This window comes from Saccharothrix sp. BKS2, from assembly GCF_047689505.1.
GTDB lineage: Bacteria > Actinomycetota > Actinomycetes > Mycobacteriales > Pseudonocardiaceae > Actinosynnema > Actinosynnema lopnurensis.
In genome coordinates this window covers 230,687-461,372 of sequence record NZ_JAUQOL010000003.1, presented here as the reverse complement: position 1 = coordinate 461,372, position 230,686 = coordinate 230,687, and the positions used below count along the sequence as shown (strand labels likewise).

Below are 230,686 nucleotides of genomic sequence, written 5' to 3'. Positions count from 1 at the left end.
GAGTGGTGGAGCTACCTGGTCGAGGCGCTGGACGAGATGGTCGACGACTGGGGCCTGCTGCCGCCCCCGGTCGTGGTGGACGCCCGCTACGAGGTCGGTGTCGAGAACCTGGTGCGGGAACTGGGGAAGCGCGGCCTGTCCTACGTCGTCCGGGTCACCCCGGACACCCCCGCCTCGGCCGGCGCGCCCCGGACGCCGGAGCGCCAGGCCACCGCCGAGGAACTGGTGATGATGTCGGCCCGGCACGGTCGGATGACGGTCCGCTGGGGGGACCGCGCCGACAGCCCGTCGGGCAGCTCGCACTTCGCCGTGGCCACCGTTCCCGGTCCGACCGGTCCGCCGCGGATCACCCCGGGCACGCCCTACCCCCGGCCGCGCCGGGTGCTCGCCGAGTGGCCGTCCGGCCAGGTGCGGCCGAGCTCGGTGTGGCTCACCAACCTCAACGCCTCGCGGATGACCGAGCTGATCGGCCTGACCCGGCTGCCGGACCGCACCGGTGACGAGCTGGAGAGGTTGCAGGAGGACCTGGGGCTCCGGCACTTCGAGGGCCGGTCGTTCCGCGGGTGGCACCACCACGTCACCCTCGCGTCGGTCGCGCACGCCTACAGCGCCCTCTCGCGCCAGCGGGACCGGCACTACGAGCTGTCCCTGCGGCCCTACGCGGCCGGGGGCGTGCGGTGACCGGGATCGGCGAACTGCGTGAGGTCCACCTGTTCGCCGCGCTCGACGACGGGGACCTGGGGTGGCTGGCGGCGGAGGGCCGCCGGCTGCTCCTGGCCGACGGCGACGTCCTGTTCGAGGACGGCGAGACCGCCCGCCACTTCTACGTCCTGCTCGACGGCGAGCTGCTGATCACCAAGGTGGTGGACGGCCGCGAGCACGTGCTCGGCCGGCACTCGGCCCGGGTGGCGCGGCAGGTGGCGCGGGAGCCCTCGCAGCGGCCGGCCCACGACGACAAGCCGGCGGCGGCCCACCAGTTCACCGGTGAGCTGCCGCTGCTCGTCGGCGGCGGCTACCTGGCCAAGGCCACCGCGGTCGGGCCGACCACCCTGCTGGCCTACGACAAGCCCTCGTTCCTGGAGATCCTGCGGCGCTGTCCGCAGGTGTGCCAGGTGCTGCTGCCGGTGCTGGCCTGGCGGATCCACTCCTACGAGGCCCACGCGGGCCGGCGGGCGATGCTGGAGGGGCTGGGCACGCTCACCGCCGGGCTCGTGCACGAGCTGAACAACCCGGTCGCCGCCATCTCGCGGTCGGCGGCCGAGCTGGGCGGGGCGGTGCGCGAGCTGTCCGACTGGGTGCTGAGGTGGGGCGGGACCTCGCTGCCCCGGCAGCGCGAGGTGGTCGACGCGGTGCTGGCCCGCGCGGCGGAGCACGAGCACTCGAACCGGACGCGGGACGCGTTCGCCGCCGCCGAGCTGGGCGACGCGGTGCGGGACTGGTTGGACGCGCGCGGCGTGACGGGCCTCGACGGCCTGGACGTGGTGCTCGCCGACCACGACGTGACGCCCGACGTGCTGGCGGAGGTGGAGCGGGCGGTCGGGCCCGAGGTGCTCGAAGCGGCGGTCGGGTACCTGGGGCTCACGCTCTACAGCCGGTCGCTGGTCAAGGACGTGTCCGAGGCGGGCCGGCGGATCAGCGCGCTGCTGGGGTCCACCAAGGCGTACGCGAACCTCGACCGGGCGCCGGAGCAGGTCGTCGACCTGACCGAGGGGCTGGAGGCGACCCTGACCATGCAGTCGCGGCGGCTGACCGGTGTCCGCGTCCGGCGGGACTACGCCGACCTGCCGCCGCTGCGGGTCTACCCGAGCGAGCTGAACCAGGTGTGGACCAACCTGGTGGACAACGCCGTCGACGCCATGGACGGCACCGGGGAGCTGCGCATCAGCACCAAGCTGGAGGCGCACCACGCGGTCGTGGAGATCCGGGACTCGGGTCCGGGCATCCCGCCCGACGTGCTGCCGATGCTGTTCCAGCCGTTCTTCACGACGAAGGACATCGGCCAGGGCACCGGGTTGGGCCTGCACCTGAGCCACGACATCATCAGCCAGCGGCACAACGGCTCCATCGACGTCACGTCGGTCCCGGGCGACACCCGCTTCACGGTGCGCCTGCCGCTCATGACGTGACGTGGGGACCGGGACCGGCGCGCGACGCCGGTCCCGTCGCCCACCTCGACCGCGTCACGCCGCGTGACCGGCCGGAGACGTCGGCGCCCTGCCGCCTCGCTGCCCCGTAGTGCCCCGCTGCCTCTGCGGCGGGCGTCGATGCCGGCTCGCCGTCGTGGGCGAGCCGCTTCGGTGACCACCCGAACACCGACAGGTGATGCGCCGCACGGGCGGGACCGAGATTCCCGGTAATCGGGGCGGGTACCGGATCCCGGGCAACCTGAACCGCAGGTGTGTACGGCCTTATGCGCAAGAGGTACGCTCGAACGCGCGACGCCCGTGCGCGGAAGACGGGCTACGGACATCCACGAAATTCACCACCAGAACACCACGGGTGATGAGAGCGCTCTCACAGCATTGTGGGAGCGTTCCCGCGCGTCCACCGGGGTGTCCGTGGTGACAACCCGTCACCACGACGATGGAGAACACGCCATGCTCCACCCGCGCAGGACCGCGATCGCCGGGACGACGGCGGCACCCGGTCGACATGCCCGCTGAGCCGGGTCTCGCGGGGCTGGGTGCGGTGGGGGTCCACGTGCGCGGCGTCCACGCGTGGTCCGCGGTCCGCGGTGGAACCGGGGCGACGACCGCCCCGGCCCCGGCGCCGGTCCCGGTCCGGCCGCCCGACTCGACCTCCCAGGCGGTCCAGGCGCCGTGACGACCCGCCGCCCCCGGCCGCACCGCGCCGGCCCCCTGCGTCGGTACCGGGTCCCGCAACCGCCCCTCCCGACCACCTCACGCGCACGCGCAGCCGCCGCACGTGCCGCGGCGCCGCAACCGCCGTGGCCTGGACACACCCCGGAGAACCCATGGATCACGACGTGCCCTTCCTCGACGCCACCCGGTCGATCGCGGAGCGGGTGGCCGACCTGCTGGAACGCATGACCCTGCCCGAGAAGGTGGGGCAGATGATGCAGCTGGACTCGCGGGAGGACCTGGACGACCACGTGCTGCACAAGCACGTCGGCTCGATCCTGCACACCTCCCCCGAACGGGTCGTGCGCGCCCACGAGCTGACCGCCCGCACGCGCCTGCGCGTCCCGCTGCTGGTCGCCGAGGACTGCATCCACGGGCACTCCTTCCACGAGGGCGCGACGATCTTCCCCACCCAGCTCGGCATGGCCGCGACGTGGGACCCGGACCTGGTCGAGCGCGTGGCGCGGGCCACCGCCGTCGAGGTGGCCGCCACCGGCGTGCACTGGACCTTCTCGCCCGTCCTGTGCATCTCGCGCGACCTGCGGTGGGGCCGGGTGGACGAGACCTTCGGCGAGGACCCGGTGCTCATCGGCGAGCTGGCCTCGGCGATGGTGCGCGGCTACCAGGGCGACGGGCTCACCGACCCCACCGCCATCCTCGCCACCGCCAAGCACTTCGCCGGCTACTCCGAGACGCAGGGCGGCCGGGACGCCAGCGAGGCCGACCTGTCCCGGCGCAAGCTGCGCTCGTGGTTCCTGCCGCCGTTCGAGCGGGTCGCCCGCGAGGGCTGCCGCACCTTCATGCTCGGCTACCAGACCACCGACGGCGTGCCGATCACGGTCAACTCGTGGCTGCTCGACGAGGTGCTGCGCGGCGAGTGGGGCTACACCGGCACGCTGGTCACCGACTGGGACAACGTCGGGCGCATGGTCTGGGAGCAGCGGGTGCAGCCGGACTACACCCACGCCGCCGCGGCGGCCGTCCGGGCGGGCAACGACATGATCATGACCACGCCCGGGTTCTTCGAGGGCGCGCTCCAGGCCGTCGAGCTGGGTCTGCTCACCGAGGCCGACCTGGACCGGGCCGTGGCCCGCATCCTGGCCCTGAAGTTCGAGCTCGGCCTGTTCGAGGACCCCCGCCACCCCGACGCCGGGCGGCAGCGCGCCGTGATCAACCACCCCGACCACGCCGCGCTCAACCTGGAGGTGGCGCGGCGCTCCCTCGTGCTGCTGCGCAACGGCGGCGTCCTGCCGCTGGAGGGGGGAGCCACCGCCGGGTCGGCCCCCCGCCGGGTCGCGGTCGTCGGACCGCTGGCCGACGACGCCCAGACCCAGCTCGGCGACTGGGCGGGCTCGTCGGGCCAGGCGGACTGGCTGCCCGACGGCCAGCCGCGCGAGATGATCACCACGGTGCTCGACGGCCTGCGCGACCTGGTGCCCGCCGGGTGGGAGGTGGTCCACGCCAGGGGCGCGGACATCCTCGCCCTCGCGCCGGACCCCGAGGGCGACACCTTCCCCGACGGCCAGCCCCGCCCGCAGGTGGTCGTGCCGTGCCCGCCGGACGAGGCCCTGATCGCGGAGGCCGTCGCCGCCGCGCGCGACGCCGACTACGTGGTCGCCGTGGTGGGCGACCGCATCGAGCTGGTGGGGGAGGGCCGCTCCACCGCCACCCTCGACCTCATCGGCGGCCAGATCGCCCTGCTCGACGCCCTCGCCGCGACCGGCACCCCGCTGGTCGTGGTCCTGCTGGCCTCCAAGCCCCTGGTGCTGCCGCCCTCGGCCCTCGGCGCGGCCGCGCTGCTGTGGGTGGCCAACCCCGGGATGAAGGGCGGGCGCGCGATCGCGGAGGTGCTGCTCGGCCTGGTCGAGCCCAGCGGGCGCCTGCCGATCTCCTTCGCCCGCCACGTGGGCCAGCAGCCCACCTACTACAACCAGGTCCGCGGCCAGCACGGCAGCCGCTACGCCGACCACACGCAGGACCCGGCCTTCGCCTTCGGCGAGGGGCTGTCCTACACCGAGGTCGAGTACACCGACCTCCGCGTGGAGACCCCCGTGCTCGGGCCCGACGACCACCTCCGGGCGACCGTCACCCTGCGCAACGCGGGCGCCCGGCCGGCCCGCGAGACGGTGCAGGTCTACGTCAGCGACACCGTGACCTCCGCCAGCTGGGCGGACCGGGAGCTCAAGGCGTTCCGGCAGGTCGACCTGGCCCCCGGCGAGACCGCGACGGTGCGCCTGGACCTCCCCGTGGCCGACTGCACCATCGTGGACGCGCAGGGCCGCCGGGTGGTCGAGCCGGGCGAGTTCGTCCTGCTCGTCGGCCCCTCGTCCCGGGACGAGGCGCTGCGGAGGGCCGGTTTCACGGTGAAGAGCCCAGCCTGAACGCGCCGCCGCCCCGGACGTGGAGTGCTCCCCTGGAACACTCCGCGTCCGGGGCGGCCCGCGCGGTTCAGCGCCGCGCCTTGCCGACGAACGCCACCGACGCGAGCACGACGCAGCAGCCCGTCAGTTGCAGCGTGCTCGGCCGTTCTTCGAGCAGCGCGATGCCCAGCAGGATGGCGATCACCGGTTGCAGCAGCATCAGGGTCGCGCCGGTGGAGCTCGACAGCCTCGGCAGGGCCGTCGAGATCAGGAGCCAGCCGACGACCTGGCCCACGAGTGCCAGCGCCAGCAGCCAGCCGAGGGCCGGCCAGCCCGGCGTGAGGTCCAGCCGGTCGGTGGGCACGCCGAGGACCGCGGCGACGACGCCCGCGGACACCGTGGCCAGGCACAGCGTGTGCTCCCGCGCGCCGGGCCCGGTGCTGTGCCGGATCATCAGCAGGTAGGCGGCGTAGCCGAGGCCCGCGCCCAGCGCGAGCACCGCGCCCAGCACCGGGTCGGCGCCGAACGCGGGCGTCCCGGCGAGCCCGCCCGCCAGCACGATGCCGCCCAGCAGCACCGGCACCGCCACCAGGAACCGCTTCGACGGCCGTTCCCCGTGCACCAGGAACGCCACCGCGGGCACGATGACCACCTGCACCGACAGGACCACCGTCGCCACGCCCGCGCCGACGAGGCCGATGGCGTCGCCCCACAGCACGAAGTCCACGCCGAGCCCGACGCCGGCCAGCAGCGGCAGCAGCACCCGGCGGCGCGCCGTGCCGCGCCGGCGTTCCCACCACACCAGCGCCAGCAGCACCGGCAGCGACAGCAGGCAGCGCCAGAACGCGCTGGTGCTGCCGGTGGTCCCGGACACCTTGATGAACACCGACGACAGGGCGATGCAGGAGCTGCCCGCGGCGGCGAGCAGGGCCGGGTTGACGCGCCGAGGGGTGGGGTGGGCTGCGGTGGGGTGTGGTCCGGTGGGGTGTGCCGCGGTGGGTTGGGCTGCCGTGGGGTGGGCTGCCGTGGGGTGGGCTGCCGTGGGTTGGGCCGCGGTGGGGTGGGCCACCGTGGGGTGCGGCTCCGTGGGGTGTGGTCCGGCGGGGTGCGGTCCGGTGGTGGTCACACCCCTCAGCCTCGACCGCCGGACCGTCAAGCACCAGCGAATGTTCCTGCACGGAACCCGGTAGCATCTCTTCCGTGTTCAGCCTGGAGAGGATGCGCGCCCTGCACGCCCTGGCGACGCACGGGACGGTGGCCGCGGCGGCCACCGCGCTGCACCTGACCCCGTCCGGGGTGTCCCAGCAGCTCGGGAAGCTGGAGCGGGAGGCCGGGCAGCGGCTGCTGGAGCCACGGGGGCGCGGCGTCCGCCTCACCACCGCCGGGCACGTGCTGGCCCGGCACGCCGAACGCATCCTGGCCCAGGTCGAGCAGGCCAGGGTGGACCTGGAGCTGCTGCGCGAGGACGTCACCGGCACGGTGCGCGTCGGCGCCATCCCCACCACGCTGCACGCGCTGCTGCCGCCGGCGCTGGCGCTGCTGCGCGACCGGCACCAGGGCCTGGAGGTCGCCCTGGAGGAGGGCGAGGCGGAGGAGACCCTGCCGCGCATCGTGGCCGGCGGGCTCGACGTGGCGGTGCTGGACAGCTGGGAGCACCGGCCGGCGGTCGTGCCGCCCACCACCTCCCGCACGACCCTGCTGCACGACGTGGCCGACCTGGCGCTGCCCGCGTCCCACCGGCTGGCGCACCGCAAGGTCGTGGACCTGGCCGAGGTCGACGACATCCCGTGGATCGGCTGGAGCGCGGGCTCCGGCTGCCTCGACTGGCTCGCGCACGTGCTGCGCCACCACGGCGCGGGGGCGCGGATCAGCTGCGCGATCGGCAACTACCCCACCCAGCTGGCCCTGGTCGCGGGCAACGTGGGCGCGGCGGTCGTGCCGCGCCTGGGTCGGGACTCGGTGCCGGACGGCGTGCGCGTCCTGGCCACCCGCCCGGCGCTCAACCGCGTCATCTACGCGGTGACCAGGTCCGAGGACGACGAGCGGGGCGTGGTCCGCGCCTGCGTGGACGCCCTGACCGCCGCCTCGGAGCGCTTCGGCAACCTGGTCTGAGGTCTGGAGTTCTCAGGTTCGGGTGAGGAACACCCAGTAGAGGTCCCAGGCGTTGTTCTTCGGGTCGCAGACGTAGTAGTCCACGCCCCACGGCTGCTCTTCTCGGGCGTAGGTGTGGCACGCCTGGGCGGTCGGGTAGGTGGCGACGTACTGCCAGTAGTCCATCGGGGCCGCCTGGGCGGGTGCGGCCACCCCCAACGCGATGGCCGCCGCCAGAACTGCTGCGCGCATGGTGAACCCTTTCTTGGAAAACGCTTTCCGCGCGGCGGTGACCCGATCACAGCACATCGGTGGGGGATGGGGCAACGCCGCTCCTCGGCCACGCCTCCCGCTGCCGAGCCCCACCACCCGGCTCCCGTGCCCCGCCACCCGGCTCCCCGTGCCCCACCGCCCGCCTCCCCGCGCGCCGGGCCGTAGCCCGCAGCCCTCGCCCCGCAACCCCGGCCTGCCCCACCCCGGGCACCGGGATCGCCCGGACGGGTCGTTCCGCCACCACCACCTTGTTGGGTGCGGGATACCGCAATACCGTCGCCCGTGTCGACATGCGGCGGCACGACCAACGGGGGTCACCATGACCGTCCAGTTGCCCTTCGACCGGGACCACCCCCTGCGCACCCCGCCCGCGCTGAGCGCGCTGATCCACCGCGGCCCCGTGCACCGCGTGCGCACGGTCGTCGGCGACGAGGGCTGGCTGGTCACCGACTACGCCGAGGTCCGCGCCCTGCTCTCGGACGACCGCCTCGGCCGCGCCCACCGCGAGCCCGCCACCGCCGCCCGCGCCGGGGCGTCGGCCCTGTTCGGCGGGCCCATGGGCGACTTCGACACCGAGCGCGCCGACCACCTCCGGATGCGGCGCCTGCTCCAACCGCACTTCACGCCCCGCCGGATGCGCGTGCTCCAACCGCGCGTCGAGGCCCTCGCGGACCGGCTGCTCGACGAGATGGCGGACTTCACCCCACCGGTCGACCTGCACCAGGTGCTCGCGCTGCCCCTGCCGATCCTGGTGATCTGCGAGCTGATCGGCGTGCCCTACGCCGACCGCGACGACTTCCGGGCCTGGAGCGACGCCGCGGGGGACGTCCGCGACGCCGCCCGCTCGTTCGAGGGACTGGGCCGGCTGTACGAGTACGGCCGGCGGCTGGTCGCCCGCAAGCGCGTGGAACCGGCCGACGACGTGCTGTCGTGGCTCTGCGAGTCCGCGGACGTCGGCGACGAGGAAGCCGCGGTGCTGTCGATGGGCCTGCTGTTCGCCGGGCACGAGACGACCGTCGTGCAGATCGGGATGGGCGCGCTGGGGCTGCTGGCCGAGCCCGACCAGTGGCGGGCGCTGGCGGAGGACCCCGGCCTGGTGCCGGGCGCGGTGGACGAGATCATGCGCATCCCGGGGAGCAGCGGGGGAGGGGTGCCGCGCTACGCGCGGGTCGACCTGGAGGTCTGCGGGGTGGCGATCCGGGCGGGCGACCTCGTCCTGCTCGACATCGGCGCGGCCAACCACGACCCGGCGGTCTTCCCCGACCCCGACCGGGTGGACGTGTCCCGCCGCGCCGCGCACCACCTGTCCTTCGGCCAGGGCCTGCACTACTGCATCGGCGCGCCCCTGGCCCGCATCGAGCTGCAGGCGGTGTTCTCCCGCCTGCCCGCCCGCTTCCCGACCCTGCGGCCGGCCGTGCCGCCGGAGGGGCTGCGGCTGCGCGAGGACACCCTGACCGGGGGCCTGACGGCGCTGCCGGTGACCTGGTGACCCCGCCGACCGGCCCCCGGCGCACAACCGATCTGCAACCCGGTCCCCGTAGTCAGTCCCGGGAGCGGACGCGGGGAAGCTTCCGCCGGGAAGCGCGGGGTGATGAGCGTTGGGGTGGTGCATGAGGAAGACGACGTTGTGGGTCCTCGCCTCGGTGGTGCTGGCGGGTCTCGTCGTGCCGGCCGGGGCCACGGCCGGCACGGGCGCCGCGTGCGCGCCGGCGACCGTGGAGGTCGGGGACGTGGCGCAGGCCGAGGGCACGGGCGGGACGACCCTGTTCCGCTTCCCCGTGTCGGTGGCGGTGGCGCCGGGGTGCGTGGCGACCGGCTCGGTGCGGTACCGCACGGTCGACGGGGCGTCGGCCGACCGGGACCCCGGGCGGGCCGGGTCCGACTACGCCGCCGGGTCGGGGGTGCTGACCTGGCAGGGCGACACCGCCACCAGGTACGTCACCGTCGCCGTGGCGGGTGACGCCGCGCCGGAGCGGGTCGAGGTGTTCTGGGTGTCGCTCGACCTGCCCACCGGGGTGCTGATCACCGGGCGCAGCGGGGCGGGCTGGATCACCGACGACGACTCGCCGGCCTGCCCGCCCGGCGAGAACTGCGACGGGTCGCTGTCCACCGAGGGCACGGGCGTGTGCTGGCGGCTCTCCTGCCCGGCGAGCGCGCACTTCTCGGCCACGGTGGCCGACACCCGGCACGTGCGCGTGCGCACGCTCGACAACGGCGGCGCCGGGCTGGGCTACGTGCCGGTCGAGGACCTGGTCCTCACCGTGCCGCCCGGTTCCCGGCGGGCCGTCGTGCGGTTCACCATCACCGCGCCACCGGGTCAGGAGGTGCGCATCCCGGTGGAGTTCTTCTCGCCCTCGTCCGGGACGCCGGGCAACATGCGCACCGTGCTGACGCTGGTCAAGAGCTGACCACCGGGCCCGTCACGGCCTCGGCCTCGGCCGTCGCGTTCTCCTGCCGGTACAGCTCGCCCGCGCGGGCCCGGTGGGAGGCCGCGGCGGCCCCGTCGCCCGAGCGCTCCTCCAGCTCGGCGAGGTGGCGGTGCACGGTGGCGTGCTCGTAGCCGTCCGGCACGGTGCGGCGCACCGCCAGGGCCCGCTCCAGGTGCTCGCGCGCGGCGTCCAGGTCGCCCCGGCCCAGGCACGCCTGGCCGAGCCGGTCCAGCGCGACCGCCTCCACGTGCGGGTGGCGGTGCTCCCGGCTGATCGCCAGCGCCAGCTCGAACCGGTCCGCGGCGGCGGCGAAGTCCTCCCGCAGCAGGTGCACCGCGCCGGTGTGCAGCAGGGTCTCCATCTCCATCCACACGTACCCGGTGCGGCGGGTCAGCTCCAGCGCCTCGGCGAGGGTGGCCAGCGCCTGCCGGTGGTCACCCAGCGCCATGCGCGCCTCCCCGAGGGTGTCCAGGGTGGCGGCCTCCAGCCGGGGCGCGTCCAGCCGTCGGAACCGGGCCAGGGCGTCGAGCAGCGGTTCCAGCGCCTCCCCGGCCCGGCCGGTGCGGACCAGGGTGTTGCCGAGGTTGCGCTGCGACAGCGCGAGCCCCAGGTGGTTGCCCGCCGACCGGCACCGGGCCACCGCCAGCCGGTGGGCCGCGACCGCCTCGTCGAAGCGGCGCAGCTCGGCGTAGGTGTTGGCGAGGTTGTTGTAGACGTGCCCCTCGCCGTCGAGGTCGCCCGCGGCGCGGGCCGCCTGGAGCGCCAGGACGTGCGTGTCCAGCGCCTCGTGCAGCCGCCGCGTCATGTAGTGCGCCACGCCCAGCGCCCGCAGCATCTCGGCCTCGGCCAGCGGGTCGCCCAGCTCGCCCGCCGCCGCGGTGCCCTGCCGGCACAGCTCCACGCGTTCCCGCCAGTGCCCGGTGGCGTCGTAGAAGCTGGTCAGCAGGTAGGTGAACTGCCAGGCGGCGGCCAGTCGGCCGGTCTCCCGGGCGAAGCGGGCCACGGGCACCAGGTTGGGCCGCTCGGCCTCCAGCAGCGCCAGCGCCCCCTGCTGGTCGGCCAGGGGCGGCAGGTCCGGTGCGGGGTGGCGCGGGGTCGGCGTCACCAGGTCGCGCCGGGGGTCCAGCACCCGGTTGGCGCGGTCGGCCACCAGCAGGTACCAGTCCACCAGCCGGTGGCCGACCTCGGTGGTGGCCGCCTCGGTCTCGTCCTCGCGGGCGCGCTGCCGGGCGAACTCGCGGATCAGGTCGTGGAACCGGTAGCGGTCCGGGCCCACCGCCGTGATCAGGTGCGCCGCGCGCAGCTCGCGCGCCGCCGCCCGCCCCACCTCCAGGGGCACGTCGCACAGGGCCGCGCCCAGCGAGGCGGTGAACGTGGTGCCCGGCGCGAGCCCCAGCAGCCGGAACATCCGCGTCTGGGACAGCTCCAGCGGCAGGTAGGCGCTGGTCAGCACGGTGCGCACGGTGCGGGTGTCGCCGTCGACGGCCAGCGCGCCGAGCCGGTCGGCGCCGGCCAGCTCCGCCGCCAGCCCGGCGATCGGCGCGGCGGGCTCGCCGGTCAGCCGCGCGGCGGCGATCCGCAGCGCCAGCGGCATCCCGCCGCACAGCCGGGCCAGGCGCGCGGTCGGCCCGCGCTCCCGCTCCACCCGCCGCGCGCCGAGCACCCTGGCCAGCAGCGCCACCGACGACCGGTGCGCCAGCACGTCCAGCGCCAGCGGCCGCACCGCGCAGTACGCGGCCAGCGCGGCCGGTGACCGCCGGCCGGTGACCAGCAGGAGGCTGCCGCCCGCGCCCGGCACCAGCGGCAGCACCTGCTCGACGGGCCCGGCGTCGTCCGCGACGACCAGGCACCGCTTGTCCCGCAGCAGGGACCGGTACAGCGCGGCGCGCTCGGCGGTCCCGCCGGGCAGCCGGTCCTCGGGCAGGCCCAGGCTGCGCAGCAGGTGCGCCAGGGCGTCGGCGGCGGTCGCCGCGCGCCGCGCGTCGTGGCCGCGCAGGTCGAGGAACACCTGGCCGTCGGGGAACCGGTGCGCGACCCGGTGCGCCCACTCCACCGCCAGCGCCGTCTTGCCCACGCCCGCCGCGCCCGACACGACCACCACGGGCTGGTCGTCGTCCGGCTCGTCGAGCACCCGGTCCAGCTCGGCCAGCTCGTCGTCGCGACCGGTGAAGTAGCCCGCGCGGGCCGGGAGCTGCGCGGGTCCGGCCCCGGCCGCCGGCGCGCCGCTCAGCGCCGGGTCGCGGCGCACGACCGCGCTGTGCAGGGCCAGCAGCCGCGGTCCGGGTTCGGCGCCCAGCTCCTCGGCGATCCGCCTGCGGGCCCGGTGCAGCGCGGCCAGGGCCTCGGTGTGCCTGCCACCGCGGTACAGCGCCAGCACGTGCAGCTCGACCAGCCCCTCCCGCGCCGGGTGCTCGGCCAGCAGCCGCGGCAGCTGCTCGGCGGCCCCGGCGTGGTTGCCCAGCCGCAGCTCGGCGTCCCACCGGCCCTCCAGCGCGGACAGGCGCAGCTCGTGCAGCCGCTCCACCTCGCGCACGCCCCAGCCCGACAGCGGCGCGTCGGCGAACGGCTCGCCCCGCCACAGCTCCGCCGCCGCCCGGAACCCCGCCAGCGCCTCGGTCGCCGCGCCCAGCTCCGCGGCCCGCGCCGCCGCCCGGACCTGCTGCTCGAACCGCAGCGCGTCCACCAGCTCCGGCGGCACGTCCAGCGCGTAGCCGGGGTTGCTGGTGCGCAGGACCGGGCCGAGACCGCACGCGTCCAGCGCCTGCCGCAGGCGCGCCACGTGGCTGTGCAGCGTCCGCACGGCGGTGCGCGGCGGGTCCTCGCCCCAGACCGCGTCGACCAGCCGCCCCACCGGCAGCACCTGCCCGGCGTGCAGGGCCAGCAGCCCCAGCACCGCCCGCTGCCGCGCGCCCCGCAGCGTCGCCGGCCCCGCCGGGCCGATAGCGCGCACGCGGCCGAGCAACCCCAGCTCGACCACGTCGACCCCTTCCTCACCACAAGGTCAACCGAGCGTAATCAGTCGTGTCGGCTCCGCGAAACGTCTGACCAGCCCAAGGTCCCGAAGGCGTGCAACCGGTGGGCAACAGGCGCGCCGCACCCGGTCACCGCCCGACCCGGAGGTGAGGACCACGCGCACCACAGCACGTCGTCCGGACGGCGGGCGTCCTGCTCGCCGTCGTGAGGGGCCGGGACGACGCACAACCGATTTGCAACAGCCGCGCCGCACCATCGCCCGGCCATTGCCCCGACCTGAAGGTGAGGACCCATGCACAGCACGTCGTCCAGACGACGGGGCGCGCTGTTCGCCCTGCTCGTCGCGACCCTCGCGGCCGCGTTCCTGACCGGCCCGCCCGGGGCGCAGGCACTGCCCGCGCCCAACGGCGTCTACATGCGCGACAACCCCGGCGACGACGGCACCGAGCCGGGTGTCGGCAACATCTGGATGAGCCCGGACATCGTCATCTGCGCCGGCACCTCGCTGTGCTCGGCGGACGTGGCGATCACACCGACGAACACTTACTACGTCTTCGTCACCATGCGCAAGAACGGGACGGCCGCGATTCCCGGCACCCTCCGCCTCTACCACACCAAGGCGGGTGGCAACGTCTCGTGGCCCTCCGGCTGGCAGCAGTTCGGGGCGGTCACCACGACCGTCTCGGCGAGCACGACCACGGTCATGATCCCGTGGACCGTGCCGAACGAGTGGCGGCACTACTGCCTGCTGGCCCGGTGGGAGTCCGGCTGGGACCCGATGACCTACCTCGAGGGGACCGACACCGAGGACAACACGCGCAAGAACAACAACATCGCGTGGCACAACGCGGTGACGGCCAGCAGCACGGCGAACGTCCCCGTGCCGGCCGACTTCATGATCGGCAACGCGGTCACGCGCGACGTGCGGGCGGGTCTGGCCATCACGCCCGCAGCCGAGCCGTTCGTCGGTCCCGGCAGCATCGTGGTGGACCTCGGCGCGACCCTCACCGAGCGCTGGCGCGCGGGTGGTGGGCAGGCCGTCGGCGTCCGGCAGGTGGGGACGACCCGGTTCCAGGTGGTGGACCCCAAACTCGCCCGGTTCACCGGACTGCTGCTCAGGGCCGGTGAGCGACTGCCCATCGGGCTGACCTTCAACGGCACCCAGGAGGCCGGCGGCAAGCCGGTCAACGTGGTCCAGACCGACGAGCAGGGCGTCGACCGCGGCGGCGTGCAGTACCGCCTGACCTTCCGGTAGCCGCTCGACCGGGGGGACGGCCTCCGCGGCGCACCGCCGTGCGCCGCGGAGGCCGGGGCGTGCCGGTGGCTCAGCCGACCGGGACGACCGGCGCGGGGTGCGCGGTGGTACCGACGGGCGCCGTGGTGCTCGTGGGGGTGGTCGGCACGGTGCTCGGCGACGTCGTGGTGGGCACCGGCGTCGTGGTGGTGGGCGTGGTGGTCGTCGAGGTGGGCGTGGTCGGCGTGGTCGTGGGGGTCGGGCGGATCGACGGGTAGTCCTTGCACGCCGGGTTGTCGGCGAGCTGCTTCTTCACGTCGGTGACGCGCTGCTCCAGCTGCTGCCGCTCCAGCTTCGCGACCTCCCAGGCGGTCCTGGCGCGGTCCACCTCCTCGCCCGACACGGCGCCGCTGCCGGCCAGGGCCAGCACCGCGTCGTAGTGCGCCTTCGCCAGCCGCTCCAGCTCCCGGCGCAGGGCCAGCTCGTCGAGCAGCCGGTTGAGCTCCAGCGACAGGGCCACGCACTCCTTCCTGGGGTCGTTGCCCAGCCTGTTGCGGCACGCGGCCTCGGCGTACCGGGCGTTGTTCAGCGCGATGGCGGCCTGGTGCAGCGCCCGTTCGGCGGCGCGCAGGTCGCTGGCGCTGGCGGCGTTGCGGTCGAAGAGGGCCTTGATCCGGTCGTAGTGGCGCTTGGCCTGGTCGTGCAGCAGCTGCTGCTTGTCGACCTCCAGCTTCTCCACGAGGCAGGCGTTGGCGTTGGCCGGCACCTGCGGGTAGGGCGTGGTCGGCGCGACGGGCGCGGCCAGGGCGACGGTCGCCGCCGCGACGACGGCGACCACCGGTAACAGGACGCGGAGCAGGGTTTTCACGGTGTCCTCCCGGAGTCCGGCCGGAGGGGGCCGGCCGGAGCGGTGCGACCGTAGGGGAACTCCGGAGCGCGCCGACAGGCCCCGACCGCCACTTCCGCAGGTGGGGGCCCCGGACCGGTTCAGGTTCCCGTAGTCGGCGGCCCGTCGCGGTCGGATGACGGTAGGGGCGGGCGCGCCGGGTGGGACGAGGTGCAGTCATTCGACCGAAGCAGGGGCGCCCCCCGGGTTCCTACGGTGAGCGGGTGGCACGAAGCCACCGCCGCCCGCCACCGCCGACCGGGCACCGCGACACCCGCGAGCGCACCACCGACACCCACCGCGAACGGCCCGGCAGCGACCTGCCGGCCCTCCTCGACTCCCACGGGGGCAACCGATGACACCCGACACGATCGTCCTGGTCCACGGCTTCTGGGTGACCGCCCGCAGCTGGGAGCACTGGAGGACGCACTACGAGAAGCAGGGCTACCGCGTGCTCACGCCCTACTACCCGGGCTTCGAGGTGGAGGTGGAGGCGCTCAACGCCGACCCGTCGCCGATCGCGGCCGTCACCGTGCCGCGGATCATCTCCCACCTGGAGTCGGTCATCGACGAGCTGTCCACGCCGCCGATCATCATCGGCCACTCGGCGGGCGGCGCGTTCACCCAGGTCCTGCTGGACCACGGCTACGGCGCGGCGGGCGTGGCGATCAACTCCGCGCCCACCGAGGGCGTCGTGGTGGCCCCGCCGTCGCAGCTGAAGTCGACGTTCCCGATCCTGCGCAACCCCGCGAACCGGCACAAGGCCATCGGCTTCACCCACGAGCAGTGGCACTACGCCTTCACCAACACGTTCACCGAGGAGGAGTCCCGCGCGCTCTACGAGCGCTACCACGTCCCGGCCTCGGCGAACATCCTGTGGGGCAGCCTGCTGGCCAACATCCAGCCGGGCCACCAGGACGTGTGGGTGGACTACCGCAACGACAAGCGCGCGCCGCTGCTGTTCGTCTCCGGCGGCGAGGACCACCTGATGCCGCCGAGCGTGCAGAAGTCCAACGCCAAGCACTACCGGTCCGACACGGTGACCGAGGTCCGCGAGTACCCCGGCTACGCGCACCTGCTGCCCGCCCAGGAGGGCTGGGAGCGGATCGCCGACGAGGTGCTGGCCTGGGCCGTCGCCCATGCCCGCTGACGGACCCCGGGTCACGCACGTCGGCGGCCCGACCGCCCTGGTCGAGTTCGACGGGCTGCGCGTGCTCACCGACCCGACGTTCGACGCCCCCGGCCGGAGGTACGCCTTCGGCTGGGGGACCGGGTCGCGGAAGACCGCCGGCCCGGCCGTCGCGCCGGCCGACCTGCCCGCGCTGGACGCGGTGCTGCTCAGCCACGACCACCACGCGGACAACCTCGACGACGAGGGCCGCGCCCTGCTCCCGTCCGCCGGGGTCGTCCTCACCACGGTCCCGGGCGCGCGCAGGCTCGGCGGCAACGCCGTCGGGCTCGCGCCGGGCGCGACCGCCGCCCTGCCCAACGGATGGGAGGTCACCGCCACCCCGGCCCGGCACGGGCCGCCGCTGAGCCGCCCGGTCGCCGGCGAGGTGGTCGGGTTCGCCCTGCGCCGCGCGGGCGCGGACCGGGTGGCGCTGTGGATCTCCGGGGACACCGTGCCGCACCGCGCCCTGAGCCGGTTCGCCGAGGGGGCGCGGGTGGACGTGGCGCTGCTCCACCTCGGCGCGGTCCGGTTCGGCCTCACCGGTCCGGTCCGCTACACGATGACGGGGCGGGAGGCGGTGGAGCTGTGCGGCCTGCTCCGCCCGAGGGTCGTCGTCCCGGTGCACCACGAGGGCTGGAGCCACTTCCGCGAACGGCGGGAGGCCGTCGAGCGGGCGTTCGAGCGGGCGCCCGCGGCCGTCGGGTCGGCGCTGCGGTGGCTCCCGCCGGGCCGTCCGGTCGAGCTGTGACGCGGCGGGGGAGCGGGCCGCGGCCCGCTCCCGGCGCCGGTGACGACCGGTGACGTCGGTCAGCCGACCGCACCGCCGCCGGCACCGCCAGGCGGTCACCGGTCGAGCGCCGCCAGCGCGTCCCGCAACGCCGAGCGGGACGTGATGCCCAGCTTCGGGAAGATCCGGTAGAGGTGCGCGCTGACCGTGCGCGGCGACAGGAACAGGCGCGCGCCGATCTCCTTGTTGCTCAGGCCTGAGGCGGCCAGGTGCGCCACCTCCAGCTGCTGCGCGGTCAACTCGGCCGTCGACGGGTTCGCGGCCACGGCCACCCCGGTCGCCCTCAGCTCCTGCTCGGCCCGGCGCAGCCAGGCCGTCGCGCCGACGCGGCGGAAGACCTCGGCGGCGCGGCGCAGCTCCGGCCGGGCGTCGCCGGGGCGGTGCCGCCTGCGGTGCAGCTCGCCGAGCGCCAGCCTGACCCGGGCGTGCTCGAACGGCCAGCGCTCCACGCGCGGCAGCGCCAGCGCGGCGCGCAGGCCGGCCACCGCGTCGTCGTCCGCGTCGGCGACCAGCGCGCGGGCCGCGAACACGTGCAGCCGCAGCCGCGGCGTGCGGTCGGCGACGCCGGCCAGGTCCGCCGCGGCCACCCGCTCCCTCGCCTCCTCCCGCCGCCCGGCGCGCACCGCCGCCTCCACGGCGTCCAGCAGCGTCCACGGGGTGCCCGGGTCGCGCGAGCTGTGCGCGTGGGCGGCCTCGTGGTCGCCCTCGCCCAGCGCGGCCAGGGCCAGGTTCCGCGCGGACAGCGCCAGGTGCGCGGCGCTGCCGCGCGGCTCCGCCCACTGCTCCACCACGCGGCTGTACTCGCGGGCGGAGTCGGTGTCGCCGCGGGCCGCCGCCAGCCACCCCAGCAGGCACCGCAGGTCCTGCGCGGGCAGCGCGAGGTCGTGGCGCACGCACAGGTCCAGGCCCGCGCTCGCCTCCTGCTCGGCCCGCTCCCACTCCCCGGCCAGGAGGTGGTCGTGCGCGGCGAACCAGTACCCGGTCGCGGCGTGCGTCACCGCGCCCTGGCCGACCTCGCGCCGGACCAGGCCGCGCACGTGCTCCCGGTGCTCGTGCAGGACGTCCAGCCACGCGGCGGCGCGGCACAGCTCGGTGACGCGGCCGGGCGCGGTGTCGGCGGGCAGCGCCTCGATCGCCTCCCGCAGCTCCTCCGCGCCCGCCGTGCCGGTGAACACGCCGTGCAGCAGCTTCGTGTGCGGGCTCGCCCCGGCCAGGTCCCCGGTGAGCGCGTCGCCGGTGTAGGTGGCGACGGCCAGGCGGATGAGCACCGCGCGGTCGTCCACCGCGTCGCCGAGCAGCCGGCGGGCCCCGCTGAAGTCGCCGTCGCGCAGCAGCGCGATGCGGGCGCGGGTGGCGGCGCTGCGGGTCGGGTCGTCCAGGTGCCGCCGCGCCTCGTCCAGCAGCCGCTGCGCCAGTTCGAGCTGCCCCGACTCCTCCGCCAGCTCGGCGGCCCGGTGCAGCCGCCCGGCGGCGGCGGGCGCGGTGGGGCTGACCGCCGCGGCCCGCTGCAACGCGCTGACGGCCAGGCCGCTGCCGCCGCGCAGGCTCGCGCTCAGCGCGGCCCGCTCGATCTCGGCCGCCACCTCCTCGTCCGGGCCGGCGGACGCCGCGGCCAGGTGCCACACCCGGCGTTCCGGCACGTCCCGGTACAGCTCGGCCAGCTCGGCGTGGGCCGCGCGCACCTCGTCCGGCGCGGCGGTGTTCACGATGGCCGACCGCACCAGCGGGTGGCGGAAGCGCAGTCCGGACGGCGTCGAGTCGCGGGTCACCAGGCCCGAGCGCTCCACCTCGACCAGCTCCAGCGGGGTCAGGGCGGTGGGGAGCGGGGCCTCGTTCTCCAGCCGGTCGCCGTCCAGCGCGGTCTGGAGGAGCGCGGTGCGCACGGCCGTCGGCAACCCCACGACGCGCGTCGCGTACGTCGACTCCAGGCGGGTGCGCAGGGACGCCCCGGGGGGCAGCAGGTCGAGCGCGTCCGTGCCCACCGCGTGCGGCAGCTCGGCCAGCGCCAGCGGGTTGCCCGCCGCCGCCGACAGCACCCGGTCGCGGGCGGCGCCGGGCAGGCCGGGGTGCAGCTCGTCCAGCAGCGCGCCCGCGTCCCGCTCCGGCAGCGGCCCGACCTCCAGCACGGCGATGCCCGGGGTGACCCGCTCGCTGCTGAGCAGCGGGCGGCGCGCGAACAGCGCCCGGATGTCGTGCGGCGCCAGGCGCAGCAGCAGGAACATCATCACCTCGCGCGTCGGGTGGTCCACCCAGTGCGCGTCCTCGACCGCGATGAGCACCGGACCCTCCCGGGCGACCTCGGCCAGCACCGCGAGCGAGGCCACCGAGACGGCGAGCCGGTCGGGCACCGGTCCCGGTTCGAAGCCGAGCACCCGGCGCAGCACCTGCCGGTGGAACGGGTCCACCCGGTCGAGGTGGCCGAGCACGGGCGCGAACAGCTGGTGCAGCCCGGCGAACGCGAGCTGCGCCTCGCTCTCGTAGCCGGTGCCGCCGAACACCCGGATGCCCCGCCCGCGGGCGTACTCCACGCCCGCGTCGAGCAGGACCGTCTTGCCGACGCCCGGATCGCCGTGCAGCACCAGGTTGGGCGGCACCCCGGGATCGCGGTCGACCGTCCGGCGCAGCCGCGCCAGCTCCGCCGCGCGCCCGATCACCGCGACCCGCCCGGTGCAGTCATCTGACCGATGGCGCCGCCCGCGCCGCCGGGCAGGCTGGGCCGGTGCCACGACTCGCGGTCGGAACGGAGAACGGCGCCGAGGTGAGCCTCTACTACGAGGACTTCGGCTCCGGCCCGCCGGTCGTGCTCGTGGCGGGCTGGCCGCTGACCACCCAGTCCTGGGAGTCCCAGGTGGCCGCGTTCGTCGCGGCGGGCCACCGGGTGGTCGGCTACGACCGGCGCGGCTTCGGCCGCTCCACCCGGGCCTGGGCCGGGTACGACCAGGACACGCTGGCCACCGACCTGCACCGCCTGCTGGCGCACCTGGACCTCCGGGACGCGGCGCTGGTCGGGTTCTCCTCGGGTGCGGGCGACGTGGCCCGCTGCGTGGTGCGCTTCGGCGCCGACCGGGTGTCCCGGCTGGTGCTCGCCGGTCCGCTCGCGGTGGACGACGGGCTGGTGCGCGACCTGCTGGGCGCGGCCGAGTGGCACCGGATCGCCATGCTGGACGACGTGCTGGGCCGGTTCTTCTCCGTGGACGGCGAGACCGCGCTGGACGAGGCCACCCGGCTGCACCTGCTGCACCTCGCGGCCTCCGCCTCGGCCAAGGCCACGGCGGACGTGATCGCCGCGTGGGCCGGTGCGGACCCCGAGGCCGAGCTGGCCGACGTGGACGTGCCGGTGCTGGTCGTGCACGGCGAGTGCGACGCGTTCACCGCGCCGCGACGCGGGCGCGCGCCGACCGCGGTCATCCCCGGTGCCCCGCACGGCGCGCCGATCACCCATCCCCAGCAGTGGAACGACGTCGTGCTGCGGTTCCTGTCATCCTGACGCGCCCCTCCCACCCGGTCCCCGAGAAGAATTCTGGCCGCCGGCGCGCGGGGGGAGTGCTGTGCGTGCACGGTGTTCGGCTGTGCCCGCACGGGGTGCGGCAGGGTGCTGGACCGGGGTGCCGGCCCGGGGGTGCGGCCCGGGGGTGCCGGACCGGAGTGCGGCCGGGGAGCACCGGACCCGGGTGCGGACCCGGAGGACGGGCACCGCGGGCGCGGGACCACCCGCCGGGGCCGCCACTAGACTGGGGCCGGTGCTGTTCGACACCGACGACCTGGCGCCGGAGGACCGCGTCGAAGCGGTCCACACCGTTTTCCAGGAGGCCAGCGCCCCCTGCCACCTGATCCACGAGCACCCCGACCGCCCGGTCCGCTTCCGCGTCGAGCTGCGGCAGCTGGGCGACGTGGAGATCTTCGGCAGCAGGTCGTCCGGGATGAGCCTGCTGCGCACCGAGCGGCAGACCCGGCAGGACCACGTCCCGGTCGTCGCGGTCTCCGTGCAGCGGCGGGGCGTGGGGCGCCTGGAGCAGTGGGGCGAGCGCCAACTGGTCCCGGCGGGGGAGATGCACCTGGTGGACCTGTCCTCCGCCTACGAGTTCGGGTGGTCCGGCGAGGGGGCGGCGGGCTGCGTGCAGGTGCCCCTGGACGTGCTGGACGTGCCCGTGGACACGATCCGCCGGGCGGCCGGCTCGCTGCGCGGCAGCCCGCTCTACCGGCTGGTGGCGGACCACGTCGCGCACCTGGGCCGCAACGCCCGCGAGCTGACCGCCTCCGCCGGGGCGCGCCCGCTCGGCGCCGCGACCCTCGACCTGGTGAGGGCGCTGCTGGTGTCGGCGGCCCACGACGACCTCGACGCGGTCGAGGACACCCGGCTCACCCAGGTCCGCACCTACGTCCGCCGGCACCTGACCGACCCGGACCTGGGCCCGGAGAAGATCGCCGCCGCGCTCAACGTGTCCGTGCGGCTGCTCTACCACCTGTGCCGGCGGGCGGGCTTCAGCCTGGAGCAGTGGATCATCGCGGAACGGCTGGAGGGCGCCCGCGCCGACCTGGCCCTGGACGCGACCCCGATCACCGCCGTCGCCCGCCGCTGGGGCTTCACCGACCCGACCCACTTCACCCGCCGGTTCCGCGCGGCCTTCGGCTGCTCCCCGAGCGAGTGGCGCCGGTCCCGCCGGCCGCCCGGGTCGTAGCACCGGACCCCGGTCGTCGTCGGGGCGATCACCGGTCGGGTCGGCCTCATTAGGGTGCTGGGCATGACCTCCGTGCTCGACGTGCTGTTCGCGAGTGTGCCGTTCCCCGGTCACACCACGCCGCTGCTGCCGATCGCCCGCGCGCTCACCGAACGCGGGCACCGGGTGAGGTGGTGCGCGGGACGGCGGTTCGCGGGCCAGGTGGAGGCGGCCGGGGCCGAGTTCGTGGCGCTCGACGAGGCCATCGACCTCAGCCGGGGCACGGTGGACGAGCTGTTCCCCGAGCGGGCGCGGGTGACGGGCTTGGCGAAGCTGCGGTTCGACATGGTGTCGGTCTTCATCGACCCGGTCCCCGCCCAGGTGGCCGCCCTGCGCCGGGCGCACGGCGAGCGGGCCGCCGACGTGGTGGTGCACGACGTCGGCTTCGGCGGCGGCGGGGCGTTCGGCGCGCTGGCCGGGGTGCCGAACGTCAGCGTCGGGGTGACCCCGCTGATGCTGGCCGGCCCGCACACCGCGCCGTTCGGGCCGGGCCTGCAACCGGGCACGGGACCCCTGGCGAGGCTGCGAAACCGGGCGTTGCAGGCGCTGTTCGACCGGGTGGTGCTGCGCGAGGTGCACGCCCGCGCGGTGGCGGTCCAGCGGGAGCTGGGGCTGCCGCCGGTCAGGGGGCTCAGCGGCGTCTCGCGGCACCTGCACCTCCAGAACGGCCTGGCGTCGCTGGAGCACCCGCGCCCCGACCTGCCGGCGCGGGTGCGGTTCGTCGGCGCGCTGCTGCCGCCCGCGTCGTCCGGCGACCTGCCGGGGTGGTGGGGCGACGTGGAGACCGCGGACCGGCCCGTCGTGCACGTCACCCAGGGCACCGTGGCCGACGGCGACCTGGAGGACCTGGTGCTGCCCGCGCTGCGCGCCCTGGCCGACGAGGACGTGCTGGTGGTGGCCAGCACCGGCGCGCACCGGCCCGCGCACGTGCCGGCCAACGCGCGCCTGGCGTCGTTCCTGCCCTACGACCGGTTGCTGCCGCGGCTGTCGGTGATGGTCACCAACGGCGGCTTCGGCGGTGTGCAGAACGCGCTGGCGCACGGCGTGCCCCTGGTGGTCGGGGGCGCCACGGAGGACAAGCCCGAGGTCGCCGCCCGGGTCGCGCGGGCGGGCGTCGGGATCGACCTGCGCACCGGCAGGCCGAAGCCCGAGGCGATCCGGGACGCCGTGCGGCGCGTGCTCGACGTGCCGTCCTTCCGCGACCGGGCCGCGGCGATGGCCGCCGAGTACGCGGCGCACGACGCCCCGGGCACCTCGGCGGACCTCATCGAGGGCGTCGTGCGCCGCGCGACCTCGGAGCGCTAGCCGGAGGCGGACCGCGCTCGACCGGGGGGACCGGCCGAGCGCGGCCGCCGCGGCTACGCCAGGGACAGGTGCAGGACGGCGAGCAGGCTGCCGGGACCGGCGAGCAGGCCGAGGCCCACCACGCCGTAGAGCGGCTTGTCCCGGAGGAACATCACCACCATCAGGCCGGCCGCGGCGAGGATCACGGCGACCAGCAGCACGAACAGGACAACGGACATGGATCGACCCCTTCGGGGAACGCCCGCGGCCGCGCCGGTCACCCCGTCGGCGGTCGACGCCGGCGGGGTCGCGGTGACGGTGGTCGACCGACCGGCACGGCGGCGGGCACGGGAAACCGACGGCGCCGCCGTCGCCCCGGTGCGGGGCGGGTGCGGCGGGCGCGTCGAGGACGCGTCAGGTCCGGTTCACCCGGTTCGCGAGGGCGGGGGGCGCGCGGCTCGCCCGCGGTGACGGCTCGGCCGTCGCCGTACCGGTGCGGTGGGGCTCGTCGAGGGGTGGTCGGCCCCGCAGGGCGCAGCGGCCGGTCACGCGCCCGCAGAGCACCCACCAGGTGTCCGGGTGCGACGCGGCCTGCGCGTACCGCGCCGGGACCGACAGCCGGAGCCAGTCGTGGCGGTCGTCGTGCATCGACGGCTCGGACGAGGCCGACCAGCCGGTCACCTGGACCGGTGGGTGGCCCAAGTGACCGCCGGAGGCGCCCGGCGCCACGCCGGCGGAGATCCCGAGCAGCACCAGCAGCGCCGTGAGCAGGAGCCCGAACCGGCTCGTCCTCCCCGCTGCCCGCACCCGCCCGACCTCTTCCCGCGTCACCGGAGCGCCACCGGGGAACCAGGGCGCGACCCAGCCTACGTGCGCGCCGCCGTTGCGCGCCGGCACCTCGGCCGCGCTGTCCACCTCGGCCCCCTGATCGCGCTGTCCACCTCGGCCGCGCCGTCCACCCCGGCGACCGGGTGCTGTCCACCCCGGCCGGCCGGGCGCCCCGGACCGCACTTCGCCCACCGGCGGGCGGCACCCGGGATGCTAACGTTTTATCTAGCGATCGTACCGGTCGTCGATCTTCCCGTTCCCCGGCTGCCCTGGTGGAGGTTCCCGTGACCGAAGGCCCTCTGACCCCGTCCGTCGACGACTCGTTGGTGCCGTTGTTGATGCAAACGGGGACGGTGGCCTCCCTGTTGGGGAACGCGGCCGGGTGGCAGAAGCTCGCCGGGGCCCTGAAGCAGGAGTTCGGCGACTTCGCCCCGGGGCCCGACGGGCCGAGGTACGTCAACCTCTGCACGATCTACTACCAGCCCAGGTCCAGGGCGGTGGTGACCGACCTGGAGGGCGATCGGCTGATCGAGCTGGTGGCCGGCGCCATCGCCTTCCTGGAGATGTTCATGGACCACAACGGCCAGTGGCCCTACCTCAGGCGGCAGAGCTGGTTCGCGGACGGCGACCACGTCATCGCCGTGGACGTGAACTACTACCCGGACCGGTCCGAGTACAAGGCGGTCCCGTCGTTCCACAAGGACAGCGCCGGGAACAACGTCTTCGTCAACCTCATCTTCGACAACCAGGACCCGGTGGAGGCGACGGAGTGGTTCGCCGACGTCGACGAGCCGAGCGCGAAGAGGCGCGAGTGGCAGGAGAAGCTGCTCCCGCCGGCGCACCTGGCCGCGCTGGACCACGCGCGCGCGGTGCTCAAGGCCGGGCCCGAGGCGACCGCCCCGGTGCGGGGCGGCATCAGCCACGGCGAGCACATCTACCTCTCCTGGGTGGACGACCTGGTCTGGCACGCGACGCCGGTCGCGGCCAAGCGGGTCGAGTACGGCGCGGCCGACGCGCTGCGGGCGCACCAGGGCCTGGACGCCGCGCCGGAGGGCGCCTTCTACTGGTACGACCACCAGCTGGGCGTGTACGTCTTCGGGATCGAGCTGCTCGGGACCATGGCCGAGGGGCCGGGGCCGCACCTGCGCGGGTGGTTGGCGGACCGGGGTCTGAAGGCCCAGGACCTCGACGTCCGGACGGCCCACACCGCCTGGCGGGAGCTGTACCGGGGCGCGGACGGCGCGCAGCGGCTCGGTGAGGACGCGGCCGAGCGGGAGCGGACCGACTGGCGCGTCAACGGTCAGTACTCCGTCGCGAACGCCTACGACGGCCGCCTGGCCGGCTCCGACCAGATCGAGGAGACGCCCATCGGCCTGTCGGGGCGCCGGCGGGCCAACAGCGTGGAGGAGCTGGCTGCCGTGCAGGCCGTCGCAGCCGCCAACCAGGGGAAACCTCGTTCGTTCATCCGGACCTGGGTGCGGGTCCTGCCGAAGGGCAGCGAGGAGATCACGAAGGCCGACGTCGTGTTCTAGCGGCTCCCGGTCGGGCGGTACCCGGCCGGGCCGCCTCCCGGCCGGGCCGCCGTCAACGGCATCCCGGAAATTCCCTTCGGTCTTGACCCGGGCGACGGATTTGAAGACATTTCACGTCAGTCCGACTGTCAACGAGGAGGTCGTGATGTCCCTGCTTCGACGTCCGGTGCTGGTCGCCGTGCTCGCCGCGGCGCTCGGCTGGTCCGCCACGGCGGTCGCCGGCGCCGCCCCCGACCCGGGGGCCCCGGACGCGGCCTCCGCCGTGCTGCCGACCGCCGTGCTGCCCACCGCCGCCGTCGCGATCGGCGACAGCTTCGTCAGCGGCGAGGGGGCGGGGAACTACCTCCCGGTGACCGACGTCAACGGCGTCGCGCAGGGCTTCCCCGGCTGGTCGGCGCCGAACGCCAACGCCTTCTTCTGCCACCGGTCGGCCAACGCGTCCCTGCTCAAGGCCGACCTGCCGGGCGTCCAGGCCCGGTTCAACCTCGCCTGCTCCGGCGGCCAGCCGCACGACGTCGCGAACGCCTCCGGCGCCCGCGCCAAGGGCCGCACCGTCGCCTCGCAGCTCGACCAGCTCCGCGCCGTCGCGGGCACCCACGACATCGACCTGGTGCTGGTCGGCCTGGGTTCGAACAACAGCTCGTTCACCTTCGGCGACGTGGCCTCGCTGTGCGCGAACCGGTTCATCGCCGACGCCTGGACCGGCTGGTGGGAGTTCTGGGCCGGCGACGTGCCGCAGCAGCCGTGCGCGGTGTCCGACCTGGCCACCGAGGAGGAGATCGCGGCGGCGACCACCGAGACGACCGCGGCCCTGCGGCAGCTGCTGACCACCCTGGCCCAGGTCGACGCCGACGGGCGGCACCGCGTGGTCTTCCAGGACTACACCAACCCGCTGCCGCTCGACCTGCTGCCCCAGTACCACGAGGAGGACGGGCGCGACGACACCCGCGACAAGTTCCGCGACCTCGGCGCCGAGCGGTACGCGGCGGGCTGCCCGGTCCACCGCGCCAGCCTCGCCCCGGGTCACGTGTTCTCCAGCCGCCTGGGCACCGTGGTGCAGGGCTCGCACGCCGCGCTGTCGGCCGAGTTCCCGGGCGCCGACCTGGTCTACCTCAACGTGCAGCGGGCCTTCGACGGCGCGCGGCTCTGCGAGCAGGGCGACAGCCCGGCGAACGCGCTGGCCACCCCGATCCGGCTCCAGGACGGCCCGAGCGGCACGTTCGTCACCAGCCTCTCCGGCCGCGACAAGATCGCCGTGCAGCGGATCGCCAACACCTGCGTGACGTACTTCCAGACCTGCCAGGAGTCGTGGCACCCCAACGCCGCCGGGCACGCGGTGCTGGGCCGCTGCCTCACCGGCGCCGCGGCCGCGACCACCCGCGCGGTGGCGTGCGTGCGCGCCGCCGACGGCACCATCACGGTGGGCTGACCCCGACCTCCGGCCCCTCGCCTCCTCCGCCGCCCGGCCGCACCCACCGCGGCCGGGCGGCCCTGTCCACGCGACCGGATTCACCCTCCGGCGCAGCACACCACCTGATCGTGCAAGCCCTGCGGTGGGCTAACAGGACGGAACACCGAACGCATCGGGGGAACCACGCGCACGTTGTCGACCGTCCTGATCGCCCTGCCGGCCCTCGCGCCCGCCGCCGCGGCGACCGAGCACGACCAGGTGGTGGTCGGCAGCGCCGGGCTGCCCGGCCTGGCGCTGACCGCCGGCGCGCGGTCCGGACCGGTCGTGCTCGGGCCGCGGACGAGGCGGCCCGACCAGCTGTGGCGGTTCCACCCGGACGACGCGGGCGCGTTCACGACCGTGGTTCACCCGCGGCTGCGGGGGTGCCTGACGGCGTACTCGCCCGCGGAGGTCGAGGTGCTGGAGTGCATCGGGGCCCAGGGCCAGTCCTGGGTGGAGCACACCCGGCCGAGGGGGAGCTCCGCCCTGGAGAGCGCCCTCCACCGGGGGAGTGCCTGACCGGCCCGCGCGCGTTCGCGGCCGTGGCGCTGGGGCCGTGCCGGGAGGACGACCCGCTCCAGTCCTGGATCCGCTGACGACCGCCGGTCCCCGCCGCACCCCGGTTCGGCTCAGGCCGGCCGGCGCAGCCCCGCGATGAGGAGCTCGACCAGCCGACGCGCGTCGTAGCGCGGGTCCGCGCCCGCGCCGACGCACAGGTTCCCGACACCGCGCATGAGCATGAACGCCTCCAGGTCGGACCGGATCTCACCCGCCTCGACCGCCGCGTCGAGCAGCTGGGCGCACACGGGCACGAGGCGGTCGAGGAAGTAGGCGTGCAGCGCGTCGAACCCGGACTGGTCGGACCGGAGCACGGCGGCCAGCCCGTGCTTGGTGATCAGGAAGTCCACGAAGAGGTCGATCCACCGCGCCAGCGCGGCGTGCGGGGTCGCGCTGCTCGCCAGCAGGGCCGGCCCGGCCTCGGCGCACGCCTCCACCTGGTGCCGGTAGACGGCGATGATGAGGTCCGCCCGCGTCGGGAAGTGGCGGTAGATCGTGCCCATCCCGACACCGGCCCTGGCCGCGATGTCGCGCACCGGCGCGTCGACGCCCGAGTCCACGAAGACCGCGGCGGCCGCGTCGAGCAGGGTCTTCTCGTTGCGCCGGGCGTCCGCCCGCTTGCGCCTGGTCGCCCGCACCGCGCCCTCGTCGCCGTCGTCCACCGTGCCGCTCCCTCCACCCGCCGGGCTTGCAAACCGGAACACTGCTCCGTATCGTTAGCGGAGCAACGTTCCGGTTGCTCATGATGCCAGGCCAGGGGCCCGGCGACCACTTCGCGCGCCGTCACCGCGCCTCGCCTCGACGGAGGAACGCAGTCATGCAGTACCGCACCTTGGGCCGCACCGGTGTGCAGGTCAGCTCGCTCGCGCTCGGCGCGATGAACTTCGGCGCGCTCGGGCGCACCACCCAGGAGGAGGCCACCGCCGTCGTCGACGCCGCCCTGGAGGGCGGGATCAACGTCATCGACACCGCCGACTGGTACAGCCGGGGCGGGTCCGAGGAGATCGTCGGCAAGGCCGTCGCCGGCCGCCGCGACGACCTCGTGCTGGCCACGAAGGCGACCATGCCCATGGGCGAGGAGCGCAACCACCGGGGCGGTTCGCGCCGCTGGCTGGTCACCGCCTTGGAGGACAGCCTGCGCCGCCTCGGCGTCGACCACGTCGACCTCTACCAGGTCCACCGGTGGGACCCGGAGACCGACGACGAGGAGACGCTGTCGGCGCTGACCGACCTGCGCCGCGCCGGCAAGATCCGGTACTTCGGCTCCTCGACGTTCCCCGCCTACCGCATCGTGCAGGCGCAGTGGGCCGCCCGCGAGCACCACCTGGGCCGGTACGTCACCGAGCAGCCCAGCTACTCGATCCTGCAACGGGGGATCGAGGCCCACGTGCTGCCGGTGGCCGAGCAGTACGGGCTCGGCGTGCTGGCCTGGAGCCCGCTGGCCTCGGGCTGGCTGTCGGGCGCGGTCCGCGCGGGCCGCGAGGTCACCACCCACCGCGCCGGGCTCATGCCGGAGCGCTTCGACCCCGCCCTGCCCGCCAACCGGGCCCGGCTCGACGCCGTCGAGCGGCTGGCCGAGGTCGCCGCCGGTGCCGGCCTGACCCTGGTCCAGCTCGCGCTCGGGTTCGTGACCGCGCACCCCGCCGTGACCAGCGCGATCGTCGGCCCCCGCACGCTCGACCACCTGAGGTCGCAGCTGGACGCCGCGGACACGGTGCTGCCCGCCGACGTGCTCGACGCGATCGACGCCGTGGTGGCGCCCGGCGTCGACCTCGCCCCGCACGAGAAGTTCGACACCCCGCCCGCCCTGCTCGACCCGTCGCTGCGGCGCCGCTAGGGGCTTGCCCCCGGCGCGCCGACCTCGCGAGACTGCACGTCTCTGCTCACGCTGGGGGGACGCCGTGCGGACGCTGCTCGTCACCACGCTGGTCGCGGGCCTGCTGGTCGCCGCACCCCGGGCCGAGGCGGCGACGATCGCCTGGCAGCCGTGCCCCGACCAGCCCGCGGCCGAGTGCGGCACGGTGTCCGTCCCGCTCGACCGGGCGAACCCGCGCGGCGCGAGGACGGACCTGGCCGTGTCGCGGGTCCGCGCCACCGACCCCGCGCGCCGGATCGGCGTGGTGTTCGTCGACGCGGGCGGCCCCGGCGGGTCCGGCGCGGAGTTCGCCCGCGCCCCCTACCTCAGCGCCGAGGTGCGGGCCCGGTTCGACGTCGTGGGCTTCGACCAGCTGGGCACGAACGCCAGCTCGGCGATCCGCTGCTCGCCCGAGCTGATGGCGCGCAACCCCGGCGACGACCCGGCGGACGAGGCCGCGTTCGCCGCGCTGGCCCGGCACAACCTCGCGGTGCGCGAGGACTGCCGGGCCCGCCACCCGGTGTTCGACCACGTGGACACCGCCCGGTCGGCGCGGGACCTGGACGCGGTGCGCGCGGCGCTGGGGGAGCGGCGGATCAGCTTCTACGGCATCTCCTACGGCACGCTGCTGGGCCAGCAGTACGCGGAGCTGTTCGGGCCGCGGGTGCGCTCGATGGTGCTGGACGGCGTGATCGACCACAGCGCCGGCCCGCGGCGGTTGGTGCTGGACCGGGCGCGGGCGGTGGAGGAGGCGTTCGGCGTGTTCGTCGCGTGGTGCGCCCGCGACACCACGTGCGCCCTGCACGGCCGGGACGTCCGCGCGGCGTGGGAGAGGGCCCTGGACGCCGCGGACGGGACCGGGTTGGGCCGGGGCGAACTCATCGCCTGGGCGTTCTCGCTGATCCGCGGCGGGGAGTGGGAGAGCCTGGCCTCGCTCGTCGTGGAGGTCGGCGGCGCGCGGGCGTCGTTCGAGCCGAACTACGACTCGCTGCGCTACGCCGTGGTGTGCCAGGACTTCGCGCTGCGGTTCGAGGACTTCGCCGGGTATCGGGCGCTGCGCGAGGCCGAGCTGCGCGCGGCGCCCACGATGCGCGGCTCGTACCTGGGCCACCAGGAGGCGGCCACGTGCGTCGGGTTCACCGACCGCCCGACCAACCCGCCGCACCGCCTCGACGTCGACCGGGCCCCGCCGCTGCTCCTGCTGACCAGCCGCTACGACGTGGCCACGCCCTACCGGTGGGCGCGCGAGGTGCACCGGCAGGCGAAGGGGTCGGGGCTGGTCACCTTCGACGGCCCCGGCCACGGGGTCTACCACGCCAACGAGTGCACGCGCCGCGCCGCGGACGCCCACCTGCTGGGCACGGCGCCCGCCCGCGACAGGACGTGCTGACCCCCTCCGGTGCCGGTCGGTCCGCGGGCGCGCGGCGGCGTTGACGCGACGCCGCCTGGGGAGCTACGTTGGCCCGAAAGTTAAGATAAAAGGGTCGAAACTTGCGACCCGAAGAGCGGTCCGTCCCGCCTGCCGCAGTGGACCGCCCGTCGAAGACGCCGAGGGGACTTCGATGCGACGACAGCCGCCGGCGGGCGCGCCCACCGCGCCCCCGCGGGCGTTCGGCACGGCGCCGTCGTCCACGCCGACCGAGCGCTGGGTGCACACCTGGGCGTCGATGCCGCAGCTGACCGAGCCCGCCAACATGCCGCCCGCGCCCTTCACCCGCGACGGCGCGGTCCTGGCCGACGCGACCCTGCGCCAGACCGTGCGCGTCTCCGTCGGCGGGGACCGGCTCCGGCTCCGGTTCTCCAACGCCTTCGGCGGCGCGCCCCTGCCCCTCACCGCGGTGACGGTCGCCCACCCGCGCCGCGGCCGGGCGGGCGCCGGGGAGGTCGAGCCCGGCACGGCCCGCGCCGCCACCTTCCACGGCAAGACCTCCGCGGTCGTCCAGCCGGGCGCCCAGGTGGTCTCCGACCCGCTCCCCTTCCCGGTCGGGGACTCGGCCAACCTGACCGTGACGGTGCACCTGGCGCAGGGGCAGGCGTCCACCGACATCACCTCGCACCCCGGCTCCCGCACCACCTCGCACCTGCTGGCGGGCAACCACGTCGCGGCCGACGCCCTGCCGGGCGCCACGCCGGTCGACCACTGGTACTTCCTCAGCGGCGTCGAGGTGCCGGCCGGTCCGGGCACCGCCGCCGCGGTCCTCCTGGGCGACTCGCTGACCGACGGCCGGGGCTCCACCACCAACGGCAACGACCGCTGGCCCGACCTGCTGCTGGCCCGGCTCCGGGCCCACCCCGCCACCGCGGGCGTGGCGCTGGTCAACCAGGCGGCGGGCGGCAACCGCGTGCTGCGCGACGGCCTGGGCCCCAACGCGCTGGCGCGCCTGGACCGCGACGTGCTGGCGCACAGCGGGGTCGCGTGGCTGTTCGTCTTCGAGGGCGTCAACGACCTCGGCTGCGCCCAGGCCACCGAGGCCGCCCAGAAGCAGGTCGCCGACGAGCTCGTGGACGGCTACGACCAGATCGTGGTCCGCGCCCACGCCCAGGGCATCCGCGTCTACGGGGCGACGCTCCTGCCGTTCGGGGGCAACGACTACGACGACCCCGCGGGCTGCCGCGAGGCGGCCCGGCAGTCGGTCAACGACTGGATCCGCACCAGCGGCCGCTTCGACGCCGTGGTCGACTTCGACCGGGCGGTCCGCGACCCGGCGCGCCCGGCCCGGCTCAGGGCGTCCTGCGACAGCGGCGACCACCTGCACCTCAACCCCGCCGGGTACCGGGCGCTGGCGGACGCCGTGCCCCCGGAGCTGTTCGCCACCGGGTAGCGGCACGGCGGAGGCGGGGAGCGCCGAACCCCGCCGGCCCTCAGTCCTGGGCCTTCCCGCTGGTGAGCCTCGCCAGGACGAGGGCGACCAGGATCACCAGGCCGTTGACCGCCTGGATCTGGTCGGCCCTGACCTGGGCCAGGGTGAGCACGTTCTGGATCAGCCCGAGCAGCACGACGCCGGTCAGCGCCCCGAACAGGGTGCCCTTGCCGCCGTCGAGGCTGATCCCGCCGATGACCGCCGCGGCGAACACCGTGAAGATCATGCCGTCGCCCTGGTTGGCGGCCACCGACCCCAGCCGCGCGGACAGCATCAGGCCCGCGAACGCCGCCAGCACGCCCGCGACGACCAGCGTGACCCAGACGACCCGCTCGACCCGGATGCCCGCCGCCCGCGCCGCGGCCGGGTTGCCGCCCACGGCGTAGAGCGACCGCCCGACCCTGGTGTAGCCCAGCACCACGATGCCCACCCCGAAGCACACCACCACGACCCACACCGAGATCGGCAGGGTGAGGAACCGCAGGCTGCCCAGGTGGTCGATCACCGGGACGCGGTTGGCCAGGTTCGACATCGTCGCCCCGCCCACGACGGCCAGTTGCAGGCCGCGCAGGGCGATCAGCACGGCCAGGGTGACGATGAACGCCGAGAGCGTGAACCGGACGATCAGCAACCCGTTGAACAGCCCGACCAGGCCGCCGATCAGCAGGGCCACCGGCAGCACCGTCCACGTGGGCCACGGGGCGCCCGGGAGGTCGGCGCCGCCCACCACCAGGAACACCGCGATCGCGGGCGCGATGCCCACGACCGACTCCAGCGACAGGTCGAACTTGCCGACGATCAGCACCAGCGCCTCGGCCAGCACGACCAGCGCCAGCTCGGTCTGGTACTTCAGGACGGTGTCGACCAGGTAAGCCTTGGTCAGGAACAGGTCCGGCTTGAGCGTCCAGCCGTAGACGAGCAGGGCGACGATGGGCGGGACCAGCGCCAGGTCGCGCAGCCGGGCCAGGCGCAGGCGGTTCGCCGGCCGGGCGCGCCCGCCGGGCGGCCCGGTCCCGTCCCCCGGCGCGTCGGTCCCGGTCGCGGCGCTAGTCATGGTCCTCACCGATCCCCTCGATCCGGGCGACGAGCCCGCCCTCGTCCCAGCCGCGCGGGTGCTCGGCGACGACGCGCCCGCCGACCAGCACCACGACCCGGTCGCAGACCCGCAGGTCCTCCAGTTCGTCCGACACCAGCAGCGCGCCCCGGCGCCGCCGGGTCTGCGCGTCCACCGCGCCCAGCAGCGACTCCTTGGCGCGCACGTCCACGCCCGCCGTCGGCTGCACCAGCACCAGCACCTCGGGGTCGCCGGCCAGGGCGCGGGCCATCGCGACCTTCTGGGCGTTGCCGCCGGACAGCTCGCCCACCGGCTGGTGCGGCCCGGTGGTGCGCACGTCCAGCTCGGCGATCACCCGCCGCGCCTCGGCGTCGCGGCGCGCGGGCAGCACGAGCTGACCGGGGCCGAGCCGGTGCGCGATGGTCATGGTGGCGTTCTCGGCGACCGACAGGCCGCTGACGAAGCCGTCGACGTCGCGGTCCCCGGGCAGGTAGCCGAGCCCGGCGTCCAGGGCGGCCCGGACCGAGCCCGGCCGCACCACCCGGCCCGCGACCGCGACCCGGCCGGTGCGGGGCCGCAGCCCCGCCAGGGCCTCGGCGAGCTGCCGCTTGCCGCCGGCGGCCGAGCCCGCCACGCCCACGATCTCCCCGCGCCGGACCACCAGGTCCACCGGCCCGACCACGCCGGGCACGCCCACCCCGGTCAGCTCCAGCACCGGTTCGGCGTCGTCGGGCACGGGCGGGCGGTCCGCGCCGGCCCGCACCAGCCCGCGCGCCTCGCCGACCATGGCCGCGACCAGCCGCTCCCGGTCGAGGGCGGCGACGGTGTCGGTGACGACGTGCCGGGCGTCCCGGAACACCGTGACCCGCTCGCAGAGCTCGTAGACCTCGGGCAGGTGGTGGGAGATGAACAGGAACGTCACGCCCTGCTCGCGCAGCGCCCGCACCCGCCCGAACAGCCGCTGGACGGCCCGCGACTCCAGCTGGGCGGTCGGCTCGTCCAGGATCACGAACCGGGCGCCCAGCGACAGCGCGCCCGCGATCTCCACCAGCTGCCGCTGCTCGACGGTCAGCTCCCGGGCCGGCAGCCCGGGGTCCACCGGCACCGACCACGACTCCAGCAGCTCGGCGGCCTCGCGGCGCATCCGCGCGTGCGACACCAGCCCGAAGCGGCCGCGCGGCTGCCGGTGCAGGAACAGGTTCTCCGCGACGGACAGGTCCTTGACCACCGAGGGGTGCTGGTAGACGCACGCCACCAGCGCCCGCCACGCCGCCCGGTCACCCGTGGGCGGCGCCGGCTCGCCGCCGAACGCGACCTCGCCCGCGTCCGGTTCGACCAGGCCGGTCAGCACCCCGACCAGCGTCGACTTGCCCGCCCCGTTCCGGCCGACCAGGGCGTGCACCTCCCCGGGCCGCACCGCCAGGGACCCGTCGGCCAACGCCACCGTCGGCCCGTACCGCTTGACCACGCCGGTCGCCTCGACGACCGGCGTCCCCGCTTCCGACATCCGGCCGCCGCCCTAGGAGCCGGAGCCGTTGCCCCACAGCGCGGGGTCGTCGACGTTGTCCCTGGTGACCAGCGGCGCGGGCAGCTGGTCCTCGAAGCCGTTCGGCAGCTCGACGACGGTGCTGCCGTGGTCGGTCGGGCCGGGTGCGGGTCGCTCGCCCGCCAGGGCCCTGCGGGCCCAGTGCAGGCCGAGGCCCGCGTAGGCGTCGGCGGGCTGGGAGACCGTGGCGTCGATCTCGCCCTTGCGGATCGCGTCGAGCTCCTGCGGGATGCCGTCGTTGGAGACGATGAAGATGTGCCTCGGGTCGGTCGGCGGCACCAGCAGGTCCCGCTGCTCGAGCACCTGGAGGGTGGGGTCGAGGAAGACGCCGCCCGCCTGCATGTAGACGCCCCTGAGATCCGGGTCGGTGGCCAGGCGGGTCTCCAGCGCGGCCTGGGCCCTGCCGCCCTCCCAGTCGGTGGGCTCCTCGAACACGGTGATGTCGGGGAACCTCGTGCTCATGCACTCCTTGAACGCCTCGGAGCGGTCGCGGCCGTTGACGGAGGACAGCGAGCCCTGGAACTCGACCACCTTGCCCCGCCCGCCGAGCTTCTCCCCGAGGAACTCGCACGCCTTGGTGCCGTAGGCGCGGTTGTCGGCGCGCACCACCATGTACACCTGTCCGGTGTCCGGGCGGGTGTCGACGCTGACCACCGGGATGCCCCGCCCCGCCAGCTCGTCGAGCTTCGGGCCGATCGCGCCGGTGTCCTGGGGCGCCATCACGATGGCCCTGGCCCCCTGCGTCACCATGCTGTCCACGTTGGAGATCAGGGTCTGCACGTTGTTCTGCGAGTTGGTGGTGGAGACCAGCTCGACCCCCGCTTCGGCGGCCTTTTCCGGCACGTAGCGCGCGTAGGCGTTCCAGAAGTCGGAGTCGGCGCGGGGCAGGTCGACGCCGACGCCACCCGGGCCGGACCCCGCCGGCGGGTTTCCGGTCGGGGAGTCCTTGCTGCACCCGGCGAGGACCAGGCACGCCGCCGCGAGGACGGCGGCGGTCCGGGAGGGGATCTTCATCGATGTCTCCGGTGGTGGGTGGGCGGACTGGGGTGACCCGGAGAGCGCCAGGCCCTCCTCAGACATCCGACATCTGTGCTCAGGCATACCGCTGCCCCCGACCGGATCGCAATAGGTGGTCAACAGAGATCCGATGTGTTATGCGGCCACCGGAGGTCGGCCGCGCTCGGCGCGAAATCCGCGACTGTCGGCCGGCGTGGCGGCGGGCGAGGGCGCCGTTGACGGCCTGTCCGATTTCGGACAAGCCTGGTCAAGTTTTTGCGTGTTCGAGTCAAGTTCTTGCGTCAAGTTGTCGGCTTTACTTATGGTCGTGTGACCTTCCTTACAACGACGCAAGGATGTGGGCGGACCACCATGCGCACCCTGCTCGGCATCGTGATCGCGTTCTGCTCGGCCCTGGCCCTGGTCGCGGCCGTCCCGACCGGCCCCGTCGCCGCCGCGCCCGGCGTCCGGGCCGTGCCCTCCGACGTGCACCTCTTCTACTACCCCTGGTACGGCAGCCCCGAGGTCTACGGCTCCTACCGGCACTGGCAGCAGGGCGGCCACACGCCGCCCGACGACATCGGCGCGGACTTCTACCCGACGCTGGGCGCCTACGACTCCGGCGACCTGGCCGGCGCCGTCGACCAGCACATGCGGTGGGTCCGCCGGTCCGGCGCCGGCGTGGTCGTGACCAGCTGGTGGGGTCGGAACTCGTACGAGGACCGGCTGGTGCCCGGCCTGCTGGACGCCGCCGCCCGGCACGGCGTGCGGGTCGCCTTCCACCTGGAGCCCTACGGCGGGCGCACCGCGGAGAGCACCGTCGAGGACATCCGCTACCTCGACGACCGGTACGGGTCGAGCCCCGCCTTCTACCGGGACGCCCAGCACGGCGACCGGGGCGCGTTCTACGTGTTCAACAGCCTGGAGGTGGCCGACTGGGCGCCGCTGGAGGAGGTGCGGGACATCGCCGTCGTGCTCGCCCAGACCACCGACGTGAGCCGGGTCGGGCACTTCGGCGGCATCTACACCTACGACGTCATCGCGGCGAACACCGCGATCGGCTGGAAGGGCGTCGCCGACTTCGCCCGCGCCAACGGCCTGGTGTGGGCGCCGTCCGTCGGCCCCGGCTACCTGGACGACCGCGCCGTGCCCGGCAACACCAGCCCGACCCTGGACCGCGCCGACGGCGCGACCTACGACCTCCAGTGGGGCAACGCCCTCGCCCCCGAGACCGGCGGCCGGCCGGACTGGGTGTCGATCACCTCGTTCAACGAGTGGCACGAGGGCTCGTCCATCGAGCCCGCCGACTCCACCCCGCCCGCCGGCCACGGCTACCTGACCTACGAGGGCGCCTACGGCCGGACGGGTCAGGCGGCCGAGACCGCCTACCTCGACCGCACCCGCTACTGGGTCGAGCGGTTCACCGGGTCCGCGCCGCCCGTGCCGAACCCGGACCTCGCCGACGGCCGGCGCTTCACCGCCTCCGGCAACGTCCCCGGGTACCCGTCCGTGAACGCCAACGACGGCGACACCGGCACCTACTGGGAGAGCGCGCACAACCTGTTCCCCCAGCCGCTGACCGTCGACCTGGGCGCGACCGAGGAGGTCGGCCGCGTCGAGGTGGCCCTGCCGCCGGGCTGGGAGCCGCGCACCCAGCGGATCACCGTGCGCGGCAGCGCGGACGGTCGCACGTGGACGACCCTCGTCGCCAACCGCGGTCACCGGTTCGACCCGGCGACCGGCAACCGGGTGGCCATCCCCGTGCCGCAGACCTTCCAGCGCCACCTGCGGCTGGTCTTCACCGCCAACACCCGGTGGCCCGCCGGCCAGGCGGCCGAGGTCGGCGTGTTCCGCTTCTGACGCGTTCCGGGGACGGGGTGGTGGTGGCCGGGACGTCGTCCCGGCACCGACCGGCACCGCCACCGGTGATCGGGCCGCCACGCGGTGACGCGGTCGTGGCGAACCAGGGGAGACCTGCCGGGACGCTCCCCTGGTGACCCCTGCGCAGGTGCCGTTTCATCGGATCTTTCAACACTTTTGCGGGAAGTTCCGGAACAGATGTCCGCTGTTGACGGTCTACTCATCCGATGTTATCCCTGGATAACCCCCGGAGAGGAAACGATCGATGAGGATCTTTCTTCGCGCCCTCACCACGTGCGCCCTGCTCGCGGCGGCGCTCGTGCCGGTCGAGGCGGCGACCGCGGCACCGACCGACGCCGCGTTCAACCCCTCGACCGGCGTCCTGGACGTCGACCTCGCGAGCTACCTGGCCAAGCACGACGTGGTCTACAACCGGCCCAACACCAACAACCTGCACGGCCTGACCGTCGGCAACGGCCGCGTCGGCGCGATGGCGTGGCAGCAGGACGGCCTGACCATGCAGGTGTCGGGCGTGGACACCTCGCAGCAGACCGCGTTCGGCGCCGGGCTGCTCAACCTGGCCACCACCCCGGCCATGGACAGCGGCTACACCACCCACCAGCAGCGCCTGTCGCTCTACGACGGCACGCTGACCACCAGGTACGACGACGACCGCACGGTCACCGTGATGGGCTCGCCGAACTCCGAGGTCATGGGCGTCCACGTCGAGGACGTGCGCGGCGGCGTGCGGTCCGTGGTGCTGGAACTGGGCCTGTGGGACGTCTCGCAGCTGTCCAACAGCGGTGACGTGCCCAACCTGGACACCTGGAAGACCGTGTCGACCTACGCCGACTCCTCCGGCGCGGGCCTGAGCCGGGGGCAGGCGGACCCGCAGGGCTTCGGCTACACGCTCGCCGCGACCGTCGAGGGCGCGAGCCACACCGCGCAGGTCGTGGACGGCCGCAAGGTCCGCCTCACCATCACGCCCTCGCGCAGCTACACGATCTGGTTCACCGCGAGCAGCCGGATCAACGCGCCGGACCGCGACTCGGTGCGGCAGGCGCGCACCGCGCTCAACGCGGTCAAGAGCACCGGCTACCAGACCACCCTGACCAACTACCGCAACTGGTGGCACGACTTCTGGGGCAGGTCGTTCGTGCAGTACTCCGGGCTCGGCGGCGACGCCGACTACCTGGAGAACGTCTACTACCTCAGCACCTACATGATCGCGGCCGGCGGGTACGGCAACTACCCGTTCCACTTCATCAACGGCGTCTTCCGCGCCACCGGCGACAACACGAAGTGGAGCAACTCCTACTGGTACTGGAACCAGCGCGACGTCTACCACTCGTTCCTGGCCTCGAACCACGTGGACCTCGTCGCCGGGTTCAACCGCTCCTACAGCCGCAACCACGACGCACTCAAGGCGTTCACGCGGTCGCGCTACGGCGTGGACGGGACCTGGGTGCCGGAGACGATGGGCTGGGACGGCAACGCGCGCGGCACGGTGAACTCCGACTACACCAAGAACATCTTCTCCACCGGCCCCGAGGCCGCGTTCGCCATGTACCTCCAGTACCGGTACACCGACGACCTCGGCTACCTGCGCCAGACCGCGTACCCGTTCATGCGGGAGACGGCGAAGTTCATCCAGAGCCGCTTCTCCTACGACAGCGGCACCGGCAAGTACCACATGGTCAGCTCGAACTCCCACGAGACGTACTGGAACGTGCCCAACGCGATCACCGACCTGGCCGCCGTGCGCAGCCTCTTCCCGGTGCTGATCGAGAGCTCGCGGCAGCTCGGCCTGGACGCCGACCTGCGTCCGCAGTGGCAGCGGCTGCTGGACAACCTGGTCGCCTACCCGACCGACGGCAGCGCCTACCTGCCGCACACCCCGCCGATCGCCCCGAGCCGCAACAACGAGAACGTGGCCGTCGAGCTGGTGTGGCCGTACAACCAGACCGGCATCGGCCACCCCGACCAGCGGAAGGCGATCACCACCTGGAACCGGCGGCCGTTCCCGTACGGCAACGTGTGGGCGCCCGACGCGATCCAGGCCGCGCGGCTGGGCCTGGGCGACCAGGCGTACCAGGGCATGAAGCAGATGCTGCGCCAGTACCAGAACCACCCCAACGGCATGACCAACAACACCAACGGCGTGTTCGAGTACCTGGGCGTGCACCTGTCGGTGGTCAACGAATCGCTGATGCAGTCCTACGACGACCGCATCCGGGTGTTCCCGGCCGTCCCGGGCGACTCCTCCTTCACCGGGAAGTTCACCCTGCTGGCGAAGAACGGGTTCCTGGTCAGCTCCGAGCGCGAGGCGGGGGAGACCAAGTACGTGGGCCTGCGGTCGCTGCACGGCAAGACCGCCGGGGTGGTCAACCCGTGGGGCGGTCAGCAGGTGCGGGTGCGCCGCGCCGCCGACAACGCGGTCCTGCTCACCACGACGGCCGGCGAGTTCGACCTGGCCACCGCCGCGGGCACGACGTACGTGGTGGAGCGGACGGCCAAGCCGCTCACCTCCTACACCAGGACCCGGCTGACGGGGCACGTCAACCAGGACGCGAAGTCGTTGAGCGGCACGGCGTCCACGCTGGGCCTGTCGCGCACGGCCAACCCGATGGTCAACAACACCGGGCTGACCTACGACGGCAACTGGCACCACACGACCAACCGGGGTTACGGCGACTACGACGACGACACCCACCACAGCACCACCAGCGGGTCCGTCGCGCAGCACACCTTCACCGGCACCGGGGTGCGCTACTACTCGGAGCGCAACGGCGACATGGGACCCGTGGACGTCTACCTCGACGGCGCGTTCCAGGCCACCGTCGACCTGCGGGCCGACGGGCCGCGCCAGGCCCGGCAGGTGGTGTGGGAGCGGTCCGGCCTGAGCCGGGGGCAGCACACCCTCCGGATCGTCAACCGAAGCACCTCGGTGGGGATGGTGGACGCCTTGTACATCCTCCCCTGAAAAATTCGGGTGCGTTGACGGACCGTGGTCACCGCGAGGCGACTTTCGTCCAATCGAGCATGACTTTTGTCGATTGTCGACAGAAGTCTTGCCGAATTCAGTCGACTCGAAACAGAATCGGCCTCGTTTTCGGCTTGTGAGCCGGACCACATCCAGATCAGGGGAGTGCCGATGGGACGAACGGGTCTGTGGTTGGTGGGTGCGCGGGGATCGGTGGCGACCACGGCGGTGTGCGGGCTGCTCGGGCTGCGGGCCGGCCTGGTGCCGCCCACCGGTTGCGTCACCGAACTGCTCGACGCCGACCTGCCGCCGTGGGACTCGCTGGTGGTGGGCGGGCACGACGTGGTGTCCACCCCGCTGGTGAAGCGGGCCGAGCAGCTGGCGCGGGCCGGTGTGGTCCCGGCCGAGCTGCTCGGCCCGGTCTCGGCCGGGCTGCGGGAGGTGCAGGCGAACCTGCGGGACGTGCCGCAGGGCGCCCAGGTGGAGGTCGCGGCGCGGCTGGTGGCCGACCTGGCGTCGTTCCGGTCGCGGCACGACCTGGAGCGGGTCGTGGTGGTCAACGTGGCCTCCACCGAACCGCCGGTCGACCCGCACCCGGCGCACGCGTCCGCGGCGGCGCTGGAGAAGGCGCTGGCGGCGGGGGAGGCGGTGCTGCCGCCCAGCTCCCTCGCGGCCTACGCGGCGTTCAAGGCGGGCTGTTCGTTCGTGGACTTCACCCCGTCCACGGGCGTGGCGCTGCCCGCGCTGGCGGAGCTGGCCGCCGTGGTCGGCGTCCCGTACGCGGGCCGCGACGGCAAGACCGGCGAGACCCTGGTCCGGACCGTGCTCGCGCCCATGTTCACCGCGCGGGCGCTGCGGGTGCGGTCGTGGGCGGGCACGAACCTGCTGGGCGGCGGTGACGGCTCGACCCTGGAGGACCCGGCGCACGCGTCGAGCAAGCTGCGCACCAAGGCGTCCGGCCTGTCCGCGCTGCTCGGGCACCCGGTGACCGCGCCCCTGCACATCGACAACGTGCCCGAGCTGGGCGAGCAGAAGACGGCCTGGGACCACGTGCTGTTCGAGGGCTTCCTCGGCGCGCGGATGACCCTCCAGTTCACCTGGACCGGCCTGGACTCGGCCCTGGCCGCGCCCCTGGTGCTGGACCTGGCCCGGCTGCTGGCCGCCGCGCACCGGGCGGGCCGCGTGGGCGTGCAGGGCGAGCTCGGGTTCTTCTTCAAGGACCCCCTGGGCTCGACCGAGCACGGCTTCGCCGAGCAGACCAGGGTCCTGGCCGAGTGGGCGGGGGAGCTGTGAACCCCTACCTCCACCTCGTCCGCGCGCCCGCCGCGCTGACCGTGCTCGGCGACACCGTCGCGGGCGCCGCCGTACCCGGCACTGCCGTACCGGGTACGGCGGCGCCGGGCGCGGCGGTCCCCGGTGCGGTGGTTCCCGGTGCGGCCGGCGGGCTGCGCGGCAGGCGCCTGCTGCTGCCCCTGGCGTCGGCGGCGCTGTACTGGTCCGGGATGGCGCTGAACGACTGGGCCGACCGCGAGCTGGACGCGGTCGAGCGACCCGAGCGCCCCGTCCCGTCCGGCCGGGTGAGCGCCGACCGGGCGCTGGCGGTGGCGGGCGGGCTCGGCGCCCTCGGGCTCGGGCTCGCCGCGGTCGCGGGCGGTCGGCGGTCGCTGGGCACGGCGACCGCGCTGGCCGGCGCGGTGTGGGCCTACGACACGGTCCTCAAGGACACCCCGGCGGGCCCGCTCGCCATGGCCGCGTGCCGGGGGCTGGACGTGCTGCTCGGCGCGCCACCGGGAGGCGTGCGGGACGCGCTGCCCGCGGCGTCCGTGCTGGCGGCGCACACCCTCGGCGTGACGGTGCTGTCGCGCGGCGAGGTGCACGGCACGTCGCCCGCGGTGGCGCTGGCGGCGCTGGCGGGCACCGCGGCCACGGCGGTCGCGGCGGGGTCGCGCGGGTGGCGCCCGGCGGTCGGCGCGGCGGTGTACGCGGTGCTGGTGGGCCGGGCGCAGCTCGCGGTCGTGCGGTCCGGCGGCGGCGCCGGCGAGGTGCGCGCGGCCACGGCGGCGGGCGTCCACGGGATGGTGCCGTTGCAGGCGGCGCTCGCGGCGCGGGGTTCGTGGCGGTCGGCGCTGGTCGTCGCGTGCGCGCTGCCGCTGGCCCGGCGCTTCGGCCGGCAGGTGGGTCCCTCATGAGCACCAGGTTCGGGTACGGCACCAACGGGTTCGCCAACCACCGGCTGGACGACGCGCTCGCCGTCATCGCCGACCTCGGCTACCGGGGTGTCGCCCTCACCCTCGACCACCACCACCTCGACCCCTACGCGCCCGACCTGGCCCGCCGGGTCGACGCGGTGGCCCGGCGGCTGGCGGAGCTGGACCTCGGCGTCGTCGTCGAGACCGGCGCCCGCTACCTGCTCGACCCGCGTCGCAAGCACCACCCGACGCTGGTCTCCGACGGGCAGGAGCGGCGGGTGGACTTCCTGGGCCGGGCCCTCGTCGTGGCCCGCGACCTCGGCGCGGACTGCGTGTCGTTCTGGGCGGGCGTGCGCCCGGCGGACGTGCCGCCCGACCGGGCGTGGACCCGGCTGCGGTCCGGGGTGGCCGAGGTCGTCGACCTCGCCGACCGGGCCGGGGTGCGGCTGGGGCTGGAGCCCGAGCCGGGGCACGTGGTGGAGCGGCTCGACCAGGCGCTGGCGCTGCGCGCCGAACTGGGGGAGCCGCACGCGCTGGGCATCACGCTCGACGTGGGGCACTGCGTGGCCGTCGAACCGGAGGACGCGGCGGCGTGCGTCCGGCGGGCCGGCGACCTGCTGGTCAACGTGCAGCTGGACGACATGCTGCCCGGCGTGCACGAGCACCTGGAGTTCGGCGAGGGCGCGCTGGACCTGCGCGCGACGCTCGCCGCGCTGGAGGACACCGGGTACCGGGGGCTGGCCGCGGTCGAGCTGCCCCGGCACAGCCACGCCGCGCCCGAGGTGGCCCGCCGCGCCCTGGCCGCCCTGCGCGCGGCAGGCACCCCCGACTGGCTGACCGGGGCCGAGCGCCGGGTCCGCGCCGACCCGACCGCCATCCGCACCCTGTTCCCGGTCGTCGGCCGCGAGGTGGGGCGCGGGCCGGTGCGGGCCGACGACCCGGTCGGCCTGGTGCACGGCACGGTGGACGACGCCGCCCGCGCCCGCCTGGTCGCGGCCCTGCCGGACGCCGCCGAGCTGCCCGACCTCTACCGGTACGGCGACGACGCGGAACGGCGCGGCGTGCTCCGGGCGCTCACCCCGGACACCGACCCGGCCATCGGCCTGCCGCTGGTGCGCGACGCGCTGCGCACCAACGACACCCGCCTGGTCGCCGCCGCGCTCGGCCCCTTCGCCGCCGCCCACCTCGACCCGCACACCTGGCGGCACGGCGTGCTCAAGTGCCTGTTCACCGGTGTGCCGCTGACCGTCGTGCACGACCTGGACCGCCGCGCCGACGACGAGCTGCTGCGCATGACCGCCGACTACGCCGCCGAGCGCGAGGCCGCGGGCCGGCCCGTGCCCGACGACGCCCTGCGCCTGCTGGGGAGGACCCCGTGAAGATCTTCGACCCGCACGTCCACATGACCTCCCGGACCACCGACGACTACGAGTCGATGGCGGCGGTCGGGGTGGCGGCGCTGGTGGAGCCCGCGTTCTGGCTGGGCCAGCCGCGCACCTCGGTGGGCTCCTTCGTGGACTACTTCGACTCGCTGATCGGGTGGGAGAGGTTCCGGGCGGCGCAGTTCGGCATCCGGCACCACTGCGCGCTGGCGCTGAACCCCAAGGAGGCCAACGACCCCCGGTGCGCCGAGGTGCTCGACGTGCTGCCCCGCTACCTGGCCAAGGACGGCGTGGTGGCGGTCGGCGAGGTCGGCTACGACTCCATGACGCCCGAGGAGGACGACGCGTTCGCCCGGCAGCTGGAGCTGGCCGTCGAGCACGGGCTCCCGGTGCTCGTGCACACCCCGCACCGGGACAAGGCGGCGGGCACCCGCCGGACGCTGGACGTGGTGCGCGAATCCGGCCTGCCTCCCGAGCGGGTGGTGGTGGACCACCTGAACGAGATGACCGTCGGGATGGTCGCGGACGCCGGGTGCTGGATGGGGTTCTCCATCTACCCGGACACCAAGATGGACGAGGAGCGCATGGTCGCGATCCTGCGCGAGCACGGCACCGACCGGGTCCTGGTCAACTCGGCCGCCGACTGGGGCCGCTCCGACCCGCTCAAGACCCACCTCACCGGGCTCGCCATGCTGGCCGCCGGGTTCGGGCAGCCCGACGTGGACCGGGTGCTGTGGCACAACCCGGTGGCCTTCTACGGGCAGAGCGGGCGACTGGTGCTCGACGAACCGGAGGAGCCGGGGACGTCGGGTGAGCCCGGGGCGTCGGGGACGTTCGCGGGCAACTCGATCCTGCGGGGTGGGTCGTGACCCTGTCCTACTGCACCAACGTGCACCCGGCCGAGGACCTGGCCGGCGTGCTGGCCCAGCTCGACCGCTACGCCGTGCCGGTGCGCGAGCACCTCGGCGCGGAACTGGGCCTGGGTCTGTGGCTGTCCGCGCCCGTGGCCCGCGAGCTCGCCGGGGACGCGCCGCGCCGCGCGGAGCTGCGCGCCGCCCTCGACGCGCGCGGCCTGGTCGTGCGCACCCTCAACGCCTTCCCGTACGGCGGCTTCCACCAGGAGGTGGTCAAGCACCGCGTCTACCACCCGGACTGGACCACCTCGGCGCGGCTGGAGTACACGCTCGACTGCGCGGCGGTGCTGGCCGACCTGCTCCCGGAGGGCGGGGCGGGCAGCATCTCCACGCTGCCGCTGGCGTGGCGGCACCCGTGGTTCCCGGCCGACCACGCCGCCGCCCTGGCGCGCCTGGAGGAGGCGGCGGCCGGCCTGCGGGCGCTGGCCGACCGCACCGGCCGCGTGGTGCGGCTGGCGGTGGAACCCGAGCCCGGCTGCGTGGTGGACGACGTGGCCGACGCGGTGCGGCTGCTGGGCGGGCGGGTGGACCCGGAGTTCATCGGGCTGTGCCTGGACACCTGCCACCTGGCGGTGTCGTTCGCCGACCCGGCCGGTGCGGTGCGGTCGATCGACCGGGCCGGGCTGCGCGTGGTCAAGGTGCAGGCGTCGGCGGCGCTGGAGCTGATCGACCCGATCGACGCGGCCACCGTGCTCGGGCCGTTCGCCGAACCCCGCTACCTGCACCAGGTGCGCGCCTTCGCGCGCGGCGGCGTGCACCGGGCCGACGACCTGCCCGAGGCGTTCACCGCGCTGCCCACCGACGGGCCGTGGCGGGTGCACTTCCACGTCCCGCTGCACGCCGACCCGCCCGCGCCGCTGCGCTCCACCACCGACGTGCTGCGGCAGGCGGTGGCGGCGGTCCGCGAGGTCGGCCACACCCCGGACGTCGAGGTGGAGACCTACACCTGGTCCGTGCTGCCCGACGGTCCGACCGCCGACTCCGCCGACGAGCTGGCCGCCGGCATCGCGGCGGAGCTGCGCTGGGCCGCGAAGAACCTGGAGGTGCCGGCGTGACGCTGGTCGTGATCGACGTGGTGGGCCTGACGCCCGCGCTGCTGCCGCACATGCCGAACCTGCGCGCGGTGGGGGAGCGGGGCTTCCGGGCCGAGCTGGGCACCGTGCTGCCGGCCGTGACGTGCTCGGTCCAGTCGACGTTCCTGACCGGGCTGACCCCCGCCCGGCACGGGATCGTCGGCAACGGCTGGTACTTCCGCGACCTGGGCGAGGTCCACCTGTGGCGGCAGCACAACCGGCTCGTCCAGGGCGAGAAGCTGTGGGAGACCGCCCGCCGCGCCGACCCCGGCCACCGGTCGGCGAACATCTGCTGGTGGTACGCCATGGGCGCGAGCACGGACATCACCGTCACCCCGCGCCCGATCTACCACGCCGACGGCCGCAAGTCGCCCGACGCCTACGTCCGGCCGCCCGCCCTGCACGACGACCTGGTGGCGGAGCTGGGCGAGTTCCCGCTGTTCCAGTACTGGGGACCGACGGCCGCGCTGCGCTCCAGCGAGTGGATCGTGGGCGCGGCCCGCCGGGTGCTGGCCTCGGACCGGCCCGACCTGCTGCTGGTCTACGTCCCGCACCTGGACTACGACCTCCAGCGCTTCGGGCCGGACTCGCCGCAGGCCGTCCAGGCGGCCCGCGACGTGGACCGCGCCGTGGCGCCGCTGCTGGTGGACGCCCACGAAGCGGGGGCGACCGTGGTGGCGCTGTCCGAGTACGGCATCACCCCGGCCCGCCGCCCGGTCGACGTGAACCGCGCCCTGCGCCGCGCCGGGCTGCTGGAGGTCCACGCCCAGGCCGGGATGGAGTACCTCGACCCCTGGACCTCGCGGGCGTTCGCGGTGGCCGACCACCAGGTCGCGCACGTCTACGTCCGCGACCCGGCGGACCTGGCCAGGACCCGGGCGGTGGTGGCGGAGCTGGCCGGGGTGGACGAGGTCCTCGACCGGGACGCCCAGGCCCGGTTCGGCCTGGACCACGAGCGCGCCGGCGAACTCGTCGCCGTCGCCGAGCCGGACGCCTGGTTCACCTACTACTACTGGCTCGACGACGACCGCGCCCCCGACTTCGCCCGCGGCGTCGAGATCCACCGCAAACCCGGCTACGACCCGGCCGAGCTGTTCTTCGACCCGGCCGACCGCCTGGTCAAGGCCAGGGCGGGCCTCAACCTGGTGCGCAAGAAGGTCGGGCTGCGCTACGCCATGAAGACCGTGCCCCTGGACCCGTCCCCGGTGCGCGGCAGCCACGGTCGGTTGCCCGACCGGCCCGAGGACGGGCCCGTGCTGCTCTGCTCCGCGCCGCACGCCCCCGAGGCGGTGGAGCGCGGCGGCCGCCTGCCCGCCACGGCGGTCCGCGACCTGCTCCTCTCCCTGCACCACCCGCCCCGCCGACCCTGAACCGCTGCCGGACCACCCGCCCCGCCGACCCTGAACCCCTGCCACCGGAACACCCGACCGCCGCGCCATCCGATCCGCCCCACCGCCCCTGACCCTCGCCCCCTGACCCCGCCGCCGCCGAACCCGCCCCCGCCGCCGACCCCCGCCCGCGACCCCTGCGGTCGGCCCCCGTCGCCGACTCCCCGCCGCCGACCACCCACCTCCGCCGACCTCGCCGCCGGACCCGCCCTCAACCCCCGCGCCCCACCCCTCGACCGCGACCCCTGCGGCCGACCCCCACCGCCGACCACCCACCCGCCAACGCGCGCTCCCGTACCCGACCGGGTGGCGGACGCGTTCCGACAACGTTGTCACCCCTGGGAGGGCCCTGTCATGAGCCCGCGAAGGCCGCGCCTGTCCGCCGTCCTCGCGGTGGTGCTCGCCGCGTCCGCGACGACCGCCACCGCACCCGCACAGGCCCAGCCACCACCGCTGGTCACCGACCCGACGAGCCTCGTCAACCACTTCATCGGCACCGGCAGCGGCGGCGAGCACGTCGGGTCGGTCAACACCTTCCCCGGCGCCGCCGCGCCGTTCGGGATGCTCAGCTGGAGCCCCGAGACCACCTCCAGGCCCGCCGGCGGCGGCTACGACCACCGCGACGCGGCCACCCTCGGCCTGAGCGTCACGCACCTGTCCGGCGTCGGCTGCCCGGTCCAGGGCGACCTGCCGATCCTGCCGACCGTCGGCGCGGTCACCGGCTCGCCCGCGCGGGCCACCCTGCCGTTCAGCCACGCCGACGAGCGGGCGAGCCCCGGCCTGTTCGAGACCAGGCTCGGCGACGCGGGCACCGGCGGCGCGATCACCACCCGGGTCGCCGCGACCACCCGCACCGGCGTCGGCCGGTTCGAGTTCCCCGCCACCGACCGGGCGAACCTGCTGTTCAAGGCGGGCTCCTCGCAGGTGGCCAACACCGCCGTGCGGGTCCGCGTCACCGGCCCGGACCAGCTCGCGGGCACCATCTCCGGCGGCCGGTTCTGCGAGCAGCGCAACACCTCCACCGTGCACTTCGCCGCCGTCTTCGACCGGCCGTTCGCCGCCACCGGCACGTGGCAGGACGACGTGCTCACCCCCGGCGGCACGGCCGTGGACCACCCGCGCGGCGGCGCGTGGGTCACCTTCGACACCCGGCAGCAGCGCCAGGTCGGCCTGAAGGTCGCGATCAGCTACGTCAGCCAGGCCAACGCGCTGGCGAACCTGCGGGCCGAGGCGCCCGGCTGGGACGTCGACGCCGTCGCCCGGCAGACCCGCGCCGCCTGGCACCGGCTGCTGTCGAAGATCCAGGTCGGCGGCGGCACGCACGACCAGCAGGCGCAGTTCTACACCGCTCTGTACCACTCCCTGCTGCACCCCAACGTGTCCAGCGACGTCAACGGCCAGTACACCGGCTTCGACCAGCGCGTGCACACCTCGGACCGCGTGCACTACACCAACTTCTCCGGCTGGGACACCTACCGCAGCCTGGTCCAGCTGCAAGCCGTCCTGGCGCCCGCCGAGACCAGCGCCATGATGCAGTCGCTGGTGGACATGGCGGCCGAGGGCGGCTGGCTGCCGAAGTGGCCGGTGGCCAACGCCTACACGGGCGTGATGAACGGCGACGCCGCCGCGGCGCTCCTCTCCTCGGCCCACGCGTTCGGCGCCCGCGACTTCGACACCCGCGCCGCGCTGGCCGCGATGGTCAAGGGCGCGACGCGGGTTCCGACCCCGGCCGAGCTGGGGCAGGGCTGGTACGAGCAGCGGCCCGGCCTGGCCGAGTACCTGCGCGACGGCTACGTGCACAACACCAGGGCGTTCGACATCTCCCACGTGCCCAACGGCGCGTCGGCCACGCTGGAGTACGCGTTGGCGGACTTCGGCATCTCCCGGTTCGCCGCCGCGCTGGGCGACCAGGCCACCGCCCGCACCTTCCTGGACCGCTCCCGGAACTGGACCACCCTGTTCAACCGCGGCTCCGGCTTCCTGCAACCGCGCGACGCGACCGGCGCGTTCCCGGCGGGCAACCCGCTAACCACCGGCCTCGGCGTGTTCGGCCAGTCCGGCTTCCAGGAGGGCAACGCCGCCCAGTACCTGTGGCTGGTGCCGCACGACGTCCGCACCCTGCTGGACGCGGTCGGCGGCGACGCGCGGGCGATCAGTCGGCTGGACCGGTTCTTCACGCAGGACAACGCCGGGCCCAACAACCCGTTCTACTGGGCGGGCAACGAGGTCAACATGCACGTGCCCTACCTCTACAACTACGCGGGCGCGCCGTGGCGCACCCAGGAGGTCGTGCGCCGGACCCTGGAGACCCGGTACGCCAACACGCCCGGCGGCGAGCCGGGCAACGACGACCTGGGCGCGCTCAGCTCCTGGTACGCGTGGTCGGCCATCGGCCTGTACCCGGCGACCCCGGGCACGGACGTGCTGACCGTGACCTCGCCGCTGTTCCCCCGGGTCCGCGTCGACCTGCCCGGTCACCGCACCACGATCACCTCAACCGGCAGCGGCACGTACGTGCGCGGCCTGGCGGTGGACGGCGCGGCGACGCAGCGCACCTGGCTGCCGGGGTCGGCGCTGCTCGGCGACGGACCGGGCGGCCGCACGGGCACCTCGCTCGCGTTCGGCCTGACCGGGCAGCCGGACCGCTCGTGGGGCACGGCCCCGGACGCGCGACCGCCGTCGTTCCCGGCCGGCGAGCCGAGGTTCCCGCCCGCCGTGACCCCGGTGGAGCTGACCAGCGCGCCCGCGCGGCCCTCGGTCGCCGTCGGCTCGACCTCCGAGGCCACGCTGTCGTTCGCGGTCGGCGTGGGCGCGGAACCGGCGTCGCCGGTGACCGTGCCGTCGGTGTCGTGGCGGGCCACCCCGCCGGCCGGGGTGACCGTGACCCCGGCCGAGGGCACCGCGCCGGTCGTGGACGGCGTGGCCTCCGCCCGCGTGTCGCTGCGGGCGGAGGAGGGCGTGGTGCAGGGCTTCACGGGCATCCCGATCACGCTGACCTCGACCGTGGCGCTGTCCCCGGTCTCGGTGCCGGTCGCCGTGGTCGGCGCCGGTCCCGCCGCCCGCGTGTGCGGCGTCCTGGGCGCGACGAACCAGGCCAGGGGCATCACCCACATCGAGAGCGGCGGCGACGGCGTCACCACGCCGGTCGTGGTCGGCGGGCGGGAGGCGCGCCGGATGGTCGAGCGCGTGCCCGGCGGCCTGCACATGTACTTCTCGGTGGACCAGCGGATCGCCTCGGACGGCCGGTTCCCGACCACCTTCGCGGTCGACTACCTCGACGAGGGCGCCTACTCGTGGGGCCTCCAGTACGACTCCCGCGACGGCGGCGCCTACCAGCACGCGGGCAGCGTCACCAACACCGGTACCGGCACCTGGAAGACCGCCACGTTCACCGTGTCCGACGCGGCGCTGGCGCACCGCCAGAACGAGCGCGCCGACTTCCGCCTGGCCTCGGGCTCGCCGCTGGCCGTCCACCGGGTGACCGCGGTGGTCGCCGGGACGGGCGTGCTCCCGATGGACCTGTGCGGCTGATCCGCCAACGAGAGGAACCCTGCGATGTCCCAGTCCCCAACGGTGTGGGCACGGGCGATCGGCGCGGTGCTGCTGACCGCGTCCCTGCTCGTCGTCCCCCAGAGCACCGCCGTGGCGGCCATCCCGCCCGGCGACTACCAGCACGTGCAGCTCGCGGCGGGCGCCGCGAAGCTCGGCGAGGCGATGTCCCTGGCGGTCCTGCCGGACCGGTCCGTGGTGCACACCGCCCGCGACGGCACGGTCCGCGTGACCAACGCCGCCGGCAACACCACGTCCGTGGCGGGGAAGCTGAACGTCTACACCCACGACGAGGAGGGGTTGCAGGGCGTCGCGGCCGACCCGAACTTCGCCTCGAACAGGTGGCTGTACCTGTACTACTCGCCCCGGCTCTCCACCCCGGACGGCGACGCGCCGACCGAGGGCACCGAAGCGACGTTCGCCGCGTGGCGCGGCGAGCTGTACCTGTCGCGGTTCACCCTGCGCCCGGACAACACCCTGGACCTCGCGAGCGAGAAGATCGTGCTGCGCGTGCCCAACGACCGGGGCCAGTGCTGCCACGTGGGCGGTGACATCGACTTCGACGCCCAGGGCAACCTGTACCTGACCACGGGCGACGACACGAACCCGTTCGTGTCCGACGGCTACACCCCGACCGACGAGCGCACGAACCGCAACCCGCAGTTCGACGCCCAGCGCTCCTCGGGCAACACGAACGACCTGCGCGGCAAGGTGCTGCGGATCAGGCCGCAGGCCGACGGGACCTACACCGTCCCGGCCGGCAACATGTTCGCGCCGGGCACCGCGCGCACCCGGCCCGAGATCTACGCCATGGGCTTCCGCAACCCGTTCCGGATGAGCGTCGACAAGCCCACCGGGCACGTCTACCTGGGTGACTACGGGCCGGACGCGGGCGTGACGAACGCGAGCCGGGGCCCGAGCGGGCAGGTGGAGTTCAACCGGATCACCGCGCCGGGCAACTTCGGCTGGCCCTACTGCACCGGCACGAACACCACCGACGAGACCTACGTCCGCTTCGCCTTCCCCAGCGGCCCCTCCGGCGCCCGCTACCAGTGCGGCTCCGGCGTGACCAACTCCTCGCCGCGCAACACCGGCCTGGCCACGCTGCCCCCGGCGCAGCCCGCGTGGATCAGGTACTCCGGTGACGCGGGCTCGCCGCCGGAGTTCGGCGGCGGCTCGGAGTCGCCGATGGGCGGCCCGGTCTACCGCTACGACCCGAACCTGAACTCGCCGACGAAGTTCCCGCAGTCGCTGGACGGCCGCTACTTCGCGGGCGAGTACGGCCGCCAGTGGATCAAGGCGATCGGCGTGAACGCGAACGGCTCACCGGGGGTGATCGAGGACTTCCCGTGGGACGGCACGCAGGTCATGGACATGCAGTTCGGCCCCGACGGCTCGCTCTACGTGCTCGACTACGGCACCGGCGAGGGCAACCAGGCCATCTACCGCATCGACTACAAGGGCAACGCGCCGCGCAACCCCGTCGCCAAGGCGGCGGCCGACCGGACCTCGGGCCCGGTGCCGCTGACCGTCCGGTTCTCCTCCGCCGGCAGCTCCGACCCGGAGGGCGGCGCGCTGTCCTACCGGTGGACCTTCGGCGACGGCGCGACCTCGACCGAGGCCAACCCGACGCACACCTACAGCAGGGCGGGCAACTACTCGCCGACGCTGACCGTCACCGACCCGCAGGGCCTCACCGGCACGGCGAGCGTCCTGGTCACCGCGGGCAACACCGCCCCGACCATCACCCTGGGCACACCCGGTGACGGCACGCTGTTCTCCTTCGGCGACACCGTGCCGTTCCAGGTCACCGTCACCGATCCCGAGGACGGGCCGGTGAACTGCTCGCGGGTGAAGGTCACCTACCTGCTCGGCCACGACAGCCACCGGCACCAGATCACCCAGGCCACTGGCTGCTCCGGGCAGATCACCGTGCCGGTCGACGGTGAGCACGACGCCGCGGCCAACATCTACGGCGTCTTCGACGCGGAGTACACCGACAACGCGGGCCTGACCTCGCACGCGGTCAGCGTCCTGCAACCGCGGCACCGGCAGGCCGAGCACTACGCCGCCCAGTCGGGCGTCGAGCCCGCCAACCACGGCGGCGCGCAGGGCGGCCGCACCGTCGGGTTCACCGACAACGGCGACTGGATCTCGTTCCAGCCCTACCGCCTGGGCAACGCCCGGTCGGTGACGGCCCGGGTGTCCTCCGGTGGGCCCGGCGGCACGATCGAGGTGCGCGCGGGGTCGGCGACCGGCTCGCTGCTCGGCACCCTCACCGTGCCGAACACCGGCGACTGGGACACGTTCGTGGAAGTCTCGGCGAACCTGTCGAACGCGCCGACCGGCACCACGGCGCTGGTCTTCGTGTTCAAGGGCGTGACGGGGCAGGGCAACCTGCTCGACCTGGACGCGTTCACCTTCGCCACCGGCACCACCCCGCCGCCGGCGACGGAGGTGCTGGTGTTCAGCAAGACCGCGGGCTTCCGCCACGACGCCATCCCGGCGGGCACCCAGGCGATCCGCGAGCTGGGCGCGGCCAACGGGTTCACGGTCACCGCGACCGAGGACGCGGCCGCGTTCACGGCGGCGAACCTGGCGCGGTACGCGGCGGTGGTGTTCCTCAACACGACCGGCGACGTGCTCAACGACGCGCAGCAGTCGGCGTTCCAGTCCTACGTGGACGGTGGCGGCGGTTACGTCGGCGTGCACGCGGCGGCGGACACCGAGTACGACTGGCCGTACTACGGCCAGCTGGTGGGCGCGTACTTCCACTCGCACCCGAACATCCAGCCGGCCACCGTGCGGCCGGAGGACCGCGCGCACCCGGCGACCGCCCACCTGCCGACCGCGTGGAACCGCACGGACGAGTGGTACAACTTCCGCACCAACCCGCGCGCCACGTCCCGGGTGCTGGCCAACCTGGACGAGGCCAGCTACAGCGGCGGCAACATGGGCGGTGACCACCCCGTCTCGTGGTGCCGCGCGCAGGCGTCGGGCCGCTCGTTCTACACCGGGCTCGGGCACACCACCGAGTCCTACGCCGACCAGGCGTTCCGGACCCACCTGCTCGGCGGCATCCGGTACGCGGCGGGCCTGGTGCAGGCGGACTGCCGCCCGCAGCAGCCGTCCACGCGGGTGGAGGGCGAGGCGTACACCTCGTCGTCCGGCGTGCAGGTCGCGTCGCACGGCACGGCCAGCGGCGGCCAGACGGTCGGCTACATCGACGGCGGCGACTGGGCGGGCTACGGGCAGACCGCCGCCTCGGGCAAGCGCCAGTTCACCGCGCGCGTGTCGTCGGGCAACGCGGGCGGGCGGATCGAGGTGCGCGCCGGGTCGCAGACGGGCACGCTGCTGGGCTCGGTCGCGGTCGCCAACACGGGTGGTTTCGACCGGTTCGCGGACGTGTCGACGACGTTGACCGGCAGCGGGACCGGACCGGTGTTCCTGGTGTTCACCGGCACGGGCTCGGGCGGGCTGTTCGACGTCGACCACTTCACCCTGTCCTGACCGGGAGCGGGTGAGCCCAGGTCCCCGAGCCCGGTCAGCGCGGGCTCGGGGACCTGTTCGACTCCGTGCGCTTCTGTCCGATCGTGTCAGTGACAGGTGTTTGGTCCAGACCATAACCTGGGGTGACGCCGCCGCTGTCCACCCTGTCGCGAAGAGGAGTTCCACTCGTGAGGACAGCACGCACGATCACCGCGACGGCCGCCGCGGCCATCGCCACGGCGGCCCTGAGCGCGGCAGCCCTGACCACCGCCGCCCTGCCCGCCGCCGCCGGTCCGGTCACCGACTGGGACCGGATGCTCGCCCAGCAGCCGCTGGTGCGCACCGCCGACACCGTCCAGGCCGAGGTGCTGCGCGGCGGGCACGCCGGGTTCGCCGGCCTGGTGCTGGAGGACGACCACGTCGCGCTGTGGTGGAAGGGCGACGTGCCCGCCGCCGTCCGCGACGCCGCGTCCCGGGGCGAGGCCCCGGTGACCTTCGAGGCCGCCCGCCACTCCAACGCCGAGCTGCGCGAGGCCGCGAAGGTCGTCCAGGCGCAGCGCGGACCCGGCGTGCACGCGATCAAGGTGCCCGCCGACGGCAGCGGCCTGGTCCTGGGCGCCACCTCCGAGGTCGCCACCCGCGCCGTGCGCGTGGACGTGCCGGTGCGCACCGTGGTGGAGGAGCCGCTGGCCCCGGTGTCCCGGCAGAACGACGCGCCGCCGTGGAAGGGCGGGGCGACCATCGTGCTGGGCAACGCGGCCTGCACCTCCGGGTTCTCCGTCCGCAACGGCGACAACGCCCGGTTCCTGCTCACCGCGGGCCACTGCGGCAACCCCGGCGTGCGCGTCACCGACCCCACCGGCGAGTACATCGGCACGGCGGGCGCCAAGCACGGCGACCACGACATCATGCTGATCCCCACGGGCAACGTGGTGAACCAGCAGTACGTGGGCGGCGGGGACAGCAACTCGACCGAGGTCGTCCGCGGCTGGGGCGACGTCTACACCGGCGAGTACCTCTGCCAGTCGGGGGTGACCAGCGCCCGCACCACCGGCGCGCCGGTGTGCAACATCAAGGTCCTCTTCTTCTACGCCGACCGCGAGGACCTCGTGGAGGGCGAGCAGATGAACGGCCAGCCCTCCGCGCGGCCCGGCGACAGCGGCGGCCCCGTGTACGGCCCCTCGTCGTCGGGCGGCGTCATCGCCAAGGGCACCGTGACCCGGGCGGCGGGCGCGCGGATCGGCTTCCAGGACTTCCGCACCGCCAACCGCGACTTCGGCGTCTACATCCCGCTCTGACCGCGCTGACCCCGGTCGCGGCGCGGGGGCGGTTCCGACCGCCCCCGCGGCGCGGCCGTCACTGGGTCTGCGGCGTCGGGTGGCCCTCCGAAGCCTGCACGACGACGATCCCGTGCCCGGACAGCGCGAGCTGGTACGCCTCGCCCGAGCCCCGCCCGATGGCCGCGGCGAGCTTCGCCGTCCGCCGGATCGAGGACTGCAACGAGGTGGACCACAGGACCGAGGACTGCATGTCGACGAACGTCGGCACGTCCACGTTCAGCACGACCGGCGTCCCGTACGCGGTGACGGCGAGCGACCCGGTGCCGGTGAACGTCGTGTTGAACAGGCCGCCGCTGAGCATCGACGCGCCCTCGACGCGGTTGATGTCCCACTTGAGGGTGCTCTCGAACGCGAGCACGTTCTTGCCGTTGACGGTCACGCCCTCGTCCTCCAGGTGGACGATGAACACCTCGTCCGCGTCCTGGGCGAGGAAGACGTCCCCGCTGCCCGACACCTTCATCAGCGACATGCCCTCGCCCGTGAGGGCTTTCTTGAACAGCTTGCCGAGGCCGCCGCTGCCCTCGTAGGCGAAGTCGACGTCGCCCTGGTAGGCGACCATCGACCCCTGCTTGGCGAAGAAGAAGCCGCCGGTGCCGGTGAGGTCGACCTTGAGCATCCGGTCGTTCTGGAGCTGGAAGCTGCCGGGCTCGACCGATCGCTCCGCGTGGTCGAGAAGTGAGCTGCGCATGACCCGATAGTGCAGGTGTTCCCCTGGCCGTGCACCCCGGCACGCCGCCCGACGGCTACTTCCTCGGCCGGTACCGCGGCACCACCGGCCGGGGCGCGCGAGTTCGGCGTTCCGGTCGACCCGCCCGGCCCGCGGTTATGATCATGCCCGGGTCAACCGAGGGGAGCCGCCGTGTCTCGTGCCGGATCGATCGGGCTCGTGCTGCCCCGCGACCTCGACGGCTCCCGGGTGCTGCCCTACGCGCGCCGCGCCGACGAACTCGGGTTCGACGAGCTGTGGGTGGTGGAGGACCTCGGCTTCCACGGCGGGATCGCCCAGGCGGCGGCCGTGCTGGCGGTGACCGGGCGCATCCGGGTCGGCATCGGCCTGCTGCCCGTGGGCGCGCGCAACGCCGCGTTCGCCGCCATGGAGGTGGCGACACTGGCCCGGCTGTTCCCCGGCCGGGTGGACGTGGGCATCGGGCACGGGATGCCGGCGTGGATGCGGTCGGTGGGGGAGTGGCCCGCCAGTCCCCTGACGCTGCTGGAGGAGTACCTGCGCGCGGTGCGGGGACTGCTGCGCGGGGAAGCCGCGCGGCCGGGCGAGTACGTCGCGCTGGACGGCGTCCGGCTGGAGGACGCGTGCCTGCCCGAGCAGGTGCCGCCGGTGCTGGCCGGGGTGCGCGGCCCGAGGTCGCTGGCCCTGTCCGGCCGGCTGGCGGACGGCACGGTCCTGGCCGAGCCGACCACCCCGGAGTACGTGCGCGCCGCGCTCGGGCGCATCGGCGCGCCGGGTCCCCACCGGCTCGTGGGCTACAACGCGGCCGCCGTCCACCCCGATCGGGCGGTGGCGGTCGACGCCGTGCGGGACGGGCTGGCGTGGATCGGCGAACCCGACTGGGCCCCGCACCTGGCCCCGCTGCCGTTCGCCGGGGAGTTCGCGGCGCTGCGCCGGGAGTGCGGCAGCCGCGAGGAGTTCGCGCGTCGGTTGCCCGAGGAGTGGGTGCGGCGGCTCGCGGTGGTCGGCACCCCCGACGACGCCAGGGCGCGGCTGGACGAGCTGTTCGCCGCGGGCCTGGACAGCGCCGTGCTCATCCCGGCGGCCGGGCAGGGGCCGGAGCAGCTGGCCGCCGTCCTGCAACCCGCCGGGTAACTAGGCTCGCAACCCGGCCCGTCCCCCTCCGCCCGCAACCCCGACCCGGCAACCCCGACCCCGACCGCCGCCGTCAGGGGAACGTCGTCCGACCGAGCGGCACGGCGAGCCCGGACAGGCCGTTGAGCAGGCAGTCGAGGTTGGGGTTGGCCACCCCGACCGTCTGCGAGGTCGTGCCGGTGAGCGGGCCGCCGGTCTGCCACGTGGTCAGCTGCACCGTGCCGTGCGCTGGTTCCCCGCGCCACCCGGTAATTGACCGATAAAGTGGCTCCGGAATTCCTGTCGATCATTTCAAGGGACGGCCGGGAGTTTTGTTGAAAGCGGGTCGTTGTTCACCTGTTCGAGGTGGGGCAGACTTCCTGCTTGCGGCGATGAACTTCGCTGACCGGGGACAAGCCATTGACCGAATGCGCGTGCCGTGTTCCGCGCGTTCCGTCTCCCTGCTGGTGCGCCCCGGTGTTGAAAGGTGTCGTAGTGTCCCGAAACCGATTGATGGGTGTCGTGGCCCTGTCCTGCCTCGTTTCCACGACCCTGTTCTCCGGCACCGCGTCGGCGGCGCCCGCCGCGTCGGAGTACCAGCCCGAGATGGTCACCGCCCTGGCGCGCACGCTGGGCGTCGACGAGTCGGCCGCGGTGCGGCGACTGGACCGCGAAGCCGACCAGCAGCGCCGCCTGGACGGCCTCGCGGCCCGGGGCGTGCGGGTCGACGGCGCGTTCTTCGACCGGTCCGGCACGCTGACCGTCAACGCCGACCGGGCGGCCGCGGCCGAGGTGCGCGCGGCCGGTCTCACCGCCCGCACGCCGGCCCGCGGCGAGGCCGCGCTGAACGAGGTGCAGGCCCACCTCGACCGGCTCGCGGCCCGGCAGGCGCCCGCCGGTGTCGCCTCGTGGGGCGTGGACGTGGCGGCGGACGTCGTGACGATCCAGGTCGTCGACCGCACCAGGCCGCCGGCCAGGGCGTTCCTGGCGGCGGCGGCCGAGCACGGCTCGAAGGTGCGCGTGGAGGAGGTGCCGCAGACGCTCTCCGCGCAGGCGGCGGTCTACCCGGGCAGCAAGATGACGATCAACGGTGGCTCGGGCTACTGCTCGGTCGGCTTCGGCGCGCGGTCGAGCAGCGGCGCGCAGTACCTGGTCAGCGCCGGGCACTGCGTCGCGGGCAACGCCTCCCTGTACTACGACGGCGTGCGGTTCGCCAGGGGCGCGGGCAGCCGGTACGCGCTGGGCTCCGACAGCGTCGACATGGGCGTGGCCCGGCTCGACGCGGGCAACTCGATCCCCACCCAGGTGGGCACCTGGGGCGCCGCCGGCCTGGTCCCGGTGAAGGGCGGCGCGAGGGGTGCGGTCGGCGCGTCGATCTGCAAGTCCGGCGCCACGACCGGCTGGACCTGCGGTTCGATCACCGGCTACAACCAGACCGTCACCTACACGGACCCGAACGGCGGTCCCTCGACCGTGGTTCGCGGGCTGGGCAAGTCGACCGTCTGCACGATGGGCGGCGACAGCGGCGGCGCCTACATCTCCGGCAACCAGGCGCAGGGCATGACCTCGGGCGGCCCGACCAACCAGCGGTGCACCTTCAACGGTGGCGCCCAGAGCGGGAAGTCCTCGTACTTCCAGCCGCTGAGCGACGCGCTGTCCTACTACGGGCTGACCCTGAACGTCGGCTGACACGAGAAGGGCGTGAACGTCGATACCTCCGATCGGGGGTATCGACGTTCACCGTTTTGGGTGGTCATACTCGGTCATGGCAGCTCCACAGCAACGACCCGGACCCGAGCAGGTCCTGAGCCAGGAGAAGTTCGCCGACGCCCTGCGCATCGCCATAGCGCGGCGCGACCTCACCCTCGACCGCATCCGCGCCCGGCTCGCGGACCGCGGCGTCGAGATCAGCATCGCCACGCTGAGCTACTGGCAGCAGGGCCGCAGCCGACCCGAGCGGCCCAACTCGCTGCGGGCGCTGCGCGAGCTGGAGGGCATCCTCGACCTGCCGCCGGACACCCTGTTCGAGTTCCTGGAACCGCCCCGCCCGCGCGGCCGGCGCACCACCGGTGGCAGCCTGAGCATGGAGGACCTCTACGGCGCGGACTCGCCCATCCGCAGCGTGCTGGGCGACCTCGCCGAGCCGAACCCGGACGTCACCGTGCTCACCACCACCGAGGTCTGCTCCGTCGACGCCCGCCGGTCGCTGCGCCGCGTCTCGGCCACGCAGGTGCTGCGCGGCGCGGGCGACGGGTGCGACCGCTTCATCACCGTGCACGGCGTGGACGAGGGCGACGTGATGCCGTCGCACCTGACCGTGCGCGGCGGCGGCCGGCTCGGCGAGGTGAAGGTGGCCGAGGACAGCGGGTACGCCTCCGCCGCGATCGAGTTCGGGCGGGTCCTGGGCAGGAACGAGACCGCGGTGGTCGAGTACGAGTGGGTGATGGGGGAGAGCGACGTGCCCTCGCGCGGCCACGAGCGCCGCTTCCGCACCGCCTGCGACGGCTACCTGCTGCGCGTCTGCTTCGACCGCGCCACCCTCCCCGCGCGCTGCTACGAGTACCGGCGCCCCAGCGTCGACGCACCCGCCACGTCGCGCCGGCGCATCCTGATCGACCCGGCGGGCCAGGCCCACACCTACCTGCCGAAGTGCGAGCCCGGCGTGTACGGCATCGCCTGGGAGTGGGAATGACCCGCCCCGGGACGCGGGCGCGCGGCGGCGGGTCGTCGCCCCGGACCCGCCCGCCCGGACCTCGACGTCGCGGAGGAGCGGGAAGGCCGGCCGTGACGTCGCGGTCCCGTCACCCCCGGCACGGGTCGGCGCGCCCCACCGGGGAACTCAAGGTTCGTGCAAGGTTCGTGCAGGAGTGGTCCGCCAGACTGGTCGTGGTGGCCCGCCCGGGGGGATCGACAGAGGGGGCGGGCCACCATCGGGTGGGCCCCTCCCGTGCCGGAGGGGCTCAGTCCCCCGGCAGGACGCCCCGCGCGAAGGCGGCTTGGCCCACGTGCTGGAGGTCGTCCTCCACCACGCTGAGCAGCCGCACCGCCAGCGTCACCGGCGGGTCCCACGACTCGTCCACCACCCGGGCCAGGTCCTCGGGGCCCAGCCCGCGCACGTAGGCCGCGGTGCGCTCGTGCACCGCCCGGTGGTAGCCCAGCAGCAGGTCGGCGGGCGCCACGACCGCGGCGACCTCCCCGCTGTCGTGCCCGTAGCCGGTGTCCCCGTTCGGCAGCGGCAGGTCGAAGCGCCCCGCCCAGCCCCCGGCGGTCCAGACCTGCTCGGTGCCCGCGACCTCGGCCACGTGGTCGTCCTGCACGCGGGTCAGGTGCCAGACCAGCCAGGCGATCGAGTTGGCCGTGCCGCCGACCCGGTGCGCCAGCTGCCGCTGGGTCAGGCCGTCCAGCACGCGTTCCACCGACCCGCGGACCCGCTCGAACCCGTCCGCCAGCACGTCCACCGCGGTGACCTCGTCCATGCGCGCTCTTCCTCCAGCGGTCTCGACCGGGACGCTACCCGCTCGTCCATCCGGTGGCAGGTCGGCGGGGCCCGTTTTCCCCCTGGCGCGCCGGGTATCCGGCCGGCGAGGACCAGGTCGCCGCCGGATGGTTGGAGCCCGCGATGCTCAGCCGTGACGAGGAACGCCGGCTCGCCGAGATCGAGCGGCGGTTGGCCGCGGCCGACCCGGCGCTGGCCGAGGTGCTGCGCACCGGGTTGGCCAGGTCGGGCGGGCCGGCCAGGGCCGTCCTGGTCGTGTGCGCCCTCGGCGCGCTGCTGCTGGTGCTGGGCCTGGTGACGGCGACGTTCTCGCTGGTCTTCTGGAGCGTCGTCGCGTTCGTGTGCGCGGCCGGCGCGCACGTGATGAGGGGCGAGCGCGCGGGGCGCACCGGCTCGGGGGCGTGACCGGCTCGGTGGCCCCGGACCTCGACGACACTGCGGTGCGGGTGTTGCGGAGGTGCGCGCGGTCTGTCGCGGCGGTGCCTGGGCTGGGCGACGACCGAGCGGGCGACGTGCGCCGGCGCGTGCCGCGGCAGGCGGAGGCACCCCGACCCCGACGGCCCGGCTCTCCCGACGGCCGGCGAGGCCGTCGGGAGAGCCGGGCCCCCACCCCGGTGGAGCGCCGCGCTCACCCCGTGGTGAAGACGACGTCCACCCAGTAGTTGTTGCCGATGTAGTGGCTGTCCGGGAACCCGCCGCCCGTCCGGTACCTGCCGTTCGCGTAGGGACCGGGCGCCGTCCACAGCGGTTCCGAGGTGAACGGCCCCCGCTTGCCGAAGTAGTCCCGGTTGACCGCGTACTGCCCGGTGGGCGAGTAGTAGGAGGCCACGTAGACCTGCCCCGCCTCCACGGGCACGGGGGCGTCGAAGGTCAGGGTCTGCCACCCGGAGGCGGTCTCACCGGTGAACGTGCCGGTCGCCAGCAGGACGCCCTGGTCGGTCCACAGCGAACCGGTGTGGGTGCCGGTGTCCCCGTTCCCCTTGTAGAACTTGACGGCGGTGACGGAGCCGGCCGTGGAGGAGCCGAACCGCACGCCCAGCTCGACCGCGATGCGCTGGCCGGCGGACGGCTCGTCGGGCACGGTCGCCTCGCTGAACAGCGAGCACGGGCACGCGGCCTGGGCCTCGGTGGTGAACGTCCACGTCGCGGCGGGCGCCATGACGTTGCCGTTGACGTCGGCGGCGAGCACGGTCGCGGTGTAGCGGGTGCTCGGCGCGAGCGGGGCGGCGGGTGTCCAGGTCACGGTCCTGCCGTCGGCGGACCGCGTCGGGGTGCCCGCCAGGCGCGCCTGGCCGTCGTCGGTCATCAGGACCTGCGACGACGCGAGGTCGACCGCCTCGCTGAAGCCCAGGGTCAGGCCGGCGTCCAGCCCCACGGACGTCGCGTCCGGGGCCGGGGTCCGGGTGTCGAGCACCGGCCGGGTGTGGTCGCCGTTCGTGCCGTGGCGGTAGACGACGTCCACCCAGTAGTTCGAACCCTGGTAGTAGGAGACGGGCATCCCGCCGCCGTAGCGGAACACGCCGTTGGGGGTGGCCGCGCTGTCGGACACGGCCTGGACGTGCCCGTAGCCGATCGGCCTGCGGGGGACGCCGAAGTAGCCGAGCTCCATCGCGTAGTGGCCCTGGGGCGCGAAGTACGACACCACGTAGGTCGTGTCGACCTCCACGACCACCGGGTCGTCGAAGAGCAGCGTCTGCCAGCCGGACGCGGTCTCGCCGGTGAACGTGCCGGTCGCCAGCCGCTGCCCGGTGGCCGACCAGAACGAGCCGGTGTGGGTGCCGTTGTTGCCCTCGCCCTTGTAGAACCGGACGCCCAGCACCTCGCCCCGGCTGGTGAAGTAGACCTTCGTGCCCAGCTCCACCGCCCCGGTGTCGCCGGTGGTGGTCAGGGCGGGCATCGCGAAGTCGTCCCAGATCGTGCACGGGCAGTCCGCGCCGCGCGGCGCGCCCGTGGTGAACGTCCAGGTGTGGGGTCCGACCGGGGTGCCCGTGGCGTCGTCGGCCTGGACCGACGCGGTGTAGGCGGTGCCCGGGGCCAGCGGCGCGGACGGGACGAACCGCGCGGTCGTGCCGGCCGGGAGCGACACCTGGCCGGCGACCGGGCCCGCGGGTCCGGCGAGGGTGAACTGGAGGGAGGGCTCGGCGAGCGCTTCGGTGAAGGTGGCGCTCACCGCCGGGGTCAGCGCGACGGTGCCCGCGCCGTCGACCGGGCTGGTGGCGGTCAGCGCGGCCGCCCGGACGCCGGGCTGGTCGGCGGCGGACGCGGGCGCGACGGGTGCGATGAGCAGGGCGGGCACGACCACCGCGATGGCGAGCAGCCGTGCCCGCGGTCTGCCTGATCTTCGGTCGGTTCCTGACGAAGGCATGGTTTTTTCGCCTTTCCCCTCGGGGCCGGGACGGCCCGCGGATACGTCGGGGATCGGTGGGCCCCGAGCCACCGTTACCGCTTTTTCCTTGCCCCTGCGGTATTCCACGGCACGGTGCGCGATCGGGGCGGTCGGCCGCGCGGTGAACCCGGGCGGGTGATCGTGGACCCCCGATATTCGGGGGTGGCGAGGGAAAGCGGCTTTTCGGCCGTGGCCGGCGCCCCTCCGGTGAGACCGATCGGACGATTTCGCCCCGTTCCCACCCCACTAATGTGAAAGGAAATCAACTTTGGGGGTTCGACATGATCCGCCGTTTCCTCACCGCGGCCGCGGTCGCCTCGGCCGTGGCGACCGCAGTCCTGTCCGCCGCGCCCGCCCAGGCGATCCCGGTGTGCAAGGCCGGCTACCAGTGCACCAGGACCTACTACGCCGACAGCGCGTGGACCGTGGTGGTCGGCGGCTCCACGAAGTTCTGCGACGGCACGACCGACCAGTGGGGCCAGACGTCGCGGTACGTGGAGACCACGCAGGCCCAGTGCCAACCGGAATGACGCCCGCGTGCTGACGTGGCCGAACGCGGCTCCGCCGCGGACTTCGGGCCGGTTCGGCGCAACGGCGTGTGCCGAACCGCCCAGTCCACGCGACTGCGAATGACACGTTCTGCGGCCGTCCGAGTGACTTCTGTAATGCCCCGCTCCCCGACGACGAAAGACCAGCGCAATGCCCCTGCCCCGTAGTGCCCGACCCCCGTAGTCCCGACCGGCCGACCCCTCGGCCGGGGTTGTGCCCCTGCTCGCGACCCTGCCCCGAGGAGACGACGTGCCGCGCTCGTCCAGACGCCTCTCCACCCTGTTCCTGGCCGTCCTGACCGTCGCCGGGTCGACGGCCGGCTACTCCGGCGCCCAGCCCCGGCCCGCCGCCCCGCAGCCGGTCACCCGGCAGGTCGCCGACCAGGCCCCCGAGCCGCCGCCCGGTGCCGCGTCCTACGCCTACGACGCCCTCGGGCGGCTCACCGGCGTCGTGGCCGCGGACGGCTCGGTCGCCCGCTACCGCTACGACGCCGCCGGCAACGTGACCGGCGTCGAGCGGCTCGGCACGCCCGCGGTGGCGGTGCTGTCGGCGGTGCCCGGCAGGGTGCGCCCCGGCGACTCCATCACCGTCACCGGCAAGGGCTTCACCACCTCGGGCACCACCGCCCGGATCAACGGCGCCCCGGCGCCGGTCACCTCCGCCGAGGCGACCGAACTCGTCGTGACCGTTCCCGACGGCGCCACGAGCGGCCCGCTGGAGGTCACGTCGCCGAACGGCACGGCCGCCCTCGACGGCGTCGTGGTCGTCGGCGACGACCGGCCCGCGCTGACCGGCTTCACGCCCCGGGCCGCCGCCCCGGGCGCCACCGTCACCCTCGACGTCGTCCACACCGATCCCGAGTTCGCCAACAACCTGGTGCGGCTCAACGGCGTCCTCGCCCCGGTCACCGCGCGCACCGACACCAGCCTCACCGTCACCGTGCCGCCCGGCGCGGCCTCGGGCCCGTTCTCGTTCAGCACCCCCGCCGGCACCGCGACCAGCTCCGCCGTCTTCGTGGTGCCGCCCTCGGGCGTCGCGCCGGAGAACATCGACTCGGCCGGCGCGATCCCCGTGGACACCGCGACCCAGGTCGCGATCCCCGCCGGGAAGTACGCGCTGCGCCACTTCGCGGCCGCCGACGGCGAGCGCTTCGCCGTGACGCTGAGCGGCGGCACGTTCGGCTCCTGCAACCTCGAAGCCCGCGCCTACGACGAGCGCAACCGGCAGACCGGCTCGGCGTCGTGCCCCGGCACGAACGGCTGGATCGAGACCGGCCCCGCGACCGGCGCGGGCCTGCGGACGATCGTGCTGCGCAACACCTCGGCCACCGCCGGCACCACCTCGGTGACCGTGCACCGGGTGCCCGCCGACCTCGACGCGGGCGCGCAGCCGCTGGACGGCACCGCGAAGACCGTCACCACCACCCACCCCGGCCGCAACGGCCACACCACGTTCCAGGGCACGGCCGGTCAGCGGGTGCTGATCCAGACGAGCGCCACGTCGTCCGGGTTCGGCTGCTGCGACCTGGACTGGTGGCTGGTCGCGCCGGACGGCACCCGGGTCGGGGCCGCGAGGTACGGCAACAGCACCCTGGACACCACGACCCTGCCGCAGACCGGCACCTACCTCATCCGGCTGGACCCGGCTCGCGGGCTCACCGGCTCGACCACGATCGCCGCGTGGAACGTCCCCGCCGACTTCGACGCGGGCGCGCAGTCCTTGGACGGGACCGCGAAGACGGTCACCTTCGGTAACCCGGGCCAGAACGGCTTCACGACGTTCCAGGGCACCACGGGCCAGCGGGTCCTGGTGCAGACCAGCGGCACGTCCTCGGGCCTGGGTTGTTGCGACCTGGACTGGTGGTTGTCCGCGCCGGACGGCACCCGCGTGGGGGCCGCCAGGTACGGCAACAGCACGCTGGACACGATCGCGCTGCCGCAGGACGGCACGTACCGGGTGGTGTTCGACCCGGCCGCCGCTCTGACCGGCTCGACGACGGTCAAGGCGTGGACCGTGCCGGCTGATTTCGACGCGGGTGCGCAGGCGTTGGACGGGACCGCGAAGACGGTCACCTTCGGCAACCCCGGTCAGAACGGCTTCACCACGTTCCAGGGCACGGCCGGGCAGCGGGTGCTGATCCAGACCAGCGGCACGTCGTCCGGGTTCGGTTGCTGTGACCTGGACTGGTGGTTGTCCGCGCCGGACGGTTCGCGGGTGGGTTCGGCGAAGTACGGCAACAGCACGTTGGACACGATCGCGCTGCCGCAGGACGGCACGTACCGGGTGGTGTTCGACCCGGCGGCCGCCCTGGTCGGCTCGACGACGGTCAAGGCGTGGACCGTGCCGGCTGATTTCGACGCCGGTGCGCAGGCGTTGGACGGCACGGCGAAGACGGTGACGTTCACCAACCCGGGCCAGAACGGGTACACCACGTTCCAGGGCACGGCCGGTCAGCGGGTGCTGATCCAGACCAGTGCCACGTCGTCCGGGTTCGGTTGCTGTGATCTCGACTGGTGGCTGACCGCGCCCAACGGCGCCCGGGTCGGTTCGGCGAAGTACGGCAACAGCACGCTGGACACCATCGCCCTGCCCGAGGACGGCACGTACCGGGTGGTCTTCGACCCGGCCGCCGCCCTGGTCGGTGCCACGACGGTCAAGGCGTGGACCGTGCCGGCCGACTTCGACGCCGGTGCGCAGGCGTTGGACGGCACCGCGAAGACGGTGATGTTCACCAACCCCGGTCAGAACGGGTACACCACGTTCCAGGGCACCGCGGGCCAACGGGTCCTGGTGCAGACCAGCGGCACGTCGTCCGGGTTCGGTTGCTGTGACCTGGACTGGTGGTTGACCGCGCCCAACGGCGCCCGGGTCGGTTCGGCCAAGTACGGCAACAGCACGCTGGACACGATCGCGCTGCCGCAGGACGGCACGTACCGGATCGACTTCGACCCGGCCGCCGCCCTGGTCGGTGCCACGACGGTCAAGGCGTGGACCGTCCCCGCCGACTTCGACGCGGGCCAGCAGTCCTTGGACGGCACCGCGAAGACGGTCACCTTCACCAACCCGGGCCAGAACGGGTACACCACGTTCCAGGGCGTCACGGGCCAACGGGTCCTCGTCCAGACCAGCGGCACGTCCTCGGCGTTCGGTTGCTGCGACCTGGACTGGTGGCTGACCGCACCCAACGGCGCCCGGGTCGGCACGGCGAAGTACGGCAACAGCACGCTGGACACGATCGCGCTGCCGCAGGACGGCACGTACCGGATCGACTTCGACCCGGCCGCCGCCCTCGTCGGCGCCACGACCGTCAAGGCGTGGAACGTCCCGGCGGACCTCGACCTCGGCCCGCTGCCCCTCGACGGCACGGCGAAGCCCGTCACCTTCACCAACCCCGGCCAGGACGCCTTCGCCACGTTCACCGCCGCCGCCAACCAGCGCGTCGTCATCACCTCCACCGGCACGTCCTCGGCGTTCGGCTGCTGCGACCTGGACTGGCAGCTCAACGCGCCCAACGGCAGCCGCGTCGGCGCGGCCAAGTACGGCAACAGCACGCTTGACGTCACGCTGCCCTCGGCCGGCACGTACCGGCTGGTCGTGATGCCGACGGCCGCGCTGGTCGGGTCCGTCACGTTCACCGCCACCCGGCCCGCCGGCGCCGCCTCCGCCAGGACCGAGCTCACCCCGGCGGAGCCGCAGGCCACCGAGGGGACGCAGGCCCGACCGGCGACCACACCGGCCGCCCGCAAGCCCGACGCGGCCCGCAACGTCGACGACCCCCGGCCGACGCGCCCCGCCCCCGGTCGGGTGCCCGCCGACCTGCGCTCGCCGAACGCGGCCACCCCGGACCGCACCCCGGAACCCGACCTGGCCCCGGCCTGGTCACCCGACCAGGGCAACCTCGACGGCGTCGACTGGGCCACCCGCCGCCCGGACCCCGAGCCGGTCACCGACCTGGTCGCCGCGCCCGGCAAGACGGCGGTCAGCGGCCACGTGCGCGGCCTCGACGGCGCGCCGCTGCGGGACATCCCGGTGCGCGTCGACGACGTCCGCACCACCACCGACGCGCAGGGCCGCTTCCTGCTCACCGGCGTCCGGACCAACGCCACCACGCTCGTCGTGGACGGCTACGCCGCCGAGACCGCCCCCGTCCGCTACGGCACCTTCCGCATCCGCGCCAAGGTCCGGCCGGACGTCACCACCCCGCTGGACGCGCCGGTCTGGCTGCCGCGCCTGGACATGCGCAACACGGTCAGGATCGGTGCGCCGACCACCCGCGAGACCGTGCTGACCACCCCGGACGTGCCGGGCCTCGAGGTCCGCGTCCCGGCCGGGTCCGTGGTGCGCGACCAGGACGGCAACGTGGTGCGGGAGCTGGGCATCACCGCCATCCCGGTGGACCGGCCGCCGTACCCGCTGCCGCGCAACGGCATCGTGCCCACGTACTTCACCGTCCAGCCGGGCGGGACGTCGATCTTCCCGGACGGCGCGTCGGTGGTGTACCCGAACTACACCGACCTGCCGCCCGGCGCCGAGGTCGACTTCTGGAACTACGACCCGGCCGACAAGGGCTGGTACGTCTACGGCAAGGGCCGCGTCGACGACGGCGGCACGCGCGTGGTGCCGGACGAGAAGACCCGGCTGTGGACCCTCGACGGGGCCATGTTCAACACGCCCGGCAACCCCAAGCCGGACAAGCCGTGGTGGCAGGACCTGATCGACAAGCTGTCCGGTGACCCGGTGGACCTGTCCACGGGCCTGCTCACCGACTCGCACACCGACCTCGGCCTCGGCGACACCATGCCGATCTCGCTCACCCGCATGTACTGGCAGGGTGACGGCCAGGTCCGCGAGTTCGGCCTGAACTCCGGCGCCGACTTCAACATGTTCCTGGCCTCCGAGCGCCAGTACCAGGAGGTCGACCTCTACACCCCCGGCGGCGGCCGGGCGCACTACGTGCGCACCTCGCCCGGCACGGGCTACAGCGACGCCGTGTTCGGCGCGGTCGGCTCACCGGGCCGCTACACCGGCTCCACCATCGCCCAGGTCGACGGCGACTGGGTGCTGACCCTGCGCGACGGCACCAAGTACTTCTTCCCCTGGTACGCCCGCGCTCGCGCCATGCAGGACCGCAACGGCAACCAGGTCACCTTCATCCGGCCGAGCGGCGCCAACGGCGAGGTCACCCAGATCGTCTCGCCCAACGGCCGCTGGATCTCCCTGGAGTACGACTCGACCAACCGGGTCGTCGCGGCGCGCGACAACATCGGTCGCGCCACCTCCTACACCTACGACACCGCCGGCCGGCTGGCGACCGCCACCGACGTCGCGGGCAAGGTCACCACCTACACCTACGACAGCGCCAACCGGATCACCCGCATCACCGACGCGCGCGGCGTGGCCTACCTCGACGTCGTCTACGACGCCAACGGCCGCGTCCAGCGCCAGGACCTCGCCGACGGCGGCACCTTCCGGTTCGCCTACACGCTCGACCCGGCCGGCGCGATCACCGAGACGCGCGTGACCCAGCCCAACGGGGCGGTCCGCCGCGTCACCTTCGACGCCAACCACATGGTCGCGACCGACACCGCGGCCCACGGCACGTCCCTGGCCCGCACCACCACCTACGTGCGCGGGCCGGACAACCGGGTGGACGCGGTCGTCGACCCGCACGGCAGGCGCACCGGGTACACCTACGACGCGGCCCAGCGGATCACCCGGACCACCGGGCTGGTCGGCACCGCGGACGAGTTCGTCGGCGGCGAGGTCACCTACGGGCCGTTCGACCGGCCGCTGAGCACCACCGACCCGGCCGGCCGCACCACCACCTACACCTACGACGCCAAGGGCAACCCGCTCACCGTCACCGACCCGGCCGGCCTCGTCACCGGCACCACGTGGACCTCGACGGGCCAGGTCGCGAAGGTCACCGAGCCCGGCGGCGGCGTCACCTCGTTCACCTACGAGGCGGGCGGCGCGGTCGAGGCGAAGGACCCGCTGGGTCGCGTGACCCGGAACTTCGTGGACGCGGCCGGGCGGCTCGTGCAGGAGACCGACCCGGCCGGCGCGAAGTCCCTGACCGCGTACGACGTGTTCAACCAGCCGGTCACCGTCACCGACGCGCTGGGCGGGGTGAGCCGCTTCGCCTACGACGACAACGGCAACCTCACCTCGTACACCGACCAGCGCGGCAAGACCACGCGGTGGACCTACGACGGCCAGGACCGGCCGGTGTCCACCACCGACCCCCTCGGCCGCACCGCCACCACGACCTACGACGCGGCGGGCCGCGCCACGGCCTCGGTCAACCGCTCCGGCACCCGCTCGGAGACCGCCTTCGACCTGCTCGACCGGCCGACCTCGACCCGGTTCGGCGTCACGGGACCGCAGGCGCAGGAGTCCCGGCTCACCTACTCCTACAACGCGTTCGACCGCCTGACCGAGCTGCACGACACGGCCGGCGGCACGCTCACCAGCACCTACGACGCGCGGGACCGCCTGCTCACCACGACCGGCCCGAACGGCACCGTCGGGTACGGCTACGACGAGGGCGGCAGGCAGACGTCCACCAGCCTGCCCGGACTGCCCACCACCACCTACACCTACGACGACTCGGGCGCGTTCACCGGCGTGGCGCGGGGTGGCGAGGCCACCACGGCGACCCGTGACGCCGCGGGCCGGGTCGGGACCCTGACCCTGCCGGGCGGCTGGACGCAGACCTACGCCTACGACGCCGCGGGCCAGGTCACGGGCATCTCCTACGCCCACGCCGGCACGCCGAAGGGCGCCCTCGCCTACACCTACGACCCGGCCGGCCGACGCACCTCCGTGACCGGCGGCCTCGCCGGGGTGGTGCTCCCGGCGGCCCGCGCCGACCTGGTGTACGACGACGCCAACCGCCTGGTCTCGGCGGGCGGCGTCGCGCTGACCTACGACGCCGACGGCAACCTGCGCGGCGACGGCACCACCACCTACTCGTGGAACGCGCGCGGCAAGCTCACCGCCACCAGCCGCGTCGGCCTCACCTCGACCTACTCCTACGACGCGGAGGGCACCCGCACCGCCCGCGTGGTCGGCGGCGTCACCACGAGGTTCGTCCACGACGGCGCGAACGCGGTCGCCGAGCTGGACGCCGGCGGCGCGGTCACCGCGGCGCAGCTGGCCGGGGGAGTGGACCAGTGGTTCGCCCGCACCGCGGCCGGCGTCACCGACACGACCCTGACCGATGTGATCGGTTCGCCGATCGCCCTGGGGCGCGGCGACGGGGCGGTGGCCGCGACCACGGCCTACGACCCGTTCGGCACACCCGTCGCGACCGGCGACCGCCGCGGCTCGGACCTCGCGTTCACCGGCCGCCAGGACGACGGCACGGGCCTCATGCACTACCGGGCCCGCTACTACAGCCCGGCGTTGCAGCGGTTCGTGTCCGAGGACCCGATCGGCATCGCGGGCGGCACGAACCTGTACGCCTACGCGGCGAACTCGCCGACCAACCTCACCGACCCGTCCGGCCACAACCCGCTGCTGGTGGGCTGCCTGGTCGGTGGCCTGCTCGACGGCGGGATGAACTACGCGGGCCAGCGCCTGTCCGGCCGCAAGGTCGACTGGGGCGGCGTGGGCGCGGCGGCGGCGGGCGGCTGCGCGATGGGCGCCCTCGGCGGGCTCGGCGGGCTGGGCCGGGCGGGCAAGGCGCTCGACGCGATGCCGCCGTTCCCGAAGGCGCTGACCCAGGGCCGCAACGCCGACGCGGGCGTGGACGTCTACCAGGGCCTCCGCAACGGCGACCCCGTGTACTCGGGCATCACCAACGACCTGAAGCGGCGGGGTAACCAGCACTCCGGCCGGGACTTCGAGCTCGACCCGGTCACCAAGAGCCCGGTGACCCGCGGCGAGGCCCGCGCCATCGAGCAGGCCCTCATCAACCGCAACCGCGGGGAGAACAAGATCAACAGCATCAGCCCGAAGCACCCGTACTACGATCAGGCCGTGAAGTGGGGTGAGGCGTGGCTGAACCGGAACCCTCGCCGGTGAACCTGGTCGCGGGCACGGGCTCGCGCAAGGCGGTGCGACCGGGCGACGTGTTCACCCTGGAGCTGGCCGACGGCAGGCACCTGTTCGGCCGGGTCGTGGGCGCGGACCTGCCCCGGGAGCGGGCGCCCATCCCCGGCGCGTACCTGATCTACCTCTACGACGCGGTGTCCGGCTCGCCCGAGCCGGACCTCGCCCGCCTGCGCCCGGACGCCCTGCTCGTGCCGCCCCTGTTCATCAACCGCCTGCCCTGGTCCAAGGGCTACTTCCGCACCGTCGCCCACCACGACCCCACCCCGGCCGACCTGCTGGAGCGGCACTGCTTCCGCACCAGCGGCGGGGAGCACCTCGACCGGGACGGGCAGCCGACCACCCACACCGAGCCGTGCGGCTCGTGGACCCTGGCCGGGTACTTCTCGGTGGACCGCGAGATCGGCCGCGCCCTCGGCCTGCCGGTCGTGGGCTACTCGCGGTGAGCCCCACCCGCCGCGCCTTCCTCGCGGGTGCGGCGCTGACCGCGTTGGCCGGGTGCGCGGCGGGCCCGGCGCCCGTCGGGCACCCGGCCCTGCGCCGCCCCCGGCGGGCGGGGGCGGTGGCGTTCCTGCGGACCGGGGCCGCCGCACCGCTGCTGGAGCTGCGGGGCGAACCCGACGTCCTGGTGGGCCTGGGCGCCCGCCTGGCGCCGGGCACCCCCGGCCTGACCGCCATGCCCGCGTTCCCCGGCGAGGTGCTGATCCCGGAGCGCAGCAACACCGACGCGTTCCTCCAGGTCGAGGGGGACGACGAGGAGGAGTGCCGGGAACGCCTGGCCGGGCTCCTGGCCGCGCTGCCCGACGCGCGCGCGACCTGGCAGACCACCGTCCGCCGCGACACCGTCGACGGCGGGTTGCAGCGCAACCCCTTCGGCTTCGTGGAGGGGCAGACCAACAGCGGGTCGGTCCTCCTGCCGACCGGTGACGCCCTCCTCGCGGTGCGCGTCATCCGCCTGGCGCACCGGTCCTGGGACGCCGACACCCCGGAGCACCACCGCCGCGTCATCGGCCGCCACCCGGACGGCACCTGGCTCGACGGCGCCCCCGCCCACGCCGACCCCGGCTACGCCGCCGACCCGACGGGCGCGGTGATCCCCCTGGACTCGCACGTGCGCGCCATGAACCCCCGCACCCCGGGCGCGCCGGCGCCCCGGATGCTGCGCCGGTCCTGGGCCTACCAGGCCCCGCCCACCGCGCAGGGCACCCCGGACGAGGGCGTGCTGTTCATGGCCTTCCAGGACGACTTCGGGAAGGGTTTCGCCCTGGCCCAGTCCCGCATGGCGGGCGACGCCCTGCACCCGTACCTGCTCACCGTCGGCGGCGGTTACTACGCGGTGCCGCCCGTCGGCTGACCGCCGGCCGGCCGACCGCCTGTCGGTCGACCACCTGACGGCTGACCGGTTGAACGTCGAGTACCGCGAACGGCCCAGTGTGCAGGGCTGTCGTGGTGTTCCTGCCCGCCAACCAGCACCGCGACCCGGCCGGGGAGTGGTCGGTCACCATCACCGCCGCACCCGGCGGCAGGACCGCCGTGGTCAAGGACCGGGACAGGGCGTCGGCCCGCGTGACGGGGCTGACCAACCGGACCGCGTACACGTTCACCGCGGTGGAGACCGTCGGCGGCGCCACCTCCCCCAGGTCGGCCGCGTCCGAGCCGGTGGTGCCGCGCGTCGCGCGCCGACCGCCGGCGCCGACGATCGACTCGGTGCTGGGCCGCGACAAGAGCCTGGTGGTGCACTGGAACCCCGGCGCCGACCGGGGCGCGCCGATCACCGGCTACACGGTCACCGCCGCGCCGTCGGGGAAGAAGGTCACCGTCGCCGGTGACGTCCGCACCGCCACCCCGACCGGGCTGACCAACGGCAGGGCGCAGACCGTCTCGGTGGCCGCCACCAACAAGATCGGCACCGGCAAGGCCGCGACCGAGGGCGATGCCGTGCCCGAACCGCCCTACGCGCCGGGCAAACCACGGGCGGTGTCGGCGGTGCCCTCGCGCGACGGCGCCCAGGGATCGCTGGACGTCACCTGGCAACCGCCGCTCGACGACGGCGGGGCCGCGATCACCTCCTACACCGTGACGACCTCGCCGGGAGGCAGGTCGGTCGCCGTCCCGGGCTCCGCCGGCACGGCGACGGTGACGGGACTGGACCCGAAGGTGGTCCACGTGGTCGGCGTGACCGCCGCCAACGGCGCGGGCGGGAGGCTGTCCACAGCCGGCACGGCGAGGGCCGAGCCCGGCTACAAGATCGGTGAGAAGACCGTCAAGCTGACCGTGAACAGCATGGACGCCATCAGCGAGATCGCCCACGACCGCGTGGTGTTCGACCAGGCCACCCCGCAGGTGAAGAAACTGGTCAAGGGTCAGGTCATCGTCGCCGAAGCACGCCAACCCCGGCCGCGCAAGGATCTGCTGCGCAAGATCACCGACGACAGCAAGCTCCAGGCCGAGGCCGAACTCGGCTTCGAGGCCGCGCTGACCGGGGAGGTCACGGTCACCCCGGACTGGTCGGTGAACGTGGACATGTCCTGGTTCCACCTCGACAGCGCCTCGGTCAGCGCGAGCGCCACCGTCCGGGCCTCGCTCGACGGCCGCTTCGCGGCGATGTTCTCCGGCTCGGCCGAACCGGAGAAACCCCTGGCGGAGTACGACTTCCAGTGCTGCACGGTCTGGATCGGCTGGTTCCCGCTGGCGCTGTGCCCCAAGTTCACGTTCAGCGGCAAGCTCAGCGCCGAGGGCTCGCTGGAGTTCACCTTCGACGCCGACTCCACCCGAACACCCCGGGGCCGGATCGCGCTGGGCGTCGACGTGGGGCTGACCTTCCGCGTGCCGCTGCTGGAGCTCGACGAGAGCGTCAGCGTCCACCAGGGGGAGTGGCCCGTCCGGGAATCCGGCGACAAGATCACCACCCTCAAGGTCGAGCCGACCACCCGCAAGGTCAGACCGGGTGAGTCGGTGCAGTTCACCGCCACGGCGATCGGCTGCGACAACACCCAACCGATCACCTGGTCCCTCGGTGAGAACGCCCTGGGCACGATCGGCGCGAGCGGGCTCTGCACCGCGCCCCCCACCGGTTCCGCGCAGGACAAGGTGATCGCCGGCAAGGCCGCGACCGGCACGTGCTCGGCGGCCGGTGGCCACGCCTACGTCCAGAGCGGGGTCGTCGCGCCCAGCGCGCCCCGGGACCTGTCCTCCCGCCGGGAGGGCGCGAACGTCGTCCTGTCCTGGACCCCGCCCGCCGACAACGGGCAGGAGGCGGTCACCTACGGCGTGGTCGTGTGCAAGTCGGCCGACTCCGACGACAGCTGCACCCTCCAGGAACCCACCTCCGCCACCACCTTCACCGTCGTCACCAACCCCGGCACCACCGACATGCCGGTCCGCGCCACCGTGCCGGCCCACAACAGCGCCGGCAACGGCCCGCCGGCCCGGTACCTGCCGCTCGTCTGACCGCCGCCACCGCCGCGGCGCCCGGTCCAGCGCCGCGCCGGTTCTGTCGGTACCCCCCGATAGCGTGGGCGCAGTTCACGTGAAGGGGGAGCGAACGCATGTCTGCCACGACGTACCTGGAGCTGTCGGAGGCCGGGGACGGCGCGCACAAGTTCTACGAGGTGCGGGTCGACGACACCGAGGTCACCATCACCTACGGGCGCATCGGGGAACAGGGGCAGGTCAGGAGCGCGACCTTCGCCGACCACGCCAAGGCGCTCAAGGCGGCCGAGAAGAAGATCGGCGAGAAGGTGCGCAAGGGTTACGCCCCCGCAGTCAAGGGCGCGCGCCAAGGCCGGTCGGTGAGCCGGCGGCAGATCGTCAGCACCCGCTCGACCGCCCGCCAGGCGCCGGTGCTGTGGCGGTTCGCCTCGGGCGCCCCGGCGTTCGGCATCTTCATCGGGGAGGACCACGCCTGGGTCGGCAACGAGAACGGCGACGTCTACACCCTCACCCACGACGGCCGGGTCATCGGGCGCTTCGGCCTGCCCGACGCGGTCAAGTGCATCGTGGCCGACGGCTTCTGGATCTACGCGGGGTGCGACGACGGCCAGGTGTACGACCTGGGCGCCAAGGTGCCCCGGGTGGCCTACGAGATCGCGGACGACGTCGACATCTACTGGCTCGACATCCACGACGGCGTGCTGGGCGTGTCCGACCGGCAGGGCCGGGTGACCGTGGTGGACCACGAGGACGAGTTCCAGTGGTCGTGCCCCGCCAACGGCGACAACGCCTGGATGGTCCGGTGCGCGCCCGAGGGCGTCTTCCACGGCCACTCCGGCGGCGTCACCCACTACACCGGCCGCGGCCACCGGGCCTGGCACGCCGACACCGTCGGGGAGGTGCTGTTCGGCTGGCAGGAGCGCACCGAGGTCTTCGCGGGCACCAGCCTGGGCCGGGTGCACCGGTTCCGCAAGTCCGACGGGCGCAAGACGGCCGACTACCTCTGCGACGCGCCCGTGCTCTCCTGCGCGACCTCACCCGACGGCGAGTTCGTCTTCGCCGGCGACAACCACTCCTCGGTGTACTGCTTCGCCGCCGACGGGACCCGGCTGTGGAAGCTGGCCACCGGGTGCGGCTCCGCGTTCTCCATGCAGTACCGCGACGAGCGGCTCTACCTGGTGACCACGAACGGGTCGCTCGCCTGCCTGGACGCCGGCCCGGCCGCCGTGCGCTCGGCCGAGCAGGGGCAGCTCCCGCCGCGCCAGGACATCAAGGCCGGCAGCATCGCCCGCGTCGAGGCGACCGCGGAGGTGGAGGTCGTCTCGCACGTCGCCCCCGGTGAGGGCGTCCTCGTGGAGTGCGTGCGGGAGGGCGGCCGGATCAGGGTGCACGTGGTCTCCGACGGGTACGACCGCTCGTGGGGCGTGCAGTTCCCGAAGAACATCCGCGTGCCCGGCGCCCGGTACCTGGTCTCCGAGGTGCTCACCTCGGCCGGCGGGTCGTTCTACCGCACCCGGGGCGAGATCAAGCGCCTCCGCTGAGCGCCCCGGCGGCACCCCTGCCCCGTACCCGGGTACGGGGCAGGGGTGCCGCCGTTTCGGCCACGCCGAAGCGGGCGAGTGACGGCATGGTGCTGAGCCGATCGGCCGCACCGCCGCCACCCCACCCCCACCGGCCCGCCGTTCGGGCCGGGAAGCGCCACCACGCCGTCACATCGGCAACCCGTGCGCACGACTCCCCGTAGCGTTGCCCGCCGAACGCGGCGGCGGTTATGTTCGATCGGTGTGGTCCGAGCCACACCTGGTCGAGGGGGTGCCCCGCCGGTGAGCGCACGGATGGCCGCTGTCGTCCTCCGCCGGTTCGGCGGGCCGGGAGCGCTGCGGGTGGAGCAGGTCGACGAACCCCGGTGCCCGCGGGGCGCGAGCCTGGTCGACGTCTCGTTGGCCGGGATCAACTTCGACGACCTCGAACACCGCCGCGGCGCGGACCCCGGACTGCCGCTGCCCGCCGTGCTCGGGGTCGAGGTGGTCGGGCGGCGCCGGTGGGACGGACGGCGGGTGGTGGCGCTGCTGCGCCGGGGCGGCGGGTACGCCCGGGTGGCCGCCGCCGTCGACGCGCACTGCGTGCCCGTGCCCGACGACCTCGACGACGCGCAGGCCGTGGCCCTCTTCGAGCAGGGCGCCACCGCCTACGGCGCGCTGCGCCTGGCGGGCCGGCTGCGGGCGGGCGAGTCGGTCGCGGTGACCTCCGCCGCGGGCGGCGTCGGGCACCTGGCGGTGCAGCTCGCGGTGGCGATGGGCGCGAAACCGGTGGTCGGGATCGCCTCCACGGCGGCCAAGCGGGCGGTGGTCGCCGAACTCGGCGCGGACGTCGTGCTCGCGCCGGAGCAGATCGGGGAGCTGCGCGCGGTGACCGGCGGGCGCGGCGCGGACCTCGTGGTGGACGGGACCGGCGGCGACCAGGCGAGGGGGGCGCTGCGCGGCCTGGCCCCGTTCGGGCGGCTGGTGTCCTACGGCTGGCGCGGCGGCGCGCCGGGCTGCGGGTGGGTCGACGTCGGCACCGAGGAGCTGGTGGACGGCTCGGTCGGGGTGGCCGGGTTCTGGATGCGGCACGTGGTGGACGACCGGGCGCTGCTCACCGGCATCGCCGACGCGCTGTTCGACCTGGCTCGCGCGGGGGCGCTGACCGCGCGGATCGACCGGGTGGTGCCGCTGGCCGGGGTCGGCGCGGCCCACGCTGCGTTCGCCGCCCGGCAGACGGTCGGCAAGGTGCTCGTCGACGTGCGGGAGGTGGGCTGAGCGATGTTCAGCCGCTACTGCCGGACCGTGCTGTGCACGCCCGCCACCGCGCCGGAGCGCTTCGCCTCCTGCCACGGCTCGGGCGCGGACATCTGCCTGGTCGACCTGGAGGACGCCGTCGCGCCGCCGCGCAAGGAGGAGGCCCGGCGGTCCGCCGTGCGGTTCTTCACCGCCGCCAGGGGCCTGCCGGTGCGCTGCGCGGTGCGGATCAACCCGGTCGTGGAACCGGACGGGGTGCGGGACCTGCTGGCGCTGCGGGACTTCCCGGTGCCGCCGGAGGTCGTGCTCGTGCCCAAGGTCGAGTCCCCGAGGGACCTGGAGATCGTCGCCGGGGTGCTCGGCGGCCCGACCGCGCTGTTCGCGGTGATCGAGACCCCGCTGGGCGTGCAGCGGCTGCCGGAGATCGCCGCGGCCGGGCACGGCCTGTGCGCGCTGATCTTCGGGTCCGCCGACTACGCCGCCGCGCTCGGCATCGGCCCGGCCTGGGACCCCCTGGTGCACGCCCGGTCGGTGCTGGTGAACAGCGCGCGGGCGCACGACCTGCACGCCATCGACTCGCCCACCTTCGACCTGGCCGACCGGGCGCTGCTGCGCCGGGAATCGCTGCTGGCCAAGCAGCTCGGGTTCAGCGGCAAGATCGCGCTGCACCCCGAGCAGCTGCCGGTCATCACCGAGGCGTTCTCCCCGACGGCCGCCGAGCTGGCGCACGCCACGCGCGTGGTGGAGGCCGCGCTGCGCAGCGGCGACGGCGTCACCACGGTCGACGGCGGCATGGTCGGCAAACCGTTCTTCGAGGCGGCGCAGCGCCTCCTCGCCGAGTTCGGACCCCTCACCCACACCGGGAGCGTGACGCGCACACCATGACGGAGACGACCTCCAGCGCCGAGGCGCCCGACCCCCGGCGGAGCCGGGACGTGCGGGGAGCCCGCCGCTTCCGCAACAGCAGCGCCCTGGTGCGCAACTCCGACCCCGTCTGGCAGGCCGCCGCCGACCACGGGCTGATCGACATCCAGGTCGAGCACGAGTCGAACAACCGGCTGGTGGTGCCGGGCACCGGCCACGCGTTCGCGAACATGGTGTCCTGCTCGTACCTGGGGCTCAACCGGCACCCCAGGGTGCTGGAGGGCGCGATCGACGCGCTGCGCGAGACCGGGACCATCGAGCTGATGACCTCCACCACCCGCATCCGCCCGACGATCCAGGGCAGGCTGGAGGAGGAGCTGCGCGACCTGTTCGGCGCGGAGGTCCTGCTGGCCACCACGTGCACCGCGGCCACCGCGGGCATCCTGCCGCTGGTGGCGTCCGGGCACCTGGCGCCGGGCGGGCCGAGGGTGATGGTCTTCGACCGGTTCGCGCACTTCTCCATGTCCTACGTCAAGGCGATCTGCGCCGAGGAGAGCCTGGTCCTGACCTGCGACCACAACGACCTCGACTTCCTCGCCGACGCCTGCCGCAGGTACCCGAGCGTCGCCTACGTCGGCGACGGCGCGTACTCCATGGGCGGCGCCGCCGCGCTCGACGGGCTGCTGGAGCTCCAGAACCGGTACGGGCTGTACCTGTTCATCGACGACTCGCACTCCGTGTCGATCGTGGGCGAGCGCGGCGAGGGGTACGTGCGCTCCCGCACCGAGGTCGGCGAGCTGACCACGATCGTGTCCAGCCTGGGCAAGGGCTTCGGCAGCGGCGGCGGGGTCGCGCTGCTCGACAGCAGGCGCAAGGCGGAGTTCCTGTCCCGCCACGGCGGCCCGCTGGGCTGGTCGCAGGACGTGTCGGTGCCGACGATCGGGGCCGCGCTCGGCAGCGCCGAGGTGCACCGCTCGCCGGAGCTGGGCGAGCTCCAGGCCGCGCTGCGCGCCAACCTCGACCTGTTCGACCGCCTGCTGCCCACGCCGCTGGCGGGCAACGGCCTGCCGGTGCGCCGGATCGACGTCGGCGACGCGGACCGGGCCGTGGAGCTGTCGGCGGAGCTGTACCGGCGGGGCTACTACAGCTCCGCGATCTTCTTCCCGATCGTGCCCCGGGGCGAGGCGGGACTGCGGGTGATGATCCGCGCCGACCTGCCCGCCGAGGAGATCACCGCGTTCGCCGGGCACGTCGGGGACCTGCTCGCGACCCCGGCCACCGCCCGATGAGCGGGGGACCGCCGGTGCCGCCGGAGCACCCCGTGGGCTTCCGGCAGGTGGGGGAGAACCGGTTCCGCGAGGTCGTCGGGTTCTGCTACGAGGACCTCCAGGTCGGGGTGGTGATCGAGCACCGGCCCGGCCGCACCATCACCGAGATGGACAACGTGCTCATGTCCGCGCTCAGCATGAACGACTCCCCGCTGCACATCGACGCCGCGTTCAGCGAGCAGGGCGAGTGGGGCAGGCCGCTGGTGTCGAGCCTGGTGACGCTGAGCATCGTCGGCGGCATGACCGCGCGCAGCACCAGCGGCAAGGCGATCGCGAACCTGGGCTGGGACCGGATCCGGCTCACCGCGCCGGTGTTCGTCGGCGACACCCTCTACGCGGAGAGCGAGATCACCGACAAGCGGCTGTCGGAGAGCAGGCCGGGCCACGGCATCGCGCGGTGCCGGACGATCGGGCGCAAGTCGACCGGCGAGGTCGTGCTGACCTTCGAGCGCAGCTTCCTGGTGCCGACGCGCGAGGCGGACCCGCACCGCACCGCGGGGTACTGAGCGTGGCGGACCGGGGGCCGGCGGGGGTGGCCGGAGGGCCGGCGGGGGTGGCCGGGGGCGACCTGCGCCGGTTCCGGGTGCTGGTCGGGGGCACCGCGGCCTCGTCGTTCGGCAGCTACCTGAACATGGTGGCGCTCAACCTGTTCGTCTACCAGGCGACCGGCAGCGCCGTGGCGACCGGCCTGTTCCTGGTGCTGCGGATGGCGACCGGGTTCGTCGCGGGCCTGGTGGGCGGTGCGGTGGCGGCCCGGCTGCCGCGCCGCCCGGTGATGATCGCCTGCGACCTGGTGCAGGCCGGGGTGCTGGTGGTGTTCGCGCTGTCCCCGGACGACGCGCGGGTGTCGCTGCTGCCGGTGGTGGCGGTGTCGATCGGGGCGCTGAGCACCACCAGCCAGCTGCTGCTGCGGGCGAGCGTGCCCGACCTGGTCGGCCCGGAGCACCGCCTGCGCGCCAACGGGCTGCTGGTCACCGGCCGCGCGGTGGCGATGGCGCTCGGTTTCGCCACCGGCGGTGTCCTGGTGACCTGGGTGGGCTACACCTCGGCGTTCCTGGTGAACGCGGGCACGTTCGGCCTGTCCGCGCTGGTGCTGGCCTCGGTCGCGCTGCGCTTCCCCGGCAGGGCGGCCACCCGGCCGGAGGCGGGACCGGGACCGGCGAAGCGGCGCGGGCTGGTGCTCGCGGCCCTGGCCGCCGCCCCCGCCGTGGCGGCCGTCGTGGCGATCCGCTCGGTGGACGCGTTCGGCTCGGCCTCGCACCAGGTGGGCATCCCGATCTACGCCACGCAGCTCCACCCGGCCGACCCGGCGGCGTTCGTCGGCAACTTCTGGGCGGCGTGGGCGGTCGGCCTGTTCGCCGCGCACCGGCTGGTGTCCCGGTTCCACCGGGGCGGTCGGCGGCACGACGAGTGGGCGTTCGTGATCGGCACCGCGGTGATGTCCGGGGCGTTCATCGCGGCGTTCAGCGGCATCGGGCAGCCGTGGGTGCTGCTGGTCGCCCTGGTGGCGGGGCTGGCCGACGGCTTCACCGAGATCACCTACACCACCCGCGTGCAGGCCGAGCCGGACCCGGCGCGCGGGTGGTTCTTCGGCCTGACCGCGATGGCCGAGAACGCCGGGCTGGGCCTGGGCCTGCTGGTCGCCTCGGGGCTGCTGGAGGTGTGGACGCCGTGGGGTGTCGCCGCGCTGATGCACGGCCTGGTGGTCGTGCTCGCCGCCGGGTACCTGGCCCTGACGGTCCGCCGCGCTGCGGACCCGCCTCACCCCACCGATCCGCCTCACCCCGCCGGCCCACCCCCACCTGCGGACCCGCCCCGGGCCACTGCCCTGCCCCACTCCACCGACCTGCCCCACCTCACCGACCCGCCCCGACCCGCGAACTGACGGGGGACCGCCGTGCCCGACACCTCGCCGATCGCCCTGGCCGGTCACCCGCTGGTGGCCGACGTCGCCGTGCTGGTCGCCACCACCACCGACGGCCGCACCGTCCGGGTCGCCCACGTCGTGCCACGACCGGGCGTGGCGCCCGACCGGGTGCGCCGCGTGGTGAGCGCCCTGGGCGCGCTCGACGGCGACCCCCGGCCGCTGCTGGTCTCCGCGCTCTCGTCGATCCCGCGCGACCGCGACGGCGAGCCCGACGAGGCGGCGCTGCGGCGGCTGCCGGTGCCGGAGTCGGTGACCACCCCGGTGCCCCTGCCACCGCCCACGACCGGGCGGCGGCACCTGGCCGAGTTCGTCGACCTGCCCCCGCAGTGGGTGGCGGGCCCGCCCCCCACCCTGGACGACGTCGTCGGCGCCGACCTCACCGGGCCGCCCTCGCTGACCGCCGGCGAGGCCCCGGACCTCGCCGAGGACGACCCCGCCACGCTGGTCGAGGCGCTGCTCGCGGCGGCCCGGCGGCACCCGGACCGGGGCGTGCACGTCGTCGAGCGCGGCGCCGCCCGGGTGCTGACCTACCCCGAGCTGCTGGACCGGGCCCGGCGCACGCTCGCCGGGCTGCGCGCGGCCGGGCTGGCGGCGGGCGACGCGGCGGTGCTCCACACCCCCTCGCTGGCCGAGCACCTCACCGCGCTGTGGGCGTGCCTGCTCGGCGGCGTCCGCCCGGTCGCGGTGGCCCAGTCCACGACCTACGCCGAGCGCACCGCGGTGCTGGACAAGCTGGAGCACGCCTGGCGCGACCTGGGCGAACCGGTGGTGCTCTCCGGCGGCGCCACGGTCGCCGGGCTGCGCGGGCACGCCGAGCGGTCCGGCCTGACCTCGATGCGGGTGCTCGACCTGGGCGCGTGCGCGGCCGCCGAGCCGGTCGCGGAGGTGCGCCGGCCGGAGCCCGACGAGGTGGCGGTGCTCCAGCTGTCCTCGGGCAGCACGGGCAGGTCCAAGGTCATCCAGGTCACCCACCGCGGCCTGGTCCGCTACGCGCAGGCGGCGCGGCAGGTCAGCCGGATGGCCACCGGGGACGTGTTCGTCAACTGGCTGCCGCTCGACCACGTGGCCGGGGTCGTCATGTACCACTTCGGCCCGGTGGTGCTGGGCTGCGACAACGTGCACGTGCCCACCGCCGACGTGCTGGCCGACCCGCTGCGCTGGCTGGACCTGCTGCACGAGTACCGGGCGCAGCACAGCTGGTCGCCCAACTTCGGGTTCGGCTTGGTCGCCGACGCGCTCGCCACCGCCGACCCGGCGCGCACCTGGGACCTGACCCCGCTGCGCGCGCTGGTCAACGCGGGCGAGCAGTGCACGGAACCGGTGGTGCGCCGGTTCGTGGCGGCGACCGCCCGGTTCGGGGTGGCCGCCGACACCGTGCTGCTGGCCTGGGGCATGGCCGAGACGTGCACGGCGATCACCTACCAGCCCTTCGGCCCGGACGCGGTGCAGCACGTGCGGCAGGCAGGGGGCGGCGGGCTGGAGCTGCTCGCGGAGCCGGTCGCGGGCAGCTCGACGTTCCTGAGCGTGGGCCGCCCCGCGCCCGGCTCGGAGTTCCGCGTCACCGGGCCCGACGGGACGACCGTGCTGCCGGAGCTGCGGATCGGCCGGTTGCAGGGACGCTCGGAGCGCATCACCCCCGGCTACCTCGACAACCCCGGGGCCAACGCCGAGGCGTTCCCCGACGGGGACTGGTTCGACACCGGGGACCTCGCGTTCGTGGCCGGCGGCCGGGTGACGATCACCGGGCGGGCCAAGGAGATCATCATCAACAACGGCGTCCACTACTACTGCCACGAGATCGAGGACGTGGTGGGGGCGCTGCCGGGGGTCGCGACGAGCTTCGTCGGCGCCTTCGGGGCGCCCGCGCCGGACGGCGGCGAGCGGCTGGCGGTGGTGTTCGTGCCCGCCGCCGGGCTGACCGGCCGGGTGGTGGGCGAGGTCCGGCGGCGGCTGGCCGAGCGGTTCGGCCTGGTGTCGGTGCTGCTCGTGGCCGTGGACCGGGACGCCTTCGACAAGACCACCAGCGGCAAGGTCCAGCGCACGGCCATGCGCGGCAGGCTGCTGCGCGGCGAGCTGGACGACCGGGTGCGCGCGGTCGAGCTGGCGGAAGCGGCCCGCACCACCCTGCCCGACGCCCTGCACCGCCCGGTGTGGACGCCCCGCGCGTTCCCCGCCGGCCGCTCGCCCGGCCGGGTCCGCGTGGTCGGCGACCCGGCCCTGGTCGCCGCCGTGCCCGGCGCGCGGGCCCTGGACCAGGACCGCGTGAACCCGGACGACCTCGACGCGGACGTCCTGGTCCTGGTCGCCGGCCCCGACGAGGAGCGGGCGTCGATCCCCGTGCTGGACCTCGTCGCCCGGCTGGCCGGAGCGGGCTGGGCGGGCGAGCTGGTCACCGTCGGCCGGGCGGGCGGGTGCGCGGCGGCGCTGACCGCGTCGATCGCCGCCACCGCCGCCCTGGAACGGCCCGAGCTGCGCGCCTGGCACCTGGAGCTGCCCGGCCGGGACGACGACCCGGAACTGCTGGCGGAGGCGCTGACCTGGGTGCACCAGGAGCCGGTGATCGCCTGGCGCGACCGGCCGCTGGTCCGCGCGCTGGAGCCGGTCGAGCCCGTCCCGGACGCGTCCCCGGCGACCGGGCCGGGCAGCTGCTGGCTGGTGACCGGCGGGCTGGGCGGCATCGGCCGGGTCGTGCTGCCCGACCTGGGGCTGCGGCTGCTGGTCGTCGGCCGGGGACCGGCGGTCGACCTGGACGGGCTGGGTCCCGACGTGCGCTACGCGCGGGTCGACGTGGCGGACGCGGCCGGCCTGGAGGCGGCCGTCGCCGAGGCGGAGGCGGCGTGGGGCGAGCCGCTGGCCGGGGTGCTGCACCTGGCCGGGACCTACGAGTCCGCCCTGCTGGCCGACACCACGGCCGAGCGGTGGCGGGCGCGGACCCGGGCGGAGGTGGCCGGGTCGCTCGCGGTGGCCGAGGTGGTCCGGCGGCGGCCGGGCAGCGGGCTGATCGCGTTCTCCTCCCTGCTGGCCTGGTTCCCGGCGGTGGCCTCGGGTGCCTACGCGGCGGGCAACCGGTACCTGGAGGCCGTCGCCGAGCACCTCGGCGCGAACCACCCGGTGCACACCCTGGTGTGGGGCCTGTGGCGGTCGACGGGCCTCAACGCGGAGCACGAGCACCGGGAGGCGGCCAACCGGGGCAGGCTGCTCGACTTCACCGCCGCCGACGGGAAAGCCCTGTTCACCGCCGCGCTGCACCAGCCGCCGGGCACGATCCTGCTCGGCGTCGACCGGGCCAACCCCGCCGCCCGGCGCATGTTGCCCGCCGAACCCCTGGAGGGCGCGAGGACGCCGGGACGCGACGCGTTCGGCGTCGACCTGCCCGTTGTGCCGGCTGAGGAAGGGGTGGGGGAGTCGGGGAGGGCGGCCGGGAGGAGGACCGGGAACGCGGCGGGGTGGGCGGCCCGGAAGGCGGCGGGGGAGTCGGTCGGGGAGGCGGCCGCGCCCGGTCCGGTGCGCACCACCGAGCGCACCACCGAGCGCCCGACCGCCGGCGCGGCGGGCGTGCGCAAGCTGGTGCGCGACACCCTGCGCCGGGTCCTGCCGATCGGCACCGCCCCGGACACCCCGTTCCACGAGGCGGGCCTCGGCTCACTCGGCCTGGTGCGGCTGCACGCCGAGCTCCAGCGGGCACTGCGCCGCGAGTTCCCGCTGACCGCGCTGTTCGCCCACCCCGACGAGGCCGCGCTGACCGCCCACCTGACCGAGCTGACCGGCACCGACCCGACCGGTCCGCGCCGGGGCGTCGAGAGTGACCGGCGCGTCGCGATCATCGGCATGGCCGCCCGGTTCCCCGGCGCGCCGACGCTGGAGCGGTACTGGGAGAACCTGCTCGCCGGGGTCGTCAGCACCACCCGGTTCAGCCGGGACGAGCTGATCGCCGCGGGCCTGCCCGCGCCCCTGGTGGACGACCCGGCGTACGTGCCGGTCAGCGGCGCGCTCGACGACATCGCGGGCTTCGACGCAGAGCTGTTCGGCATCAGCCCGGCCGAGGCGGCGGTCACCGACCCGCAGCAGCGGCTGTTCCTCCAGGTCTGCCACCAGGCGCTGGAGCACGCCGGGTACGCCGGGGCGGCCGGCCGGACCGGGGTCTACGCGGGCTCCGGGATGACCCTGTACTCGCTGCGCACCTACCTGCGGGAGAACCTGGGCGGCGCCGACCCCGGCGACCAGCTGGCCGCGCTCCAGGTGGCGATCGGCAACGAGCCGGACTTCCTGGCCACCCGCGTGGCGTACCGGCTGGGCCTGACCGGGCCCGCGCTGACCGTGCGCTCCGCCTGCTCCACCTCGCTGGTCGCCGTGCACTCGGCGGTCACCGCGCTGCTGGCGGGCGACGCGGACATGGCGCTGGCCGGCGCGGCGGCGCTGCACGTGCCCCGGGCCGCTGGGTACCGGTACGAGCCGGGGTCGATCCTGTCGGGCACCGGCGCGTGCCGGGCGTTCGACGCGGCCGCGGACGGCACGGTCGGCGGCAACGGCGTCGCGGCCGTGCTGCTCAAGCCGCTGGGGGCGGCGCTGGCCGACGGCGACACCGTGCACGCGGTGATCCTCGGGTCGGCGGTCAACAACGACGGCGCGGCCAAGGTCGGCTACACCTCGCCCGGCGTCGCCGGGCAGGCGGCGGTGGTGCGCGACGCGCTCGCGGCGGCCGGGGTGGAGCCGGGGTCCGTCGGGTACGTCGAGGCGCACGGCACCGGGACCGCGCTGGGCGACCCGATCGAGGTGGAGGCGCTGCGCGCGGCGTTCGCCGGGCGGTCGGAACCGCTGCTGGTGGGGTCGGTCAAGCCCAACATCGGCCACCTCGACAGCGCGGCGGGCATGGCCGGGCTGCTCAAGGCGGTGCTCGCGCTGCGCGCCGGCACGGTGCCGCCGCAGGCGAACTTCGACACCCCCAACCCGGCGCTGCGCCTGGACGACGGCCTGATCGCGGTGCCCACCGCGCCGACGCCGTGGCCGCTGCCGGGGGTCCGCCGGGCCGGGGTGACCGCGCTGGGCGTGGGCGGGACGAACGCGCACGTCGTGCTGGAGCAGGCACCGGAGCCGGTCCCGGGAGGGGCTGCGGGAGGGACTGCCGAAAAAGCCCCGCCGCCGCACCCGGACGCGCCGTGGGTGGTACCGCTGTCGGCGCGGGGACCGGAGGCGTTGTCGCTGCTGGCCGAGGCCACCGCCGACGCGCTCGCCGGAGCCGGCCCGGCGGACGTGCTGACCACGCTGGGCGCGGGGCGCGGGCGGCTGCCGCACCGGCTGGTGGCGTGGGGCCGGGACGCCGCCGGGACCGCCCGGGAGCTGCGGTCGGGCGGGTCGGTGCGCGGGGTCGCCGGGCACCCCGGTCCGCTGGTCTTCGCCTTCGCCGGCCAGGGGGTGGACTGCGCGGGCGCGGGGACGTCGCTGCTGGCGCACCCCCGGTCGGCGGCCGTGCTGCGCGGGCTGCTCGACCGGCACCGCCGGGACTGGGGCGTCGACCTGCTGCCGCCGCTGCTGGGCGAGCCGCACGCGTGGACGACCGCGACCCTGCAACCGGCGCTGCTGGCCGTGCAGCTGGCCCAGGTGGCGCTGCTGGGCGAGCTGGGCGTGCGCCCGGAGGCCGTGGTCGGGCACAGCGCGGGGGAGTACGCGGCGCTGGCGGTCGCGGGCGCGTTGTCGCCGGAGGACGCCCTGCACCTGGCCGCCGTGCGCGGGGCGCTGGTGCAGTCGCTGCCGGAGGGCGCGCTGCTGGCGGTGTTCGACGAGGTCCCGGAGGACCTGGCCGGCCTGTCGGTGGCGGTGCGCAACGGACCCGGGCACACCGTGTTCGGCGGGGCGCCGGGCGCCGTGGCGGAGGCGGAGCGGTCGCTGACCGCGCGCGGGGTGCGGTGCCGGCGGCTGGCCGTCGACCGGGCCTTCCACACGCACGCGGTCGACCCGGTGCTGGACGCGCTGGGCCGGCAGGCGGCCGGGTTGGCGTGGCGGCCGCTGGCCCTGCCGGTGCGCTCGGGGACCGGAGTGGTGCTCGCGGAGGGGACGGTGCCGGGCGCCGACCACGTCCGCGCGCACACCCGGTGCACGGCGGACTTCCGCGGCTCGGTCGACGGGCTGGTGGCGGACGGCCACACGACGTTCGTGGAGCTGGGCCCGTCCGGGGTGCTGTCGGCGCTGGGCGGGCAGTGGGCGGGCACGACCTGGCTGCCGCTGCGCCGCCGGGGTGCCGACACCGTCGTCCCCGGCCTGGCCGCCCTGTTCTGCAACGGCGTCGAGGTCGACTGGGCCGCGCTCGCCCCCGGCGGCAGGCGCGTGCCGCTGCCCACCTACCCGTTCCGGCCCACCCGGCACTGGATCGACCCGGTGCCCGAGCCCGTGACCACGTCCGTCGACCAGGGGAGTGCGCCCGCCGTGCCCGTCGTGCCCGCTGTGCCCGTCGTGCAGAGCAGCGACCCGGACGGGGTGGTGCTGACCCGGGTGCGCGAGCTGACCGCGCGCCACCTGGGCGACGACCCGGACCGGATCGCCCCGGACGTGCCGTTCTTCGACCTGGGCGCCGACTCGCTGTTGATGATCAACATGGTGCGGGAGCTGGAGGTCGCCTTCGGCGTGCGGGTGGCGATGCGGGAGCTGTTCGAGGAGGTCGACACCCCGGTCCGGCTGGCGGGGGTGATCACCGAGCGGATGTCGGCCGACCGGCGCGCCGAACTCGTGCCGACCCCCGAGCCGGTACCCACTGCGTCGGCACTTCCCGCGTCGGCACCCACCGGGCCGGCACCCGCCGGGCCGGCACTTCCCCCGGAAGCCGTCCCGGCGGCCTCCGGGACGGCCCTGCTGACCGCGCCTGTCCCGCCCCCCGCCGCCGCCCTCACACCCCCACTCCCACCTCCACCGACGCCCGGCACCGGGCACGAAGCCGTGGTGCGGGAACAGCTCAACCTGATGGACCGGTTCACCCGGATCATGTCCGAGCAGCTGGCCCTGCTCTCGGGCAGCCCGTCCACCCCCGCACCACCCCCGCCGACCCCGCCACCCCCACCGCCCCCGGCCGAGGGCACCCAGCTCGGCCCGCGCCCGACGATCGCCAAGGGCTCCGGCATGACCGGCACGCGCCTGGACCCGGCCCAACGCGCGCACCTCGACGACCTCGTCACCCGCTACACCGCACGCACCAGGACCTCCAAGGAGATCGCCCAGCGCTTCCGCCGCCCGCTGGCCGACAGCCGGGCCGTGGTCGGGTTCCGGGGCGTCACCAAGGAGCTGCTGTACCCGCTGGCCGCGCGCCGCGCCGGGGGCGCCTACCTCGAAGACGTCGACGGCAACACCTACGTCGACATCACCATGGGTTTCGGCGTGCTGATGTTCGGCCACGACCCGGACTTCGTCACCGACGCCGTGGCCGCCCACCAGGCCGACGGCATGAGGCTGGGCCCGCGCGGTCCGGAGACCGGCGAGGCCGCCCAGCTGCTCACCGAGCTGACCGGCCTGGACCGGGTGGCGTTCTCCACCTCCGGCACCGAGGCGAACTCGGCGGCGTTCCGGCTGGCGCGGGCCTACACCGGGCGCACCAGGATCGTCACCTTCGACGGCTCCTACCACGGGCACTTCGACCCGGTGCTCGGCCGACCCGTGCCCGCGGGCGGCGACGTGCCCCGGACGGTGCCGGTGTCGGCCGGGGTGCCGCTGTCGGCGGTGGCCGAGTCGGTGGTGCTGCCCTACGGCGACGAGGCGAGCCTCGACGTGATCCGCCGGCACGCCGGGGAGATCGCCGCCGTCGTGCTGGAGGCCGTGCCCAGCCGGTACCCGCTGCGGCAGCCGGTGGAGTTCGTGCGCGCGCTGCGGCGGCTGTGCGACGAGACCGGCATCGTGCTGGTGTTCGACGAGATGCTGACCGGTTTCCGCCCGCACCCGCAGGGCGCGCAGGGCGTCTTCGGGGTCAGGGCGGACCTGGCCACCTACGGCAAGCTGATCGGCGGCGGCTACCCGATCGGGGCCGTCGCGGGGCGCGCCGACATCATGGACTGGGTCGACGGCGGCTTCTGGCGGTACGGCGACGACAGCGTGCCCGAGGGCGAGACGACCTTCTTCGGCGGCACCTACATCCAGCACCCGCTGGCGATGGTCGCGGCCAAGGCGGTCCTGACCCACCTGCGCGACCGGGGCCCCGGCCTGCAACAGGCCGTCAACGCCCGCACCGAGCGGTTGGCCACCACGCTCAACGACTTCTTCGCCGCCGAGGGGTTCCCGGTGTCCGTGCACCGGTTCGGCTCGCTGTTCCGGTTCGCCCACCGGGGCAACCTGGAGCTGCTGTTCCACCACCTGGTGCTGGAGGGCGTGCACGTCTGGGAGTGGCGCAACTTCTTCCTCTCCACCGCGCACACCGACGCGGACGTGGACTTCGTCGTGGACGCGGTCCGCAACTCGCTGCACGACCTGCGTCGCGGCGGTTTCCTGCCGGGCGGGCCGGTCCCCGCGCCCGCACCGCGCCGCGCGCCGCCGCGCATCCCCCGCGCCCCGGCCCGGACCGGTGCGGCCGAGGCGGAACCCGCCGGGGTCGGGAAGACCACCCCGGACTTCAGCCTGTACTTCTTCGGCGACTACCCGCACGACCGCCCGCACGACCGCGGCGGCGACAAGTACGCCGCGATCCTGGCCGCCGCCCGGTTCGCCGACCGCGGCGGCCTGCACGCGGTGTGGTTGCCGGAGCGGCACTTCGACTCCTTCGGCGGGGTGTTCCCCAACCCGTCCGTGCTCGCCGCCGCGATCGCCGCGCAGACCAGCCGGGTGCGGGTGCACTCGGGCAGCGTGGTGCTGCCGCTGCACGACCCGATCCGGGTCGCGGAGGAGTGGTCCGTCGTGGACAACCTCTCCGGCGGGCGGGTGTCGATCGGGGTGGCCAGCGGCTGGCACGCGCGGGACTTCGTGCTGGCGCCCGGGGTGTACGGCCGGCACCGGGAGGCCGTGTACGAGGGCGTGGAGGTGATCCGCGCGCTGTGGCGCGGCGACGCGGTCACCAGGACGGCCGGGAACGGCGAGGAGGTCGAGGTCCGGCTGTACCCGACCCCGGTGCAGCCGGAACCGGACTTCTACACCGCGATCGTCGGCAACCCCGAGAGCTACGAGCGGGCCGCGCGCGGCGGGTTCGGCGTCATCACCAACCTGATGGCGCAGGACGTGGCGCGGTTGGCGGACAACATCGCCCTCTACCGGCGCACCCGGGCCGAGGTCGGGCTCGACCCCGGCGCGGGGCGGGTGGTGCTGCTGCTGCACACCTACCTCGGCGACGACACCGAGCGGGTGCGCGCGGAGGCGTTCGGGCCGTTCTGCGCGTACCTGCGCTCGTCGCTGTCGCTGTTCGGCCAGGTGACCAACAGCCTCGGCTTCTCCATCGACCTGGACCGCACCAACCCCGAGGACCTGGACTACCTGCTGTCCCGCGCCTACGAGCGCTACTGCGCCGACCGGGCGCTGATCGGCACGCCGGACGACGCGGCGCCGATCGTGCGCGCGCTGGCCGGGCTGGGCGTGGACGAGGTGGCGTGCTTCGTGGACTTCGGCCTCCCGCCCGCGCGGATCACCGCCGGGCTGCCCTGGATCGACGCGCTGCGCGCGATGTTCGCCGACGCGCCACCCGCCGCCGAACCGCCTGCCGCCGGCCCTGCCACCGAACCGCCCGCCGCCGAACCGAGCGTCGACGTGCGCGGCACCAGCCCGACCGAGCAGCAGATCTGGTACGTCGAGCAGACCCTGCCCGGCCGCCCCACCCACAACGAGTCGATCGTCGTGGCGCTGGAGGGCGAGCTGGACACCGGGGCGCTGCGCACGGCGCTGGCGGAGGTCACCGCCCGGCACGACGGCCTGCGGTCGACCTTCCACGACATCGGCGGCGAGCTGAAGCGGATCGTCACCGCCCCGACCGGACCGGCGCTGCCGGTGCGCGAGGACCCGGGCGCGTCGGTGGCGGAGGCGGCGCGGCGGGTGGTGGCGCGGGAGACCACGACGCCGTTCGACCTGGCGCGCGGGCCGCTGTTCGAGCCCTACCTGGTCCGCCTCGCCCCCGACCGGCACCTGCTGGTGCTGCGGATGCACCACCTGGTCATCGACACCGTGTCGGCGACGGTCCTGACCGGGGAGGTCTCCGCCTGCTACCGGGCCGCCACCGGCGGCGTCGAGGCCGCCCTGCCCGCCCCGGACCCGCTGCCCGCGCCCCGCCCGCCGTCGGCGGGGTCGCTGTCCTACTGGACCGACCTGCTCGCGGGCGCCCCGCGCGAACTCGACCTGCCGCAGGACCACCCCCGGCCGGGGGAGCCGTCCGGCCGGGGCGCGTCGGTCGGGTGCGAGCTGGACCCCGGTGTGACCGCGGCGCTGCGGGCGGTGGCGCGCCGGCACCGGGTGACGCCGTTCATGGCCCTGCTCGCCGGGTGGGCCGTCGCGCTGCGGGTGCTCGGCGGGCGGACCGACCTGGTCGTGGGCACGCCCTTCGCGCACCGGCCGGCGGGCGCGGAACGGGCGGTCGGGTTCTTCGTGCACACCCTGCCGCTGCGGATCGCGGTCGACGACGGGGCCTCGTTCGCCGAGCTGCTGAAGGAGGTGCGGGCCCGGGTGCTCGGCGCCCAGGAGCACCGGGAGGTGCCCCTCCCGGAGATCGTGCGGGCGCTCGGGGGCAACCCGGACCCGCTGCGCAACCCGCTGTTCGACACCGTGGTGGAGTACGACAACGAGGCCGTCTTCGAGCTGGACCTGCCCGGCGCGCGGGCGACCCTGGTGGACGTGGCGGTCGACCGGGCGCCGGTGGACCTGGTGCTGTTCCTGACCAACCTCGGCGACACCGTGCGCTGCCGGCTGAACCACGCACTGGACCTGTTCGAGACCCCCACCGCCCGCCGCGTCCTCGACACCTACGAGCGGGTGCTCGCCGCGGCGGTGGCCGACCCGGACCGGCCGCTGCGCGAGCTGGACGTGCTGACCCCCGGCGACGCCGCCCTGCTCGACGCCTGCTGCGACGGCGGTCCACCGCCGCACGGCCCGGCCCTGCTGCACGAGGGGGTGCTCGCCCGGCCGGCCGACGACGTCGCGGCGGTGGTCGACGACGACGGGCGCGTGACCACCCGCGCGGAGCTGCGCGCCCGGTCCGCCGCCGTGGCCGGTGCCGTCGCCGCGCTGGGCGTGCCCGCCGGGACGCCGGTGGCGGTGCTGCTGCCGAGGGGCGCGGACGCGGTGGCGGCCGTGGTGGGCGCGCTCACCGCCGGGGTGCCCTACGTGCCGCTGGACCCGGAGCAGCCCCCGGCCCGGTTGGCGCACATGGTCCGCAAGGCCGGGGCGGCGGCGGTGCTCACCACCGCCGGCGTGGAGGCGCCCGGTGGGCTGCCGACGATCCCGGTCGACCGGCTGCCCGCGTGCCCCGGTGCCCCCGGCCACCCGGTGACGCCGGACGACGTGGCGTACGTGCTGTTCACCTCCGGCTCGACCGGGGAGCCCAAGGGCGTGCTGGTGGAGCACCGGTCGATCGCCAACACGATCGGCTGGTACAGCCGCGACCTGGGGCTGACGCCCGCCGACCGGCTGTCCTGGTTCTCCAGCCCCGGGTTCGACGCCTCCGCGATCGAGGTGTGGCCGGCGCTGGGCGCGGGCGCGCCGCTGCACGTCACCCCGCCCGGTCTGCGCCACGACCCGGCGCGGCTGCGCGACTGGCTGGTGGACACCGGCATCACCGTCGCGTTCCTGCCCACCCCGGTGGGGGAGCTGCTGCTCGACCAGGACTGGCCGGCGGACGGCTCGGTGGCCCTGCGGCACCTGGTCGTCGGCGGGGACGTGCTGCGCCGCCGACCCCCGGTCGGGGCGCCGTTCCGGCTGTGGAACGTGTACGGCCCGACGGAGGCGGCCGTGGTGTCGACCTGGACCGAGGTCGCGCCTGCCGGGGTCGCGCCGGCCGGGGACGCGCCGCCGACGATCGGGCGGCCGGTCCCGGGCACCTGGCTGCGGGTGGTCGACGGCGCCGGGCGGCGGGTGCCGGTGGGCGTGCCGGGGGAGTTGCTGCTCGGCGGGGTCCAACTGGCCCGGGGGTACGCCGAGCCCACCCCGGAGCAGGCGGCGCGGTTCACCGGCGCCGGTGTGGACCGGGCCTACCGGACCGGTGACGTGGTGCGCGTGCGGGCCGACGGGGAGCTGGAGTTCCTGCGGCGCGCCGACCGGCAGGTGCAGCTGCACGGGTTCCGGGTGGAGCCGGGGGAGGTGGAGCACCAGCTCGCCGCGCTGCCCGGGGTGCGGGAGGCGGCGGTGCGGGCCTGGGCCGGGGCCGATGGCGTGGTGCGGCTGGCCGCGTACGTGGTTCTCGCGCTTGCGGTTCCCGCGCTTGATGTTCCCGTGCCGGGGGAGGCGGTCGCGGCGCTGCGCGCGGAGCTGGCCACCCGGCTGCCCGCGTACATGGTCCCGGCGACCTGGCACGTCCTCGACGCCCTGCCGCTGACCACCAACGGCAAGGTCGACCGGGCCGCGCTGCCGGAGCCGTCGCTCCTCGCACCTTCGCCGGCCACCCCCTCGCCGCCCGCCTCCCCGTCGGCCCTGCCCGCACCCTCTCCGGCCTCACCCCCGCCGGCCGAACCCGCGCCGCCGGAGAGCGACGTCGAGCGCAGGCTGCGCGCGCTGTGGGCGACCGAGCTGGGCCGGGAGTCGGTGCCGCCGGAGGCCACGTTCTTCGAGCTGGGCGGGCACTCGCTGACCGCGATCCGCCTGGTGAACCGGATCTGCGCCGAGCTGGGGGTGCGGCTGGACGTGCCGTCCTTCCTGCGCCGGCCGACCGTGCGCGGCCTGGCGGCGCTGCTGGCGCCGCAGGTGGGGCCGGCCGAACCCGGGGTCGAGGTCGGGGCTCCGGCGGGGTGGGGGCAGCGGCACGGGTACCGGGTGACCGCGGCGAGCGACAACCCGGGCGTGCTGACGATCGCGCTGCGGTTCGCGCTGCACGGCCGGCTGGACGTCGCCGCCCTCCGCCGCGCGTTGACCGCGCTGGTGGCCAGGCACCCGGCGCTGCGGACCCGGCTGCGCGAGGTCGACGGCCGGGTGCGCCAGGAAGTGCTGGTCGCGGCCGAGGTGCCGCTGCGCGTCGTGGAGGTCCCCGGGACCGGGGTGGACGCCGCGGTGCTCGCGGCCGCCGCCGAGGCGCCGGACCTCACCCGGACCGGCACGTTCCGCGCCACCCTGGTCACCGTGTCCGACCGGCGCGCGGAACTGCTGCTGGCGGTGCACCACGCCTTCAGCGACGGCTGGTCGACCACGGTCCTCGTCGGGGACCTGGGCGAGCTGTACCGCGCGGACCTCGCCGGCCGGGCGCCCGACCTGTCCGGCCCGTCGGCCACCTACGTCGACTTCACCGAGTGGGAGGCGGCCCACCTGTCCGACCCGGCCACGCGCGCCGCCGTCGCGCGGTGGGCCGAGCACGTCACCTCGGTCGGGGCCCGTCCGCTGCTGTTCCCCACCGACCGCCCGAGGGCCGGAACCCCGACCGGGAACGGCGAGGTCCGCACGACCACCCTCCCGCCGGCCCTGGCGGCCGGGGTCGACGCGCTGGCGGCCCGCCGGGGCACCACGGCGTTCGCGGTGCTGTCGGCCGCCTTCGCCGCGCTGGCCCACGAGGTGACCGGCATCCCCGCGCCGGCGTCGATGTGCGGGGCGGCCAACCGGCCGGAGTCCCGCTTCGAGGACGTCGTGGGGGTCTTCACGCACTCGTCCTGGGTGGTGGTCCCGGTGGCGGGCGTGCCGAGCTTCGACGCGCTGGTGTCGGCGGCGACCGAGGCGGTGTGGCAGCGGCTGGCGCTCCAGTCCGTTCCCGCGCCGGTGCTGGGCGAGGCCGCGGGCGGGGCGTTCGCGGGCACCCCGCCGAGGGTCATCTTCGGGTACTCCGGCGGCGCACCGGCCCCGCGCCTGGAGCTGACCGGGGTGCTCCCGGCGGTCCCGGTGGACGTCGCCCTGCCGGTGGCCAGGGCCGAGCAGACCTGGGTGGTCGGGCCCAACCCGGCGGGAGGGCTCGACCTGGTGCTGGAGTACGCCACCGACCTGTTCGACGCCGACGCGGTGGCCGCCTGGGCGGCGCGGTTCGTGGAGATCCTGAGCGCCGGGGTCGCGAATCCCGCCGGCAGGCCCTGGCGCACGCCGTGACGGTCGCGGGCACGCCGGGACGCGCCGCGGGCACGCCGCAACCGGCTGCGGGCACGCCGGAACGGTCCGGCGTGCCCGTCCGCCGGTGCCTCAGGCCCGCCGGTGGGCCGCTTCGAACGCCTCGATGACGTGGGTGGGGATGCGCCCGCGGTCGGCGAGGTCGTGGCCGTTGCCGCGGGCCCAGTCGCGGATGGCCCGGGTCTGCTCCTTGTTCCGGGTTTCCGGGGCGGGCCGGCGCGGGGCGGTGCCGGTGGTCACCGCGCGCTTGGCGGCGCGGTCGCCGGTCTTCCGGGCGCCCGCGATGTAGTCGGCCAGGGCGTCGCGGAGCCGGTCGGCGTTCCGGGGGCGCAGGTCGATCTCGTAGGAGACGCCGTCGAGGGCGAACACGACGGTCTGCCCGTCCTCGGTCGGGGTGCCGTCGAGGTCGTCGATGAGCTGGACCAGGACTTTCTGAGCCACGGTTACCTCGCTGGCGCTCGTACTGAGGTGAAGTCGGCAGCCTAACAACACCGACTGTCACCACGTTGCCTCTCGACCGGGGGTGTCGTAGCACGTTCGGGTGAAAAATCCCCTATTACTTCAGTGAGGACCAATACCGAGGGGTGCTCGGGCGGCGGTCCGGGCTCCAGGACGCAGGCCGCCGAGCCCGGGGTGTCCCGGAACGCCGTTGCTTATTGGTCAGTGACCTAGTTGACTGCGTTCACGGAATTGGTCACTGACAAAGGGGTGGGTAGTGGGTGTCGATGTGGTGGTGGTCGGAGCGGGGCCGGTCGGGTTGTGGCTGGCTGCCGAGCTGCGGACGGGCGGGCTGTCGGTGGTCGTGCTGGAGGCGCGGCACGAACCCGATCCGCGCTCCAAGGCGCTGACGATCCACCCCCGGACCCTGGAGCTGCTGGCTTCCCGGGGGCTGCACGGGCGTTTCCTCGCCGAGGGTCCCGAGGGGGCGGACGTGCTCGACGCGGCTTACGTGGTGGGGTGCGACGGCACGCGCAGCACGGTGCGCGAGGCGGGTGGTGTCGCGTTTTCCGGCACGGGGTCGGGGGTGCTGGGTTGACTGGGTGACGTCGTGCTCGACGAACCGCCTCCCGGGCCCGTCACCGCGATGACCGGGGACGGTGTGGTGATGGTGGTGCCGCTGTCGTCGGGCGGGTACCGGTTGGTGGGCATCGCGCCCGAGGACGTCCGCACGGATTCGCCGGGGAGCTGACGCTGGGGGAGGTGCGCGCCAAGGTGGGGGCGGTGGTGGGCACGGACTTCGGGATGCGCGACCCGTCGTGGCTGTCGCGTTTCGGCAGCGCCTCGCGGTTGGCCGACCGGTACCGGGAGGGGCGGTTGCTGCTCGCGGGGGACGCGGCCCACCAGCACTTCCCGGCGGGTGGTGTGGGGCTCAACGTCGGGGTGCAGGACGCGGCGCACCCCGGTGTGTCGGCGGAGCTGGCCGGGTGGCTGTCCGGGCTCGCCGTCGCCTACCCGGCGGGGGCGGGGGACCACCCGCTCACGGGGTGCCGTGCTCCCGACGTGGGTGGTTTGTTCGCGGCTCTGCGGTCCGACCGGTACGTGCTGCTGGACTTCGGCGGTGAGCCGGTCGGTGTGGCCGACGCCGATCCCGGTGCCGGGGGTCCCGGTCTCGCGGTGCTGCGGGGTGTGGTGGGGGAGGGGCGTCCGGGGTGGACGGATGTGCGGGCCGCGCTGATCCGGCCGGACGGGCACGTGGCGTGGGCCGACCATCCCGGCGACGACCTGCCGGTGGCGGTCCGGGCGGCCCTGTCGGCGATCGGGCGTTGAGGAGGTGGGGCGGGGGCCGGGGTGCCCGCGTGCCGCCGGTGGGGCCCGGCCCGCCGCGTAGGCTGGCGCGGTGACGACGACGCGGGCGGGCAGGCCGAGCCCGGCGCGGCTGGACCTGGCCGCCGTCGTGCGCGCCGCGCTGGAGGTGCTGGACGAGGCCGGTCTGGACGCGGTGTCGACGCGGGCCGTCGCGGCCCGGTTGGACGTGCGCATGAACACCGTGCTGTGGCACGTCAAGACCAAGGCGCGGTTGCGCGAGCTGATGGCGGACGCGGTCCTGGCGGAGGTCGATCTCGACGGCCTCCCGGAGGGGTGGCGGGACCGGGCCGCGGAGTTGCCGAGGCGGTTGCGGCGTGCCCTGGTGTCCCACCGGGACGGAGCGGCGGTGGTCATCAGCACCTACGCGGCGGAGCCGGCCACCCTGCGCTTCTCCGAGGCGCTGGTGGGGACCCTGCTGGCCGGGGGTGTGGACGAACGCCGGGCGGCGTGGGCGGCGTGGACGCTGACCTACCTGACCCTGGGCCTGGTGCGGGAGGAGCAGGCGGCTGCCGGGGGTGACGGTGCCCGGTTGGTCGGGGCGCTGGTGCCCGACCTGCACCCCGCGCTGCTGCGGACCGCCCACCACCTGGCGCCCGGGACGTTCGCGGAGCGCCTGGACTTCGGCGTGGACCTGGTGCTCAGCCCGTTGGCCTGACCTGGGTTGGCCTGACGGGGGTTGGCCTGGTTGCGGTCGTCGTCGTTTCGGGGCGCGCGGCCCACACCCGGCGTTCGGTGCGTACTGCGAGGTCGTCGCGGCGCAGGAGCGACCGGGGGTCGTCGGTGTCGAGCAGCCGGTCCAGGGCGGCGAGGTCCTCGGGGGACAGCAGCCCGGCGACGCCGCCGCGCAGGCGGCGCAGCCCGCTCAGCGCGTAGCGGCCGACGACCCCGGTGTGCGTGGCCTCCACGTTCACCGCGATGGTGCGTTCCGCTTCCACGACGAACCCGGCGGCGGTCAGCGCGACACCCCAGTCGGCGCCCCGGTGGGGCAGGTGCTCGGCGTGGTGGTGCGCGAGGGCGGCGTGGCAGCGCTCCTCCAGTCCCGGGCGGTCGTCCGGGGCGTCCTCGGGCAGGAACCGGGGAAACCCGGCCAGTTCGACCACGGCGACCAGGCCGCCCGGCGCGAGCAGGTCGCGGACCCGGCGCAGGGCGCGTCCGGGGTCGGCCAGGTGGTGCAGGGAGGCCGAGGCCCACACCAGGTCGGGGGTGCCCAGTTCGGGCCACGTCGCGTCGAGGTCGGCCTCTGCGGTGCGCACCCGGTCGGAGACCCCCGCGACCTGGGCCTTCTCCCGCAGGCGGCGCAGGTGGTTCGGCGAGGAGTCCACCGCCGTCACCTCCGCCGCGGGGAAGCGCGCCAGCAGGGCCAGGGTGCCCGCTCCCGTTCCGCAACCCAGGTCGAGGATGCGGCGGGGGGCGGTTGCGACGGGCAGCCAGGCGGTGATGGACGCGGTGTGCTCGGCCAGGGCCTCCGCGTCCAGGTCGAGGATCTCCGCCTGGTCGGCGTCGTGGTCCGGCTGGTCGCCGTGGTGGTCCGGCTGGTCGCCGTGGTGCGTGCCGTGGTGGTCGCCGTGGTGCGGTGCGCGGGGGGATGCGTGGGTCACGACCGCCACGCTAGGAGCGTCGGGCGTTCCCGGCACGGGCGCTTCCCGGATGCGCAACACGATGCCCGCCCGCGCTGCCGAACGCGCAAACACCCTCGCTGCCGGCCGTCACCGGGGTGCCCGGTCCGCCTTGGCGTCCTCGCGGGTCTGGTGGCCGCGACGGGCGTCGCGGTCGAAGATGCCCAGCACCTCGCACGGCCCGCTCTCCACGCCGATGGCGTGCGGGAGCATCGTGGGGAACTCGGCGGCCTGGTTGGTCTCCACGCGGAAGCGGCGGTTGCCCAGCAGCAGGATCGCCGTGCCCGACAGGACCACGAGCCACTCGCGGCCGGGGTGGGCGCGCAGGCGCGACAGGTTGTCGGGCGGCGGGTCCACCATGCGGTGGCGAACCACGGTCATGCCCGGGTCCGCCCGCACCGACCACCGCATCAGCCCGTGGGCCGCGTCGTGCGTGGGGTTGGACACCACGTCGTCCGCGGCCGTCTCCACCAGCTGGTCCAGGGAGGTGTTCAGTGCGCGGGCGAGGGTGACGAGCTGGTCCAGGGCGAGGCGGCGCTGACCGTTCTCGATCCGGCTGAGCGTGGACTGGCTCAGGCGGGCGCGGGAGGCCAGGTCCTCCAGCGACCAGCCCTGAGCCACCCGCAACGCCCGGATCCGCTTGCGCACCAGACCGTCCAACTCACCGCTGTCGTGCTCCACGCGCAACAGCTTATGCCCCTGGCGCACGAAGCGGGGCTGACGACGAAATCAGCCCGGTCGGACCGATGGTTTGAGGTTCGATCAAGAACGTGCGGGTGACTCACAAGGCCCGGCCCGCACGTCGTGATGAGCTGACCGCCCGTCGGAGGGAATCCGCGACCCGTACGGGGGTGCATGCGGCCGCGGGCCTTGCGGCCACCCCGGCGTGCCGGCTGGCTGGACGACATGACCAGACGCGTTCTGCCCGTCCTGCTGAGCGTGGTGGCGTTGCTGTGCACGCCCGTGACCGCCGGAGCCGGCCCGCATCCGCCCTACACCCCGCTCAACCCGGCCTCGATCGAACTGGCCGAGGCAGGCCGCTTCACCGGCCAGGTGACGTTTCTCAACGTGCCGTGGTACTACGCCTGGGGCTTCAAGATCAGCGAGTCGTGGGCGGTGGGCATCATCGGCCCGGTCACCGAGTTCACCACCCTGGACTGCGACGGCAAACGCATCGCCGCGAACGACCACGTGGAATATCCGGACTACATCTTCCACGGCTCCTCGGCCGTGAACTCCTCGTGCGGCGAGTACTACCTGTTCGGCCGGTTGGACTTCGTGCGGCCCAACCAGAAGGGCTGGATCGAGTACTGGGACCGCTTCACCGTCGCGTTGGCCCGCGACGGCAGCACCGTGCCGATCAGCCTGGGCAGCGGCATCCGGCACGGCGTCGAGAACACGGCGCGGGCAGGCTCGGCGCCGGTGCGGCGCACTACGCTGCCGGCGTGACCGGCCACCCCGACCACGACGGTCCCGTCCCCGACGATCCGCCGCCTCCCTCCCCGTTCGTCGTCCGCGCACCCGTCGCGACCCGCGAACCCGGGCTGGCGGCACTCGCCGTCGCGGCGGTCGTCCCGACGTTGACCGACCTGGTCGCCGGGGCGCAGCCACCCGTTCCGGAGCATCCACCGGTGACCGTCACCGTCGACGACGCCGCCGGCGACCACGGCGGCGTCGTGGTCCGGGTGGACCACGCCGGGTTCGGCGTGTTCGCCCCGACCGACGTGACCGCCGCGGTGGCCGACGGTCTCCAGCAGGAGGTCGTGCGGCAGTTCGCCGTCACCACCCCGGTCTGCCCCGGCCACCGGCACCCGGCCCGCGTCGTGGTGGTCGACGGGGTGACCGGTTGGCGGTGCCCCGTCGACCCGGAACACTGGTCCTGCCCGCTGGGCGGCTACCCGACCGGTCACACCGCGGGACGATCAGCGGTGTGACGGGACGCGACCGCGGTCACTGCGCTGCCGACCGTGACGGTCACGGGGCGGGCTCGGACTCGGCACGCCGTGGTCGACACAGTGGTACTCGGGCCTGTCCTGTCACCGGCGGCGGCCCTCAGGTGGGAAACGATCACTGGTAACGCGGGATGGAGCTCGCGCAGCAGCGCTGCCGAGCCGGTGTCGGCAGGTGGCGGGCCCAGGTAGAGGCCAACGGCCGGCCCGGCAGGGTGACCCGGGCGCCCGCCGCGCCCACCCCTACCCGACGGTGAACCGCGTGGAGTGCCAGCCGGTGGCGCCGTCCGGTGTCGGCGCCACCCGGGCCTCGGGCTGGGTCGCACCGGTGCGGTCGGTGGCCCGGCACTCCACGGTGTGCTCGCCGGGCCCCAGCTCCAGCTCCACGCGCCACATGCGCCAGGTGGCGAGGTTGACCTCGGTGCCCAGTTCCGCGGTGCGCCACGGCCCACCGTCGACACGGACCTCGACCTTGCTGATGCCGCGCTGCTGGGCGTAGGCGATGCCCGCGACGGTGACCGACCCGGCGGGGACGGTGGTGAACGGCGCGGGCGCGTCGATGCGGGACTGGGTCTTGATCGGCGCCCGCTGCGCCCAGCCGCGCTCCAGCCAGTACGCCTGCTTGTCGTCGAAGCGGTTGAGCTCCAGGTCCACGACCCACTTGGTCGCGGAGACGTACCCGTACAGGCCGGGCACGACCAGCCGGGCCGGGAAACCGTGCTCGATCGGCAGCGGCTCGCCGTTCATCCCGATCGCCAGCAGGCCCCGGTCCAGCACGTCGGCCACCGGGGTGCCGCAGGTCCAACCGTCCACACTGGTGGAGAACAGCTGGTCCGCGCCGGGCTTGACGCCGGCCCGCTCCAGCACGTCGCGCAGCGGCACGCCGATGAAGTTCGACGTGGACACGTACTCCCCGCCGACCTCGTTGGACACGCAGGTGATCGTCACGGTCCGCTCGACCAGCGGCATGTCCCGGATGTCGGCGTAGCCGAGCACCACCTCCCGGTCCACCCCGCCGTGCAGGCGCAGCGCCCAGTTCTCCACCCGCACCCGGGGCACCGACAGCGCCGTGTCCACCCGGTAGAAATCGCTGTTGGACGTGATGAAGGAGGGCGTGCCGAGCGGTGCGAAGTCCGCGCCCGCCGGGATCGGCGGCGCCGGCGTGGCGGGGGTGAGCGGACCCAGCCCGACCGCGGAACCCCCGGCGTCACCCCGACCGGCCAGCAGTTGCCCGCCGGTCCCGGCGACACCCGCGCCGACCGCCACCCCGGCGGACAGGACCAGGAACCGCCGCCGACCGGTGCCGGCCCCCACCGGGGAACCGTCCACCGCGGCACCGTCCACCGCGGCACCGTCCACCGCGGCACCGTCCACCGCAACGCCCTCAACACCTTCAGCGGTGGCACCGTCCTCGACGCGGGCACCACGCCGGACCGCCACCGCGTGCAGCCACCGGAACACCACCACGCCGACCACCAGCGCGGCCACCGGCGCGAGCAGGTCCACCGGGCCCAGGTCGGGCCGCGACCACACCGCCGCGACCCCCACGGCCCCGAGGGCGACGGCGAACACGGTGCCCGGCCGCGGACCGCGCCGCGACAGCAGCCCCGCCACGACCGCCAACCCCAGCAGCACCACGCCCATCCCGCCGATCAGCACCAGCTTGTCGTGGGTGCCGAAGGTGCGGATCGCGAACTCCTTCAGCGGAGCCGGAGCCAGGTCGATCGCCGTGTTGCCCACCGCCAGGAACGGCGAGGCGTTGGGCCCCAGCGCACCGGCCACCAGGTGACCGACCGCCAACCCCGCGCCCAGCCCCAGGACGCCGACCAGCGCCGCCGGTCCCGCCGGTAACCGGTCCGACGCGCCCGCCCGGTGCCCCGCCGGGGACGACGGCGGTTCCGAAGGCGTCGCTCCCGGCCGTCCGCTCTCCATCATGCCCAGCCCTCCGGGAACTCGCGGCCCACGTCCCGCGCGGCAGGTCCGCGCCGCGCTGCCGTGGTGGCAGTCACGACAGGTAAAGCTACAAGTATTTCAACTCAGGCAGCAAGGCGGACGGGGTCGGGCGGCGGCGCGCGGGATACGCGGGTTCTCCCGCCGTCGCGTCGAAGACCGTGATCGACCTACCCGCATTGAGGTGTATCCGCTGGTCGTGCCCGTCGATCCGGTGATCCGACCGCGCAACCGAACCGCAATGGCCGACTCCGGACCGACAAAGAATTCAAATAGTTATAGCCAATTGGGCCGGATGGGGCAAACTGGTCGGACTGATCTTGTGGAACTCCCGGACGTGCCGCCGGAGGGGGTGGGCCGACGATGTGGCCATCGCGCCGACCCCACCGGGCGCGGGCGCCCGCGGGTGGGGTGCTCCCGGGTCCGCGGATCGGGACCGAGGCAGTGACAACGGGAAGGACTACTGGTGATGAGCAACCGCGCGCACCGTTCGGCGCTCACTGGCCACCTTGTTGGCGCGGGGGTCGATCGGCGCGACTTCCTCCGGTGGACCGGGCTGGCGTTCGGCAGCGCCGTGGCGCTCACCTCGTGCAGCGCGAAAGAGGGCGAGCCCGCCGCCACGACCACACCGCCCCCGGCGACGGCCGAAGGGCCCTTCCCGGCCACCACGCCGCAGGTCAGCCGGAACTACTCCTACGTGACCGTCAAGCACCCGGAATCCGTCAAGACGACGGTTTTCGGGATCAACAACAGGGACGAGACGGTCGGTTACTTCGCCGACGGCCGGGGGGTGCACGGCTTCCTGCGCTCCGCCGCGGGTGAGTTCTCCCAGGTCGTGGACCACCCGGAGGCGGGGGACACGACGGCGTTGTACGGGCTGAACAACAACGGCGACGCGGTCGGCTACTACCAGCCCGGCAAGGGCTCGTACCCGGGGACGATGTCGCTGCCCGCGGAAGGCGTCTCCTCGTTCACCTACTCCTCGACGACCAAGGGGTTCGAGTCCATCGACACCCCCGAGGACGGCACCGGCACGGTGGTCGCCTTCGGCATCAACGACTCCGGCCTGGTCTCCGGCTGGTACTTCGCCCACGACGAGTCCGGGCAGTCCCAGGCCATCATCAAGGGTTTCGTGTGGTCCAAGGGGGAGCGCAAGCACGTCGACACGTTCCGGCACCCCGACGACGCGGGCGAGGGCACCTTCTTCATGGGCATCAACAGCGCCGGGCTGGTGGTCGGCCAGTACATCGGCGAGGGCAAGGCCGCGCACGCCTTCGTCCGCGACAGCAACAGCAAGGTCTTCGCCGCCTCCCCCATCGACCACCCGGACGTGCCGGCCAGCGAGGGCGGGACGAGCGGGCTGGGGATCAGCGACCTCGGCGTCATCGCCGGCTTCTACCTCGGCAAGCAGGGCCCCCAGGCGTACCTGCGGGCCGGGCAGGACGAGTTCATCCCGCTGAACTACGCCGAGGCCGCCTCCGGCATGTCCGCCTGCGGCATCAACACCTCCGGGAAGGTCGTGGGCGACTTCTACGACAGCCGCGGCGACAACCTCGGCTACATCGCCACCCCCGTGTAGGGACCGCTCGGGGCCGGGGTGGACCCGGCGGGGAGGCGCCGGCCCACCGCGGCCGGTGCCCTCCTCAGGCCCCCGGCGCCGCAGCGCGCATCCCCCCGAGCAGGGTGGCCAGGTAGCGGTGGGCGGTGGCGGTCCGGTCCTCGGGGCCGACGCCGTGGACCTGGGCGGCGTAGGCGATGCCGCACATCAGCGGCACCAGGTCCGCGTCGGTCACGTCGGGGCGGACCACCCCCGCCTCCCTGGCCCGGTCGAACAGCGCGGTGCCGACCGACCGCAGCGCCCGCTTGAGCTCCGAGGTGCGCGGCAGGGCGTCGACGGGCGCGGCGGCCACCGGTGGCAGGGACGCGTCGGTGACCTGCGCCTCGACCGTGCGCCGCAGGAAGCCCTCCAGCGCCCGCCACGGGTCGGCGTCGCCCAGCGCCCGCTCGCCGTGCGCGACGAGGGCTTCCAGGCAGGGGGTGGCGACGGTCTCCAGCAACGCCTCGGCGGTCGGGAAGTGCCGGTAGACGGTGCCGACGCCGAGCCCGGCGTGCCGGGCGACGTCGTTGAGCTGCACCGCCGTGCCCTCGTCGACCAGGCTCCGGGCGACCGCGACGATCCGGTCCCGGTTGCGGGCGGCGTCCCTGCGCAGCGGCGTGGTCGTCATGGCCCCAGTCTAATCGGATGGGCCATCCGGATCGCTCGACCGCCGTGTGGTCGCCTCAGGCGGTCACCGGGGGCGCGTGGCGTTCGCCGAGTCGGCGCACGGCCCGCGCCACGCGGGGATCGGTGGCCGCGCGGAACGGCGCCACCGGTCGTGCCCCGGGGCCGAGCACGACACCCGTGCGCCCCGCCAGCGCCTCGTCGGTCGCGGCCACGATCGACGACCTCGCCGCCGCGGCCGCCGGACCCGAGGTCGAGCGCTCGAACCTGCGGCGCACCAGCGGCCACAGCAGCCGCAGGCCGGGGGAGACGATCCTGGGGTCGGACATCCTGCCGCTGGTCATGTCGGTCGCGGCGCCCCCGGGATCCGCGGCGAACACCGCGACGCCCGTGCCGTCGAGCCGGGCGGCGAGGTCGAGGGTGTAGGCGAGGTTGGCCAGCTTGGCGCGGCCGTACCAGTGGAAGCCGTAGTAGCCGCCGGGCGGCTCCACGGCGTCGAACACCCGCCTGGCCACCCCGACCGCGGCCGAGGTCACGTTCACCACCCGGCTCGGCGCGCCCGCCGTCAGCGTGGGCAGCAGCAGTTCGGTGAGCAGGTACGGCGAGAGGTGGTTGACCACGAACGACGCCTCGACGCCGTCGAGGTCGCGCCGCTCGGCGAACATCGCCCCGATGTTGTTGACCAGCACGGTCAGCGGCTCGCCCCGGGCGGCGTGGTCGGCGGCGAGCCGGTCGGCCAGCGAGCGGACCTCGTCGAGCGAGCCCAGGTCCGCCCGCAGGAACCGGGCGGCGTGCGCCGGCGCCGTCGCGCCGATCCGGTCCACCGCGCGGGCGCCCCGCGCCACGTCGCGCCCGACCACGGTGACCGCGAACCCGGCGGCGGCCAGCCCCAGCGCCGTCTCCAGGCCGATGCCCGCCGTGCCCGCCGTGACCACGGCTGTTCTTCTCATGTCCTGCCCACTCCCGGTCGATATCCGGATAGGTAATCCGGTTGGGTCGACCGTAGCACACAGGTGGATGACCTATCCGCTTCTGCGATCTGCGGTCACGATCTGCGGTCACGATCTGCGGTCACGATCTGCGGTCACGATCTGCGGTCGCGGTCCGCCGACGCGGACCCCGCCGCCCGGTAGGTTCCGACCCCGCACCCACGCCGGTCGTGATCCGCGCGACCGGCACCGGCACGAGGACGGACAGCGCGATGCCCCACCCGGTCGAACCCGCCTTCGCCTCCTCGGTGTTCTTCATCCCCACCAACCGCGACTGCTCCCGCGCGGCGGCCGGCTACGCGGAGGAACTGGCGTTCGCCCGCGAGCGGTTCGGCCGGTCGATCCCGCTGGTGGTGTCCGAGACCGACGACGGCCCGCACGCGCGGGCCAACGCGGACGCGCTCGCCGACCTCGCGCGCGCCCACCCCGACCTGCCCGTCCACCACCTCACCGCCGACCGCCAGCGGATCTGGTTCGAGCGGCTGCTGCGCGACGAGCCGGCCGTGCTCGGGCAGGTGTTCCGGTCTCCGCGCCGCGACTACGGCACCGCGATGAACAAGCTGTTCCTCATGACGGTGTCCTTCGGCGCCGACGCCCTGCACCGGCGCGACTCCGACACCCGGCCGCTGGGCCAGGAGGTGCCCGAGGCCGCCGGGAAGCACCCGATCGAGGTGGAGCTGTCCTACCTCGGCCGGCGCGTCGGGGAGGTCGACCTGCCCCTCCCCGCCGACCCCGCCGTGGCCGACGCGCCGATCTGCGTGGTGGGCGGCAACTACTTCGGCGAGTGGAACCTCGACGTCAAGGACCTCGCCCACCGCTCCTACGACCTGGTCCACCGGCTCTACGAGATCCTCGGGTTCGCCCCCGACGACGTGGCCGCGCTGGTGGCCGAGGTGTTCCCGGCCGAGCAGGTCCACGACGCGCGGGACGCGCGCACCCTGCTCCTGGCCCCCAACCAGGGCGCCAACCCCGACTGCGGCAACGTCGCGGTCACCCGCCTGCACGAACTGCTGCCCACCGTGCCCGGCCGCAACAGCCTGGCCGCGGACTACTTCGCCTTCGACGTGGCGATGGCCCTGGGCGTCCCGGCGCTGCACCACACCCGGGCGGTGTTCCACGAGTACCACCCCGAGCGCTTCGACCCGGCGCAGAAACAGCTCTACTGGGAGGGCGTGGCCCGGTTCGCGGACTACTTCACCGCCTACGGCCCGCTGTTCGAACCCGGCGCGCCCGGTCGCGCCGGGCCCCCGGCCGACCTGGTCCCGGCGTCGCTGCGCGCGGCGCTCGGCCGGGCGGTCGGCGCCCTGCCCGGAGCGGACCCCGCGCCCCGCGCGGCCCGGATCAGGGCCCTGGCCGACGAGGTACTGATCCCCGTCGACGAGCGCTACGCCCGCGTCGGCAGGCACCTGGCCGCCAACGCCGAGCGGTACGTGCGCGAGGCGGACGAGGACTACGCCACCCACCGGCTGCTGCTCGACCGCTGGCCGCACCTCGTCGAACGGGCCCGCGAACTGGACCTCCCGGCCATCGCGCCCGCCCTGCGGCCCTGACCGGCCGCGACCATCGTCGCCCACCCGCAGGACGAAGGTCGATCCCCGCCCACCACCTTCGTCGCGAACCCGGCCCTCCGGCTTGACCGTGCCGCAGCGGCATGGTTTCCACTTGCGGTGTCGACGTGACCGCGTCGGCGAGGCCGGAACCGGGGAGGACGCGCGCCGTGGCGTGGAGCACCAGCCAGCTCGCCGACCTCGCCGGCACGACGCTGCGCACGATCCGGCACTACCACGACGTGGGCCTGCTCGCCCAGCCCGAACGCCGGGCCAACGGCTACAAGAGCTACGGCGTGCCCCACCTCGTGCGCGTGCTGCGGATCAAGCGGCTCACCAACCTCGGGCTGTCGCTGGCGCAGATCGCGGACCTCGGGGACGCCGACGAGCACCCCGGTGAGGCGCTGCGCCTGCTCGACGCCGAACTGGCCGCCACGATCGAACGCCTCCGGCGGGCACGCGCCGAACTCGCCCTGCTGCTGAGCCGGGAGGCGCCGACCGACCTGCCGCCCGACGTGGCCGCGGTGATCGCCGAGGCGGACCTGTCGCCCCGCGACCGCTCGGTCACCGTCGTGCTGGCCCAGCTGCTCTCCCCGGAGGCGCTGTCCGTCTACGCCGGGGCGTTGGGCGGTTACTCGAAGGACCCCGTGGTGGTCGAGTTCGACGCCCTGCCCGTCGACGCGGACGAGGGGACCCGTCAACGGCTGGCCGAGGGGCTGCGCGCGCTCCCGCTGGTCAAGGAGGTGCACGCCGCCTTCCCGGACCCGGCCGGTGTCTACGCCGGTGCGCCGCGAGGTGAGGAATTCGTGATGCGGACGATGGGCGAGGTCTTGGTCGAGCTCTACAACGAGGCCCAGATCGACGTCCTGGTCCGCATGAACGGCTGAGTTCTCGGTTCTCGGTTTTCGTTCTCGGTTTTCGTTCTCGGCGCGCCAGGGTGGCGCGCCGTCGGGGAGGTGTTCGCGGATGAAGAAGCTGTTGTCCCTGCTCGCGGTTCCGATCGCGGCGGCGGCACTGGTGGTGCCGGGGGTGTCGTCGGCCGAACCGGCGCCCGCCACCACCGTGGAGTGGGTCGAGTGCCCGGCGGACGCCGCCGCACCCGGCCTGGAGTGCGGGACGGTCCGGGTGCCGCTGGACTACCGGGACCCCGGGGGCCGCACGATCGAGGTGATGATCTCGCGGCTGGCGAGCCGGAACCCGGAGAAGCGCCGCGGCATCCTGCTGACCAACCCCGGCGGACCGAGCCCCGGCCTGAGGTTCCCGGCCGAACTCGCGCTCGGCGGCCTGCCGCAGGAGGTGCGCGACGCGTACGACGTGATCGGCGTCGACCCGCGCGGCGTGGGCCACAGCACGCCGGTGACGTGCGACCTGACGCCGGAGCAGCAGTTCGCCGGCAGCGTCCCGCCCTACGCCGTGACGCCCGCCGACGTGCGGGAGTGGGCCGGCGAGACCCGGGAGATCGCGCGGCGGTGCGCCGCGTCGCCCACCGCGCACCTGATGCCCCACACCACGACCGCGAACGCCGCCCGCGACCTGGACCGGGTCCGCGCCGCGCTGGGTGAGCCGAAGGCGTCCTACCTCGGCTACTCCTACGGCACGTACCTGGGCGCGGTGTACGCCACGCTGTTCCCCCGGACCACCGACCGCGTCGTGCTGGACAGCAACCTCGGCGCGGGCGGCTGGGACGTCGAGGGCGGCCGCATGTACGCGCGCGGCGTGGAGGACACGTTCCCCGACTTCGCGCGGTGGGCCGCCGCCCGCCCCGACCTCGGCCTGGGCGGCACGCCCCGGCAGGTGCGCGCGAAGTACTTCGACCTCGCCGGCCGGCTCGACGCGGCGCCGGTGCAGGGCCTCACCGGACCGCAGTTCCGGATGCTCACGTTCGTCGGCCTCTACGGCACCGGCGACGCGGCCTTCACCCGGCTGGCCGGCCTCTGGCGGGCGCTGGACACGGGCACGCCGCTGCCGCCGGACGACACGCCCCTCCCGCCGGGACTGGAGAACCTCATCGCCGGCCGCCTCCACATCGTGTGCGGCGACTCCCGCTGGCCCACCTCGGTGAGGACCTACGAGCGCAACGTCGCCGTCGACCGCGTCCGCTACCCGATGTTCGGCGCGGCGGCGGCCAACATCCAGCCGTGCGCCTTCTGGCCGGACCCCGTGGAGCAGCCGGTGCGGATCTCCGACCGGGGCCCGCGCAACGTGCTCATGGTGCAGAACGAGCGGGACCCCGCCACGCCGCTGGCCGGCGCGCGCTCGATGCGACGGGCCTTCGGGGACCGGGCGGCCATGGTGACCGCCGACCAGGGCGGGCACGGCGTCTACGTCCTGGGCGCCAACACCTGCGCCAACAACGCGGTGACCGGGTACCTGCTCGACGGGCGGCGCCCGGCGCACGACCTCCGGTGCGCCGCCGAGACCCCGCGCACCTCCGACTCCACGCGGACCCCGGCCATCGGGTAGCACCCCCGCGCCGGTTCCACTTCCGGCCGGCTCCACTTCCCGGCCGTCACACCACCCGACCGCGCCGCGGGTCGGCCCGCCTTCCACGGGGTGGGTCGGCCCGCGGATCCGTCACCCCACCGGCCGGTGTCACCAACCCGCACTGCCGACCTGCCTTGCCGACCTGCCTTGCCGACGCCCGGTGGAGATGATCGACCGGGTGTCACCCGGTCCGACGCGAACTCGCGGGTCGCCTCGTGTGGCGGAAGACTACCGTCTCGTCAACACCGATATCGAAGGGAAGGCTGAAACAACCCTTTCGTGTACTCCGGTCCGTGATGCGGTGGCATCCGGCGCGAGCACGGGTATGAAACCGCGCGTGCCAACGAAAACTTTGCCCCTCACGGCCGCCCAGCAGGGCGTGTGGTTCGCCCAGCAGCTCGACCCGGACAACCCGATCTACAAGGCCGCCGAGGCCGTGGACGTCGACGGGCCGCTGGACGTCGCGTTGCTGGAGGGGGCGATCCGCCGGGCGGTCGACGAGACCGAGGCGTTGCGGGCGGCGTTCCTCCGCACCGGGCAGGGCCACCTCCGGCAGGTGATCGACCCGTCGTCGGGGTGGGACCTGCCGGTCCTGGACCTCCGCGGGCGGGCGGACCCGGTCGCGGCCGCGGAGGCGTGGATGCGCGCCGACCTGGCCGGGCCCGTCGACCTCGAACGCCCACCGCTGTTCTCGTTCGCCCTGCTGCGCACGGGGGAGCGGCGGTGGACGGTCTACTTCGGAATCCACCACGTCCTCCTCGACGGCTACGGCTTCTCGCTGTTCATCCAGCGCGTCGCCGAGCTGTACGCGGCGGCCGAGGAGGACCGGGCCGCGGCGCCGTGCCCGTTCGGCTCGTTCGAGCAGGCCCTCGCCGAGGAGGCCGAGTACGAGGCGTCCGAGCGGTTCGCGGCCGACCGGCGGTTCTGGGCCGACCGGCTGACCGGCTGGCCCACCGCGGGCAACCCGACCGCGTCCTCGTCGGTGGTGCCGCGCACCTCCCTCCGCGAGACCGGCCACCTGGCCCCCGCCGACGCCGCGGGCCTGCGCGCGCTGGCGCGGCGGGCGAAGACGGGCCTGCCGTCGGTCGCGATGGCGGCGCTCGTGCTCTACGTGCACCGCCTGGCGGGCGAGGACGACGTCTCGCTGGAGCTGACGGTCAACGGCCGGTCGACCAGCGCCTCGCGCCGCGTGCCGTCGATGGTCGCCGGCGTGCTGCCGCTGCGCGTCTCGACCACCCCGTCCGCCACCGTCGCCGAGCTGGTGCGCGACACCGCCGCCGCGGCGAAGGACCTGTTGCGCCACCAGCGCTTCTCCACCACCCACCTGGTGCGCGACCTGGGCATCGCGCCGCACCGGGGCGGCTACCTGGGCGACTGGGGCATCAACATCATGATGCACGACGCGGAACTGCGCTTCGGGCGTCACCCCGCGGTGCTGCGGAACCTCTCGAACGGCCCGGTGACCGGCCTCGGCGTCAACGTCTACGACCGACCCGCCGACGGCTCCCTGCGGATCGACTTCAACTCCGACCCCGCCAGGTACGACGCCGAGGCGCTGTCCGCCCACCACCGGCGCTTCCTCGCGCTGCTGCGCACCCTGGCCACCACGGGCCTGGACCGGGAGCTGGGCGAGGTCGAACTGCTCGACGAGCGCGAGCGCGCCCTCGTGCTGCACGAGTGGAACGACACCGCGCTGCCCACGCCGGACACCACGCTGCCCGCGCTGTTCGAGGCGCAGGTCCGGGCCGCACCCGACGCCACGGCCCTGGTCTGCGGCGCGACGCGGCTGTCCGCGGCCGAGCTGAACCTCAGGGCCAACCGCCTGGCGCACTCGTTGATCGCGCGCGGGGCCGGGCCGGAGACGTTCGTCGCCCTCGCCCTGCCCCGGTGCGCGGACTACGTGGTCGCGCTGCTGGCGGTCCTCAAGGCGGGCGCGGCCTGCGTGCCCCTGGACGCCGGCCACCCGCCGGCCCGCCTGCGGGCGCTGCTGGCCGAGACCGGGCCCCTGTGCGTGCTCGCCACCGCGCGGACCGGCGCGACCCTCCCCCCGGACCACCCCGTCGTGCTGCTGGACGAGGTGCTGGACGAGGTCGACCCCGACCGGTGGCCGGGCACCGACCCCGTCGGCACCCACCGGCCGCACCACCCCGCGTACGTCAGCTTCACGTCCGGCTCGACCGGCCGGCCGAAGGCGGTCGTGGTGGAGCACCGCCAGCTGGCCAACCTGTTCCACGACCACCGGGCCGAACTCCTGGGCCCGGCCCGGGGGCGCCTGCGCTCGGCGGTGACCGCGTCGTTCTGCTTCGACACCTCCTGGGAGGGCGTGGTGTTCCTCGCCGCCGGGCAGGAGGTCCACCTGGTGGACGACGCGGTGCGCCTGGACCCCGCCGCGCTCGTGCGCTACTTCCGGCGCCACCGGATCGACTTCGCCGACCTCACGCCGTCGGTGCTGCGCACCCTGCTCGCGCGGGGCCTGTTCGCCGGCGAGGAGAGGTTCCCCTGGCTGCTCATGGTCGGCGGGGAGGCGATCGACCCCGTGCTGTGGCGGACGCTGCGCGAGTGCCCCGGCATCGAGGCGTGGAACTACTACGGACCCACGGAGGCCACGGTCGACGCCGTGTACTGCCGGATCACCGGCGAGCAGCCGGTCATCGGGCGTCCGGGCCACAACGTCCGCGCCTACGTCCTCGACCGGGCGCTGCGGCCGCAGCCTCCGCTGGTGCCCGGCGAGCTGCACCTGTCCGGCGCGCAGGTCGCCCGCGGCTACCTCGGGCAACCCGGCCTCACCGCGCAGCGCTTCCTGCCCGACCCGTTCGGCCCGCCCGGCGCCCGCATGTACCGCACCGGCGACGTGGTCCGGTGGACCGGCGACGGCGCGCTGGAGTACCTGGGGCGCACCGACGACCAGGTCAAGGTCAGCGGGGTGCGCATCGAGCCCGGCGAGGTCGAGGCCGTGCTCCTCGCGCACCCCCGCGTCGCCGAGGCGGTGGTCACCACCTCGGCCTCCGCCCTGTCCGCCCACGTGGTCCCCGCCCGCCGCCCGCTCGACGAGGCGGAGCTGCGGTCCTGGGTGGCGGAACGGCTGCCCACCTCGATGGTGCCCTCGTCGGTCGTGCTGCTCGACCGGCTGCCGCTGACCGAGCACGGCAAGCTCGACCGCTCCGCCCTGCCCGCGCCCGAGGTCCGCGCCGGCCGGGCCGCGCGGACGCTGCGGGAGAAGCAGCTGTGCGCGTTGTTCGCCGAGGTGCTCGGCGTCGCCGAGGTCGGCGCGGACAGCAGCTTCTTCACCCTGGGCGGGAACTCGCTGCTCGCCGCCGAACTCGTCAGCCGCCTGGGCTCGGAGCTGGGCGCCGGCCTCCCGCTCGGCGCGGTGTACGGGGCGCCGACCGCGGCCGACCTCGCGCGGCTGATCGACCGGGCGACCCCGTCCCGGGCGTTCGACGCGCTGCTCCCGCTGCGCGCCGGCGGTTCCCGGCCGCCGCTGTTCTGCGTGCACCCGGTGGGCGGGCTCGCCTGGTGCTACGCCGGGCTGCCCCACCACCTGCCCGACGACGTCCCGGTGTACGGCCTCCAGGTCCCCGGCCTGGTCGACCCCGACGACCTGCCCACCACGTTCCACCAGATGATCGACGGCTACGTGCGCCGCATCCGCTCCGTGCGCCCGACCGGGCCCTACCACCTGCTGGGCTGGTCGATCGGCGGCGCGCTCGCCCACGCCATCGCCGCCCGCCTGCGCTCCGAGGGCGAGGACGTGGGGCTGCTGGCGCTGCTCGACGCGCGGCCGATCGACCCGGGGGCGGTGTTCGAGGGGCAGGACGTCCTGCCCCTGCTGCTGGAGGCGGCCGGCCTGACCTCCGACGGGCGCTGCGGGCTCGGCGAGCGGGACATCGGCACCCTCACCGCGGTGCTGGCCCACTTCGCCACCCTGGTCCCCACCTACCACGACTCGGTGTTCGACGGGGACGTGCTGTACTTCGAGGCCACGGAGGGCGACCGCGCCCACGGCAGCGGCACGTGGTGCTCCCGGGTCACGGGCCGGGTCGTCTCCCACGGCATCGCCTGCACCCACCACGCCATGACCCAGGCGGAACCGCTCGCCGTGGTCGGCGGCCTGATCTCGCGCCACCTGCGGGACCGGGCCGGTGCCCCGGACCGCGCGGGCGTCGTCACCGCGCTCCCGGCGGAGGCGTGATCCCCCGGCTCCGCGGCACCGGCGAGGCGGCTCAGGGTTCGTCGCCGATGGCTTTCCCCTGGACGCGTTCGTGGGTCTGCCGCGGGTCGGCGCCGTGCTCGCGGGCGTCGATGGCGGTGCGCAACTCGTCGGGACCCATTCGGTCGTGGCCGAGCACGCCCAGCAGTTCGGCGCGTTTGTGCAGCGCCTCTATGTCTGTTTTATCCATTGTGGCCCTTTCTGTCGACGTGGGTCCCGAAAAGGGAACTACCCCGGTGGCCGACCCCTGATACGCATTTCCCCCCACGAACCGCGACCGGCGATCCGGGGCGTCACACCCGCACCCTTCGGCCGGCCGTATAGGCGACCCGACGGGGGATGGCGGCCACCGCGGCGCGGCCGGCACCGTCTCGCTGCCCGCGTGCGGCCCGCCCGCGGCCGGGAACGAGGGGAGCGCCGTGCCGGACGACGAGAGCGGTGGCCTGCTCCGGCAGTTGTCGAGCCGCCAGATCGGCATGATCTCGCTGGGCGGCACCATCGGCACCGGCCTGTTCCTCGGCGCCGGCCTGGCCATCTCCCTGGCGGGCCCCGCCGTGGTGCTGGTCTACCTGGTCGGCGCGCTGGCGGCGGTGGCGGTCGCCTACGCGGTGGCCGAGATGGTCGTGGCGCACCCGGGAGCCGGCGGGTTCGGCGCGGTCGTCGCGCGGTACGCCGGGCCGCTCACCGGCTACGTCCAGCGGTGGTGCTACTGGGCGACGCAGGTGATCACGGTCGGCGGTGAGGTGGTCGCGGCCGGCCTCTACGTCCGGTACTGGTGGCCGCAGGTGCCGCTGTGGGCGGCGGTGTGCCTGTTCTCGCTGCTCATCCTGGTGGTCAACTTCGCCGCCGTGCGGTTGTTCGGCGAGGTCGAGTACTGGTTCGCGATGATCAAGGTGACGGCGCTGGTCGTCTTCCTGGTGCTCGGCGGGCTCTACGTGGTGTTCGGGCTGCCGGGGCGGGACGCGGTCGGGCTGTCGGCGTGGACCGACCACGGCGGCTTCGCCCCCAACGGGCTGACCGGCGTGGTGCTGGCGATCACCGTGGCGACGTTCAGCTACGGCGGCGTGGAGTCGGTGGCGATGACCGCCGCCGAGTCGCGCGACCCGGCCCGCGACATCCCGCGCGCGGCCCGGCGGGTGGTGCTGCGGCTGGCGCTGTTCTACGTGCTGGCCACCGGCATCATCGTGGCGATCGTGCCGTGGACCGAGGCGGCGGCGGCCGAGGGGGTGGAGGAGAGCCCGTTCGTGCGGCTGTTCACCACCCTCGGCGTCCCGGCGGCCGCGGGGCTGATGAACCTCGTCATCCTCACCGCCGCGCTGTCCGCCGCCAACACCACCCTCTACCTCGCGTCCCGCACCCTGCACTCCCTGGCCCTGGACGGCTACGCGCCGCGCCGGCTGGCCTCGGTGACCGGCCGGGGCAGCCCGGTGAACGCGGTGCTCGCCTCGACCGTCGGCCTGGCCGTCGCCGCGGTCGCGGCGGCCCTGTCGCCCGGCACGGCGTTCCCGGTGCTGCTGGGCATCGCCATGTTCAGCGGTATGACGGCCTGGCTGCTCATCTTCGTCGGCCACCGGGCGTTCCGGCGCGCCCGCGCGGACCTGCCGCCGTCGGCGGTCCGGTTGCCGGGCGCGCCGGTGACCTCGGTGCTGAGCGTGGTGTACGTGGTGCTGGTGCTGGTCGCCTCGGCCTTCACCGCGGCGTTCGGCCCGGCCTGGCAGGTCGGCGTGCCGTTCGTGCTGCTGGTGCTGGCGTCCTACCCGCTGGTCCGGGCCCGCCGCGCGGCCCGGGAACGCCGGGTGGCGGGCGACTACAACGACTCGGTGTAACCGTGCTCGACGATCCGCCGCGCGGACTCGACGTAGTAGCCCTCCGGGCCCTCCGGCGCGAACGTCGCCAGGCCGTCGACGTACCGGTTGAACATGCAGAACGCCGCCGCGATCAGCACGGTGTCGTGGATCTCGACGTCGCTGGCGCCCTGCGCCCGCGCCGCGTCCACCATCTCGGCGGTGACCTCGCGGCCGGAGCGCTGCACCGCGCCCGCGATCCGCAGCAGCGCCTTCAGCTTGTCCGGGATCGGCGCGGTGTCGAGGTCCGCGCGCACCCGCTGCACCAGCGGCAGGCCCTCGTCGAGCTGCGCGGCGGCGAAAGCGGAGTGGGAGTTGCAGCAGAAGTCGCAGTCGTTGAGCCCGGACACGTACGCGGCGATCAGCTCGCGCTCGCCCGCGGGCATCGAGTGCGGTGCCCGAAGCAGGACTTCGGCCAGTTCGTTGAGCGGTTTCGCCGTCTCGGACCGGAACTTCATGGGGCCGGTGATGCCGGGGAACCGCGTCTCGTCCACGCCCAGATCGATGTGCGCCATGACCGCCACGCTAGCCGTCGCCGTTCGCGGCGTGGACCGGCCGACTGCGTGGTCCCGCAACGCCGATCGCCGCCCGGACCGCGCCCGGACCGGTGACGACGACGCGCGGTTCAGGCGGTGCCCTCCCGGGTGTGGTGCCTGCCCACCGGGAGCATGAGCGGCCTGCCGGAGACGGGGTCGGTGATCACCCGGCAGTCCAGGCCGAAGGTGGCGCGCACGGTCTCGGCGGTGAGGACCTGCTCGGCGGTGCCGGTCGCGTGCAGACCGCCGCGGGCCAGGGCGATGAGGTGGTCGGCGTAGCGGGCGGCCAGGTTCAGGTCGTGCAGCACCATGACGATGGTCGTGCCGCGCGAGCGGTTGAGGTCGGTGAGCAGGTCCAGCACCTCGATCTGGTGGCTGACGTCCAGGAACGTGGTCGGCTCGTCCAGCAGGAGCAGGTCGGTCTGCTGGGCCAGCACCATCGCGATCCAGACGCGTTGGCGCTGGCCGCCGGACAGCTCGTCCACGGCGCGGTCGGCCAGGTCCGCGGTCCCGGTCGCCTCCAGCGCGGCGGCCACGGCCAGGTCGTCCTCCCGGCTCCAGCGGGACAGCACGCCCTGGTGCGGGTGGCGGCCCCGGCCGACCAGCTCGGTGACCGTGATGCCCTCGGGCGCCAGCGGCGACTGGGGGAGCAGGCCCATGGTGCGGGCCAGCTCCTTGGCGGGCATCCGGTGCACCTGCTCGCCGTTGAGCAGGACGCGGCCCGCCCTCGGGGTGAGCAGCCGGGACATCGAGCGCAGCAGGGTGGACTTGCCGCAGGCGTTCGCGCCGACGATCGCGGTGATCCCGCCGGGCGGCACCACCAGGTCCAGCGAGGTGATGACGGTGCGGTCGCCGTAGCCGATGGTCAGCTGCTCCACCGCGAGGGTGTGGGTGGCGGTCACAGCGAGCCTCCGGCGCGGTTGGTGCGGATGATGAGGTAGATCAGGTAGGGGGCGCCGAGCACGCCGGTGACCACGCCGACGGGGTAGCGCGCGCCCAGCAGGAACTGGCCGGCGAAGTCGGCCACGAGCACCAGCAGCGCGCCGACCAGCGCCGCCGGGAGCACCAGCGACCCGCTGGGCCCGACGAGCCTGGCCGCGATGGGGCCGGACAGGAACGCGACGAAGGCGATCGGCCCGGTGGCCGCGGTCGCGAACGAGATCAGCCCGACCGCGGAGACGATCACCGCGATCCTGGTGGGGTCGAGGCGGACGCCCAGCGCCGAGGCGGCGTCGTCGCCGAGTTGCATGGTGGCCAGCGCGCGGGTCTGGGCCAGCAGCAGCGGACCGAGGACGACCACGGCGCCCAGCACCGGCACGACGTCGGACCAGGCGGTGCCGTTGAGGCTGCCGGTCAGCCACCGCAGCGCCTGTTGGAGGTCCCACTCGCCGGCGCCGTTGAGCACCCAGTTGATGGTGCTGTCCAGCATCGCGGAGATGCCGATGCCGATCAGGACCAGCCGGGTGCCCGCCACCCCGCCCCGGTGCGACAGCAGGTAGATCAGCAGCGCGACGCCGAGCCCGGCGACGATGGCGAAGACCTCGACGGCGGGACCGGACAGCGAGAGCGAGACGATGGCGAACGCGGCGGCCGCGCTCGCGCCGGCGCTGATGCCGATGACGTCCGGGCTGGCCAGCGGATTGCGCAGCATGGTCTGGAAGGTCACGCCGCCCAGGCCGAAGCAGAGCCCGACCAGCGCCGCCAGCACGGTGCGCGGCAGCCGCAGGCGGCCGACGGTGAACGACGCCCCGGGCACCTGCTCGCCCAGGACGACGGCGATGACGTCGCCGGGCGGGTAGAACCGCTGGCCGACCATGAGCGACACCGACGCGGCCACCAGGACCAGCGCGGTGAGCACCGCGATCACGGCGCGGCGGCGGCGGGCCCGGCGCGTCCTCGTGCGGACCACCAGGGCGACGGTCGCGGGGGTGGCGGTGGCCGTGGTGTTCACAGGGAGCGGACCTTCTGCCGGCGGACGATCCAGATGAAGAACGGCGCCCCGACGAGCGCGGTGATGATGCCGACGTCGACCTCCTCGGGCCGGGTCACCAGGCGGCCGACGACGTCGGCGGCGGTCAGCAGCACCGCGCCGCCCAGCGCGGAGAAGGGCAGCAGCCGGCGGTGGTCGACCCCGATCAGCAACCTGAACAGGTGCGGGACCACCAGGCCGACGAACCCGATGGGCCCGGCGACCGCGGTGGCCGCCCCGCACAGCACGACCGCGCCGGCGAACGCGCCGAGGCGGGTGAGCACGACCCGTTCGCCGAGCCCGGCGGCCAGGTCGTCGCCCAGCGCCAGCGAGTTCAGCCCGCGCGCCGTGAGCGCGCACACGACCGCGCCGGCCACCAGGAAGGGCAGCACCTGCCCGATCCGGTCGAAGGAGGCGCCGCCGACCCCGCCGATCTGCCAGGACCGGAAGGTGGCCGCGACGTCGTTGCGCGCCAGGACGACCGCGTTGATCAGCGAGGTCAGGGCGGCCGAGGTGACCGCGCCCGCGAGGGCGAGCTTGAGCGGGGTGGGCCCGCCGCGCCCCAGGGAGCCGACGGCGTAGACGAACACCGCGGCCGCCGCCGCGCCGAGGATGGCCACCCAGATGTGGGAGGTGGCGCTGACCAGCCCGAAGGACACCATGCCGGTCACCACGGCCAGCGAGGCGCCCATGTTCACGCCCAGGATGCCCGGATCGGCCAGCGGGTTGCGGGTCACGCCCTGCATGACCGCGCCGGCCAGCCCCAGCGCCGCGCCGACCAGCGCGGCCAGCACGGTGCGCGGGACGCGCTGCGCGACGGCCGCCTGGGCCAGGGTGCCCTCCACCCCGCGCACGCCGGCCAGGACGTCGGCCACCGCGACGTCGCGCGCCCCGGCCACCACCGACGCGACCACGGCCGCGAGCAGGGCGACCAGGACGGCGAGCAGCCACCAGGCGCGGGCCCGCCCCGGGTGCCGCGCGGTGGCGGCGCCCGGGACGGGCCGGTCGGTCGACGTGGTCACTTGACCTTGTCGGCGGCGGCCGCGAGCCGGCCCGCGTACTCGTCCAGCACCCACGACACCGACATCGGCGTCGGGTTGGCCGCGGTGCCCGCGGGGGAGGAGCCGGACAGCATGACGACCGAGCCGTTGGCCACCGCGCGCATCTTGGACAGCAGCGGGTTGGCGGCCAGCGCGCGGCCCACCTCCTCGTCGCCGTAGCCGACCACGATGTCCACGTCGTCGAAGGCGTCGATCTGCTCGGTGCTGTGGCGCAGGCTGAACTTGTCGGTGGTCGCCGACGCCCCGGCGATGCTGCCCGGCGTGGTCATGCCGAGGTCCTCGAAGAACATCGCGCGGGTGTCGTGCGTGGTGTAGAAGCCGATCTGGCTCAGGTCCGTGGTGTCGAAGTGCGTCATGAACATCGTCGACTTGCCCCGCAGCTGCGGGTACTTCCCGGCGACGTCCTCGATCTGCCGCTCGATGTCGGCGATCATCTTCTCGCCGTCGGCGGAGCGGCCGAGCGCCTTGCTGCCGGCCGTGATGCTGTCGCGCCACGGGGTGGCCCACGCCGTCTTCGGGTAGGCGACCACGGGGGCGATGTCGCTGAGGGTGTCGTAGTCCTCCTGCGTCAGCCCCGAGTAGGGGGCGAGGATGACGTCCGGGCGGGTGTCGGCCACCGCCTCGAAGTCGATGCCGTCGGTCTCGTCGAACAGCACCGGGGTGGGCGCGCCGAGCTCCTCGAGCTTCTCCGAGACCCAGGGCAGCAACCCGTCGCCGTCGTCGTCGCCGAAGTTGGCCTTGGCCATGCCCACGGGCACGATGCCCAGCGCGAGCGGCACCTCGTGGTTGGCCCAGGCGACGGTGGCGACCCGCTCGGGCTTCTCCGGGATCGTGGTCGACCCGAGCGCGTGCTCGATCGTGACCGGGAACGAGTCCCCGGCGGGGGTCGGGCCGGCGCCGGCGTCCTCACCGCCGTTCTCGCTCGGGGAGGAACAGGCGCTGAGCGCCATCGCGGCGACGGCGGCGACGGCCCCCACCCGCAGGCGGCGTGAACGCACGGGCGAACCCCTTTCGTCGAGGCCAGGCACCGGCTGTCGAGACGATCACGAGCCTGAGGTGTGCTTAGCCTTGCCTAAGCTAAAGGACCGTGATCGCGGTTCGGTAGGTCTGTCCACTGTGATCTGGAACCCGTCGGTACCGGATCTGTGTCCGGTCGGTCGCGGGGTGCGACCGCCGTCCGCCGGGGGGTTGGCGATCGTCCGCCGGCGGGTCGGCGACGGCTCGTGCGGAGGTCCGGCGACGGCTCGTGCCGCCTCTCCCGGACGTGGACCCGGTTGTCTCGATCGAGTGATGTTGAGGAGCGGTCACCACCCCGGCGGTGACCGTCGTCGGAGTCGCGGACGGGCGGCGGGGTCCACGATCGTGCAGGTACCGCCCCTGTGACGCGCCGCCGCCGGCCGAGGGGACCGGTCGGTGGCGGGTCCGGGGAGCCGGTTTTCTCCGTCGGGTGTGGTTTGGCGTCCCGGGTTCCGAGGGCATTCGGTTTTCCCGGAGGTCCCCACGGAGAGCAGGAGTGAACATGACGGCACCGGTGCGCGGCACCGACCGGTATTGGGCGTCGCTGGAAGAGGCGGCGTCCGATTTCGTCCTGGCCCTGCGCGAGGGCGGGCGGGACGACGAGGAGTGGGTGCGCGCCCTGGGTGAGGCGCACGGACTCGACGGCCTGGCCGACCTGGTGGCCCTGCTCCTGCGGCACCTGCACCTGGCCCACCCGGACCTGCCGCGCACCCCCGCGGGCGGGGTCGACCTGGCGGCCCTGGTGCCCACCAGGGAGGACGCGGTCACCGTGCTGCTGGCCTCGTCGCAGTGGGCCCGCGCCGACGGCGTCGCCGTGCCCGACGCCGGCCACATCACCCTCGCCGACCGCATGGCCGCCGCCGTCGAACGGGTGTGCCCGGTGCTCCAGGCCGCCCTGGACGCCGCGGCGACGCCCGGGAGCGCCCGGTCGATCATGCCGGTGCGCGAGGTGCTGTACGACCTCGACCGCGACCCCTACAGCATCACCAGGACCCTGGCGCTGGTGGCCGACGCCATCGTGGTGGCCACGGGGCGCGCGACCGGGTGAGCCGCTCCGGTACCCGGTGGACCGGGGATGAGCCGCCCCGGCACGTCGAGCGGGCTCTCTCACCGCGGCGGCCCGCGCGGCGGCTGTCCAGACCCGGCGGGTAGAGCGCGTTCTCCACCCGCTGCGGCTGCTGCCCGCGCGGCCCGCGCGGTGGCCGTGTCGATCACCGCGCAGGCCCGGTCCACGATCTGGTCCGTTGGCACCGGTCCGTCGGCTCCGGACCGGTGGACTCGCGCCTAGCAGGTGCCGTCGGACTCCCTCATGCCCGTGTTGGCGCCCGCCGTGCGGCTGACGATGCCCGGCACGCAGTTCGCCTGGTCGAGCCGGTAGCTGTAGGGGATGCCGACCGAGGTGGTGGACGTGGGGTTGGGGCCGGCGGGGTTGGTCTCCTCGTCGGGGGCCGACCAGGTCACGTTGTCGAAGGTGTTCCCGCTGACCTGCCAGTACCCGGCCTCGTCGGTGTAGAAGGTCCCCAGGGCGTCGTGGACGTCCTTGAAGTAGTTGTTCTCCACCTTGGCCTTCGCCCCGGCCCGGGAGTTGATCCCGGACTCGTGGACGTCCACGTAGTGGTTGTTGTACATGTGGCCGATACCGCCCCGCAGCAAAGGGGTGCGGGAATCGATGTTCTGGTACAGGTTGTGGTGGTAGGTGACGAACCCGTTCGAGGTGTCGCTCTCGCTCGAACCCACCAGACCGCCGCGGCCGGAATTGCGCAGGGTGCTGTAGGACAGGGTCACGTACTGGGTGTTGTCCTTCATGTCGAACAGGCCGTCGAAACCCTCCGACTCGCCGCCCGAGGCCAGCAGGGTGGCGTGGTCCACCCAGACGTTGCGGACGTTCTTCTCCATCCCGATGGCGTCACCGCCGTTCGAGGTGGGTGAACCCGACTTCTTGACGTTCTGGATCGTCACGTTCCGGATGATGATGTTGCGCGACTCGCGGATGTGGATGCCGAGCTGGTCGAACACGGCCCCGCTGCCGACGCCGATGATCGTGACGTTGCTGATCCGCTTGAGCTCGATCACGCCGGCGGCGGTCTCGCAGCTGTCGCCCGAGACCTTGGTGGTGTTGCCGTGGTTGATCCGGCCCTCGACCTCGATGGTGATCGGCGTGCTGCTGCCGGCCCGGCCGCACAGGGCCTGGTGGATCTGGGTCCCGGAGGTGGCGCGAACCGTCGCCCCGCCCTGACCGCCGGTGGTCCCGCCGTTCTGGGACGCGTAGCCGGTCGCGGCACCGGCCGCCGCCGACGCCGGTGGCATCGCCAGGACCACGCCGGCCGAGGTCGCGGCGACCAGCGCGGCCGCGGCCGCGGGGATTCGCCGTGCGACTGATCTCTTCATTCCTTCTCCTGCGTCGTCGAAGGGTGGGAAGGCTGTCGAATTCGTTCGGAACCAGTTCCGGCACAGCTTGGAAAGCGCTTGCCTAACGCTAGGTGCCGATGTCGGCCGTGTCAATCAGCGACAGCTTGTTCACGAATGTGCACAACGACTGCGAAGTTCCGGTACGTGAACCCGGCGCTCCTTCCGCCCACCGCGCCCCGGCCACGTCCTGCTGATCAACAGGGAGCGGTGGCACTCACCCCGTGGTGTTCCGGCCACCCAGGCGGTTCGGCAGGCGAAAGCCGAGGGTCACGATCAAGGCCGGCACCGCCACCGTGAAGAGTGTCGCGCTGCCTTGAGGGCGTATTTTCCGCACCGCCCCTGGGTGGCGCCGGAATTTCGCGCTGTCATGTTCCTGACAGGTAGTCCGGAACTCACGGCACACACGGGAAGGCAGGAAGATGGGCAGATCCAGGTTCACGGCCGCGGCATCGGCCGTCGCACTGGCGGTTTCGGGGTTGCTCGTGGCCGTCGGAGGCACGGCCCAGGCGGAAGCCGGGTACGACAACATCGCCATGTACAAGCAGGAGAAGACCCAGTGGTGCTGGGTCGCCTCGGGGCTGACGATCGCCAAGTACCACGGCCTCGGCAGCACGCAGGCGGACTTCTGCACCCGGGCCCAGCCCTACTACGGCTGCAACAACCAGCCCGCCACGCTCGACGACATGGCCAAGGGCTGGAACAGCCTCGGCATGGCCCACCCCGGCTCCGGCCTGAACAGCGCGGCCTCGTTCAACCAGGTCTACACCGACGTCAAGGCCGCCCGCCCCCTCGGCGCGCGCATCGGGTGGACCTCGGGCGGGGGCCACATGAACGTGGTCTACGGCTTCGACACCGCGAACAACACCATCGCCGTGGCCGACCCGTGGCCGGACACCGCCACCTACACCTGGTGGAACTACAACGACTACGTCAACAACAACTCGTTCAAGTGGACCCACTCCCGGATCGGCATCTCCCGTTGAGGCAGGCGACATGCGCGAAACACGAACACCCGGTGTGCGGACGGCCTCACGCCTCTCCCGGCTGACCGCCGTCCTGGCCCTGGGCGCGTCGGTCCTGCTGTCCACCCCCGGTGCCGGCCGCGCGGCCGAGGACCCGCTCCCGGACATCCCCGACTACCAGGCCGCCCTCGACGCGGTGAAGTCGACCGCCGCCCTCAACGCCGTCTGCCGCTTCCTGGCCGCGCCGGTGCCGCAGGGCGGTTCGGAGACACCGCAGACGATCCCGGACAAGGCCGAGCCGTGCGAGGGCATGCCGACCTTCACGATCAAGGACCCGCTGGCGCTCAACGAGATCACGCCGGGCTTCGTCGCGGGCACCTCCCCGCCGGTCGCCGTCGAGGCGGTCAGGCTCAGCTACCTGGTGTCTTCGCTGAGCGTCACCATCAACAACCGCCAGGCCACCGTCATCCTCGCCCCGACGCAGGGCGGCGGCTGGCACCTGGCGGCGGTGCGCGAGGGCGACAGCGACGCCGCGTACGCCGCCAAGGCCGGTGTGGGGTCGCTGGTGTTCAGCGAGCCGCAGATCCGCGGCTGGTACGAGCTGAGGCTCCTCACGGTCAAGCCGCTCAACGACCAGGCGCGCGAAGCCCTGGGCGGCCAGTCGTCGGTGTCGCTGAGCGAGTACCAGAAGCTGGTCAAGGCCCGCTACGCCGACAAGCTGCCCGGGTCGGACTACGACACGCGGGGCATGTCCAGCGGCTACGGCACCGCCCGGGAGCCCGGGGACGCGACGTCCTCGGCACCCCTGCTGATCGGCGGTTCCGGCACGGCCCTCGCGCTCGCGGGCGGCGCTGTCCTGCTCTTCCGCCGCCGGCGCGCCACCACCGGCTGAACCGGCCCCTCCGCCCCGGCACCCGGCATCCGGCCGGTGCCGGGGCGAAGCCGTCTGCCCGGTCGGCGACCGCCGGCGCCGAGGCGTGGAGCGGTCGTACCGGGTCATCGGAATCGGGTCGTGAACCCACCCGGTGCGCACCGCTACGTACTGGGTGTCCCGAACAGGTCGAGGAAGCGAGGACGACTTCCGGCACCGACGCTCTCGAAAGAATACCCACCGGACCGTGGTGATCCACCGCTGGACGATCGCGGCCGTGGAACCGACGCGGACGCGACGGGGGGTTTTCCGCCCCGGCACGCCCCGGCGGTGCGCGCGCCATTCCCGGATCTCGGGGCGTTGTCCCCCGCAACGCCCCGAGATCCCATCCGACAGCAGTTCAGGACGTGCGGTTCAACAATCCGGGCGCCAGGGACAGGGCAGGTCTTGTGCGACCCGCCATCCGCGAGCGCAGTTCCGACCTGCCGGACACCCCGGCGCTCTCGTACAAGCGGCGAATCCGTCGGTACATGGAACGCTCGGAGCAGTAGAACTGACGCGCTATGGTCGAGATGCTGTTCGAGCCACAGAGCAGGTGGATCAGGGCCTGTGTTTCCTGGTCCTGCGCGTCGGCCCTGAACGACGGACCGCCCTGCCCGCCCCGCGGTCTCGCCGAGCAGGAACCCGTCACCGAACCGACCTCCGGCGGGCGGTCCGCCCACACGGCACGCAGGGCCTCCACCTGTCTGTCCCACGGCAGCCGCAGGTTGAGCACGCTCGTCGCCCCCGCCCTGATGGCGACGTAGGTCTGGTGACCGCTGATGTCGTCCACCACGGCCCCGATCGGCACCAGGCAGAGCCGCCGACGGATGGACCAGATCAGGTCCACGTCGGGCTCGCTGACCGCGGGAACCAGGATGGGCGTGCCCTCGGAGGTGAACAACGCCGAAGGCTCGGTGAAGTTGAGATCAATTCCCGCATTGACCCAAAAAATGCGGTTCCCGGTCAGACATCCTTCCAGCCCCAAGTGGGCCAGGATTGTTGTCGCGCGCATGGTTGGATCCACCATGGCCCCCCTCCATTGCGTGGAACTTCCCCCACGGGCAAGCTAGCGCAAGCCGTCCTCGCACTTCAAGGCCCCATGTGTGTGAAGCGGGACTGCCGACAACGCTCCAAGAACGAGCAGGAGTCGCGCACGTCGCGGAAGACCATGCGCCTGGTGGACCCAGGGGGAATAAATTCGGGGTCAGCTCTCCCCGCACAGGTCGAGCGCGTGACCCAGCAGTGCGCCGAGGCTTATCTTGTCCCCCTGGCTCCCCTCGATCCGCAGCGGCTCGATACCGGGAACGCCTGCTTCCGCCGCTTTGTCGTTGAGCGCGAATGCCTGGCCGTCGGGGTCGATGAACACGGCTTGTTCTCCGTTGCGGCACTCAATCGTACCGTGATCGACGTTCACCGGCCACAAGTAGCCGAGGTTGGCTTGCGAAACCTCTTGTCGATTTCCCGTCGGTGCCGGCAACGGCACCGGGGAGGTCGACGCGGGGTCGCTCGAACCCGCACCGCAGCCGGCGACCGCGGCCAGGGTCGCCGCGCACAGGGCGAGCAACGCGGCCTGTGTCGCGTTCGGGGTGCGGGGACGGACGGTCGAACGGGTGCCGGACAGGCTCATCGGTTCCTACCTCGTCGGTGTCGGTTCGCTGGATTCGAGGAGTGCGACGTAGCCGTCCTCGAGGGACGGCGGCACGACTCGGGCACCCGGCGGCAACTCGCCACCGACCAGCCTGTACTCGGTGCCCTCCGGGGTCGCCACCGCGTTCACCACGGTCGCGGACAGGGGCGGGGCCTCGGTGCGCAGCACGTAGGTGCGGCCGACCGCCGCCTCGGTGAGCCCGGTGGTGGACCCGTGGTAGACCACGTGCCCGGAGTTCAGCACGCACACGCGGGGGCAGCTCTGCGCCACGTCGTCGAGGATGTGCGTGGACAGGATCATGATCCGGTTGCGGCCGACCCTGGCCAGCAGCGCGCGGAAGCGCATCCGTTCGTGGGGGTCGAGCCCGCTGGTCGGCTCGTCCACGATGATCAGTCGGGGATCGCCGAGCAGCGCCTGCGCGATGCCGAGCCGCCGTTTCATGCCGCCGGAGTACGCACCCACCCTGCGTTGCGCGTGTTCTTCCAGACCCACCTCGGCCAGCAGCGCGTCGACCTGCGCACGTCTGGCCCGCTTGTCGTCGACGCCTTTCAGCAACGCGATGTAGTCCAGGAACTCACGTCCGGTCAGGTCGGGGTAGAGCGCCAGCTCCTGCGGCAGGTAGCCGAGCATCCGCTTGACCGCTGTGCGACCGGCCGACGTGGCGAGGTCGTGGTCGCCGACGAGCACGCGCCCGCCGGTCGGCCGCAGCACCCCGGTCAGGATGCGCATCAGGGTGGTCTTGCCGGCGCCGTTCGGGCCGAGCAACCCGGTCATGCCCGCGCCGACGCGCAGGTCGACCCCGGCGAGCGCGTGCTTGCCCCCGCGGTAGACCTTGCTCAGCTGATCGATGACGATCTCCATCCGGTCAACCCGTTTCCTTTCCCCGTTGCCGGGTCCGCAGTTCGATCGCACATCGGGCGAGCACGAAGAACAACGCCGCGAGCACCAGCACCAGCACCACGTTCAGCACCGCGCTGCCGCTGTCCGGCAAGGGGCTCAGCACGCCCGTCGACCCGCGGTCGGCGAAGACCCCGTCGCCGTCCAACCACACTGCCGCGGGATACCCGCCCAGCGGTGAGAGGACCGTTCCCGTCGGACCGGGAAGCGGCACCAGGCCCGGGTCGAGGTGCGTCGCCCAGAACCAGGCCGCCACCACCAGCACCCTGGCGAGCGCCACCGGCAGCAGCAGCCCGAGCAGGGTCGCGAAGGTGGTGATGACGACCGCCGCGGGCAGGATGACCACGAGCACACCGAGCAGCCCGGCGGCGACGGGCACGGGGCTGCCGGCGCGAAGACCTTCGAAGACCCCGACCAACGCGAGCACGCAGGCGAGCGGGAGCACGGCGACCGCTAGCGCCCCGGTGAGCACACCGGTCATCCGGGTGGTCACGCCGCTGGGTGTGGTGTTCAGCAGTTCCGCCAGGGCCGGGTGGTGGTGCTGCGCGAGCCTGCCCGACAGGAAGACGCCGATCCCCAGCGTGGCGAAGGTGTTCACCACGATCACCGTGTAGCCGACCCGGCCCTTCGGCCCGAGTTCACCCATGGCGGGCGACACCACGGCGAGCAGCAGGGCCAGCAGGGTCAACGGGACCAGGGACAGCCAGATCACCCTGCCCCTCAGCGCCATCCGGACCTCGTACCGCACCGAACCGCGCAGGGAGGTCAGCACGTGGCGCCCGCTCGGCTGGACCCGCACCCCCGGCAAAGCTGTCATTCGCCCGCTCCGATCAGGTCTTCGCCGTCCGCCGACAGCCGCAGGACGTTGGTGAACAGCACGGCGGCCAGCACCAGCAACACGATCGAACGCGCCAGCGGGGGCGTGACCACCCGGTCCAGGACGAGCAGGGTGCCCAGCCAAGCCGCGAGCACCACCGCGGAGGCGCCGGCCACCGACCTCAGCGCCAGCGTGGACCAGCAGCCGACGGCCGCGAGCATCGTGGCGAACGAGCACACCAGCAGGTACTCGGTGACCGGGGCGCGCACCACGCCCGCCGCGGTCAGCCAGGCGATCAGCGCGAGCGAGCTCAACACCGCGGTCGCGCCGACCAGCACGAGCCGCCTGCTGATGGTGGTGCGGAACGGGGTCGGCATCGTCAGCTGGAGCTCGGCGGAGCGCTCCACCGCGGCGGCCGTCGCCGCCATCCCCGCCACGAGCGCGGGCACCGCCTGCACCAACCAGCCGCCGACGTAGCCCTCGGGCAGCAACCCCAGCCGCAACAGCAGGAGGACGACGGCGAACACGGGCGACACCAGCAGCGCCGGCACGCCCACGCGCCTCGCCTCGTACCGCCACAGCCGCGAACCGGTCACACCGAGTACGTAGCCGCGGGACGGGAAGGGGTTCACGCCGGTTCCGGGGTTCGTCCGGGGAACTGCCACACCCGCCTGAGGGCGATCGCCAGCAGTACCGCGGCCGCGACGAGCGTCCACGGCGTGGTGCCCCACACCTGCTGGGCGACCACGCCCGCGCGCGCGGAGAGCTCACCGCCAGGCATCGTGGTCAGCGAGCCGAGCAGCCACACCGCCACCGCGGCGCCCCCGCCGAAGCCGGGTGAGCGCCACACGGAGCCGACGACGGCGATGGCCGAGGCGAGCATCATCTGCCCGAACCAGCTCGACACCAGGTCGAGTACCGGGGCGACCTCCCCGAGCACCCGCACCGCGACCGAACCGGCCACCGCGAGCACCACCTCGGTCGTCAGCACCAGCAGCAGCCTGCTCGCGAGCACCGCCACCGGCGAGACCGGCATGGCGCAGAGCAGTTCGTTGCGGGGGTCCGTGCGCCGAGAGCAGGTGGTGAGCGAACCGAGCACCGCGACCAGCGCGACCACGGCCGCGTAGAGGTGCTTGCCCAGCGCCTGGTCGGAGGTGGCCAGCCCGATGAACACCGCCAGCGCGATCCCCACCACGCTGATCGGCAGCAGTGTGCGCGGCATGAGCCGCACCTGCCTCACCACCAGCAGCGCGATGGCGGACCAGGAGAGGAACAGGCCCTGGCCGGCGACCGGCAGCGGTTCGGGGCGGAGTCCGATCACCGCCGCCAGCGAGTCGAACGGAGGTGGCGTCGCCGACCCGAGCGGGGCCACCGCGGTCCTGGTCGCGGTGGCCACCTGCTGCCACGAGTGCCACCGGAGTCGGCAGTCCGGGCACCGGGCGAGGTGCGGCTCGGTCTCCTGCCCCCCTCGGGCGAGCAGGGCCAGGTCGGCGTCGGACAGGTGAACCGTCACCGGCCACCCCTCTCCCCTCGGACGGGTGCCAGCGCGTCCGCGAGCCTGCGACGCGCGTGCGACATCCTGCTCTTCACGGTGCCCACCGGTATGCCCAGCGCGGCGGAAACTTCCTGGTAGGACATCTCCTCGGCCAGCACCAGCACGAGCACCTCGCGCAGGTGCTCCGGCAGGGCACCGACGGCGGTCGCGAGGGCCCTGCGCTCGGCGAGGCCGAGCACCTGGTCCTCGACGCCGGGCGCGGTGTCCGGGACGTCGGCGGCGTCGTCCAGTTCGACCTGGGGCGGGAGGGCCTTGCGCAACCGGTTGTGCGCCTGCCTCCTGGCGACGCCGTACAGCCAGCCCCTCACCGAGGACTCACCCCGGAACCCGGCAGCCGACTGCCACACCGCGAGCCACGACTCCTGCAGGATCTCGTCGGCGGCCGAGGCGTCGGAGGTGAGCCTGCGCAACAGCCTGAGCATTCCCGCCGCGTGCTGTTCGTACAGCTCGCGCAGCGCCTCCTGGTCGCCACCCGCGACCGCGGCCATGAGCTGTTCGTCCGACCCCACACGAACGTGTGTAGCAGTTCGTGTCGGGCAGGTTCACAGCTCGGCACATCTGGACCCGATCAGGTGAACTGCCAGGTCGACTGCGAGCACTGCCAGTTGTCGGCCACCTGCTTGAGCCGGTTCACCCGTCCTGATTGCGTGGAGGGCGGTGGTCCACGGCCACCGTTTCGAGGGGAAGTGTCACCCGGCACGGAAATCCGTGCCCCGATCTTGTTGAGGAGGAAGCGATGTCCGCGATCGAAGCCGTCGAGGCCCCGACCATGGGGGACCTGGACCTGTTCGACCTGGACCTGGAGGTCGGCGTCGAGCGAATGGCGATCACCCCGGCCGTCACCAGCATCTCGCTGTGCACCCCGGGGTGCACCAGCCCCGGTGGTGGCAGCAACTGCAGCTTCTGCTGCTGATCCGAACCGCCGCCGGGTCGGGGACCCTCCCGGCCCGGCGGCCCGAACCCGCGTTGGGGGACGAAGTGGAGCCGCTGTTCCGCGCCTGGCCGGTCTTCCTGGTCCGCGCTCCGATGCGCTGCCGGGACGAGGGGCCCGGTCTCTCCGCGGCGGACACCGGCGGCGGACACCTCGCCCTGCTGCGCGCGGCCCTGGCCGACCCGCCGCTGCTCGAAGCCGTCACGCTCGCCAGTCCCAGCCTGGCCGCCGTACTGGACCGGATCGCGGTCGGCCGAGCGGCGGAACTGCGGCCCAAGCAGCTGCGACGAGCCGCTCTGGCCGTGTTGCGCTACGACATCCGGATGCGGACGCGGCCGACACCGTTCGGGCTGTTCGCCGGCGTGTGCGCCGGGGAGTTCGGCGTGGGCGCCGAGTTCGGGTGGGGCGAGGAGCACCGGCATCGCACCCACGTGGACATGAGCTGGCTGTACCGGGTGGTGCACGACCTGGAATCGCGGCCGGACGTGCTGCCCGCCCTGCGCCTGCGCACGCACCAGTCGCTCCTCCGGCGCGGTGACCGGGTGGTGCTGGAGGTGCCGTCCGCCCTCGGGGCCGTGCCCGGTCAGCAGACCAGGACCGTGGTCTCCGTGCGGAACTCACCGGTGGTGTCCGCGGCACTGGCCGCGGCCGCGACCCCGGTCGTCGCCGCGGAGTTGGCGGACGAGCTGGCGGCGCGGTTCTCCCCGGGCGGGGTCGACCGGGTGCTCCGCCTGCTGCACGTGCTGGTCGATCAGGAACTCCTGATCACCGACCTGCGCCCGCCGCTGGACGGCGGCGACCCGCTCACCCGCGTCATCGACAGGCTGGCGGAGCTGCCCCTGCGCGATGCCGAGCCGCTCGCGCGCCTGCGCCGGCTCGACGAGGGGCGCAAGCGGTTCGACGCCAAGCGCCCGGGAGACGGTCGTGCCGAACTCGTCGAGCTGGTCGGGCTCGCGCGCCGGATCACCGATCTCGACACCCCGTTGCACGTGGACACGTGCATCGACGCGGAGGTCAGGCTCCCGCACCGGGTGCGCGACGAGGTCGAGCGGCTCGCGACCGTGCTGTGGCGGCTCTCCCCGCCAAGGCTCGGCATGCGGCCGCTGCGCGGCTTCCACGGCCGTTTCCTCGAACGCTACGGCGTCGACCGGCTCGTGCCCATCGAGGAACTGCTGGACCCGACCCGATCCCTGGGCGCGCCCGCCGGCTACGCGTGGCCGGAGAGCGAGGCGGCGCCCGAGGACCCGGTCGAACCCTCCGGCACCAGGCGCGACCGGGCGATCAGCGGACTGGTCGTGCGAGCGCTGCGGGACGGGCACCGCGAGGTCGTCCTGGACGACGACCTGATCGGCGAACTCGCCCACGACGACGCCGACCCCGCGGACCTGCCCAACTCGTGCGAGCTCTACCTGCACGTGGTCGACTCGGCCGCGGAGGACTTCCGGGTGGTCGTCTCGCCGAGCCCCGGATCGCACCACGCGGGCGCCACCTTCGGCCGGTTCTGGGACCTGCTTCCCCGGTGGCGCGGGCCGGTGGCGGTGCACGTGCCGGGTGCGGTCCCGGTCGACCTGGCCTTCACGCCGCGATCGGGCAAGGCCGCGAACCTGGCGCACACCCCACCGGCCACGGGCAGGCGCGTCGCCGTCGGGTTGCCGGACGCCGAGGGCGTCGAGGAGATCCCGCCGGCGGAGATCGCGGTCGGGGCGACCCTGGAACGGCTGTACGTCGTGCACGTACCCACGAACCGCGAACTCGTGCCGGTTCTGCCGAACATGGTGAGCCCCGTCGTCCAGGCGCCCAACACCACCCGGTTCCTCTACGAGATCGGCATGGAGGGCCAGCGCCTGTGGGAGCCGTGGAACTGGGGGCCGATGGCCAACTCGCCCTTCCTGCCGAGAGTGCGCTTCGGGCGGTCGGTGCTGGCTCCCGCCACCTGGCGACTCGACGAACTGCCCACCGAGAGCCCCCGGTGGGCGGAGGAGGTCGCGGGCTGGCGCGCCCGGTGGAGGGTGCCCGACCAGGTGCTGGTGGTCAGCACCGATCAGCGGCTGCTGCTCTCCCTCGACGACCACCGGCACCTCGAACTGCTGCACGACGAACTGCGCCGCAACCCCGGGCTCGTCGCGCAGGAGGTCGCCGCGGGTGCGTCCGGTGGCGCGGCGCACGAGCGCGCGGTGGAACTGGTGGTGCCCCTGGTGCCGAAGGTCGAACGCGCCAGGCCACCGCACGTCGCGCACGTCGTGCCCCGGGCACGGCCGCCGGAACTCGCCGGCGACTGGCTCTACCTGGTGGTCCACGGCTCGGTCACCGGCCAGGACGACCTGCTGCGCAACCACGTCCCCGCGCTGGTCGCCGCCGCCACCGAGCACGGCGTCGACCGCTGGTTCTTCATCCGGTACACCGATGCCACCGGGCACCACCTGCGGTTGCGGTTCCACGGTGCGGCGGGGCGGCTCTGGTCGGGACTGCTGCCCTCCCTCAGCTCGACGCTGGCGGACTGGCAGCACGACGGCCTGGTCGGTGCGCACCGGATCGAGCAGTTCGACCCCGAACTGGAGAGGTACGGCGGCGCGGCCGCGCGCACGGCGGCGGAGGAACTGTTCTGCGCGGACAGCGTGGCCGCCGTGTCGCTGCTGCGGCTCGCCCAGGAGGGGGTGTTCCCGGTCGAGACCCTGGGCGCGATCTCGGCGGCTTCGCTGGCGCACGCGTTCGGCCCGCCGTCCCCCGGTGCACCCTGGGTCGACCCGAGCGCCGATCCGGCGGTGTCCTGGTTGTCCATCACGGGCAGTCGCCGTGAACTGCCGGACGCCTACCGCGGCGACGCCGCCCGGTGGCGGAGCCGGATCGACCCCGCGGGCGGCTGGCCGGAACTCCGCGGCGACGACGCCGGCGCACGGCTGCTCCGGGTGCTCGCCGCGCGGGACCGCGCGGCGCACGCGTTCGGCGAGCGGATCCGGGCGCTGATCGCGGAAGGGCTGTGCGCGACTCCGGAGGCCCGGATCGTCGGCAGCCTGCTGCACATGACGTGCAACCGCCTGCTCGGCGGCTCGTCGGAGCGCGAGGCCAGGGTACTGGGCATCGCCCGCGGCGCGGTGCAGGACAACCAGAGGCGGAGGAGCAGGGCATGACCACGGGTGTCGAGTTGTCCGGTGCCGGCGCTCAACTGGCCGAGGAGGCGGTGCTGTTGGCCGCCGAACGGCTTGCCGACCCCGACCGGGTGGCTGCGGTGACCGACCGGCCGGACAACCGCGAGCCGGTCTACCAGGCGTCGATGTGGGGTCCGCTGACGCTCTCCAACGGGTTGCCCGGCGTCGCGGTGATGTACGCCGAACTCGCCAAGGCGGACGAACGCTGGCTCGCCACCGCGCACAGGCACATCCACCGGGCGGGTGAGTTGATGCACGCGCAACCCGCCAACGGCCTGTTCGCCGGACCGGCCTCGCTGCTGGCCGCGACGAACGCGCTCGCACCGCACTACGCCGCGTTCCGCCGCAAGCTCACCGCCTGGGTCGTCGACGACCAGAACGCCAGGCTGGACGCCTGTCGTGCGCGAGCCGAGCCGGGGGTGGCCTGGAACCACTACGACGTGATCAACGGCATCGCCGGCACCACCCGCCTGCTGCTGGACGTCGGCGCGGAAGCGGAGGAGACCGTCGAGCGGAGCCTGGCGCACCTCGCGCGGTTGACCGAGCCGATCGAGGTAGGCGGCCGTTCGGTGCCCGGGTGGTGGGTACCGCGGGAACTACAGCCCACCGAGGAGGACGCGCTGGCCTACCCGCGCGGTGACTTCAACCTCGGGCTGGCGCACGGGATCCCGGGCCCGCTCGCGGTGCTCTCGATCGCGCTGGAGCGGGAACGGGAGGTGCCGGGGCAGCGCGCGGCGATCAGGCGGATCGCGCAGTGGCTGCTCGGCTGGCTGCTGCACGACGAAACCGGACCGTACTGGCCGTGCCGAGTTAGCTGGGACGACGAGACCGGGCGCACGGACCGCCTGTTCACCCGTACCGCCTGGTGCTACGGCACGCCCGGGGTGGCCGCAGCGCTGCACCGGGCGGGGCAGGCGCTGCGCGAACCCGAGTGGTGCGCGACGGCGGTGGCGGCGCTGCGGGCGGCGCTGGACCGGGACGAGCGCTCGTGGCGGCTGGACGGACCGACCGTCTGCCACGGCTACGCCGGTCTGCTCCAGGTGGTGCGGCGGCTCGGCACGGCATCGGGAGATCCGGTGCTGCTGGCCGCCGGGAAATCGCTGACCGAGCGCACGCTGGGTTTCGCCGACCCCGACGCGGCGTTCGTGTTCGGTCACCTCGTGCCCGACTCGCCGGACGGTTGGCGCTCGGCGACGCGGCACCGCTCGCTCGACGTCGCCGGTCTGCTCGAAGGCGCGGCAGGGGTGGTGTGCGCGCTGCTCCCGTCGATCCACCCCGAGTGCGGTGCGCACTGGGACACCGCCCTGGTGCTGGCGTGAGGTGACCATGTCCTGTCCGGAGAAGCTGTTGCTCGGCGTCAGCGGCTCGGTCGCGGCGCTGACGCTGCCCAACTACCTCTACGCGTTCCGGGCTGCCGGGGTGCGCCAGATCATCGCCGTGGTCACGGTGTCGGCGTCGGCCTTCATCTCCGCGCAGGCCCTGGGGGTGATCTGCGACCGCGTGTACACCGACGCCGACCCGGCACGCAGCCACGTGGCGCTCGGCCGTTGGGCCGACCACACGCTGGTGCTGCCCGCGACGGCCCACCTGCTCGGCTGCCTCGCGCACGGGCTGGCGCCGAGCCGGCTGACCACCGCGCTGCTGGCCGTCGACGGTCCGATCACCCTGGTGCCCGCGATGAACCCGGTGATGTGGGGCAAACCGGCCGTTCAGCGCAACGTCGCGGTGCTGCGCGGGGACGGCCACCGGGTCGTCGAGCCGATCGCCGGCGCTTCTTACGAGGTGGCGAGCCGCGCGATCGTGCCCGGCCTCGTGCCGCCACCTCCCGAGGACGTCGTGCGGTGCGTGAGCGGCGTCGAGGCGATCGCGTGACCCCGGCGTTCGAGGTCCGCGACCTGCGCATCTCCTACGGCGGCGCCACCGCGGTCGGCGGTGTCTCGCTCAGCGCGCGGCCGGGCGAGGTCATCGCGCTGCTCGGTCCGAACGGCGCGGGCAAGTCGACCCTGCTCAAGGCGCTGTCGACCGCCTTGGCGCCGGACTCGGGCCAGGTGCGGGTGTTCGGGCACGACACCGCGGTGAACCCGGTGCCGGCCCGCGGTCGGATCGGCATGGTCTTCCAGGAGTGCACCCTCGACCAGGACCTCCCGGTGGAGCGCAACCTCTGGTTCCACGCCAGGTTGTTCGGGATGACGAGGGCCGCGTCCCGCACGCGCACCGACGAACTGCTGACGCGGTTCGGGCTCGCCGACCGGAGGCACGCGCCGGTCTCCGAGCTGTCCGGCGGGCTCACCAGGAGGCTCGAACTCGCCAGGGCGCTGCTGCACCGACCGGGGCTGGTCATCCTGGACGAACCGACCACGGGCCTGGACCCGGACGCCAGGAGGACGGTCTGGCAGGACCTGCTCGGACTCCGTGACGAGTCGGACGTGACCGTGCTGTACGCGACGCACTACCTGGACGAGGCCGAACTCGCAGACCGCGTCGTCATCGTGAACCGGGGGACCGTCGTCCGCCAGGGCTCGCCGGCCGAGCTCAAGGCCGGGCTGTCGGCTTCCGACCTGCGCCTGGTGACCGCTGACGACGTCGCAGCGACGGCTCAGCTGCACCTCGCCGGCTTCGATGCGGACCGCGGTCCGGACGGAGTGCTCGTCCGGTGCGCCGAACCGGAGAGCCGGGTGGCCGAGGTCGTCCGGGCGATCGCGGTGCCCGTGCTGGAGGTGTCGGTGCGCAGGCCGTCGTTGGACGACGTCTACTTCGCGACCACCGAGCACTAGGGGAGAGGGCATGGCATTGCTGCAGCAGGACGTCGTGCGCGGTACGGCGGTCGTGGCCGCGCGCGACCTGTACCGGCAGGTCCGGCACCCCGGCGTGCTGGTCTCCCAGGGCGTGCAGGTGGTGTTCTTCCTGCTCGTCTTCGCGGTCGGGTTCGACGGGATGATCGGTTCGGTCGACGCGGTCCCCTTCAGCGCCTTCGTGTTCCCCGGCATCGTGGCCATCCAGGTGGTCACGATCGGTGTCAGCTCCGGGCTCACCTACGCCTTCGACCGGGAGTACGGAGCGCTGCGCGGAATGCTGATCGCACCGGTGCCCCGGCTGTGCCTGCCACTGGGCAAGGTGGTCGCGAGTGCGTTGGTCGCCGGTGCGCAGAGCGCGGTGATGCTGTTGTTCGCGCCGCTGCTCGACCTGCCGCTGACGGTGGTGACCTTCTTCGGCGGGGTGCTCGCCTTCACCCTCGTCAGTGCGGTGTTCGGCCTCCTCGGTGTCTACCTGGCCACGGCGATCAAGCAGGTGGAGACGCTGCAGGCGGCCGTGCAACTCGCGATGTACCCGTTGCTGTTCCTGTCCGGTTCGGTCTTCCTGCCGGACTCCGGCCCCGCGTGGCTGCTGACCGTGATGAGGTTGAACCCGATGACCTACGCCGTGGACGGGGTGCGGCACCTGCTGCTGGCGCCCCTCGGTGGTGCACCCCGGGCATTTCCGCTCTGGCTGGACGTGCTGGTGCTCGCCGGGCTGGCGCTGGTGCTCGGTGGGATGCTCCGGTTCCGGACCGGCAGATGACCCCTCCTGCGCGGTACCGCGGCCTGGTCGACGGCTTCCCGCGATGGACCGAGCAGCCCGAACCGGTGCTGTCGGGCGGTCGCGACACGCTGGGCGAGGCCCTGGGCTGGTTGGAGACCCACCTCTCCTGGTTCGACCCGTCGGTCTGGCAGCGCGTGTTGTCGCCGAGGCCGTTCCCCGCGGGTCCGTTGCTCGAACTCCTGCAGTTGTGCGAGGTCGCCGGACGGGCCGGCCGTCCCTGCTCGCGGCTGCTCGACCGGGCGTTGCCGCTGGCCGTGCGGCTGGTGCGCACCCGGGCGTTCGCGGCCGGCCTGCACCGCGGTGACGCGCTGTTCACCTACCACGCTTGGCTGATCGCCCTGCTGATGCGGTTCGGCGAGCCGGTCGACGAGTTGGCGGGCGCCGTCGAGCGCCTGCTCGACGCCGGTGTGCGCCCGAGCGCGGACACCGTGGCAGCGCTCGAACTCGCCTACGTCATCGACCTGGGCGGCTGGCGGGGACACCTGCCGGGGGCCGGCGCGCTGTACGACCGGTGGCTCGCCGGGCAGCACCTGAATCCCTTCCTGATGACCGACAACGAGTGCTACGCGTTCACCCACGCGGTGTTCTACGCGACCGGGTTCGGCGTGGTGGCGCTCGGTGGTGACGTCAGCGCCGCAGGGGAGGTGGCACGCCTGCTGTTCGCGGCCAAGGTCGCGGAGGGCGATCTCGACCTGGGCGCCGAGCTAGCGCTCACCGCGTTGTTGGCGGGTGGGCCGCCGTCACGTGCCGCCTGGCGACGGGTGTCGGGTGCGCAACGCGCCGACGGCGCCGTCCCCGGACCGCTGCACCGGCCGGACCTGCTCAGCGGGGTGTCCGGCCCCAAGGCCGACGGTTACCTGTTCGGCACCTGCTACCACACGACCGTGGCCACCGCGTTGGCCGCGGCGGGACTGGAGCGAGCCGGTGCGCCGACCTGAGCGACTCGCCGAGGCACTGCGCCGGGCCGACGCCTGGTTGCTCCACCACGACCACGGCGAACTCCGCGAGCCGCCGCCGGCCGCCGAGCCCGCCGTTCCGCCGGACTGGTTGCGCGCCGATCCCGACCACCTGCGCCGGCTCGCCGGGCAGGCGGCCGCCGCGTCGGCCGGGACGCGGGCGCGCTGGGCGGAGGTCGTGGCCCAGGCCCTGGTCATCGCCGTCCGACATCGCGACCTCGACCTGACGGCGGCACTGGTGCGGACTGCCACCGGCTTGGCAGCCGGGGACGACCCCACCACGGTCGCGGCCGTCGCGTTCCTGATCTCCCAGCAGCAGGCGGACGGCGGGTTCGGCATCGTGCCCGATGAGGGGGACCCGCACCTGTCGACAGCGGTGCGCGTGCCGTTGACCGTCGCGTGCGCGAGCGCATTCGAAGCAGTGCTGACAGCGACTGCCATTGATGCCAGAAAATGATTTTCCCCTTGTCGAACGGGTTCGGCACCGCTTGTATCGGGGATGGGTCGAAGCGATCCTTTCCGTCACTCGGAGGAAATTCATGAAAAGCACAGGAACGAAACTGGGACTGATTCTCGCCGTGTTGGCCGCGGCGCTGGTCGCGTTCCCGGCCGCCGCCCAGGCGCAGAGCACCGCGGCCGTGCGCGCTTGCCATGCCTTCAACGTCGGCTCCGACAGCGCCAGCGTGCCGGGTGACCGCCTCGACGACTACTTCGCCACCGTGCAGGGCGGCTTCGCGCACGAGGAACTGCTGTGCGGCAACGGACAGACCTACGGGGCCGTGCACATCGAGCTCAAGCACAACGTCGACAACTGGGACGTCACGCTGGAGTGCATGGAGTCGGTGGTGGCCAACGGCGCCTTCCGCGCGTACGACGGCAAGCGGGAGTGGCGGTGGCAGTTCCGGGCGGGCCGGTACGTGAAGGTGGTCGCCGGGCAGAACGGCGTCATCACCGCCTACCCGGAATGGGACAGCGGGTCGGCGAGCTCCTGGGCCGAGTGCGGCAGGGCGTAAGCGAACGGTTTTCCCGGTGGCCGCCACGCGTGATGTGCTCGCGTGGCGGCCACCCTTTCTCACGGATACCATCATCGCCATCGAAGGGGGCGGAGTGGAGCGAGAAGACCTGCGTGCCGGCGCTTACGTGGTGTGGGCGCCGCCGGAAGGGCTGGAGGGCGTCGACCTGAGGCCGGGGGCGCCCGGCGTCATCACCGGTCCGCACTGGCAGGACGTCGAGGTCAGGTGGTTCCTGCGGGAGACGGACCCGGTCTCGGAACACGTGTACGACCACCGGTGGTTGCGCGAGGTCGGTCCGCTGGAGTTCCTCGACGCCTGCACCGAGGTCAGGGAACGGGCGTCGGGTTCCGCCGGGCAGTAGGGGCCTTGGTCGGGTTGGGCGGACCCGCGTGCGGCGGCGGTACGCCGGGGCCACGCGTTGTCGCCGCCCGGTCCGCCGTCACCGCCCGGTCCGCGCCACGTCGGACTTGATGGTCTTCATGGCGAAGCGCGACTGGAGCTTCGCCAGGCCGGGTACGGCCATCAGCCGTTGGGTCAGGAAGCGCTCGTAGGTGGGCAGGTCGGCCACGGCGATCAGGGCGTGGTAGTCCGGTGCGCCGAACATGCGGCGCGCCTCGACGACCTCGTCGAAGGCGACCAGCGCGGCCTCGAACCGCTCGACGGTGGCCCGCGCCTGGTCGGCGAGTTCGAGGTCGACCTGGACCTCGAAGCCGCGGGCGAGGGCGTCGGGGGCGATGCGGGCGTGGTAGCCGAGGATCACCCCGTCCTCCTCCAGCCTCTTGACCCTGCGCAGGCACGGCGAGGGGGTGAGGCCGATCCGGTCGGCGAGCTCGGTGTTGGTCAGGCGGCAGTCGCGACGCAGTTGGTCGATTATCGCGCGGTCGATGCGATCCACGGGCTGATTGTGCCAACGGTGGGCCGTTCGCGAGCAACAAAAGCAATCGGCTGCTCCGGTCTGCCGCCTACCGTCGTCGGCACTGGCCGCTCGGAGACAGGGGTAGGACAATGAGCACCACCATCGAGCCCTCCGCGACGCCGCCCGCGACGCCCGCGCCGCCGTTCCCGTCGCTGCCCCCGGCGGGCGCGCGGGCCACCACCGAGGAGTTCTGGGCCACGGCCCGCCGCCACCTGATCCGCTACTCGGGCAGCGACTTCACCCCGGCGATCATCGAACGCGCCGCCGGGTCGGAGGTGTTCGACAGCGACGGGCGCGCGATCCTGGACTTCACCTCCGGGCAGATGAGCGCCCTGCTGGGGCACTCGCACCCGGCGGTCGTGGAGGCGGTCAGCCGCTCGATCGCGACGCTGGACCACCTCTTCAGCTGGATGCTCAGCCGCCCGGTGGTCGACCTGGCCGCCGCGCTGGCCGCCACGTTGCCCGACCCGCTCGACAAGGTGATGCTGCTGAGCACCGGCGGCGAGTCCAACGAGGCGGCCATCCGGATGGCCAAGCTCTGCACCGGCGGGCACGAGATCGTCGCCTTCGACCAGTCCTACCACGGCGTCACCCACGCGGCCGGCGCGGCGACCTTCAGCGTCGCCCGCACCGGGTACGGACCGGTCGCGCCGGGCAACATCGTCGTCCCGACCCCCAACGCCTACCGCCCGCTGCTCACCCGCGACGGGGAGCACGACTGGCGGGCCGAGCTGGACTTCGCGTTCACGATGGTCGACCGGCAGTCCGTGGGCAGCCTCGCCGCGTTCATCGCCGAACCGGTCCTGAGCACCGGCGGCGTCATCGAACCCCCACCAGGCTACTTCGCCGCGCTCAAGCGCAAGTGCGAGGAGCGCGGCATGCTGCTGATCCTCGACGAGGCGCAGACCGGGCTGTGCCGCACCGGCGACTGGTACGCCTTCCAGCGCGACGGCGTGGTGCCCGACATCCTCACCCTGTCCAAGACCCTCGGCGCGGGGCTGCCGGTGTCGGCGGTGATCACGAGCGCGGAGGTCGAGGAGCGCTGCCACGAGCGCGGCTACTACTTCGTCACCACCCACGTCTCCGACCCGCTGGCCGCGGCGGTCGGCCTGGCGGTCGTCACCGTCCTGGCCGAGCACGGCTTCGACCGGATCGCCCGGCGCCGGGGCGAGCGGCTGCGCCACGGCCTGCTGGAGCTCCAGTCCCGCCACGACCGGATCGGCGACGTCCGCGGCCGGGGGCTGTTGCAGGGCGTCGAGCTGGTCACCGACCGCGTCGACAAGCACCCGGCCGAGCGGTTCGGGGCCGAGGTCACCGCCGCCTGCTTCGAGCTGGGCCTGCACCTCAACATCGTCCAGTTCCCCGGCAGCAGCAGCATCCTCCGGGTGGCCCCGCCGCTGACGATCACCGACACCGAGCTCGACCGCGGCCTGGACCTCCTCGACCGGGCGCTGACCACCGCCGCACGACGGGCCTGACCCGACCGCCGCTGCCGGTACCGTGCGGCCGTACCACGTGCGACCCGAAGATCGTCGTCACCGGCGACACGACCGCGGAGGTCGTCTTCGGCGAGTACACCGACAAGTACCTGGAGTTCCGCGGTGACCTGCGGGCCGCCGTGCAGGTGTGGCTGGCCGAGTGCGCCCCCGACCACGTCGGCGGCACGCTGTCGGGCCGCCTCGTCCAGCCGCCCTGCGCCGACCACACCCACCTGAACGCGGCGGAGGTGGAGGCCACCGCCGTCCCGGTCGCGGACCTCCTCGTGCCCGAGGTGCTCGACGGCGCGGGCGGGGTCGACGGCGACGCCCTGCGCGAGCGGCTGGTCGCCGGTCTGCCGGTGCTCAGGGGATGAGGTCGTTCCCCGTTGCGCGGCATTCGGCTTCTCCCGGTGCGGCAGTACCCGCTCGGACCACATCAATACGCTGTACAGGCGATATCACCGGATGGGTCGGTCACAATACCGGTCGTCCGGAGCGGGCATTGTTGGCCCGTCATCGCCGCCTGTCAAGCATTGTGGGCAAGCCGTAGGTGCGGGGTGTGTGCGGTGGCAGGCCATCAATCCGGGTGGTAGAGCGGTGTGAAGAGCTCGGCCGGATCTACCTGGCCGGCACCGCGGAGCGGATGGGCAGCGAGCACTACGTCCCCATCATCCGCGCGAGGTCCTCCATCGCCAGGCTCGGGCTGTTCATCCACGTGACCGCCGATCTGATCGACATCGGTTCGATCAACAACTGGACGCTCCAGCTGCACGCGGTACAACCGGTCCGGGTCTACCCGGGAATGCGCATCGGACAGGTGACCTGCTGGTCCGTCGAAGGCGAGATCGAGCTCTACCGGGGCAAGTACCAGCACTCGCGCCGCCCGATGCCCTCGATGATCCACCGCGACTTCAGCGACGAGGAGCTGACGACCCGGCCCGTCGGCTGATGCCCGTGGACCGACCCGGGCCGAGGAGCACCCATGCGCATCGCCACCGGGATCGACCTGTTGGCCGACGACCCGGCCGCGCGCCGGGAGGCGAGCGCCCAGGGGCTGCGCAACGCCGCGACCTTCGACGTTGCGCGGACCGCCGACCGGGTGGCGCTCGGTGCGTGCGGGCTGAGGGGGCGGGCCTGCCGCTCGCACGGGTCCTGCTGGTGCTGGGCGTCGCGCCGCCGGCGGAGGTGGTGCTGATCCCGGTCTGCGGCGTGGCCGCGACCCGGTGGGGCCCGGACCGGGTGGTGCTGGGCGGCTGCGTCGCCGCCGGCGTCGAGGTGGTCCTGCCGGCCCACGTCGACCGGGTGTGGCAACTGGCGCTGCTCCAGGTGCTCGGCGCGGTGGCGGTCGCCTGCCTGGCGAACGTCGGGATGGCCGCGGTGCGGGAGCGGTTCCCCCGGCGGGACGCGTTCGGCACCGGCGTCTTCGTCGCCGCCCGGTCGGTCGCCGGTCTGCTCGGCAACGGCGCGGGCGGACTCCTGGGCAGCGCCTTCGGCCTGCGCTGGGTGTTCCTCGCCGCGGCCGTGTGCTCGTTCCTCGCCGCCGGCCTGTGCGCCCTGGTCGTCGCACGCCCGCGCCGGCCGGTCCACGGGCGGACGTGACCTCGTGTCGTCGGGGGCAGGTGCTGCAATGGGCGCATGTGCCTCGAAGAGCTCCGCGCCCTGCTGGCCCGGCACGTCCGCCCCGACTGGACCACCGCCATCGACGGCGTCCTGATCTCGAAGGTCGACCGGCCGGATCCGCCGACGCCCTCCACCTCCGGCACGATCCTCGCGGTCATCGCCCAGGGCGCCAAGCGCCTCGCCCTGGGCGACCGGATCTACGAGTACGGCCCCGGGCAGTACCTGGTCGCCTCCGTGGACCTGCCCGTCACCGGGCACTTCACCCGGGCGGACCCCGAGCGGCCCGCCCTGGGCTTCGGTCTCGTGCTGGAACCCGCCGCCGTCGCCGAGTTGCTGCTCCAGGCCGGTCCCGGGGACGTCCCGCGCGCCGGCGAGGGCGTCCCGTCGGGCATCGCCGTCAGCGACGCTTCCCCCGCGCTGCTCGACGCGGTGGTCCGGCTGCTGCGCCTGCTCGACGAGCCCCGCGACCGGGCCGTGCTGGCGCCGATGGTCAAGCGCGAGGTCCTGTGGCGGGTGATCACCGGGGAGCAGGGGGCGACGGTGCGCCAGCTCGGCCTGGCCGACAGCGGCCTCAGCCACGTCTCGCGGGCCGTGCGCTGGATCCGCGAGCACTACGCGCAGCCCTTCCGGGTCGAGGACGTGGCGCGGATGTCCGGCATGAGCGTCTCCGCCTTCCACCGCAACTTCCAGGCGGTGACCGCGATGAGCCCCATCCAGTTCCAGAAGCAGATCCGGCTCCAGGAGGCCCGGCTGCTGCTCGCCACCCATCCGGGCGACGTCACCGGGGTCGGCCGGCGCGTCGGCTACGACAACCCGTCGCAGTTCAGCCGGGAGTACCGCCGCCGGTTCGGCGCGCCCCCGAGCCGGGACGCGGCCCGCCTGCGGGACGCCGGGCGCGCCACGGCGGGCGCCCTGGGCTGAACCGGACCGGGGCCGGTGGAGGATCGTGCAAGGACGGGGCAGGATGGTTCTACTGTTCCAGCAGGTCAGAGCGGTTGAATGGGATCACGACTTCTCCACCCGGGTAGGAAGATGCTGCTCCGCCCGGGGGTTCCACGACACCGCAGGGAGCACCACGTGAAGACGGTCCTGATCACCGGCACCTCCTCCGGCTACGGGCGGGAGACCGCCCTCCACTTCCACGACCGGGGCTGGAACGTCATCGCCACGATGCGCACCCCGCGTCCGGACGTCCTGCCCGAGTCGGACCGGCTGCGCGTCATCGGCCTCGACGTGACCGAACCGGACGGCATCGCCGCCGCGTTCGAGGCGGCGGGACCCGTCGACGCCCTGGTCAACAACGCGGGCATCCCGTCGATCGGCGTGTTCGAGGGCACCCCCGCGGCCCGGGTGCGGGAGGTGTTCGAGACCAACACGTTCGGCGTGATGGAGACGACCCGGGCGGTGCTGCCGCAGTTCCGCGAGCGCGGCTCCGGCGTGGTGGTCAACGTGACCTCCAGCGTGGTGCTGGGCCACATGCCGCTCACGGCCGTGTACAAGGCGAGCAAGATGGCGGTCGAGGGGTTCACCGCGTCCCTCGCGCTCGAACTCGCGCCCTTCGGCGTGCGGGCGAAGACGGTCGAGCCGGGCGCCTGCCTGACGACGAACTTCGGGGTCCGGGCCACGAACGGGGTCTCGCCGGACGACATGTTCCCGGAGCCCTACGCGGTGTGGGCGAAGAAGGCCGTGGACGGCTTCATGGGCCAGGACCTGTTCACCCGGGAGAGCGACGTCGCCGAGGCGGTGTGGCGGGCGGTGCACGACACGACCGGTCAGCTCCGCTTCCCGGCCGGCCCCGACGCCGTCCGGCTCGCCGAGGCGAGGTGATCGACGAACGGGAGGGGTGACGCCGTGCCGTCACCCCTCCGAGTCCCGCCCGGCCGCCGTGCCGTCCGGCCTCACCGCCCGCCGGGCCGACCCGGGGTGCCCGACCCGGGGTGTCGGGTCAGTGGTGTCGGATCAGGGGTGCTGCCGCACCTCGTGCCTGCCGTGCCGGAGTTGCGGGGCACGTCGTCGGCGGGCGAGGGTCGCGACCACGGCGAGGGCGATGCCGCCGAGGGCGTAGGCGGAGAGGGTCCACAGCGGTCCGGCGGTGGCGTGGCCCGAGAAGTAGACCGTGTTGCGGATCGCGGTGGTGGCCGCGCCGGGCGGGAGCCAGGGGCCGATGGCGCGCCAGAACGCCGGCAGCAGCGGCGTCGGGTAGGCGCCGCCCGCGCTGGGGTTGCCCAGGACGACGAAGGCCAGGATGGTCACGCCGATGCCGACCACCCCCAGCAGGACCTGGAAGGCGACGGTGGCGGCGGCCGCGGCGAAGACGACGAGCGCGCCGATGGCCCACAGCCGGAGGTGGTGACCCGGCAGGGCGTCGAGCACCGGGCCGGCGATGAGCGCGCCACCGAGGCCCGAGGCCACCGCGTAGAGGGCGAGGGCGCCCAGGCGGATGAGGGTGCGGTGCAGGTTGACGGGGAGGGCGCCGCCCGCGAGACCGATGATGGCGGCGGCGAGGTAGCCGCCGACGATCCAGCCCAGCGCCAGGTAGAACGACGACAGACCGCGCCCGTCGCCCGCGGCGGGCGGGAGGATGTCCTCGACGGTGACCTGCCGGTTCTGGGCGGTTTCGACCTGCTGGGCGATCTGGGCGGCGGTGGAGGACACGGCCGGGCCGCTCGCGGAGGCGACCAGCAGGGTGTCGGTGGTGCCGCCGGTGTCGACGACGATGGCCGCGTCGACGGTCCGGTCCAGGATCAGGGCGCGGGCCCGGTCCTCGCTGTCGGCGGTGCGCGCCCGGAGCGGTTCACCGTCGAGCGCGTCGAGCCGCTGGACTAGCTGGTCGGCCACGGGTGCGGGCGCGACGACCGCGACGGGGATGCGGTGCGGCGTGGGTGCGTGGAAGGCGCCGATGTAGGACAGCACGAAGCCCAGCTGCAACGCCAGGACGCCCAGGATCAGCAGCACCGCGCGCAGGTCGAGCGCGTCGCGCAGCTCGTCGGCGAAGCGGGTCCGCTCCTGACCCCCGGTCACGGGCTGCCCGGTGGGGGATGGGTGGGTCATCGGGTGGGTGTCCTCCGCGGTGCTGCCTGCCGTCCTCTTCGGACAGCATGGGGCAGGCCGTCCGGCCACGCAGTCCGGGCGGCGGGTTCGTTCACCCGTCCCGGGCGCGCTGCTCGACCTGCGCCGCGATCACGCCGAGGAACGCCTCGGCCGAGTCGTGCAGCGGCGGGTCGGTGTGCTCGTGGTCCACGCTCAGCGGCAGCACGCCCCACCGAGCGGGTCGTCGGTGGCAGGGACGACGCGGAACGCCCCGCCACCGGCGGCAGGTCACCCTCGACCGTGAAGGTGACCAGGAACGAGTCGGCCGACCGGAGCGGGGCGGTGACCGCGATGCGCATCCGGGTGACACCCAGGCGGGGGAGATCCGCGGTCACGTGGTGGACGTTGTCGACCGTGCGCGACTCCAGCACGCCGGGCCACAGGCCGACGACCCGAGCGGTGGTCAACACCAGCGACACGCTGTGCGGGTGGGCGCCGACGGTCCGGACGGCGTGCGGGACGGGCGTGGTCGGTCCTCTCCGGTGCCGGCGGGACGACGGTCCCACGGACCCGGCCGCGCGCCCGGCGCGGTCGGCCGTGCCCGCCGATCGGGTGGTCGCCCGTCGGCGCGTCACCGGTCGACGGGACTTCGCGCGACCGGCCACGGCGGTCACCCCGGCGCCGTCGCGCCGCCTCAGAGGTCGGCGGCGCTCCCCGACTCGGCGAGGCGCTTGAGGTGGGTGACGGCGTCGCGGACCATCTCGTCCGCTCGCGTCGAGGAAGTGCCTCTTCTCGGGCGGGATGCCCGTGGAGCGGATTTACCTGTTCGAACAGGTAAATCCGCGAGCGTGTTCCGGGGACGCACCCGAAGCGGCTCAGGCCACGTGCCGGCGGGCGGCTGGGTCCCGGGACCCAGCCGCCCGCCGGCACCGGCCACCGACCCGACGCCGTACCGGGGTGCGTTCTTCCCCTCGCGGGCGACGCCGGGCCGGTCGGGCTCAGACGAAGCGCCAGAGCTGGTCGGCGGCGCCGTTGTCGTCGTACAGCACGACCTGCGCGCCACGGGCGGTGGAGTTGCCGGCCACGCCGAGGACCCGCCCGCCGTTGCCGCACTGGACGCGGAAGTAGCCGTTGCCGCCGTGGCGGAGCCGCCACCTGTGGTCGGTGGTGCCGTTGTCCGACCACTGGAGCACCCGGGCGTTGTTGGCGTTGGCGCCGTTCTCGACGCCGAGCACCTTGCCGCTGTGCGAGTTGCGCAGCCGGAAGTACCCGTCGGGGTCGAGCACGGCGGTCCACAGGTGGTCGGCGGTGCCGTTGTCGTCCCACTGCACGACCGAACCGCCGTCTGCGGTGGACATGTCCTGCACGCCGAGCACGAGGCCGCTGGCGCGGTTCTGCACGCGCCGGGCGCCGGTGGGCACGAACCGCCACCGGTTGTCGGCCGAGCCGTTGTCGGGGTCCTGCACGGCCTGGGCGCCCTGCGCCGTCGAACCGCCCAGGATGCCCAGCAGCTTGCCGCTGTTGACGTTGCGGATCTTGTGCGTGCCGTCGCCGTTGTCCACCAGGGTCCACTTGTGGTCGGCGGTGCCGGTGTCGCTCCACTGGAGGACGCGCGCGTTGTCGGCGGTCGACATGTCCTGCACGCCGAGGACCTTGCCGCTGTTGAGGTTGCGCAGCCGGACGTTGCTCCCGTCCGCGACGACCTGCCAGTTGTGGTCCGCGGTGCCGGTGTCGCCCCACTGCACGGCCGGGCCGCCGTCGGCGGTGGACATGTCCTGCACGCCGAGCACGAGGCCGCTGGCGGCGTTGAACAGCCGGTACCCGCCCTCCGACCCGCCGCCCCCACCGGTGGTGCTCCAGTAGACGGTGTAGTTGTGGCCGTGGGCGTCGTGGAACGGGCCGAGGTTGACCGTCGCGCCGTCGGCCCGCGCGGTGAAGGCCAGCGACGACGTGCTGGTGCGGGTGATGGAACCGACGTCGAGCACGGGCAGCCGGGACAGGGCGGTGTTGCCGTAGTTGCCCGACAGGACCGCGGGACCGTAGGTGATCGCGACGACGGCCGGGTTGTCGTTGGCGGCCTGCGTCACCACGCGCATCGGCAGGCGGAGGGTGACCGTGTCGCCGGGCGCCCACGACCTGGTCAGCGAGGCGTAGGTGCCCGGGGTGGCGGCGACGCCCTGCGCGACGCCGTTGACGCTGACGGTGGCCCCGGTGGTCCACGCGGGGATGCGCAGGCGCATCGTCCACGACCCGGCCGCGCTGCCGCCGACGGTGAGGGTGGTGGTGTCGGAGGCCGGGTAGGTCGTGGTCTGGGTGACCGTGATGCCGCGCTCCGACCACGTCAGCACCGACGGGGTGTAGAGGTTCACCGTGAGCGTGGTGCCGTTGCGGAAGTAGATCGCGCCGGCCAGGGACGTGTTGACCTCCAGCGCGGTGCCCTGGCAGCACCAGAAGGTGGTGTAGTCGGTGCTCCAGTTGCCGCCTCCCCACGCGGGCCCGGTGTTGCCCCGCCGGTGACCGGGGTTGAGGCCGGTGAAGTAGCAGATGTGGCCGTGCGGGTCGGCGGGGTTCTGCTGGCCGATCAGGTGGTTGAGCAGCGCGCGCTCGTAGAAGTCGAAGTACGCCGCGTGGTCGGGGTTGAGCAGCCACAGCTCGCGGGTCAGCTTGAGCATGTTGTAGGTGTTGCACGCCTCGGCGGTGTCCGTGTTGAGGTAGGCGGCGATGGCGTTGGGCGCGCGGAAGTGCTCGGCCTGGCTGTTGCCGCCGATCACGTAGGTGTGCGCGGCCACGGTGATGTTCCAGGCGTTGGACGCGATGTCGCGGTAGCGGGTCGTGCCGGTGGCCTTGTACTCGCGCGCCGCGCCGATCCACTTGGGCACCTGGGTGTTGGCGTGCAGCCCGTTGAGCCGGTCCTGGTTGGCCGCCAGGGGGTCGAACACGGCCGCGTGGTCGAACCGCTGGGCGGTGGCGAGCCAGCGGGCGTCGCCGGTCTGCTGGTAGAGGTCGGCCAGCACCGCGTTCATGCCGCCGAACTCCGTGCCCAGCACGCGCTGCATCTGGGCGTAGGACAGCCTGGCGGTGCGCCAGTCCACCCAGCCCGCGAACCGCAGCAGCACGTCGCGCGCCTGCGTGTTGCCGATGTGGCGCCACACGTCCAGCAGCCCGGCGAGGGTCTTGTGCAGCGAGTAGTACGACACGGACTTCGGGCTGCCCGCCTCCATCGCGTCGAAGTCCGACTCGGGGAACCCGGACAGGTACCCGGCGGTGAACCCGGCCGCCGCGTTGTTCGCCTGGCACTTGGCCAGCTCGGCGACCACGAGGTTGGCCCGGTCCCGGCAGGTGGTGTCGCCCAGGACCGCCCACGCCTGCGCCCACGCGGTGAGGAAGTGGCCCTGGCTGTGGGTGCGGAAGGGGAAGTTCGGCGCCTCCCACCCGCCCAGGGCGGCGGCGCCCTGCGTGGACAGCCGGTGGTTCATCCGGAAGTTGTAGAGCAACCGGTTGACGTCCACGAACCGCAGGTAGGACAGGGTGCGGTCCTGGTTGGCCAGCCAACGCCCCGAGGTCAGGCGGACCTGGCCCAGGTCGAACGGGTGCGCCGACACGCCGAGGTCGCCGCGGACCGGCGGGACCGAGGCCCCGTGGGCGACCCCCGGGAGCATCGACGGCGCGGCGGTCGCGACCGCCGCGACCCCGGCGGCCTGGAGCAGTCTGCGTCGGCTCAGCGGTGAGGACGACATGGCACTCCTGTCATCGGCCGCCGCCGGACGCGGTGGGTCCGGCGGCGGCGTGGTGGTGTCCGATCGTGCTTCGCCGCGGCGGCGCGGCGTGGTCAGGGGGTCGAGCAGGTGTTGCCGTTGAGGGCGAACGAGGTCGGGGCGGCGGTGTTGCCGGTGTGGTTCGCCTGGAAGCCGATGGTGACCGAGGCGTTCGGCGCGAGGCCGGCGTTGTGGGCGACGTTCCTGGCGGTCACCTGGCCCGAGGTGGGGGAGTAGGTGGCGTTCCAGCCGGAGGTGACGGTCTGCCCGCCGGGCAGCGTGAAGACCAGCGACCAGCCGTTGACCGGGGTGGTGCCGGTGTTGGTGATGGTGATGCTGGACGTCAGGCCGGTGTTCCAGGCGTTGATGGTGTCGGTGACGCGGCAGGTCGTGCCCCCGGGCACCGAAGTCGTGGTGGTGGTCGTGGTCGTCGTGGTGGTGGTCGTGGGGCCGCTGCCCTCGAACTGGGTGATGAACCTCCACGCCTCGGCGGACGTCCAGGTCCGCCAGCCGGTGCAGGAGCAGCCGTCGACCGGGGCGGGCGTGTGGCCGCCGTCGAACGCGGCCCACACGACCGGGTACCCGGCGCGGCAGCCGGTGTAGGCCGTGACGACGTGGGTCAGGCTGCCCGCGCGCGGCTCCGGCGGGTTCTGGGCCGTGCAGCCGTTGTTGCGCACGAACGTGTCGCGCATCGCCCGCCCCTGGGAGATGTTGAGCACCGTGTCGCCGATGCCGTGCAGCCCCAGGTAGGCGATGGGCTGGGTGCCGCCGTTGCACCCGCTGAGCTGCCCGCCCGCGTAGACCACGACCGCGCGGAAGACGGTGGGGCGGGCGCAGGCGACCGCGTACGACATGGCTCCGCCGTAGCTGAAGCCGCCGGCGAAGCGCTGGGTGGTGTCGATGCACAGGGCGGTGTCGAGCTGCCGGACCAGGTCGTCGACGAAGGTCAGGTCGCGACCGCCGGAGTTCGCCCAGCCGTTGTTGAGGCCCTGCGGCGCGACGAAGATCGTGTTGTTGTCCGCGGCGTCCGCCAGGCGCCGCAGCCCGTAGTACGACCAGTTGTAGCCGTCCGCGCCGCCCGAGTCGACGTCGTTGGCGGTGCCGTTCAGCCAGTGGAAGCCCACGAACAGCCGGTACTGGCGGTCGCGGTCGTAGTCGGCGGGCACCCGCAGGACGTAGGTGCGGCTCTGGCCGCTGCTGGTGATCGTGTGCGTGCCGCTGGTCAGGGTGGGCGCCTTGCCGCACCCGGCGGTCGCCGCCGTCGTGCCGACCCGGTCGGGGGTCGTGCCCCCGAGCGCCACGCCGCCGGCGCCCAGCAGGAGCAGGGCGCCCGCGGCGACGGCCGCGATCAGGGACCTGCGTCGGACCTCGTGCTGGTGGAACATCGTTGTTCCTCCTGTCGTCGTGGACCGCCCACGTGGTGCCGGTGGGCGGCGAACCGGTGACGTCGTGGTCGTGGTGCGGTCCAGGCCGGGGGAATCGACGGGGTGCGGGCGTGCCGGGGTGCGGCGGGGTGCGCCCGGTGGGTGGACCGAGCCGCCGACCCCGCCGCACCGAAGTGTGACAGCCGGATGTTCACGCTCACAACTGTTCTCCAGGACCTGGATGAAGATTGGTTCAGATGGCGCAGTAGAGAAGAACGACGTTGACGCTCCTGAAGTGAGCGCTAACATCTTTAGCTTCGGGACGGTTCACCGCAGGCCTCAGAAGTTCTTCCGGGCCACCACCCAGGGCGCCCTGGCGGCCAGTCCCGACGGGCTGAGGACGTAGTCGCGCGCCGTCTGGTTCCCGTTGAGCACCATGTCGAGGAACTGCACGACGGTCGTCATGCCGTCGGTCAGCTGGGCGCCGGTGATGAAGCCGCCGTGACCGGCCTGCGGGTGGCGGGCGAGCACGGCCGGGACGCCGGCCAGGTCGTAGTTGGCCTGGTTGTTGGCGTAGGCGATGTCGGTGGAGCCGCCGTCCATGAACAGGGCGGGCGTGTGCAGCTTGCCGAGTTCGGAACGCGGGTAGCCGAAGGCGCCGTCGGCGAAGAAACCGCTGTTCAAGGAGACGACAGCGGACACCCGGCGGTCCTGCGCGGCGACCATGGCCTCCAGGCCGCCGCACGAGTGGCCGGCGGTGGCGATCCTGGTCAGGTCGAGGTGCCGGCCCAGCGGCGCTCCGGAGCGGTCCTGCTCGCGCTCGGCCCACGTGATGGCGTCGGTCAGCAGGGAGGGGATGGGCGAGCCGCTGGGCACGCCGTTGGGCGAGCCGTCGACCGAGCCGGTGTCCACCACGGCGAAGCCCTTCGAGGCGATGAACGTCAGCACCCGGGTGACCTCGCTGTTGTCCGTGTGGGCGCACGCGCCGTTCCCGAACGCCAGCACGGGGAGCGCGCGGCCGACCGCCCGCGGGTCGGACGGGCGGAACACGGTGAACCGGTTGTCGCCGTGCGCGCCCTCCCGGGTGACCGGGAAGTTGTTCTCGGCCATGGGACGACCGGGTTGGGGCGTCGTCGTGGTGGTCGTCGTGGTCGTGCTCGTCGTGGTCGAACCGGTGCACGCGGTGCCGTTGAGGGTGAACACCGGCGGGGTGGTCGGGCGGGCGCCGGACGTGGCGTTGAAGCCGAAGGAGACCGAGGCGCCGGTGGCCACGGAACCGTTCCAGGCCGCGTTGACCGCGGTGACCTGGTTGCCCGACTGGGTGTGCGACCCGTTCCACGACTGAGTGATCCGCTCGTTCCCGGGGAACACCCACGAGAGCCGCCACCCGGTCACGGGGTCGCCCAGGTTCGTCACGACCACGGTGGCGCTGAAGCCGCCCGGCCACTGCGAGCCGATCGGGTAGTCGACCCGGCAACCGGCGGCGGCCGAGGCGGGCTGTGATCCGATCAGGGCGCCGGTCGTCGCGACGAGCGCGGCGGCGACCGCCACCGCGGCCGGTCGCGACGCGTTGGAGTCCTTCCTGCGCATGGAACTGCTCCTTACCACTCCGGTTGGCGGCGGATCGGTGTCGGAACGGGAGCGGGAGGGCCCGGTGGCTCCGGACCCTCCCGCGGTGGTTCAGCCGACCCGGCAGGAGATGCTGGGCCAGTTCCAGTTGCCGCCGTGCTGGATGGTGAAGCCGAACGAGTTGCCGTTGCCGTTGGGGCGGGCGGTCATCACGTTGGCCGTTTCCCACGTCGCGCTGGTGTTCCAGGTGGAGATGATCCGCTGGGGCGAGCTGACGGTGACCGTGACGACCCAGTTGTTCGTGCCCGAGACCGTGACCTGGCCGTTGAAGCGGTCACCCCACTTCTGGCCCTCGGCGTAGGTCGCGGTGCAGCCGCCGGGGTCCGGGTTCTGCGTGGTGGTGGTCGGGCCGGTCGGGTCCGTGGTCGACGGGATCGAGGTCGAGACGTTGTTCAGGACGGAGAGGACCGAGTTGTACGCGGCCTTCTTGTTGCCCGAGTTGTCGAACAGCAGCGGGGTGCCGGAGGCGCGCCAGGAGTCGCTGTCGCGGATGCCCCACACCGTGATGCCGGTGCACCGCGTGACGGACAGGCAGGCTTGGACGACGCCCTGGTACTGCTGGGCCTGGCTGGAGCCGGAGCCCTCGATGTCGAGTTCGGTGATCTGGACGTCGACACCCAGGTTGGCGAAGTTCTGGAGCGTGGTGTGGTAGTTCGAGGGCACGGGGTTGCCGCTGTTGAAGTGGGCCTGGAAGCCGACGCAGTCGATGGGGACGCCGCGGGACTTGAAGTCCTGGACCATGCGGTAGACGCCCTGGGTCTTGGCGTGCGACCAGTTGTCGGTGTTGTAGTCGTTGTAGCAGAGCTTGGCGCCCGGGTCGGCGGCCCGCGCGGCGCGGAACGCGGCCTCGATCCAGTCGTTGCCGGTGCGCTGGAGGTTGGAGTCACGCCGCCCACCGGAGCTGCCGTCCGCGAACGCCTCGTTGACGACGTCCCAGGCGTAGATCTTGCCCCGGTAGTAGGTCGCCACCTGCGTCACGTGGTTGAGCATCGCGCTGCGCAACGAGCTGCCGGACATGTTCTGCATCCAGCTCGGCTGCTGCGAGTGCCACGCCAGGGCGTGACCGCGCACCCGCTTGCCCTGGCCGATGGCCTGGTTCACGATCCGGTCCGCGTTGCCGTAGCTGAACCGGCCCTGGGACGGCTCGGTCGCGTCCATCTTCATCTCGTTCTCGGCCGTGACCATGTCGAACTCGCGGTTGAGGATCCCGACGTAGGTCGAGTCGCCCAGCCTGCTCGCGGCCACCGCGGTGCCGAAGTAGCGGCCGCTCTGCTGGGCCGCCCCGGCGAGCGTGGAGGCGGCGCCGCTGGCGGGTGACGCCACCAGGACCGCGGCGCCCGCGGCGGCGGCGACCAAGGTCGACACGAGTGCGGCCCGTGTGACTGACTTCGCTGTCAGCGTCATGTTCGGCGCTTTCTGAGGAGCACCCGCGGGAGCGCGGGTGGGGTGGGTGGGGTGGGAGCGGGTCGGTGGTCCGCTCGGTGCGGGTGGCGGGGAGCCCTTGTCCACACGCTGTTCGGTTCGAAACGTTAAGCAGTATTAACCGAAACAGATCGGCCGATCAAGGCTTGCCCAAGCCCACTTCCACGCCAAGGTTTACATCCATGAACATCGCCGAACCGGTTAAGCATGATCTTGATCCCGAGCTGAAACCCCAGGTGGAATCCCTTTTTGGATGGGTGGAACACGCTGTGCTTCGAGGGTGTCGAAACGGGTTGCGGCGGGATCTTTTTTCGCAAGAATTCGAAACTAGTTTCGGAAATTTCGCCCTGCGGCGGTCGAGGGCATGGCGAAAGAGCGGCGGTCCCGGGTACTTCGTGGTGCCGGAACCGCCGCCCAGGGGGTGCACGCGAGTCAGGGGGTGGTCAGGTTGAACTCGCGCACGGTGACGGAGCCGCCCAGGGCCTGGGTGGCGTGGTTGAAGATGCCGAAGCGGTAGCCCATGAAGAACTGCCAGGCGTTGTTGAGGGTGAAGGCCGGGCCGAGCGGGCTGAAGTTGACGCCGTCGGTGCTGTAGGAGAAGCGGGCGACGCGGTTGGCGCCGGGTTGGATGTCGGCGTTGACCCGCAACCAGGTCCGGCCGCCGCTGATCGCGGCGCTCGCGGCCTCGGTGCCGGTGCTGGTGGTGCGCCAGCTGCTGTCCATGGCCAACCCGGTGGTCATGGACACGCGGGTCTGGCCGTTGTCGCGCTTGACGCCGATCCAGGCCGAGGACTGGCGCAGCATCGCCAGGCCGGACCGGTCACCGTCGCGCATGGTGCTGTGGTCCAGCTCGATGGTCGCGGTCGACGTCGGTCCCTGGATGCGGTGGGTCAGCGTGTTGCGGGCGGCGTACAGGTCGTTGGTGACCGTGGCCGTCTGCAACCTCAGCCCGTTGTTCACCGAGTACCGGCTGGTGTCGGGGTCGTGGTTCCACTCCCACTGCGGGCCCAGCGCGGTGCCCGCGAAGGTGTCCGACCCGGTGAGCGGCTTGACCGGGCGGATCGGCAGCGGTGAGGGGTAGTTCACGCCCCACCGGCCGTTGACCGTCTGGAGGGTCGGCCAGCCGTCCGCGGTCCAGGTGATCGGGGCGAGCGCCGGCACGCGGCCGCCGGGGTAGGCGTCCACGAACGACATGTAGTGCCAGGACCCGCTCTGGGTCTGGACCAGGCTGCCCTGGTGGGGCACGCCGCCGCCGGGGATGGGCCCCGGCAGGTCGAGCAGCACCTGCCGCAGGGTGTACGGGCCGAACGGCCCGTTGTCCGACTTGAGCACGTACTGGCCGTTGGCGGGTCGGGTCAGCCAGATGTAGTAGCTGCCGTTGCGCTTGTAGAACCGCGCCCCCTCCAGCGTCCCGATGTTCGACGGGGTCTGGAAGACCTGCTGCGCGCGGACCTGGCTGCGGCCGTCGGCGGACAGCTGGGCGACGCTGATGGTGCCGTTGCCGTAGGCGACGTACATGGTGTCGTTGTCGTCGATGAGCATGCCCGCGTCGTAGTAGCAGTTGTCGATCTGGGCGTGCCGGTTCCACGGTCCCGCGACGTCGGACGCGGTGTAGACGTAGGTGTCGTTGAAGTCGATGCACCCGGCCCAGTAGTAGGTGCGGTTGCTCGGCCGGTACTGGAGCGTCGAGGCCCAGATGCCGTTGACGTAGGCCCGCTGCCCGTTGGTCAGGTCGTACTTGGCGCCGAAGTCCAGGGAGGGCACGGAGTGACCGGCGAACTCCCAGTTGACCAGGTCGTACGAGCGCAGGACCGGCGCGCCGGGGGAGTAGTGCATCGTCGACGCGGTCATGTAGTAGACGTCCCCGACCCGGATGACCTCGACGTCGGCGAAGTCCTGCCACACCACCGGGTTCGTGTACTGCCCGCCCGGCGCCTGGGACGTGGTCGTGGGGCCGGAGCCGACGCGGACGAGCTGCCACTGCTGGTTGGCGCCGCCCCAGTCGCTGTACTGGACGATGTTGGCGCCGTCGTTGGTGGCGGCGTTCTGGACTTCGACCGCCTTGTTGCTGTTGCGGTTGATCAGTCGCACGTAGCCGCTGTCGGAGTCGGCGAGGCGGAACTGCTGGTTGGTGCCGTTGCCGTCGGCCCACTGGACGATGGCCGCGCCGTCGGCGGTGGAGAAGTTGTGGACGTCGAGGACCTTGCCGGAGTGGCGGGACTTGAGCCGGTAGTAGCCGTTGCCGGAGTCGACGAACTGCCACTGCTGGTTGGCGCCGTCACCCCTGGTCCACTGGGTGATGCGGGCGCCGTCGTTGGTGGCGAGGTTGTAGACGTCGAGCGCCTTGCCGCTGTTGCGGTTGACCAGCACGTACCACGCGGTGGTGTCGACGGTGGCCGCCGACCCGGTGGCCGCGCCGAAGACCACCACGACACCGCCGAGCACGACCACCGCCAGCGCCGCGGCCACCCGCGACAACCGGCCACGTCCGCGTGCGAGGCGCCGCGGGAGTCGATCGGGGACGGACATGACAACTCCTTACCCGCCGCTTCGGGCGGCGTGCGGCCCGGCGCCCCGCACGGGTGTGCGGGGCGCCGGGGGTCGGTCAGCGTCGCAGGGTCAGCAGGCCCGGTCGGTAGGGCAGCAGGCCGTACTCCACACCGTTGGAGCGGGGGTCGCGGCCCTGGTAGAGGAGCTGGAGGTTGCAGGGGTCGATGGTCTTGGTCTGGTCGGGGTTGGCGCGGATCAGGTCGCCGTGGCTGATGTCGTTGGTCCAGGTGGCGCCGCTGTTGGCCTTGCCGGCGAAGGGGTTGCCCTCGCTGGCGGCCTGCGGGGTCCAGGAGCCGCTCAGGCTGCTGGAGGTGAACGAGCGGAAGTAGCGCCCGTTGGCCCCGATCGCCTCGACGATCATCAGGTACTGGTTCTGGCCCTGGACCTTGTAGACCTCGACCGCTTCGAACAGGTTGTTCGTCGTGTCGCTCATGATCGTGGTGTAGGAGGAGCCGAAGCTGCCCGGGAAGTTCCCGATCGGCATGACCTGGCGGTAGATCTTGCCGTTGTCACCGGCGAAGAACAGGTACATGTTCTGGCCGTCACCGATGATCGTCTGGTCGATGGGCCCGGTGCCGGAGCCGGTGATGCTCGCCGTGGAGAGCACCTGCTGCGCCGACCACCCGTTCGGGTTGGTGGGGTCGGTCGACGTCCGGTAGCTGAACGCGGTCCCGCCCCACTGGTAGGCCATCACCCAGATGTTCCTCGGGGCGAAGTAGAACAGCGTGGGCGCGACGGTGCCGATGTTCATGGACTGCTGGGGCGCCGAGGCCATGTCGGACCAGTTGCTGAAGAGCCCGAAGTTCATCGACCCCCAGGACGTCCCCGTGTCGTGGGTCGTGGAGTAGACCAGGTGCCTGCCGTTGTAGGGGACGTAGGTGAAGTCCTTGAGCGAGACCCAGCCCGACCTCGGCTGCGCCAGCGGGCCCGTGGACGACCAGCGGTAGGACGACGGGAGGGAGCACCCACCGCCCGGCTGGGTGGTCGTCGTCGTGGTGGGGCCGCCGCCGACGCGGGCGAGCTGCCACTGCTGGTTGGTGCCGCCCCAGTCGCTGTACTGCACGACGTTGCCGCCGTCGGCGGTGGAGGCGCCCTGCACCTCGACCGCCTTGTTGCTGTTGCGGTTGACCAGGCGCACGTAGCCGCTGTCGGAGTCGGCGAGGCGGAACTGCTGGTTGGTGCCGTTGCCGTCGGCCCACTGGACGATCGCGCCGCCGTCGGCGGTGGAGAAGTTGTGGACGTCGAGCACCTTGCCGGAGTGGCGGGACTTGAGCCGGTAGTAGCCGCCACCGGAGTCCACGAACTGCCACTGCTGCTGGTTGCCGTCGTTGCGCGTCCACTGGGTGATGCGGGCGCCGTCGTTGGTGGCGAGGTTGTAGACGTCGAGCGCCTTGCCGCTGTTGCGGTTGACCAGCACGTACCACGCGGTCGTGTCCACGGTCGCCGCGGACGCGGTCGTCGCGCCGAGCGCCGTCACCAGGCCGCCGAGCAGCACGGTGATGACGGCGGCGGCGGCACCGGCCAGGCGGCGGCGTCTGCCGGCCCGCGGGGGGTTGGTGGAGGGGGTTCGGCCTGACCCGGCCATGGGCGTGCTCCTCTTCGTCGAGGTGGGGATGGATGTGCGTGCGGCGTGCGGTCGCCCGCCGCGGGGTCGGGGGCGGACCGGATCAGCCGACGCGCAGGAGCTGCCACTGCTGGTTGGCGCCGCCCCAGTCGCTGTACTGGACGATGTTGCCGCCGTCGGCGGTGGAGGCGCCCTGGACCTCCAGCGCCTTGCCGCTGTTGCGGTTGACCAGGCGGAGGTAGCCGTCCGCGTCGATCACGCGGAACTGCTGGTTGGCGCCGTTGCCGTCGGCCCACTGGACGATGGCCGCGCCGTCGGCGGTGGAGAAGTTGTAGACGTCCAGCACCTTGCCCGAGTGGCGGGACTTCACCCGGTAGTAGCCGCCGCCCGAGTCGACGAACTGCCACTGCTGGTTGGCGCCGTCACCCCTGGTCCACTGGGTGATCCGCGCGCCGTCGTTGGTGGCGAGGTTGTAGACGTCGAGCGCCTTGCCGCTGTTGCGGTTCACCAGCACGTACCACGCGGTCGGGTCGATGACCCCCGGCTGGCCGCCGCCACCCTCGTTGAGGGCGTTGAGCACGGCGGTGTAGGCGGCCTTCTTGTTGCCCGAACCGTCGAACAGCAGCGGTGAGTCGTTCGGGTAGCGCCAGGAGTCGGTGTCGCGGATGCCCCACACGGTGATGCCCGTGCAGCGGGCGACGGCCAGGCACGCCTGGGTGACCCGGCGGTAGTTGTCGGCCTGCTGCGAGCCGGAGCCGGCGATGTCCAGCTCGGTGATCTGCACGTCGACGCCGAGGGCGGCGAAGCGCTGGATCGTGGTCGGGTAGTCGCCGGGGATGCTCGTGCCGAAGTGCGACTGGAGGCCCACGCAGTCGATGGGCACGCCGCGGGACTTGAAGTCCTGCACCATGCGGTAGACGCCCTGGGTCTTGGCGGCCGACCAGCTGTCGATGTTGTAGTCGTTGTAGCAGAGCTTCGCGCCCGGGTCGGCGGCGCGGGCGGTGCGGAAGGCGACCTCGATCCAGTCGTTGCCGGTGCGCTGGAGGTTGGAGTCCCGCCGGCCGCCGCCGCTGCCGTCCGCGAACGCCTCGTTCACCACGTCCCAGGTGAAGACCTTGCCCCGGTAGTAGGAGGCGACCCGGGAGACGTGGTTCACCAGCGCCGAGCGCAGGGCGGAACCCTCCATGCGCTGCATCCAGCCGGGCTGCTGCGCGTGCCAGGCCAGGGTGTGGCCGCGGACCTTCATGCCGCGGGCGGTGGCGTGGTTGACGATCCGGTCGCCGTTGGTGAACGTGAACTGGCCCTGGTTGGGCTCGGTCGCGTCCATCTTCATCTCGTTCTCGGCGGTGACGCTGTTGAACTCCCTGTTCAGGAGGTTCACGTAGGTCGAGTCGCCGAGCCTCCCGGCCGCGACGGCGGCGCCGAAGTACCGGCCCTTCTCCGCCGCCGAGGCCCCCAGCGTCGTGCCGGCCAGGGCCTGGCCGCTGAACGCCACCGTCATGCTGGTGGCGACGAGTCCCGCGACGAGCAGCAACGCCGTTGTTCTCGGCCGACGCGGGGGCGTCGGCCGAATGACCGCTCGTGTCGAATGGTTCATCACGTGTCCTTCGGATCGGCACACCGCGTGCCTTGGCTACCGCGGTGGCAGGGGCACTTCACCGACGCCCGCACCAGGTGACCGACCACGCGCCCGCATCTGTTAGCGTTAACAACGTGGAGCTCGGACTTCCTTTCCGCAAATCGAACGGCGGGGGGGTTCGGCGGGCATCACCACGGGCGCGCATCGTGCCCATCAGACTGTGAACGATGGCGCACAGCCGGTCAAGACGTAACGAAAATGTTTCGTGCAGGTGGCCCGGTCCCTGCGGGTAACCGGTGGTCGGCGGTGAATGCCACCCAATCAGCTAAAGTTAGCGCAAACATTTTTAGCTTCGGACAGGTGTTGACGCGCAATTGCCGCGGTGGTTACCGCACCGCCCGGCGGATCGCCCCGCCCGCGCCGGTCGCACCCCGCCCGACCCGGCGGCGCGGCACGGGGGACGTCGCCCGGACCAGATCCGCGGACAGGCGGCGGTGCGCCAGCGCGAACACCACCGGCAGCGGCGCGACCAGGAGGAGCGACCCGGCGCACAGCAGGGGCACGTCCGTGCCCCACCGCCCCTGGAACGCGTCGAGCGCGCCCGCCGCCGTGCGCCGCGCGGGGTCGTCGACCAGCACGATCGCCAGCAGGAAGTGGTTCCACGTCCAGGTGAACAGCAGGATCGCCAGGGACGACACCGCGGGTCGGGCCAGGGGCAGGTGCACCCGCCGGAACGCCTGCCACGGCCCCGCGCCGTCCAGCCGCGCGCTGTCGGACAGCTCCGGCGGCGCACCGGCGAAGTGCGCCCGCAGCCAGAGCACCGCGATCGGCAGGTGCACCGCGACCAGCGCCGACACCAGGCCCCACCGGGTGTCGAGCAGGCCCAGGTCCCGCACCTGGTGGTAGAGCGGCGTGACGACGGCCTCCACCGGCAGCACCAGCCCGACCGCGAACAGCCCGGACACCACGCGGTGACCGGTGAAGCGCAGGTGCCCGAGCGCGTAGCCCGCCGGCGCGGCCAGGGCGAGGGTCAGCGGGACCACGCCGAGCGCGACGAGCCCGCTGGAGGTCAGCAGGTCGAGCACCCGCCCCGACCGGAACGCCGTGGCGAAGTTCGACCAGTGCGGGTCGCTCGGCCAGGTCAGGCCGGGCGGGTAGGTACCCGGCGGGTGCAGCGCGGTCACGAACAGCTCGGCGAACGGCACGAGCGTCACGACCACCAGGACGGACAGCACCAGCCCGCCCGCGGCCCGCTCCCACCGCCCGGGGGTCATCGCGACCGCCGCAGCGCGGGCGCCACCACCGCGAGGACCAGCACCACGAGGACGACGGCCAGCGCCGACGCGAGCCCCACCTCGCGCCGCGCGAACGCCAGGGAGAACACCTCCAGACCCGGCACCGACGTGGCGTTGCCCGGCCCGCCCTGGGTGGTGGCGTAGACGACGTCGAAGCTCGCCAGCGCCGCGATCGCCGTCACGGTCGCGCACACGCCCAGCTCACGGCGCACACCGGGCAGCACGACCACCCGGAGTTCCTGCCGGAAGCCCGCGCCGTCGAGCCGCGCCGCCTCGTAGAGCGCCGGGTCGATCCGCTCCGCCCCCGCCAGCAGCAGGGTGGTGCACAGGCCGAGCAGCACCCACGCCCCGATCGCCCCCACCGCCGCCAGCGCGGTGGACGAGTCGCCCAGCCACGCCCGCGTCACCCCGCCCAGCCCCACCGCGGCCAGCAGCCGGTTCACCGCCCCCGTGGACGACAGCAGCAGGCTCCACGCGATCCCCGCCGCCACCAGCGGCACCGCCTGGGGCAGGAGCAGCACCACCCGCACCGACCGGCCGGCCGCGGCGCGCCGGATCACCGCGGCGGCCAGCAGGCCCAGCGGCACCGGCACGCCGGTGAAGAGCACGACCAGCACCAGGGCGTGGCCGATGGCCCCGTACAGGTCGGGGTCGGTGAGCACCGCGCGGTAGTTGTCCCAGCCGACCCAGGTGGCCGGGCCGACCCCGTCCCACCGGTACAGCGAGTACCGGACCGTGGCGGCCAGCGGCCGCAGCACGAACACCGCGTACACCGCCAGCGCCGGCAGCACGAACAGCCAGCCGACCAGCCGCGACACCGCGTCCTCACCCGCCGACCTGGTCGGTGTAGTCGGCCTGCACCCGCCGCAGCAGCTCCTCCGGCGTCCGCTCGCCCGCCGCCAGCTCCTGGAGGCCCGGGGTCCAGCTCTCGGCCAGGACGGCGCCGGTGGCGTTGGCGACGAAGTCCATGCCCGTGCCGTCCGCGACCACCGCGGCGGCGGCGGCGAGCGTGGCCGCCGTGACCGATCCGGGCTCGACCGGCGGCCGGTCGGCGTCGCCCGGTCCGAGGGGGAGCGCCCCGCCGACCCGCACGGTGATCCCGCGCGCCACGCGGTCGGTGACCGCCCAGTTCAGGAAGAACGCGGCGCAGCCGGGGTGCGCGGCGCGGGCCGGGACGGCGAAGGTCGGGGGACCGGACATCGCGGCCCGCCGGTCACCGGCCCGCACCGGCGGCGCGAGGAAGAAGCCGACCCGGCCGGGCATCCGCCGGTCGAGCACCGCGGACTCCCAGTCGCCGTTGACCATGAACAGCGCCCGGCCGGAGGCGAACCGGTCGAGCATCCGCGCGTAGTCGGTGGCGTTGAGGTCGGCGTCGAAGTACCCGGCGCGCAGCCACCGCTGGAGGTGCCGCGCGGCCTCGGTGTTCGCCGGCGTGTCGATCCTCGCCCCGGGTTCCTGGAAGGTCCAGCTGTCGATCGCCGACGGGGAGCCGTAGGCGGCCATGAGGCTCTGGAGGGGGAACACGAGGCCGGCCGTCGCTCCCGCGTTGAACCCGGCCAGGGGCGTGATGCCCGCGTCCTTCGCCCTGGCCAGGGCGTCGTCGAACTCCGCCAGCGTCGCGGGCTCGCGGAACCCGATCCGCGCGGCCAGGTCCCGGTTGTAGAACACCCCGGTCACGCTCGTGGAGAACCCCATCGCGTACAGCGGGCCCTCGCCGCGCGGCCGGCCACCCGGGCCGACGCGCATCTGCCGGAGCTGCGCCGCGGGCCAGTCGTCCCAGCCGAACTCCGCGGCGTAGCCGTCGAGGTCGAGCAGCAGGCCGTCGCCCGCCAGGTCGGACACCTGGGGCAGCCGGACCAGGTCCGGCGGGTGGTCGGCCAGCAGGCGCGGCGCGTTGCGCGCCAGCACCGCGAACTGCTCCTCGCGCACCTCCCACGTCACGGTCGGGTGCTGCCGGGTGAACTCGTCCGTGAGGGCCCTCGCCAGGGGGAAGCCGGTCTCGAAGCGGGCCCGCAGCACCACCGGGTCGGTGCCGCAGCCCGGTGCGGGCACCGCGGTCGTCGACGTGGCGACCGGGTGGTCGCCGCCGGGGGCCGAGCAGCCGACCAGGAGCGCCGAGGCCAGCGCGGCGACGGCGATCGCGTGTGGACCGGACCTGCGTGGACGGGGCAACGGCCTCTCCTCGATCGAGCTAAATCGTGTTAGCCTGCCGGGGTTTCGAGCCGGGCGTTCCGGTGTCAAGGACATCGTATGTCCTTTGAGGACGGAGGGCGACCTTGGGGCAGCGACGCATCACGCTGGCCGACGTGGCCAGGGCGACCGGTGTCTCGACCACCACGGTGTCCCTCGTGCTCTCCGGCCGCGGGAGGGACCTGCGCATCTCCGAGGAGGTGGAGCGCCGGGTGCGCTCGACCGCGCAGGAGCTGGGGTACCGGCGCAACACCCTGTCGGTCGGCCTGCGCACGGGGCGCACCCGGACGATCGGGTTCGTGTCCGACACCGTGGCGTCCTCGCTGCTGGCCGGGAACATGATCAGGGGCGCCATGGAGGCCGCCCACCGGCGGGGCTTCATGCTGTTCATCGGGGAGAGCGGCGGTGATCCCGACGTCGAGCGCGCCCTGGTCGAGGCGATGCACGACCGCCGGGTGGACGGCATCGTCTTCGCGGCGATGTACACCCGGAAGGTCGTCGTGCCCGAGGGCCTGGACCAGGGCCCGGCGGTCCTCCTCAACGCCCTGCCCGCGGCGTACTCGTCCCTGCCGGCCGTGCTGCCCGACGAGGTGGAGGCCGGTCGCGCCGCCGCGCGGGTCCTCGTCGACGCGGGCCACCGCGAGGGCGTCCACCTGGTCGGCGCCGGTCCCGGGCTCGACGACGTACCCCCGAACAGCATCGCCGCGCAGGAACGCCTGATCGGCCTGCGGCAGGTGTTCGACGCCGCGGGCGTCGAGGTGGCGAGCGCGCACCCCTGCCCGAAGTGGATGCCGGAGAACGGCTACGGGACCACCCGGGAGGTCCTGCGCCGGCACCGCCCGAAGGCCCTGGTCTGCTTCAACGACCGACTCGCCCTCGGCGCCTACCAGGCGCTCGCCGACGCCGCGCTGTCCGTGCCGGACGACGTCTCCGTGATCTCCTTCGACGACCACCCCATCGCCTCCTGGGTGCGACCGAGGCTCACCACCATCGCCCTGCCGCACCACGAACTGGGGGTGAGGGCGGTGGAGGTGCTCTTCGCGACGCCAGAACGGCGCGCGCGGTCCCGGGCCGCCCCCGTCGTGCACCGCGTCCCCATGTCCGTCGTGCCCGGCGAGTCGGTCAAACCCCTGCGCGCGCCGTCGCGGTAGGGCCGCCGCAGGAGCTCTGTTCACGCTCACAAGCCGAAACGATGAGTGCGTGCTGTTCAATGGGCTGAACGGAGCAACTTTCTCTACTGTGCCTTCTAGCTGCTGTTATTCCGATCAGCAGTATTGTTGCCGGCGTTCGGCTCGGAAGAAGTCGCTAAAGTTAGCGCTCACAACTTTAGCTTTGACCCCGTTGTCGGGACGTAGTTGTATGGGTGTTGACCACCCCGGCCGCTCCGCTCCCGGCGCGATACCGCCCCGCCGAGCGCGCACCACGAGCGCCGTCAACGACGACGTGGGGAACCGCGATGCGACGAAGCCCGGCGGCACCGACCGCCGCCCCCTGCCGGTCCTCCGCCGGACGCGGGTCCTCCGCCGGACGCGGTCATCGAAGAACGCGCTGACCCGCGTTCGGCCCGCCGTCGAACGCGTCGATCCGCGTTCGACCCCGCCGAACGCGTCGCCCCGCGTTCGTCCCGGCTGAAGGCGCTGACCCGCGTCCGGTCCCGCCGAACGCGGCACCACCCCCGAGCCGAACCCCTCGCCCCGTTCGACGGCGCACCCGGCCGGCTCTCGCACGCCCACCGACCCGCTCCCCGACCCCCGGTGCGCCTCCGCCGCCCGCACCGGCCCGCACCGCCGCCGACCACCCGTCCGCCGGCGAAGCACCGCCACGCCCCGGCACGGCCTCCCCGCCGCGCCCCCGCGTCGTCCGACGAAAGAGGCGAAGATGCCCACCCGTGCACGCAGACGACTCCTCCACCTCGCCACGTCCGCCCTCGTGGCGCTGGGCGCGTTCACCGCGGCCCCCGTCGCCGCACCCGTCGCCCAGGCGGCGCCCGGCAGCCCGGCGCTCACCCCGCCGATGGGCTGGAACAGCTGGAACAGCTTCGGTTGCGGCATCACCGAGGCGCAGGTCCGGCAGGCCGCCGACGCGATGGTCTCCTCCGGGATGCGGGATGCCGGTTACCAGTACGTGGTGGTGGACGACTGCTGGTTCGACCCGAACCGCGACAGCGCGGGCAACCTGCGGGCACACCCGACGAAGTTCCCCAGCGGCATGAAGGCGTTGGGCGACTACATCCACGCCCGCGGCCTGAAGTTCGGCATCTACCAGGCGCCCAACGAGAAGACCTGCGCGCAGGGCGTCGGCACGCACCCCGGCTCCACCGGCAGCAAGGGGCACGAGGTCCAGGACGCCCGGTCGTTCGCCTCGTGGGGCGTGGACTACCTCAAGTACGACTGGTGCTCCGGCGCCGGCACCCGTGACGAGCAGATCGCCCGGTTCACCATCATGCGCGACGCGCTGCGCGCCACCGGCCGCCCGATCGTCTACAGCATCAACTCCAACAGCTTCCACGCGCCGACCGGTGACAAGTACGACTGGGGCGAGGTCGCCGACCTGTGGCGCACCACGGAGGACCTGCTCGACATCTGGCAGAACGGCAACACCAACAGCTACCCGATGGGCGTGGGGAACGTCCTCGACGTCACCGCGCCGCTGGCCGCGCAGACCGGTCCGGGCAACTGGAACGACCCCGACATGCTCGTCGTCGGTCGACCCGGCCTGACCCTCACCGAGTCCCGCACGCACTTCGCCCTGTGGGCGCTGATGGCCTCGCCCCTCATGGCGGGCAACGACATCCGCTCCATGTCGGCCGACATCAGCGCCACCCTGCGCAACCCGCGGCTGATCGCGGTGAACCAGGACCGCCTCGGCGCCGGCGGCAGGCGCGTGCGCGACGACGGCAACACCGAGGTGTTCGCCAAGGCCCTGTCGGACGGTTCGGTCGCGGTCGGCCTGATCAACCGGGGCGGCGGCGCCGCCACCATCACCACCACCGCGGCGCAGGTCGGCCTGACCGGTGGCTCCTTCGCCCTCACCGACCTGTGGACCGGCGGCACCTCCACGACCTCGGGCTCGATCTCGGCGAACGTCCCCGCGCACGGCTCGGCCGTCTTCCGGGTGGCCGGCGGCACGCCGGCGGCGGCCACGACCTCGCGCCTGCGCGGCGCCGGCTCGGGCCGCTGCGTGGACGTGGACAACGCCTCCACCGCCTCCGGGGCCGCCACCCTCGTCTGGGACTGCCACACCGCGGCCAACCAGCTGTGGACGACGTGGGCGAACGGTGAGGTCCGCGTCTTCGGCGACAAGTGCCTGGACGCGCACAACCAGGGCACCGCCAACGGCACCCGCGTGATCATCTGGCCGTGCAACGGCCAGGCCAACCAGCGCTGGGCGTTCCAGGCGGACGGTTCCGTGCGCAACGTCCAGTCCGGGCTCTGCCTCGACGTCAACCAGGCGGGCACCGCCAACGGGTCGACCCTGGTCCTCTGGACCTGCAACGGGCAGGCCAACCAGCGGTGGACCCGCGTCTGACCAGGTGCGGCCCACACCCGTCGACCCACCACCCGCCGACCCCGGGAGCAGCACCGTGCTCACCCACCGCAGGCCCGCGATCGCCGGCTCCCTCCGGGACCCCAGCGTGTGCCGGGTGGGGGAGGACTACTACCTGGTGTGCTCCAGCTTCGAGTACTTCCCGGGCGTGCCGATCTTCCACAGCCGCGACCTGGCGCGCTGGCGGCAGATCGGCAACGTCCTCGCCCGGCCGGAGCAGGTGCTGCTGCGCGCCGACGCACCCGCGTCGCGCGGGATCCACGCCCCGACGATCCGCCACCACGCCGGCCGGTTCCAGGTGGTCGCCGGCAACGCGTCGACGGGCCGAGCCTTCCTCGTCACGGCGGACCACCCGCTCGGGCCGTGGTCGGACCCGGTGTGGCTCGACCTGCCCGGCGGCGCCCCCGACCTGGCCTGGGACGGGGACGGCACGTGCTGGTGCACCACGCCCGACGGTCGGGTGGCCCGCCTCGACCCCGGCACCGGGGCGGTGGTGGAGGGGCCGTGGCGGGCGTGGTCGGGCAGCGGCCCCGACGACCGGGGAGGGTGGCGCCTGCACCGGGCGGGCGACTGGTGGTACCTGCTGTCCGCCGGGCGCCACGGGCTCGTCGTCGCCCGCGCGCGCACTCCCCGCGGGCCGTTCGAACCCGCGCCGGGCGCCCTCGGCGGCACCTCCCGGCCGAGGCGGGGCGCCGGCCGCGCGGACCTCGTCGGCACGCCGGACGGGGCCTGGTGGCTGGTGCTGCCGGGAGCGCGCCGCCCGGCTCCCGAGGTGCTCGGGCAGGACGCGGCCCTGCTGCCCGTGCGCTGGGAGGACGGGTGGCCCGTCGTCGGGGAGGAGGGGGTTGCCGCGCCCGAGCACGTGGCGCGGCACCCGCTGCCGTCGATCCCGGCGCGCGAGGACTTCGACGGGTTCACCCTCGCCCCGTGCTGGATATCCCCGCGCGAGCGCCCGGACGGCTCGTGGTCGCTGGCCGAACGCCCCGGTTGGCTGACGCTGCGCGCCACCGGCGACACCCTCGACCGCCCCGGCTGCACGTTCTTCGGCCGCCGCCTGGAGCACCCGGACTCGCGGGTCTCGGCCCGCCTGGAGCCGGGCAGCGCTCGGGCGGGCCTGAGCATCCGGTGCGACGAGGCGCACCACTACGACTTCGAGGTCGCGGCGGGCAGGGTGGACGTGGTCGCGCGGATCGGCCCGGTGCGCCAGGTCGTGGCGAGCCGGACCGTCCGCCCGGGGCCGGTCACCCTCACCATCGTCACCCGCACGACCGACCTCGTGCCGCCGTCGTTCGTGCGGCCGACCGACGAACCCGCGGGTGTCGAGCCCGCCGGGCCCGACACCATCGCGTTCCACGTCGACGACGACCCCGGCCCCCTGGCCGAGCTGAGCGGGCGGTACCTGTCGCCCGGGATCGCCGGCGGCCTCGCCGGGAGGGTCGTCGGCATGTACGTCACCCGCGGCGTCGCGGCGTTCGACTGGTTCGACCACCGCGACCGGCTCTTCCCTGCCGGGTGACCGCCGCCCCATCCCCCCGGCGGACCTACGCCCCCCTTGGAGGCTCGTCATGAAATCGACGCCGTTGTCCTCGTCGCTCCCGCGGCGCGTGGGCGCCCTGCTCGCGGCGATCGTCTGCGCCCTGGCGCTCACGCCCGCGATCGCCGAGGCGGACAACCCGATCGTGCAGCACATCCACACCGCCGACCCGGCACCGCTCGTCCACAACGGACGCGTGTACCTCTACACCGGGCACGACGAGGACGGCTCGACCTGGTTCACCATGAAGGAGTGGCGGGTCTGGTCCTCCGACGACATGGTGAACTGGACCGACCACGGCGCGCCGATGAACGTGGGGACGTTCTCCTGGGCGAGCAAGGACGCGTGGGCCGGGCAGGCGATCGAGCGCAACGGCAAGTTCTACTGGTACGTGCCCGTGGTCAACCGGGCCACCGGCCGGATGGCCATCGGCGTCGGGGTCGCGGACAGCCCCACCGGCCCGTTCCGCGACGCCATCGGCCGCCCGCTGGTGGAGAACGGCGAGATCGACCCGACCGTCTTCATCGACGACACCGGTCAGGCGTACCTGTACTGGGGCAACCCGAACCTCTGGTACGTGCGGCTCAACGCCGACATGACCTCGTTCTCCGGCAGCCCGACCCGGATCCCGCTGACCACGGCCGGGTTCGGCACCCGCACCGGTGACGCCGCCCGGCCCACCCTCTACGAGGAGGGGCCCTGGGTCTACAAGCGCAACGGCCTGTACTACAACGTGTTCGCGGCGAAGTGCTGCTCGGAGTTCATCGCCTACTCCACCGCGCCCGGCCCGACCGGGCCCTGGACCTACCGCGGCACGGTCATGCCCACCCAGGGCAGCAGCTTCACCAACCACGCGGGCATCGTGGACTTCAAGGGCGGCTCGTACTTCTTCTACCACAACGGGGCCCTGCCGGGCGGTGGCGGCTTCACCCGGTCCGTGGCGGTGGAGAGGTTCGCCTACAACGCCGACGGCACCATCCCGACCATCACCATGACCACGGGTGGAGCACCGCAGGCGGGCACCCTCAACCCCTACGTCCGCCAGGAGGCCGAGACCATCGCCTGGGGCTCCGGCATCGAGACCGAACCCTCCTCCGAGGGCGGGATGAACATCGGTTGGATCGAGAACGGCGACAACGTCAAGGTCAAGGGCGTCGCGTTCGGCGGGGGCGCGAGGTCCTTCAGCGCGCGGGTCGCCTCGGGCGCGGCCGGCGGCACGATCGAGGTCCGGCTGGACGGCCCGAGCGGTGCGGTGGTGGGCCGCTGCGGTGTTCCCGGCACCGGCGGCTGGCAGAACTGGACCACGGTCTCGTGCCCGATCAGCGGCGCGACGGGCACCCGCGACCTCAACCTCCGGTTCACCGGCGGCAGCGGCTACCTGTTCAACGTCAACTGGTGGCAGTTCACCGCGTAGCGGGTGCCGCGGAGTTCGTTACCTCGTCAAACTTAGGAAGTTCGCGCTCACAAATCGGAGGTGCCGGGCCTGCGCCGGGAGCGCTTCTCCACGCGGAAACCGGGTATTGCCAGGGTTCTTGACGACGGTTGTGACACAGCTTACTGTCGTGAGCGCTAACAATCGGAGCTTGGGTCGAAAGTTTCGGCCCGAACGATTCGTCGGGTGCGACCCGGTTTCCGCGCCACCGCCGACCCGCGGTGGTCGGCTGCCCGGTGGCGGAGCCCCTGTTCCCGCACAACCTTGGAGAAGCGTCGTGACACTTCGCCTGCCCCTGCTCTGCGCCACCGCGGCCCTGGCCCTGGTCGCCGCCTGCTCACCCGGCACGGGGGGCGGCGGCGGGGAGGGGGACGGCAAGTCGTTCGAGTTCTGGTCCTTCGCCGCCATCAACCAGAAGCTGACCGTGGACGCGTACCAGGCGAAGCACCCGGACGTCCGGATCAAGCTGACCGAGGTGGGCACCTCGACCGAGACCGCCCAGTCGCTGACCACCGCCCTGGCCGGCGGGAAGGTGCCGGACCTGGTGCTGATCCAGGGCGACAACCTGCCGCAGTTCGTGGAGCAGCCGCAGAACTTCGTGGACCTGCGGACGCTGGGCGCCGACGACGTCAAGGGCGACTACCTGGACTGGGTGTGGAAGCAGAGCGTCGCCGAGGGCGGTGAGGTGCTGGGCGTCCCCACCGACGTGGGTGGCATGGCCGTGGCGTACCGGACCGACCTGTTCGCCGAAGCCGGGCTGCCCACCGACCGCGAGGCCGTGAGCGCGCTCTGGCCGACGTGGGAGGCGTTCATCGAGACCGGGAAGCGCTACAAGCAGGCCACCGGCAAGGCGTTCACCGACAACGCGGCGACCAGCGTGTTCTACCAGGCGGTCAACCAGGTCTCGGAGAAGTACTACAGCGAGGACCGCAAGCTGGTCTACAGCACCAACCCGCAGGTGAAGGCGGCGTTCGACCTCGGCATCGAGGCGGCCACGGCCGGGATCACCGCCGGGCAGTCCTCGTTCGAGACCGCGTGGAGCGCCGGCATGGCGCAGGGGCAGTACGCCGCCGTGTCCGCGCCGTCGTGGATGCTCAACAGCATCCGCAGCACCGCTCCCGACACCAAGGGCAAGTGGGACATCGCCCGGATTCCCGGGAACTCCGGCAACTGGGGCGGCAGCTACCTGGCCATCCCCAAGCGCGCGAAGAACCCCCAGGCCGCCTGGGACTACATCAGGGAGATGCAGTCGCCCCGGGGGCAGCTGGAGCACTTCGCCCGCGTCGGTGCGCTGCCCTCCACGCCCTCGGTCTACCAGGACGCCGAGCTCACCGACTCCAAGGACCCGTTCTTCTCCGACGCGCCGACCGGCACGATCTACACCGACTCGCTGCTGGGCCTGAAGCCGTTCTACATCGGCCCCGACAGCGCCGCCATCGGCCAGGAGTTCCTCAACGCCATCACCAACGTCGAGCAGAGCGGCGGGAACCCGGCCACGGCGTGGGACGACGCGGTGCGCAACATCAAGACCGCCATCGGCGAGTGACCACCGTGACCGCCACGCTCACCCCGGCGCCCTCCGCCGCGCTGCCGCCCCCCGCGTCCCCCGGGGCGCGGGGGCTGCGCGAGCGCCTGGCGCCGTACGCCTACATCGCCCCGTTCTTCGTCATCTTCGGGGTGTTCGGGCTGTTCCCGTTCGCCTTCACGTTCTACGTGGCGCTGTTCGACTGGAACCCCATCGGCGACCAGGTGTTCATCGGCGTGGACAACTTCACCCGGATGTTCGCCGACCCCCGGTTCTGGAACGCCGCCGGCAACACGGTGAGCATCTGGGCGCTGTCCACGGTGCCGCAGCTGCTGCTGGCCCTGGTGCTGGCGCACGTGCTCAACCACGCCCGGCTGCGGTTCGCGCTGTTCTTCCGGATGGCGGTGCTGGTCCCGTACATCACCTCGGTGGCGGCCACGGCGATCGTGTTCGCGCAGCTGTTCGACCGCGACTACGGGCTGCTCAACTGGCTGCTCGGGCTGGTCGGGGTCGAACCGGTGGACTTCGTCCAGTCCACCTGGGGCAGCCACGTGCTCATCGCGACGATGGTGACCTGGCGGTGGTTCGGCTACACCACGCTGCTCTACCTGGCCTCGTTGCAGGCGGTGCCCCGCGCGGTCTTCGAGGCCGCGGCCATCGACGGCGCGGGGCCGTGGCAGCGGTTCCGCCACATCACCGTCCCCTCGCTGCGACCGGTGATCATCTTCACCGTGGTGACCTCGACCATCGGCGGGTTGCAGATCTTCACCGAGCCGCTGCTGATCGCCTCGGGCGCGCCGCTGACCTGCGGCGCGGTGCGGCAGTGCCAGACGTTGACGCTGTTCCTCTACGAGCAGGGCTTCGGGCAGTTCGAGTTCGGCTACGGCTCGGCGATCGGGGTGGCGCTGTTCGCCATGGTCGTGGTGATCGCCGCGGTCAACTACCTGCTGGCCGGCCGGATCAAGGCGGACCGATGACGGGCACCACGAGGCGGGGCCGCGGCCCCGGCCGGGTCCGGTGGTGGACCTACCTGCTGCTGTCCGCGGCCACCGCCGCCTGCCTGTTCCCCCTGTACTGGATGTTCATCGTCGCCACGAACGACACCGCGACGGCGACGAGGATGCCGCCCGAGGTCGTGCCGGGCGGCAACTTCTTCCACCTCGTGGGCCTGGTGCTGGACACGGTGCCGTTCGTGCAGGCGCTGCTCAACAGCCTCGCCGTGGCCACCGCCATCGGCGTCGGCCAGGCGCTGCTGTGCGCGCTGGCCGGGTTCGCCTTCGCCAAGCTGCGCTTCCCCGGCCGCAACACCCTCTTCCTGGTCGTCGTGCTCACCATGACCGTGCCCACCCAGCTCTCGGTCATCCCGCAGTACATGATCATGTCGGAGCTGGGCTGGGTGGACACGTTGCAGGCCCTGATCGTGCCCGGCCTGGCCAGCGCGTTCGGCATCTTCTGGATGCGCCAGCACATCACCGCCACCATCAGCGACGAGCTGATGCAGGCCGCCCGCATCGACGGCGCGAGCACCTGGCAGGTGTTCTGGCGCATCGCCTTCCCGATCGTGCGCCCGGCCGCGTTCGTGCTCGGCCTGTTCGGGTTCGTCACCGCCTGGAACGACTTCCTCTGGCCGTTCATCGTGCTCAAGTCGCCCGAGCGCTACACCGCCCAGATCGCCATCAAGGCCCTCCAGAACAGCTACGACGTCGACCTGGGGCTGGCCATGTCCGGCTCCTTCCTGGCCACCATCCCGCTCGTCGCGCTGTTCGTCCTGGTCGGCCGCCGCATGGTCGCCGGAATTCTCGACGGCGCCTTCAAGGGCTGAAACCCCCGCACAACGAGGAAAACCATGATCCCACCGAAGCCCGAGGCGTCGTCCTACGACAACCCCGTGATCCCCGGTTTCCACCCCGACCCCAGCGTGTGCCGGGTGGGGGAGGACTACTACCTGGTGTGCTCCAGCTTCGAGTACTTCCCGGGCGTGCCGCTCTTCCACAGCCGCGACCTGGTGAACTGGCGGCAGGTCGGCAACGTGCTGGACCGCCCGTCCCAGCTGCCGCTGCCGGCCGACGCGATGGCCTCCGACGGCATCTACGCCCCCACGATCCGGCACCACGACGGCCGGTTCTGGATGATCACCACGAACGTCTCGCACGGCGGCAACTTCGTGGTCACCGCCGAGCGCCCCGAGGGCCCCTGGTCGGACCCGGTGTGGCTCGACCTGCCCGGCATCGACCCCGACCTGGCCTGGGACGAGGACGGCAACTGCTGGTGCGCCTTCGCCGGCGCCCACGGGCCCAGCTTCCACGGCGTGCAGGTCGCCCGCGTCGACCCCGAGGCGGGGAAGGTGCTGGAGGGACCGTCCCCCGCCTGGGCCGGGACCGGGTTGCAGTGGCCGGAGGCGCCCCACCTGTACCGCGTCGGGGAGTGGTGGTACCTGCTGATCGCCGAGGGCGGCACCGAGCGCGGCCACACCGTCGCCGTGGCGCGGGCCCGTTCGCCCCGGGGCCCCTGGGAGCCGGCGCCGGTCAACCCGGTCCTGTCCCACCGGAGCACGAACCACCCGGTCCAGAGCACCGGCCACGCCGACCTCGTCACCACGCCGGACGGGGAGTGGTGGATGGTCCTGCTGGCCACCCGCCCGGTCGGGTACAGCCCCAAGTTCCACGTCCTGGGGCGGGAGACCTTCCTCACCCCCGTGCGGTGGGAGGACGGCTGGCCGCGCGTCGGCCCCGTGAACCTCCGGGAACGGGCGCCGAGCGGTGCGCGGCCGCTCCGGGCCACCCCGCAGCGGGACGACTTCGACGCACCCGGGCTCGCCCCGCAGTGGATCTCGCCCCGGTCGCGCCCGGACGGTTCCTGGTCGCTGGCCGAGCGGCCGGGGTGGCTCGCCCTGCACGCCACCGGCCCCACCCTGGACCGGCCCGGCTGCACCTTCGTCGGCCGGCGTCAGCAGCACCCCGAGAGCCGGACCGCGGTGCTGCTCGACCACGGCCCCGGTCGCGCCGGCCTGTCGGTTCGCCTGGACGAGGGCCACCACTACGACCTGGAGGTGGCCGACGGGCAGGCCGCCGTCATCGCCCGCATCGGCCCCCTGCGCCAGGTGGTGGCCACGCGCCCGGTCGTCCCGGGCCCGGTGACCCTCGTGATCACCACCCGTTCGAGCCGGAGGTGGACCGACGGGGAGGAGGGGAGGTCGGGCCTGCACGTCGCCGCGCCCGACTACCTCGCCTTCCACGTCGGCGAGGACCCGGAACCGCTGGCCGAGCTGGACGGCAGGTACCTGTCCACGGAGGTGGCCACCGGGTTCACCGGGCGGGTGATCGGCATGTACGTCACCGAGGGCACCGCGTGGTTCGACTGGTTCGACCACGGTCCGCTGGACGACCCCGACCGCACCTGACGGCGGACCCGCGGCCGTCCCCCCGGGGGTGGGACGGCCGCGGGTCCTCGCGCTGCGTCATCCGGTGCCCTCGGGCACGGTGTCGGCCGGGAGCGCGTCGGAGCCCGGTCCGGCCGGCAGTTGGACGTGCACGTGCCCCTTGCCGGCGTCGACGCTGATCACGTCCAGCTGGAGCGCGGCGACCGACCAGGCCCGCACCGCCAGCGCGCGCTGCGCGCCGGCCAGGGCCAGGAGGTCGGACGCCAGGGGTTCGGGGGCGGTGGTCGCCGCGGCGAAGCCGTCGACCGCGGCGGCGAGCTGCTGGACGGCGGTCCGCATCCCGGTGCGGGCGACGTTCACCCCGTTGCCCGCCGACGGCGTCTCCTCGTACCGCCGCACCTCTCCGGCGACCACCTCCCGCCAGCCGCGCACCTCTTCGGCGGTGGGCGCGGTCGGAGGCGCGGCGTCGCCGGGGGGAGACGCCCCCGCCATGGCCCGCAGCACCGGGGTCAGGCGTTCCCGGCCGCCCCGGGCCAGGTCGATCAACGCCTCGACCTGCGCGATGTCGCGCCGCGCCTCCTCCTGCTCCAGTTCGGCGATCCGGCGTTGCGTCGCGTCCGGGCCCGAGGTCCACGAGCCGACCACGAACGCGACGGCGAACCCGAGGGCGAACGTGGTGATCAGGGCCGCGGCCGAGGTCCACCGGAACCGTGCCCGAGCCACCGGTGTGGTCCTGCCCATGGCGTTGCTCCTCTTCAGGCCGACGCGGTCCGCGGCCCCGGCGCGTGCCGGAGCCGCGGACCGCCCGTTCAGGACAGCGCCCACCGCTGGTTGGCGCCGCCGTTGCAGGTCCAGGTGATCAGCTGGGTGCCGTCGGCGGTGCTGCCGCCGTTGGCGTCGAGGCACTTGCCGCCGTTGCGGATCGTGCCGTCGGACCGCACCTCCCAGTTCTGCGCGGCGGAGCCGTTGCAGGTCCACAGCTGCGCCGGCGCGCCGTCGGCGGTGCTGCCGCCGCTGACGTTCAGGCACTTGCCCAGGGCCCGGAGGGTCTGCCCGGAGCGCGTCCACGTCTGGTTCGCGCCGCCGTTGCAGGTCCACAGCTGGACCTTGGCCCCGTCGGCGGTGCTGCCGCTGTTGACGTCGACGCACTTGCCGCCGACGCCGACGATGCGGTTCGCGCCACCGCTGCCCGGTGTGCCGACCCCGGGCCCGACCAACGTCAGCGAGTCGAGGTCGTAGGAGTTGGCCGTGCCCGTCTTGAACACCACGAACAGCTCCGTGGTGCCCCCCGGGGCGGTGACGTTCACCGCGGGCGTGCTCGCGTAGGCGTCCCAGCCACCGGTGCTCGGCACCGGCACCGTGGCGATCAGCGCCCCGGTCGGTGAACCGGCGCGCAGCTCGACCGAACCACCGCCGCCCGGCGAGGACAGCCGGAGGGACACCTGGTTGACACCGGTGAAGTTGTACGGGGTGAACGAGACCCAGTCGTTGTTGCCGATGTCGCCGATCCGACCGCCCGACTCGGCCCCCGACTGGGACACGACCCGCACGCCCGAGGAGCCGGTGAAGTGCTCGGCCTGCTTGCGCTTGGGCTGGAGCAGGACCTTCCGGCTGCCCTCCAGCGCCGGCACCCCGGTCGTGCCCCTGTCGGTGTACCTGCTGTCCGCCACCCAGAACGAGTTCAACTCGGCGTGCGCGCTGTCGGTCTCGGCCCTGAACGTGCCCGAGCAGCCGGGGATCGGCGCGAGGTCGTGCCCGTGCTGGTCGTGGCCCAGCGCCGGGGTGGTGGTCACCCGACCGCAGTCGATCGTGCCGTCCTCGGGGTCGGTGACCGCGACCGTGTAGGGGATCGTGTCGCCCCAGCCGAACACGCCGCCGTCGGGGACGCTCAGGGCGACCGTGGGCGCGGTGTTGCCCGAGGTCACGACCACGCTGGTCACGCCGGACTTCCCGCCCGCGTCGGTGACGGTGAGCTTGGCGTTGAACTGCCCCCTGGCGGTGTAGGTGTGCGCGGGGTTGGCCTCGGTGGACGTGCCGCCGTCGCCGAACTCCCACCGGTAGGTCACCGGGCCGCCTTCCGGGTCACCGGAGCCGGCGCTGGAGAACCGCACCGCCAGGGGCGAGGAACCCGAGGTGGGCGTGCCCGTCGCGGTCGCGACCGGGCTGCGGTCGCCGCTGCGGTAGTCGATGCGGTAGAGCCCGGAGTCGGGGTTGTCCCGACCGTAGCCGGAGCCCCATTCGAGCAGGTACATCGCTCCGTCCGGGCCGAACTTCGCGTCCAGCGGCGACCTGAAGCTCAGGTTGGCCAGGAAGTCGTTGATCTTCAACAGCTTCCCGTCCTGGCCGAGCCGGAACTCCCACAGCCGGTTGCGCGCCCACTCGCCGAAGAACGGCGTCTCGTCGAAGTAGGCCGGGAACTTGGTCTGGGACGGGTTGTCCGCGTCGTACCGGTAGACCGGGAACGCGCCGGGGGCCTCGCCGCCCGAGGGGCTGCCCATCTCCGGGAACCTGTTGCCGTTCGCGCCGTTGCCGTACCAGACGTCGGCCTTGCGCGCGGCCGGCAGCTCGGTCAGGCCGGTGTTGTTGGGCGAGTTGTTCACCGGCCGGTCGCAGTTGAACTTGGCGCCGGACTGGCCGGTGGCGAAGTTGTGGTCGTTGAACGGGATGTTGTCGCCGATGCAGTACGGCCAGCCGTAGAAGCCGGGGGAGGTGATGACGTTCCACTCCACGATCCCGCCGGGGCCGCGGTTGGCGTTGTCGTTGGCCGCGTCCGGGCCGTAGTCGGCCGCGTAGACCGCGCCCGTGGTCGGGTGCACCGAGAACCGGAACGGGTTGCGGAAGCCCATCGCGTAGATCTCGGGCTTCGTCCTGGCCGTGCCCGGCGCGAACATGTTGCCGGCCGGGATGGTGTAGGTCCCGTTGGTCTCCGGGTGGATGCGCAGGATCTTGCCCCGCAGGTCGTTGGTGTTGGCCGAGGTGCCCTGGACGTCGTTGCTCGACCAGCCCGGCCGCTCGTCGATCGGCGCGTAGCCGTCGGAGCGGTGCGGCTGGACGTCGTCGCCGGTGCCGATGTAGAGGTCGCCGTTCGGGCCGAACGCGATGTACCCGCCGGTGTGGCCGGGCTCCGGCGCCTGCCGCGACGACGGCACCTTCATCAGCACCCGCTCGCTGGACAGGTCCAGCGCGTCGCCGGTCACGGTGAACCGGGAGACCCGCGCGATGTCCTCGCCGCCGCCGGCGGGGGAGTACATCAGGTAGATCCACCGGGTGGTGGCGAAGTTCGGGTCCAGGGCGAGCCCGGTCAGGCCGTCCTCGCCGCCGGTGTAGACGCTCAGGGTCGCCGCCGTGACGGTGGTGCGGGTGTCCGGCTTGTGGACCTTCACCCTGCCGCCGTACTCCGCGTAGAACACGCGGCCGTCCCGGGCGACGTCGAGCGCCGCCGGTCCCACGGTGTTGTCGTCCAGCGTCACCTTCTCGAAGCTGTTCCACGCGGTGGGCCCGCAGTCGGCCTGGACCTTGCCTCCCGCCGACTCCACGCCGCCCTTGACGTGCTCGCGGAACAGCGGTTCGGAGTAGCCGGACGCCTGGTGGCCCATGGCGGTGGCCCACAGCCGGCCGCCCTCGAAGTTGCGGCACCACGAGATCGGGTGGTCGTGGCCCATCCGGCTCGAACCGGGGTCGTACGTCGTCTCGTCCGCGGTCACCAGCACGTGCGCGTTGCCCCGCACCGAGCGGGTGAAGTTGTACCACTCCTCGGTGCGCGTCCACCGGTCCGGCAGCCCGGCCCCGGACGGGTGAACGCGGTCGGCGACCTTGGCGGTGCCCGACACGGTGGCCGAGTGCTGCGTCATGGTCGCGCCGAGCACCTGGTCCCACCACGGGAACTGCTGCTCGACGTTCATGTCCGTCGCGTTGTGGATCGCGACGAAGCCGCCGCCGCCGCGCATGTACCTCTGCGCCGCGGCGCGCTGCGCGTCGTTGTCCCACACCATGCCGGAGGTCTGGAGCATGACGACCACGTCGAAGGTGGCGAGCGCGGCGTCGTTGAAGACCGACGAGTCCTCGCTCCTGGTCAGCTCCCAGTCGTTCTGGGCGGCCAGCTGCTCGAACATGGTGATGCCGGCGGGGATCGAGTCGTGCCGGTAGGCCCCGGCGGCGGTCTTGCTGAACAGCAGGACGTGGAACCCTTCGGGGTGCGCGGGTGCGGGTGGCGAGGCCAGTCCCGTCATCACCAGCGCGCAGCCTGCGATCGAGAGCAGGCGCGCGAACCTGTGTCGCATTGCCACTCCTGTGGGGCGCTTGAAGGCGACTGATCGGATTACGCGGCGGCGGTGTGCGCGGAGTCGTGCCGTCGGCCCCGGACACGGTGGGGTGACAGGACCCGGGTGCGCGGGGTCGAGCCGGCGCGGCGCACGGCACCGGCTCGGATTCGGGGTCGACGGGTGACGGTCGGCGGTGAGGCGCTCCCGGGGCTCGACCGCGGAGATCGGCGGCCGGTGTAGTCACCCCGGATTTGTGTCGTACACATCGCTCCGTCAATGCGATTTGTAGCACACGTCAACGCGGGGAGTCCAGAGGTGTGCGGCCGCGCCGGTCCGGGCCCCAGAGGGCTCGCGGACCGACCCCCGGCGGTTCAGCCGAAGAGCCGGCGCTGGATCTCGCTGCGGTAGTCCTGGAGGGTGTTGTCGAGGTGCAGCCCGGCGGCCGCCGCCGCGGCCTCGGGATCACCGTCGCGGATCGCGTGGTAGATCGCGAGGTGCTCCTCGACCGCCTCCGCCGCGTGGCCGCCGACGGTGCCGCGCAGCCCGATGGTGCTCGACTGGCGTTGCAGCCTGCGGGCCTCGCGCACCGCGGCGACGAGGAACTGGTTGTGGGACGCCGTGGCGACGGCCAGGTGGAAGTCCTCGTCGCCCCGGTCGAACAGCGCGACCTCGTCGGTCAGGTGGCCCTGTCGGCACATCTCGGCGGCGGCGCCGATGGCGCGCAGCTCGGCCGGGGTGGCGTGGACCGCGGCCAACCTGCCGGCCGCGGTTTCCTGCACGCGGCGGAACTCGAAGAGCATGTAGACGTGGTCGAGGTTGGTCGGCAGGAAGAAGCCGCCCCAGCGGGAGGAGCCGAGCATCCCCTCGTCGTCGGCGACGTAGAGCCCGCGGCCCTTGTGCGCCCGCACCCGCCCGATCGCGGAGAGGATCTTGACGGCTTCCCGCACCACCGTGCGGCTGGTGCCCATCCGCGCGGCCAGCTCGTTCTCGGTCGGCATCCGGTCGCCCGGCCTCAGCTCCAGGTCGGCGATGAGCTGGAGGATCTGCTCGGCCACCAGCTCGTAGCCGGGCCGGTAGGGACCGGCCGGTCGGGTGCTCTCCGGCTGCCCGGTCTCCAGCCGCCCGTTCGGGGCGCCGGCCGAGACCCCCGGTACGAGTGCGCCATCCGTCAACGCCGCTCCTTCGTGACGGGCCACCTGAAGAGTACGACGGCTCAACACCGTTCGGTCAGCTTACAGGCCGAGGAGGCGTCCCGCGTCGGGGTGCGAGGGGCGTCTGTCGTGGCTCGTCGAAGCTCCTGTTGACTCTCGGTGCCTCCTTTGTCGCGGTAAGTCACGAAATAAGCATGCTTATCGCGGTCAGGCGCGCTGGAGCTGGAACCGCTGGTTGGCGCCGCCGGTGAGCGCCCACTGCGAGATCCGGGCGCCGTCGGCGGTGGAGGCGGACCACACGTCCATCGCCAGGCCGCTCTGCTGGTTGACCAGGCTCACCACGCCGCCGCCGTGGTCGACCGGTCGCCACAGCTGGTTCGGGGTCCCGGCATCGCGCTGCTGGGTGATGTCGGCACCGCCGGCGGTGCCCGAGACCTGGAGCACCAGGCCGCTGTGCCGGGCCCGCACCCGGTAGTGGTCGCCGGAGGGCAGGAAGTCGAACTGCTGGTTCAGGCCGCCGCCGGCCGGCCACTGGACCAGGGTGGCCCCGGCCGCGGTCGAGGCGCCGTTGACGTCGGCCCGCTTGCCGCTGTGCTGCGCCACCAGGTGGTAGTTCACCCCGGGCTCGACCAGGGGCGGCCTGCCCTGCGAGGTCACGCGGTAGGTGTGGCCGGCCTGCCCGGTGAACCGGACCAGGTCGGGCTCGACCCGCTCCGGCCGCACCGCGGCGCCGGTGGTCAGGTCGCGCAGCTCGTGGGTGCCGGTGAACGCCCGGCTGCGCACCCCGACGACGCCGTCGCGGTCGGGGGTGACGGTCAGCTCGGTGGCCCAGCCGCCGCTCCACACCGCCCCGACCGTGTACCCGCCCCGGCCGCGCAGCCCGTCCACCCTCCCGTTCGGCCAGGCGGGCGGCAGCGCGGGAAGCAGGTGCAGCTCGCCGTTGTGGCTGTGCAGCAGCATCTCGGCGATGCCGGAGGTCGCGCCGAAGTTGCCGTCGATCTGGAACGGCGGGTGCAGGTCGAACATGTTGGGCGCGAGCCGCTCGGGCGTCACCAGGGAGCGGATGAGGTCGTGCGCCCGGCCGCCCTCCTCCAGCCGCGCCCAGAAGTTGATCTTCCAGGCCAGGGACCAGCCGGTGCCGGCGTCGCCGCGCAGCTGGAGGGTGCGCCGGGCGGCCTCGAACAGCTGGGGGGTGCCGCGCCGGGTGATCTGGTTGCTCGGGTGCAGGCCGTACAGGTGCGAGACGTGCCGGTGGTTCGGCTCGGTCTCCACCCAGTCGTACAGCCACTCCATGATGTTCCCCCGGGAGCCGACCCGGGTGGGGGCCAGCCGCTGGGCGGTCGCGCGGACCCGTGCCCTGAAGTCGGTGTCCACGCCCAGCACCTCCGAGGCGCGGGCGCAGCCCTCGAACAGGTCGCGCAGGATCTGCATGTCCATCGTGGGGCCGGCGCACACGCTCGCGTTGGCGTGGTGGGGCAGCTCCGGCGAGTTCGACGGGTTGGTGACGAGCCACCTGAGGTTCGGTTCCTCGACCAGGGTGTCCAGGAAGAACTGGGCGGCGCCCTTCACCGCGGGGTAGCAGGAGCGCAGGAACGCGGTGTCGCCGGTGAACAGGTAGTGGTCCCAGACCATGGTGGCGAGCCACGCGCCGCCGGTCTGCCACATGCCCCAGAGCGCGCCGTCGACGACCGAGGAACCCCGCCAGGCGTCGGTGTTGTGGTGGGTGACCCAGCCGCCGGCGCCGTACTGGGCCCGCGCGGTGCGGGCGCCGGTCGTGGTCAGGTCCTCGATCATGCGGAACACCGGCTCGTGGCACTCGGCCAGGTTGGTCGTGTCGGCCGGCCAGTAGTTCATCGGCAGGTTGGCGTTGATCGTGTACTTCGACTCCCACGACGGGGCCAGCTGGTCGTTCCAGATGCCCTGGAGGTTGGCGGGCTGGGTGCCCGGTCGCGAGGACGAGATCAGCAGGTAGCGGCCGTACTGGAAGAGCAGGGCGGCGAACTGCGGGTCGGTGGTGGAGTTGTGCCGGGCGATCCGGACGTCGGTCGGCTGGTCCGCCGCCGCGGTGCGCCCCAGGTCGAGGGTGACCCGCCCGAACAGCCGCTGGTGGTCGGCCACGTGCCGGCCGCGCAGCACGTCGTACGCCGTGCCCTGCGCGCCGTTGAGGCGGCCGCGGGCGATGCCCTGGTAGTCGCCGGCGACGTTGCGGTAGTCGACGTGGCTGGTGCCGATCGAGATCAGCAGCGTGACGCTGTCCGCGTTGGACACCCGCAGCACGCCGCCGGAACTGCCGGTGCTCCCGCCGGTGGAGACGGCCCTGGCCAACGCGAGGAACCGGACCGAGCCCGCGATGCCCCGCTGGTCGCCGGACCGGCCGTCCAGCGCGATCGTCGTGCCGTCCGGGCTCGACGCGGTCGCGCGCTGGGGCGTGCCGAACGAGGCCGTGAACGAGACCGACCCCGGCGTCTCGGCCGTCAGCCGCACGGCGATCACCTGGTCCGCCGCGCTGGCGATGACCTCGCGCCGGTACCGCACGTTGTTCGCCACGTAGGTCACGGTGGCCGTCGCGGTCGTCAGGTCGAGCCGGCGCTGGTAGCCGGACACCCCGCCGGGGGTGGGGAAGGTGAGCCTGAGGTCGCCGACGGTCTGGTAGGCGAGCTGGCCCGCGGGGTTGCCGAGCATCGCCTGGTCGACGAGGGCCTGCGCCTGCGCCCACTGGTCGGCGAACACCAGCCGCCTGATCTCCGGCAGGGCGCTCACGCCGCGCGTGTTGGTGTAGTCGTGGGGGCCGCCGGCCCAGACCGTGTCCTCGTTGAGCTGCAACCGCTCCGAGTCGACGTTGCCGAACACCATCGCGCCCAGGCGGCCGTTGCCGACCGGTAGCGCGCGGAGCCAGTCGGTCCCGGCCGGCTGGTCGTACCACAGCGCCAGGTCGTCGACCGCGCGCACCTCCGGCGGTGCGGCCGGGTCGGCGCGGGCCGTCGCCACCCAACCGCCCGGCACCAGCGCGGCCCCGGCTCCGGCCGCACCGAGCTCCATCAATCGCCTTCGTGGCAAGTCCGACATGCTGGGTCCTCCCGAGCGGACGGTGGCCGGTGCGCCGGGAGCCCTGCGCGAACGCGCTCAACCGGAGCCTCCAGGCAAGGTAGCCATCGGCGCTCCCGACCGTCAACCACCGGGAACAGCTCAATGTGAACGCTAACATATTTAGCAACGTACTGACCTCATCGAACTCGAATTCGACGATTGAAGTGGTGTCCAGGAAAGGCGAAAACACAGGCCGGATACTTGGTGAGCGCTAACATCTTTAGCAACTTTGAGCGTTGACGCTCGATGTCGCCGGTGGTTACCGTGCCGAAAGGTCCTGGTCGCCGCGCACGTCCCGGTCCGCCCGTCGACGATGACGAGGGAGACTTCTCGATGCGACGCAACCCCTTTCCTCCCGGGCGGAGAACTCCCGGCCGGCGCTCCGCCGGGAACTCCGCCCCACGCCGCATCGGAGCGGTGTCGACGGCTGCCCTCCTCGTGGCCGCCGGTGTGGTGGCCACGGTGGTCGGCACCTCGTCGCCGGCCGCCGCGCACGCGGTCAACCCGGCCGACTTCCAGCAGGTCGAACTCGCCCGCGGCGTCGCCGAGATGGGCGAGCCGATGACGCTCGCCGTGCTGCCGGACCGCTCGGTGCTGCACACCTCCCGCAACGGGACGGTGCGCCGCACCACCGCCGACGGCGTCACCCGGGTGATCGGCACGGTACCCGTCTACACCCACGACGAAGAGGGCTTGCAGGGCATCGGCGTCGACCCCGGCTTCGCCTCCAACCGGTTCATCTACCTCTTCTACGCGCCGCCGCTGTCGACCCCGGGCGGCGACGCGCCCGCCACCGGAACGGACTTCTCGGCGTGGAAGGGGGTCAACCGGCTGTCCAGGTTCACCCTGAACGCCGACTTCACGCTGAACACGGCCGGCCAGGTGACCGTGCTGGAGGTCGCGACCGACCGGGGCATGTGCTGCCACGTCGGTGGGGACATCGACTTCGACGCGGCCGGCAACCTGTACCTGTCCACCGGCGACGACTCGAACCCGTTCGACTCCGGCGGCTACACCCCGATCGACGAGCGGACCAACCGCAACCCCGCCTACGACGCGCAGCGCAGCGCCGGCAACACGAACGACCTGCGCGGCAAGGTGCTGCGGATCAAGGTGAACGCCAACGGCTCGTACTCGATCCCGTCCGGCAACCTGTTCCCGGTCGGCACCCCCGGCACCCGGCCGGAGATCTACGCGATGGGCCTGCGCAACCCGTTCCGCTTCAACGTGGACAAGCCGACGGGCGCGATCCACCTCGGCGAGTACGGGCCGGACGCGGGCACGAGCACCTCCGCGCGCGGCCCGGCCGGCCTGGTGGAGTTCAACCGGATCACCTCGGCGGGCAACTTCGGCTGGCCCTACTGCGTCGGCTCGAACACGACCGCGGAGGCGTACGTGGACTTCGCGTTCCCCTCGGGGCCGTCCGGGAACCGGTTCAACTGCGCCGCCCCGGTCAACAACTCGCCGCGCAACACCGGGTTGACCACCCTGCCCGCCGCGCGCTCGGCGTGGCTCAAGTACGACAACTGCTCCATCGCCGCGTTCGGCTGCGGTTCGGAGTCCCCGATGAGCGCGCCGGTGTACCGGTACGACGCGGCCAACCCGTCGTCGATCAAGTTCCCGCCCTCGCTCGACGGGCACGTGTTCGCCACCGAGTTCGGCCGGCGCTGGATCAAGACCATCGACGTCGGCACCGACGGCTCGGCCGGGCAGATCAGCGACTTCCCGTGGCGCGGCACGCAGGTCATGGACGCCGCTTTCGGCCCGGACGGCGCCCTGTACGTGCTCGACTACGGCACCGGCTGGGGCAGCGGCGACGCCAGTTCCGCGCTCTACCGCATCGAGTACAACCCGGCCGGGAACAGGGCGCCGACCGCGCGGGCGGCCGCCGACCGCACGTCCGGCAGCGCGCCGCTGTCGGTGACCTTCTCGTCGGCCGGCTCCTCGGACCCCGAGGGCGGCGCACTGGCCCACTCGTGGAACTTCGGCGACGGCACCACGTCCACCGCCGCCAACCCCAGCCACACCTACACGGCCAACGGCCAGTACTCGGCGACGCTCACCGTGACCGATCCCGGGGGCCGCTCGGGCTCCGCAACGGTGTCGATCTCGGTCGGGAACACCGCCCCGACGGTCAGGCTGGACGCGCCGGTCAACGGCGCTCTGTTCAGCTTCGGCGACAGCGTGCCCTACACGATCACGGCGTCCGACCGGGAGGACGGCACGATCGACTGCACCAGGGTCAAGCTCAGCTACCTGCTCGGCCACGACAGCCACGGCCACCCGATCACCACGCAGACGGGCTGCTCGGGGACGTTGCGGATCCCGGTGGACGGCGAGCACGACACGGCGGCGAACCTGTTCGCGGTCTTCGACGCCGAGTACACCGACTCCGGCGCGAACGGCCAGCCGCCGGTGACCACGCACACGCAGCACGTGCTGCAACTGCGGCACCGCCAGGCCGAGCACTTCTCGGCGCAGTCCGGCACCGGCCTCTACGACAAGGCCGCCGCCGAGGGCGGGCGGACCGTCGGCGACATCCAGAACGGCGACTGGATCGCATTCGAGCCGTACGCGCTCGGCGGGGCGAACAGGTTCACCGCCCGGGTGTCGTCCGCCGGCTCGGGCGGGACGCTGTCCGTGCGGACCGGCTCACCGACGGGCACGGTGCTCGGCTCGGTGACCGTGCCGGTGACCGGGGGGTGGGACACGTTCACCGACGTGTCCACGACCCTGGCCGCCGTGCCGACCGGCACCGTGGTGCTGTACCTGACGTTCGCCGGCGGCACGGGCACCCTCTTCGACGTCGACGCCTACACGTTCGGCACGTCGGCGGGCACGCGGACCGGACCGGTCGTCAGCACCTCGGGCAAGTGCGTGGACGTCAACGCCGGCAGCACGGCCGACGGCGCGAAGGTGCAGCTGTGGACCTGCAACGGCGGCGCGAACCAGCGCTGGACGGTCGGCGGGACGACGTTGCGCGCGCTGGACAGGTGCCTGGACGCGGCCGGTTCCGCCGACGGCAGCCTGGTGCGGCTGTGGACCTGCAACGGCGGTGGCGGTCAGAACTGGACCGAGGGCGCCAACGGCTCCCTGGTCAACACCCAGTCCGGCAGGTGCCTGGACGCCAACGGCGGCGCTACCGCGGACGGCACCCAGCTGATCGTCTGGAGCTGCCACGGCGGCACCAACCAACGGTGGACCCTGCCCTGATGAGCAAGCGAGGACGGTCAGAGATGGAACGCTCCCGCACCCGACGCGCGATCGGCCTGGCCGCAGCCGCCATCACCGTCGCCGCGCTCAACCCCGGCGCACCGGCCGTCGCGGCCGACGCGCCGTACGACGTGCTGGTGTTCTCCAAGACCGCCGGCTTCCGCCACGACGCGATCCCGGCCGGCATCCAGCTGATCCGGGACCTGGGCGCGGCCAACAGCTTCACGGTCACCACCACCGAGGACTCGGCCCGGTTCACCACCACCGACCTGGCGCGGTTCGAAGCCGTGGTGTTCCTCAACACCACCGGGGACGTGCTCAACGCGACCCAGCAGACCGCGTTCGAGTCCTACGTCCGGGGCGGGGGCGGGTACGTCGGCGTCCACTCGGCGTCCGACACCGAGTACGACTGGCCGTTCTACGGCGAGCTGGTCGGCACCTACTTCACCTCGCACCCGGCCGTCCAGCAGGCGACGGTCCGGGTGGAGAACCGGGCGCACGCGGCCACCGCGCACCTCGGCCCGACGTGGACCAGGACCGACGAGTGGTACAACTTCCGGAGCAGCGTCCGGTCCACGGCCCGGGTCCTGGCCACGCTGGACGAGTCGACCTACAGCGGCGGCTCGATGGGTGCCGACCACCCGCACACCTGGTGCAAGGCAGTCCAGGGCGGGCGCTCCTTCTACACCGGCAGCGGCCACACGCAGGCGAGCTACGCCGAACCGGGGTTCCGCGCCATGATCCTCGGCGGCATCCGGTACGCGGCGGACCGCGTGAAGGCCGACTGCCGGCCGGAGAACGGCTACACCGCGCTGTACAACGGCTCGACCACCGGCTGGTCGCAGGCCGGGCCCGGCGGCTTCACCAACAGCGACGGCACGTTGACCTCGTCCGGGGGCCTGGGCCTGCTCTGGCACAGCGCGCGCGAGTACCGCTCGTACTCGCTCAAGCTGGACTGGCGGATGCCCGGGGACGACAACTCCGGGGTGTTCGTCGGCTTCCCGCCCAGCGCGGACCCGAACTCGGCGATGGCCAACGGCTACGAGGTGCAGATCGACGCCACCGACACGCCCGACCGGACCACCGGCGCGGTCTACGGGTTCCAGGGCGCCGACCAGGCCGCCCGCGACGCGGCGCTCAACCCGCCCGGCGAGTGGAACACCTTCGAGCTGCTGGTGGAGGGCGAGCGCTTGCGGGTGTTCCTCAACGGCGCGCAGGTCAACGACTTCACCAACACCGACCCGGCCCGGTCCCTGGCGTCCGGGCACGTCGGCGTCCAGAACCACGGCACCGGCGACGACGTGTCGTTCCGCAACATCCGGATCCGGGAACTGGGCGGTACCACCCCGCGCACCGGACCGGTCGTCGGCGCCTCGGGCAAGTGCGTGGACGTCAACGCCGGCAGCACGGCCGACGGCGCGAAGGTCCAGCTGTGGACCTGCAACAGCGGGGTCAACCAGCGGTGGACGGTCACCGGGTCCACCCTGCGGGCGCTGGACAAGTGCCTGGACGCGGCCGGCTCGACCGACGGCAGCGTGGTGCGGCTGTGGACCTGCAACGGCGGTGCCGGCCAGAACTGGACCCCGGGCGCCAACGGCTCCCTGGTGAACGCGCGGTCGGGCAAGTGCCTCGACGCCAACGGCGGCGGTGCCGCGGACGGCACGCAACTGATCGTCTGGAGCTGCCACGGCGGCACCAACCAACGCTGGACCCTGCCCTGAACCGAAGGAGCGCTCGGATGAAGATCAGCGGTGAGGCGACCGCCTCCCCACAGGCACGCCGACGACCGGTGACGACCGCCCTCGCGGCCGTCGTCCTCGCGGCCGGCACGATCACCGCGGTCGGCACGGCACCGGCGTCGGCGGCGACGGTCGACACGGCCGCGTGGTACGTCCTGGTCAACCGCGGCAGCGGCAAGGCGCTGGACCTGTCCGGCTCGTCGACCGCCGACGGCGCGCGGGTCACCCAGTGGACGCGGCACGACGGGGTCAACCAGCAGTGGCAGTTCGTGGACTCCGGCGACGGCTACTACCGGGTCAGGTCCCGCCACTCCGGCAAGGCCCTCGACGTGCCCGGCTCGTCGACCGCCGACGGCGCCGCGATCCAGCAGTGGACCGACCACGGCGGGACCAACCAGCAGTTCCGGCTCGCGGACTCCGACGGCGGCCACGTGCGGCTGATCGCCCGGCACAGCGGCAAGGCGGTGGAGGTGCAGGGCTCCTCCACCGCGGACAACGCCAACGTCGTCCAGTACGCCGACCACGGCGGCACCAACCAGCAGTGGCAGCTGGCCAGGGTGTCGGGCGGCGGCGACCCCGGCGGCACCGGCTGCGGCAAGACCCCGACGCTGCGCAGCGGCACGCACACGATCCAGAGCGGCGGCAAGAGCCGCAGCTTCGTCCTGCGGGTCCCCGACGCCTACGACAACAACCGCCCCTACCGGCTGATCTTCGGGTTCCACTGGCGGGGCGGCACCATGAACGACGTCTCCTCCGGCGGGACCAGCGGGACCGCGTGGTCCTACTACGGGATGCAGGAGCAGTCGAACAACAGCGCGATCCTGGTCGCGCCCCAGGGCCTGGGCAACGGGTGGGCGAACTCCGGTGGCGAGGACGTCACGTTCACCGACGACATGATCCGGCGGATCGAGGCCGACCTCTGCGTCGACCCGAAGCTGCGCTTCGCGATGGGGTTCAGCTACGGCGGCGGCATGAGCTACGCGCTCGCGTGCGCACGGGCGACCGTGTTCCGGGCGGTGGTGGTCTACGCCGGCGCCCAGCTGAGCGGGTGCAGCGGCGGGAGCCAGCCGATCGCGTACTTCGGCCTGCACGGGATCTCGGACAGTGTGCTCAACATCTCGATGGGGCGGCAGCTGCGGGACCGGTTCGTCGCCAACAACGGCTGCACGCCGCAGAGCCCGCGTGAACCGGGCGCGGGCAGCATGACCCACGTGACCACGGCGTACTCGTGCCGTGCCGGCTACCCGGTGCAGTGGGCCGCGTTCGACAACGGCCACATGCCCGGTCCGGTCGACGGCACCTACGCCGAGAGCGGCGTCCGGACCTGGACCAAGGGCGAGGCGTGGAGGTTCATCTCGCAGTTCTGACCGCACCGGCGGTCCGACCGCACCCGCCCGCAGGAGAGCTGACGGAGGTTCGCGCGTGAACGTGCGGCTGGAGGGCATCACCAAGAGCTTCTTCGGCGTCACCGTGCTGCGCGGCGTGGACCTCGACCTGCGGGCGGGCGAGGTCCACGCGCTGGTGGGGGAGAACGGCGCCGGCAAGTCGACGCTGCTGAAGGTGCTGGCGGGCGTCCACCGGCCCGACTCCGGGCGGGTCGTGCTGGAGCGGGGTGAGGTCTCGTTCGCCGGCCCGCGCGACGCGCAGGCGGCGGGCATCTCGATGATCCACCAGGAGCTCAACCTCCTCGACCACCGCTCGGTGGCCGAGAACGTGTTCCTGGGCCGCGAGCCCGTGCGGCGCGGCCGGGTCGACCGCCGGGCGATGGAGGCGGGCACGCGCAGGCTGCTGGACGAGCTGGGCGTCGGGACCATCGACCCGACGACCCCGGTCGCGCGGCTCTCCGTCGCGCAGCGCCAGGCGGTGGAGATCGTCAAGGCGCTGTCCGCCGACGCCCGGGTGCTCGGCATGGACGAGCCGACCGCCGCGCTGGCCGACCACGAGGTCGAACTGCTGTACCGGCTGGTGGCGCGGTTGCGCGAGCGGGGAGTGGCGATCCTGTACGTCTCCCACCGGATGCGCGAGGTGTTCGACCTCAGCCAGCGGATCACGGTGCTCAAGGACGGCGCGCTCGTGGCGACCTCGGCCACGCGGGACATCACCTCGGACCACCTCGTGCGGCTCATGGTCGGCCGCCCGCTCGAAGCCCGGTACCCGGAGCGCGGCGGCGAGCCGGGGGAGGTGCGGCTGGCGCTGCGCGGCGCGGGCAACGGCCGGGTGCGCGACCTGACCTTCGACGTCCGCGCCGGCGAGGTCGTGGGCCTGGCCGGGTTGCAGGGTTCCGGCAGGTCCGCGACCGCGCGGGCGATCTGGGGCGTGGAGCCGTTCACCGCGGGCTCCGCGGCGGTGGACGGCGTGCCGATCCGCGTCGACCGACCGCGGACCGCGGTCGGGGCGGGCATCGGTTACGTCACCGAGGACCGCAAGGGCGAGGGGCTGGCGCTCCGGCAGTCGGTGAAGGACAACCTGCTGCTGGTGCGGCGGGCGGCGTTGCGGGGAGCGGCGGCGCGGCGCGCGGCCGACCTCGGCGAGCTGCTGCGGTCGGTCGCCGTCACCGCGCGCGGGCCGGACCAGGAGGTGCGCTACCTGTCGGGTGGCAACCAGCAGAAGGTGGTGCTCGGCAAGTGGCTCGCGGTCGAGCCGCGGGTGTTGATCGTGGACGAGCCGACGCGCGGCGTCGACGTGGGCGCGAAGCAGGCCGTCCACCGGCTGCTGCGCGACCTCGCGAACAGGGGGGTGGCCATCCTGATGATCTCGTCGGAACTGCCGGAGCTGATCGGCATGAGCGACCGGGTCCTGGTGATGCACGGGGGGACCGTGGTGGGCGAGCTGCCGGCCGGCGCCTCGGAGGAGGCCGTGATGAGGCTGGCGACCGGGCACGGGGCCGGTGGAGCGGCGTGAGCGTCGTGCCCGACCGCGCCCCGGGGACCGCGGTGGCCGGGCGGCCGCGCAGGTCCGCACCGAGCCCCACCGCGACCGTGTACGTCGCGCTGGCCGCGCTGCTCGTGGTCGGCAGCGTCCTGGTGGCGCTCGACGGCGGTGTGCTGCTCGACCAGGGCGGCGTCCTCACCATCCTCACCCGGAGCACCGCGCTCGGCCTGGTCGCGATCGGGCAGACGCTGGTCGTCGTCACCGGGTCGTTGGACCTGTCCGTCGCCTACCTGGTCGGGCTGTGCTCGCTGGTGGCGGCCGAGACGATGGCGGGCAGCGGGACGGCGGTCCTGCCCGGCGTGCTGCTCGCGCTGGCGGTCGCGGCCGTCGTCGGCCTCGTCAACGGGCTCGTGATCACGGGTCTCCGGGTCAACGCGTTCATCGCCACGCTCGGCGTCGCGCTGGTCCTGCGCGGGTACCTCGAACAGGGTTACACCGGGCCGGCGGGCAGCGTGCCGCGCTCGTTCCAGCACCTCGGGTACGCCCGGGTCGGACCGGTCCCGGTGGCGGCGCTGCTGGTGCTGCTGGTCGCGGCGGGCGCGTGGTGGTACCTGCGGCGGACCCGCGGTGGCTACCACGCGTACGCGGTCGGCGGTGACGTCGACGTGGCGCGGCTGTCCGGCGTGCGGACCGGCCGCACGATCGTCACCGCGCACGTGCTGTGCTCCCTCGCGGCAGGACTCGCCGGGGTGTTCCTGGCCGCCAGGCTCGGGTCGGGCGCGCCGTACGTCGGCACGGACGCGGGGTACGACCTGGAGTCCATCGCGGCCGTGGTGCTCGGTGGGACGGCCCTCGCGGGTGGCCGCGGCGGTGTCGCGGGCACGGTGGGCGGCGTGCTGCTCCTGGCGACCCTGGACACCGTGTTCGACGACCTCGCGGTGGACCCGTTCTTCAAGGACGTGGTCCGCGGGGTCGTGCTCGTCGCGGCGGTGGCGCTGTACGCCCGCCGCGGGTCGTCCCGGAGGTCGGCGTGACGGGGCGACCCCGCCCGGCCCGCGGGACCGCGCCGGTGCTCGCCGTGCTGGCGGTCCTGCTGGTGGCCCTGGCCTTCGCCGGGCCCGCGTACGCCGAGCCGGACGGCTACCTGGCGCTGCTCAAGCGGGCCGCGCCGCTGGTGGTCCTGGCGATCGGCCAGTACTTCGTGGTCGTGTCCGGCGGCTACGACCTGTCCGTGGGGTCGCTGGTGACCGCGGGGGTCGTGATCGCCGCCCGGCTGATCTCGGGGGACGACGCGAACACGTGGTGGGTGATCGCGCTGCTGCTCGCCTTCGGCGCCCTGGTCGGCCTGGTCAACGGCCTGATCACGACGAAGCTGCTGGTGCCGTCGTTCATCGTGACGCTCGGGGTGCTGCTGGTGCTCGACGGCGCGGTGTTCCTGTGGACCGGCGGGGCGCCGCGCGGCGCCCTGTCGCCGTCGTTCCGGGCGTTCGGCCGGGGCGGGTTCGACGTGCCGGTCCTGGGGCAGGTGCCCTGGTCGGTCGTCGTCCTGCTGGGAGTCCTGGCCGGGGCGGTGCTGTTCATGCGCGGCGGCACCGGGCGCACGCTGCTCGCGGTGGGCGACAACGACACCGCCGTCCGGCTGGCGGGCGGCCGGGTGGACCGGCTGCGGGTGCTGGCGTTCGTGCTCTCGGGACTGCTGGCCGCCCTCGCCGCCGTCCTGCTCGCCGGGTTCGCCGGGGTGTCCGCGCAGGTCGGCGCCGGCCTGGAGTTCCGGGCCATCACCGCGGTCGTGCTCGGCGGCGTCCTGCTCGGCGGCGGTCGGGGCTCGGTGGTCGCCGCGGCCGCGGGAGCGCTGTCGCTGGAAGCCCTGTTCTCGCTGCTGAACCTGCTCGGCGTCGCCGGCGCCCTCGACTCCGCCGTGCAGGGACTGATCCTCATCGCCGCGGTCGCCTACGCCGCTCGCGGCACGGGTCCGCGCCGGGTGCTCCGGCCCCGCGAGACCGGAACGGTCATCCCCTGAACGCCGCCGAAGGACCAAGGAGCAGCACCATGCGCAGGACGTGGACCTCACTCGCCCTCGTGGGCGCCCTCGCGACCGCCGGGTGTTCGAGCGACCTGCCCGCCGAGGGCCCGACCGCCGCGACGCCCCCCGACCGCACCGGGTCGGAGTTCTTCGACCGGGCCGAGTACGAGCGCCAGTTGGCGCTCCGCACCGCCACGCCGGTCGGGTTCGAGGACGGCGGACCGGCACCCGCGCCGTGGGAGCAGATGCTCGACCCGGAGATGGTGGACACGAGCGGGTACGCCAAGCCCGGCGGTGATCACCACCTGTGCTTCTCCAACGCCTCGGTCGACAACCCCTGGCGGCAGGTCGGGTTCCGGACCATGGCAGAGGAGGTGAAGCTGCACCCGGAGATCACCGGGTTCACCGTCCTCGACGCGGAGGCCAAGGACGACAAGCAGATCAGCGACATCCAGTCGTTCGCCTCCCGGGGGTGCGACGCGCTGATCGTGTCGCCGAACACCACCGCCACGCTGACCCCGGCCGTCGAGGCCGCGTGCGCGACCGGTGTGCCGGTGATCGTGTTCGACCGGGGTGTCGACTCCGACTGCCCGGTCACGTTCATCCACCCGATCGGCGGGTTCGCGTTCGGAGCCGACGGCGCCGAGTTCCTGGCGGAGGAGGTGGAGCCCGGCGGCAAGGTGCTGGCGCTGCGCATCCTGCCGGGCGTGGACGTGCTGGAGCAGCGGTGGACCGCGGCGAACGAGATCCTCGCGGGCAGCGGGCTGGACGTCGTCGGGGTCGAGTTCACCGACGGCGACGCGGCCAGGACCAAGAGCATCGTCAACGACCACCTCCAGCGCGAGGGCCGGATCGACGGCGTGTGGATGGACGCCGGCGCGACGGCCGTGGCCGCGGTCGAGGCGTTCCAGGACGCGGGCGCCCCGATCCCGCCGTTCGTCGGCGAGGACCAGCAGGACTTCCTGCGCACGTGGGTCGCGGAGGGGATGACCGCGGTCGCGCCCACGTACCCGACGTTCCAGTGGCGCACGCCGGTCATCGCCGCGCTCCGGGTCCTGGCGGGCGAGCCGGTCCCCGAGGAGTGGGTGCTGCCGCAGCCGAAGGTGACCCGGGACGACGTCCGGGACTTCGTCGACCACGACATGCCGCCGCTGCACTACGCCATGTGCGGCTGCGAGGCCATGCCGGGTTACCCCGGTCCCTGGAAGTAGCCGTGGACAGGCGCCGGTCGATCCGCCCGCGCCGGACCGACTCGCCCGACGGGAGCACGCGCACATGTGGGACATCGGGGTCAGCACCTGGGTCTGGGCGTCACCCCTCACCGACGACGTGCTGTCGGTGCTCGCGCCGCGCATCCGCGCGTGGGGCTTCGACGTCGTCGAGCTGCCGGTGGAGAACCCCGGCGACTGGGACCCGCACCGGGCGGCCGGGCTGCTGGCGGCCCTGGGCCTGAAGGCCACCGTCTGCCTCGTCATGCCGCCCGGTCGGGACCTGGTCGAGTCCGACGCCGTCACCGAGACCCAGGACTACCTGCGGCACGTCGTGGACGTGGCGGCCGTCGTCGGCAGCGGCGTGGCGGCGGGCCCGGCCTACAGCGCGGTGGGCCGCACGTGGCGGATCGGGCACCGGCCGGGGATCTACGCCCAGCTGCGCGCGAACCTCGCCCCGGTGGTCGAGCACGCGGCGTCGAAGGGGGTCCGGATCGCGGTGGAACCGCTGAACCGCTACGAGACCAGCCTGATCAACACGGTCGGGCAGGCGCTGGAGGCGTTGGACGGGCTGCCCGAGGAGGGCTGGGGGCTGGCGCTGGACACCTACCACGCGAACATCGAGGAGTCGTCGCCCGTCGAGGCCATCCGGACCGCGGGTGCCCGGATCGCCCACGTGCAGGTGTGCGCCAACGACCGGGGCACGCCGGGGCGGGACCACCAGGACTGGCCGGCGGTGCTGCGGGCGCTGGCGGGTGCCGGTTACCGCGGTCCGCTGTGCATCGAGTCGTTCACCCCCGACAACGCCGCGATCGCGACGGCCGCGTCGATCTGGCGGCCCCTGGCGGAATCGCCCGATGCCCTCGCCGCCGACGGGTTGGCCTTCCTGCGCGGCGCCACGGCGCCGTTCACGGGCTGATCGATGTCATCGCGGCGGCGCCACGGAGCCGCGAACGCGGACGGGCATGGGGACGTAGTGCGGTCCGTTCCCGTCCGCGCGGCCCGCGTCCTGCCGCTCGGGTCCGGCCAGGAGGAGGTCGACGGCCTTCGCGCCGAGGTCGTGGTGCGGGAACGCGACCGTGGTGAGGCCGGGGCGCAGCCACGAGGCGATGGGGTGGTCGTCGAAGGAGACCACGGAGACGTCGTCGGGCACGGTGAGACCGGCTTCCTGGAGCGCCTGGTAGGCGCCCAGCGCCAGCCGGTCGTCGAGGCAGATCAGGGCGCGGGGTCGCTTCGCGCCCAACAGGTCCCGCGTCGCGGCGAAGCCGCACTCCGGCAGCCACCACCGGCACGGGCGCGCGCTCTCCACCTCCACCCCCGCCTCGTCCAGGGCCCGGCGGATGCCGGTGAGCCTGCCGATCGCCGCGGTCCCGCCCGCGGGCGCGTCACCGCCGGTCGGGTCGGCGCCGATGAGGTGGATGCCCTCGACGTGGCCCGCGTCGAGGAGCACGCGCGCGGCGGCGCGCCCGCCCAGCACCTCGTCGGGCAGGACGGAGGGCAGCGCCGAGGGCTCCCGGGGCAGCGCGTTGAGCAGCACGGCGGGCCCGTCGGCGAGCACCCCCGGCACGCCGATCCTCCTGGTGCGCACCGTGGCCAGCACGATGCCGTCGACGTGGTGGTCGCGCATCGTCCCGATCAGCGTGCGCTCGAGCCCGGGATCGCCCTCGGTCTCGCCGAGCAGCAGCGTCACGCCGTGCCGGCGGGACGCGGCGAGCGCGCCCCTGACCATGTCGCCGGCGATCCGCGAACCGGCGACCGAGTCGGACACGAGGGCGATCGTCCGGGTCCTCGTCCCGCGCGGCTCCCACGACGCGCGGTTGCGGCGGTACTCCATCTCCGCCGCCGCCTCGCGGACCCGTCGCTGCACCTCCTCGGAGATCCGCAGGTCCGGACCGCGCCCCGAGAGCACCAGGGACACGGTGGTCTGGGAGACGCCGACCACCTTGGCCACGTCGGCCAACGTGACCCGTCGTGCGCCCATCGTGGACCTCCCGCCGATGAGTCAGACTCAAGGGATTGTGGCCCCGGTTACCCATGACAGCTCTTCGGCTAACCCGACGTCAAGGGGGATCGGCATGTTGTTCGTGCGACTGGGCATCCGCGGCCGTGGCCCCGGGTCCGTCTGCCGCAAGGTCTGCGGCGGATCGGCGGCGGTAAGTAATACTCATCGTTCCCCAACGGGCGGTGGATCAGTATGGTGGCCACGTCAGCTCCTTGGCGTCAGCAAGCCGAGCGGTCGGGCCACCCGGCCGCCGTCTGGAGAAGTGAGCAGCCATGCAGCAGCGCACACCGTGGTCCGCTGTCCTGGTCCTGGGGTTGGTGCTGGGCGGCTGCGGGAGCGCCGCGGTGTCGGACCGCACCGGGCCCTCCGGCGACGATCTCGTGGTCTGGGACTGGAAGTCCGGCGACGCGAACGCCGCCGCCTACCTGGACGAGGCGAGGGCGCACTTCGCCAAGAGCCACCCGGACGTCGACGTCGAGTTCGTGGCGCAACCCTTCGACCAGTACTACACGTTGCTCGGAGCGGCGATCCAGTCCGGCAGGGGCCCCGACGTCATCCTCTTCAACGGGGGCGGTCAGCTCCGGGACCGGGTCGACGCGCTCCTGCCGCTGGACGAGTACGTCGCCGAGGACCGGCGACGACTGGTCGGCTGGGACGCGTTCACGCACGCCGGGAAGACCTACGCCGCACCGGTGACGCTGCAAGGACATCCCCTGTACTACAACAAGGCGCTGTACGAGCAGGCCGGTCTGGACCCCGAGGCGCCCGCCGGGAACTGGGCCGACTTCGTCGAGGACTGCGGCGCCATCACCGACCGGACCGGCGCCGGGTGCTTCGGCGTGGGCAACAAGGAGGGCATCGGCATCCAGTTCTTCCTGTCCGCCATGGGATCCGCGGTGCTCACCCCGGACGAGTACGACCGGTGGATCGCCGGGGAGCGGGACTGGACCTCGCCGAACGTGAAGCGGATCTTCGAGCTGTGGCAGCAGGTCGACGCCGCCGGCCTGAACAACGACGGGGTCAACTCCACCGCGATGTTCAACGACGCGTTCGCGCTCTTCCAGTCGGGTCGGGCCGCGCACGTCATCGGGCTGGTGTCCGACGTCGGGCACTGGAAGGACTTCGGCGAGTTCCTCGACCCGGACGACGTCGGTGTCATGGCGGCGCCGGTGGTGAACCCCGGGGCGACGCCGAGCCTGCCGTACGACGGCGGCATCGGCTACGGGGTCGCGAAGTGGACCCGCGACCCGGAGGCCGCCGCCGACCTGGTGCGCTCGCTGACCTCGACCGCGGCGCTGGGCGCCTTCTCCGCGGACGCGGGCGCGATCGCGGCCGACACCACCGTCGACGTCTCCGCCGCCGACCCGGCCGTCGCCGCGATCACCTCGGCGATCAGGACGGGCAAGCCGGCGCTGCACGTCGCCCTGTCCAGCGAGACGGTCGACCTGATGGGACGCCTCTCGCAGCAGCTGCTCAGCGGCTCCACCACCGTCGACGAGGCCGTGGCGCGGTTGGCCGCCTCCGACGCGGCGGGCTGACCCCGTGCCTGCCGCACCGTCCCCGTCCCCGCTCCGCCCGGCGCCGACCACCGGGCGGGTCGAGCCGGCACCGGCCCGCCGACGACCCCGGCGCGGGTCGCGGGCCGAGCGCCTGGCGCCGTTCGTCCTGGTCGCGCCGGCGGTGCTGATCATCGTCGCGCTGCGCCTGTGGCCACTGGCGCTCGGGGTCAACTTCTCCTTCACCGGTGACGGCGACCGCAACGGCACGCCGGTCGGCCTCGACAACTACGCGACCCTGTTCGGCGACCCGCTGTTCCGCACCGCGCTGGGCAACGCCGCCCTGCTCCTGCTGCTGCTCCCGGTGGCCGTGGCGATCCCGGGGCTGCTCGCCACCTTCATCTACCTGAAGGTTCCCGGGCACCGGGTCTACCGGGGCGTCTACTTCTTCCCGGCCGTCCTCTCGCCGGTGATCGTGGGGGCGGTCTTCAACCTGCTGCTGGGTTTCGACGGACCCCTCAACCAGCTCCTCGGCGTGGTGGGGCTCGGGCCGGTGGACTGGCTCGGGGACCCCGACGTGGCGATCTTCGCGGTCGTCGGCGTGCACGTCTGGGCGACGTTCGGCATGGCGCTGGTCGTCTTCCTGGCCGGGTTCGCCGCCCTCGACCCCTCGTTGCTGGACGCGGCCACCGTGGACGGCGCCTCCCTCCCGCAGACCATCCGGCACGTGATCGTCCCGGGACTGACCCGCACCATCCAGTTCGTCTTCGCGACCACCACGATCGGCCTGCTGACCTCGATGTTCGGCCTGCTGTACGTGATGACCAGCGGCGGGCCGGAGGCGTCCACCTACCTGCCCGAGTACTACATCTGGATCCGGCAGGGGCAGTTCGACCAGCCCGCGCTCGCCTCCGCTGCGTCCACGGTGCTGCTCCTGGTCATGCTCCTGGTCGGGTCGGTCCAGATCGGTGTCCTGCGCCGCGTGGGGAGGGAGGGCTGATGGCCGGCCGGGGGATGACGCGGTGGGTCGTCGCGGTCCCGATGGCGGTGCTCGCGCTGGCGACGGTCTACCCCCTGCTGTTCACCGCCAACGTCGCGGTGAAGACCCGGCGCGAGTACGTCCTGGACCGGTTCTCCCCCTCGGGTTCGTGGAGCTGGGAGAACATCGCCACGGCGTGGACGACCGCGGGCGTGTCCCGGTACTTCCTGAACTCCGCGGTCGTGGTGACCTGCTCGGTCGCGCTGCTGCTGCTGTTCGGGTCGATGGCCGGGTTCGCGCTCGCCCGGTTGCGGTTCCGCGGTTCGTCGGCCGTCCGCCTCGGCTGCCTCGCCGCGCTGTTCATCCCCTTCCAGGTGATCATGGTCCCGCTCACCCGGGTCATGGCCGACACCGGTCTCGTCGACACCTACCCGGGGCTCGTCCTGGCGTACGTGGCGCAGTTCCTGCCGTTCACCGTCTTCCTCATGACGAGCTACTACTCGACGGTGCCCCCGGACATCATGGACGCGGCCCGGATCGACGGGAACACGGCGTACGGCGTCTACTGGAGGATCATGCTGCCGATGGGCGCCCCGGCCCTCATCTCGGTCGGGGTCCTCGACGCCCTCTTCTGCTGGAACGACGTGCTCATCGCCCTGCTCGTGATGCCGTCGGCGGACCACCGCACGCTCATGGTCGGGGTCACCTCGCTGCGGGGGCAGTACTCGGACGACATCCCCGTCTTCGCCTCCGGGGTGCTGATCGCCGCGGTTCCCGTCCTCGCCGTCTACCTGCTCCTGCAACGCCGGATCGCCGACGGTGTCACGGCCGGGGCCACGAAGGGCTGAGATGCGCATCACCGGTTATCGGACCCTCACCACCGTCCAGGACTGGGGTCGGCCGGTCGGCGACGCCAACGGCGTCTTCCCCGACGGCCTGGTCCGGGTCCCGATCGTCCTGGTCGAGACCGATCGGGGGATCACCGGCGTCGGGCTCGGGTCGCACGTGGGGATCGAGGCGGTCTTCGCCGCGATCGAGGGCGAGGACCCCCGCGGCGTCACTGCCCTCTACGACCGGATGCTGCGCCGGGTGTTCAAGGCGGGTCACGCGGGCGCGGTGTTCGGCACCATCGGCACCCTCGACACGGCGCTGTGGGACATCAAGGCGCAGGCCGCGGGGGAGCCGCTGTGGCGGCTGCTGGGCGGGCGCGACCGCCGCGTGCCCGCCTACGCCTCGGGGCTGGACATCGGACTGGGCGACGACGAGCTCGTGGCGGCGTACGAGACCTACGCCGACCACGGGCTGCGGGCGGCGAAGCTCAAGGGCGGTTTGGACGTCGACCGGGACCGGGACCGCCTCATCCTGGTGCGCGACGTGCTCACCGCCGCCGGCGGTGGGACGCGACCGGGTCTGATGCTCGACGTCAACGAGTCCCTGACCCGCAAGCAGGCGGTCCGCCACGTGGGCGAGCTCGAACGCACGCTCGACCTGACCTGGGTCGAGGAACCCGTCCGGCGCTGGGACGCGGAGGGGCACGCCGCCGTCAGCCGCGGGGTCCGGGCGTCGGTCGCGAGCGGGGAGAACCTGAGCGGGTTGGAGCAGTACCGACCGCTGATCGCGGCGGGCGCGGTCGACGTCGTGCAGACCGCGGCGGTCTGGGGCGTCACGCACTTCCTCCGGGTCGCGGCCCTCGCGCACGCCCACGACCTGCCCGTGAGCCCCATCGGCACCACGCCGGTGGGGTTGCTCCACGCCGCGACGTCGGTGCCGAACCACCTGGTCAGCGAGTTGCAGGACCTGCGCCCGCCCACGGGGGTGTCCGCCGACCTCCACGTGGAGGGCGGCGCGTTCGTGCTGGGCGACAGCCCGGGGCTGGGCATCCGCGTCGACGAGGAGGCGGTCGACGCCTCCCGCCACCGGCTTCCGGTCCCGGCGCCCGACGGGCCCCACGTCCGGCCGGAACGCGCCGGGCAGCGCCTGCTGGCGGTGGTGCCGGACACCGTCGCCCCGCCCGACCGCCTGAACCCGCTGCCGTCCTGATCGACCCGTCGGGTCCGCGCGCCCGAGCACGTCCCCGGCCACCTGCCGCCTTGACCGCCCGCCAGCCGCCGGCTCGACCACCGCCGGCTCGACCACCGCCGGCTCGACCGCCGCCCTGACCGCCCGCCGGCCGTCCCGCCCACCCACCGCCCCGACCACCGCCCCGACCACCGCCCCGACCGGCCGCCGCACAGCACACCCCCACTCCAGGAGGTCCCCTTGTTCGCGTCCTCGTCCCCCGCGGTGCGAAGGCCGTTGTCGGTCGCCGCCGCCGCTGCGGCGGTGCTGGCGGCGGTGATGGCCCCCGCCCCTCCCGCGCACGGCGCCACCACGACCCTCTACGCATCGCCCTCCGGCACCGGCACCGCGTGCTCCACCACCCAGCCGTGCTCCCTGTCCGCCGCGCAGGCCGCCGTGCGGTCGCAGGTCGGCTCCACGTCCGGCGACCTCGTCGTGCAGCTGGCCGGCGGCGTGTACCGGCTCTCCCAGCCGCTGCGGTTCACCGCCGCCGACTCCGGCGCCAACGGCTACCGCGTGATCTGGCAGGCGGCCCCGTCCGCGCGCCCCGTGATCAGCGGCGCCCGAGCCGTCACCGGGTGGTCGGTCGTCGACGCCGGGAAGAACATCTGGCGGGCGAACGTCGGCGCCGGGACCGACTCCCGGCAGCTGTACGTCGACGGCGCGATCGCCACGCGGGCGCGCACGCAGGTGAACCGGGCCGACTTCACCTTCACCGGCACCGGCATGAGGTTCTCCACCACCGCGCTGGGCTACCTCAACAACCTGGCGAACCAGAACCGGGTCGAGGTGGAGAGCGTCAACTCCTTCACCGACCGCTACTCGCCGGTGCAGGGCATCAGCGGCAACTTCCTCACGATGCAGCAGCCCGCGTGGAACAACAACACCTTCGGCTACGACACGCTCGCCGCGCCGCACCGCGCGGGCCCCCTCTACCTGGCCAACGCCTACGAGTTCCTGGACTCGCCGGGGGAGTGGTACCTCAACCCCGGGACGGGCGCGCTGTCCTACATCCCGCTGCCCGGCCAGGACATGGGCACCGCCGGCGTCGAGCTGCCGGTGCTCCAGTCCCTGGTGGACGTCGGGGGCACCTACGACGCACCGGCGCACCACATCTCGTTCAGCGGGATCACGTTCACCGGCACCAGCTGGCTCGGGCCCAGCGGCAACCAGGGCTACGCCGACCAGCAGACCGGCGCCTACCTGGCGGGCAACTGGAACTGGCCCGCCGACCGGATCACCTCGTGCCAGAACGGCTGCGCCCAGTTCGAGGCCGCCCGGCCGCACTGGAGCCAGATGCCCGCCGCCGTGCAGGTCTCCGCCGCCGACGACATCACGTTCAGCGAGTCCCGGTTCCTCAACCTGGGGCAGACCGCCATCGGCATCGGCAACGACGCCAACGCCCACGCGAGCGGGGTGGGCCTGGGCGCGAGCGACATCACGGTCACCCGGTCCGAGATCGCCCACAGCTCGGCCGGCGGCGTCGTGGTCGGCGGGGTGCGGGCCGACGCGCACCACCCGGGCGACCAGCGGATGGTCAACCGGAACATCACCGTCAGCCACAACCGCATCCACGACCTGGGCGTGGAGTACCGGGGCAACGTCTCGGTCCTGAACACCTACGTCAGCACCGCCACCGTGGCCCACAACGAGGTCTACAACATGCCGTACTCGGGCATGTCGATCGGCTACGGCTGGGGCGCCAACGACGCCGGCGGCAGCAACCACTACGCCAACCGCGGGCTCTACAACCACCAGCCGCGCTACACGACGCCCACCACGGCGTCGAACAACCGGCTCGTCAACAACTACATCCACGACGTCATGCAGCAGATGAACGACGGCGGGTGCGTCTACACGCTGGCGTGGAACCCGAACGCGGTGATCAGCGGGAACCACTGCCTGCGGACCAACGGCCACTTCGGGCTCTACTTCGACGAGGGCTCCCGCCACTACACCGCGACCAACAACGTGTTCTCCGCCACCGGGACCTGGGCCACCGCGAACTACTGGGGTGGCGAGAACATGGGCAACTGGACGGTCACCAACAACTGGTCCACCAACGGCAGCACGAACGTGACCAACGGCGACCGCGGCAACGTGGTGTCCGGCAACGTCACGGTCACCAACGGCAACTGGCCGTCAGGAGCGCAGGCGGTGATGGCCAACGCCGGACCGGGCGGCGGCACCGGCGGCCCGCAGAACGCCATGCTCGTGGGCGGGCAGTCCGGCCGCTGCGCCGAGGTCGCCGCCGGCAGCGCCAACGGGGCGCAGGCCCGGCTCTGGGACTGCAACGGCGGCGCCAACCAGAGGTGGACCCACACCTCGGGCAGGCAGCTCGTGACGGCCGGCAACAGGTGCCTCGACGCCAGCGGTCAGGGGACCGCCAACGGCACCGCGGCGATTCTCTGGGACTGCAACGGCCAGGCGAACCAGCAGTGGAACGTCAACGCCGACGGCACCATCACCGGGGTGCAGTCCGGGCTCTGCCTGGACGCCGGCGGCAACGGGACCGCGAACGGCACCCTGATCCAGCTCTGGTCCTGCCACGGCGGCGCGAACCAGCAGTGGGGCGTCCGCGGCTGAACGGCCGCGGGGAGGCCGGTCCGGCCTCCCCGCGGGCCCTCGTCTCGACAGGCCAATTGTGAGCGCTAACGAAGCCGCGTGCTTGACACCTCCTCCGACGGTCAGCAGACTTGTTGGCGCAGGTCTCCTTGCGGTGTTCACCCTGATGTGAGCGTGAACAAGTGATGGCCCGGCAGGAGCGCCCTCTCGACGACGAGCAGGAGGCAGCGTGGGTGGAGTCCGAAGGTCATCCCTGCGGCGGGCGGGCGCGCTGCTCGCCGCCGCCGCGCTGTCGGCCACGGCCTTCACCCCGGGACCGGAGGAGCAGGCGCCGGCGTGGGACAACGGGGTCGCGACCACCCCGCCGCTGGGGTGGAACAGCTACGACTCGTTCAACTGGAACGTCACCGAGGCGCAGGTCAAGGCCAACGCCGACTACATGCGCGACAACCTCAGGCAGCACGGCTGGCAGTACGTCGTCGTCGACTGGGCGTGGTACTACCCGGGCCGGGGCACCGGGAGCCCGAACCAGGACGCCAACCTCCAGCCCCGGCTGCGCACCGACGCGAACGGCCTGCTGCTGCCCGACACCACCCGGTTCCCCTCCGCCACGGGGACCAACGGGTTCAAGCCGCTGGCCGACTACATCCACACCGCGGGCCTGAAGTTCGGCGTGCACCTGATGCGGGGCGTCCCGCGCCAGGTGGTGGCCGACAACCTCCCGGTGCCGGGCACCAACTGCCGCGCCAACGAGATCGAGAACAACACCACCGCGGCCTGGTTGAACCTGAACTGGGGCCTGGACATGGGCAACCCGTGCGCCCAGGCGTACCTGGACGCCCAGTTCCGCCTGCTGGCCTCGTGGGGCGTGGACTACGTCAAGGTCGACGACATCGCCGCGCCGACCTACCGCCAGGCCGAGGTCGAGGGCTACAAGCTGGCGATCCAGCGCAGCGGCCGCCCCATGGTGCTCAGCCTCTCGCCCGGCCCGACCTCCACCGCCAACGGCGCGCACGTCGCGGCGAACGCGAACATGTGGCGGGTGGTCAACGACCTGTGGGACAACTGGTCGTCGCTGGACGCCCTGTTCGAGCGGCTGCACGCCTGGACACCGCACCGCCGCCCCGGCGCGTGGCCCGACCCGGACATGATCCCGATCGGCCGGCTGTCCCAGCAGGGCCCCGTCGGGTCGCCGCGCTACTCCAACCTGACCCCGGACGAGCAGCGCACCCTGATGACCCTGTGGTCGATCACCCGCTCACCGCTGATGTGGGGCGGTGACCTGACCCAGAACCGGGCCTCCGAGCTGGCGCTGATGACCAACGCCGCCGTGCTGGCGGTCGACCAGCACAGCCTCAACAACCGGCAGCTCTTCGCCGGCACGCACACCGCCTGGACCGCCGACGTGCCCGGCAGCCAGGACAGGTACCTGGCGCTGTTCAACCGGGGCGGCGGCACCGCGACCGTGTCCGCGTCGCTGGCCGAACTCGGGATCGGCTCGGCCACCGCGGTCGACCTGTGGTCGGGCGCGGACCTGGGCACGGTGAGCGGGACGCTGTCGCGCTCGCTGCCCGCGCACGGCTCCGGCCTCTACCGGCTGACCCCGCGCACGACCGTGCCCGTGCCGACCGCCGAGACGTTCACGGCGCGGCACAGCGGCAAGGTCGCCGACGTCTACGACGCCTCCACCGCCGACGGCGGCAACGTGGTCCAGTGGGCCCCCAACGGCCAGGCCAACCAGCGCTGGCGGGTGCGCGACGCCGGCGGCGAGTACTCCGAGGTGGTCAACGTCGGCAGCGGCAAGTGCCTGGACGTCTACGGCGGCGCGACCGCCACCGCCGACGGGGTCCGGGCCGTCCAGTGGACCTGCAACGGCCAGACCAACCAGAGGTGGCGCGTCGAGGACGTGGGCGGCGGCCACGTGCGGCTGGTCGCCCGGCACAGCGGCAAGTGCCTGGACGTGTCCGAGGCCGCCACCACCGACGGCGCCCAACTCGTCCAGTGGACCTGCGGCAGCGGCGCCAACCAGCAGTGGCGGCGGCAGAGCGCGTAGCCGGACCGAACTCCAGGAGAACACATGCGACCACGCTCCCGACGACTCGCCGCCTGCGCCGCGGCGCTGATCACCGCCGCGCTGCTGCCCGCCGCCCCGGCCGCCGCCGAGTCCAACGGCGGGGTGCGCGTCATGCCCCTGGGCGACTCCATCACCGAGGGCACGCAGGTGCCCGGCGGCTACCGGATCGGCCTGTGGCAGCGGTTCGGCTCCGGCAACCACCGGGTGGACTTCGTCGGCTCCCAGTTCAACGGCCCCGCCTCGCTGTGGGACCACGACCACCAGGGCCACCCGGGTTGGCGCATCGACCAGGTCGACGCGAACGTCGTGACCTGGCTCCGCAACACCAACCCGCGCACGGTCCTGCTGCACATCGGCACCAACGACATCCTCCAGAACCGCGACGTGGCCAACGCGCCGGCCCGCCTGTCGGCGCTCGTGGACCGCATCACCGCGACCGCGCCGAACGCCGACGTGCTCGTGGCGACGATCATCCCGCTGGCCAACCCCGGTCAGGAGGCCGCGGCCCGGACCTACAACGCCACGATCCCCGGCATGGTGCGGAGCAAGGCGAGCGCCGGCAAGCGCGTGCACCTGGTGGACATGCACGCCGCGTTGACCACGGCCGACCTGATCGACGGCGTCCACCCCACGGCCACCGGTTACGACAAGATGGCCGCGACCTGGTACGCCGCGCTGCGCGCCGTCCCCGGGAGCATCGGCGACCCGGTCCCGTCCCAGGGCAGGCAGGTCGTCGGCGTGCCCTCGGGCCGCTGCCTCGACCTGCCCGGCTCGTCGACCGCCAACGGCACGCAGCTCCAGCTGTGGGACTGCCACGGCCAACCCAACCAGTCGTGGACGCACAACTCGTCCAGGCAGCTGGTCGTCCTCGGCACCAGGTGCCTGGACGCGTACGGCAGGGGCACGACCAACGGCACCCAGGTGGTGACCTGGGACTGCCACGGCGACACCAACCAGCAGTGGAACGCCAACGCCAACGGCACCATCACCAGCGCGCAGTCCGGCCTGTGCCTGGCCGCGTCCGGCCAGGGCACCGGCAACGGCACCAGGCTGGTCCTGTGGACCTGCACCGGGCAGCCCGACCAGCAGTGGACCCTGCGCACCCCGGCGTGACCGGACGGGCCGGACCCCGCCGGGGTCCGGCCCCCGATCAGCGGCCCGGTCCGGTGACGGGTTCGGCGGCGCCCGCCACACCCGCCAGCAGGTCGGCGACGGTGTGGGCCCGCACGTCGGTCGGCGGGTCGGTGGTGAAGCGGCCGGCGACGGCGCGCACGTGCTCCTGGGCTGGCCCGGCGAGGCCGTCGTAGACGGCGGCGAACAGGTCGCGGGCGGGTTCGCGCGGCCACCCCGGGGGGAGCAGGTCGAGGGGCAGCCGCGGGTCCAGGATGGGCAGGCGGCGGTAGGTGTCCATGACCTCGGTGCGGGCGCGGACCGCCTCGGCGCCGGTGATCCGGGCGGCGCGGACGTCGGGCAGCAGGGGGCTCCAGCGCCGGATGAAGTCGTCGTAGTGCCGGGCGATCGCCTTCGTGTCCCACGCGTCGAGGGGGTGGCGACCGACCGCCGCGCCGAGGTCGACGTGGCGGGCGCGGAAGACGGTCGTGGTGCCGGGGGCGAGTTCGGCCAGCTGCGCCCTGAGCTTGCCGGTGAGGTCGTGGGGCGAGACCCAGAGGCCGTCGTAGAGCGGCGCGTGGCCGAGCCAGCGCAGCAGTCCGCGCAGCTCGCGCCGCCGGGTCGCGTCCTCCTGGGGCAGGGAGAAGGCGACGAGCGTCCACCACCCGTCCCAGGTTGTGGTGTCGACGGCCGCGGCGGCGATGGACCGCCCGCCGGCGGCGAGGTTGTGGACCGCGGCCGCGGTGAGCCGGTAGGAGCTGTTGCGTCCCTGCCTGCTGCCCTCCAGCACGCCGCGGCGGGCGAGCCGGCTGGTGGTGGCGCGGGCCCCGGCGTGGCTCACGCCCGCCTCGGCGAGCAGCGCCACGATCGCCGCCGACGGCAGCCAGGCGCGGGAGCCGAGGGTGTAGTCGGCCATCAGGGTCACGGTGAGGCCCTGCGGAGAGTTGCCGGTCTGCCGCCGGGGGAGTCGGACCCCGTCGTCCGGGAAGATCTCCTCGATGTCATAGGGGCTGGTCACGGCGGCTCCGCTGCGGTCCGGGGGCGGTCGGCACTGACTGTAACCGGCTCCGGGTGGCGCAGGCGGGGCTGTCGAGACGGTCGATTGACAGTTCCGCGCTCGGTCGACACTGTAAGTGTCACCTATCCGTGCGCGAACCAAGGGAGTCGAGCGCATGAAGGTCACACCGAGCCTGTTGCTCGCCGCGGCGGCGTCACTGGTCGTCACCGGCCTCGTCACCGCCGTGCCCACCCCCGCGTCCGCGGCGTCGCTCACCGAGGTCACCGGCTTCGGCAACAACCCCGGCGGGATGCGGATGCACGTCTACGCGCCGGATTCCCGCCCGGCCAACCCCGGCATCGTCGTGGCCATGCACGGCTGCGGTGGTTCGGGACCCGGCTTCTACTCGGGCAGCGAGTTCGCCTCGCAGGCCGACCGCCACGGGTTCGTCGTCATCTACCCGAGCGCCCAGCAGGAGGCCGGGTTCGGCAAGTGCTTCGACACCTGGTCGGACGCCGCCAAGCGGCGCGGCGGCGGCAGCGACCCGGTCTCGATCATCTCGATGGTGAACTACGTCCAGCAGCGCTACGGCGGCGACCCGAACCGGGTCTACGCCACCGGTTCGTCGTCCGGCGGCATGATGACCAACCACATGCTCGCGCTGTACCCGGACGTGTTCAAGGCCGGGGCCGCGTTCATGGGCGTGCCCTACAACTGCTTCGCCAACGCCGCGGACTTCCCGCCCGGCAGCTCGCGGTGCACCGGGAGCGGTGGCGCGAACCGGACGCCGCAGCAGTGGGGCGACGCGGTCCGGCAGGCGTACCCCGGCTACACCGGCACCCGGCCGCGCGTCCAGCTGTGGCACGGCACCAACGACACGCTCGTGCCGTACTCGCTGCTGGAGGAGTCCGTCGAGCAGTGGACCAACGTCTTCGGCCTGAGCCAGACCCCGACGTCCACCGACACCCCGCAGGCCAACTGGAACCGCCGCCGCTACTCCGACAAGGTCGAGGCGTACAGCATCCAGGGCGCCGGGCACAGCCTGCCCTCCGCCGGCATGGCCGCCCGCGCCGTCGCGTTCTTCGGCCTGGACAACCCGGGTGACCCGACCTCCACGACGACGACCACGACCACCACCACGACGACGACCACCACGACCACGTCGACCACCACGCAGCCGCCCGGCGCCTGCCGCGTCACCAGCACCGTGAACGCCTGGAACACCGGCCTGACCGCGACCGTCACCATCACCAACACCGGTGCCACCGCGATCAACGGCTGGTCCCTGGCCTTCACCCTGCCCGGCGGCCAGACCATCACCTCCGGCTGGAGCGCCACCTACTCGCCCACCTCCGGGCAGGTCACCGCGCGCAACGTCGCCTACAACGCCTCGATCCCGCCGAACGCCTCCATCGGCATCGGCTTCCAGGCCGGCCACAACGGCAACACCGCCAAACCCGCGTCGTTCACCCTCAACGGCATGTCCTGCGCCACCGCCTGACGGGCCGGGGCGGCCCGGGGTTCCCGGGCCGCCTCACCCGGTGCCCCGTACCTCCTGCGACGCCTCGGTGAACCGCCAGCTGCGGACCTCCACCAGGGCCCGGCCGTCCGGTCCGACGAAGGTGAAGTACACGTCGTGCACACCCGAAACGCCGTCGAGGTCGGCCCCGACCTCGGTCCACCCCCCGATCGGTCCGCCGACCGGGATGGTGGCGACGACGGGCCCCGCGCGGTCGTCCAGGCGGACCTGGATGCCCGCGCCCGCCACGAGCGGCTTGACGCGCGCCGACACCCCGCCGGCGCCGGCGCCGAAGTCGACCGACGACAGCGACGTCCAGTCGCCGTTGTCCACGTCGTGCAGGACCAGCGCGGGCACCTCGTCCGGCGCGCTGGTCCGCCTCGTGGTCAGCCCCTGCTGCCAGGCGATGGTCACCGCCTCGATCTCCCGGTAGGGGTCGAGGTGGCGGATCTGCGCGACGCCGTCGAAGGTGCCGAGGACCTCCCGCACGGTGCCGTCGGCGTTGAACTCCAGCTCGGCGATGTGCGGGCTGCGGAACCCCTGCGTCGTGCCGCCGGTGATGCGGCTGTTCAGGGTTTGCGCGTGGTAGGTGAGGTAGTGCCGGCCGTTCAGCTCGAAGACCGACTGGTGGTTGTTGCCACCGGCGCCGAAGTGGACGCCGGGGTTCCGGAAGACGACCCCCGCGTACTCGTCGGGCGTCCACGGGCCCATCGGGTCGTCGGCCACGAGGTAGGCGATGGCGCCGAGCGGCGGGCCGTCCGGGTCGACCGGTCCACCGAAGCCGAAGTTGGACGAGTAGGAGTAGTAGTACCTGCCCTCGCGCTTGAAGACGTGGCCGGACTCGAACGCCAGGGGCGCGTCGATGACCTCGGCGGCGCCCTCGGTGCTGATCATGTCGTCGCCGAGCCTGATGACGCGGGTCGACCTCGGGTGGTTGGTGTTCTCGGCGGAGCGGGAGCCGTCGTCGCCACCACCGCCGAAGTACAGGTAGCCCCGGCCGTCGTCGTCGACGAACACACCCGGGTCGAACAGCCAGTTGCGGCCGTCCGAGGCGCCGGGGGTCTCGGCGGTGATGAGCAGGCTGCCGCGCTCGTCGCGCCAGGGACCCAGTGGCGAGTCGCCGACCAGGACGCCGGTCGCGGCGCCGTTGTCGGCGAAGTACAGGAAGAACCGCTCCTCGCCGGCCACGACGCGGCTCGCGACGGCGGGCGCCCACGACTGCGACGCGTACTTCGCGATGCCGTCGGACCCGGCCACCGGGATCTCGCCGTGGTCGGTCCAGTTGGCCAGGTCGTCGGACGAGATGACGGTGATCGTGGTGATCTTGCTGTAGGTGTTGGTGGGCGAGGTGCCGTCGGGTCCCGGGGCGTACCCCTGGGTGTCGTTGGTCAGGTAGAGGTAGACCCGGCCGTCGTGCACGAAGGCGTCGCCGTCGGCGCCGAACTTGTGGGAGATGAGCGGGTTGCCCTCGCCGGGGTACTTGCCCAGCACCTCGATGGTGGTGGACGGGGCGGGCCGTTCCGGCGTGACGTCATCCACGGTGAAATCCATGTTCCGATCAGTGTTGGCGATCGCCCGACCGGGTGTCAAGGAGGAGCGAAATTGTTTCGTCGGGCTAAAAATCACGCGCGAAAATTTAGCCCGGGAATGCGTTGACCGTCGAAAAAGGGCGTGGCTACATTGACTCGCTGGTCAGGGTCGATCAGCCTCGATCATCGACTCATGACCGGTCGGACCGGCCTGGTGCGGGTGCCGCGCAGATGGGACGGCAGTGGCGAACAGGACAGCGGGGTTGCCCGCGATGGCCGACGTCGCCCGGCTCGCCGGGGTCTCGCACCAAACGGTGTCGCGGGTGCTCAACGGGCACCCCTACGTCCACGAGCGGACGCGCCTGCGGGTCCGGGCCGCGATCGAGGAACTGGGCTACCGCCCGAACCGGGTCGCCCGCGCGCTGGTGACGGGCCGCTCGCAGCTGATCGGGGTGGTGGCCCAGAACGCGACCCTGTGCGGGCCGGCCTCGCTGCTCGCGGCGTTCGAGCAGGTGGCGTCGGCGGCCGGGTTCGTGGTGACCACGCACCGGGTGAACGGGCTGGATCGCGAGTCGATCACCAGGGCGCTGGAGCGGCACCGCGACCAGCGGGTGGCGGGCGTCGTGGTCATCGCGCCGACGACGTCCGCGCACGACGCGCTCGACGCGGCTCCCCCCGGGGTGCCGCTGGTCACCGTGGACGGCGACCCGGAGCGGTCCACCCCGCTGGTCACCGTCGACCAGGAGGCGGGCGCCGTCGCGGCGACCCGCCACCTGCTGGAGGCCGGTCACCGCACGGTGTGGCACGTGTCCGGCCCGCCGGGCTGGTTCGACAGCGCGGGCCGGATCAAGGGGTGGCGGTCGGTGCTGGAGGCGGCGGACCTGGAGGTGCCGCCGCTGGTGCCCGCGGACTGGAGCGCCGCGTCCGGTTACCGGGCGGGGCAGGTGCTGGCCCGGATGCCTGAGGTCACCGCGATCTTCGCGGCCAACGACCACCTGGCCCTGGGCATCCTGCGGGCGATGAGCGAACGCGGCCGCAACGTGCCCCGCGATGTGAGCGTGGTCGGCTTCGACGACGTGCCCGAGGCGGCCTACTTCATGCCGCCCCTGACCACCATCCGCCCCGACTTCGACGCGGTCGCCCGGGATGCCCTGGAACTGCTGGTGGCGCAGTGGGACGGGAACGCGCTCGACGACGTCCGGCGCACCTCCGGTCCGGAGCTCGTGTCGCGGGACAGCGTCGCGCCGCCGTCGACCTGAGGTGCCGGCCGCCGGGGTCCGGGTCGGAATCGAAAGTTTTGCGAGTCGGGCCCGACCTCCGTCGCGCGGCACGGGCTAAAACCGGCGTTAATTTTTTAGCTCCGCCGAATTGTTGACCGCGTCATCGCGGCGCGATTACGTTGGACCGGAGTCGAACCCAAATTCGCCGGTGATCTCTGGGAGCGCTCCCAGGCGCAGGTGTCCTGCCGCTCCGCCATCGCGTGCGGGACCGTCGACGCGAATGTCACCGCCTTGTTCCAGAACACGCAACCGGTCCTGCGGGAGGACGAACGATGAAGTGGAAGAACCAGGCGGCAGCAGCGTGCCTCCTCTCGGGTGCCCTCGTGGCCGGTGCCGCGCTCCTGGCGGTCGGCGGCGCGACCGCCCAGGCCGCCGACTCGGCGTTCTACGTCGACCCCTCCGGCTCCAGCGCGAGGTGGGTCGCCGCCAACCCCGGTGACTCCCGGGCCCCGGTCATCCGCGACCGGATCGCCTCGGTCCCGCAGGCGCGCTGGTACACCACCACGAACACCTCGTCGGTGCGCTCGGAGATCAACTCCTTCGTCGGTGCGGCGGCCTCGGCCGGGAAGATCCCGATCCTGGTGGTCTACAACATCCCCAACCGCGACTGCGGCGGCGCCAGCGGCGGCGGCGCGCCCTCGCACTCGGCGTACCGGGCGTGGGTGGACGAGGTCGCGGCGGGCCTGGCCGGCCGCCCCGCGTCGATCATCCTCGAACCCGACGTGCTGCCGATCATGAGCAACTGCCAGAACTCGAGCCAGCAGGCCGAGACCAGGGCGTCCATGGCCTACGCGGGCAAGAAGCTGAAGTCCGGTTCGTCCCAGGCCAAGGTGTACTACGACATCGGCAACTCCGCCTGGCTGAGCCCGTCGGAGGCCGCCAACAGGCTGCGCGCGGCCGACATCTCCAACAGCGCCGACGGCATCGCCTCGAACGTGTCCAACTACCGCCGCACGTCCGACGAGGTCGCCTACGTCAAGAACATCCTCAACGCCATCGGGGACAGCAGGCTCAAGGCGGTGGTGGACACCAGCCGCAACGGCAACGGCCCGCTGGGGGAGGAGTGGTGCGACCCCGCCGGCCGCGCGATCGGCACGCCCAGCACGACGAACACGGGTGACGCCGCGATCGCCGCGTTCCTGTGGGTCAAGCTGCCCGGCGAGGCGGACGGCTGCATCGCCCAGGCGGGTCAGTTCGTGCCGCAGCGCGCGTACGAGCTGGCGATGGCGGCGGGTCCGATCACCACGACCACGACCACGACGACCACCAGCACGGGCAACAACCCCGGTGGCGGCTGCACGGCGACCCACCGCGTGGTCAGCCAGTGGACGGGCGGGTACACCGGCGAGGTCGTGATCGGCAACCGGGGGTCGGCCCTGAACGGCTGGACCCTCACCTTCTCGGCGCCGGGCGTGTCCGTCACGCAGGGCTGGAACGGGACCTGGACCGACTCGGGGGACGCGGTCCGCGTCACCAACACGTCCTGGAACGGCTCGCTCCCGTCCGGTGGCACGGTGACCGTCGGGTACAACGCGAACTACAGCGGGTCGGCGCCGCCGTTCACCTCGCCCGCGTTGAACGGCACCGGGTGCTCCTGATCCCGTGACCAGTCCTGGAGCAGTTCCCGTGCGGCCGGTTCCGACACCGATGTCAGGAGACGTCTCGATGCCAGCACCAGCAGGGCGTGCGCGCCGCGTCCTCGCCGCGACGGCGGCCACCGCCGTCGTGGGCACGCTCGCCGTCGGCATGGCGGTCGCCGCACCGTCCACGACGGACGCCGCGCCGACCCTCGGGCAGCTCGCCGCCGCCAAGGGCCGCTACTTCGGCTCGGCGACGGACAACCCCACGTTGACCAACGCCCCCTACACCGCGGTGCTGGGCGGCGAGTTCAACCAGATCACCGTCGGCAACACCCAGAAGTGGATGTACACCGAGCCCAGCCGCGGGCAGTTCGACTACGCCCAGGCGGACCGGATCGTCGACTTCGCGCAGGCGCACGACCAGGTCGTGCGCGGCCACACCCTGGTGTGGCACAACCAGCTCCCCGGTTGGATCGACACCGTGCCGGCCGGTGAGCTGCTCGGGGTGGTGCGCAACCACATCGCCAACGTCGCCGGCCACTACCGGGGCGACGTCGTGCACTGGGACGTGGTCAACGAGGCGTTCGAGGAGGACGGCACCCGACGCCGATCGGTGTTCCAGCAGAAGATCGGCGACGGCTACATCGCCGAGGCGTTCAAGGCCGCCCGCGCCGCCGACCCGAACGCCGAGCTCTACTACAACGACTACAACATCGAGGGCATCGGCGCCAAGAGCGACGCCGTCTACAACCTGGTCAGGTCGTTCAAGCAGCAGGGCATCCCCATCGACGGCGTGGGCCTCCAGGCCCACCTCGTCCTCGGCCAGGTCCCGAGCACCTTGCGGCAGAACATCCAGCGCTTCGCCGACCTGGGCGTGGACGTGGCGATCACCGAACTCGACATCCGGATGCGCACGCCCCGCGACGCGACCAAGGACGCCCAGCAGGCCGCCGACTACCGCGCCGTCACCAACGCCTGCCTGGCCGTGACCCGGTGCGTGGGCATCACGGTGTGGGACTTCTCCGACGGCTACTCCTGGATCCCCTCGGTGTTCCCGGGCGAGGGCGCGGCCCTGATCTACGACGAGAACTTCGGCAAGAAGCCCGCCTACTGGGCCGTCTACGAAGCCCTCGGCGGCACCACAACCACAACCACGACAACAACGACCACGACCGGCGGGAACGGTACCGGCTGCACCGCCACCTACCGGGTGACCGGCCAGTGGCCCGGCGGCTACCAGGCCGAGGTCACCGTCCGCAACACCGCCACCAGCGCCACCACCGGCTGGGCGGTCAGGTGGACCCTGGCCCAGGGCCAGACCGTGGGCAGCCCGTGGAACGGCGTGGCCACCACCAGCGGCCGGGACGTGACCGTGCGCAACGCCAACCACAACGGCAGGATCGCCGTCGGCGGCACCGCCTCGTTCGGCTTCACCGGCACCTCCACCGGCGCCAACCCCGTTCCCGCCATCACCTGCGCCACGACCTGACCGCGGCCGCGGCAGGGGCTCGAAGGCCCGGCGTACCCGGCGACCGGTCATGGGCGCGACCCATGACCGGTCGCCGGTGCGTCAGTACGGGTTCCCGGGCACGTTGAGGCGCACCTGGTGGAGGCCGAACGAACCGGGGACCCCGGAGGTGAGGTACAGCGTCCGGCCGTCCGGACCGCCGAACGCCGCGTTGGTGGTGTTGCGGCCCGCGGAGACGGTGCCCAGCCGCGTCCCGGACGGGGAGAAGACGTGCACCAGGCCGTCTTCGTAGGACGCCCAGTACAGGTTGCCCGCGCAGTCGACGGTGGCGCCGTCGGGCGTCCGGATGCTCGCGAACGTCGTGCGGTTGCCGGTGGAGCCGTCGGGCGCGACGGCGTACTTCACGATCGAGTTGCTGCCGCCCACGTAGAGCGTCCTGCCGTCGGGCGACAGCACGACGCCGTTGGGCTGCGACAGCGTGTCGTCGACGAGGGTGACCACGCCGTCGCGGACGCGGAAGACGCTGGTCCGGCCGCCCTGCTCGTCGGCGCGGTTGCCGCGCTGGAAGCTGGGGTCGGTGAAGTAGGTGGTGCCGTCCTGGCCGGTGGTCAGGTCGTTGGGGGAGTTGAACGCGCGGCCGAGGTGGTTGGCCGCCACGGTGGTGCGGCTGCGGTCGGTCAGGCTGTAGGAGGAGACGGTGCGGTTGTCGTGGGTGGCGGCGAGCAGCCGCGTGCCGTCGGGGGTGACGGCCAGGCCGTTGCTACCGGAGTTGGCGATGAACGTCTCGAACGTGGCCGGCGGGGTGAACCGGAGCACCTCGGACGGCTGCACGCCCTGGGGGCCGGTCGGGTTCCGCATGTTCGACAGCAGCAGGGTGCCCGTCCGCCGGTCCCACGTGGGGCCTTCGAGGAAGTTGAACCCCCCTCGGACGAGCTGGGACGTCACCGCGCGGGTCGGCAACGGCGGGCCGTAGGTCGCTCCCGGGGTGCACGGCGATGCCGGTGCCGCGTGGGCGAGCGCGCCGGGTACCGGGGGTGCCGCGGCGCCGGCGATGGCGATCGCCACCGCCGTGAGCGTCCGCGCCCGGTGGCGGCGCGGTGTCGTGCGGCGAGTCATGGGGGACTCCCTTCGTGATCGGCGGAGCCGCGGGGTGGGCGGTCACCCCACCCCGCGGCCGGGTCATCGGCCGAGTTCGACCTTGAGGATGCTCTCGTTGCTGTTGTTGGCGATGCTGTCCTTGTCGCCGCGGGTGCTGGTGGTCAGCCACAGGCCACCGTCGGCGGACGGCTCCACGGTGCGCAGCCGCCCGTAGGTGCCGTTGAGGTGCTGCTGGACGTTGGTCAGGCTCTCGCCGCTGATGTCGGCCCGGTACAGCCTGGCGCCGCGCAGGCAGGCGAGGTAGAGCGCGTCGCGGACCACGGCGATGCCGCTGCACGAGCCCTCGGCGACGGGGTAGGTGCGCTTGGGCGCGATGAACCCGGCTTCGCCGCAGCTGCCCGTGGTGCCCTCGCACCGGGGCCAGCCGTAGTTGCCGCCGCGGACGATCAGGTTCGTCTCGTCCATGACCGAGTTGCCGAACTCCTGCTCCCACAACTGCCCCCGGGAGTCGAAGGCCAGGCCCTGCGGGTTGCGGTGGCCGTAGCTCCAGACCGGGGTGCCGAAGGGGTTGTCCGACGGGACGCCGCCGTCGCGGTCGATGCGCAGCACCTTGCCGGCGAGGTTGTCGAGGTCCTGGGCCCACTCGCCGTTCTGGCCGTCGCCGGTGGCGACGTAGAGCTTGCCGTCCGGGCCGAACCGCAGCCGGCCGCCGTTGTGGTACTTGTTGCGCGGGATGCCGGTGAGCAGCACCTGCGGCGTGCCCGCGAGCGCGCCGTCGGTGTAGCGGATGCGCACCACCCGGTTGTCGGTCGAGCTGGTGTGCATGACGTACACCCACGGGTCGGCGGTGAAGTCGGTGGCCACGGCGATGCCCAGGACCCCGCCCTCGCCGTCCGTCCCGGCCGCGTTCGGCACGCGCCCGACGACGGTCTTCGCGCCGGTGGCGGGGTTGAGGCGGACCAGTTCGAAGGTGTCGCGGCGACCGAAGAGCACCTGTCCGTCGGGCAGGGTGGTCAGGCCCCAGGGCAGGTCTGTCTCGGTGGTGACCCTGGTGACCGAGCACAGCGCCGTGGCGCAGGCGCCGCCGGTCGTGACCGCGACCGCCGAGCTGGGGGCGGAGCGGTTGGCCTGGGCGTCGCGCGCCCGCACCCGGTACTCGTAGCGGGTGTTCGCGGCCAGGCCGCTGTCGGTGAACGACGTGGTGGCCGCGCCGCTGGTCGAGCCGACCTGGACGCCGTCGCGCAGCACCTCGTAGCCGGTGACGCCGATGTTGTCGGTCGACGGCGACCAGCGGACGGCGACCGAGGTGCCCGACGCGGTCGCCGCCACGCCGGTGGGCGTGCTGGGCGGTGTGGTGTCGGCCTGGCACTGCGGCACGGTGACGGTCACCGTGGCACTGGCCTGGGAGACGTTGCCCGCGGCGTCGCGGGCGTTGACGTACAGGCCCCAGGTGGCCCCCGGCACGACGGTCAGGTCCGCCGACAGCGCCGTGCCCGGCACCGAGGTCATGAGCTGGCCGTCGTGGTAGAGGTCGTAGAACGCCACACCCACGTCGTCGGTCGAGGCCGACCACGAGAACGTCACCCCGGTGCACGTCAGGTTCGAGGTCCGGGGGTTCCCGGGCGGGCTCGGCGGCGTGGTGTCCGCGCCGAGCCGGACCAACCGCCACTGCTGGCCGGTGCCGCCCGTGTCGGGCAGCTGGACGATCCGCGCCCCGTCGGCGGTGGAGGAGTCCAGCACGTCGACGGCCTTGCCGCTCGCCCGGTTGAGCAGCCGCACGTACCCGCCGGCGGAGTCCGCCAGGCGGAACTGCTGGCCGGTGCGGTTGGCGTCGGTGTTCTGCACCAGGCCGGCGCGGTCGGCGGTGGACGGGAAGTCCAGCACCTTGCCGCTGTGCCGGGACCTGAGCCGGTAGTAACCGCCACCGGAGTCCACGAACTGCCACTGCTGCCACGCGCCGTCGTTGCGGGTGTACTGGGCGATCCGGGCGCCTTCCGCGGTGCTGCGCCCGTACACGTCCAGCACCTTGCCGCTGTTGCGGTTGACCAGCACGTACGAGGCGCCGGTGTCCACGGTGGCGGCCGACGCGACGGGGAGCGGGAGAACGGCGCCGAGGACCGACAGCGCCACCACCAACACCGCTCGGAGTCGCGCGCGGGGGGCGGGGTTCTTCCTGGTCGCGAGGGGATCTCGCATGGTCTTCCTCTCACGGGATGCAAGGCAGTCGCCTTGTTATCGCTAACAAAATGAGGCGGCGCAATGCCGCGTCGATGGCGGTCGACGTGCACCGAAGGGGCTGAGCGGAAGTGTGCCTAAACGCGCTGGACGACGGTCCCGAAAGGGGTCGGACCGGGTCTCAAGTGGAGCGGGAACGACCCGGATGCTTTTCGCGCACGTGGTTCCATGCCTCGCCTCCTTGCGAGCAGGGTGCGTTGCGGTCGCCGCCCAGCGCCGGGTCGGCCCGACTGGGAGCGCTCCCAGAGGCACCGTAGCGCGAGGCGTTCGTCGTCGACAAGACCACCGGGCGGTTACCCCGGTACTCGTTAGCGCTAACACGCAAGACCGGGTCGATGCTCAGCGGACCCGGACGGGCGGGACCACCCGGAGCGTCAGCCGCAGAGGAAGCCGACGACGGCCGCCCGGAACGCGGGGTTGCCGACCGCCGTGCCGTGGTCGCCGGCCACCACGTGCAGCCGGGCGCCGGCGATGGCGTCGGCGAGGACGTGGGGCCGCCGGGCCAGCGGGTCGTCGTCGCCGGAGATCACCAGCGTCGGGGCGGTGATGGCCGCGAGGTCGACACCGCCCTGGTGCGCGGCGCGGGCCTGCGCGGCCAGGGAGGGGAAGTCGGCTCCCACCGCCGCGGCGAACGCGAGCATCCCGGCGACCTCGGGTGGCGGGGGACCGGGGTCGCGGGCCAGGAAGGCGTCGGCCAGGACGTCGTTGGGCAGCACGCGGGTGTCGACGCCGCCGACCTCGACCACCCCGGCGCCGACCCCGCCGACGACCAGCCTGCGCACCGCGGGCTCCTCGGCCGCCGTGAGCAGGGCGACCACGGCGCCCATCGAGTAGCCGACGAGGTCGACGGCCGCAACGCCGAGGGCGGCGACGACCGCCCGCAGGTCACGGGCCATCCGCGGCTCGCCGTACCGCGCGGGGTCCGGCGACTTCCCGGACATCCCGTGCCCGCGCGCGTCGATCCCCACGACCCGGCGACCGGCCGCGGTGAGCGCCGCCACCGTGCCGCGGCCGGCCCACTCGACCAGGGTGTGGGCCGAGAAGCCGTGGTGGAGCACCACCGGCACGGGGTCCGGGTCCACCCCGGCGTCCGGCTCCCAGTGGTGGTGGGCGACCTCGGTGCCGTCGTCCACCACGAGGACGGAGGTCCGCGGCGCGGGTCCGGCCCCGGCTGCGGCGGGCGAGTCCGCCATGGGCTGCCTCCGGGGAAGTCCTCCGCGGTGCCGGTCGGGTGGTCGGCGCCGACCACCGTACGTCGCCCCGTCGCCCCGTCGCCCCGTCGCCACGCGGTCGGTCGGGTCGCAGGTGGCGGAGCCGCGGGTGGTCGGGAGCCGTCAGGTGGCGCCCGACCACCGGGGCGCACAGATCAGCCGGGCCGCACCACCCCGGCGCGCCCGCGCGTGCGGTACTCCGACGGCGACATGCCGAACGAGTTCCGGAACGTGCGCTGGAAGTGGCTGGACTCGTGGTAGCCGACGCGCCGGCAGACCTCGCTCACCGGCAGGTCCGTCGCGGCCAGCAGCGAGCGCGCCTCGGACATGCGCAGCGCCGTCAGGTAGTCGATGAACCTCCGCCCGGTCTCCTTGCGGAAGGTGCGGGAGAAGTGGAAGCGGCTCAGGTGCACCGAGCGCGCCACCAGGTCCAGCGACAGGTTGTTGTCGGAGAAGTTCGCGCACAGGTACGCGACCGCGCGGCTGACGCTCGGCGACAGGTCCGGCGCCTCGTCGTGCGTGGCCTCCCGCTGGGCGGGCACGGGCCGCGACCGGGCGGCGAACCAGGTGAGCGCCTCCACGAACGGCGCGATCTGGAGGTCCAGGTCGCCGTCGACCTGCTGCGGGATCATCACCGTCTCCAGCGCGCCCATCACCACCCTGAGGTGGTCCAGCGCCCTGGTGCCGTACGGGTTGCCGGTCGAGACCAGGCCGACGGGCTTGGCGCGGACGTCGGCCACCTCCAGCGCGTCGAGGGCCACCTTGAGCGCGCCGGAGAAAGAGTTGTGGCGCACCGAGGTCAGCAGCACCAGCGAATCGGCCTGCCGCGCGGCGACGCGCAACTGCTTCGTGCTGTCCACCGCGGCGTTCCAGCGCACGACCGCGCCACCCGAAGCGGTGAGCGCGCGGTGGACGCGATCGGTGACCGGGTCGTCGACGTCGCTGATGATCAGTACCTGGATGTGACGCAGGGTTGTCACGGTCAAAGTTCAGCCCCCAAGGCGGTTGATCGCCCGTCCAGTACAACCGCCCGTCGCTGCAACGGGGATGCAGGCGCGTTTCACCGGGCGCAGCGGTCCGACGTTTGTTGCCGGGGCACGGCGGTTGTTGCGGCGTCCTGCCCCCGTCACCGGTTCGCCGCGCCTCGACGCGGTATGAAGACGGGGCCAACCCGGGGTCTAGTGCGAAAGGGCCGGCGTACATGAGCGCAGCGGCAGATCAGGCAGCGGCAGATCAGATCGTCGGCAGGTTGCGTGACCTCGTCGCGAAGGTGGTGGAGCTCGACGTCGAGGAGGTGCCCGCCGAGGCGTTGTTCTACGAGGAACTGGAGGTCGACTCGCTCCAGAAGGCGGAGATCTCGGTCCGGGTGGAGCGCGAGTTCGACGTGCAGCTCAAGCCCGAGGAGACCGCGGCGATGCGCTCGGTCAACGACGTGGCCGCCCTCCTGCGCGCCCGGGGAACCGCGGTGCGGTCGTGAACGACGTGAGGCAGGTGGACGGGTTCGGCATCGCCTTCCCCGGTCAGGGCACCAAGCGCGAGGCCATGGTGGAGGCGTTGCGGCGGCACCACGAGCACCCGCTGGTGGCGGAGTTCCACGCGGTGGTGGGCACATCCGACGTGGGATCACTGGACTTCATGGACACCGCGGTCGCGCAACCGGCCACCTACGTCGCCGGCATCGCCGCCGTGGAGGGGGCGTTCGGGCAGCTGATCGACGTGCCGCTGGTGCTCGGGCACAGCCTCGGCGAGCTGACCGCCGCCGCGTGCGCGGGCGTGGTCGACGTGTGGAGCGGGTTCGCGCTCGCGGTGCGGCGCGGCGAGCTGTGCCGCGACCACGCGGTGCGCACGCCCGGCGCGATGGTCGCGGTGATGGGCGCCGAGGCGGACGGCATCGAGTGGTTGCGCCGCCAGGTGCTCGTGTGCGCGGGCCGCGTCATCGAGGTCGCGGGCATCAACGGGCGCGGGCAGACCGTCCTGTCCGGCGACCCCGAGTCGGTCAAGGAGGTCATCCGGCTCGCCGAGGACGAGGGGCTCAAGACCAACCTGCTGCCCATCCGCGGCTCCTTCCACAGCCCGCTGATGATCGACGTGATCGCCGAGTGGCGGGACACCGTCGAGGCGGTCGAGTTCCGCGAGGGCGCGGGCACGTTCGTGTCCACGATCGACGCACGGGTGCACAGCGATCCCGCGGAGATCAGGGAGTTGCTGGTGCGCGCGCTGCTGCTGCCGGTGCGCTGGCGCGAGGCCGTGCACACCGCGCGGCAGCACGGCGCGCTGCGGCTGTGGGACGCCGGGCCGGGCGACACGCTGCACAAGCTGGGCAAGCGCGAGAAGATCGTGGACTTCGCGCCGCTGGACCCGCGGCCGGTCTGAGGACGCGGGCCGGTGACGCCGTAGGTGACGCCGTCGGGCGCCGGACACGACCCGGGTCGGCTCCCGGCCCGCGCCCCACCGGCCCGCACCCCCACCCGCCTGCACCCCCACCCTCCGACGCGCCACGCGATCCGGCCGCGCACACCCGCCGGGGCGCCCCCTAGTCGAGGTTGAGCAGCCCGGGGCGCGCCGCGCGCGACCGCCACTCGTGCGCCGGGTCCTCCACCAGCCTGCGCGCCTTCAGGTCCAGCAACCCGCTCACGTGGGTCACCTCGGCCGCGACCTCGCCGTCCAGGCGGCGCAGCACGTGCTCGACGCGGTAGGTCTTCCCCTTCCCCCAGACCCACGCGCAGGACACGTCCACCTCGTCGCCGCCGCGCAACTCGTTGTGGTACCGGATGTTCGTCTCCAGGTTCACCGGCCCGAGGCCGCTGCCGATCAGCTCCTCCACCGAGATCCCCGCCGCCTGCACGCACGCGAAGCGGGAGTGGTCGGCGTACTGGACGTACACGGCGCCGTTCACGTGCAACTGCGGGTCGAGTTCGTAGCTCCGTACACCCATCCGCACGGTAAACGGCTCAATGGTCATGAATTCCCCCTGGCCCGGCATATGTGGATGAACTCCGACGATCGTACCGGCCGGGCTAATGAGACGTCGTTCCCGGCCGCTCGCGACGGCTGCGGTACCGCCGATCGGGTGGTCATCGGCCCGGCGTTCGGGTGTTCATCAAAGGGCAGCTTCACCGCATACTTCGTAGGAACCGCGCTAGCATCGGTGATGCTGGGTACTGGGCGGGCCGACTCAGCGCCGAGGGGGCCACTCGGAGTATCTCCGAATACGGGGGAAGAATGATCAGTGGTGCGTCCGTCGGAATTTTGGGATCGCTGGAGACCGTCGGGCCGCTCGGTCCGGTCGTGATCCACGGGCGCGTCCTGCGCACGCTGTTCGCCCGCCTCGCCACCAGACCGGGTGAGACGGTCGGCCGCCAGTTGCTCGTCGAGGCGCTGTGGGACGGGGACGTGCCGCGCACCGCCATCACCACCCTGCGCAGCCACCTCACGAGGCTGCGCACCGACCTGCGCGAGGGCGGTCTCCCCGACCTGGTCGTGACCCGGGGCAACGGGTTCTTCCTCGACGCGCCGGCCGAAGCGCTGGACGCGGCCAGGTTCGAGGCGCTGGCCCGCGACGGGCGCGAAGCCCTGGCGGCGGGCGACGGCGCGGTGGCCGTGCGGTCGCTCGGCGCGGCGCTCGCGCTGTGGCGGGGCGAGGCGCTGGAGGACTGCCGGGCCAGCGAGTGGACGCGCGCGGAGGCGTCCCGGCTGGGTGAGCTGCGCCTCGCGGCGACCGAGGACCTGCTCGACGCGCGGATCGCGGTGGGCGAGCTCGCGACCGCGGCCGCCGAGCTCGAATCGTTCGTCAACAGGTTCCCCTTTCGGGAAAGGGCGTGGGAACTTTTGATGAACGCGCTCTACCGCGCGGGCCGGCAGGCGGACGCGCTCGCGGCATTCCGGCGGGCCCGCGCCATGCTCGTCGACGAATTGGGCATCGAACCCGGGCCGGGGCTGCGCGCATTGGAGTCGTCGATACTCGCGGGTGACGGGCCGCGAAATTTATCGGAGCCCGAGCAGGTCGTCGAGATCCGTTCCCCGCGCACCGGCAACCTGCCCGCGGAAACGACCAGCTTCGTCGGCCGGCGGGACGAGCTGGCCGAGGCGAAGAAGTGGCTGACCAGGTCGCGGATGGTGACGCTGACCGGGGTCGGCGGGGTCGGCAAGAGCAGGCTCGCCCTGCGCGTCGCCGCGGACCTGCGCGCCGAGTTCCCGGACGGCGCGTGGCTGGTCGAGCTGGCCGGGCTGCGCGATCCCGAACTGGTCGCGCACGCGGTGGCCGACGCGTTGAACATCGTGGACCGCATCGACAACGGCTCGATCGACTCGGTGGTCCGCGACCTGCGCGACGCGAAGGTGCTGCTGATCCTGGACAACTGCGAGCACCTGCTCAACGCCTGCGCGCAGATCGCCAGCACGCTGCTCAAGGCGGCCCCGGACCTGCGCGTGCTGGCCACCAGCAGGCAGCCGCTCGCGGTGCCGGGCGAGCACATCCTGCCCGTGCCGCCGCTGCTCGTGCCGGACGACGACGACGGCGACGAGGACCTGCGCACCGCCATGACGCTGTTCGCGGACCGGGCGAACGCCGCGGTGCCCGGCGGGTTCGAGGTCCAGCCGGACAACAGCGCCGTGGTCGCCCGGATCTGCCGCCAGCTCGACGGCATCCCGCTGGCGATCGAGCTGGCCGCGGTGCGGCTGCGCGTGCTCTCGCCCGCCGAGCTGCTGGACCGCCTCGACGACCGGCTGAAGCTGCTCGCCTCCGGTCGCAGCACGGCGCTGCCCCGCCACCAGACGCTGCGCGCCACCATCGACTGGAGCTTCAACCTGTGCACGCCCGAGGAACAGGCGCTGTGGACGCGGCTGTCGGTGTTCGCGGGCACCTTCGACCTGGCGTCCGCGGAGGCGGTGTGCGCCGCCGACGACACCGGGCACGACTTCCTGTCCGTGGTGGACGGCCTGGTCGACAAGTCCATCCTGATCCGCGAGGAGCACTCGGGCGAGGTGCGGTTCCGGCTGCTCGCGGTCCTCGGCGGGTACGGCCGCGACCGGCTGCGCGCCGAGGGGCTGACGGCGGAGGTGCTGACCCGCCACCGCGACTGGTACCTGTCGGTGGCCGAGGAGGGCGCGCGGAACTGGTTCGGCCCCGGGCAGCTGGACTGGCTCGCCCGGCTGCGGCGCGACCACGCGAACCTCCGGGCGGCGCTGGACTTCTCCCTCACCACGCCCGGCGAGCACCTGGCCGGGACGCGGCTGGCGGCGGCGCTGCACTCGTTCTGGGTCGCGTGCGACCAGGTCTCGGAGGGGCAGCACTGGCTCGACCTCGCGCTGAAGGTGTGCGCCGAACCGAGCCGCGAACGCGCCCGCGCGCTGTGGGTGTGCGGGCGGGTGACCTACCTCCAGGGCGACCTCGACGGCGGTGTGGCGAAGCTGTCGGAGGCCGTGGCGCTGGCGGTGGAGCTGGGCGACACCGCCGAGGCGACCCACGCGACGCACCTCCTCGGCGCCGCGGCGCTGCTGCGCGACGACCCCACCGGCGCGCGGGCGCTGCTGGTGGAGGCCGCGGGCGCGTACCGCGAGCTGGAGGGCCCGTCGAGCACCTGCGTCATGGTCGACGTGCACCTGGCGATGAGCGACGTGTTCCTGGGCGACATCGCCTCGGGACTGGCCCGCGCCGAGACGGCGCTGGCGGTGTGCGAGAGCCGCGGCGAGCACTGGACGCGGTCCTACGCGCTGTACACGCTGGCGTTCGCGCAGTGGCGCGCCGGCGACCTCGCGCGGGCGCGGCGCAACGCGCGGGAGGCGTTGCGGCTCAAGGCGATGTTCCGCGAGATCGGCGGGCTCGCGATGGTCGTGGACCTGCTGGGCTGGATCGCGGTCGACGACGGGTCCGGCGAGGAGGCCGCCGTGCTGCTCGGCGTCGCGGTGAGGTCCTGGGCCCTCGTCGGCGTGCCGTGGTTCGGCTCCAAGAGCTGGCGCCGCCCGCACGAGGAGGCGCAGGCCCGCGCCCGCTCCGAGCTGGGCCACCACGTGTTCGAGGACGCCTTCCGGCGCGGGTGGGCGCTGAGCCGCGAGGACGGCGCGGCGCTCGCGCTCGGCGCCCCGCAGCGCGGATTGCGCGCCGCCACAACCGATCGCCGGTAGCTTCGCTCCTCGTGGAGCACGAAGTCCTGCGCCGTGGTCGGGAGGTGGACGGTCCGGCCCTGCGGTCGAAGACCTTCCACGAACGCGCCGACCTGCTGAGCGATCTCGCCGTCCGGGTGCGTTCCGCGCGCGCCGACCTGCTGGCCGCCTGCGCGGAGGACGGGGTGGCCCCGGCGGACGCCGCCCACGACGTCGACGCCGGCATCGCGGAGGTCCGCGGCCTCGCCAACCGGGCCAAGCGCGAGCTGCCCGACGACGTCGTGCTGGTCGCGGCCGAGACCACCCCGCTCAACCGCGGCGGTTCCCTCGTGGCGCAACGCCTGTCCACCTCGCCGACCGGCGTGGTGGTGCACGTGACCGCGCTCGGGCTGCCGGTGTGGTCCACGCTGCGCGGCGTCGGGGCGGCCCTGCTCGCCGGCGCGGCCAGCGTGGTGAAGCCCTCCCGGCACACCGCCGCCGCGACGCGGGCGCTGGTGTCCTGCCTGGACGGTGTGGCGCAGGTCGTACCCGACGCCGCCGTGCTCGACCTGCTGACCCCGGGGGACACCGTCTCGTTCAGCGGTTCCCCGGAGACGGCGCGGCGCGTGCGCGACCGGCTCGACCAGGTGCCCCTGCTGACCGACACCGGCTCGCTCGGGTGGGCGGTGCTCGGCCCGGACGTCGAGGCGGGCACACCCGCGTTCGACCGGTTCGTCGCGCGCCTGGTCGCCGACCTGACCGGGCACGCCGGGCAGCGACCCCTGGCCGCGCGCCGGGCCATGGTGCCCGCGGCGCTGCTGGACCACGTCGTCGACGCGGTGCGCGACGCGCTGGCCGGCGTCGAGGTCGGACCGGTGGCCAGGCCGGACCGGCTGCTGCGGGCGGTGAAGTCCCTGCGGGACGCGGCGGAGGTCGTGTTCGGCGACCCGGGGCGCGGCCCGGTGCTGCTGCGCGCCGCCGACCCGGAACTGCCCGAACCGCACACCGTCGAGGCGTTCGGACCGGTGTGCACGGTCATGCCCTGGTCGTCGGTCGCGCACGCGGGGTCGCTGGTGTCGCGGGGGGACCGCGCGATCACCGGCTGGGCCGCCACCTCGGACCCCGACCTGCTCCGGGCACTGGTGCTGGCCGGCGGGCGGTTCACCCAGCTCGGCCACGGCCGGGAGGCCCCCGCGCTGGACCCGGTGCTCGGGTTCCTGCGCACCGGTGAGCTCCGGGCCGACCCGGACGCCGTCGGCGCGGTCACCGGCCGCTGGGTGCCCGGCGGCGCGCGGCGGACCTCCGAGGTCCACCCGCTGCGCAAGTACCTGCCGGAGCTGCGCGTGGGCGACACCGCCGTCGCCGGCCCCCGCGTGGTCACCGCCGAGGACGTCCGGCGGTTCGCCGACCTCACCGGCGACCACTACTACCTGCACACCGACGAGGAGGCCGCGGCGCGCAACCCCGTGTACCGGGGGATCATCGCGCACGGGTACCTGGTGGTGTCCCTGGCGGCGGGGCTGTTCATCACGCCCGAGCAGGGGCCCGTGGTGGCCAACTACGGGATGGAGCGGCTGCGGTTCCTCGCGCCGGTGCGGCCCGGTGACGCGCTGACCGTCACGCTGACCGCGCAGCGGATCACGCCCCGGCCCAACGCGGAGTACGGGGAGGTGCGCTGGGACGTCGACGTGGCCAACCAGGACGGCACCTCGGTGGTGCGCTACGAGCTGCTGACCCTGATCGCGGACCGGCCCGCCGGCTGAGGTCGCCGGCTGAGTCGCCGGCGGGCCGCCACCCGCTGTTCCGGGATCGCGAAGACCGGGGTCGCGGACACCGCGACCCCGGTCTTCGGGCCTCCACCGGGAACCCGGCTACCGCGATCCCGGTCTTCGAGCCCTCACAGGGAACCCGGCTACCGCGACCCCAGCCGCTCGCGCCCCGCCGGGACCGACCCGTCCGCTGCGGTCCCCGCCCCGCCGGCGCCCTTGCGCAGGGTCTCCGCCGCGGCCACGGCGGTCAGCACCACCCGCGCCTTGTTCAGGCACTCCTGGTCCTCGTACGCCGGGTCGGAGTCGGCGACGACGCCCGCGCCCGCCTGCACGTAGGCGACCCCGTCCCGGATCAGCGCGGTGCGGATGGCGATGGCCAGGTCGATGTCGCCCGCGAAGTCCAGGTAGCCCAGCGCGCCGCCGTAGAGCCCGCGCCGGACCGGCTCCAGCTCGTCGATCAGCTCCATCGCGCGCGGCTTCGGCGCGCCCGACAGCGTGCCCGCCGGGAAGCACGCCTCCACCGCGTCGAACGGCTCCCGGCCGGGGGCCAGCTCGCCCGCGACGGTGGACACGATGTGCATGACGTGGCTGTACTTCTCCACCTTGAAGAACTTCTCCACCCGCACCGTGCCCGGCGCGCACACCCGGCCCAGGTCGTTGCGCCCCAGGTCGACCAGCATCAGGTGCTCCGCGCGTTCCTTCGGGTCGCGGATCAGGTCCTGCTCGACCCGCGCGTCCTCCTCGGCGTCCGCGCCGCGCCACCGGGTGCCCGCGATCGGGCGGGTCCGCGCGGTGCGGCCCTTCACCACGACCAGCGACTCCGGGCTGGAGCCGACCACGTCGAAGCCCTCCAGCCGCAGCAGGTACAGGTACGGGCTGGGGTTGGTCGAGCGCAGCACCGAGTAGACGTCCAGCGCGTCGGCCCGCGTCCGCATCTCGAACCGCTGCGACAGCACGACCTGGAACGCCTCGCCGGCGTGCACCGCCCCGATCGCCTCGCGCACGACGTCCCGGTACTCCTCGGCGGGCCGCTGCCGGTGGAACTCCGGGCGCGGCACCGCGTGCACGCGCTCGCGGCGCGCGACCGGGGTGGTCAGGCCGGCGGCCATCCGGTCGAGCCGGGCCAGCGCGTCGTCGTAGTCGGCGTCGCCGCGCGGCAGGACGGCGTTGGCGATCAGCGTGACCACCCCGGTCTCGTGGTCGATCGCCGCGATGTCGGTGGCCAGCAGCATGGTCATCTCGGGCGTGCCGAGGTCGTCCAGCGTGGTGTCGGGCAGGCGCTCCAGGCGGCGCACCACGTCGTAGCCGAGGTATCCGACCATCCCACCGGTGAAGGGCGGCAGGCCGGGCAGCGGGTCGGCGCGCAGCACCCGCAGCACCTCCCGCAGCGCGACCAGCGGGTCCGGGTCGAGCGGCAGGCCCGAGGGCGGCGTCCCCGTCCAGCTCGCCGCGCCGCCGGAGGCGGTGAGCGCGGCGGGGCTGCGCACGCCGACGTACGACCAGCGCGACCACGACCTGGTGTCCGGCGAGGACTCCATCAGGAA

The 230,686-nt window shown here is 73.6% G+C and carries 169 protein-coding genes (2 of these 169 cut by a window edge); 109 read left to right on the top strand and 60 right to left on the bottom strand.

Annotated features, from left to right (window positions below):
• The 3 genes from Q5530_RS07600 to Q5530_RS07590 all read left to right on the top strand — a co-directional run.
• A protein-coding gene (locus tag Q5530_RS07600; protein ID WP_415361532.1) for an IS701 family transposase crosses the window boundary here: on the top strand, positions 1 to 681 show its 3' portion. Its footprint begins 534 nt before the window's first position; only the last 681 of its 1,215 coding nucleotides appear in the window; its start codon lies off the left edge, out of view; its stop codon occupies positions 679 to 681.
• Positions 678 to 2,126 (top strand): ATP-binding protein, encoded by a 1,449-nt coding sequence (locus tag Q5530_RS07595; RefSeq protein ID WP_415361531.1) that lies wholly within the window; start codon positions 678 to 680, stop codon positions 2,124 to 2,126. Before Q5530_RS07600 ends, Q5530_RS07595 begins: the two co-directional genes overlap by 4 nt.
• Positions 2,127 to 2,974: 848 nt before the next feature.
• Positions 2,975 to 5,242, top strand: coding sequence for a glycoside hydrolase family 3 N-terminal domain-containing protein (locus Q5530_RS07590; protein WP_415361530.1), 2,268 nt, complete (start codon positions 2,975 to 2,977; stop codon positions 5,240 to 5,242).
• A 67-nt stretch (positions 5,243 to 5,309) separates the two neighbouring features.
• On the opposite strand, the gene Q5530_RS07585 is transcribed toward Q5530_RS07590, so the two are convergent.
• On the bottom strand, positions 5,310 to 6,107 hold the full coding sequence (locus Q5530_RS07585; RefSeq protein ID WP_415361529.1) for a DMT family transporter: 798 nt from the start codon (positions 6,105 to 6,107) through the stop codon (positions 5,310 to 5,312).
• 314 nt (positions 6,108 to 6,421) lie between these two features.
• Here Q5530_RS07585 and Q5530_RS07580 point away from each other — a divergent pair, with 314 nt between their 5' ends.
• The gene (locus Q5530_RS07580; protein WP_415361528.1) at positions 6,422 to 7,333 is read left to right on the top strand and encodes a LysR substrate-binding domain-containing protein; all 912 of its coding nucleotides are present in this window, start codon (positions 6,422 to 6,424) and stop codon (positions 7,331 to 7,333) included.
• Positions 7,334 to 7,345: 12 nt separating this feature from the next.
• Here the strand turns inward: Q5530_RS07580 and Q5530_RS07575 are convergent, their stop codons facing one another.
• Positions 7,346 to 7,564 (bottom strand): hypothetical protein, encoded by a 219-nt coding sequence (locus Q5530_RS07575; RefSeq protein ID WP_415361527.1) that lies wholly within the window; start codon positions 7,562 to 7,564, stop codon positions 7,346 to 7,348.
• A 340-nt stretch (positions 7,565 to 7,904) separates the two neighbouring features.
• Here Q5530_RS07575 and Q5530_RS07570 point away from each other — a divergent pair, with 340 nt between their 5' ends.
• Both Q5530_RS07570 and Q5530_RS07565 read left to right on the top strand, forming a co-directional pair.
• Positions 7,905 to 9,074 (top strand): cytochrome P450, encoded by a 1,170-nt coding sequence (locus Q5530_RS07570; RefSeq protein ID WP_415361526.1) that lies wholly within the window; start codon positions 7,905 to 7,907, stop codon positions 9,072 to 9,074.
• Positions 9,075 to 9,195: 121 nt separating this feature from the next.
• Positions 9,196 to 9,993 (top strand): Calx-beta domain-containing protein, encoded by a 798-nt coding sequence (locus Q5530_RS07565; RefSeq protein WP_415361525.1) that lies wholly within the window; start codon positions 9,196 to 9,198, stop codon positions 9,991 to 9,993.
• Here the strand turns inward: Q5530_RS07565 and Q5530_RS07560 are convergent.
• Positions 9,983 to 12,991, bottom strand: coding sequence for an AfsR/SARP family transcriptional regulator (locus Q5530_RS07560; protein WP_415361524.1), 3,009 nt, complete (start codon positions 12,989 to 12,991; stop codon positions 9,983 to 9,985). The genes Q5530_RS07565 and Q5530_RS07560 overlap by 11 nt on opposite strands.
• A gap of 288 nt (positions 12,992 to 13,279) precedes the next feature.
• Between Q5530_RS07560 and Q5530_RS07555 the strand changes: the two genes are divergently transcribed.
• On the top strand, positions 13,280 to 14,242 hold the full coding sequence (locus Q5530_RS07555; protein ID WP_415361523.1) for a hypothetical protein: 963 nt from the start codon (positions 13,280 to 13,282) through the stop codon (positions 14,240 to 14,242).
• A 70-nt stretch (positions 14,243 to 14,312) separates the two neighbouring features.
• Here Q5530_RS07555 and Q5530_RS07550 read toward each other — a convergent pair whose 3' ends face one another.
• Positions 14,313 to 15,089: a hypothetical protein gene (locus Q5530_RS07550; protein ID WP_415361522.1), complete on the bottom strand. Its 777-nt coding sequence runs from the start codon at positions 15,087 to 15,089 to the stop codon at positions 14,313 to 14,315.
• A 242-nt stretch (positions 15,090 to 15,331) separates the two neighbouring features.
• On the opposite strand from Q5530_RS07550, the gene Q5530_RS07545 reads away from it, so the two are divergent.
• From Q5530_RS07545 to Q5530_RS07535, 3 genes are read left to right on the top strand one after another with little or no spacing between them, the layout of a single operon-like run.
• The gene (locus tag Q5530_RS07545; RefSeq protein WP_415361521.1) at positions 15,332 to 15,466 is read left to right on the top strand and encodes a hypothetical protein; all 135 of its coding nucleotides are present in this window, start codon (positions 15,332 to 15,334) and stop codon (positions 15,464 to 15,466) included.
• Positions 15,463 to 16,257: an alpha/beta hydrolase gene (locus Q5530_RS07540; protein ID WP_415361519.1), complete on the top strand. Its 795-nt coding sequence runs from the start codon at positions 15,463 to 15,465 to the stop codon at positions 16,255 to 16,257. Before Q5530_RS07545 ends, Q5530_RS07540 begins: the two co-directional genes overlap by 4 nt.
• Positions 16,247 to 17,026 carry an MBL fold metallo-hydrolase gene (locus tag Q5530_RS07535; protein WP_415361518.1) on the top strand — a complete coding sequence of 260 codons (780 nt, stop codon included), beginning with the start codon at positions 16,247 to 16,249 and terminating at the stop codon, positions 17,024 to 17,026. The genes Q5530_RS07540 and Q5530_RS07535 overlap by 11 nt, the downstream gene beginning before the upstream one ends.
• 95 nt (positions 17,027 to 17,121) lie before the next feature.
• Here the strand turns inward: Q5530_RS07535 and Q5530_RS07530 are convergent, their stop codons facing one another.
• The gene (locus Q5530_RS07530; RefSeq protein WP_415361517.1) at positions 17,122 to 19,719 is read right to left on the bottom strand and encodes an AAA family ATPase; all 2,598 of its coding nucleotides are present in this window, start codon (positions 19,717 to 19,719) and stop codon (positions 17,122 to 17,124) included.
• Between the two features lie 65 nt (positions 19,720 to 19,784).
• Between Q5530_RS07530 and Q5530_RS07525 the strand changes: the two genes are divergently transcribed.
• The 3 genes from Q5530_RS07525 to Q5530_RS07515 all read left to right on the top strand — a co-directional run bounded on the left by Q5530_RS07525 (position 19,785) and on the right by Q5530_RS07515 (position 23,088).
• Complete coding sequence (locus tag Q5530_RS07525) at positions 19,785 to 20,552, top strand: alpha/beta fold hydrolase (protein WP_415361516.1); 768 nt, start codon at positions 19,785 to 19,787, stop codon at positions 20,550 to 20,552.
• Between the two features lie 253 nt (positions 20,553 to 20,805).
• Positions 20,806 to 21,744: a helix-turn-helix domain-containing protein gene (locus Q5530_RS07520; protein ID WP_415361515.1), complete on the top strand. Its 939-nt coding sequence runs from the start codon at positions 20,806 to 20,808 to the stop codon at positions 21,742 to 21,744.
• Positions 21,745 to 21,807: 63 nt separating this feature from the next.
• A complete protein-coding gene (locus Q5530_RS07515) occupies positions 21,808 to 23,088 on the top strand; it encodes a glycosyltransferase (protein WP_415361514.1) in 1,281 nt (426 codons plus the stop codon).
• A 53-nt stretch (positions 23,089 to 23,141) separates the two neighbouring features.
• On the opposite strand, the gene Q5530_RS07510 is transcribed toward Q5530_RS07515, so the two are convergent.
• A complete protein-coding gene (locus Q5530_RS07510) occupies positions 23,142 to 23,306 on the bottom strand; it encodes a hypothetical protein (protein WP_380640819.1) in 165 nt (54 codons plus the stop codon).
• A 175-nt stretch (positions 23,307 to 23,481) separates the two neighbouring features.
• Positions 23,482 to 23,982, bottom strand: coding sequence for a hypothetical protein (locus Q5530_RS07505; RefSeq protein ID WP_415361513.1), 501 nt, complete (start codon positions 23,980 to 23,982; stop codon positions 23,482 to 23,484).
• Positions 23,983 to 24,179: 197 nt separating this feature from the next.
• Between Q5530_RS07505 and Q5530_RS07500 the strand changes: the two genes are divergently transcribed.
• The 3 genes from Q5530_RS07500 (at position 24,180) to Q5530_RS07490 (ending at position 27,396) form a co-directional block, all read left to right on the top strand.
• Positions 24,180 to 25,427 carry a hypothetical protein gene (locus Q5530_RS07500; protein WP_415361512.1) on the top strand — a complete coding sequence of 416 codons (1,248 nt, stop codon included), beginning with the start codon at positions 24,180 to 24,182 and terminating at the stop codon, positions 25,425 to 25,427.
• A 145-nt stretch (positions 25,428 to 25,572) separates the two neighbouring features.
• Entirely contained in the window at positions 25,573 to 26,856 is a 1,284-nt protein-coding gene (locus Q5530_RS07495) for a hypothetical protein (RefSeq protein WP_415361511.1), read from the top strand.
• A 174-nt stretch (positions 26,857 to 27,030) separates the two neighbouring features.
• Positions 27,031 to 27,396, top strand: coding sequence for a hypothetical protein (locus Q5530_RS07490; protein WP_415361510.1), 366 nt, complete (start codon positions 27,031 to 27,033; stop codon positions 27,394 to 27,396).
• A gap of 110 nt (positions 27,397 to 27,506) precedes the next feature.
• On the opposite strand, the gene Q5530_RS07485 is transcribed toward Q5530_RS07490, so the two are convergent.
• Positions 27,507 to 28,097 carry a TetR/AcrR family transcriptional regulator gene (locus Q5530_RS07485; RefSeq protein ID WP_415361509.1) on the bottom strand — a complete coding sequence of 197 codons (591 nt, stop codon included), beginning with the start codon at positions 28,095 to 28,097 and terminating at the stop codon, positions 27,507 to 27,509.
• Positions 28,098 to 28,252: 155 nt separating this feature from the next.
• On the opposite strand from Q5530_RS07485, the gene Q5530_RS07480 reads away from it, so the two are divergent.
• The 3 genes from Q5530_RS07480 (at position 28,253) to Q5530_RS07470 (ending at position 32,112) form a co-directional block, all read left to right on the top strand.
• Positions 28,253 to 29,272 (top strand): aldo/keto reductase, encoded by a 1,020-nt coding sequence (locus tag Q5530_RS07480; protein ID WP_415361508.1) that lies wholly within the window; start codon positions 28,253 to 28,255, stop codon positions 29,270 to 29,272.
• A gap of 64 nt (positions 29,273 to 29,336) precedes the next feature.
• A complete protein-coding gene (locus Q5530_RS07475; protein WP_415361507.1) occupies positions 29,337 to 30,680 on the top strand; it encodes an alpha/beta hydrolase in 1,344 nt (447 codons plus the stop codon).
• 172 nt (positions 30,681 to 30,852) lie between these two features.
• Positions 30,853 to 32,112 (top strand): SGNH/GDSL hydrolase family protein, encoded by a 1,260-nt coding sequence (locus tag Q5530_RS07470; RefSeq protein WP_415361506.1) that lies wholly within the window; start codon positions 30,853 to 30,855, stop codon positions 32,110 to 32,112.
• A gap of 40 nt (positions 32,113 to 32,152) precedes the next feature.
• Here Q5530_RS07470 and Q5530_RS07465 read toward each other — a convergent pair whose 3' ends face one another.
• Genes Q5530_RS07465 through Q5530_RS07455 form a run of 3 tightly spaced genes read right to left on the bottom strand, consistent with a single transcriptional unit; the run spans position 32,153 to position 35,765 of the window.
• On the bottom strand, positions 32,153 to 33,205 hold the full coding sequence (locus Q5530_RS07465; protein WP_415361505.1) for an ABC transporter permease: 1,053 nt from the start codon (positions 33,203 to 33,205) through the stop codon (positions 32,153 to 32,155).
• Positions 33,198 to 34,712 (bottom strand): sugar ABC transporter ATP-binding protein, encoded by a 1,515-nt coding sequence (locus Q5530_RS07460; protein WP_415361503.1) that lies wholly within the window; start codon positions 34,710 to 34,712, stop codon positions 33,198 to 33,200. The genes Q5530_RS07465 and Q5530_RS07460 overlap by 8 nt, the downstream gene beginning before the upstream one ends.
• Positions 34,713 to 34,724: 12 nt before the next feature.
• Positions 34,725 to 35,765, bottom strand: coding sequence for a sugar ABC transporter substrate-binding protein (locus Q5530_RS07455; protein WP_415361502.1), 1,041 nt, complete (start codon positions 35,763 to 35,765; stop codon positions 34,725 to 34,727).
• A 354-nt stretch (positions 35,766 to 36,119) separates the two neighbouring features.
• Between Q5530_RS07455 and Q5530_RS07450 the strand changes: the two genes are divergently transcribed.
• The 11 genes from Q5530_RS07450 (at position 36,120) to Q5530_RS07400 (ending at position 55,872) form a co-directional block, all read left to right on the top strand.
• Complete coding sequence (locus Q5530_RS07450; protein WP_415361501.1) at positions 36,120 to 37,607, top strand: discoidin domain-containing protein; 1,488 nt, start codon at positions 36,120 to 36,122, stop codon at positions 37,605 to 37,607.
• Between the two features lie 265 nt (positions 37,608 to 37,872).
• Entirely contained in the window at positions 37,873 to 40,590 is a 2,718-nt protein-coding gene (locus Q5530_RS07445; protein WP_415361500.1) for a glycosyl hydrolase family 95 catalytic domain-containing protein, read from the top strand.
• Positions 40,591 to 40,761: 171 nt separating this feature from the next.
• Positions 40,762 to 41,883: an inositol-3-phosphate synthase gene (locus Q5530_RS07440; protein ID WP_415361499.1), complete on the top strand. Its 1,122-nt coding sequence runs from the start codon at positions 40,762 to 40,764 to the stop codon at positions 41,881 to 41,883.
• On the top strand, positions 41,880 to 42,779 hold the full coding sequence (locus Q5530_RS07435) for an SCO3242 family prenyltransferase (protein ID WP_415361498.1): 900 nt from the start codon (positions 41,880 to 41,882) through the stop codon (positions 42,777 to 42,779). Before Q5530_RS07440 ends, Q5530_RS07435 begins: the two co-directional genes overlap by 4 nt.
• Positions 42,776 to 44,158, top strand: coding sequence for an EboA domain-containing protein (locus Q5530_RS07430; RefSeq protein ID WP_415361497.1), 1,383 nt, complete (start codon positions 42,776 to 42,778; stop codon positions 44,156 to 44,158). The genes Q5530_RS07435 and Q5530_RS07430 overlap by 4 nt, the downstream gene beginning before the upstream one ends.
• Positions 44,155 to 45,030 carry a TatD family hydrolase gene (locus Q5530_RS07425; protein ID WP_415361496.1) on the top strand — a complete coding sequence of 292 codons (876 nt, stop codon included), beginning with the start codon at positions 44,155 to 44,157 and terminating at the stop codon, positions 45,028 to 45,030. The genes Q5530_RS07430 and Q5530_RS07425 overlap by 4 nt, the downstream gene beginning before the upstream one ends.
• Positions 45,027 to 46,130 carry a metabolite traffic protein EboE gene (gene eboE / locus Q5530_RS07420; RefSeq protein WP_415361495.1) on the top strand — a complete coding sequence of 368 codons (1,104 nt, stop codon included), beginning with the start codon at positions 45,027 to 45,029 and terminating at the stop codon, positions 46,128 to 46,130. The genes Q5530_RS07425 and eboE overlap by 4 nt, the downstream gene beginning before the upstream one ends.
• A gap of 2 nt (positions 46,131 to 46,132) precedes the next feature.
• Positions 46,133 to 47,518, top strand: coding sequence for an alkaline phosphatase family protein (locus Q5530_RS07415; protein ID WP_415361684.1), 1,386 nt, complete (start codon positions 46,133 to 46,135; stop codon positions 47,516 to 47,518).
• Positions 47,519 to 47,890: 372 nt separating this feature from the next.
• Positions 47,891 to 51,067 carry a GH92 family glycosyl hydrolase gene (locus Q5530_RS07410; RefSeq protein ID WP_415361494.1) on the top strand — a complete coding sequence of 1,059 codons (3,177 nt, stop codon included), beginning with the start codon at positions 47,891 to 47,893 and terminating at the stop codon, positions 51,065 to 51,067.
• A gap of 24 nt (positions 51,068 to 51,091) precedes the next feature.
• Positions 51,092 to 54,595 (top strand): ThuA domain-containing protein, encoded by a 3,504-nt coding sequence (locus Q5530_RS07405; protein ID WP_415361493.1) that lies wholly within the window; start codon positions 51,092 to 51,094, stop codon positions 54,593 to 54,595.
• Between the two features lie 167 nt (positions 54,596 to 54,762).
• Positions 54,763 to 55,872, top strand: coding sequence for a hypothetical protein (locus Q5530_RS07400; protein ID WP_415361492.1), 1,110 nt, complete (start codon positions 54,763 to 54,765; stop codon positions 55,870 to 55,872).
• Positions 55,873 to 55,930: 58 nt separating this feature from the next.
• On the opposite strand, the gene Q5530_RS07395 is transcribed toward Q5530_RS07400, so the two are convergent.
• A complete protein-coding gene (locus Q5530_RS07395; RefSeq protein WP_415361491.1) occupies positions 55,931 to 56,602 on the bottom strand; it encodes an AIM24 family protein in 672 nt (223 codons plus the stop codon).
• A gap of 171 nt (positions 56,603 to 56,773) precedes the next feature.
• Here Q5530_RS07395 and Q5530_RS07390 point away from each other — a divergent pair, with 171 nt between their 5' ends.
• Complete coding sequence (locus tag Q5530_RS07390) at positions 56,774 to 57,733, top strand: LLM class flavin-dependent oxidoreductase (RefSeq protein ID WP_415361490.1); 960 nt, start codon at positions 56,774 to 56,776, stop codon at positions 57,731 to 57,733.
• A 73-nt stretch (positions 57,734 to 57,806) separates the two neighbouring features.
• On the opposite strand, the gene Q5530_RS07385 is transcribed toward Q5530_RS07390, so the two are convergent.
• A complete protein-coding gene (locus Q5530_RS07385) occupies positions 57,807 to 57,950 on the bottom strand; it encodes a hypothetical protein (RefSeq protein ID WP_415361489.1) in 144 nt (47 codons plus the stop codon).
• 257 nt (positions 57,951 to 58,207) lie between these two features.
• Between Q5530_RS07385 and Q5530_RS07380 the strand changes: the two genes are divergently transcribed.
• Together Q5530_RS07380 and Q5530_RS07375 are read left to right on the top strand one after the other, a co-directional pair.
• Positions 58,208 to 59,401 (top strand): S1 family peptidase, encoded by a 1,194-nt coding sequence (locus tag Q5530_RS07380; protein ID WP_415361488.1) that lies wholly within the window; start codon positions 58,208 to 58,210, stop codon positions 59,399 to 59,401.
• Positions 59,402 to 59,477: 76 nt separating this feature from the next.
• Positions 59,478 to 60,404: a helix-turn-helix domain-containing protein gene (locus Q5530_RS07375; RefSeq protein ID WP_415361487.1), complete on the top strand. Its 927-nt coding sequence runs from the start codon at positions 59,478 to 59,480 to the stop codon at positions 60,402 to 60,404.
• 268 nt (positions 60,405 to 60,672) lie between these two features.
• On the opposite strand, the gene Q5530_RS07370 is transcribed toward Q5530_RS07375, so the two are convergent.
• Entirely contained in the window at positions 60,673 to 61,188 is a 516-nt protein-coding gene (locus Q5530_RS07370; RefSeq protein ID WP_380638705.1) for a mycothiol transferase, read from the bottom strand.
• Between the two features lie 143 nt (positions 61,189 to 61,331).
• Here Q5530_RS07370 and Q5530_RS07365 point away from each other — a divergent pair, with 143 nt between their 5' ends.
• Positions 61,332 to 61,613, top strand: a complete 282-nt coding sequence (locus tag Q5530_RS07365) for a DUF3040 domain-containing protein (protein WP_415361486.1) — start codon at positions 61,332 to 61,334, stop codon at positions 61,611 to 61,613.
• A 223-nt stretch (positions 61,614 to 61,836) separates the two neighbouring features.
• Here the strand turns inward: Q5530_RS07365 and Q5530_RS07360 are convergent, their stop codons facing one another.
• Complete coding sequence (locus Q5530_RS07360) at positions 61,837 to 63,573, bottom strand: DUF4082 domain-containing protein (RefSeq protein ID WP_415361485.1); 1,737 nt, start codon at positions 63,571 to 63,573, stop codon at positions 61,837 to 61,839.
• 302 nt (positions 63,574 to 63,875) lie between these two features.
• Here Q5530_RS07360 and Q5530_RS07355 point away from each other — a divergent pair, with 302 nt between their 5' ends.
• From Q5530_RS07355 to Q5530_RS07300, 12 genes are all read left to right on the top strand, one after another.
• Positions 63,876 to 64,124: a DUF6289 family protein gene (locus tag Q5530_RS07355; protein ID WP_380638702.1), complete on the top strand. Its 249-nt coding sequence runs from the start codon at positions 63,876 to 63,878 to the stop codon at positions 64,122 to 64,124.
• Between the two features lie 268 nt (positions 64,125 to 64,392).
• The gene (locus tag Q5530_RS07350) at positions 64,393 to 72,171 is read left to right on the top strand and encodes an RHS repeat-associated core domain-containing protein (RefSeq protein ID WP_415361484.1); all 7,779 of its coding nucleotides are present in this window, start codon (positions 64,393 to 64,395) and stop codon (positions 72,169 to 72,171) included.
• Complete coding sequence (locus Q5530_RS07345) at positions 72,144 to 72,644, top strand: immunity 26/phosphotriesterase HocA family protein (protein ID WP_415361483.1); 501 nt, start codon at positions 72,144 to 72,146, stop codon at positions 72,642 to 72,644. The genes Q5530_RS07350 and Q5530_RS07345 overlap by 28 nt, the downstream gene beginning before the upstream one ends.
• On the top strand, positions 72,641 to 73,552 hold the full coding sequence (locus tag Q5530_RS07340; RefSeq protein WP_415361482.1) for a Dyp-type peroxidase: 912 nt from the start codon (positions 72,641 to 72,643) through the stop codon (positions 73,550 to 73,552). Before Q5530_RS07345 ends, Q5530_RS07340 begins: the two co-directional genes overlap by 4 nt.
• A 92-nt stretch (positions 73,553 to 73,644) precedes the next feature.
• Complete coding sequence (locus Q5530_RS07335; protein WP_415361481.1) at positions 73,645 to 75,648, top strand: fibronectin type III domain-containing protein; 2,004 nt, start codon at positions 73,645 to 73,647, stop codon at positions 75,646 to 75,648.
• A 98-nt stretch (positions 75,649 to 75,746) separates the two neighbouring features.
• On the top strand, positions 75,747 to 77,171 hold the full coding sequence (locus Q5530_RS07330; RefSeq protein ID WP_415361480.1) for a WGR domain-containing protein: 1,425 nt from the start codon (positions 75,747 to 75,749) through the stop codon (positions 77,169 to 77,171).
• Positions 77,172 to 77,465: 294 nt separating this feature from the next.
• The gene (locus Q5530_RS07325; RefSeq protein ID WP_415361479.1) at positions 77,466 to 78,428 is read left to right on the top strand and encodes a quinone oxidoreductase family protein; all 963 of its coding nucleotides are present in this window, start codon (positions 77,466 to 77,468) and stop codon (positions 78,426 to 78,428) included.
• Positions 78,429 to 78,431: 3 nt separating this feature from the next.
• Positions 78,432 to 79,292, top strand: coding sequence for an HpcH/HpaI aldolase/citrate lyase family protein (locus Q5530_RS07320; RefSeq protein WP_415361478.1), 861 nt, complete (start codon positions 78,432 to 78,434; stop codon positions 79,290 to 79,292).
• On the top strand, positions 79,289 to 80,560 hold the full coding sequence (locus Q5530_RS07315; RefSeq protein ID WP_415361477.1) for an aminotransferase class I/II-fold pyridoxal phosphate-dependent enzyme: 1,272 nt from the start codon (positions 79,289 to 79,291) through the stop codon (positions 80,558 to 80,560). The genes Q5530_RS07320 and Q5530_RS07315 overlap by 4 nt, the downstream gene beginning before the upstream one ends.
• Positions 80,557 to 81,105 carry a MaoC family dehydratase gene (locus tag Q5530_RS07310; RefSeq protein WP_415361476.1) on the top strand — a complete coding sequence of 183 codons (549 nt, stop codon included), beginning with the start codon at positions 80,557 to 80,559 and terminating at the stop codon, positions 81,103 to 81,105. Before Q5530_RS07315 ends, Q5530_RS07310 begins: the two co-directional genes overlap by 4 nt.
• 2 nt (positions 81,106 to 81,107) lie before the next feature.
• Entirely contained in the window at positions 81,108 to 82,484 is a 1,377-nt protein-coding gene (locus Q5530_RS07305; protein ID WP_415361475.1) for an MFS transporter, read from the top strand.
• Positions 82,485 to 82,496: 12 nt separating this feature from the next.
• On the top strand, positions 82,497 to 96,686 hold the full coding sequence (locus Q5530_RS07300; RefSeq protein ID WP_415361474.1) for a MupA/Atu3671 family FMN-dependent luciferase-like monooxygenase: 14,190 nt from the start codon (positions 82,497 to 82,499) through the stop codon (positions 96,684 to 96,686).
• A gap of 90 nt (positions 96,687 to 96,776) precedes the next feature.
• Here the strand turns inward: Q5530_RS07300 and Q5530_RS07295 are convergent, their stop codons facing one another.
• Entirely contained in the window at positions 96,777 to 97,145 is a 369-nt protein-coding gene (locus Q5530_RS07295) for a histone-like nucleoid-structuring protein Lsr2 (protein WP_380638690.1), read from the bottom strand.
• Between the two features lie 274 nt (positions 97,146 to 97,419).
• Between Q5530_RS07295 and Q5530_RS07290 the strand changes: the two genes are divergently transcribed.
• The 4 genes from Q5530_RS07290 to Q5530_RS07275 all read left to right on the top strand — a co-directional run bounded on the left by Q5530_RS07290 (position 97,420) and on the right by Q5530_RS07275 (position 99,165).
• On the top strand, positions 97,420 to 97,740 hold the full coding sequence (locus Q5530_RS07290; RefSeq protein ID WP_415361473.1) for an FAD-dependent oxidoreductase: 321 nt from the start codon (positions 97,420 to 97,422) through the stop codon (positions 97,738 to 97,740).
• 12 nt (positions 97,741 to 97,752) lie between these two features.
• Complete coding sequence (locus tag Q5530_RS07285) at positions 97,753 to 97,893, top strand: hypothetical protein (protein WP_415361472.1); 141 nt, start codon at positions 97,753 to 97,755, stop codon at positions 97,891 to 97,893.
• Between the two features lie 11 nt (positions 97,894 to 97,904).
• Positions 97,905 to 98,471, top strand: coding sequence for an FAD-dependent monooxygenase (locus Q5530_RS07280; RefSeq protein ID WP_415361471.1), 567 nt, complete (start codon positions 97,905 to 97,907; stop codon positions 98,469 to 98,471).
• A gap of 70 nt (positions 98,472 to 98,541) precedes the next feature.
• On the top strand, positions 98,542 to 99,165 hold the full coding sequence (locus tag Q5530_RS07275; RefSeq protein ID WP_415361470.1) for a TetR/AcrR family transcriptional regulator C-terminal domain-containing protein: 624 nt from the start codon (positions 98,542 to 98,544) through the stop codon (positions 99,163 to 99,165).
• Here the strand turns inward: Q5530_RS07275 and Q5530_RS07270 are convergent.
• Both Q5530_RS07270 and Q5530_RS07265 read right to left on the bottom strand, forming a co-directional pair.
• Positions 99,149 to 100,108 carry a class I SAM-dependent methyltransferase gene (locus Q5530_RS07270; protein ID WP_415361469.1) on the bottom strand — a complete coding sequence of 320 codons (960 nt, stop codon included), beginning with the start codon at positions 100,106 to 100,108 and terminating at the stop codon, positions 99,149 to 99,151. The genes Q5530_RS07275 and Q5530_RS07270 overlap by 17 nt on opposite strands.
• A 108-nt stretch (positions 100,109 to 100,216) precedes the next feature.
• Positions 100,217 to 100,807 (bottom strand): helix-turn-helix domain-containing protein, encoded by a 591-nt coding sequence (locus Q5530_RS07265; RefSeq protein ID WP_415361468.1) that lies wholly within the window; start codon positions 100,805 to 100,807, stop codon positions 100,217 to 100,219.
• A 225-nt stretch (positions 100,808 to 101,032) separates the two neighbouring features.
• On the opposite strand from Q5530_RS07265, the gene Q5530_RS07260 reads away from it, so the two are divergent.
• Together Q5530_RS07260 and Q5530_RS07255 are read left to right on the top strand one after the other, a co-directional pair.
• The gene (locus Q5530_RS07260) at positions 101,033 to 101,575 is read left to right on the top strand and encodes a hypothetical protein (RefSeq protein ID WP_415361467.1); all 543 of its coding nucleotides are present in this window, start codon (positions 101,033 to 101,035) and stop codon (positions 101,573 to 101,575) included.
• Entirely contained in the window at positions 101,572 to 102,060 is a 489-nt protein-coding gene (locus Q5530_RS07255) for a hypothetical protein (RefSeq protein WP_415361466.1), read from the top strand. The genes Q5530_RS07260 and Q5530_RS07255 overlap by 4 nt, the downstream gene beginning before the upstream one ends.
• A gap of 258 nt (positions 102,061 to 102,318) precedes the next feature.
• Here the strand turns inward: Q5530_RS07255 and Q5530_RS07250 are convergent, their stop codons facing one another.
• Positions 102,319 to 104,007, bottom strand: a complete 1,689-nt coding sequence (locus tag Q5530_RS07250; protein WP_415361683.1) for a molybdopterin-dependent oxidoreductase — start codon at positions 104,005 to 104,007, stop codon at positions 102,319 to 102,321.
• Positions 104,008 to 104,494: 487 nt separating this feature from the next.
• Between Q5530_RS07250 and Q5530_RS07245 the strand changes: the two genes are divergently transcribed.
• On the top strand, positions 104,495 to 105,604 hold the full coding sequence (locus Q5530_RS07245) for a hypothetical protein (protein WP_415361465.1): 1,110 nt from the start codon (positions 104,495 to 104,497) through the stop codon (positions 105,602 to 105,604).
• A 64-nt stretch (positions 105,605 to 105,668) separates the two neighbouring features.
• On the opposite strand, the gene Q5530_RS07240 is transcribed toward Q5530_RS07245, so the two are convergent.
• Together Q5530_RS07240 and Q5530_RS07235 are read right to left on the bottom strand one after the other, a co-directional pair.
• The gene (locus tag Q5530_RS07240) at positions 105,669 to 106,250 is read right to left on the bottom strand and encodes a TetR/AcrR family transcriptional regulator (protein ID WP_415361464.1); all 582 of its coding nucleotides are present in this window, start codon (positions 106,248 to 106,250) and stop codon (positions 105,669 to 105,671) included.
• A gap of 55 nt (positions 106,251 to 106,305) precedes the next feature.
• Positions 106,306 to 107,196, bottom strand: a complete 891-nt coding sequence (locus Q5530_RS07235; RefSeq protein ID WP_415361463.1) for an SDR family NAD(P)-dependent oxidoreductase — start codon at positions 107,194 to 107,196, stop codon at positions 106,306 to 106,308.
• A gap of 209 nt (positions 107,197 to 107,405) precedes the next feature.
• Between Q5530_RS07235 and Q5530_RS07230 the strand changes: the two genes are divergently transcribed.
• From Q5530_RS07230 to Q5530_RS07215, 4 genes are all read left to right on the top strand, one after another.
• Entirely contained in the window at positions 107,406 to 108,785 is a 1,380-nt protein-coding gene (locus tag Q5530_RS07230) for a DUF6271 family protein (protein ID WP_415361462.1), read from the top strand.
• A gap of 167 nt (positions 108,786 to 108,952) precedes the next feature.
• Entirely contained in the window at positions 108,953 to 109,669 is a 717-nt protein-coding gene (locus Q5530_RS07225) for a MerR family transcriptional regulator (RefSeq protein ID WP_415361461.1), read from the top strand.
• Positions 109,670 to 109,748: 79 nt separating this feature from the next.
• Positions 109,749 to 111,245 (top strand): alpha/beta hydrolase, encoded by a 1,497-nt coding sequence (locus Q5530_RS07220; RefSeq protein ID WP_415361460.1) that lies wholly within the window; start codon positions 109,749 to 109,751, stop codon positions 111,243 to 111,245.
• Between the two features lie 358 nt (positions 111,246 to 111,603).
• Positions 111,604 to 115,458, top strand: a complete 3,855-nt coding sequence (locus Q5530_RS07215) for an amino acid adenylation domain-containing protein (RefSeq protein WP_415361459.1) — start codon at positions 111,604 to 111,606, stop codon at positions 115,456 to 115,458.
• Between the two features lie 31 nt (positions 115,459 to 115,489).
• Here Q5530_RS07215 and Q5530_RS07210 read toward each other — a convergent pair whose 3' ends face one another.
• Positions 115,490 to 115,666 (bottom strand): hypothetical protein, encoded by a 177-nt coding sequence (locus Q5530_RS07210; RefSeq protein WP_415361458.1) that lies wholly within the window; start codon positions 115,664 to 115,666, stop codon positions 115,490 to 115,492.
• A 229-nt stretch (positions 115,667 to 115,895) separates the two neighbouring features.
• Between Q5530_RS07210 and Q5530_RS07205 the strand changes: the two genes are divergently transcribed.
• Positions 115,896 to 117,302 (top strand): amino acid permease, encoded by a 1,407-nt coding sequence (locus tag Q5530_RS07205; RefSeq protein ID WP_415361457.1) that lies wholly within the window; start codon positions 115,896 to 115,898, stop codon positions 117,300 to 117,302.
• Here the strand turns inward: Q5530_RS07205 and Q5530_RS07200 are convergent.
• The 5 genes from Q5530_RS07200 to Q5530_RS07180 form a co-directional block, all read right to left on the bottom strand.
• Positions 117,284 to 117,835 carry a carboxymuconolactone decarboxylase family protein gene (locus Q5530_RS07200; protein WP_415361456.1) on the bottom strand — a complete coding sequence of 184 codons (552 nt, stop codon included), beginning with the start codon at positions 117,833 to 117,835 and terminating at the stop codon, positions 117,284 to 117,286. The genes Q5530_RS07205 and Q5530_RS07200 overlap by 19 nt on opposite strands.
• Positions 117,836 to 117,945: 110 nt before the next feature.
• Positions 117,946 to 118,758 carry an ABC transporter ATP-binding protein gene (locus Q5530_RS07195; RefSeq protein ID WP_415361455.1) on the bottom strand — a complete coding sequence of 271 codons (813 nt, stop codon included), beginning with the start codon at positions 118,756 to 118,758 and terminating at the stop codon, positions 117,946 to 117,948.
• Complete coding sequence (locus tag Q5530_RS07190) at positions 118,755 to 119,807, bottom strand: FecCD family ABC transporter permease (RefSeq protein WP_415361454.1); 1,053 nt, start codon at positions 119,805 to 119,807, stop codon at positions 118,755 to 118,757. The genes Q5530_RS07195 and Q5530_RS07190 overlap by 4 nt, the downstream gene beginning before the upstream one ends.
• Entirely contained in the window at positions 119,804 to 120,847 is a 1,044-nt protein-coding gene (locus tag Q5530_RS07185) for a FecCD family ABC transporter permease (RefSeq protein ID WP_415361453.1), read from the bottom strand. The genes Q5530_RS07190 and Q5530_RS07185 overlap by 4 nt, the downstream gene beginning before the upstream one ends.
• On the bottom strand, positions 120,844 to 121,884 hold the full coding sequence (locus Q5530_RS07180) for an iron-siderophore ABC transporter substrate-binding protein (protein WP_415361452.1): 1,041 nt from the start codon (positions 121,882 to 121,884) through the stop codon (positions 120,844 to 120,846). Before Q5530_RS07180 ends, Q5530_RS07185 begins: the two co-directional genes overlap by 4 nt.
• Positions 121,885 to 122,405: 521 nt before the next feature.
• On the opposite strand from Q5530_RS07180, the gene Q5530_RS07175 reads away from it, so the two are divergent.
• Positions 122,406 to 122,951 carry a hypothetical protein gene (locus Q5530_RS07175; protein WP_415361451.1) on the top strand — a complete coding sequence of 182 codons (546 nt, stop codon included), beginning with the start codon at positions 122,406 to 122,408 and terminating at the stop codon, positions 122,949 to 122,951.
• Between the two features lie 236 nt (positions 122,952 to 123,187).
• Here the strand turns inward: Q5530_RS07175 and Q5530_RS07170 are convergent, their stop codons facing one another.
• Positions 123,188 to 124,291 (bottom strand): pectate lyase family protein, encoded by a 1,104-nt coding sequence (locus tag Q5530_RS07170; RefSeq protein ID WP_415361450.1) that lies wholly within the window; start codon positions 124,289 to 124,291, stop codon positions 123,188 to 123,190.
• A gap of 503 nt (positions 124,292 to 124,794) precedes the next feature.
• Here Q5530_RS07170 and Q5530_RS07165 point away from each other — a divergent pair.
• A complete protein-coding gene (locus Q5530_RS07165; RefSeq protein ID WP_415361448.1) occupies positions 124,795 to 125,295 on the top strand; it encodes a papain-like cysteine protease family protein in 501 nt (166 codons plus the stop codon).
• A 10-nt stretch (positions 125,296 to 125,305) separates the two neighbouring features.
• Positions 125,306 to 126,166 carry a hypothetical protein gene (locus Q5530_RS07160; protein WP_415361447.1) on the top strand — a complete coding sequence of 287 codons (861 nt, stop codon included), beginning with the start codon at positions 125,306 to 125,308 and terminating at the stop codon, positions 126,164 to 126,166.
• A gap of 379 nt (positions 126,167 to 126,545) precedes the next feature.
• On the opposite strand, the gene Q5530_RS07155 is transcribed toward Q5530_RS07160, so the two are convergent.
• The 7 genes from Q5530_RS07155 to Q5530_RS07125 all read right to left on the bottom strand — a co-directional run bounded on the left by Q5530_RS07155 (position 126,546) and on the right by Q5530_RS07125 (position 131,613).
• Entirely contained in the window at positions 126,546 to 127,214 is a 669-nt protein-coding gene (locus Q5530_RS07155; protein WP_415361446.1) for a hypothetical protein, read from the bottom strand.
• A 177-nt stretch (positions 127,215 to 127,391) separates the two neighbouring features.
• Complete coding sequence (locus Q5530_RS07150; RefSeq protein ID WP_415361445.1) at positions 127,392 to 127,814, bottom strand: DUF2511 domain-containing protein; 423 nt, start codon at positions 127,812 to 127,814, stop codon at positions 127,392 to 127,394.
• Between the two features lie 6 nt (positions 127,815 to 127,820).
• Positions 127,821 to 128,696: an ABC transporter ATP-binding protein gene (locus Q5530_RS07145; RefSeq protein WP_415361444.1), complete on the bottom strand. Its 876-nt coding sequence runs from the start codon at positions 128,694 to 128,696 to the stop codon at positions 127,821 to 127,823.
• A gap of 4 nt (positions 128,697 to 128,700) precedes the next feature.
• Entirely contained in the window at positions 128,701 to 129,549 is an 849-nt protein-coding gene (locus Q5530_RS07140; protein WP_415361443.1) for a hypothetical protein, read from the bottom strand.
• Positions 129,546 to 130,145, bottom strand: coding sequence for a hypothetical protein (locus tag Q5530_RS07135; protein WP_415361442.1), 600 nt, complete (start codon positions 130,143 to 130,145; stop codon positions 129,546 to 129,548). The genes Q5530_RS07140 and Q5530_RS07135 overlap by 4 nt, the downstream gene beginning before the upstream one ends.
• Positions 130,146 to 130,177: 32 nt before the next feature.
• Positions 130,178 to 131,062, bottom strand: coding sequence for a hypothetical protein (locus Q5530_RS07130; protein WP_415361441.1), 885 nt, complete (start codon positions 131,060 to 131,062; stop codon positions 130,178 to 130,180).
• Positions 131,059 to 131,613, bottom strand: a complete 555-nt coding sequence (locus tag Q5530_RS07125; protein WP_415361440.1) for an RNA polymerase sigma factor — start codon at positions 131,611 to 131,613, stop codon at positions 131,059 to 131,061. Before Q5530_RS07125 ends, Q5530_RS07130 begins: the two co-directional genes overlap by 4 nt.
• Before the next feature lie 227 nt (positions 131,614 to 131,840).
• On the opposite strand from Q5530_RS07125, the gene Q5530_RS07120 reads away from it, so the two are divergent.
• From Q5530_RS07120 to Q5530_RS07075, 10 genes are all read left to right on the top strand, one after another.
• Positions 131,841 to 132,017 (top strand): gallidermin/nisin family lantibiotic, encoded by a 177-nt coding sequence (locus tag Q5530_RS07120; RefSeq protein WP_415361439.1) that lies wholly within the window; start codon positions 131,841 to 131,843, stop codon positions 132,015 to 132,017.
• Between the two features lie 53 nt (positions 132,018 to 132,070).
• On the top strand, positions 132,071 to 135,163 hold the full coding sequence (locus Q5530_RS07115) for a lantibiotic dehydratase (protein ID WP_415361438.1): 3,093 nt from the start codon (positions 132,071 to 132,073) through the stop codon (positions 135,161 to 135,163).
• Positions 135,160 to 136,500 carry a lanthionine synthetase C family protein gene (locus Q5530_RS07110; RefSeq protein WP_415361437.1) on the top strand — a complete coding sequence of 447 codons (1,341 nt, stop codon included), beginning with the start codon at positions 135,160 to 135,162 and terminating at the stop codon, positions 136,498 to 136,500. The genes Q5530_RS07115 and Q5530_RS07110 overlap by 4 nt, the downstream gene beginning before the upstream one ends.
• Positions 136,501 to 136,507: 7 nt before the next feature.
• Positions 136,508 to 137,053 carry a flavoprotein gene (locus tag Q5530_RS07105; RefSeq protein WP_415361436.1) on the top strand — a complete coding sequence of 182 codons (546 nt, stop codon included), beginning with the start codon at positions 136,508 to 136,510 and terminating at the stop codon, positions 137,051 to 137,053.
• Complete coding sequence (locus Q5530_RS07100) at positions 137,050 to 137,955, top strand: ATP-binding cassette domain-containing protein (RefSeq protein WP_415361435.1); 906 nt, start codon at positions 137,050 to 137,052, stop codon at positions 137,953 to 137,955. The genes Q5530_RS07105 and Q5530_RS07100 overlap by 4 nt, the downstream gene beginning before the upstream one ends.
• Positions 137,956 to 137,965: 10 nt before the next feature.
• Complete coding sequence (locus Q5530_RS07095; protein ID WP_415361434.1) at positions 137,966 to 138,739, top strand: ABC transporter permease; 774 nt, start codon at positions 137,966 to 137,968, stop codon at positions 138,737 to 138,739.
• Positions 138,736 to 139,698, top strand: a complete 963-nt coding sequence (locus Q5530_RS07090) for a DUF6895 family protein (protein ID WP_415361433.1) — start codon at positions 138,736 to 138,738, stop codon at positions 139,696 to 139,698. Before Q5530_RS07095 ends, Q5530_RS07090 begins: the two co-directional genes overlap by 4 nt.
• The gene (locus tag Q5530_RS07085) at positions 139,685 to 140,173 is read left to right on the top strand and encodes a hypothetical protein (RefSeq protein WP_415361432.1); all 489 of its coding nucleotides are present in this window, start codon (positions 139,685 to 139,687) and stop codon (positions 140,171 to 140,173) included. The genes Q5530_RS07090 and Q5530_RS07085 overlap by 14 nt, the downstream gene beginning before the upstream one ends.
• 82 nt (positions 140,174 to 140,255) lie before the next feature.
• Positions 140,256 to 140,729 (top strand): hypothetical protein, encoded by a 474-nt coding sequence (locus Q5530_RS07080; protein ID WP_415361431.1) that lies wholly within the window; start codon positions 140,256 to 140,258, stop codon positions 140,727 to 140,729.
• A gap of 94 nt (positions 140,730 to 140,823) precedes the next feature.
• On the top strand, positions 140,824 to 141,090 hold the full coding sequence (locus Q5530_RS07075) for a hypothetical protein (protein WP_415361430.1): 267 nt from the start codon (positions 140,824 to 140,826) through the stop codon (positions 141,088 to 141,090).
• Between the two features lie 78 nt (positions 141,091 to 141,168).
• Here the strand turns inward: Q5530_RS07075 and Q5530_RS07070 are convergent, their stop codons facing one another.
• On the bottom strand, positions 141,169 to 141,624 hold the full coding sequence (locus tag Q5530_RS07070; protein ID WP_415361429.1) for an Lrp/AsnC family transcriptional regulator: 456 nt from the start codon (positions 141,622 to 141,624) through the stop codon (positions 141,169 to 141,171).
• 110 nt (positions 141,625 to 141,734) lie between these two features.
• On the opposite strand from Q5530_RS07070, the gene Q5530_RS07065 reads away from it, so the two are divergent.
• The 7 genes from Q5530_RS07065 (at position 141,735) to Q5530_RS07035 (ending at position 146,570) form a co-directional block, all read left to right on the top strand.
• Positions 141,735 to 143,123 carry an aspartate aminotransferase family protein gene (locus tag Q5530_RS07065; RefSeq protein ID WP_415361428.1) on the top strand — a complete coding sequence of 463 codons (1,389 nt, stop codon included), beginning with the start codon at positions 141,735 to 141,737 and terminating at the stop codon, positions 143,121 to 143,123.
• A 140-nt stretch (positions 143,124 to 143,263) separates the two neighbouring features.
• Positions 143,264 to 143,497: a hypothetical protein gene (locus tag Q5530_RS07060; RefSeq protein ID WP_415361427.1), complete on the top strand. Its 234-nt coding sequence runs from the start codon at positions 143,264 to 143,266 to the stop codon at positions 143,495 to 143,497.
• A 212-nt stretch (positions 143,498 to 143,709) separates the two neighbouring features.
• Positions 143,710 to 144,072, top strand: a complete 363-nt coding sequence (locus tag Q5530_RS07055; protein ID WP_415361425.1) for a dCTP deaminase domain-containing protein — start codon at positions 143,710 to 143,712, stop codon at positions 144,070 to 144,072.
• A 33-nt stretch (positions 144,073 to 144,105) separates the two neighbouring features.
• Entirely contained in the window at positions 144,106 to 144,318 is a 213-nt protein-coding gene (locus tag Q5530_RS07050; protein WP_415361423.1) for a hypothetical protein, read from the top strand.
• The gene (locus Q5530_RS07045; RefSeq protein WP_415361421.1) at positions 144,237 to 144,722 is read left to right on the top strand and encodes an MFS transporter; all 486 of its coding nucleotides are present in this window, start codon (positions 144,237 to 144,239) and stop codon (positions 144,720 to 144,722) included. Before Q5530_RS07050 ends, Q5530_RS07045 begins: the two co-directional genes overlap by 82 nt.
• Before the next feature lie 36 nt (positions 144,723 to 144,758).
• Positions 144,759 to 145,664 (top strand): AraC family transcriptional regulator, encoded by a 906-nt coding sequence (locus Q5530_RS07040; protein WP_415361419.1) that lies wholly within the window; start codon positions 144,759 to 144,761, stop codon positions 145,662 to 145,664.
• Between the two features lie 156 nt (positions 145,665 to 145,820).
• A complete protein-coding gene (locus Q5530_RS07035) occupies positions 145,821 to 146,570 on the top strand; it encodes an SDR family oxidoreductase (RefSeq protein WP_415361417.1) in 750 nt (249 codons plus the stop codon).
• 132 nt (positions 146,571 to 146,702) lie between these two features.
• Here Q5530_RS07035 and Q5530_RS07030 read toward each other — a convergent pair whose 3' ends face one another.
• The 11 genes from Q5530_RS07030 to Q5530_RS06980 all read right to left on the bottom strand — a co-directional run bounded on the left by Q5530_RS07030 (position 146,703) and on the right by Q5530_RS06980 (position 165,103).
• Entirely contained in the window at positions 146,703 to 147,794 is a 1,092-nt protein-coding gene (locus Q5530_RS07030) for a DUF3533 domain-containing protein (protein ID WP_415361414.1), read from the bottom strand.
• 977 nt (positions 147,795 to 148,771) lie between these two features.
• Entirely contained in the window at positions 148,772 to 151,510 is a 2,739-nt protein-coding gene (locus Q5530_RS07025) for a beta-L-arabinofuranosidase domain-containing protein (protein WP_415361412.1), read from the bottom strand.
• A gap of 92 nt (positions 151,511 to 151,602) precedes the next feature.
• Positions 151,603 to 152,913: a cellulose binding domain-containing protein gene (locus tag Q5530_RS07020; protein ID WP_415361410.1), complete on the bottom strand. Its 1,311-nt coding sequence runs from the start codon at positions 152,911 to 152,913 to the stop codon at positions 151,603 to 151,605.
• 318 nt (positions 152,914 to 153,231) lie between these two features.
• Positions 153,232 to 154,482: a cellulose binding domain-containing protein gene (locus Q5530_RS07015; protein ID WP_415361408.1), complete on the bottom strand. Its 1,251-nt coding sequence runs from the start codon at positions 154,480 to 154,482 to the stop codon at positions 153,232 to 153,234.
• A 90-nt stretch (positions 154,483 to 154,572) separates the two neighbouring features.
• Entirely contained in the window at positions 154,573 to 155,925 is a 1,353-nt protein-coding gene (locus Q5530_RS07010) for an endo-1,4-beta-xylanase (RefSeq protein WP_415361406.1), read from the bottom strand.
• A 450-nt stretch (positions 155,926 to 156,375) separates the two neighbouring features.
• Positions 156,376 to 158,412: an RICIN domain-containing protein gene (locus Q5530_RS07005; protein ID WP_415361682.1), complete on the bottom strand. Its 2,037-nt coding sequence runs from the start codon at positions 158,410 to 158,412 to the stop codon at positions 156,376 to 156,378.
• 136 nt (positions 158,413 to 158,548) lie between these two features.
• Positions 158,549 to 160,078: a non-reducing end alpha-L-arabinofuranosidase family hydrolase gene (locus Q5530_RS07000; RefSeq protein WP_415361405.1), complete on the bottom strand. Its 1,530-nt coding sequence runs from the start codon at positions 160,076 to 160,078 to the stop codon at positions 158,549 to 158,551.
• 82 nt (positions 160,079 to 160,160) lie between these two features.
• Positions 160,161 to 161,591, bottom strand: a complete 1,431-nt coding sequence (locus Q5530_RS06995; protein WP_415361403.1) for an endo-1,4-beta-xylanase — start codon at positions 161,589 to 161,591, stop codon at positions 160,161 to 160,163.
• A 431-nt stretch (positions 161,592 to 162,022) separates the two neighbouring features.
• Entirely contained in the window at positions 162,023 to 162,910 is an 888-nt protein-coding gene (locus tag Q5530_RS06990) for a carbohydrate ABC transporter permease (RefSeq protein WP_415361401.1), read from the bottom strand.
• Positions 162,907 to 163,749: a carbohydrate ABC transporter permease gene (locus Q5530_RS06985; protein ID WP_415361398.1), complete on the bottom strand. Its 843-nt coding sequence runs from the start codon at positions 163,747 to 163,749 to the stop codon at positions 162,907 to 162,909. The genes Q5530_RS06990 and Q5530_RS06985 overlap by 4 nt, the downstream gene beginning before the upstream one ends.
• Positions 163,750 to 163,756: 7 nt before the next feature.
• Positions 163,757 to 165,103, bottom strand: coding sequence for an ABC transporter substrate-binding protein (locus tag Q5530_RS06980; protein ID WP_415361397.1), 1,347 nt, complete (start codon positions 165,101 to 165,103; stop codon positions 163,757 to 163,759).
• Between the two features lie 104 nt (positions 165,104 to 165,207).
• Here Q5530_RS06980 and Q5530_RS06975 point away from each other — a divergent pair, with 104 nt between their 5' ends.
• From Q5530_RS06975 to Q5530_RS06940, 8 genes are all read left to right on the top strand, one after another.
• The gene (locus Q5530_RS06975; protein WP_415361395.1) at positions 165,208 to 166,272 is read left to right on the top strand and encodes a LacI family DNA-binding transcriptional regulator; all 1,065 of its coding nucleotides are present in this window, start codon (positions 165,208 to 165,210) and stop codon (positions 166,270 to 166,272) included.
• A 727-nt stretch (positions 166,273 to 166,999) separates the two neighbouring features.
• Positions 167,000 to 168,649, top strand: coding sequence for a glycoside hydrolase family 27 protein (locus Q5530_RS06970; RefSeq protein ID WP_415361393.1), 1,650 nt, complete (start codon positions 167,000 to 167,002; stop codon positions 168,647 to 168,649).
• Between the two features lie 55 nt (positions 168,650 to 168,704).
• A complete protein-coding gene (locus Q5530_RS06965) occupies positions 168,705 to 170,183 on the top strand; it encodes a family 43 glycosylhydrolase (RefSeq protein WP_415361391.1) in 1,479 nt (492 codons plus the stop codon).
• A gap of 49 nt (positions 170,184 to 170,232) precedes the next feature.
• The gene (locus tag Q5530_RS06960; RefSeq protein WP_415361389.1) at positions 170,233 to 171,615 is read left to right on the top strand and encodes a glycoside hydrolase family 43 protein; all 1,383 of its coding nucleotides are present in this window, start codon (positions 170,233 to 170,235) and stop codon (positions 171,613 to 171,615) included.
• Positions 171,616 to 171,910: 295 nt separating this feature from the next.
• Complete coding sequence (locus Q5530_RS06955) at positions 171,911 to 173,179, top strand: ABC transporter substrate-binding protein (RefSeq protein WP_415361388.1); 1,269 nt, start codon at positions 171,911 to 171,913, stop codon at positions 173,177 to 173,179.
• Positions 173,176 to 174,135 (top strand): carbohydrate ABC transporter permease, encoded by a 960-nt coding sequence (locus Q5530_RS06950; RefSeq protein WP_415361387.1) that lies wholly within the window; start codon positions 173,176 to 173,178, stop codon positions 174,133 to 174,135. The genes Q5530_RS06955 and Q5530_RS06950 overlap by 4 nt, the downstream gene beginning before the upstream one ends.
• Positions 174,132 to 174,980, top strand: a complete 849-nt coding sequence (locus tag Q5530_RS06945) for a carbohydrate ABC transporter permease (protein ID WP_415361386.1) — start codon at positions 174,132 to 174,134, stop codon at positions 174,978 to 174,980. The genes Q5530_RS06950 and Q5530_RS06945 overlap by 4 nt, the downstream gene beginning before the upstream one ends.
• A gap of 24 nt (positions 174,981 to 175,004) precedes the next feature.
• The gene (locus tag Q5530_RS06940) at positions 175,005 to 176,558 is read left to right on the top strand and encodes a glycoside hydrolase family 43 protein (RefSeq protein WP_415361385.1); all 1,554 of its coding nucleotides are present in this window, start codon (positions 175,005 to 175,007) and stop codon (positions 176,556 to 176,558) included.
• 57 nt (positions 176,559 to 176,615) lie between these two features.
• Here the strand turns inward: Q5530_RS06940 and Q5530_RS06935 are convergent, their stop codons facing one another.
• From Q5530_RS06935 to Q5530_RS06920, 4 genes are all read right to left on the bottom strand, one after another.
• Positions 176,616 to 177,278, bottom strand: coding sequence for a hypothetical protein (locus Q5530_RS06935; protein WP_415361384.1), 663 nt, complete (start codon positions 177,276 to 177,278; stop codon positions 176,616 to 176,618).
• 68 nt (positions 177,279 to 177,346) lie between these two features.
• A complete protein-coding gene (locus Q5530_RS06930) occupies positions 177,347 to 180,817 on the bottom strand; it encodes a ThuA domain-containing protein (RefSeq protein WP_415361383.1) in 3,471 nt (1,156 codons plus the stop codon).
• Positions 180,818 to 181,170: 353 nt separating this feature from the next.
• Entirely contained in the window at positions 181,171 to 181,971 is an 801-nt protein-coding gene (locus Q5530_RS06925; RefSeq protein WP_415361381.1) for a FadR/GntR family transcriptional regulator, read from the bottom strand.
• Positions 181,972 to 182,157: 186 nt separating this feature from the next.
• Positions 182,158 to 184,989 carry a glycosyl hydrolase family 95 catalytic domain-containing protein gene (locus Q5530_RS06920; RefSeq protein WP_415361380.1) on the bottom strand — a complete coding sequence of 944 codons (2,832 nt, stop codon included), beginning with the start codon at positions 184,987 to 184,989 and terminating at the stop codon, positions 182,158 to 182,160.
• Between the two features lie 465 nt (positions 184,990 to 185,454).
• Between Q5530_RS06920 and Q5530_RS06915 the strand changes: the two genes are divergently transcribed.
• From Q5530_RS06915 to Q5530_RS06880, 8 genes are all read left to right on the top strand, one after another.
• A complete protein-coding gene (locus Q5530_RS06915) occupies positions 185,455 to 188,250 on the top strand; it encodes a PQQ-dependent sugar dehydrogenase (protein WP_415361379.1) in 2,796 nt (931 codons plus the stop codon).
• 23 nt (positions 188,251 to 188,273) lie between these two features.
• Positions 188,274 to 189,971: a ThuA domain-containing protein gene (locus tag Q5530_RS06910; protein WP_415361378.1), complete on the top strand. Its 1,698-nt coding sequence runs from the start codon at positions 188,274 to 188,276 to the stop codon at positions 189,969 to 189,971.
• A gap of 17 nt (positions 189,972 to 189,988) precedes the next feature.
• Positions 189,989 to 191,356, top strand: coding sequence for an RICIN domain-containing protein (locus Q5530_RS06905; protein ID WP_415361377.1), 1,368 nt, complete (start codon positions 189,989 to 189,991; stop codon positions 191,354 to 191,356).
• Positions 191,357 to 191,411: 55 nt separating this feature from the next.
• The gene (locus Q5530_RS06900; RefSeq protein ID WP_415361376.1) at positions 191,412 to 192,890 is read left to right on the top strand and encodes a sugar ABC transporter ATP-binding protein; all 1,479 of its coding nucleotides are present in this window, start codon (positions 191,412 to 191,414) and stop codon (positions 192,888 to 192,890) included.
• A complete protein-coding gene (locus Q5530_RS06895; RefSeq protein WP_415361375.1) occupies positions 192,887 to 193,894 on the top strand; it encodes an ABC transporter permease in 1,008 nt (335 codons plus the stop codon). The genes Q5530_RS06900 and Q5530_RS06895 overlap by 4 nt, the downstream gene beginning before the upstream one ends.
• The gene (locus Q5530_RS06890; RefSeq protein WP_415361374.1) at positions 193,891 to 194,880 is read left to right on the top strand and encodes an ABC transporter permease; all 990 of its coding nucleotides are present in this window, start codon (positions 193,891 to 193,893) and stop codon (positions 194,878 to 194,880) included. The genes Q5530_RS06895 and Q5530_RS06890 overlap by 4 nt, the downstream gene beginning before the upstream one ends.
• 29 nt (positions 194,881 to 194,909) lie before the next feature.
• Positions 194,910 to 196,094, top strand: a complete 1,185-nt coding sequence (locus Q5530_RS06885) for a substrate-binding domain-containing protein (RefSeq protein WP_415361373.1) — start codon at positions 194,910 to 194,912, stop codon at positions 196,092 to 196,094.
• A gap of 64 nt (positions 196,095 to 196,158) precedes the next feature.
• On the top strand, positions 196,159 to 197,010 hold the full coding sequence (locus Q5530_RS06880; protein WP_415361372.1) for a sugar phosphate isomerase/epimerase family protein: 852 nt from the start codon (positions 196,159 to 196,161) through the stop codon (positions 197,008 to 197,010).
• Between the two features lie 6 nt (positions 197,011 to 197,016).
• Here the strand turns inward: Q5530_RS06880 and Q5530_RS06875 are convergent, their stop codons facing one another.
• A complete protein-coding gene (locus Q5530_RS06875) occupies positions 197,017 to 198,072 on the bottom strand; it encodes a LacI family DNA-binding transcriptional regulator (protein WP_415361370.1) in 1,056 nt (351 codons plus the stop codon).
• 293 nt (positions 198,073 to 198,365) lie between these two features.
• Here Q5530_RS06875 and Q5530_RS06870 point away from each other — a divergent pair, with 293 nt between their 5' ends.
• The 7 genes from Q5530_RS06870 to Q5530_RS06840 all read left to right on the top strand — a co-directional run bounded on the left by Q5530_RS06870 (position 198,366) and on the right by Q5530_RS06840 (position 208,378).
• Positions 198,366 to 199,631 carry an ABC transporter substrate-binding protein gene (locus tag Q5530_RS06870; protein WP_415361369.1) on the top strand — a complete coding sequence of 422 codons (1,266 nt, stop codon included), beginning with the start codon at positions 198,366 to 198,368 and terminating at the stop codon, positions 199,629 to 199,631.
• 4 nt (positions 199,632 to 199,635) lie between these two features.
• The gene (locus tag Q5530_RS06865; RefSeq protein WP_415361368.1) at positions 199,636 to 200,589 is read left to right on the top strand and encodes a carbohydrate ABC transporter permease; all 954 of its coding nucleotides are present in this window, start codon (positions 199,636 to 199,638) and stop codon (positions 200,587 to 200,589) included.
• Positions 200,589 to 201,416 carry a carbohydrate ABC transporter permease gene (locus tag Q5530_RS06860; RefSeq protein ID WP_415361366.1) on the top strand — a complete coding sequence of 276 codons (828 nt, stop codon included), beginning with the start codon at positions 200,589 to 200,591 and terminating at the stop codon, positions 201,414 to 201,416. The genes Q5530_RS06865 and Q5530_RS06860 overlap by 1 nt, the downstream gene beginning before the upstream one ends.
• A 1-nt stretch (position 201,417) precedes the next feature.
• Complete coding sequence (locus Q5530_RS06855) at positions 201,418 to 202,608, top strand: mandelate racemase/muconate lactonizing enzyme family protein (protein ID WP_415361365.1); 1,191 nt, start codon at positions 201,418 to 201,420, stop codon at positions 202,606 to 202,608.
• 243 nt (positions 202,609 to 202,851) lie between these two features.
• A complete protein-coding gene (locus Q5530_RS06850) occupies positions 202,852 to 205,212 on the top strand; it encodes a ricin-type beta-trefoil lectin domain protein (protein ID WP_415361364.1) in 2,361 nt (786 codons plus the stop codon).
• A 208-nt stretch (positions 205,213 to 205,420) separates the two neighbouring features.
• Entirely contained in the window at positions 205,421 to 207,244 is a 1,824-nt protein-coding gene (locus Q5530_RS06845; RefSeq protein ID WP_415361362.1) for an alpha-galactosidase, read from the top strand.
• Positions 207,245 to 207,268: 24 nt separating this feature from the next.
• Entirely contained in the window at positions 207,269 to 208,378 is a 1,110-nt protein-coding gene (locus Q5530_RS06840) for a ricin-type beta-trefoil lectin domain protein (RefSeq protein WP_415361361.1), read from the top strand.
• Between the two features lie 37 nt (positions 208,379 to 208,415).
• On the opposite strand, the gene Q5530_RS06835 is transcribed toward Q5530_RS06840, so the two are convergent.
• Complete coding sequence (locus Q5530_RS06835) at positions 208,416 to 209,393, bottom strand: PaaX family transcriptional regulator C-terminal domain-containing protein (protein WP_415361359.1); 978 nt, start codon at positions 209,391 to 209,393, stop codon at positions 208,416 to 208,418.
• 154 nt (positions 209,394 to 209,547) lie between these two features.
• Between Q5530_RS06835 and Q5530_RS06830 the strand changes: the two genes are divergently transcribed.
• Positions 209,548 to 210,873, top strand: a complete 1,326-nt coding sequence (locus tag Q5530_RS06830) for a PHB depolymerase family esterase (protein ID WP_415361357.1) — start codon at positions 209,548 to 209,550, stop codon at positions 210,871 to 210,873.
• Positions 210,874 to 210,906: 33 nt separating this feature from the next.
• Here Q5530_RS06830 and Q5530_RS06825 read toward each other — a convergent pair whose 3' ends face one another.
• Positions 210,907 to 212,430, bottom strand: coding sequence for a glycoside hydrolase family 43 protein (locus Q5530_RS06825; protein WP_415361356.1), 1,524 nt, complete (start codon positions 212,428 to 212,430; stop codon positions 210,907 to 210,909).
• Between the two features lie 262 nt (positions 212,431 to 212,692).
• Between Q5530_RS06825 and Q5530_RS06820 the strand changes: the two genes are divergently transcribed.
• The 3 genes from Q5530_RS06820 (at position 212,693) to Q5530_RS06810 (ending at position 216,769) form a co-directional block, all read left to right on the top strand.
• Positions 212,693 to 213,679, top strand: coding sequence for a LacI family DNA-binding transcriptional regulator (locus tag Q5530_RS06820; RefSeq protein WP_415361355.1), 987 nt, complete (start codon positions 212,693 to 212,695; stop codon positions 213,677 to 213,679).
• 293 nt (positions 213,680 to 213,972) lie between these two features.
• A complete protein-coding gene (locus Q5530_RS06815) occupies positions 213,973 to 215,298 on the top strand; it encodes a glycoside hydrolase family 6 protein (protein ID WP_415361353.1) in 1,326 nt (441 codons plus the stop codon).
• 67 nt (positions 215,299 to 215,365) lie between these two features.
• Complete coding sequence (locus Q5530_RS06810; protein ID WP_415361352.1) at positions 215,366 to 216,769, top strand: endo-1,4-beta-xylanase; 1,404 nt, start codon at positions 215,366 to 215,368, stop codon at positions 216,767 to 216,769.
• 81 nt (positions 216,770 to 216,850) lie between these two features.
• Here the strand turns inward: Q5530_RS06810 and Q5530_RS06805 are convergent, their stop codons facing one another.
• The 4 genes from Q5530_RS06805 to Q5530_RS06790 all read right to left on the bottom strand — a co-directional run bounded on the left by Q5530_RS06805 (position 216,851) and on the right by Q5530_RS06790 (position 222,272).
• Positions 216,851 to 217,864 (bottom strand): SMP-30/gluconolactonase/LRE family protein, encoded by a 1,014-nt coding sequence (locus Q5530_RS06805; RefSeq protein WP_415361351.1) that lies wholly within the window; start codon positions 217,862 to 217,864, stop codon positions 216,851 to 216,853.
• Between the two features lie 63 nt (positions 217,865 to 217,927).
• The gene (locus Q5530_RS06800; protein WP_415361350.1) at positions 217,928 to 220,042 is read right to left on the bottom strand and encodes a PQQ-dependent sugar dehydrogenase; all 2,115 of its coding nucleotides are present in this window, start codon (positions 220,040 to 220,042) and stop codon (positions 217,928 to 217,930) included.
• 413 nt (positions 220,043 to 220,455) lie between these two features.
• Positions 220,456 to 221,274 carry an alpha/beta fold hydrolase gene (locus Q5530_RS06795; protein WP_415361348.1) on the bottom strand — a complete coding sequence of 273 codons (819 nt, stop codon included), beginning with the start codon at positions 221,272 to 221,274 and terminating at the stop codon, positions 220,456 to 220,458.
• Positions 221,275 to 221,447: 173 nt separating this feature from the next.
• A complete protein-coding gene (locus tag Q5530_RS06790; protein WP_415361347.1) occupies positions 221,448 to 222,272 on the bottom strand; it encodes a helix-turn-helix domain-containing protein in 825 nt (274 codons plus the stop codon).
• A 269-nt stretch (positions 222,273 to 222,541) separates the two neighbouring features.
• Between Q5530_RS06790 and Q5530_RS06785 the strand changes: the two genes are divergently transcribed.
• Together Q5530_RS06785 and Q5530_RS06780 are read left to right on the top strand one after the other, a co-directional pair.
• Positions 222,542 to 222,769 (top strand): acyl carrier protein, encoded by a 228-nt coding sequence (locus Q5530_RS06785; RefSeq protein WP_380635766.1) that lies wholly within the window; start codon positions 222,542 to 222,544, stop codon positions 222,767 to 222,769.
• Positions 222,766 to 223,665: an ACP S-malonyltransferase gene (locus Q5530_RS06780; RefSeq protein ID WP_380635764.1), complete on the top strand. Its 900-nt coding sequence runs from the start codon at positions 222,766 to 222,768 to the stop codon at positions 223,663 to 223,665. Before Q5530_RS06785 ends, Q5530_RS06780 begins: the two co-directional genes overlap by 4 nt.
• 160 nt (positions 223,666 to 223,825) lie before the next feature.
• Here the strand turns inward: Q5530_RS06780 and Q5530_RS06775 are convergent, their stop codons facing one another.
• Positions 223,826 to 224,227 carry an acyl-CoA thioesterase gene (locus Q5530_RS06775; protein ID WP_415361346.1) on the bottom strand — a complete coding sequence of 134 codons (402 nt, stop codon included), beginning with the start codon at positions 224,225 to 224,227 and terminating at the stop codon, positions 223,826 to 223,828.
• Between the two features lie 353 nt (positions 224,228 to 224,580).
• Between Q5530_RS06775 and Q5530_RS06770 the strand changes: the two genes are divergently transcribed.
• Positions 224,581 to 227,415, top strand: a complete 2,835-nt coding sequence (locus Q5530_RS06770; protein ID WP_415361345.1) for a BTAD domain-containing putative transcriptional regulator — start codon at positions 224,581 to 224,583, stop codon at positions 227,413 to 227,415.
• Between the two features lie 11 nt (positions 227,416 to 227,426).
• The gene (locus Q5530_RS06765) at positions 227,427 to 229,136 is read left to right on the top strand and encodes an aldehyde dehydrogenase family protein (protein ID WP_415361344.1); all 1,710 of its coding nucleotides are present in this window, start codon (positions 227,427 to 227,429) and stop codon (positions 229,134 to 229,136) included.
• 149 nt (positions 229,137 to 229,285) lie between these two features.
• Here the strand turns inward: Q5530_RS06765 and Q5530_RS06760 are convergent, their stop codons facing one another.
• On the bottom strand, positions 229,286 to 230,686 hold the 3' portion of the coding sequence (locus tag Q5530_RS06760; RefSeq protein WP_415361343.1) for an anthranilate synthase component I. It continues 177 nt past the right edge of the window; the window shows 1,401 of its 1,578 coding nt (coding positions 178-1,578); its start codon lies beyond the right edge, outside the window; it ends in the stop codon at positions 229,286 to 229,288.

Coding starts and splice junctions, on each gene's coding strand:
- Q5530_RS07410 (WP_415361494.1), top strand. CDS start 47,891: ATGAGCCCGCGAAGGCCGCGCCTGTCCGCCGTCCTCGCGGTGGTGCTC.
- Q5530_RS07365 (WP_415361486.1), top strand. CDS start 61,332: ATGCTCAGCCGTGACGAGGAACGCCGGCTCGCCGAGATCGAGCGGCGG.
- Q5530_RS07170 (WP_415361450.1), bottom strand. CDS start 124,291: ATGAAGAGATCAGTCGCACGGCGAATCCCCGCGGCCGCGGCCGCGCTG.
- Q5530_RS07450 (WP_415361501.1), top strand. CDS start 36,120: ATGCGCACCCTGCTCGGCATCGTGATCGCGTTCTGCTCGGCCCTGGCC.
- Q5530_RS07030 (WP_415361414.1), bottom strand. CDS start 147,794: ATGACCCACCCATCCCCCACCGGGCAGCCCGTGACCGGGGGTCAGGAG.
- Q5530_RS07570 (WP_415361526.1), top strand. CDS start 7,905: ATGACCGTCCAGTTGCCCTTCGACCGGGACCACCCCCTGCGCACCCCG.
- Q5530_RS07095 (WP_415361434.1), top strand. CDS start 137,966: ATGGCATTGCTGCAGCAGGACGTCGTGCGCGGTACGGCGGTCGTGGCC.
- Q5530_RS07480 (WP_415361508.1), top strand. CDS start 28,253: ATGCAGTACCGCACCTTGGGCCGCACCGGTGTGCAGGTCAGCTCGCTC.
- Q5530_RS07200 (WP_415361456.1), bottom strand. CDS start 117,835: ATGGCGCACATCGATCTGGGCGTGGACGAGACGCGGTTCCCCGGCATC.
- Q5530_RS07590 (WP_415361530.1), top strand. CDS start 2,975: ATGGATCACGACGTGCCCTTCCTCGACGCCACCCGGTCGATCGCGGAG.
- Q5530_RS06920 (WP_415361380.1), bottom strand. CDS start 184,989: ATGGAGCTCGGTGCGGCCGGAGCCGGGGCCGCGCTGGTGCCGGGCGGT.
- Q5530_RS07175 (WP_415361451.1), top strand. CDS start 122,406: ATGACGGCACCGGTGCGCGGCACCGACCGGTATTGGGCGTCGCTGGAA.
- Q5530_RS07015 (WP_415361408.1), bottom strand. CDS start 154,482: ATGCGCAGGAAGGACTCCAACGCGTCGCGACCGGCCGCGGTGGCGGTC.
- Q5530_RS07395 (WP_415361491.1), bottom strand. CDS start 56,602: ATGCGCAGCTCACTTCTCGACCACGCGGAGCGATCGGTCGAGCCCGGC.
- Q5530_RS07535 (WP_415361518.1), top strand. CDS start 16,247: ATGCCCGCTGACGGACCCCGGGTCACGCACGTCGGCGGCCCGACCGCC.
- Q5530_RS06775 (WP_415361346.1), bottom strand. CDS start 224,227: ATGGGTGTACGGAGCTACGAACTCGACCCGCAGTTGCACGTGAACGGC.
- Q5530_RS06840 (WP_415361361.1), top strand. CDS start 207,269: ATGCGACCACGCTCCCGACGACTCGCCGCCTGCGCCGCGGCGCTGATC.
- Q5530_RS07375 (WP_415361487.1), top strand. CDS start 59,478: ATGGCAGCTCCACAGCAACGACCCGGACCCGAGCAGGTCCTGAGCCAG.
- Q5530_RS06800 (WP_415361350.1), bottom strand. CDS start 220,042: ATGCGAGATCCCCTCGCGACCAGGAAGAACCCCGCCCCCCGCGCGCGA.
- Q5530_RS07310 (WP_415361476.1), top strand. CDS start 80,557: ATGAGCGGGGGACCGCCGGTGCCGCCGGAGCACCCCGTGGGCTTCCGG.
- Q5530_RS07405 (WP_415361493.1), top strand. CDS start 51,092: ATGTCCCAGTCCCCAACGGTGTGGGCACGGGCGATCGGCGCGGTGCTG.
- Q5530_RS07210 (WP_415361458.1), bottom strand. CDS start 115,666: ATGGATAAAACAGACATAGAGGCGCTGCACAAACGCGCCGAACTGCTG.
- Q5530_RS06830 (WP_415361357.1), top strand. CDS start 209,548: ATGAAGGTCACACCGAGCCTGTTGCTCGCCGCGGCGGCGTCACTGGTC.
- Q5530_RS06875 (WP_415361370.1), bottom strand. CDS start 198,072: ATGGGCGCACGACGGGTCACGTTGGCCGACGTGGCCAAGGTGGTCGGC.
- Q5530_RS06970 (WP_415361393.1), top strand. CDS start 167,000: ATGCCCACCCGTGCACGCAGACGACTCCTCCACCTCGCCACGTCCGCC.
- Q5530_RS07470 (WP_415361506.1), top strand. CDS start 30,853: ATGCGACGACAGCCGCCGGCGGGCGCGCCCACCGCGCCCCCGCGGGCG.
- Q5530_RS07250 (WP_415361683.1), bottom strand. CDS start 104,007: ATGGAGAGCGGACGGCCGGGAGCGACGCCTTCGGAACCGCCGTCGTCC.
- Q5530_RS07320 (WP_415361478.1), top strand. CDS start 78,432: ATGTTCAGCCGCTACTGCCGGACCGTGCTGTGCACGCCCGCCACCGCG.
- Q5530_RS07105 (WP_415361436.1), top strand. CDS start 136,508: ATGTCCTGTCCGGAGAAGCTGTTGCTCGGCGTCAGCGGCTCGGTCGCG.
- Q5530_RS07555 (WP_415361523.1), top strand. CDS start 13,280: ATGCACAGCACGTCGTCCAGACGACGGGGCGCGCTGTTCGCCCTGCTC.
- Q5530_RS07355 (WP_380638702.1), top strand. CDS start 63,876: ATGATCCGCCGTTTCCTCACCGCGGCCGCGGTCGCCTCGGCCGTGGCG.
- Q5530_RS06805 (WP_415361351.1), bottom strand. CDS start 217,864: ATGACTCGCCGCACGACACCGCGCCGCCACCGGGCGCGGACGCTCACG.
- Q5530_RS06930 (WP_415361383.1), bottom strand. CDS start 180,817: ATGCGACACAGGTTCGCGCGCCTGCTCTCGATCGCAGGCTGCGCGCTG.
- Q5530_RS07245 (WP_415361465.1), top strand. CDS start 104,495: ATGAGCAACCGCGCGCACCGTTCGGCGCTCACTGGCCACCTTGTTGGC.
- Q5530_RS06810 (WP_415361352.1), top strand. CDS start 215,366: ATGCCAGCACCAGCAGGGCGTGCGCGCCGCGTCCTCGCCGCGACGGCG.
- Q5530_RS07020 (WP_415361410.1), bottom strand. CDS start 152,913: ATGTTCCACCAGCACGAGGTCCGACGCAGGTCCCTGATCGCGGCCGTC.
- Q5530_RS06855 (WP_415361365.1), top strand. CDS start 201,418: ATGCGCATCACCGGTTATCGGACCCTCACCACCGTCCAGGACTGGGGT.
- Q5530_RS07465 (WP_415361505.1), bottom strand. CDS start 33,205: ATGACTAGCGCCGCGACCGGGACCGACGCGCCGGGGGACGGGACCGGG.
- Q5530_RS06815 (WP_415361353.1), top strand. CDS start 213,973: ATGAAGTGGAAGAACCAGGCGGCAGCAGCGTGCCTCCTCTCGGGTGCC.
- Q5530_RS07325 (WP_415361479.1), top strand. CDS start 77,466: ATGGCCGCTGTCGTCCTCCGCCGGTTCGGCGGGCCGGGAGCGCTGCGG.
- Q5530_RS07370 (WP_380638705.1), bottom strand. CDS start 61,188: ATGGACGAGGTCACCGCGGTGGACGTGCTGGCGGACGGGTTCGAGCGG.
- Q5530_RS07455 (WP_415361502.1), bottom strand. CDS start 35,765: ATGAAGATCCCCTCCCGGACCGCCGCCGTCCTCGCGGCGGCGTGCCTG.
- Q5530_RS07040 (WP_415361419.1), top strand. CDS start 144,759: ATGTGCCTCGAAGAGCTCCGCGCCCTGCTGGCCCGGCACGTCCGCCCC.
- Q5530_RS07540 (WP_415361519.1), top strand. CDS start 15,463: ATGACACCCGACACGATCGTCCTGGTCCACGGCTTCTGGGTGACCGCC.
- Q5530_RS07000 (WP_415361405.1), bottom strand. CDS start 160,078: ATGGCCGGGTCAGGCCGAACCCCCTCCACCAACCCCCCGCGGGCCGGC.
- Q5530_RS06820 (WP_415361355.1), top strand. CDS start 212,693: ATGGCCGACGTCGCCCGGCTCGCCGGGGTCTCGCACCAAACGGTGTCG.
- Q5530_RS07080 (WP_415361431.1), top strand. CDS start 140,256: ATGAAAAGCACAGGAACGAAACTGGGACTGATTCTCGCCGTGTTGGCC.
- Q5530_RS07160 (WP_415361447.1), top strand. CDS start 125,306: ATGCGCGAAACACGAACACCCGGTGTGCGGACGGCCTCACGCCTCTCC.
- Q5530_RS07110 (WP_415361437.1), top strand. CDS start 135,160: ATGACCACGGGTGTCGAGTTGTCCGGTGCCGGCGCTCAACTGGCCGAG.
- Q5530_RS06935 (WP_415361384.1), bottom strand. CDS start 177,278: ATGGGCAGGACCACACCGGTGGCTCGGGCACGGTTCCGGTGGACCTCG.
- Q5530_RS07120 (WP_415361439.1), top strand. CDS start 131,841: ATGTCCGCGATCGAAGCCGTCGAGGCCCCGACCATGGGGGACCTGGAC.
- Q5530_RS07440 (WP_415361499.1), top strand. CDS start 40,762: ATGGGACGAACGGGTCTGTGGTTGGTGGGTGCGCGGGGATCGGTGGCG.
- Q5530_RS06795 (WP_415361348.1), bottom strand. CDS start 221,274: ATGGCGGACTCGCCCGCCGCAGCCGGGGCCGGACCCGCGCCGCGGACC.
- Q5530_RS07495 (WP_415361511.1), top strand. CDS start 25,573: ATGTCCCTGCTTCGACGTCCGGTGCTGGTCGCCGTGCTCGCCGCGGCG.
- Q5530_RS07025 (WP_415361412.1), bottom strand. CDS start 151,510: ATGTCGTCCTCACCGCTGAGCCGACGCAGACTGCTCCAGGCCGCCGGG.
- Q5530_RS07065 (WP_415361428.1), top strand. CDS start 141,735: ATGAGCACCACCATCGAGCCCTCCGCGACGCCGCCCGCGACGCCCGCG.
- Q5530_RS07430 (WP_415361497.1), top strand. CDS start 42,776: ATGAGCACCAGGTTCGGGTACGGCACCAACGGGTTCGCCAACCACCGG.
- Q5530_RS07240 (WP_415361464.1), bottom strand. CDS start 106,250: ATGACGACCACGCCGCTGCGCAGGGACGCCGCCCGCAACCGGGACCGG.
- Q5530_RS07445 (WP_415361500.1), top strand. CDS start 37,873: ATGAGGATCTTTCTTCGCGCCCTCACCACGTGCGCCCTGCTCGCGGCG.
- Q5530_RS07260 (WP_415361467.1), top strand. CDS start 101,033: ATGACCAGACGCGTTCTGCCCGTCCTGCTGAGCGTGGTGGCGTTGCTG.
- Q5530_RS06885 (WP_415361373.1), top strand. CDS start 194,910: ATGCGCAGGACGTGGACCTCACTCGCCCTCGTGGGCGCCCTCGCGACC.
- Q5530_RS07460 (WP_415361503.1), bottom strand. CDS start 34,712: ATGTCGGAAGCGGGGACGCCGGTCGTCGAGGCGACCGGCGTGGTCAAG.
- Q5530_RS07510 (WP_380640819.1), bottom strand. CDS start 23,306: ATGTCCGTTGTCCTGTTCGTGCTGCTGGTCGCCGTGATCCTCGCCGCG.
- Q5530_RS07150 (WP_415361445.1), bottom strand. CDS start 127,814: ATGAGCCTGTCCGGCACCCGTTCGACCGTCCGTCCCCGCACCCCGAAC.
- Q5530_RS06960 (WP_415361389.1), top strand. CDS start 170,233: ATGAAATCGACGCCGTTGTCCTCGTCGCTCCCGCGGCGCGTGGGCGCC.
- Q5530_RS07565 (WP_415361525.1), top strand. CDS start 9,196: ATGAGGAAGACGACGTTGTGGGTCCTCGCCTCGGTGGTGCTGGCGGGT.
- Q5530_RS06905 (WP_415361377.1), top strand. CDS start 189,989: ATGAAGATCAGCGGTGAGGCGACCGCCTCCCCACAGGCACGCCGACGA.
- Q5530_RS06945 (WP_415361386.1), top strand. CDS start 174,132: ATGACGGGCACCACGAGGCGGGGCCGCGGCCCCGGCCGGGTCCGGTGG.
- Q5530_RS07090 (WP_415361433.1), top strand. CDS start 138,736: ATGACCCCTCCTGCGCGGTACCGCGGCCTGGTCGACGGCTTCCCGCGA.
- Q5530_RS07155 (WP_415361446.1), bottom strand. CDS start 127,214: ATGGTGGATCCAACCATGCGCGCGACAACAATCCTGGCCCACTTGGGG.
- Q5530_RS07315 (WP_415361477.1), top strand. CDS start 79,289: ATGACGGAGACGACCTCCAGCGCCGAGGCGCCCGACCCCCGGCGGAGC.
- Q5530_RS07220 (WP_415361460.1), top strand. CDS start 109,749: ATGAAGAAGCTGTTGTCCCTGCTCGCGGTTCCGATCGCGGCGGCGGCA.
- Q5530_RS07010 (WP_415361406.1), bottom strand. CDS start 155,925: ATGACGCTGACAGCGAAGTCAGTCACACGGGCCGCACTCGTGTCGACC.
- Q5530_RS06990 (WP_415361401.1), bottom strand. CDS start 162,910: ATGACCCCCGGGCGGTGGGAGCGGGCCGCGGGCGGGCTGGTGCTGTCC.
- Q5530_RS07145 (WP_415361444.1), bottom strand. CDS start 128,696: ATGGAGATCGTCATCGATCAGCTGAGCAAGGTCTACCGCGGGGGCAAG.
- Q5530_RS06940 (WP_415361385.1), top strand. CDS start 175,005: ATGATCCCACCGAAGCCCGAGGCGTCGTCCTACGACAACCCCGTGATC.
- Q5530_RS06910 (WP_415361378.1), top strand. CDS start 188,274: ATGGAACGCTCCCGCACCCGACGCGCGATCGGCCTGGCCGCAGCCGCC.
- Q5530_RS06860 (WP_415361366.1), top strand. CDS start 200,589: ATGGCCGGCCGGGGGATGACGCGGTGGGTCGTCGCGGTCCCGATGGCG.
- Q5530_RS07330 (WP_415361480.1), top strand. CDS start 75,747: ATGTCTGCCACGACGTACCTGGAGCTGTCGGAGGCCGGGGACGGCGCG.
- Q5530_RS07050 (WP_415361423.1), top strand. CDS start 144,106: ATGCGCATCGCCACCGGGATCGACCTGTTGGCCGACGACCCGGCCGCG.
- Q5530_RS07515 (WP_415361514.1), top strand. CDS start 21,808: ATGACCTCCGTGCTCGACGTGCTGTTCGCGAGTGTGCCGTTCCCCGGT.
- Q5530_RS06870 (WP_415361369.1), top strand. CDS start 198,366: ATGCAGCAGCGCACACCGTGGTCCGCTGTCCTGGTCCTGGGGTTGGTG.
- Q5530_RS07140 (WP_415361443.1), bottom strand. CDS start 129,549: ATGACAGCTTTGCCGGGGGTGCGGGTCCAGCCGAGCGGGCGCCACGTG.
- Q5530_RS06880 (WP_415361372.1), top strand. CDS start 196,159: ATGTGGGACATCGGGGTCAGCACCTGGGTCTGGGCGTCACCCCTCACC.
- Q5530_RS07575 (WP_415361527.1), bottom strand. CDS start 7,564: ATGCGCGCAGCAGTTCTGGCGGCGGCCATCGCGTTGGGGGTGGCCGCA.
- Q5530_RS07235 (WP_415361463.1), bottom strand. CDS start 107,196: ATGAGAAGAACAGCCGTGGTCACGGCGGGCACGGCGGGCATCGGCCTG.
- Q5530_RS07360 (WP_415361485.1), bottom strand. CDS start 63,573: ATGCCTTCGTCAGGAACCGACCGAAGATCAGGCAGACCGCGGGCACGG.